Consider the following 230,686-nt stretch of genomic DNA (forward strand, 5'->3'; position numbering starts at 1 on the left):
TGACTCCATTCGCTTGGTTCAGTTTGATAAATACTGCCGTGTTGAGGGCAATCGCGTCAAACTCCCGAATGGCATTGGTCTGGTGAAATTCAGAAAATCGCAAGACATCATCGGCACGATTAAAAACGTCACCATCAGCAAAAAATCAGGTCACTGGTACATCTCGTTTGGCACTGAGCGCGAACTGGCACAGACCCCTCGTCACCCTGCCACAAGCGCCATTGGCTTGGACATGGGTATCAGCAAACTACTCACCACCTCAAACGGTGAAACCATCAAACCCAAGAACAGCTTTAAAGCCAACCAACTCAAACTTGCCAAGCTGCAACGAGGGTTGGCAAAAAAAGTAACATTCAGTGAAAACTGGAAAAAGCAAAAGCATAAGATTCAAAAGCTCCACCATCATATCGCCAATATTCGCCATGACTACTTGCATAAAATCACCACCAGCATCAGCAAAAACCACGCCATGATTGCTTGTGAGGATTTAAAAGTCGCCAATATGTCGAGATCTGCAAGTGGGTCGATGGAGAACAAAGGCCGTCAGGTCAAAGCCAAGTCAGGATTAAACAGAGCTATCTTAGATCAAGGCTGGGGTATGATGGTCAATATGCTTGAGTACAAGCAGCAGTGGCAAGGCGGCTTACTTATCAAAGTAAACCCACGCTACACCAGTCAAACCTGTTCTAACTGTCAGCATATCGCCAAGGAAAATAGACAAACTCAAGCAAAATTCGAGTGCGTCAAATGTGGTCATAAAGCCAACGCTGATATTAATGCAGCTAAAAATATTTTATCGGCAGGACATGCCGTGTTGTCTGCGGAGGGAGGATGCAGTAAAGGTCGCCCGTTGAAACAGAAAACTTGCGACGGTCGTGAGAAAGTCGCCTAAAGGCTAACGCTTTTAGAATCCCCCATTTGAGCGCGGCGAAAGTGGTGGGAGTATGTCAATCAAGTGATCCGTTATTTCAGTGAGAGACTGTTAAAACTGCATTAAGTGACGACTGCCTTGCATCATCATGGCAAGCTCACTAAGTCCAACTAATGCAAAACCTCTAGCAAGATTATTGCCATCAAGTTGATGACGCGTGCTGTTATCTGTGTCGCTGACACCGCGACTGAGTGCGGTACTGACACAGACGGGCAGTGACAACTCGTACTGCTCAGCGAGATTTTGCCACTCTTTGGTTAAGTTAACTTGGTCGGCAGACTGCCAGCGTAAACAATTGGCGATATGAGCAGCATCCCCATAAAAAAACACGTTTAATGTGCTATTTTGGGTATTGTCTTTATGAGCGGTGCTTTGCAAATGAGCGCGAGCATAGCGTAATGCCAGATGGGCAAGTGGGTGACTAGGATCAGCAGTCAATAGGAGTAATGGCGTAGTAGGTGTCATAGGAGGTCTTATCAATCATCTGTGCTAAAGTTGTTTATGCTAACATAAAGCCGTTCAAAGCAAATAGGTTCACGGTTATTAAACATAGTTTTGTGTCAAATATTGACATATTCCGTACGGTTATTTGATACTGTGACTGCCTCGTAAGAAAAAACAATAAACTTATAGGCTAGGTTCACGTAGTCTTATCACTCTATATAAGGAGTTTATGTCCCTATGTTACCTGCTATGCCTTCACGTATGAACCATGGTACCGATTATCAGCCGACGGCCGAACAACTGCATGTCCTGCAGACGGCGAGTGCCTTTGCTTATCAGATTTGGGAAAGCCGGACGGTATCATGTCAAACGTTTTTACGTAGCTATCCATTAGATCAGACTCTAACGCGCCAGCAAATAGACGATTTGATTCAAGACTATACGTTGGATGAAAATTATCAACTCGCTGATGAAGCGAAGGTCATGAGCGGTCTGCGCCATCTGCGGATGCTACTGATGATGCGCTGGATTTGGCAAGACGCCTTACAGATGATAGCACTTGAGCAATTGACCGATGAGCTGTCCGAATTTGCCGATGGTTGCATCTCGTTTGCGAAAGACTATACGTATCGGCATTTGGTTAAAAAGTATGGTGAACCGACTTTTATTAATGCACAAGGTAATGTACAAATTGATGACATGGCGATCATGGCCATGGGTAAGCTTGGCGCTCAAGAGCTGAATTTATCGAGTGATATCGATCTCATTTTTGTCCATCAAGCACGCGGTGAAACCAATGGGAATAAAGACCATGGCACCCGCAGTATAGACAACAAGCGTTTTATGACAAGGCTCGGTCAAGGTATCATCAAATTGCTTGATAATAAGACGGCCGATGGCTTTGTCTTTCGAGTCGATATGCGCCTGCGTCCTTGGGGTGATGGTAGCGATTTGGCCATTCATCTTTCAGCGTTACAAAAGTATTTTGCTTTGCACGGCCGCGCCTGGGAGCGTTTTGCTTGGCTAAAAGCACGGGTAGTGGGGCAGGTAGAGCAGCCGTTCTATGATGAGTTACAAGCGCTTATCAAGCCATTTGTCTTTCGTTATTATGTGGACTACAGTGCCTTTTCAGCACTTAGAGAAATGAAGTCGCTTATCCAAAATCAGGTTGCTCAGCGAGAAGACTTGGATAACATTAAGCTTGGTGCCGGTGGTATTAGAGACATTGAGTTTATCGTACAAGCCTTTCAGTTGATCTATGGCGGTAGACATCCACAGCTACAAATTAAGTCCTGTTTGCAATCGATGCAAGTATTGTGCGAGCTTGGGTATTTAGAGCTGTCAACGTTTGAGCAACTACAAGCCGCTTATCGATTCCTGCGTCGGCTTGAGCATGCCATTCAGGCCATTAACGATCAGCAAACTCAACGCTTACCACACGATCCGCATTGGCAACATAATCTGGCTCTCACACTTGGATTTGACGATTGGGACGCATTACTAAGCAGGCTCAATCATCATCGGGACACTGTCAATGATCCATTTGAGCGTATGGTCACTGAACGTCAAGTGCCTGATCAGGAAGGTGTGGATCTTGAGCCCGAACATCTCGATGCGCAGATAGCACGGTTGAATGAAGTGCTCACCGCAGAAAACCGTGAACTGTTACAAGAGTTTTGGCAATCAAAGATGATCGCCAATTTAAGTGACGAGGCGAGAGAGCGTTTGGATGATGCGTATCCTGTGATTGTGCATGCACTATTGGCGCATCAAGAACAGCAGCAACTGGCCAATACGGCCCTGCCGCGTCTCATGGCATTGCTTGAAGCTATTTGCCGTCGTTCTATCTACTTGGTCATGATTGCAGAAAACCCCAATGCAACGATAGAGTTAATACCGATGCTATCGGCCAGTCCTTGGATTGCAAAAGAATTGGCTCAGTACCCTGTTTTGTTAGACAGTTTTTTACAGCAACGCTATCGTCATTTACCGGACAAGCTTGAGTTGCGTGATATTTTGCGCCAACAGTTATTGCGGGTAGAACCCAATGATGAAGAAGAGCTGCTTAGCGTCCTACGGTTGTTTAAGAAGAACCAAGTGCTGGCAGTTGCCGCCAGTGACGTATTAGCCGAGCGTCCGATTATGAAGGTGTCTGACTCTTTAACGTATATTGCAGCAGTTGTATTGGAAGCCGCGTTGGAGCGCGCGTTTGCCGAGATTGTCAAACGTTATGGTTATCCTATCGGTAAGGATGGTGATCCGGTGACGGAAGCTGATTGCGGCTTCGCTATCATCGGTTATGGCAAACTTGGTGGGTTAGAGCTGTCTTACGCTTCAGACTTAGATTTGGTGTTTTTACATAAAATAAAAGAGCAGGGCATGACCACTGGGGAAAAATCAGTGAGTGGAATGAAGTTTGCTGCGCGCCTGGTGCAAAAGCTGATGAATTACCTTAATACGCAAACTCGAGATGGGCGCGTGTATGAGATTGACATGCGTCTACGTCCTTCGGGTAATGCTGGCATGATGGTGGTGTCTTGTGATGCGTTTGAGACTTATCAGCTTGATAAAGCATGGTCATGGGAGCATCAAGCGCTGGTTCGTGCTCGAGCCATTTGTGGAGATCGACGTGTGACAGCACGTTTTTGTGACATTCGGCGAGACGTGCTGGCGCTGCCGCGTACGATTGAGCAAGTACGTAGTGAAATCACCAGCATGCGTATAAAAATGCAAAAACATCTAGGCACCAGTCAATGGCAACAACAAGCTGGTAAGTTTCATCTTAAGCAAGATGCAGGTGGCATTGTAGACATTGAGTTTTTGGCACAGTTTGCTGTGTTGGCGTATTCGCACGAATATCCAAGCTTGACCAAATGGAGTGACAATGTCCGTATTTTTGCAGAAGTTGCGTTACTTGGTATTTGGGACGAACAAGTCTGTCAGGACTTAACCGATGCGTATCTCAGAATCCGTGCTGCGACCCACCAGTTGGCGCTATCAGAGCAGTCATTACTGGTAGAGGAGTCGCTATGGCAGGAGACGCGGGCATTGGTACAAGCACAGTGGCAGCGTCTAATGGGTGTGGAGTCCCCTGAAGAATAATATCAAACTTGCTGATACTCAAAAAGACTCTGAAACTGTAATGCTTTATCATAATTAAAAACCCTGTGACCACCAACCAAAAGATTTCATTTGCCAACACGGCCAGTGATATAATCGGTTGAGTTTTAAGTCATAAAAATTGTCGCTGCGGTGTTATGATACGATGTTGATACCCACTGTTAAATACAACCTACCTAAAAAAGTTAGACGTCAGTGCTAACGTAAGGATTATAAAATGAATATGGCAACACAAGATGGTAAGCTTTGGATGAATGGCACGATGATTGAACAGCCAGATGCTAAAGTCCATGTGCTCACTCACAGTCTGCATTATGGCATGGCTGTGTTTGAAGGCGTGCGTGCTTACCAAACTGCCGATAAACGTACGGCGATTTTTCGCCTAAAAGAACACACCGAGCGTCTACTCGGTTCTGCAAAAATTTTTCAAATGAATGTACCCTTTGATGCAGCGACTCTAGAGCAAGCGCACAAGGATGTGGTCAAGCAAAACAACTTAGCAGAAGCCTATATCCGACCGCTGATTTGGGTGGGTGCAGAAAAACTGGGTCTGTCTTCACGTGATAACAGCATCAATGCGATGGTCGCTGCTTGGCATTGGGGCGCTTATCTTGGTGACGAAGGTATCAAAAACGGTATCCGAGTAAAAACCTCATCGTATACGCATCACATGCCAAACGTCACGATGTGTAAGGCGAAAGCATCTAGTAACTACCCTGTGTCTATCATGGCAAACCAAGAAGTCACTCGTAGTGGCTATGATGAAGCGATCTTAATGGATCCACAAGGCTTTGTTTGTCAGGGTGCTGGCGAGAACTTATTTTTAGTGAAAAACGGTGAGCTACACACCCCAGATTTGTCTGGCGGCGCTTTAGACGGCATCACTCGTCGTACTATCCTTCAGTTCGCAGCTGATTTGGGTATCAATGTTATCGAACGCCGTATCACTCGTGATGAGTTTTATTTAGCAGATGAAATCTTTATGACCGGTACTGCTGCTGAAGTCACGCCTATCCGTGAGTATGATGATCGTATAATCGGTAATGGTGGTCGTGGGCCGTTGACTGAAAAATTGCAAACCCTCTACTTTGATGTGGTGCATGGTCGCAATGAGAAATATATGGACTGGTTAAGCTTTATTGACTAACCAAGCCATTACTTTCAAGGCTAAAAAGGCTGAACATAATTGTTCAGTCTTTTTTTTATGCTAATATAGCCATCATATTTATTCACACGATTAAAGTGAGCAGCCAATGCTAATAGATTCTAGTGCAGCAGATAATAAAAACGTCAAACAAATTATTTGTATTAAATGGGGGACAAAGTATGGTGCGGATTATGCCAATAAGTTATACGGCATGGTTTCTCGTAACATCACGCCACCGTTTCGGTTTGTCTGTTTTACAGATGATACGACCGATGTACGCCCAGAAATCGAATGCCAAGAGTTGCCACCGCTAGATGTCACTATGCCGACCAATACGTTGGGTAAATGGCCAAAGTCGCGTTTATGGGGTGAGAAGCTAGGTGATTTGACAGGCACAGTGCTGTTTGTAGATTTGGATGTCATCATAGTAGACAGCCTCGATCCTTTCTTTGAGTATGGGGAACCAGATGACGTTATTTTGTCCTATAACCCGAGTAACCCCTTAGAGCGCTTAGGGCAGACTTCTTGCTTTAGATTTCAGGTAGGATCGCTTGTTTCATTACAAGAGACATTCAAAGCCGATCCGCAAGGTATCGCTGATGAGTATCGATTTGAGCAGCGCTTTGTCACTCGGAATGCCCCAGGCGGTGTTAAGCTGTTTCCAAAGGCATGGGTAGCACATTTTAGACGTAAATGCCGTCAGCCATTCCCGCTGAACTATATCAAGGAACCAAAGATTCCTAAGGGTGCCCGTATCGTTATCTTCCCTGGCGACTTATACCCTACGCATGCTATTGAAGGTAGATACAACAAAAATGCGGCTAACAACGCCAAAGATCACCTAAAAAGACTCACTGAACCCAAAAATTTAAAGAGACCACTACGTCATTTGCGTCATTTTATCTTACCAGTAGGGTGGATAGAAAAATATTGGAAAGAGTAAGCTCAATGCTATATTTGAGTACTTTCACGTTAAAAAATCAGTATTAAAGCTTTATGTCATAGATATGAGACTTGGAGCATTCATCAGTCAACGGATATAATTATGAAAACAAATGATACTATTAGAGTTTTTGTCGGTTGTGACCCAAATAACTGTGATCTAGAGCAGATGATGGTATTAGATTATAGTATTCATAAACATACCAGTGTACCAGTTGAAATAGTATGGATGCAATTATCGCGTGATCCTAATAGCTATTGGTATTCTAATCCTGAGACTGGTGAAGGATGGAATACTACTAATTGGGACACACCATTCTCAGGGTTTCGCTGGGCGATTCCAGAATATTGTAATTATTCTGGACGTGCTATTTATATGGATACAGATGTCGTTATTTTAGATGATTTGTTAAAATTGTGGAATCATCCAATTGATGGGAAGTCTATAGTAGCGGCTAAGAAAGTTTCTAAAAAGACTCGTATGTGTACCTGTGTATGGGATTGCAGTCGTGCTAAAAATAGTCTTCCTTCAGTTGAGAAAATCATGGAGGACGCTGATAGTCATAAAAGAATAATGGAAATGATAAAAAAGAACCCACGACTTTTAGCACCCTTCAATGACAGCTATAATTGTATTGATGGAGAGAGTTTACCGATAGAAGATATTAAAGTTTTACATTATTCTGATATGGGTACGCAGTTTAGTCACAAGTACTCATTGAAACGGCTTGAAGCAGAAGGTTCAACGCATTGGTTCGATGGAGAGGTTTTACCACACCCTAGACAAGATTTAGTTGAATTATTTGATAACTATTATAATGAAGCTTTGACTAATGGCTATCAACTAGAGAATTATCGAATAGATCCTTTTGGTACCTTTCCAAAAAAAACTCAAAAAGGCTATGTTGGTAATCAAGTTACCCGTCCAACGTCTTCTAAATCTCTGTTTGCAAGGCTGTTCAAGCGCTAATAGTTTCTATAATACAGTTGTAATTTTTTCTAAAGAATGTGCAATAATTTATTTATAGGTCGTGTTATATGAATCAGCATAAAAAAATAGCGTTACTCGTTATTAATTGCTTACAAGGTGGCGGTGCCGAACGTGTTGTACTTACGCTAGGACAGGGATTCCATGAATTAGGTTATGAAGTACATGTTTTAAGATTCAAACCTCTGATTGAGTACGATCTAAATTCAAATCTAAATTACCATATACTTAAATTCAAACCTTATAAGCTAATACCAGGTTCACAACGTCGCGATAAAATTTTTGCTCATGCAGTAGATAAGTATATTTTAAAAGAAATAGGCAGCCCTGATATCATATTATCTAATCTTGATCGGGCTGATAGTATTATGAGCAACAGTGAGATGCCTAATATTATGTATGTCATTCATACTACATTGTCGTTAAGCCATCAAGCTAACCAAACCAGCGAGTCTCATAAATTAAAGCAAAAGTTGATTAATAGGTATTCTAAACACCCTTGTATATGTGTGAGTAAAGGCGTTCAGGAGGATCTCATAAATTATCTTGGTGATATCACTCCTATAACAACTATCAATAACCCTATAGATAAAGTTGCCATTGAGAAAATGGCTGAAGCATTTGTTCCTGACTATCAAAATTATATTGTGCATATTGGTAGTTTCAAAGAAGCAAAGCGGCACGATATTTTATTAAAAGCATATGCTCAAACAGATATGTCTCTACAGTTACTGATTTTAGGGAAGGGTAAGCTCAAACGTGAAATAGAGGCATTAATTATTGAGCTCGGTCTAGAAGGTAAAGCGATATTGGTGGGTTTTCATGACAATGCCTTCCCTTATGTGAAAAATGCAAGTTTTGAAATATTGACATCCAATAGAGAGGGGTTCCCTTTAGTTATTGCAGAAGCCTTAGCCATTGGGATTCCAGTCATCAGTACTGACTGTCAGTCTGGTCCTGGCGAAATGTTACCTGCAAAAAACTTGATGTTGACAGATGATATTCATTCAATTAAAGAAAAGTTGAGTCAAGCGATGAAAGATCCAAATCAATTTAAATCTGATTTTGATGATAGTCTTCTTCCGATAAAAGTAGCCAAAAAATATCTTGAGTTTATGGACAGTCACAAATAAGAGAAAGATTATTAAACTCTATTCGTCCCACCATTTAGACCAATCGTCTTTATGTAATGATCTGAGGGCATTGAAAGCGGTATTATGATGTTGTATCTTTTCAAATACGGTTAGTAATATAGTAGTGGCCAATCTATCAGTTTTATAGAATGTTTTATAACGTTTACGCATATTTCTTAAGCTATCATCTCCGCCGACACGGAAGTAGGTAAGACCATCGTACAAGGGTAAGTCGCTAGCATAAAGTAGTTCGATTTTTTCAGCCAATAATGATGTATGTTCGGTATTAATAGGTAGCTGCAGAAAGTTTTTGGTTTCATAGGTTCTTAAGGTATTCATTAGAGTAATGACATTCATTAGAATAGCAGCTCTAAGAGTATTATTTGAGTGGTCAATAAAAGTATCGCAGGCTGAGACTATCCAGCGCAACGAAAGATGCTTTAACAAATAGTCGCTCTCTGCTTCCCATAATCTCTCAAATTCAGAAAATGTTTTATCTATTTTATATTTACGACGCATCAATATAAGAAGTGTATTGTGATAAAAGCAGAGCTCAGATTCCCCTAGTGATTGGTATTTCAAATTATTCAAATGATTTTCTAAATCTTTGCTTTTGCGCTCATCTGTTAGTGCCTCAATATCACACATTGACTCAGTAATAATTGTTGCTTTCATCTCATCAAAGCTTTTACCATCATAATTTTTGATAATTTTACCCGCATTCAATCTTTTTTCGCTTCGGAATACTAACAGCAATTTTCTTTGCCAATTTGAAGATGTAGTCATATGTTTAGAATCCTTTGAGCAAATATAGCGATATTAAAGATCAAACGCTTGAATTATAGGAGTTGGAGATTTTTTGTTCTTATTTAAACTGAATAATATTCTCTATACCAATCCACAAATCTCTCAATACCCTCTTCGATACTGGTTTCAGGCTTAAAGCCAGTATCATCTATCAATTCATCTATATCTGCATAAGTAATCGGCACGTCGCCTGCTTGCATCGGTAGTAGGTTTTCCTGAGCTTTTTTACCACACGCGTCTTCGATGGCAGTGATAAAGCGGCGCAACGTGACGGGCTGGTTATTGCCAATATTGTAAATCTTATAGGGGGCAGACGCTGTAGTAATAGTAGAATTTTGGGGTAAGGGAGGTTTGTCTATTATTCTAACGATACCTTTAACGATATCATCAATATAGGTAAAATCACGCTGCATCTCACCATTATTAAATACATTGATGGGCTCTCCAGCTAAAATCTTTTTGGTAAAAGAAAAATATGCCATATCAGGTCGGCCGTAAGGACCGTAAACAGTAAAAAATCGCAATCCTGTCGTCGGGATATTATACAAATGACTATAGCTGTGGGCCATAAGCTCATTGGATTTTTTGGTGGCCGCATATAGGCTGATAGGAAAATCAACACAATCAGCAGTGGTAAATGGCTGTTTAATATTCATGCCATAGACAGAGCTAGAGCTGGCATAGATCAAGTGCTTGATATCGTGGTGACGACAGCCCTCTAATACGTTAACAAAGCCAACCACGTTCGAGTCAATATAGGCATTTGGATTTTCGATAGAGTAGCGTACGCCTGCTTGAGCACCCAAATTAATCACGGTATCAAATTGATAGGTGGAGAAGAGATTGGACATTGCTGTGCGATCAGCAAGGTCTAATTTCATGAAAGTAAAATTTTCTGGTGCTGATATCTTACTTAATATCTGTAAACGCTCTTCTTTTAGACCAACATCGTAATAGTCGTTGATATTATCAATACCAACGATATGATAGTCTTTATTGGGTGAGTTGGTGTCTAACAGTGCTTTGATCAAGTGAAAGCCTATAAAGCCTGCAGCGCCAGTGACTAAAATTTCCATCAGTCGCTCCCAAAGAGATCTCGAGTAAACACTTTGTCGGCCACATCTTTTATATCATCAGATAGGCGGTTTGCGACAATGACATCACTCATTGATTTAAACGTCTCTATGTCTTGAATAACTCGTGAGTTAAAGAAGTCATCTTCTTTTAGCACAGGTTCATACACCACAACTTCGATACCTTTGGCCTTAATGCGCTTCATAATCCCTTGTATGGCAGAGGCTCTAAAGTTGTCTGAGCCACTTTTCATGACCAGTCGATGTATACCCACAATTTTTGGCTGCCTTTCGATAATTTTATCAGCAATAAAGTCTTTGCGTGTTCTATTAGAATCGACAATAGCTCTGATAAGGTTGCTTGGCACCTCATCATAATTTGCCAATAATTGCTTGGTGTCTTTAGGAAGGCAATATCCGCCATAACCAAATGACGGATTGTTATAATGATTGCCAATACGTGGATCCAAACCAATGCCTTCTATAATCTGTTTGGTGTCGAGACCAAACATCTGAGCATAAGTGTCAAGCTCATTAAAATAAGCCACGCGCATGGCTAAATAAGTATTGGAAAACAATTTAATCGCTTCAGCTTCAGTTGGGCGCACAAATAATAAGGGCACGTCTTTTTTAACTGCGCCTTCAAGCAACAAGTTGGCAAATACTTCAGCACGTTCAGACTGTTCACCAACGATGATTCGGGAGGGGTAAAGGTTGTCATGCAGGGCTTTGCCTTCTCGTAAAAACTCAGGCGAAAACATAATACGATCAGTCGCATACCGTTCTCTGACCGTGACCGTGTATCCGACAGGAACAGTAGACTTTATAACAATAGTCGCCTGTTGGTTCACCAACAGCACTTGTTCAATCACCGATTCTACCGTTGACGTGTTGAAATAGTTGGTCTTGGTATCATAATCAGTTGGCGTTGCTATGATGATAAAATCGGCATCTTGATAGGCTGCGGCAGCATCAAGCGTTGCAGAAAAATTGAGGTTTTTATGCGATAAAAACTCGTCAATATCTTCATCTTCAATAGGAGATTGCTTCGCATTTAACAACGCTATTTTTTCAGGGAGGACATCGACAGCGACGACTTCATTGTGCTGTGCCAACAACACTGCATTTGATAAGCCTACGTAGCCTGTCCCTACTACTGCTATTTTCATAATGAATCCACATGATTTTTAAGTTTACGCTATGAATGATTTAATCCAGTACTAAATATAGTCAATTCTAAATAAAACAGAGACATCATATTCTAACGTGGAACTGGTATAAATTTTTCTGGCGTGCTGTGCCTGCGCAGACAGAGGCTGCAAAAAATTCATCCAGTCCCACTGTATCGCTTTTATACTGAACTCATTATAGTTCTAAGATCAACACAAGCTGAGGCTAAAGCCAAAGCGGCAATTTAGGGTCATTCACTGCTGTTTTTTACTACTGAGCGTGGCAAATAAGCTGAGAACTTATGAGTCATGGCTTGGCTGACTTTTTTCTGTAGGTCTGGCTCAAGAAGGTCTAAGCTTTGAATACAGCCGTATTTAACAGTTTCATTCTCCAAAGTAACTATAAAATCTTCTACGCTACTTTTGTTTTTTAAATAGTTGACAGGTATATTTGGCTTTAGTTCTGCCTCGTCTTTTTTGATTTTTAGATGGTTCATCAAGGTGACAGGGTTTACTTGGGCGACGTTTCTAAATTTATATTTAATCTGTTCTATCAAAAAGTCAGGATTACTGAGTAAATGGTTTTTTAAAATATTTTTATCGATAATATGGGGGTAATGATGTATCTCAAAAAATCGATCCATACCCAGCACTTTCGCACTTAACATCTGCGCTACGGTGTGGCTTGGCTGTACTGGTGTCCCAAATAATTTAAAGCGAGATTTGCGAACATTGAGCTTGGCATTCAAAGCAGCATTTTTGCGCCAATGCCCATGAATGATAAGCTTTTCATTGTCCAAAAAATCATTGATCGTCACTGGTTGATTAAAAAAGAAATCATCGTTCATATAGATAAAGTGGTCAGACAGTCCTTCGATATTCCATATCATTGTCTCGATCGATCGGGTATTAAACGTCGGTAAGTACTGCTCATACCCAGAAAATATGTCTTTATGATCGATGATGCGTATTTTATCGGCTGAACAAATATTTTTCTTAGCAAATTCATCGATGAAGGCTGGCCGTTGTTGGTCCGTGACAACATAGATATGACGGCAAAAAGGCACGTATTTGATGATAGACGCAATATTATAATAGATCTCATCGTCACTAGCGAAACGTGTGGCCATTACTGCCTCTGAAGCCACTGATTTTCCCGATTTATAAGCTTCTCTTTTTTGTTTAAGGCGAGGGTCGTCGCCATCTACCCAGGCAATGACCACGTCTAGTGCTTTTCCGTCAGGTTGTTTCATGATATTTCCCATGTGCTTACTGCCAGTGCTCTTTTAGCCATGGGCTTGGTTTCACATGACGGTACCATTTGCCGCCGCCACCTTTGATAGCATCTGGTGGATTGATCTCACCATGAAAAATAACGATTTTTGCGCCGTCTGGTAGGGTCGGTGTTCGTACAAAGTTAAATGGGATGGGTGCGATGCATTGATATTTAAAACTCACGCACCATGTCTTGTCCCAATACTCCAGATGGTGGTGTTCACGCAAATAGTTTGACAGGTAGGCTTGTTCGTGGCGAACTTGCTGGCGAATGGTATCAAAGTTACGCTCAAAATTTGCTAACAAATCAGGGTAGGTATTCATACCGATGTTAAAGCGATACACAGAGCTGTTACCAATCATCCGCCAAGGCTTTTTCCAGTCACGGATAATCACCACACTGTCTTCATGGGCAGCTTTATAAGTAAAAAAAGCATCGATATTATCGACAATCACAATATCAATATCTAAAAATAACGCCACTCCTTTTAGGTCGTAAAGCTCAGGCTTAAAGGTGGTCAGCTTTTTCCAGCCACGTTCAGGGCCGGCGGGTAGATCCATTTCAGGAATAGGATAACAGGCAATAGCAGGGTCAATGCCAGTACTGTCATCAGTGAGGCAGACCATTTGAAAATCTAAAGTCAGATGGCGGCTGACCATGTTATACAAGCGATTGACGTACTCAGGACCATATTTATCGCCCCATTTCATACAAATAATATAACGCTGTTCAGCGGCATTTGCGTTGGCTGGCGTTGGGTTTAGAGGTTGGGTCTTAGTTACGTCAGATGTCATAATGCACTCATATTGAGGTAAGTGAATGATCAATGTTAAAAATGGTATGAGGTAAAATTCAGCCAATATTAGCACATTGTTTCTAATGCTACGTTTAAATAGTTAAACGATAGTACGGTTATTATTTATGATTATCGAGCTTAGCGTTATCATTAACGTCATTATCAGTACGTTCAAAATCTGTAGAGTAGTGAGCTTGAATAAAGGCTTTTAAAGCTGCTTTATCCGCATTATAAGGATTGCCTAAATTTGGGATACGTTTAAAACGACGATAGCCCCACATATAATGGCTATATTTATCTTCGATCATACGCTGCATGGCCAAATTAAGCGCATGAGCCGCTGTTTTTGCATCGCGATCATAAAGTGCTGGATCGTCAAGCTTATAGCAATAAATATCGAAACCGCGCCCGTCCTCACGGCGAATACAAGACAGACCGACCAGTGCACATTTGGTCTTACTGGCCAGTTTGGAGGCGAGGGTGCTGGTTAAGGTGTTAACACCAAAAAAAGGCACAATCACACCACCTGAAGGATCAGGAACATGATCAGGTAGCACAATACTAAAACCACCCTGCTTAAGGGTTTTAAACACCGCTTTCACCCCACTACCATCAGTAGGTACTAGTGTCGCATTCAGACGCGCACGCCCCTGAAGGATAAACTCATTCGCGTATTTGCCGTCAACTGGCTTATACATAATGGTTGGTGAGCCAAACTGATTGAGCCACGCGTTCATCATCTCCCACGTACCAAGATGCGGTACGATGGCGAGCATGCCGTTGGGATTGGCAAGGCCTTCTAATAAAATATCTTGATGATGGACGTCACGGATCTGATTGATGCTCCATTCAGGCGGCATCGCCCAGCTTTTGATAGACTCAATGCTAGTCAAGCATTGATGGTAGACAATATCTTTGGTTAACGATTTTTTCTGAAGATCAGATAAGGCGGGAGCAATCAGCGCCATATTAATACGAATGGTACGCCTAATACTTAAGTTGGGTAGTTTGACAATCACCCAAGCAGCAAAACGTGCCAGTATCTGCAACACAGACAATGGCACGATTTTGAAAATATGGTACGGATTCATAACCACTCGCATGGCAATGAATCACATAACAAGCTGTGTAGATAGCAACTAAGCATCATCAAGCGTTTTATTGAGCAGATTTGTTGGTATCAGCTTGTGCTTTTTCACGCACACGAATGCCAAGATCACGTAACTGCTTACTATCGACTTCAGCAGGTGCCTGAGTTAGTGGGCACTCAGCAGTTTTGGTTTTCGGGAATGCAATGACGTCACGAATAGAGTCCGCGCCTACCATGAGCATAATCAGGCGATCTAAACCAAAGGCCAAGCCACCATGCGGCGGTGCACCAAATTTTAGGGCATCAAGTAAGAAACCAAATTTATCTTCAGCTTCTTGCTCGCCGATACCTAGCGCATCAAGTACGGCTTGCTGCATATCATAGGTATTGATACGTAAGCTACCACCGCCAATCTCAGTACCGTTTAACACCATATCATAAGCGATAGATAGGGCAGATTCTGGGTTGTTTTTTAGCTCTTCAACTGAACCTTTAGGCTTAGTGAACGGATGATGCATGGACGTCCAACGACCATCGTCAGTCTGCTCAAACATTGGGAAGTCTGTTACCCAAAGCGGCGCCCACTCACAGGTAATCATTTCCAAGTCTAGACCGATTTTTTGGCGTAGTGCACCGATCGCATCGTTCACAACGCTGGCTTTATCAGCACCAAAGAAGATAATATCGCCATCTTCTGCAGCAGTACGCTCGATCAGGCTGACCAGTACATCGTCAGTCATGTTTTTGATAATTGGAGACTGTAGGCCAGATTCTTGATCCACACCGTTGTTGATCAAGCTTGCGTCATTGACTTTAATATAAGCCAAACCGCGTGCGCCATAGATACCCACAAACTTAGTATAAGCATCGATTTGCTTACGGCTTAATGAGGCGCCACCAGGGATACGTAGGGCTGCCACGCGACCTTTAGGATCGTTCGCAGGACCGGCAAATACTTTGAAGTCCACGTCTTTCATCAAGTCGGCAACGTCAACCAGTTTTAGTGGGATACGCAAATCAGGCTTGTCTGACGCATAGTCACGCATCGCTTCAGCATAAGTCATACGCGGGAACTGCTCAAACTCAACATCCATCATAGTCTTAAATAAATGCTTAATAAGACCTTCGTTGATGTTCATGATTTCTTCTTCGTTCAAGAAAGACGTCTCGATATCGACCTGAGTAAATTCAGGCTGACGGTCGGCACGTAAGTCTTCATCACGGAAGCATTTAGCGATTTGATAATAACGGTCAAAACCTGACACCATAAGCAACTGCTTAAACAGCTGTGGTGATTGCGGTAACGCAAAAAAGTTACCAGGGCGGGTACGTGATGGCACAAGATAGTCACGCGCACCTTCTGGCGTTGCACGAGTCAAAATAGGGGTCTCAACGTCCAAGAAGCCATGATCGTCTAAGTAACGACGAATCGCTGAGGTTGCTTTGGCACGGAACACCATACGCTCTTGCATTTGGGGACGGCGCATATCGAGGTAGCGATATTTGAGGCGCAAGTCTTCTGATACCGAGGTTTTTTCGTCATTCAATGGGAATGGCGGTGTCTCAGATTTGGCCAATACTTCAATTTCTTTGCCCAATAGCTCAATTTGGCCGCTGGTCATGTTATTGTTTTCAGTACCTTCATAACGGCGGCGTACGCGACCAGTTATCTTTAGTACGTATTCAGGACGTACGGCGTCAGCAGTGGCGAACGCTTCTGGTGTATCAGGATCGACAACTACCTGCAAGATACCTGCGCGGTCACGCATGTCTAAGAAAATCACTCCACCGTGATCGCGACGACGATGTACCCAGCCTACGATACTAATGGTTTGTTCAAGTAAGCTTTCGGTTACGGCTCCGCAATATTCGTCTCGGTATTCGCTATGCGTCATAATATAATTATCCAGTTATCAGCCCAATTCGAAGTACAATAATGCAGCCATTGCTGTGGGTTTCAAGCTTTTTGCAAAAAAAACACACAAACAACGCGATTAAGACATAGGGTCATCACGTTGGCTGCAGAAAATTTGATATAAACGCATATTATGCCTAATCTCCCTTTGTTATACAACCAGCGGATTTTAATCCAAGCGCAGTCATGCTCAAGTATCAGCTGTATTGATTTAACAGTGCTGAGAGGTCATTTACCATACCAATGATACATAGCTGCTGAAATAAAGGTCAGTTGCGTGCTGTGTCTACGCTGACAGAGGCTGTGCAACATTTATTTCAGCCGCTCATCAAGATTGACGTGTCCATTTTATTTTTTACCGACTATATATTGAGTTAAATGTGGTCAGTATGCTTGAAAATACTGTCAAGCGTGCTCATATCAACCGCACGCTAATAAAAACAGCCATATTGATATATCTACTGACTTGAGGACTTGTAATTATGCTATTTCATCCGCCCAAAAATCCTGTTGAACTAAAGGTTCTTCATCTTAATGAAGTGCAAAAGCAGCGCCGTGAAGATTTAATGGAAGCGACCCAAGGCAAAGCTGCCCTCAAACAATTTAAAAAAGTAATGGCCAAAAAAGCCAAGAAAGCGCTAAAAAGCAAAAATAAAAAGAAAGATGCTGATAATAAATCACAAGTATTCGTTTTAGATTTTGATGGTGATATCAAAGCGACTGCGGTCAAGCATTTACGTGAAGAAATCAGCACGCTTATTAGCACAGCAAATAAAGGCGATGAAGTCATCGTGCGCCTAGAATCAGGGGGCGGTTTGGTGCATGGTTATGGATTAGCAGCGGCGCAATTGGCCCGTCTAAAAGACGCTGATCTCAAACTCACGGTATGCGTGGATAAGGTGGCGGCAAGCGGTGGTTATATGATGGCGTGTGTCGCAGACAATATCATTGCCGCACCTTTCGCCATTATCGGCTCAATCGGTGTGGTATCACAACTGCCTAACTTTCATAAGTGGCTTAAAAACCATGACGTAGATTATGAGATGTTTACCGCGGGTGACTATAAGCGTACGGTGACAGTGTTTGGCGAAAACGATGCAGAAGATCGTGCTAAGTACCAAGAGGAGCTTGAGCAGACGCACGAGTTGTTTAAACACTTTGTCAATACGTATCGTCCAGCATTAGAGGTCGCTAAAGTAGCCACTGGTGAGCACTGGTATGGCGAAGATGCGCTAAAGCTTAACTTGATTGACAGCTTGCAAACCTCCGACAGTTATATTTTAGAGCGCATGGAAAACAGCGACGTGTATGCCCTACATTCACGCCAAAAGCCGACGCTAGCAGAGAAGCTCGGACTTGCGCAAGCAGCAGAGGCGACCCTTAGCATGGCAGTGGATAAACTGCCAGATGCGTTAGCACGTTTTGACTTAAACAGCCGCTTAAATATTTTAAAATAATGTTAAATAACATCATGATGTCTGATAGCTAATATTTTAGTGGTTAGATGAACTTCTGTACATTGTTTGTATTTTGTAAAAGGCGTGTCCTAACTGGTCGCGCCTTTTTGCTGTTTATTCATAATCGCTGTGTTATAAATGTAGCGTATAGAAGACAGTATACGTACGTACACTATATGCTTCTTATATCCAAAAAATTTATTGAAACGTGATGCAGATACTCCATAAGGAAAAGGAAGTCCCCTATGTCTAACAATACATTGATGTTTACGGCAACAGAGCATGGTCAAGCCATGCATGCAAAAGTCAAAGCGTTTATCGAGACGCATATTGAACCAATCGAAGCGCAGTTTTGGCATGATTGTCATGAGCAAAACCCTGATGGTAATTGGCGCAACTGGCAGTGGCCAGAAAAGTACGAGAGTTTGCGCAAACAAGCACGCGAAGCTGGCTTATGGAACCTGTTTTTGCCTGATGATACATTAGGCGCTGGACTTTCAGTGACTGATTATGCCCCTATTGCGGAGTTGACCGGTCGCAGTTTATTAGCGCCTTATGTGTTTAACTGCAATGCCCCTGATAGCGGTAATATGGAGCTTTTGTGGCGCTATGGCTCAAAAGAGCAGCAAGACAAGTGGCTCACCCCAATTTTAGAAGGTAAGACACGCTCTGTGTTTTGTATGACAGAGCCGGATGTGGCCTCAAGTGACGCGACCAATATGCAAGCGACTGCCGTGGTTGAGGGGGATGAGATCGTCATCAACGGCAGTAAGTGGTGGTCATCTGGCCTAGGCGATCCTGCTGTTGATGTTTTGATTGTTATGGCCTATACCCCTGATGAAAATAAAGACCGCCATCATCAGCATTCGATGGTACTGGTACCAGCAAAAACAGCCGGTGTAAACATCGAGCGTATGCTCAAAGTATTTGGTGATTATGACGCGCCGCACGGTCATGGCGAAGTCAGCTTTGACAATGTACGTGTGCCAGTCAGCCACTTTATCGGTGGGCCGGGTATGGGGTTTGAGATTGCGCAAGGTCGCCTAGGGCCAGGACGTATACATCATTGCATGCGTTGTATTGGTGCGGCCGAAAAATCGCTAGAGCTGGCCGTTAAACGCGGTATGGAGCGTACGGCTTTCGGAAAGCCGTTATTACAATTGGGCGGTAACTTTGAGCGCATCAGCGATGCTCGTATCAAGATTGATCAAGCACGTCTGCTTACCTTGTATGCGGCACAAAAAATGGATGCGCAAGGCACAAAAGCGGCACTCACTGAAATCTCTGCCATTAAAGTCGTTGCACCAACCGTGTTGCAAGAAGTGGTGGATATGGCGATACAGATTCATGGTGGTATGGGCGTGTGTCAAGACACCATGTTGCCAAACTTCTTTGCGCAAGCACGAGCGCTCCGCTTGGCCGATGGTCCTGATGAGGTGCATAAAACCATGATTGCTAAGTTAGAATTAAAGCGTCAAGGTTTTAGCCGCTCGTCGAAATCTGAAAAGTCTTAATTTCAATGATTACTACCTTCGATGACTGGTTGTGAGGATCATTCATAATGTCACCGCTTAAGTATTATCGGAGTTGAGAGACAAATAAGGCCAATGAAGCATTCACTATTAATGATCCAGTAGTGAATTTTTCATCCCTAAACGACGTTAGAAAAATAAATGACCACATGATAAGGAATGTCTTATGGCAACTGACACTCATGCCAAAAACACTGGCACCAAAGGCACTCAGGCCAATAATAAAGTACTGGATAAAGGCGGTGCCGTTCGTGAGGGCGAAGAGCTGGATGCCAAAGCTGTCAGTGAATGGCTGCGCAATCAAAATGTTGAGGTAATAGGGGAGCCGATCGTCACTCAGTTTTCAGGGGGCGCATCAAACTGGACGTATCGTTTGCAGTATGAGGGTGACAATAAAGATCAAGATTTAATATTACGTCGACCACCAAAAGGCACCAAAGCCAAATCTGCCCATGACATGGTACGCGAATATACGGTTCAAAACGCACTAAAAGATGCTTATCCTTATGTGCCTAAGATGGTTGCATTATGTACTGATGAAGACGTGATCGGTGCTGATTTTTATGTTATGGAGCGGATGGAAGGTATCATCCCTCGTGCCAATTTACCAAAGGGGATCGATCTGGATCCTGAACAAACTCGCGTGCTTTGCACCAATGTTATTGATGCTTTGGTTGAATTGCATCAAGTGGATTATAAGGCACATCCTGATTTAGTAAATCTTGGACGCGGTGAGGGTTACTGCGAGCGTCAGGTTAGTGGCTGGGATAAGCGGTATGTCAAAGCGAAAACGCCTAACGTTCCAAGTTTTGCTTTGGTCAGACAGTGGCTTGGTAAGCACACCCCAGCTGATAGCAAAACTTGCCTCATTCATAATGATTGGCGCTTTGACAATGTGATCTTAGATGCTGATGATCCGACTAAAGTCATCGGGGTCCTTGATTGGGAGATGGCAACACTAGGTGATCCTTTGATGGATTTGGGCAGTGCATTGGCTTACTGGATTGAAGCAGATGACAATATTGTCATGCAGCAGTCGCGTCGCCAGCCCACCCATTTAGACGGTATGATGACTCGTGATGAAGTAGTAGCTTATTATCTTGAGCAAACAGGATTAGAGATAGACAACTGGACCTTTTATGAAGTGTTTGGTCTGTTTCGTTTAGCAGGTATCGTTCAGCAAATTTATTATCGTTACTACAATAAACAAACACGCAATCCAACGTTTAAGAATTTTTGGATCATTGTGCATGTACTCCATGCTAAATGTCTTAAGTTAATTGCTCAGTATGAGGGCGAGGCATTATTTACCAGCCATGTACAGCCGCACTTACAAGACATGGGGGTAGATGCGGCTACAATTGGGCAGTTACCGAGTCCTGTGCAAGCGGTTATTAAAGGCATTTTGCCAAAAAGCTATTTTTTGCCCACTTCTTATAAATCTGAAGAGCCTGAGTAACCAGTATCTAGGGCGACCCTTAATTTAATCGTTAGTCATCTTGGTGGTCTAAAAGTGGCTAAATTTTGCTAAACAGCCCCAAACAGCTGGATAATGTCTTGATGTTATCTGCGCTGTTTTTCTTGTTTGACGGTAATTTATTTCATTTTTACCACCACTGTTAAAAAGAGGACACGCCTAGAAAACCACGCTTGATAAAATACAATAAAAAGGTACTATTTTATGACAACCATACTGTTGGCGCGTCATGGCCAAGCGTCCTTTGGCCAAGAAAACTACGATCAACTCTCAGAGCTCGGTGGTATTCAAGCGCAGCTGCTTGGTCAGCATTACGCCACCACACAGCGCCGTATTGATGCTATTTTTACGGGTAGCTTGGTTCGACAGCGAGATTCTGCTCAGCATTTCTGGGAGCGTTATCAATCATCTATCACCTCTGAACACAGTAATGGCGCGCTGGCGTCTGTCATCGATGTAAATGAGCCCAACAGTTATACACTGCCAGAGTTTGATGAATTCAATCATAAAGACGTGTTTATCAAATCTGACCCTGTCTTTAATAGTCGAGCCGCGATCGCGGCTGAAATTGCTAAGTCAGATGTTCCAGACACACGGTTAGCTGAGCTATTTGATCAAGCGATGCAGCGCTGGCATAGTGGTGACAATGATCAGGATTATGTTGAGAGCTGGCCACAGTTTAGCCAGCGGGCGCAACAAGCACTGGAACAAGTACGTCAAAGAGTGGCAAGCTTAAACTTAGGTCGTGATAGTACGGTGTTGGTTTTTACCTCAGGTGGTGTGATCGCTGCTATTACCGCACAGTTATTAAAACAAGGCAGTCAAACCGCTTATCAATTGAATAAAAGTCTGGTCAATACTGGTGTCACGTCTGTCACGTTAAAGAACCAAAGTGCTCGTTTAATGTCTTTAAATGAATACAGTCATTTATTTTCTGAAGGCAAGCGTTTTGTAACGTGGCGATAAACGGATCAATGGGGGTAGTGACACAATAGAAAAGAAGTAGTGGTGACCCTAAACACGCAAGCGCTGTTGATGTATTTAGAGTCAGCCAGCAAGTTTTTTAGGGTGCTTTTATGACTAAACTAATATGACTAAACTAGGCCACTAAATCTGTAGATTTGCGCTATTATAGACTATCCGACTCTATCCAATATCGAATAAAAAGGACTGTCCATGCAAAACAAATGGAGAAACTTAGTAGTCAAAAGCGCCAACCAAGGTAAAAGTCAGCTGTTTAGTGCGATGCAACCCTCACGCTATTTACAAACCTTAAATAAGCAGCAGGCTGGAAAAGGCAAAACGGTGCTTATTACGGGTGCTAGCTCAGGTTTGGGTGAGGGCATGGCAAGACTCTTTGCCAAGCTTGGTTATAATCTTGCAATATGCGCACGCCGCACCGATCGTTTAGAGCGTTTAAAGGCAGAGCTAACCTCAAAATATCCCAATATCCGTGTTGAGTATCGAGCGCTTGATGTTAGCGATTACGATGCAATTTTTGCCGTGTTCGACGCCTTTGCCGATGATTTTGGTGGTATTGATCGGGTGGTAGTAAATGCCGGTATTGGTGATAGTCGCCGTATTGGTAAAGGCCGTTTTGATACCAACCGCCGCACGGTCGAGATTAACTTTATCTCGGCATTGGCGCAGTGTGAAGCGGCGATGAATATCTTTCGCGCTCAGAACAGGGGGCATCTGGTCGTGATATCAAGCATGTCAGCGATGCGTGGTCTGCCTAAGCACTTGACGGCTTATGGCGCTAGTAAGGCTGGCTTGGCTCATCTAGCAGAAGGTATCCGTGCTGATATGCTTTTAACCAACCTACCGATCAAGGTTTCTACGATTTATCCAGGTTACATTCGTACTGAGATTAATGAAAATGCAAAACCATTACCGTTTGAAGTGGATGCGAAGACGGGTACTAAAGCAATCGTTGCAGCGATTGAGGCTGGTGTAGATGAAGCCTGCGTACCAAGTTTGCCATGGTCAATAGTTGGGCAGGCGATGAAGCATTTGCCATTACCGTTAATCAATAAATTAAGCTAACACGGTTAATTGTATCAGTAGTAGATAAGAAAAAGCCCTCTATGTTTAATGTAGAGGGCTTTTTTATACGCTGTTTCCGAGGTTAGAGGGTTTGAGGATTGTCTAACATGTGCTGTTCACGCAGCTTTTGGCGCAGCACTTTTCCTACGTTACTCTTGGGTAATTCACTGACGAACTCTATGTGGCGTGGGCACTTATAACCCGTCAAGTTATCTAGGGCAAAGTCTTTAATATCACTTTTGGTGACATTGTTGTCAGCGGGGACGATGTAAATTTTGACCGCTTCACCTTGATGTTCATCAGGAATACCAATCACCGCACAGTCAATAATTCCATCACAGTCTAGCATGACGGATTCAATCTCATTGGGGAAGACGTTAAAGCCTGAGACCAAAATCATATCTTTTTTGCGGTCAAGTAGGGAGATATAGCCTTGTTCATCCATACTAATGATATCGCCAGTACGGAAGTAGCCATCGCTGGTAAAGTCGTTTGAGTTGTCTTTATTGAAATAGCCGGAGGTGATGTTTGGGCCCTTAATGCACATCTCACCCGCTTGATTTAATCCTACCCGTTCACCATTATCATCGACAACGATAATATCGACACTAGGAACGGGGATGCCGATAGTCCCGTTGAATTTACGGTCAGTAATGACGTTCGCAGTACCGGCCGCGACGCCTTCAGTCATTCCCCAACCTTCCACCATCGGGCAGCCAGTAACATCTAACCAGCGGGCAGCTGTTTGCTCAGTTGCGGCCATACCACCAGCTTGGGTGATGCGTAGTGAGCTAAAGTCTAAGTCTTTAAAGTTTGGCTGGTCAAGCAAGCCTTTAAACAGCGTGTTGACCGCTGGGAAAATGTGGAACGGCTGTTTGGAGAGGGTTTTGATAAAGCCTGGCATGTCGCGTGGGTTTGGCACTAGGATAAAGGTGTAGCCTGAGCGCATACCCAATAAGCTAAGCATAAAAGCAAAAATATGATAGAGCGGTAACGCCATGACCATATTGATATATACCTCATTGATCTCTGAGGTCACAGGACGATACCAAGCTTCTGACTGCATCGCGGCTGCTACGACGTTACGCTGAGTCAAAACAGCACCCTTAGACAGACCTGTCGTGCCACCCGTATACTGTAGGATGGCTTTTTGTTGCATGGTGGTTTTTGGTGCTTGGATAGGTAAGTTTTTCCCTTTTTTTAGCACATCAGGGAACTTGGTGACATCGTATTTAGGATCATTAAGGTTGTATTTGGGGACTAAGCGCTTGACCTGACGGATGACTGTATTGACCAGTATTCCTTTTAATCCCATCATATCACCCATCTTTGATAGGACGATACGCTTGATATTTGTTTCTTCAATCACCTGCTCGAGCGCTTGCGCAAAGTTATCGACCACAAAGATAACCTGAGCCCCAGAATCATTTAACTGATGGCGTAGCTCACGACCTGTGTACAGAGGATTCACAGGCGTGCAAACATACCCTGCACGTAAAATACCAATCATCGTTGGCAAGTACTGAGGCACGTTTGGCATCATGAGAGCAACGACACTGCCTTTAGGGATTCCTTGGGCCTGCAACCACGCTGCCACAGCAAGTGACGCCTTATCAACGTCGCCATAAGTGTGGGTGACGCCCATACAGATAGTCATTGGATGCATACGAAAGCGGTTAAAGCACTCTTCATATAGCTCTATGAGGCTCTCATACTGATCAGGGTTAATAATCTTGGGTACATTTTCTGGATATTGAGCAAGCCAAGGCTTATCTGCTGTCATACTTAGCGTCCTTAAATGTTGAGATAAGTTAAGGTTCTATAAAGAAGTAGTCACATCCATGTCAACAATGCCAGTCATCGCGTTAAACGCAATGGATTGTCGCGTGCTATCCTATTTATTCACAGACTGCTCAAATACGGGCCTTTATGTTGTTTATTCAACTACTAAGAGCAAGCTTATCAGTCGAGTAAACGGGTAATACTGGTGCTACTAGAACGTATCACTTATAAATAAAGCGAACAAACTGACTTTTAATGAACGTAGTATTTACTTACATTAATAAAGAGTAGCGTAACGTATTTTGGCAATACATTAACATAACCACCATTGATTTCGTTACACTTATAAAAGAACTTAATAGTTTATAATTAAGTTTGATAAATCGAAGAATATATGATGTAACTCTAAAAGGATGAATGGCAGGTAAAAGAAGATAAACGGTAATTTCTTTAGAGGAAACCAAGAAACGGTAGAGTTACCCTTTATGGATGAAGAATAGTTGATAAATTATTCTTAACCTCACATTTACAAACTGGCAATGTTTTGCATAAAAGTTATGGCGTTATATGAAAAAAGCACTCTACACTGAGTGTAGAATGCTTTTTGGTCAGAGATTGACTACGTATTACGCAGGATGGTCGGCACGGTGCTTTTCACGCAGCTTTTGGCGCAGTACTTTGCCTACGTTACTCTTTGGTAATTCACTGACGAACTCTATGTGGCGTGGGCACTTATAACCCGTCAAGTTATCTAGAGCAAAGTCTTTAATGACTTCTTCAGTTACGTTGTTATCAGCGGGGACGATGTAAATTTTGACCGCTTCACCTTGACGCTCGTCAGGGATACCAATCACCGCACAGTCAATAATTCCATCACAGTCTAACATGACGGATTCAATCTCATTAGGGAAGACGTTAAAGCCTGAGACCAAAATCATATCTTTTTTGCGGTCAAGCAAGGTAAAGTATCCTTTATCATCCATGCTGGCAATATCGCCAGTACGGAAGTAGCCATCGCTGGTAAAGTCATCACTACTGTCTCTGTTCAGATAACCTGAGGTCACGTTTGGCCCTTTGATACACATCTCACCCGCTTGGTTTACACCAACTCGTTCCCCATTTTCATCAATAAGAATGATGTCGACGCTAGGAACGGGGATGCCGATAGTTCCGTTGAATTTGCGGTCAGTAATGACGTTCGCAGTACCGCCAGCGACACCTTCAGTCATACCCCAACCTTCTACCATCGGGCAGCCAGTGACTTCTAACCAGCGTGTGGCTGTTTGCTCAGTTGCGGCCATACCACCAGCTTGGGTGATGCGTAGTGAGCTAAAATCTAAGTTCTTAAAGTTTGGCTGATCGAGTAAGCCCTTAAACAGCGTGTTGACCGCTGGGAAAACATGGAATGGCTGTTTGGAGAGGGTTTTGATAAAGCCTGGCATGTCGCGTGGGTTTGGCACTAGGATAAAGGTATAGCCTGAGCGCATACCCAATAAGCTAAGTGAAAAAGCGAAGATATGATAGAGCGGTAACGCCATGACCATATTGATATATACCTCATTGATCTCTGAGGTCACAGGACGGTACCAAGCTTCTGCCATCAATGCAGCAGACACTATATTGCGCTGTGTCAGTATAGTGCCTTTAGACAGACCTGTCGTGCCACCCGTATATTGTAGGATGGCCAATTGGTCTAAGCTCATTTTTGGCGCATGGAACGGTAGGTTTTTCCCTTTTTTTAGCACATCAGGGAACTTAGTAACTTCATGCTTGGGGTCGTCGAGTTTATACTTAGGGATGAGACGCTTGACTTGACGGACAATGGTATTGACCAACATTCCCTTTAGTCCCATCATATCACCCAGTTTAGACAAGATAATACGTTTGATTGCAGTCTCATCGACTACCTGCTCGAGCGCTTGCGCAAAGTTATCGACCACAAAGATAACCTGAGCCCCTGAGTCATTTAACTGATGGCGTAGCTCACGGCCTGTGTATAGAGGGTTAACAGGCGTACAAACATACCCTGCACGTAAGATACCAATCATCGTGGGTAAGTACTGAGGCACGTTTGGCATCATGAGAGCAACGACACTGCCTTTAGGGATTCCTTGAGCTTGTAACCACGCTGCCACAGCAAGTGACGCCTTATCAACGTCGCCATAAGTGTGAGTGACGCCCATACAGATAGTCATTGGATGCATACGAAAGCGGTCAAAGCACTCTTCATATAGCTCCATTATACTGCTATATTTATCTGGATTGATCGTCTTAGGTACACCATTAGGATAATGGGCTAGCCAAGGTTTATTCGGCGTCATAGTCAGCGTCCTTGAAGTCTAAAATAGGTTGAGATTGTGTAGTAAAGCAGTCTTATCCGTGTCAATAAAACCCATCAGCGCTGACATAAAACGTGTATCGCTGAGAGTAATCCTATCCTTATCTATTGACTGGCTGCTAGGTTTTAATTGCTGTTGTACGACTTTACTTAACGATTATTCAGGAACGGAGCTAAGTAAAACCAACAACTCAATAATACACTGTGGCTTTGGTAGAAGCGCTACCTTTTATTTATCACTAAAATAATAAATAAATGATACATTTAAGAAATACATTAGCATGAATACACGCTAATACCATACTAATATGCAAGACTGTGCAGTACAAAAATAAAGATGAAAAGTTCAAATTATGTCTAATGTAGGACTAGCAGGTCTCTCGCCGGCTCTCAGCTTGAGTTAAAGTGACAAGTATTGTGATTATACGCGTAAAATAGCTCAGCTCTTACCGATATATTAAACGAATGTTTGCCGAAATTTAGTATAAGTTAGCAGAGTAAGAGTGCGCTCAGCCCAATACCGTTCATTTCTTGATAGGGGTTAAGGCAGAATAAGTTGTTTGTTTTTATTAAAAAACCGTCGATAAATGAGTAAAGTGCTGATCGTACAGCCAAGCGTGCTACTGACACATATCAGAAACATGGTGACTATCTGATAACGAACGGCTTGAGTGGGATCAGCCCCAGCCAGTATTTGACCCGTCATCATACCGGGCAAGCTGACAATGCCGACAACCAACATAGAGTTAAGCGTGGGCGTCATACCATTAATAATTGCGGCCCGTATTGGTTCGTGTACCGCTTCAAATGGACGAGCTGCTAGGCTTAACATCATCTCAATGCGGCCTTGCTGCTCGTGAAAGCTTTCAATCAGCTGATTGCTGGTCAATGAAATAGCGGTCAAAGAGTTGCCTAATATCAAACCTAAGATAGGGATAATAAACTGCGGTGTATACCAAGGCTGGACGTTTAAAATAACAATGATGGCTATGGCAGTGACCAATACAGCCGAAGCACTGACTGCGAGAAGGGTATCGACCAACAAGCCTTTATAGTGGCGTTTGACACGGTTTTTGGCCGCGCTCCCGGCAATGAGGGTCATAATGGTTAAAATCAGTAGTACTTCATACCACTGTTCACGGGCAAAAATCCACGCCAATATCAGACCAATAAAACTCAGCTGAACAACAGTACGAATAGCAGCGGTTAAGAGGGTTTTAGTGAGCTGCAAGCGTAGTTGCCAAGAGATGATAAGGACGATGACAATAAGGCTGCTGGCAAGAGCAATATCACCATACGTTAAAAATATTTGCGTGTCGTCCGTACCGATCATAGTGACTCATTATAAAGGAGATGAAAGCGGGGTGAGGTCCAACGAGACTGCGGGCAAAATTTGTGTGTTGATCTTAGGGTTAGGGCGCGTTCTCAATTCAATTTATCTTATGTTGATGAGCATTTTTAAAATAAAGACGGGCCTAGAAGACTTCACTTAATACGCCTGCTTGCATAGACCAATGCTGATCAGCGAATGGCATGACATCTTGTGTGTCATGAGTCACCCATAACAACGTACGCTGCGTCTTGGCCCGAGCCCAGTTAACGAGTAAATGTACCAATTGGGTTGATACGTCGCTGTCTAAAGCAGCGGTAGGCTCATCCAATAATAGTACTTGCGGGCTCAGTTGTAAAAGACGTAAGGTATTGACCAGCTGTCGCTCACCGCCGGATAAGTAATTGGCTTCTTGCTGCAAAAAATCAGCGCTACGCCCGAGAGAGGAAAGCTGCGTGATGTGCCAATCCATATCAAAATCTCGATGCTGATGGGCTTGTAAATTATAAGGCATTTGCAGGTTATCTAACACACTACCTTCTAATAGCTGGGGGTGCTGAGCGAGTAAGGAGACTTGTGTGCGCCACTGCGTCGGCTCAGTATCATGGATACTGTGATAAATGGGATTGTGTAGTTGGTCTACGCTTTGCAAGCAGACCTCACCGCTATCCATGGGTAATAATCCTGCAAGCACGCGTAATAATACTGACTTGCCACTACCAGAAGCACCAGTCAAAACCGTCACCTGTCCTGATAGTAGCTTGCCACTGACATCGCTTATTAATGAATGCTGATGAGGGGCTGAGACGGCCTCTTGATTGTTATTGTTCTTTATTTTGGTGAGCCACCTGTAGTATGTGCCGGATAGAGTGGATGCGGTAGTAGAACGGTTTTGTTGACTTAGCTCCACGCTCATAGAGCGCTTATTATGTATGCAGATACTTTTAAATTCTAGCATAAGGCGCTTCTTATGAGTGCGTTAATAAAATAAGTCATTACTCATCAGCATTTTGTGTGATCGCTTGTTGAATGGCGTCCCGTAAGCTTTGAGGCACACGAATAGGCCGCATAGGCGCAGTACGAGTAGCTTGAGTCTCATCGTTAGACATCGACTCTGGTGTTACTTGGTTTTGTACGCAAGCAATCACAATTTTAGCGCTACTTAATAAATGGTTACTGTTTTTGGTGTGGTCGGTCGAGTTACCTTTTGGTGTATGCCGGTGAATGCTTTGATAAAATACCATGCTGGCAGGTTTTAGTTCGACTTTATCGATACGCACGTTGATGATTTCATCTAAAAGGATGGCTCTTTTATATTGCAAATCTGCTTGGCTCACAACAAAATGCTGTATGTCGCCGCTATCAGACTGTAGAAAGTAACCGTTTAAACCAAGCTTAGTAAACCAGTCACGTCGGCAGTTTTCAAAAAAGACCAGATGGTTGGCATGATAGACTATGCCACCGGCATCAGTATGGTTGATGTAAACGTTATAGTCAGTCGCAAACAGCGGTGTGGTTGTCTGGTCAGATTGTGCCTTGTTAGAAATTGATATGGTGTTTGTAGGGTTGCTTTTAGGGGTTGTCATAGTAATACTCAATCAAGTGTTGATAGCGGTCATTTAATAAAGGTGATTTAATAAAAATCGATGTGTGTGATAATAATAGCTACTCTAGCTTAAGATATAAAGGTACGCAACAGAAAGGCTGGCCTACGACTGTTATCATGGTTGTTTTAGCGCCACATTTTAATCAATTAGTATAGGATGGTTTATGCCCCGTTTTGTCAGTTTTAACATCAATGGTATTCGCGCCCGTCAACATCAGCTTGAGGCGGTACGCGAGGTAATCGATCCTGATGTGATAGGTCTACAAGAAACCAAAGTTCACGATGAGCAGTTCCCACTCGACAACATAGAAAGTCTTGGCTATCACGTAGAATATTTTGGACAAAAAGCCCACTATGGCGTGGCTTTACTGTCCAAGGTGGCCCCTATATTTGTCCAAAAAGGCTTTCCTGACGAAGATGGTGAGGCACAAAAGCGTTTTATCCATGCTCGCTATGAGTTTGAGGGCCGCGAAATTGATGTGCTTAATGGTTATTTTCCGCAAGGAGAGAGTCAAGACCATCCCACTAAATTCCCAATGAAGCGGGCTTATTATGCTGATTTAATGGCTTACATTGATACGTTAAAAGCGGAAGGACGTTCGCTTGTCATCATGGGTGACATGAATATTGCTCCAGAAGACATCGATATCGGTATTGGTGAGGTCAATGCAAAGCGCTGGCTTAAAAACAGAAAAACCTCTTTTTTACCAGAAGAACGCGCGTGGTATAGCGCATTGATGTCACGAGAGCTGACCGATACGTACCGTTTGCACTATCCAGAGAGCACAGAGTTATATAGCTGGTTTGATTACCGCAGTCGTGGTTTCAATGATGATCCTAAGCGTGGCTTACGTATCGACCATATCTTATGCACCGCTGATCTCGTTGATGCTTGTGTCGATGCAGGTATCAGTTATGAGCTACGAGCCATGGAAAAACCCTCTGACCATGCGCCAATTTGGTCGGCATTTGATCTGAGTAAATCGTAGTAATGATAGGGTGTTTGCCAAAAACACTTTACTATATAAACAATACTAAAAGTTAAAAATAAGGATGTAACGATGGCCGTCGGAAATGTTGCAGTACCCAATACTATTTACCCTATCGAAGGTATCAAGCTCAGTGCCACTGCGGCAGGGGTACGCTATAAAGATCGTGACGATTTGGTCGTGATGGAAATAATCGATACCGCCACCACTGCAGTTGTAACGACAAAAAATACCTTTTGTGCCGCCCCTGTACGCGTACTGCGTGAGCATTTTTCTAAGACCAGTCCACGCTATTTAGTAACCAATACTGGCAATGCCAATGCGGGTACTGGCGCTGATGGTAAGCGTCGAGCCATTGATATCTGTGCGGCATTGGCGAGCAAAGCAGATGTGGATGTGAGCGCCGTATTGCCATTCTCTACGGGTGTGATTGGTGAGCCGTTAAATAGCGATGCTGTTATTGCGGGCTTAGACAAGGCCATTGCTAATTTGGCTCCTAACAATTGGCTAGCTGCGGCTAATGGTATTCGTACCACTGATACTATTCCCAAGCTTGCCAGCCAAAAAGTTGATGTGGATAATCTCAGTTATCACATTACCGGTATGTCAAAAGGGTCAGGGATGATACGCCCAAATATGGCGACCATGCTAGGCTACGTGGCAACCGATGCCAATATCGCGGCTGACTTATTACAAGAGATGCTAAGCGCAATCAATGAACAGTCTTTTAATCGCATCACAGTCGATGGCGATACCTCAACCAATGACTGCTGTGTCCTAGTAGCGACAGGCACGGCCAGCTCAGAGATCATTGACAGCCCAGAGCATCCGCACTATCAGCCAGTGTTTGCGGCTTTAACTGAGGTTTTTGTACGCCTAGCGCAGTTAATTGTACGAGATGGTGAAGGTGCGACCAAGTTTATGACAGTAAAAGTCACTGGTGGGCAGACGACACAAGAGTGCTGCGATGTGGCCTATGCGGTTGCGCATTCACCTCTAGTGAAAACAGCATTCTTTGCTAGTGATGCCAATTGGGGTCGTATCTTGGCGGCAGTGGGTTATGCTGGAATCGAAGATCTCGACACAGAGCAAGTCGATGTGTATTTAGATGAAGTGATGATTTGCCAAAATGGTGGCGTTGCCCCTCATTATACAGAAGAGGCGGGCAAGACGGTCATGAGCCGCCCTGAGATTACCATTCATATCGATCTTGCTCGTGGCGAAGCCAGTGATACGGTTTATACTTGCGATTTATCCTACGATTACGTCAAGATTAATGCCGATTATCGTAGCTAAAGGTTTTTATACCTAGTAATTTTTCGCTGTTCTTATCGTTAAGCCAGGGTGCGCATCACTCTGGCTTTTTATTTTTTATTGTTTACTTCTCATTTTGCCTGATTAGCAATTCACTCTATTATTGCATACGTTTTCTTAACATCAGTTGCAAAAGCTGACGTTACTTTACAAAGCAGTCATAGAGGGCAAGCGGATTGGCGACCTATACTAGTTTTAGTAAAGGAAAGGCAGTATTATTGATTCTGTCAGACTCTCGTTAAATATTTTTATTTAGCGACGTTTTATCTAGCATCGACAGTAGCGTGATAACAATGACCCAATTGCCTGATATGTTTTGAGTATGTATTAATCACAACAAGACGTTCACAACAATAAATTCAAACAGGTAATAGAGACTTAACCCAATTAACTGAGGATTAAATAATGAAAAAATTAGCACTTGCAGCATTGATGACGACTTTTGCCCTTTCAGGTTGTTCTACCATGGGTATGGACAATGAGCGTACGATGGTTGTGGAAGGACAGCCCATGAGCGTTAAAGTGGTTAACATTCCAAGCTTTGAAGTAGAAATAGCGCCACGTAAAGCAGTCTGTGACCTTACTGCTACTGATGGCAGTAAAGTTGAAGCACAGTGCTTGCAGTATCGTCAGACGTATCACAAGAACTATACGACACTAAATGGTAATATCCAAGGCTTTACTTATGAGCCAAATTACCGCTACGTGCTTGATGTACGTCAAGAAGCTGTAACTGCTGAAGGCTCTAACGTGGTACAGCCAGTTTGGATTCTAAATGAAGTAGTGTCAAAAACTGCTGAATAATCACATGGGTACTCGCTTGTATTTATAAGCGGCTACTCTCATATGATAAAGGCCTCTAATTCGTTAGAGGCCTTTTTTGTCGCTATTTTAACTGATTTAGCAATTTAGCAGTTCACATGATAACTGTACAAATGACAATGGCGTTTTAAATTAACATTGGCTGTAGTTTACACTGACGCCACGGGTGGCCGTTGGTATGCGATTATCCGCATAGACGGCAAGTCCCCCGCGAGCGGTCTCTTTATATTTATCCGACATATCAGCTCCCGTCTGCTTCATGGTTTCAATGGCTTTGTCCAAAGAGACAAAATGTTGCCCATTGCCTCGGCAGGCGAGACGTGCCGCATTAATTGCCTTTACGGCGCCCATGGCATTACGTTCGATACAGGGCACTTGCACCAAGCCGCCAATAGGATCACAAGTAAGTCCTAAATTGTGCTCAATGCCAATTTCTGCTGCATTTAAGCACTTGGCTGGTGTGCCGCCCATAATTTCTGCTAGGGCAGAGCCTGCCATAGCACAGGCGGAACCGACTTCCCCTTGACAGCCTACTTCAGCGCCAGAGATTGAGGCATTCTGTTTAATCAAGCTACCGATAGCGGTGGCGTTCAATAAAAACTTGCGCACGCCCTCTTGGCTGTAGTTGGATAAGAAGTCACGATAATAGTGTAATACTGCTGGAATGATACCGGCAGCACCATTGGTAGGGGCGGTGACGACTTTACCGCCATTGGCATTTTCTTCGTTGACAGCCAGTGCGTATAAATCAACCCAGTCCATCGCTGCCAATTTATCATTTTTTGATATTGGCTGGTCTTTTTCAGCACTCAGCTGCAAGTGTAAATCCTGTGCGCGGCGTTTGACATCGAGACCACCAGGTAAAATGCCAGCATTTTCACACCCTTGTTTGACACAATCTTGCATCACCTCCCAGATACTATCTAAGTAGGCATAGACTTCTTCTTTATCATGGAAGTGGCACTCGTTTGCCAGCACTAAATCACTGATACTGAGCCGATGTTGATCACACTGATCTAGCAGCTCTGCGGCGCTATTAAAAGGGTAGGGCACACGATCGATAGTTGGGCTGGCATGGTCTTCGTCTGGGTTGTTGGCATCTTCTTCATTGATCACAAAGCCACCGCCGACGGAGTAGTAAGTTTGCTGATAACGTGTGCCGTCTGTCAGTATTGCTCGAAGTGACAACGCATTGGGATGATAAGGAAGCACGGTATCGTCGTACCAATAAATATCCTGCTCCGTATCAAATGCCACTGTATGGGCACCTGAGAGATTCAATTTTTTCTCAGAAAAAATAGGAGACAGATAATTGCTAGTCATGCGTGTATCAATGGTGCTGGGTGTATGTCCAAGCAAGCCGAGTAGGATGGCGGTATCGGTTGCATGTCCTTTTCCTGTCGCGGCTAAAGAGCCATAAAGCTCAATTTCAATCTTTTGAATGGCAGTCAGCTCTATCTGCTTTGTCAATGAGGCTAAAAAAAGATTTGCGGCTACCATTGGTCCTACCGTATGAGAGCTTGATGGACCAACGCCGATTTTGAATAAGTCAAAAACACTAATCATAGAAAATTACCGAAAGTTTTAAGGGCTTTAGCACGCTGTGTAGATGCTTTAGGCGCTTTTATTGAGAATAAGATAGGCCGCCATCACTCTTAGGCACCGATAAGAGGTGTGTATGAGGCATTGCCTGTGAAAGATCAAAGTAAAGGAGTACAAATGGTGACTGAATAATAACTTTTATTTGTTTTGAAACTCCGCTATCATGCACGGAGTCAACGGCTATGTAACATCCTGTAAGTGGGGGAGCTGTTATAAAGTACGTTGAGCCATAACGGTTTAAAACCATTTTTAGTAGAACATATCCGGCCCCAGACATCTAGCAAAACATAGTCATCATACCAAATATTACTTTTGGTTTGCCATATTACAATATAAATGAATAGATTAGGGCGGCATATTATAAATGTAAGAGGGTCAGAGTTACAGTAACTTCTAACCACGTATCTTATCTATTAATCTCTCAATGTCATTTTTTCATTAATTGTCGCCTATTATTTTAGCTCAGCTCACATAGGACAAGCGCGCATGCCATCTCAAAAAGACCACTCATCACCTTCAGAAAACAGCGCTCACAGTCAGTCAGCTCAAAACGCGTTAGAAGCTGCAGGTGTCGAGTCAGCAGCCCTCCATTATTCACCCAATCCAGACTTTGAAAATGGGCGTTGGTTTCCGACATGGCGTCCGTATAAGGGCGATTTAGATCGTGATCCAGTCGGTATCAACGACTATTTGCCACCGTCAAAAAGTATATTATTGGGTGTCCAGCATACTTTTGCGATGTTTGGGGCGACTGTATTAGCACCTTTATTGATGGGCTTTGATCCTAATTTAGCCATTTTGATGTCGGGTATTTGTACCGTGATGTTCTTTATGATCACAGGCGGGCGCATGCCAAGTTACTTGGGCTCAAGCTTTGCGTTTATTGGTCCTGTCATTGCAGTTACCGCTTACGCAGGTGCAGGGTTTAACGATAACTTGAATGTCGCGTTAGGTGGCATCATGGCTTGCGGTATCATTTATGCGTTAATTGGTCTGCTGGTGATGAAAACTGGCACAGGCTGGATTGAGCGCTTGATGCCGCCAGTCGTGACGGGTGCCATCGTCATGATTATTGGTCTCAACTTAGCCCCAGTGACTATCCAAGGGGTGTCTGCGAATCAGTTCGATGCTTGGATGGCCACATTGACTGTGTTGCTTATTAGTGGGGTGGCCGTGTTTACACGCGGTATGCTACGTCGTCTACTGTTATTGGTGGGCTTGGTATTGTCTTACATTGCTTATTTTGTGATGACTAACATCATGGGCTTTGGGACGGCTATTGACTTTAGTAGTGTGGCAGCTGCTTCGTGGTTTGGCCTGCCGAGCATTCATACCCCACGCTTTGAGATGAGTGCCATTGTTTTAATTGCGCCTGTGGCCTTTATTTTGGTTGCTGAAAATTTGGGGCATTTTAAGGCTGTCGAAGGTATGACCAAGGCGCGTGTAACGCCTTACATGGGGCGAGCTTTTTTTGCTGATGGCCTAGCGACCACTTTTTCAGCAGGATTTGGTGGGACAGGTGTCACCACTTACGCGGAAAACATCGGGGTGATGGCCGTGACCAAAGTCTATAGCACCACGATATTCGTTGTGGCAGGGTTAGTGGCAATCTTGCTAGGTCTGTCGCCAAAGTTTGGTGCAATCATTCAAACGATACCAGCGGCATTATTGGGCGGGGCTTCTATTGTGGTGTTTGGCTTGATCGCTGTTGCAGGCGTAAAAATTTGGATAGACAATCACATCGACTTTAGCAAAAACAGCAATCTGATTATCGCTGCTGTTACTGTCATCATGGGGACCGGTAATTTTAGCTTGCACTTAGGCGGCTTCGATTTGGGCGGTATCGGCACGGCTACTTTGGCTGCTATCCTTTTGAATGCTTTGTTTAATCAAGGATCTGAAGCGAAGGCTGCCCGTCAGTCATTGGCCAAATAACCAATGGGCTTTTGTATATAACCTTCTTAAGATGTTATATATAAGAGAGATAAAGCCTACAAAACTAAAAAAGCGCCCAGCCTAACGTAGGTTGGGCGCTTTTGATTGGAAAACAGTATTCAGGTTACTTGTATTTACGTTTATAAAATCGAGCAAAAAACCGATAACGGCGTAGCGCGCGTGGTTTAGGTTTTAATGAGCCTAAATAAATGGCAAACATAGTCAGTAGGGCGCCACTCCATTGTAAAGTGTTAATCGGTTTGCCCAGCCAGCTATAATCAATAACCAGTGCTGCGATGGGTTCCGTCAACAGTAACAACCCCGTCAATGTCAGAGATAACTTAGGTATAGAGTAGGCGATCAGGCCCCATGCCAAGCACTGCATGACGGTGCCATACACCAGAACCCAGCCGAACTCAGACCACGTATTGGGTAAGATACTACCCGTATCAAATATCACCATCGGCACGATCATTGCTAACACGCCGCCGATACTAATCAGCTGCATCAGCATAAATATCGGTGTCGGCTCAGTGTCATGTGTTTTACGGATAAAGGTCATCGAGGCTGCTAGCATCGCCCCTGAGATGATGCCGGTGACAAATCCCCAAGTGGCGGCAGTGTTGCGTGCAAACTCAGGACTGCCTATCATTGCCACGCCGAGCATCGCTAAAAACAAACTGATAAGCTGAACAATAGATTGGCGTTCATTAAAATACAAAAAGCCGATCGCCGCCAAGAAAAAGATTTGTAAGCTATTGAGTAGAGTTGAAATACCAGGACCAACGGCATAAATACTCTCGTGCCATAGGGCCAAATCCAACCCTAAAAACACGCCTGACAATAGACTGTAAAAGATAGCACGTCTTGAGCGCGGTAGGCGTTGCCCCGTAATTTTGGCTAAGACAGAGAATACGATACCTGAAATAGCTAGGCGCCAAAACGACATCGCCCACCCACCGATGTCAACGTGAGCGACGATCAAACTACCCAGACCAAATATGATACAGCCAATGACTAAGCCAATAGGGGCAGACCGTGTAGAAGCGATAGCCATAGGTTGTCCTTATATCCGTACTATTGTTATTTATTTCAGACTATTAACATGGGCGTTAACCCAAGCCATATTGTCGAGGTTTTGAACCTAAAATGAAATGGTTAAACCATAATTTATTCTGATTATTAAATTGGCTGTCACGATATTGACTGCTACTTAGTATGGCGTGTTTGTATAGTCGAGTAACATCCTTACAGGAATGACATTGGCACAGATCACAGCGTTTGCTAATCTTGTGATTTATAATGGGAATATGTTATAAAATTTTACCAAAAACCCCAGTACTATCCACTTAGGTTTGCTTATGTTTCGACGATTACGATCAAAACGACCACGATCTTTTGTCTGTAGTTCACCGCCCTCAATGTTACAATATGGTTTTGCTATTAGCATCTCATCTATCGTGCTATTGGCAATGCCGACTGCACAAGCAGCCAGTTGTAACATTCCCAAAAGCTACTATAAAAATGTCTCTTGCACAGCGAGCAGTCGCTATTTTTTAGCAACGAAAGATTTCGGTGCGCCAGTTGCTTTGATTGACCGTAACGGCAAAAGGGTGGTCGACTTGACACGCTATCAAAAAGTCGATGTCAATAAGCTATCGGGTGGTCTATTGCCTGTACTGCGCAACAGTCATGTCGGCTATCTGAATATGCAGGGTCGTGAAGTCGTACCGGCGATGTATGATATGCTGTCAGAAAGCCAAGGGTGGGCGCGCCCCGTCTCTGATGGCCGCATCGTGGTGAAAAGAAATGGCAACTATGGCGTCATTAACACCGCCAATCAAACCATCGTTCCGTTTTCGGCCGCCATTAGCGAAATTGATAATTATCAAAACGGTGTCGCACGAGTAAGCAAAAACAGTACGACCAGCTGGTTGGATAAAAACGGTAACGTGAAGAGTGATCCAAATAGTAAGAATAATGAGCAGGCCACAGCAAAACAAACAGAGTCTAATCGTTTTACGACGCTACAACCGCGTCAGCAAGATGGTAAATGGGGGTTTGTGGACGACAATAACGTGACCATGATTACCTATTCTTTTGATGAAGTACAGCCATTCTCTGAAGGATTGGCTGGCGTACGTATTGGCAGGGAGTGGGGTTTTGTTAATCTTGGCGGTGAGCTGGTGATTCCTTTTCGCTTTGCGAATGCGGGCGTGTCGGCTGCGGGTCACTACAAAGGTAAGCCGGCGTTTGTATTTACAGCGGGCAAGGCTTGGATTGGTAACTTAAAAAATGGCGATAAGATGTGCATCGATAAAGAAGGGGCTGGTGTCAGTTGTGACTAGATTTACTGCTTAAAACCCAAGTCCAACACATAGTTAACACACTTTAAAATAGGTACAGTGCTACTGGTATGAGTTTCCCTTGCGTGCTGTGCCTACGCCGACAGAGGCTGCGCGACATCCATACCAGTAGCACGTGGCACAGCGTGCCAATTTTATTTTAGATTGACTAGACTAGATCTAACATAAAAAAAGAGGGTAAAACCTACGTGTCAACGACAGGTTTTACCCTCTTTTTATATTAAGTTCGCTCAAAAACAAACTATCAAAAGCTACTTAGCCAATAAATGATTACTAATCAAATCGACCATATAAGGCTGATAGTACTCGGGAATGTCGTGCGCCATTCCTTCGATTAAATGAAACTTGGCATTAGGAATAGTCTTGGCAACCACGCGTCCTTGGGAAGCCGGCAGCAACCCATCTGCGCTACCGTGTAGTACGATCGTTGGTGCTTTGACTTGTTTACTGAATCGGCTGATAGACCCTGAAGCCAAAATAGCATTGAGCTGTTGTACCGTACCGAGCGGATGAAAGTTACGTTGATACCGTATTTTGGCAATTTCACGGACCATACGCACATTCACATGCCCAGGCGTACCAACCGTCTTCATAAACCAGACGCTGTGACGCACAATATCACGTTCAGAATGGCTCTCAGGACGATTAATCAGGGTGTATAACTGCTTGGGTTTTGGGGGTCTTAAAAATGCGCGGTTGGTTGTGGTAAACATCAGCGCCATCCGCTGTACCAAGCTTGGATAACGGGCTGCCACAATTTGTGCGATCATACCGCCCATAGAGGCCCCTAGCAGATGGGTGGTACCAAGGTTAAGCGCTTTAATTAAACGCGCTGTATCCTCTGCCATGTCGGTTAGGTTATAAGCAACTGGCGCGCCTTTATTAGACAAGCCAGTTTGCAAACGCATCATCATTTTGAGTTGACTGATACGGGGTAGACCCTCAATTTGGACTTTAGACGACAAACCAATATCGCGATTGTCAAAACGAATCACAAAAAAACCGGCATCAATAAGACGTTTGATGAAATTATTTGGCCAAAATACCATTTGTGAGCCAAGACCCATCACCATCAATAAGGGAGGGTTGTCGGGATTACCACCTGCCTCAACACAAAGCTCAATACCATCACCGATATCGATCATTGCTTGGTGAAGATGTTCGCTAAGATCAGAGTCACGCCACTGATGCGCCCCGAATTTCTGCCACTCAGAAGTTGGATAGTGACTAGAGCTTGCAGCTACGGTTTCAGACAGTTTTGTGCCATTGATATCATTTGATTGGGTCATGAAGCATCCTAATTAGAGTGTCGTCTACTAAACTTCTAGCATCTCAAAATCAAGCTTGCCGACACCGCACTCTGGGCATGTCCAGTCATCAGGAATGTCTTCCCATTTGGTACCAGGCGCAATGCCTTCTTCAGGGCAGCCAAGCTCTTCATCATATATCCAGCCGCAGACGATACATTCATAACGTTTCATAAATAGTCCTATCGATCATTACCAGTATTACAGTCAGTTGTTAACGCTCATATTTAGAATAACAGTCACTATATTAGACTGCAAAAGCGAACGTAGTTTAGCATATAACCGTGATTTTCGTAGTTAAGTTTACACTTGTATATTGAGATTATTTGGCTTTTATCAAGGCCATTATGTGCTCTGTTTTGAGATGAGTGATACCACTTGTATGCCGTAAGCCGAAAAATTTATACCAGCTGTGCTATAATACACGCCGCAAAATTCATAGTGATGTTCACGCGTCACTACTTTGATCTATATTGTATTGTTATTTAAATACTGTTATCTAAGCCATATGAACTAAGGGTTATTATGAGCAGCAATGCCGCCATGTCCGTTAACAACGTAGCCGATCCGTCTAACATGCTCAATACTGACCATCGATTTTGGCAAATTATTCGTACAGTACCAAACTTCCCAAAAGTTGGCATTGATTTTTATGATATTACGCCGTTACTGCGCAGTCATATTAATGAGGTCATTGATGCGCTGCTTGCAGCATTGCCAGACGGATTGATGGATGAGGTAGACTGCCTAGGGGCGGTAGAAGCGCGTGGGTTTGTCTTTGCAAGTCTGCTGGCAGGCCGCTTGGGTAAAGGTATGATTTTGCTGCGTAAGCCAGGTAAGCTGCCACCGCCTGTTGCCAATAAAGCCTATGCGTTGGAGTATGGTAAAGACACACTTGAGATGCAAAACAACCTACCACCTGAACGGGTACTGTTGATCGATGATATTTTAGCCACTGGCGGCACGTTGACGACGGCTTATGAGCTTTGCCAATCAGCCAACCATACCGTGGTAGGGGCGTTGGTCTTGCTGGATTTGGTTGATTTGCATGGCGAGTTTCCAGTGCCAATTTATACGGTGTTAAAGGCTTAACGCTAGGTTTTTGAGTTATTATCATCAAATACAAAAGCGCGCTGAGTGATGTCAGCGCGCTTTTGTATTTTAGCCACTCTTAAACTGTTTAAGTCATCTGCTCATAGCGTTTACAAGCCTCATCAACTAGGGCGCGACCAATCGTTTTTGGGTTAGTGAGTGTAAAGTCCTTTGTCGTCAGTATGGGTTTTTCTGAATGCCAAGACTTTGTGACTTTATCATCAGCATTGTAGTTAACGTAAGCTCTTTTATAGTAACTGGCATCTTTGCAAGAGATTAACAATTGCTGATCACTATGATGAATGCTGTTTTCTTTCGCTTCTTTTAGGTCGTTTTTTGGCGTAGGGTACGTTTTACGAATAGACACTGTGATATTTTTGACATTTTTATCATCTATGATATTGATATCTGAGCTTTCGATAGAGTCCAAATCTAAGCTAAAAATTGAACCGGTAGGGTTTTCTGACACTTTTGACCAGTTCACTGCATGTGCGCTGATGGCTAGAGCACCCCCTGCTAATAACACTGATAACCGTTTCATAATCAAGCCTTGCTGCTTATTGTTAAAAGTAGGCCATAGTAGCCAACTTATTATGAGTAGGCAATTCTCTTTTGTGGCCTACCATTCACGCTCGTAAAATAACGTTGTTATCAAAGACTGCCTGTATGTATTAGTTACGCATCGCCGTCAACGTTTGCGCAAGCTCATCACGCGCGCCAATAAAGCCATCAATTCCCTTTGGTAGTAAGTCTTGTGTGATCGTGTCTTGTTGATAGGCTGCACTAAACTCTTCACGCGTTAAGCTCACTCGAGTCATATCAGCCATATCCATTGACATGCTTGGCGATAGCTGACGAGTCACCTCAGTATCCATTGCTGCCAGCTCATCGATCAGGTTAGGGGCTATCGTCAATAGGTCACACCCTGCTAGTGCCAATATCTGCTCAGTTGAGCGAAAACTTGCTCCCATCACTTGAGTGTGATAGCCATGTTGTTTGTAGTATTGGTAAATGCGCTTCACCGATTGTACGCCCATATCATCAGAAGCAGGTACATTTTGACGGTTTTGTTGACGTTTTTGCCAATCTAAAATACGACCAACGAAAGGCGAGATCAGGGTCACGCCAGCATCCGCACAAGCAATCGCTTGGTGCTGCCCGAATAGCAGGGTCAGGTTACAGTGGATATCTTGGGTTTCAAGATAGCGTGCTGCCTCAATACCCTGCCAAGTAGCCGCCATTTTAATCAACACACGCTCTGAGTTGATACCTGCTTTTTGGTAAGCCCCCATAAACTCTAAGGCTTTATCGATGGTCGCTTGAGTGTCATAAGACAAACGGGCGTCAACTTCGGTAGAGACCCGACCGTCGATGAGCGCTAAAATATCACAGCCAATCTGTACGGTAAGCGCATCAATAACAGCATCTACATTGCTGTTATGACGGCTCATGGTTTCTGAAAGCATGCCTTGGTTATCAGGATGGACAAGTGCTTTGGTAATGAGGCTTGGGTTGGTAGTCGCATCGATAGGTTTTAGGCGCGCAATGGCGGTTAGATCACCAGTATCAGCAACAATAGTAGTCATGGTGCGAAGCTGTTGTAATGCGCTCATCAGATATCCTTTTTTAACAATTACGAGAGTGTTTTCTTATTTATGGGGTAGGGTCTTATTTATATACTACTATTTGGTAGTCGCTTTAAACTGTAACACAGTTTTTAGCCAGTGTTCTTTGATAGTTTGCTCTTGCACCGCTGTCACAGGGTGTCACTTTGCCCATATTAGCTGGTTTAGGCGCATTTACATCTGTTTGCACCCATTTACACGTGGGCACTGACGATAGTTTTTGTTATAGTAGAACAGGTCAGCTGTCAGGCGACGGTATTTGCCGTTTGATGTGTTGTCAGTATGTAGTAACCCTATAAGATAGGACAAGCAGGGTGCAATATTTTTGCTAGACTTGTCTGTTGAGTACTAAAATAAACAGCGTAATACTAACAGTGATAAAAATCAGTAATAACATTAGAAAAAGGATGGGCGGTAATGAGTGAGCAGTCATCAGAGCAAAATGTGGATAATTTAAATCAAAGCATCAGCGATACCACAAATGAAAAAGAGTTTTTGGACAGTATTCGTCAAAACATTGATGCAGTGGACTGCGAGATTCAGACGTTAATAAATAACCGCGCCAAGCTGGCTCAGCAAGTGGCAACAGTCAAAAAAAATCACATTGCCAATAACGTGGCCACTGACAGCAGTAATCCTATATTTTATCGTCCTGAGCGCGAAGCACAAGTGCTAAAAGCGGTGATGGAGCGCAATACTGGCCCGATCGCTGATGAAAAAATGGCGCGTTTGTTCCGTGAGATCATGTCGGTCTGTTTGGATCTAGAAGCACCGCAACGCATTGCTTTTTTGGGTCCAGTCGGCACCTTTACTCATGCTGCAGCCCTCAAGCATTTTGGTAAAGCGGCCGATACGGTGCCAATGACGACCATCACTGATGTGTTCCGTGAAGTAGAAGCAGGTACAGCCATGTATGGTGTGGTACCCGTAGAAAACTCATCAGAAGGCGTGGTCAATCATACGCTAGACGGCTTTTTATCTTCTAGTCTTAAAATCATCGGTGAAGTTGAGTTACCGATTCATCAAAATTTCTTAGTCGCTGAACACACCAAAATTGATGGTTTAAGCCGTATTTATTCGCATCAGCAATCATTGGCTCAGTGCCGTCATTGGCTCGATGTGAACTTTCCAAATGTTGAGCGCGTGGCGGTCTCGAGCAATGGTGAAGCGGCCCGTCGTTTAAAAAACGAATGGCATTCAGCAGCGATTGCAGGCGATGTGGCTGCGGCGGAATATGACTTACATAAGCTTTATACGAATATTGAAGACAACCCAAGTAACACCACGCGCTTTCTCATCATCGGTCACGAAGCGATTGCACCATCAGGTCAAGACAAAACCTCCATTGTGGTCTCCGCCCATGATAAAGCGGGGGCACTGATCGAAATCTTAAAACCTCTGTCGTATCATGGCGTCTCTATGACCAGTATTGAGACACGCCCTGAGCGTCCTAATAAGTGGGCCTATGTCTTCTTTATTGACATGAACGGTCATATCGATGAGGCAAATGTGAGTGCTGCTATTAATGATATCCGTCCGTTGGTAAAAGATGTGCGTATACTAGGCTCCTATCCAAAAGCGGTATTATAAATAGGATAGAGGCCACGCCTTTATCATCAATAGCGGTCATAGTCCACTAAAACCAACAAGCTTCATCAATGATAGATGTCTTACCACATCTAAGGATAAATCATGCAGTCACCTCAATCGACACAGTCAAATTTATCACCGCTAGTGCCGGCCTATGACAGTATTTTAGAGTTGGCGCCTTATCAAACAGGAAAGCCTGTTGAAGAGTTGACGCGTGAGTATGGCATCTCAGATGTGGTAAAGCTGGCCAGTAATGAAAACCCGAGGGGCTGCTCACCGCATGTGACGTTGGCAGTGACTGAGCAATTGGGTCAGTTGTCGCGTTATCCTGATGGGAATGGGTACTATCTAAAACAAGCTTTGGCTGATTTTAACGATGTCAATGCGGATCAGATTACCTTAGGTAATGGCTCTGACGATTTGCTTGATATTTTGGCGCGTAGTTTTGTGGGTGCTGATGACACCATCGTTTATAGTCAGTATGCGTTTATTATTTATCCGATGCTGGCTAAAATGCAGGGGGCAACGGCTATAGAGGTGCCTGCTCATCGCTTTGGTCATGATCTAAAAGCGATGAGTCAGGCGGTTCAAGACAGTCCCAGTACTAAGATGGTGTTTATTACCAATCCTAATAACCCAACGGGCACTCAGCTTGAGCATAAAGCGCTACGCGAGTTTGTGGCTAGTGTGCCAAGTTCGGTACTGGTAGTGTTAGATGAAGCTTATATTGAATACAGTCCTGAAAGTAACAATCGCGCGCTGTTAGATGAATTTAACAATGTGGTGATTGTCCGTACGTTTTCTAAAGCGTATGGATTAGCAGGTCTGCGTGTCGGTTATGCACTTAGCTCAGTGCCGGTAGCAGATTTACTCAATCGCATTCGTCAGCCATTTAATGTCAGTCGTGTGGCACTTGCTGCGGCCGCGGCGGCCCTTACCGATCAGGACTTTATCGAAAAAACTCGAGTGACAAATGATGAGCAAATGCGTTGGTTGGAAAAACAGTTTGACGCGCTCGGATTGGGGTTTGTTAAGTCACATGCCAACTTTATTATGGTCGAGGTAAAATTTGAGATGGAGGACACCACGGCTGCTATGATTCACCAAGCGTTACTGGAACAAGGTGTTATCGTGCGGCCACTGAGCGCTTATGGTCTACCTAATTGGCTGCGTGTTACCGTCGGCTTAGCAGAGGACAATCTGCGTTTGATTGATACCTTGCGCTCTATCTTGACCGAAGATTGATAAAGGGACTACCTTTTTTAAAGAGATAAGTCCCTTCATTAGCCACTAAATTTTATGATACGAACGTTAGACTGTTTTGTCGAAATGAGCGTTCGTTTGTACAACGAGAAAAGCCGTGAGTCGTCAGAAAAAAAATCATCAGAATAATAATCACTCTCTTCTAACCACTCAGCCGCCATTATTTAAGCAAGTTTGTGTGATTGGACTTGGGTTAATCGGTGCCAGTCTTGCACAAGCCATTAAAGACAATGGGTTGAGTGAGCGCTTAGTCGCCGTCGATCGGCATGGCCCAAGTATAGAAGAGGCCATCAAACAAGGATTGCTGGATGCGGGCAGCTCAAGACTGAGTGAGGTGGTCGATGGTAGTGATTTGATTGTCATTGCGGTACCCGTACAAGCGGTACAAGCAGTGTTCAGTGATATTAAACAGGCGATGGATGACGGGCAGCTTGCTACCGATTGCATGATTAGTGATGTCTGTAGCACCAAGCTCAATATCATTGACGCTGCCAAAGCGGTGTTTACTTCTTTGCCAGTGGGTCTGGTGCCAGCGCATCCGATTGCTGGCGCTGAGAATTCAGGGTATCATGCCAGGCGCGCTAACTTGTTTGTCAATCATAGCGTTATTATCTGTGAACTACCCACGACCAATGAGACTTCTATTGCCAAGCTACGCCTGTTGTGGGAGTCGGTAGGGGCAACGGCTATGTCAATGGCCGCTGATCATCATGATGCGATATTGGCCCATACCAGTCATTTGCCGCACTTACTGGCGTTTAATTTGGTTGAGCAGCTGGCAAGCCATGATGACAATTTGGATATGTTTCGCTATGCCGCTGGTGGCTTTCGCGATTTTACCCGCATTGCTGCCAGTGACCCTAAGATGTGGCACGATATATTTTTTGCCAATCAAAGCGCGATTGTCAGCGCCCTTGATGAGTATGGCGTCTACCTACAAACCATGCGCCAGCTTATCATTAATAAAGATTCAACCGCCCTGATGGGACTTTTGGGCCGTGCGCAAGCCGCGCGGCGACATTTTGGCCATATGTTAGCCAGCACCCCTTATACGGATACTACTGCCATGTCAGCTTCTTATATTATTACGCCAAGCAACACCGTTTCTGGCACGATTACCATTCCTGGTGACAAGTCTATCTCTCATCGCAGTATTATGCTGGGTAGCCTTGCAACAGGCGTGACACAGGTCACTGGATTTTTGGAAGGAGAGGACGCACTTGCAACGTTGCAAGCGTTCCGTGACATGGGCGTGAGTATTGAAGGGCCTGATAACGGCAAGTTAACCATCCATGGGGTTGGTATGCATGGCTTAAAACCGAGCAAAACCCCACTTTATATGGGTAACTCTGGGACCAGTATGCGCCTGCTGTCCGGTATCTTAGCGGCACAGCCATTTGATAGTGTGTTGACTGGTGACACCAGTCTAAACAAACGGCCGATGGAGCGTGTGGCTGCACCGCTACGTATGATGGGTGCGGTTATACAAAGCACAGGTCATAGTGGGACCGCGCCACTCAGCATCACTGGACGAGACACGGTCGGACAACCATTACAAGGCATAGCGTATGATATGCCAGTCGCTTCTGCACAGATTAAGTCTTGCTTGCTATTAGCGGGTCTATGGAGCGAGGGCACCACAACGGTGACTCAACCAGAAGTCAGTCGTGACCATACCGAGCGTATGCTATCAGCCTTTGGCTATCCTGTGACAGTAGAAGGCAACCGCATCAGTGTAACAGGCGGCGGCACACTGACAGGCGGTGATATCGCCGTACCTGCTGACATCTCTTCAGCGGCCTTTTTTATGGTGGCTGCTGCCATCAGTCAAGGTAGTGAGCTGACCCTCACGCAAGTGGGTATCAACCCGACACGTACTGGTATTCTTGATATCTTAAAATTAATGCAAGCCGATATCAGCTTGAGTAACGAGACACATGTAGGCGGTGAACCAGTCGCAGATATTACGATTCGCAGCTCAAACCTACAAGGTATTGAGATACCGGAGTACTTAGTGCCGCTGGCGATTGATGAATTCCCCGTATTATTCATTGCGGCTAGCTGTGCTAAAGGCCGTACCGTGTTAACGGGGGCAAAAGAGCTGCGTGTTAAAGAATCCGATCGCATTGCGGTTATGGCCGACGGTTTGCAGACGCTTGGCATTGATTGTACGGTCACGGATGATGGGTTAATCATTGAAGGCAAAGGCACTACAGGTAACGGTGCTGCAAGTCAAAGCGACAACGTCAATAACACTCACCCTATCTTTGGTGGTGGTCAAATTACCTCACATCATGATCATCGAATTGCCATGAGTTTTGCGGTTGCCAGTTTACGGGCTTCAAAGCAAATCGTCATTGAAGGGGTCGAAACCGTCAATACCAGCTTCCCAGGATTTGCTGAGCTTGCCAATCAAATTGGTATGTCCATTCAAGTTGATGATGCGAGCGCTTAATGCTTGATGGTTTCGCTTTTAAGAAAGTAAGTCATGAACCCTTAGACTCATACATAGGGTAACAGTACTTATTTACTGACTTTTAGATAAATGTGTTTCAAAATAGTGGTTATCGTTAGCAATGTGTTGATGTCGATACGGACATTCGCACATTGCTTTTTAACTTGTGTCCTACTTGTAGTAACCCTGTGTTTTTGCGGTTCACCTAAAAATATAATCATAACTAGGCGACCATGCGCGAGAATACGCTTTGCTCTAAATGAAGTTGTACTGACTTATGACTACTCAAAACGTCGTCAAAAAACCGGCTGTCCCTATTAAAACGACCAGACGTGGCATCGTAACCGCGCTGATTGCTTTTTTTATCTGGGGCGGTTTTCCGTTATATTTTAAACAGTTGGCTGCCTATGATGCAACCGAGATCATTGGCCACCGTATTGTCTGGACATTCATGTGCTTACTTATCGTGTTGGTGGTCACCAAACGCTGGGGGTGGGTCGATACCCTAAAGAAAAACCCAAGATGGATCGCGTTTTCTTTTATATCGGGTTTGATTATCGCAACGAATTGGCTCACGTATGTATGGGCGGTCAATCATGACCGTATACTTGAAGCCAGCTTGGGGTATTTTATTGGGCCGTTGGTGGGCGTGGCCTTATCAATGATTTTATTCAAAGAGCGCTTGCGACCTTTGCAATGGATCGCCATTGGTTTTGCGCTACTCTCTGTGGTTATCCAAGTGGTGATGATTGGTAGTCTGCCTTGGATATCGCTCATCTTGGCTTTTAGCTTTAGCACTTATGGTACGATTCAACGGCAAACGCCTCTGACGGCTGTCGACGCCATGTTTGTTGAAACAACGATGTTGGTGCCAATTTGTCTGTGGTGGTTTTGGCAGGCAGATGTGGTCAGTAGTCAGCTGCGCTTTTGGTTCAGTCCAAACATTTGGCTACTGATGATTGCAGGTCCTATTACCTTGATACCGTTGTTACTGTTCAATAAATCGACCAAACTGGTGGCCTATAGTATTTTAAGTTTTATGAACTATCTGACCCCGACCTTTATTTTCTTCTTAGCGGTGTTTTATTATAACGAGCATTTCGATTTACATCGTTTGGCGGTGTTTGGGTTGATTTGGTTGGGTCTGCTCTTGTTCAGCATTGATTTGTGGCGCCATCGTCCCAGTAAAGTATTAAAAGCTGAGCGTCTACGTGAAGAGGCGTTGCAGCAAGTTAAATAAAAACCTTCCACTAAAAATGTGAATTAAAAATTAGCAAACAAGGATGACAGCATGTTTCATACCCAATCTGACGTAGTATTTATAAAAGGTTTAAAAGTAGAGGCGGTGATTGGCGTGTATGAGTGGGAACGCGCGATCACTCAGCCATTATTGATCGACATCGCGCTTGAGACCGATATCAGCCGTGCCGCTAAATCGGATGATGTCACTGATGCGCTGAACTATAAGGCGGTCTGTGATGATGTGAGCGAGTGGTGCCAAGCCATTAAAGCGAAGCTACTTGAGCATTTGGCTGGACAAATCGCAGACAAATTGCTGACTAAATATGCCAGTCACAAAGTCACGTTAAGTATTGCCAAGCCGACTGCCATTCAGCAAGCGGATGCGGTTGGTGTGCAAATCACTCGTCATGCCGCCGCTTCCTCTGATGAGCCTGCGGTGAACCACGCTGATAACCATCAATCTAACGATGTATAAAAAGTTGGCTGACTTGAATTTTGAGAAGTTAGAAAAGCGTGCGCCCGAAGCGTTGCAGGCGCAAACGTTGACGGCTGTCGTATTGGCTTTGGGGAGTAATTATCACGCTGAGACGTATTTACCGATCGTGCGCGAGCATCTAGCAGCGTTAGGTGAAATGCAGCTATCTAGCGCTTTTCAAAATCCGGATTTTACAGCGACTCTTGCGCTGCCAAAACCTGACTATACCAATCAGTGTGTCTATCTGTCTCTAAAATCGTCCACAACGTTGCAAAAGCTACAGCAAGTGCTAAAACAATTTGAATGTGATTGTCATAGGCAACGCTCAACAGAACGGTCGCTGCCTATAAAAAAAGTCACCATGGATATTGATATACTGCTCGTGAATGTGGGTCTTTCCAAAAATAGCCTAAGCAAAAATGAGACATCTAAGTGGGTAGTGATGTCAGATCGTTACCCATTCAAAGCGCATGAAAAAACTGGCATCAAGGAGTTGATAACGACTGGTTTTTTAGGCAGTTAAAAGACCATTCAAACGAGAAAGCTGTTATCAACAATATTGCGTATTTTTCTTACTGAAGTCTGAGCAGAACATGTAACCTAACTGACTTCCTTCTCTCCAAAATGGGGGAAGGAAGCTGAAGACTGGTAGAAGTTTTACTTTAATGTCGCGTCGGCTTCATCTGCCTCAGCACGACCAATGACATCTAAGTCTTCTAAGCAGAGCTTATCGTATTCTTTTTTGCAAAAATCAGGATCGAGTTGGCACATCGCGGCTTGTAGCTGATCTAGACGATTTTCTGATTGTTGAATGTGCTCGAGCATTTTAGCAAACGCTTCTGCGACAGGGTCTTGTGAAGAGGGATCAATACCATAAGCCTGAAAAGCGGTGGTGCGTGCTGTGCTGGCATTTGAGTTTTTAGTCTGGTTTGTATTTGCGGTACCGGCCTGTGCTACTTTTTCTTGCTGCTTGGCATCTTGTACTTTGGTGGTGAGGGGATTGCCTTTTTCATCATGATGGTCTGAGATCATACGGGCTGCACTACCGACCATGGTGGCGCCTGCTGGGACAGGTTTGACCACCACCGCATTTGAGCCTATTTTTGCGTTTTTACCGACGGTAAATGGACCCAAAACTTTTGCACCCGCACCAACTGTGACACCATCTTCTAGCGTTGGATGGCGTTTGCCATTATTCCAAGAGACCCCGCCCAACGTCACACCATGATACAACGTGACGTCATTACCAATCTCAGCGGTTTCACCAATGACGACGCCGACACCGTGGTCAATAAAAAAGCGCTTGCCAATTTTTGCGGCAGGGTGAATCTCGATACCAGTCATGATGCGTGAGCCGTATGAGACAACACGTGCTGCCAGCTTTTGTTCGTTATTCCAAAGACAATGCGCCCCGCGATGTAAGATAAGCGCATGAATGCCAGGGTAGGTCAGTATGACCTCCAGGCTATTACGTGCCGCAGGGTCACGGTTGAACACCGCATCAATGTCTTCTTTGAGCTCTTTTTTGATACAAGTAAGCGATTTGAACAATTTGGATGGCAGTGACATAAAGCGTCCTATCTATTCGTCGGTAAAGTGTCGTTTCTAAAAAATCTTACAGCTTTCTCTTAATTTATCACTATTATCTTTTAATGTTAGTGAAATTTTATTTCTGCTTGTGCTGTTCCAGTTATAGCAGCTTTGCACTACAAAATATAGTGATGAGCCATCAAAAAAAATTGCCGATAAACGAATATCAGTTTATTAGGGCGTGTCCTCATTTTAAAAATGGTGATAAATTGCAGTCAAACAGCGGCAAAATTTAGCCATTTTTAGTCCAGTTAGATGACTATCGATTGATTGAGGACACGCCCTAGCATCAATTTTAGTGGTCAGAATACTACTAATAGGCTGTCAAAACCTCATGCTAGCTGCACTATATTGCTTTTAAAGTATTTTAACTATGGTTGGCTTTAAGATTAAATCGGCTGCCTAGTCTTTTGAGATTTTAGCAATCACAGCACTTAACAGCTGGTACTCTTTTTGGTCAAGCTGTAATCGCGAGCCCAGTCTGGAGAGTCTCGACGGCAATGATTTTAAGTGCTCGCTGTCTGCTAAACCGCGCTGAACCATCAGCTCGGTCATACGCTGAGTAAGCTGTTGCAGCTGCTGCTGGGTAATGGCTGGCTCATCCCATTGCTGACGTATATGGACGTCTACTGTTGGTTGAGCTGTTGTGCTCAAGTTGTTATCTAGGTTGTTGTTGGACGTTTGAGCATGTGTCTGCGCGTAAGCAAAGATAAAGCTGGCAATGACTTGTACGGCTGAGGCGACATTGAGAACTGGATAGGCTGGGTTGGCATCGATTTGAATGTGATAGTCTGCGTAAGCCAATTCTTCATTGGTCAAGCCACGATCTTCACGACCAAATAAGATGGCAATATTTGGTTTGCTTGAGGACGGAGCGCTTGCATTGTCATTGGCTGTATCGAGAGTGGACTGCTTATCGATAAAATCAAACATAATCTTGGCCGCTTGCGTTGGTGTCACCACAGGACGTGGTAAATGACGACTACGACTACTGGCCGCAAACACAAGCTGACAGTCCGCTAACGCAGACTCTAAGGTAGGTACTATCATTGCGGATGACAACAAATCACTACCACCGGCAGCATGAGAAACACTGGTGTCATCAATCGGTCGCTTAGGGTCAACGACCGTCAAACGTGATAAACCCATGGTATGCATGGCACGCGCGGCCGAACCAATGTTGGCGGGCAATGTTGTGTTAACCATGACCACTTGCACACAAGCAAGATAGTCACTCACACTATAAGCTTGGGGTGCTGAGGCGGTAGATGATGAATAATCGTTACTCATTTATTGTCCCAAACGTTGATTTATTTCTTGTTCAGCACGTTGTAGTGCTACTGCGATGTCTTCAATAAGTGCAGTTTGCTCACTGATGCGGTGTTCACAACATAGTTTTTGTAATTGACTGCTAAGGTTCACCAGTTGCGTGGTACCCAAGTTGGCGCTCGCGCCTTTTAGGGCATGGGCAATTTCAAAACCGTTGGTATTGTCGTTTTCTTGCTGCGCGATTCGTAGGGACGCGACTCGCTGTTGACTGTCAGTCATATACACTTGTATCAAATCAGCAAAATCTTCTTCTAGCAAGTCACGCATATCTTCAAATTGCTCATGATTAACAATTTCCTCAGTCTGATTAGTCACCGTGTTACGTGGGATGTCAACCATAGTTTTATATCCAGTTTTTGAAAGTTAAAGTAATAAAGTCGCCATGACAGATTTTTTGCGGTAAAAAAGCCTTAGTTGTAATGAAAGTGTAAGTTATCTTCACTCACCATGCTCTTTAACTGCTGTAAGTTGTCGTCGTTAGGATAGATGCGCCAATGCTCAGATAGACCAACATTTGCGATACCAAACGCCTCATAAATGCTGAGCCCAAGTGGCAGACAGTTATCATTAATGGACGTATCGGTATTACTCAACGCGTTATTGGCATAGCTACTGCCATTTTGCAGCGCATCTTGACTCATATCATTTTCTAAAGCCAATAAATCATTACCATCTTCATCGTACAAGCTGCCACCCATAGCAGGATCATAAACGCTATTGTTACTATGGCCACCTTGCTCGTCCTGCTCACTGTTATACGCTAAGCGCGGGGCAGGTATGATGTCTGCTTGTGCTGACTTGAGTAAAGGTTGCAAGCGTGTGAGCAAGTTAACGTCGCTACCATGAACTTTTATACTGATTTTTTTGAGCCAACGCAAGCGTGCGTCAACCATACTCATGGCACTATCAAGTCGCGCAAATAAACGTCCATCACGCTCACGAATGCTGCCTTTAATAATAACCACTTCATCGACTTTTAGCTGCTCTTTGACGCGGTTAAAGCGCTCCGCATAGCAGCTAACTTCAAGACGAGACGTACCATCATCCAAGGTAATCACATTGCGATTACCAAAATTGGCAATATCGATAATAAGGCCTGCAAAATAGCAGCTGCCGTTATAGCCGGTATCAGTGAGTTTATCTAGCCGCGTGCCTGACGTAAAACGTTTTAGCTCATCCAAATACTCATTGATAGGGTGTCCGGTCAGGTATAGTCCCAAGGTGTTTTTTTCAGCCTTTAGACGATGCTTATCACCCCAAATGAGCTCTGGCGTCATTACCAATGGTGGCGCGGCGACCACGCCATCCATCTCACCAAACAAATCCATCATACCGATCTCGCGGTTTTGGCGGTCTTGTTCAGCGGCTTGCACAGCACTCGGCAACTGACTCATCAATGCACCGCGGATCTCGTAAGCCGCGTCTGCTGGCAAGTCAGGTCGTAGTGTCGCTGCAAAGTCGTCAAAACAGCCTGCGCTTACTAAGGCTTCAAGCGTGCGTTTGTTGACTTTTTTGATGTCTACTCGGCGACAAAAGTCATATAAGTCTTTAAAAGGGCCATCCGTGCGACGGGCTTCCACAATGGACTCTACCGCCCCTTCACCAACGCCTTTAATAGCCCCAAGTCCATAAATAATGTTGGTCGGGGTGTCAGCAACGAAATGCCACTCACTACGGTTAACCGATGGATTCACCACGGACAACCCAAAGTTTTCACGGCAGTCGTTGATAAAGAAGACGACATTGTCGGTGTTGTTCATATCAGACGTTAGGACAGCTGCCATAAACTCAGCAGGGTAGTACTGTTTTAGATATGCCGTCTGATAAGCCAAAACGCCGTAAGCTGCCGAGTGCGAGCGGTTAAAACCGTAACCGGCGAACTTCTCCATCAAGTCAAAGACGCCGCCTGAGGTGACTTCATCAATGCCTTGGGAGGTCGCACCTGTCACAAAAATATTACGCTGTTTGGCCATCTCTTCGGGTTTTTTCTTACCCATGGCGCGGCGTAACATATCTGCCCCGCCTAAGCTATAGCCTGCCATCACTTGCGAGATCTGCATGACTTGCTCTTGATACACAATCACGCCGTTGGTGTTTTCTAAAATTGGCTCAAGATTGGGATGATCATAAATGACTTCTTCGCGGCCGTGTTTACGGTCGATATACATCTCTACCATGCCCGCATCGAGCGGGCCTGGACGATAGAGCGCACACATAGCGATCACATCTTCGATATTGGTCGGTTGTAATTTGGCTAAGTATTTTTTCATACCCATGCTTTCTAACTGAAAGACGGCCGTGGTTTTAGCGTCTTGCAATAGCTTATAAGCTTTGGTGTCATCTAATGGCAAATCTTCTAATACCAAGGCATCAACGCCTTCTTTAGCGCGGCGTAGATTGATGTTTTCCACCGCCGCGTTAATGACGGTTAAATTACGCAACCCTAAAAAGTCAAACTTCACCAGTCCTACCGCTTCGACATCGTCTTTATCAAACTGACTGACGCGATGACCGTCATCATCACAGTAAATGGCGCTAAAATCAGTGATTTTATGCGGTGCGATCAGGACGCCACCAGCGTGTTTACCGACATTGCGACACACCCCTTCAAGTTTAATCGCCATCTCCCAAATCTCAAGGGCGTCTTCATAGTCCATGTTGTCAGGATTGGAGATTAAGTCTTTAAGCTGTGGTTCTTGCTCAAGTGCTTGGCTTAGCGTGATACCGGGTGTCTTAGGGATCAGCTTAGATATTTTATTGGCAAGGAAGTATGACTTGCTTTGTACGCGCGCCACATCGCGCACCACCGCTTTTGCTGCCATCGTACCAAAGGTGATGATCTGTGAAACCGCGTCACGACCATAAGTTTGCGCCACATAATCAATGACTCGATCACGACCTTCAATACAAAAGTCGATATCAAAATCAGGCATGGAGACACGCTCAGGATTTAAGAAACGCTCAAACAACAGATCATAATGGATAGGGTCAAGGTCAGTAATGTTCAAAGCGTAGGCAACGAGTGATCCTGCACCAGAGCCACGACCAGGACCTACGGGTACGCCATTGGCTTTTGCCCAGCGGATAAAGTCCATAACGATGAGGAAGTAGCCAGGGAAGCCCATCGATAGGATGATGTTCAATTCATACTCTAGGCGTTCGTCATATCTTTGACGAAAGTCACCCCAGTTGTCACGACGCTCGGCAACAGGGAAGAGCTTGTCTAAGCGCTGTTCAAGGCCGCGCTGGGACTCTGCGCGAAAAAACGACTCAATCGTTTCACCCTCAGGTACTGGAAAGTCAGGCAATACATTAATGCCAAGCGTTAAGGTCACATTACAGCGTGTGGCTAACCGTAAGGTATTGTCAATAACCTGAGGAAGATCCTCAAATAACTGTGCCATTTGATCTTGAGTTTTAAGGTACTGTTCATCTGAGTAGGTTTGCGGGCGATTTGGATCAGCCAATACATAGGAGCCTGCAATACAGACACGGGCTTCATGCGCATCAAAATCATCTTGTTCTAAAAACCGCACATCATTGTGGGCAATGATAGGAATGGCGTGTTTGGCCCCTGAGTGAATAGCAGCTTTAATAAACGCGTCTTCCCCTGAGCGATTGGTCCGCTTGATGGCAAAATATAAGCGATCGTCAAATTGCGCTTGCCATTCAGCGAGCAACTCATCGGCTTTTTCTGGCATAGAGCTGACTAAGGCCTGACCCACGTCTGATTTTTCAGCGAGCAGTACGATCACACCTGCTGCATGCTCTAAAATATGGCTGCGCTTAATGACCGGCGTGCCATGATTGACAGGGTCAGCGCGTCCTTCGGTAAACCCAAGCGAGACGATACGGGTAATATTTTGATAGCCCTCGTTGTTCATCGCAAGCAGGGTTAACCTTGTGTCTTCATTATCCATGATGACTTCACTGCCGATAATCGGTTTGATACCAGCGCCTAGGCAGGCACGATAAAACTTCACCGTCGCATAAAGGTTGGATAAGTCAGTCAACGCAAGCGCGCGTTGATTGTCAGCCGCGGCGGCTTTGACCAGCGGCTTAATACGTACGATAGAATCGGTGATGGAATATTCGCTGTGAATACCAAGGTGTACAAATGCCATAGAGGACTCTTACGGATACGAGCAAAAAAGAGGCTAATAATAAAATAAAGCTATTATTATCAATGTTTTATTAAGAAAAAATGAGACAAATAATACAGTGAAAGTTGTATGTATTCGTTTTAAATTAGGTCGGTAATAATACCATTATTTGCCGTAGACGGCCACTCATTCAAGGGGTTTAATCTAAGTGAGGATAGTGTTTACGCTCTTTGGACAATACACAAAGGAAGATTAAAAACCCTCTATACTATAAAGTAGAGAGGGCTTCACAACTGATAGTTAAAGACAGGGTTAAATCAATATCCAACCACCGCCGCATCGACAATACGTGGATCAGAAGATCCATAAACGCCATTCGGGGTGATCATAATCGACTGCGTGGAGCCCATCGCGGCTTTTGGGCTAATCGTATGCCCCATTGATTCTAGTTTTTTGATGGTATCTACATTGAGCGCTTTTTCGATACGAATCTCATCGGGCAACCATTGGTCATGAATGCGCGGTGCGTGAGTCGCCTCGGCGATATTCATATCATGGTCGATGACATTTGAGAGGATTTGGGTGACCGTAGTAATGATGCGGCTACCACCTGGGCTACCAGTGACGATATAGGGCTTGCTGTCTTTGAAGACCAGCGTTGGACTCATAGAGGATAGCGGACGCTTATTGGCTTCAACGGCATTTGCCTCACCCCCTAGTAGGCCGTAACCGTTCGGCACACCCGGCTTGGCAGAGAAATCGTCCATTTCATTATTCAATAAAATACCTGTCCCCTCAGCGACCAGACCCATGCCGTAAGAGAAGTTTAGCGTATATGTATTCGCTATCGCATTGCCATCCTTGTCGACAATAGAAAAGTGTGTGGTCTGATCACTCTCATACGGGAGTGGATTGTTGGCCTTAATTGTCGATGCTGGCGTGGCTTTGTTTGGATCAATCAAACTTCGTAACTTATCAGCGTAAGCTTGTGACGTTAAACCGCTGGCAGGGACATCGATAAAATCAGAATCTCCTAAGTATTCAGCACGATCCGCATATGCCAACTGCATGGCCTCCGCCATTAAGTGAATGGCTTGGGCGCTGTTTTGTCCGTAGTCTTTTAGCGGATAGCCTTCTAAAATATTTAAGATTTGGACGATATGAATACCGCCAGAGGAGGGCGGCGGCATAGAGACAATCTCATAGCCACGGTAGTCGCCTTTTACAGGCTCGCGAGCGATGGCTTCATAGTTGGACAAATCCTGTAAGCTCATCCGCCCGCCCGCGTCATTGACTGCTTTTACCAATTTACTGGCCGTTTCACCTTTATAAAATCCATCGGCTCCTTTGGCAGCGATCAGCTTGAGTGAACGAGCAAGCTCCGGTTGCGTCAAGCGCTCGCCCGGCTGATAGGCGCTGCCGTCAGCTTTAAAAAACACCTTCTTGGTACTTGGCCACTTTTGTAAGCGCTCGCTTAATGCCGTGAGTGATTCAGACAAGCCAGCAGTGACTTCGATACCATCCTCTGCCAATGCTATCGCTGGTGCCATGACTTGCTCGCGGCTCATTGTGCCGTGATCTTCTAGCGCTTTGAGCAGTCCTGCGACTGTACCCGGTACGCCAACGGCGAGACCATGATAACGAGATAAATCACTAACGGCATTGCCATCACTATCCAGATACATATCGCGAGAGGCGCTACTTGGGGCTTTTTCACGATAATCGAGTGCCACGGTTTTGTCCTGCTTGGCATCATAAATCATCATAAAACCACCACCGCCAATGTTACCTGCACGTGGTAAGGTAACGGCAAGCGCAAAGCCAACAGCGACCCCAGCATCCACAGCATTACCGCCGTCTTTTAAAATCTGAAGCCCGATATCAGAGGCCAGCGCTTCTTGGGTGGCGACCATGCCATTCTTTGCCCATACTGGATGATGAATGGCATCTTCAGAGTAAATAGCTTGGTCACTATTAGCATTGTTGGCAGTTTTAGCCGTAGATTTAAGGGTGCTGGTTTTTGCTCGGGTGATGCGTTTGGTTTCAGACAGGACGGTTGGATGATCAGCCATGATGGCTAAGTTGATCGCACTGGTATTGATGCTGGTGGTGTTGACTGAAGTGGTTGGATCTGCCGCATGCGCGGAGACAGACAAAAATAGCGTACTACTGATAAATAAGATACTGGATGTTAGGAGTGTGTTAATTTTTGGTTTATTTTGCTGAGCCGTTTGACGATAAGAAAGTGATTGTGACATCGCAAAGTCCTTTTTACGTGAGTGGGAATGTAAGCTTACAAGAAGTTGAGCTCATCAAGTGACAAAGAGATAAAGGTATCTGAATAGTAGCGAAAATAGGGAGTGGGAGAAAGGTGTTTATGGCAATTTACTTTTTATCTTGTTCAGACTGCGAGTATTGTTACAGCTGCTAGAAGCCATTTGGTATCATTTTGGTGCCATTGATTGAGTACACAATGAGCGGGTGGGTGTATGGTGGTAGACGAAAAAAAGTGCACCGTTTATACGATGCACTTTTTGATTTGATGACACTTAGACTATAAGACATGACGCATGAATGTCATTCTGTCTTTAACGATGATTTACATACCTTGGTGCTGTTTACCATGCATTTTACGCTGTTCTGAGCCTTTATGACCTTTAGCCATTTTTTCAGCTTTTAATTTGGCCATTTTTTCGCGCTGCTCAGGCGTCAAGACTTGAGAGATGGCGTGTTGCATTTGTATACGTTCGATAAAGCGCTGTTTTGCTTTAGCTGCTTGCTGATCGGCCAAACGATTGACAGCAGCGTCGTTTAGCGTGCTTGCAGTGGTCAACGTTTGCACCTGCTGGTGCATTTGCGCACGCTCTGCTTTGTGTTGGGCGCGATCGGTTTTATAGTCACCATGTTTTGCTTCTATGATGGCTTTGATTTGTGCTTGCTGCGTCGCTGTCAGATCCAGCTGGGACATGGGGCCTCTCATACCGCCTTTTTTCATCCCATCTTTATGCTGCATTTTGCTGGTTTTGGGCGCTGTGTCAGTGGTTGCATTGACGCTAGTACACGCAGTCACGGTAAATACGCTAGATACGGCTAGTACTGAGCCCAATAGTAGTTTTTTCATGATGATATCCCTTATTTAACTTAATTTTATATGGAGTGGTTAAATGAACAGTAAAGTCTTATTTGACCAGTATCAGCTTTTCAGCTTTTTTTTAGGACGATAGATAAGTGCCATATTTACTGTTGATAGTGGCTATCTTACGACAGTTAAAGGTTACGAACATTTATGAAATATTAAGAAAGGTAACGTTTATGGCGTATTGATCAGCACATGCCTGATAATATGAGCGATAAAGCTAGGTAACGCTGAAGGAGACAGACGTGCCAAATATACTGTTAGGCGACGATGATGAAGAGTTGACTCAGTTATTACAAGAGTATTTGCACAATCATGGTGTGACATGCGATTGCGTCCACGATGGAGAAGCCGTGATTCAGAAACTTAAGACGGCGAATAGTAAGGTTGTGACTTATGACTTGCTGGTACTTGATATTATGATGCCAAAAATCGATGGACTGAGTGTGCTACGTCAATTACCAAGTATCAGTGATATCCCCGTGATCATGCTGACGGCAAAAGGGGAGGAGATTGATCGTATCATTGGTTTAGAGCTTGGCGCTGATGATTATATTACCAAGCCCTGCAATCCTAGAGAGCTACTGGCGCGCATCAATGCAGTGATTAAACGTACTAATGTGGCTGCATCGGAGCACATGCCTTTACCTGAAAGTCGCTTACAACTTGATCAAAATCAGCGAGTTTGCCAGATAGATGGCACAGAGTTACAAGTGACTGGTACCGAGTTTGATCTGTTGGTCGCGCTGCTTAAACAAAAGGGTGAGGTCGTCAGTAAGACGTGGCTGTCAGAGCATGTTTTGCAGCGTGAATTGCAGCCGTTTGATCGAAGTCTTGATGTTCATGTTTCGCGTCTGCGTAAAAAACTACAACCTTTTCACGATGAACCGATCAAAGCGGTTCGTGGGAAAGGGTATCAGTTGGTACTTTAATGATGGATTCAATGATGAAAGCGCCTATATTTAAGGTACGAGTCACCATTTTTTGGCGTCTATTTTTAAGTCTGTTATTGACGATTTTAATGACCTCTGTTTTGTCTATTATAGTGGAGCGTTGGCTGGTTGAGAAAGAGCTGACGGCTCGCATGGATGTGCAAATTGACCGTTTACTGATTAAGCGTCAGGAGATGGTTGACGCGTTACAAGCTGGAGATTTGACGACAGTCAGGCAGATGTATCGTCAAGACCGTTGGCTGATGAGTCAGGTTAGAGTCTATGATGAGCAAGGGGCCATCATGTTTCCGCGCTATCTGGATAGGGGTGAGCAGCGCAGGCAAGAGCGTATGCAAGAGGATAATCAAACGATAGATTCGTCATCCATACAAACCGCACAGTCAGTACCAGCCATGTCCAAATTGGATACTATTAAAAAGTCGAAAGACGACGATGGTGTGTCGCGTGATAAGCCGTCTGTTTTAAACCATATTCTATCCCCAATGGTACCGCGTAGCGCTACGTTAGCTGACCCTGATAATCGCCCTGAATTGGCTGACGTGACAGTTGTGTTGCCAGACAAGCAGACAGTCATTATACAGCTGCGCCCACATTTGCGTTTCTCAGATGTGATAGAGCTGCAACGTGGCAACTTTCCGATACGTTTGTTATTGATTATTGTTTTTAGTGTCTTAGTCTGTGTCTGGCTCAGTCGTACGCTGACTCGGCGCATTCGCCGTGTCCAACACACGGTGCACCGTATGATTGACGGCGACTATCAGGCTCAACCAAATCTATCCAAAATGGGGGATGATGAGTTGGGGTTATTGGCCAAAGATGTGGCCAAACTGTCCACGCGCTTGGCTGAGAGTGAGCTGGCACGCAAGCAGATGTTAAGTGATATCTCACATGAGCTACGCTCGCCATTGGCGCGTCTGGAAGTTGCCACTGAGCTGACTCGCGACTTTGCTCCTAATGCCAGCCGTTACCTTGATCGCATTGATAAAGAATCTACACGTATGAATGAGTTGATTGGACAGATCATTCATATCCAATCTTTACAAATGCAGCAATACACTGTCGATAGTCTAGAGAGTGAAGCGGTCGATATCTCTGAGATTATCAGTGAGATTGGACAAGATGTTTGTTTTGAGTTTCAACATAAAAACGTGAGCTGGCAATGGCAATCACCCAAATTTTCATCAAAAAATTCTCCAATAACTTCTTGGACGGTGCTTGGCAATCAAGAACAGTTGCACAGTGCCCTTGAAAATGTCATCCGCAATGCTTTTATGCACACGGCCTCTGATTCAGTGGTGATGGCTGACGTTAAAAAAATAGAGGTGGCTAATAAGATACCTGCTATTCAAATCAATATAACAGATGCAGGCGGCGGCATTGCAGATAAAGATCTAGAGCGTATTTTTCAACCGTTTGTACGCCTTGATTCTGCCCGTCACCGAGAAACTGGGGGCTATGGGCTGGGGTTAGCAATTGTCCACGCTGTGGTGATGGCACATAAGGGATATATCAATGTTTATAATCGCCAAGATGGCGTACAAGGATTGACGGTGCAGATAGTACTGCCTATGAGACACGGAAGGTAAGTTCGTACAGACAATAAAGGCTAAAAACATTATATTCATTTATAAGAATATAACCGATAAGTGGTATTAATCATCGGATAGGCTGCATTGTTACTCTCTATATATTCGGTAATACTAATATATAGAGAGGGTGATAAACACTTACAAGAAAAAACGTCTTGTTAACTTTAATGCAAATGACCGCCTAAAAAAGGCGATAGGATTATAAGCTTATACCCCGTTTTATTTTGTGATATCGACTCTCTGAAAGATAGATTTTATCTCTGATTTTTTCAAATCTGACAAATCTGTAAGGGAGTACATATCATGAACCGCATCTATAAAGTCATCTGGAATGAAGCCTTAAGTTGTTTTACCGCAGTCGGTGAATATGCAAAGGGACGCGGCAAATCTTCCAAATCTAGTGTTAACTCTAACGCTACCATCAATACAACGTCTAATCTGGCTTCTGTCAATAAATTACGCCTAAGTGCTATTGGACTAGGACTGCTGGCTGCTGGTTTTGGTATGCAAACCAATGCGACAGGTACTGACAATCATCATGAGGGTAACTATAGTCATAGCCACGGCAGTCATGGTGTCCACAGTCATAGCCCTGGTAACAACAGTCACAACAATAATTCTAACTCTGGTGGCTCAGGAGGTTCAATAGCGCTAAAGTTTGAAGGGGATAATGCTACAACTATTACACGCAGTGATGGTGAGACACTCAATATCTTAGGCGGTGCAACAGGACCGCTAACGAATGGCAACATTGGTGTCTTTGGTACAGGTGATACTTTAACCATCAAACTAGCTCAAAATATCGATCTTGGTACTGATGGCAGCCTCAAAACTGGCGATACCTTAGTCGACAACTCTGGTATCAAAATCACGGCTAGTAGTGTAGCCAATAATGTCGTTTTGAGTAGTAGCGGCTTAAATAATGGCAATAACAAGGTAATTAATGTAGCTAACGGGTTGATTAATGCTAGTAGTAAAGATGCGGTTAATGGCTCACAACTGCATAGTTTAACCAATACCGTCGCTGCCAACAAAACCAAGTACTATAGTGTCAATTCAACCGCTACTGGTAATGCCAATAACGATGGCGCAACCGGACCGAATGCTATGGCTATGGGCGGCAATGCAACTGCTACGGGTGGTCAAGCCATCGCTATTGGTAGCGGAGAGAGTGGGCAGAACACCGTAGCTAGTGGACAACAGTCTATCGCTATCGGTGCAAACGTCGTGTCAAAAGGTGCGTCTTCTATCGCTATTGGAGGCGATGATCTAGATGATGCCTCAAAAGCCAATATCAATGGGACCTCAGCATCCACACTCAATGGCGGCGATGTCAATACTACTTTCTTCTCCTATACAGGTCGTGATTTGGTTGAAACGCCGCGCTATAAGGTAAACACTGAGTCAGGTGGTGCCGCCTCCATAGCTATTGGGGCAAAGTCGCTATCTGAAGGTGCACTATCTACCGCTATTGGCATACAGTCCTCTTCATCTGGTGTCGCGTCTTCTGCCTTTGGTATCGGTGCTTCAGCAAGTGAAAAAGGATCAGTCGCACTTGGTGCAGGTTCAGTGGCTAATGTGGCAGGCGGCGCAGTTGGCTATGTTCCAACAGGCGCAAGTATGGGAGCGACCACCGCCATCACAGCGACACAAAGCGGCGCAGATTACGGTGCTGTTTCAGTAGGAAGCAGTATTGAGGGCGGTGCTCGTCAGATCGTCAATGTCGCTGCCGGTAGTCAAGACAGTGATGCAGTGAACGTGGCCCAGCTCAAAGCATTAGATACGATCGTTGCTGGCATTGATTTCCCTATTCGCTCTAGCAGTACACAGCCATACACAACGTCAGTAACAGGCATTGATGTTCTTGCCGTTGGGTCTAATGCCAATGCAAACGGTAGTAACTCAACTGTTATTGGAGAAAACGCGTTTGGAAACGCAAGCGCAACCGTCATCGGTGAAGGTGCAAGATCTTCATTCAACGGCTTTGCTGGTGGTCAAGATGCAAAAGCAGGTGTTAATTCAGTTGCGATAGGTCAAAGAGCCACAAACGGGACCGCAAGTCGTGCGGTTGCGATAGGCTATGAAGCAAAAGCAACTGCCCAAGACACCATTGCACTTGGTCTTGATGCACAAGCTCAAGCTTTAGGTGGCGTTGCCCTAGGTAAAGGTTCTAGAGTAAATGCTTTAAACAGTGTCGCTTTAGGTCAAAACTCTGTTGCAACTGTACAAAGTGGTGCTTCTTTCTTAACCAACGTTGCTGCTGACGCAAATAATGGTACGGTCTCGGTAGGAGCTGTTGGAAGCGAACGTCGTATCATTAACGTTGCAGATGGCTCAGCAGATACTGATGCAGTGAACGTGGCCCAGCTCAAAGCATTAGATACGATCGTTGCTGGCATTGATTTCCCTATTCGCTCTAGCAGTACACAGCCATACACAACGTCAGTAACAGGCAATGACGCTCTTGCGGTTGGTGCTAATGCCAATGCAAACGGTGATAGCTCTACTGCTGTTGGAGAGAATGCGTTTGCAAACGGTATTCAGGCTAGTGCCTTTGGTGCTGGTGCAGAAGCAACAGCCCGTAGCAGTTTGGCATCAGGTTTTGAAGCTAAGGCTAAAGGTGGAGAATCAGTTGCGCTAGGTGTCAAGAGTAGTGCAGAAGGTTTAGGTGCGACAGCTGTTGGTCCTACTGCTAGTGCGCGAGGCGAAGATAGTGCAGCACTAGGTCGTCGCTCTCGAGCGGATGGTGATGGTGCTTTAGTGTTAGGCGGCTTCTCTAAAGCTGTAGGTGCAAACGCATCAGCGGTTGGCTTTAAAGCGGAAGCTACTAATAAAAATGCGACAGCGATTGGTGTCAATGCTAAAGCCTTAGGCGAGCGTTCAGTGGCTTTAGGTGAAGGTGCGCAGGCTACTACTCTGACAGGTACTGCTATTGGTTCGCGTACGCTCGCTAGTGCAGTACAAAGCACCGCAGTTGGTGTTGGCTCTAAGGCAACTAAACAATGGGCAACGGCTATGGGCTTTAGTTCAGACGCAAATGGCGTTAGTTCTGTTGCTCTAGGCGATCGAAGTGTAGTGGATGGTAAAGAGTCAATAGCGATAGGTAAAGGCAATACAGTGAGCGGTGCTAACTCAATCGCCATAGGGACTGAGAATAACGTAACAGGCAACAATTCAGGTGCGTTTGGTGATCCTAACACCATCACTGGCTCAGGCAGTTACGTGATGGGTAATGACAATACGGTTGGTAACGACAATACTTTTGTTCTAGGCAACGGTGTTAAAACCACTCAAGATAACAGTATTGTGCTAGGCAATTTATCTACTGATCGTGCTGCCACCACTGAAACTGGAATTATTATTAACGGAACGCCTTATACTTATGCAGGCTCAGCGCCAGTAGGGGTAATGAGTGTTGGTTCAGTTGGTAATGAACGTCAGATCATTAACGTCGCCGCAGGCGCTGTCAACGCAACCAGTACCGATGCTGTTAACGGCAGCCAGTTGCATGCGACGAATGAAGCCGTCGAAAGTAACACGACTACTATCAATAAAGGCTTTGGTTTAAAAGCTGCTGATGGTTATGTCGTACAAAAATCATTAGGTCAAGCGGTAGAAGTCGTCGGCTCTAATGACAACATCGACACAAGAGTGAGAAATGGCAAAATAGAAGTCAAGCTCAATAATGATCTTGATCTAGGCAGCAACGGCAGTATCAGTACAGGTAATATCTTTAGTGGCACTCAAGTTAATCGCTTGGGCATGGTCACAGGTGGTCTAGCAATGGGCGGTGTGACTACAGTTAGTGGACTTGGTGTGACGGTAACAGGTACAAATCCACTATCTAATGCAACGTTGACCAGTGATGGTCTAAGCATGTTCAATGGCCCAAGTATTACTAAGTCTAATGGTATCAATGCGGGTAATAAAAGAGTTGTTAACGTTGATGATGGCATACAGGCTAAAGACGCTGTCAATGTCAGTCAGCTGAACAGCTCAACTGCCGCTGCTAAAACAGAAGTGGTTGCAGGTACTAACGTTGCTGATGTCGTGAAGTCGACAGGTGATAACGGTCAAGATGTATATACCGTTAATGCCAAGGGTTCTAAAACCTCAGCAGGTTCTGCTGCAGTAACAGTAAGCGCCGCTACTGATACCACTAACTTAACTGATTACGCGGTTGATTTAAGTCAAGATACTAAAGACAGTCTGATTAAAGCAGATAATTCAGTGCAGTATGATAACTTAGCCAAAACTAGTGTAACACTAGGTGGCATGGGTTCAACCTCCCCAGTCACACTGACTAACGTCGCTGCGGGCGATATAAGCGAAGCTAGCACCGATGCAGTCAATGGCAGTCAGTTATTTGAAACCAATACTAAGGTTAACCAAGGCTTTGGTTTAAAAGCTGCTGATGGTCAAACGGTAATGAAACAGCTAGGAGAGCAAGTTGAGGTAGTTGGTTCTAATGACAACATCGACACAAGAGTAAGAAATGGCAAAATAGAAGTCAAGCTTAATAACGATCTTGATTTAGGCAGCAACGGTAGCGTTAAGATGGGTTCGAGTTTTCCTTTCGGACTAGGAAGGACAACGACGCTTGATCGTTCTGGTCTCACAACAGGTAATTCCTTATTAAATACAACCGTTGATGGCTTAGGTGTTAGAACAGGTAATGCCCTAGTTAACACGAGAGTTAGTAGTTTGGGTGTTACTGTATCAAACCCATTCTCTACTACCGTTCTATCTAGTAGCGGTCTTAACATTGTCGGTGGCCCAAGCGTGACGACTACTGGTATCAATGCGGGTAACAAAAGAGTTGTTAACGTTGATAATGGCATACAGGCTAAAGATGCTGTCAATGTCAGTCAGCTTAATAGTGCGTCTGCCGCTGCTAGAACCAAAGTTATAAAAGGCACCAATGTCTCTAGTGTTGACTTCTCAACTGACAGTATCACAGGACAAGACGTCTATACTGTCAATGCTGATGGTGTCACCGCTTCAGCTGGGTCTGCCGCAGTCACTGTCACAGCAGGTGACAAAGACGAGGCGACTAACGTGACTGACTACGCAGTTGACTTGAGTGAATCCAGCAAAGCCAGTCTAGTAAAAGCGGACAGCGCTATGCAGACTGTCATCACACAGATTGACGGTCAAAATGTCAAAACTCTGGATAAAACAGACAATACAGCCAATTTCCTAACAGGGGATAATATTGTTCTCACCGCTGAGGACAATGGTATTAAAGTGTCTACAAAGGACAAGGTTGCCTTTACCGAAGTGACTACAGGCAACACCTTGGTAAACACTGGTGGTGTCAGCTTCCTAGAAGGCAGTACCGTCAGACTGAGCAGCACCGGTCTTGACAATGGTGGTAATCAGATCAAAGGGGTTGCTGCCGGTGTGTTAGATAGCGATGCCGTGAACTTTGGTCAATTACAAGCCACGACTACCACAGTGGATAAAGGCTTAAACTTTGGCGGGGATAGTGGGACTGACGTCAACCGCAAGCTTGGTCAAAAGCTCACGGTTAAAGGTGGCGATACTATCGATGCTGATCCAGCGACGAAAAACATTAGTGTCACCGCTAATGGCGCTGATACGTTAACTGTCAGGTTGGCTAAAGATATTAACCTTGGTGATACAGGAAGTGTCACCACTGGTAATACTCAGGTTAATAATGCGGGTATCACTTTATATAACGGTGATAACAACCAAGTGGCGCTGACGAACAATGGGCTTAACAATGGCAATAATAAAATCACGAATGTGGCTGATGGATTGTTGAGCACTACTAGTCAGGACGCAGTGAACGGTCGTCAGTTATTTGAGACTAACGAAAACATCGCTAAAGGCATCAAAATTGGTGATGGCAATAGCGCCAACGACCAGCAATTCGCCTTAGGAGATACCATCAATGTGACCGGCGATAGTAACCTTACTACCGTTGCTTCTGCCACTGGTGTTCAGGTTCGTCTCAACAACCAATTGGACTTGGGCGACGATGGTCGTATGCAGATAGGGGATAGCATCATGAACAGCACAGGTTTTACCTTTGTTGATAATGGCTTAGGTAGAACGGTCTTGCTGAGCAGCCGTGGTCTTGACAATGGTGGCAACCCAATCCGCAATGTCGGTAAAGGCACTCTAGACACTGATGCCGTAAACGTCGGGCAATTAAACGAAGTGGCCGTTGCTTTAGATCAAGGTTGGGGGATCACAGCTCAAGGTGATGTTGCTACCATGGTCAGACAAGGAAGCACGGTTGATATGAATAGCAAAGATGGCAACATTAAAGTGTCTAGAACGTTAGTCAATAATGCTGCTATAGGTGCAAGTGCGGCGGCGGTACCTGCTGGCCCGAATGATATCAGCTTTGATTTAAATCCAGATATTAGCGTGGTTAGCGTCACAGCGGGTGATACCACTATCAACGATAACGGTCTCACTATTGCGGGTGGTCCAAGCGTCACTAAAAGTGGTATTGATGCCGCTGATAACAAGATTACGAATGTTCAAAATGGTGCGGTGACAGCAGGCAGCCAAGATGCCATCAACGGTGGTCAGCTCTATGCACAAGGCAGTGGTATCAGCAGCATTATTGGCGGTAATACCGTCTACAATCCGCTAGATGGTACTTTTACCAATAGCAATATCGGCGGGACCGGTCAAGGCAATATTGATGGTGCGATTGCTTCTATCAGACAAGGTACGATTGCAATCAATGAAAACGTACAAAACAACACCACGGCGATCACCACCAATACCACTAATATTGCCACTAACACCACCAATATCAGCACCAATACTACAAACATCGCGGCCAATAAGGACAGGCTCGATGCTGGTCTCAATTTTGGGGCAGACAGTGGTGCTAATATCAACAAACCAGTAGGGGATGCTAGCGTCTTAAGCTTCACAGGTGGTAACAACATAACGACCACCGCAGAGGGCAGTAGCATCAAATTTGACTTGAATGGTAACATTAACGTAGATAGTGTGACCGCTGGTACGACGGTTATCAACAGCAACGGTATTAGTATGCAAGATGGTCCAAGTATGACCGCTCAAGGTCTATATGCAGGCAATCAGCGTATGACTGGTGTTGCTGATGGGGTAGAAGCTCGAGACGCCGTGAACTTCGGTCAATTAGATGCGGTTAGTAGAAGACTGGGTGACAACATGAATCAATTAGGCTATAAAATTGGTGAAGTTGAAGACGATGCAAACGCGGGTATTTCAGCCGCCATGGCGATGTCCTCACTACCACAAGCCTATATTTCAGGTAAGTCGATGATAGGAGGCGGTGTGGGTACGTACAATGGAGAAAGCGCCGTTGCTATCGGCTTCTCTAAACTATCTAATGACGGTCGTTGGGTCATGAAGCTAAGCGGTACCGCAGATACGCAAGGCAATGCAGGTGCCTCGATCGGTGCAGGCTTCCATTTCGACTGAGTAAGCAGCCGCGCCAAGTATTAAGATGATTAACAAGACACAAAAAAGCAAGACAGTCGCTGTCTTGCTTTTTTATGGATTAAAGAGATAGGGTTTAACGCATTTAGACAGAGAATAAAAAATTTTCTTAAGTGGCTATTCGTTTTCCCATTGGTTTCCACTGGCGTTAGACACTCATTACAGGAATGCTTTGAGACTTATTAGGCTTTTGGCGCATCAGGTTGCACCGTAGGATCAGCGTCTGCAAATGCTTTTAGCGTGCGACAATGCGTATCGATGTCGACGATATTAGGATAAGCACTAAGATCCACCTTAAAGCGGTGAGCAGAAGAGACTTGCGGAACCAAATAGCAATCTGCAAAAGTAGGGCTGTCACCGTAGCAGAATTTTCCACGAGTTTTATCGGTCGCTAGGCGTTTCTCTAAAGCGGCGAACCCCTCACTCATCCAGCGGTTGCACCATGCCATCACTTCCTTCTCATCTACTGACAACTCATGGCGTAGATACTGTAAGATACGACGGTTGTTGATTGGGTGAATGTCACAGCCAATCATGGCGCTCATAGCGCGCACGTGCATACGACCAGCTGGGTCTTTAGGTAATAAGGGATTTTCAGGATAGACTTCCTCCAGCCACTCTAAAATAGCCGGACTTTGGTACAACAATAAGTCGTCAGCTTGCAGAACAGGCACCAATCCTTGAGGATTGATGGATTGAAACGCTTTCTCTAGCTGCTCATCTTGCGCCAGATTAACGGTGATATTATCGTAATCTAAGCCTTTTAAATTCAAGGCGATACGAGTACGGTAAGAGGTGCTGCTACGAAAGTAGCCGTAAAGTTTCATCATTATTAATTCCTTTTATTGTGGTATGTTGACTGTAGAATAAGACGTTATAATGATTGATACCAAGCTTATTTCACACAGTCAACGACAAGTATTACTGAGTCACGTTTTTATTTAATTGATATTTAATCGAGCAACCCATGCCAGTAGCCAAAAGCCTTATAGATAACTCTGCCACGAGCAAAAACCAAAGTGGCGTGCAGTCACTCGAGATTGGACTGTCGATATTAGATGTTCTCATTGAGCACAACGAGCCTATGATGCTAAAGGACATCGGCCAAGTGATGCAGATGCATCCGGCAAAGTGCCATCGTTATTTAGTCAGTCTCATTCGTAAAGACTACGCCCGTAAGCTTAGCGATGGCCGCTATGGACTAGGCGAGAGGGTCAATGCCTTGGCAGCGTTGGGGCACACAGGATACAATCAAAACAATGTATTGGAGCGTCTCACGCAGGTTGCTAGTGAAATAAAAGACATTTTCAACTGCGGGGTACAAATCGCTAAATGGTTTAGTGAAGGCCCTATCATCATACAATCTGTTGAGCCGGACAGCCCAATTAGCATTATTACACGTATTGGTTCACGTATGCCGCTGACGACCTCGGCGACAGGACAGTTGTTTGCGAGCTATCAACCTGACAAGATTGTTAAGCCATTGGTCATGGCAGAGTGGCAGACAAAAAATGACGCGGTAATAGCCGATAAATGGCAAAATTTTACCCAACTGCAAGCTAAGATTCGCACCCAAGGTTATGCGACCGTCACGGGCGATATGTTGATGGGTATCAATGCCATCACAGTACCTATAATCTTGCCCCCACTTACCAGTATTACGGCTTCTCAGCCCTTTAGCAATGACAAGCCCTCTGTCGAAAGCTTGCCACTAGAGTACGCCATTACAATCATCGGAACCACAGAGCAGCTACCAATGAGTAAACAACGTAACGTGGTTGAGCAAATAATAGCGATAGCGCAGCGGTATCAAGTGGCATAGCCAAGAACACAGGCGCTACCTTAGGGAGTAGGGTGCATCAAGTGAGGCTTACTCACCGACAGGGACTACCTCGCGTGCCTCAGCCAATTCTTCAGCATGCAAAAACTGAGTATGCGTTGGTGCGCGTTTGGTACGTGCCCACTCATCAAGCATCTCTTGCTTCATCTCTTCGGTGATCATAGAAATTTTTGATTCGGAAGCGGAGTCGTCATAGGTCAGCTCTAAGCGGTGACCGTTGGGATCAAAGAAGTAAATAGAATGGAAGATACCATGATTGGTCACCCCGATCACATCGATCCCCGTTTTTTCTAAATGATCTTTAGCCACCAGTAATTCTTCACGATCTTTAACCTTGAGTGCCAAGTGCTGAACCCAGTTTGGTGTATTGGGATCAAAGCCCATCTCTGGTTGATTGGGCACCTCGAAAAACGCCAAAACATTGCCATTACCCGCGTCTAAAAAGACATGCATATAAGGGTCAAAGGCTTTGGTCGAGGGTACATGATCTTCAGCGAATGCGAGGATAAAATCCATATTTAGATGTTTTTGATACCATTCAACGGTTTCTTTGGCGTCTTTGCAGCGGTAGGCCACATGATGGATTTTTTCAATTTTAAAGCTCATATCAAACTCCTTTTGATAAGGCGTGTCACTCAACAAGCCACCAGTACAGGAAGTGAGATGACTGGTAGCTCGGTTTGATTCATTGCACGCCTGTTTTATGTGTCAATACTATTTGTCAAAATCAAAGTTGATAGCGGGTAATACTTTGCCGCGTACTTCCCCAAAACCGACACGAATGCCGTTCTTTTCGCTATAGCCTTTCATGATCACGGTATCGCCATCTTCGATAAAGCTGCGGGTCTCGCCACCTTTGAGTGTGACGGGTTTGGTGGCGTTCCAAGCGATCTCTAGCATTGAGCCATAAGAGTCAGGCGTTGAACCTGAAATGGTACCTGAGCCCATCATGTCACCCACTTCTACTTTACAGCCAGTGATGGTGTGGTGGGTGAGCTGCTGAGCCATTGACCAGTACATGTATTTAAAGTTGGTTTCGCAAACCACCGTGGCGCTCTCAGCATTTTCAGGTAGTAGCTCTACCGATAGATTGATATCAAAGCTATTATCCGTGTCTTTTTCGTTCAGATAAGCAAGCGGTTTTGGCTCTTGGGTTGGACATGAGGTTTTGAAAGGGGCCAACGCATCCATGGTCACAATCCAAGGGGACACTTCTGAGGCAAACGTTTTGGCGTTAAATGGGCCTAAAGGCACGTATTCCCACTTTTGTATGTCACGAGCTGACCAATCGTTGAGCAAGACCATGCCAAAGATGTGCGCAAAAGCATCATCTACTGCAATCGGTTGACCAATATTATTGCCTTTACCGACGACAAAAGCGGTCTCAAGCTCAAAATCCAGACGCTTACAGGCTGAAAAAACAGGGCGCTCATCGGCATTTGGTTTTAGCTGACCCGATGGGCGTACAACATCTGTACCAGTCACGATAACTGTACTAGCACGGCCGTTATAGCCAACTGGCATCTCAGTCCAGTTAGGGAGGAGCGCATTGTTCGGGTCACGGAACATAGTACCCACATTGGTTGCGTGCTCTTTAGAAGAGTAAAAATCTGTAAAGCCTGGTACTTGCACAGGCAGGTGCATGGTGACGTCTGCTTGCTTAAACAGGGCTTTTTTCTGCAAGTCTGCGTTGTCACGTAAGGTGTCATTGTCACTAGATAGCAGTGATTGAATGGTGTTACGTGCCTGAGTCCAGTTATTTCGACCAGAGTCAATAAAAGCATTTAGGGTGGGTTGATCAAAATAGGAACCACCCTCTAAATTTAACAAACCTTCTGCTTCGATGACAGACAGATCCAATACTTGCTCGCCAATGGCCACACCAGCGCGGCGTTTGCCATCGGTAGTGTCGCTAAAAATGCCATAAGGCAGATTATGAATAGAGAAATCAGAATCGCTCGCGATGTCGATAAACGAGGTGAGGGCGGTGTCAGTCGTTGACATGAGGGGCTCCTTGCTAAGAATGAATAATAAATTACGTTATAGTTAACCACTTATGAATAATGTAATTTATAGAGGCGTATATTGCAAGGATTTTTATGCAGAGTTTTTATCACTCGTGTTACGCAGGGCGGATGTGGTGGGTTGCTATTCACTTTTATTAGTTGAGAAAACACCGTGCATAAAAAACACCGCGCATAAAAAAGGCTGAGCAACTAAATTGCTCAGCCTTGTCTGTTATTATCTGTTTTTTCTAAGCCATGTCATTGGCTACAAAACCGAATCAGTCTTTTAAAACGTCTGCCATCGCATTGGCAACATAATCGATATTGCTGGTGTTTAAGCCAGCCACACACATGCGTGAGTTAGAGACCATATAAATACCAAACTCGCTTTGTAGACGTTCGACCTGCTCAGGTGTTAAGCCGGTAAAGCTGAACATCCCATTTTGACGGGTAATATAATCAAAGTCGCGGTTAGGAATTTTGGCTTCTAACACGGATTTGAGCTTGAAACGCATGGCTTTGATGCGATCACGCATCGCATACACTTCGCCAACCCACTGTTCGTGTAACGCTTCGTCATTCATCACGATATCGACGACGCGGCCACCGTGTGACGGTGGGCTTGAGTAGATACGGCGTACGGTAGCATTTAGTTGACCAAATACACGCTCGGTTTCGTCTACGGTTGGACAAACCACCGATAAACCACCAACACGCTCGCCATACAGCGATAAGTTTTTAGAGAAGGAATTGCTGACAAATAATGGCAAACCCATATCGACGGCTTTACGAATGGCATAAGCGTCGCTGTCCATGTCTTCGCCAAAGCCTTGGTAAGCAATATCCATAAATGGAATCAGTTCACGCGCTTGAATCACGTTTAGTACCGTATCCCATTGCTCACGGGTCAAATCCATACCCGTTGGGTTGTGGCAGCAAGGGTGGAGCAAGACCACATCATTTTTATTCAACGTCTCAAAGAACGCAATCATCTCATCAAACTTGACACTACTATTGGCTTTGTCGTAGTACGGATATTTGCCAACGACAACATCAGAGCCCTCAAAGATGGCAATGTGGTTGCCCCACGTAGGATCGCTCACGTAGCACTTAGCTTGCGGGAACCAGTCATGGATGAATTCAGCGCCGACTTTTAGGGCACCAGAACCACCGATCGTTGCGATAGTCGCCACCAAACCGTCTTTTAAGATTTGAGCGTCTTTACCAAAGAGCAGCTCCTGACAGCCTTTACGGTGTCCTGGCAAGCCTGCCATAGGGAGGTACGGGCGAGGAGCGATAGGGTCTGCAATGCGTTGTTCGGCAGTTTTTACACAGTCGAGTACAGGCAGTACGCCGTTTTCGTCATAGTAAATACCAATGCCTAAGTTGACTTTATTGGGGTTGTTATCCGCCAAAAATTTTTCCATCAGCCCTAAAATTGGATCACCAGCGTAATAGTCGATACGTTCAAACATGTTGCTTCCTTATAGAAATATAAATCGAACCGGCAAAAATCATAGAGCAAATTGACGGTTAACTCAATATGAGATTCAGTTATCTTGAATAATTAACCAAATAGTGGGCTAAAATTATTTTTTTTAGACGTGTATAAGCGCGAGTCACGCTTGAGTGGACAACACTTAGATACGTTGTAAGTCATTAAAATGGCTAGAAAAATAGGTCTGCAAGAATGCCTTAAAGGCAATGGTGGCAGGGGACATCGCTCTAGAAGAGCGTTGGTATATAAAAAATTGACGCATTTTAAAAGGTTGCATCAATGGCCTCATTTGTAAGCCGTTGGCGCTGACCCAGTCAATGACCTCAGGCATATAGGGCAGACACAAGGTGATACCAAAGCCTTGGCGGGTCATCTCAAGGGCGGTGGACATAAAATTTACTTTGTAGCGAGCTTGCTGGATATGGGTCGCAACCCTGTCATCCAGCTCTGCCGTTACTTGCTCGATAAAGGGGCCTTGCAGCGTGATCAGCGGAATACCCAGTAAGTCCTGCCAAGTGATTTCAGATTTTTGCGCCAACGCATGGTTATCCGGTGTGACCACACAAAACGGTAGTTGGTACAACAAATCGGCGCTGATATCGTCCTCAGTCTCCATAAAACCAAGCTCAGTACCAACCCCTAAATCCACTTCAATATCTTGAATGTGTCTGAGCAAATTTTCTGCCGAACAATCCAATAACGACACACTAATCTCAGGATGCTTCTTGGCAAATTGGGCGATGACTGCTGGCATAGAGGAAGCTGCAAACTGTGAAACGGCAAGCCGTACTTGCCCTTGCGCTAAGCTTGTCAAGCTACTGGCCTCATTTTCAAACAGTTGCATCTCATTCAAGATGCGCCGAGCTTGCGGTAATAAATGCCGTCCTACGGCTGACAAAGACAGCTGGCGGGTCGTACGGTCAAATAACACGATACCGAGGCTGGATTCTAGCTCTTTAATCAAGCCACTGACGGCAGATTGGGTCAAATGCATCTGATCGCTGGCACGAGTAAAACTGCCGTTGTCAGCGACGTTGATAAAAGCGGTTAATTGGCGAATGCTGATATTCATAAGTAAACCTGATAAATAAATCATAAAAAACAATTAGTCTTATAAATAAAGCTAATCTAATATAAATACATCGTCAATAAGAATTATTGATTGAAAGTACTTTTTTATACTATTTTACTGTGTTTTATACCACCAATTGAAATTAAGGATGATGACAATGGCAGATTTATTTGACAACCCAATGGGCCTAAATGGGTTTGATTTTGTTGAATTCGCCTCCCCTAAACCCGACGCGGTCGACGCGTTATTTAAACAGCTTGGCTTTGTGCATGTGGCCAACCATCGTTCAAAAGACGTCGCTTTGTACCGTCAAGGTGACATCAATCTTATCCTAAACCGTGAGCCAAAAAGTCAAGCCAGCTACTTCGTTGAAGAGCACGGTGCGGGTGCTTGTAGTATGGGGTTTCGCGTACAAGATTCTCAAAAAGCCTACGAGCGTGCCATTGAGATGGGCGCTCAGCCAGTAGACGTGCCAACAGGCGTGATGGAGCTGAGACTACCTGCTATCAAAGGCATCGGCGGCTCGCTGATCTACTTAATTGACCGTTATAAAGATGGTGAGTCTATCTATGACGTCGACTTTGAGTTTTTTGCTGATATTGATAGAAACCCGATTGGGCATGGCTTTAAGGTTATCGATCATTTAACCCACAATGTGTACCGTGGTCGCATGGCTTATTGGGCAAACTTTTATGAGCGTATTTTTAATTTCCGTGAAATCCGCTATTTCGATATCAAAGGCGAATACACAGGTCTGACCAGTAAAGCCATGACCGCGCCTGATGGCAAAATCCGTATACCATTGAACGAAGAGTCAAAGCAGGGCGGTGGCCAAATCGAAGAGTATTTAATGCATTTCAATGGTGAAGGTATCCAGCATATTGCCTTAGCCTGTGATGATTTGTTTGCTAGTATCGATAAGTTAAAAGCCGCTGGTATTCCGCTGATGACGGCGCCAAATGATAGTTACTATCAGATGCTTGATGAGCGCCTACCAGGCCACGGCGAGAATGTTTCTGAGTTACAAATGCGCGGTATCTTGCTAGATGGTACGACTGAAAGCGGCACACCACGTCTATTGCTACAGATTTTCTCTGAAACCATCTTGGGTAGCCCCGTGTTTTTCGAATTTATCCAACGTAAAGGCGATTACGAAGAAGGCTTTGGTGAAGGTAATTTCAAAGCGCTGTTTGAATCCATCGAGCGCGATCAAGTACGCCGCGGCACGGTTGGTCAACAAGAAACGGAAACGCCGTAGTTTTCAGTCAGGCTTTAACTCAGTAAATCTTTTAAACATGATAAATGGGCAGGGCAAAAGGAGTTTGTCTTGTCCCTATCAACCTTTTACTTACCAATAAGGTAACTGAAATAAGTGAGTGATAAGTCAGTGATTGATATGTAGGTCGCTGGTCGTAACGTTACTCATATCAAAAACTTACTAATCGCAAAGTAAAAGATTGATCGCAATAAAAGGAGTATAGGCATGGAACGCCAACAACATACCACTGCTCACAACACAGTCAGTGTGAATGACACACTCATCTCTAAAGTCGAGGCTATAGGCACTGATGCGTCTACTCATGACGACGCCACTCATAAAAAGCCACCTTACATCTCACATCAACCAGATAGCCATGGTTATATTCATTACCGTGATGATGACAATGCCATGTGGCAAGCACTGCTTGCGCGTCAAGCCGATCAAATCCCCAATCGTGCTTGCTCAGCCTACATAGAAGGTTTAACGAAGTTAAATCTCCCCACCACGCACATACCGCAGCTAAGTGACATTGATGAAGTACTACAAGCGACCACAGGCTGGAGGACAGCGGCTGTTCCTGCATTAATCAGCTTTGGCAAATTCTTTAAACTGCTGGCTGATAAGCGATTTCCTGTGGCGACTTTTATCCGTCGATTTGAAGACATGGATTATATCGAAGAGCCTGACATTTTTCATGAAATCGTCGGACATTGCCCGCTGCTGACCCATCCTGCGTTTGCAACGTTTAATGAGACTTATGGCAAGCTTGGTCTTAATGCGACTAAAGAAGAAAGGTGGTTTTTGGCACGGCTCTATTGGTTTACCATTGAGTTTGGTTTGGTTGGGCGCCGCCGTGAAGATCGCAGAATCTATGGCGGCGGCATTCTAAGCTCACCTTCTGAGACGATCTACGCGCTGAGTGATGAGCCAAAAAACGGCCCAGAGTATCGAGCCTTTGATTTATTGGATGTATTACGTACGCCGTATCGTATCGATCAAATTCAGCCAATTTACTACATCATCGACGATTTAGATACGCTATTTGACATCGTCGATAGTGACATCATGGGCGTAATCAAGCAAGCCCGCACACTCGGATTGTTCCAGCCTACATATTCAGTTAAAACCAGTTAGTGGCCTAAAAAATAGTTTTGGCGTGTTAAATATTTAGAGAAGGGTAAACCGACATCGACACAGGTATATGTGTATTAAAAAAACAATCGTTAAAATAAGGATATTATGATGACTGAGTTATCACAAGGCAGCTGCGAAGCGTGCCGTATTGGCGCACCGACAGTCGATGAGACTGAGGCACGCGTGCTGTTACAACAAATACCAGATTGGTCATTGATTGAAGTCGATGGCATCAAACAGTTACAACGACAATATAAATTTAAAAACTTCGTTAAGGCGATGGCATTTGCCAATCAACTGGCAGAAATAGCCGAAGCAGAAGGGCATCACCCAGGCATCCTAGTCGAGTGGGGCAAAGCGACCGTAACGTGGTGGTCGCACAGTATTAAAGGTTTGCACCGTAATGACTTTGTCATGGCGGCTAAGACCGATGGCTTATTTGATCAATAATCCGATTGGTAATCGCCAAACAAACTCATTAAACTTGCCTCCACTTAAATTCAATATTTAAATTCAATCTAACGCCAGATTACGCTGGCGCTCTAAGGATGTGTGATGCCTCCAAAAATATTAACCCAAATTTCACCTCAACTGGCATTTATGATTTCTGCCATTGTCATTGCCATTATGGGCGTTACCATGATTGGTTTTGGCTGGGTGCCTCATTTATCGCTCATACTCGCTATCTGCGTTCTACTGGCTATTGGTCTGTTTAAAGGCTTGAGCTTTGATGAAATGCAACTGCAAATGGCATCAGGGGTTATGCGGGGTATTGGTGCGATATATTTATTCTTCTTCATCGGTCTGATGGTCGCCGCCTTGATGATGTCAGGTGCCATTCCAACGCTGATGTATTTCGGCTTTCAGTTGATATCCCCTGAATATTATTATATTTCCGCTTTTGTATTAACGTCTATTATCGGTATTGCTTTGGGCAGTAGTTTGACGACAGCGGCAACGTTAGGCGTGGCGTTTATTGGTATGAGTAACGCCTTTGATGCCAATGTTGCGATTGCAGCTGGTGCGGTCGTCTCAGGTGCGTTTTTTGGGGACAAGATGTCGCCATTATCTGATACTTGTACGATAGCCTCCTCTGTGGTGGGCATCGATTTGTTTGAGCATATTCGTAATATGATGTACACCACCGTACCAGCGTGGATATTGACAGTCATTATTTTTTGGTTTTTTTCAGGGCAGACGGCAGGTTCTGATCTCAGTCAAGTGACCGTATTGCAAGGTCAGCTGATTGAAAGTGGTTTGGTGCACGGATATGCGGTGTTGCCCTTTGTGGTACTGGTTGGGTTAGCGGTTTTTCGCGTCAATGCCATCTACACGATTATTTGTACCATCGCGGCCGCTCTTATCATTACTTACTTGCATAGCTCGCCAAGCTTTGGGCAATTGGGTGGCTATCTATTTGCAGGCTATGCGCCCGCCGCTTCATTAGAGCTTGGAGAGGTTGGGGGTATGCTGTCGCGCGGCGGTGTACAAAGTATGTTCTTTACTCAAGCGATTGTGATACTGGCGTTAAGTCTTGGTGGGCTTTTGACCGCATTAGGTATTTTGCCAGCCCTATTATCAGGTATAAAACACACATTAACCACGTCAGGACGTGCCATATTTGCCGCTGCCATGTCAGCACTCAGTATCAACGTGCTGATTGGCGAGCAGTATTTGAGTATCTTGTTGTCTGGTACTGCTTTTCGTCCCACCTTCGAGCGCTTAAATCTACACCCCAAAAACCTGTCTCGTACCATTGAGGATGCAGGTACAGTCATCAATCCACTCGTGCCTTGGAGTGTCTGCGGTGTGTTTATCAGCCAAGCGTTAGGCGTGCCTGTGCTTGACTATTTGCCTTACGCGTTCTTCTGTTATTTGTCGTTACTACTGACGATACTGTTTGGTTTTACAGGACTAACGATTAGTCGGGTAAAACGTCATGAGCCAGTTAAAGCAGTGTAAGAGATTTTTACATCAATAAAGTCTTTATCTCAAACAACTAGGGCGTGTCTTCAATGAGGGCGCGCCCAAGTTTTTTAAAAGTTTTGCAGCATGACAGTATCGTTGTTTAACGCCACGTGATAAGCAGCCAGTGTTACATTTCCATCGTCTAAGCACTGTCCTGTGGCAAGGTTAAAGCGCTGTTTATAAATAGGCGAGGCGACATAAAGCACCTCTTCGTCTGTGCCCGTCTCATTCACAATCATTGTGCCACCAATCAAACCGCGAGACAGCACGTTGGCTTGACTGAATGGATCATAATTATCAAGGGCGAAGAGGTCGTTTTTTTTGGTGCGAAAGATGGCAATTTGTTTGCCCTCTATCAGTGCGCAAACGCCCGTGTCAGGGATGATGTCGTTCAGGCGGCAAATAGTGTGCTGTTTCATGGAGCGTTATCCTTGAGTATGGTCGCGTTAATAAAGTGTTCTGCTGGTCTCTAATTAAGCCAACTCCACCACTTGAATGGCCGATTTTTCAGCATCCGTGGCGGGGCGGATTTGATCGCGTTCGGTCACAAACACGACGTTGTCATCGCCTTGCTCACTGTTCACAAAGTGACGAAAGCGTTTGAGCTTTTCGGTATCGTTAATCGTTTCAGCCCACTCACAGACGTAATTTTCGATGAGCAACTCCATCTGTGCTTCAAGCTCTTCTGCAATCCCTAAACTGTCTTCAATGATAACTGCTTGTAAGTACTCAAGCCCGCCCTCTAAGCTTTCGCGCCATTTTGAAGTGCGCTGGAGCTTGTCGGCTGTTTTGATATAAAACATAATGATGCGGTCGATATATCTGACTAGGGTTTCGGTATCGAGGTCGGTTGCGAACAGCTCGGCGTGGCGCGGCGTGATACCGCCATTACCGCAGACGAATAAATTCCAGCCGTTTTCGGTCGCAATCATGCCAAAGTCTTTGCTTTGTGCTTCAGCACACTCTCTCATACAACCTGACACCCCCATCTTAATCTTGTGCGGTGAACGCACGCCTTTATAGCGATCCTCTAATCTTAACGCCAGACCAATGCTGTCATCGACGCCATATCGGCACCAGTTGTTACCGATGCAAGACTTCACGGTGCGTAGCGATTTACCATAGGCGTGCCCCGTCTCAAAGCCTGCCTGCACCAGTTGTGTCCAGATATCAGGCAGCTGCTCCATACGTGCACCAAATAAGTCCACACGTTGTCCGCCTGTGATTTTGGTGTATAGATTGAACTCTTTTGCGACTTGCCCCAGCACGATGAGCTTATCGGCAGTGATTTCACCACCCGGCACGCGCGGCACGACTGAATAAGTGCCGTCTTTTTGGATGTTTCCTAAATAGTAATCGTTGCTGTCCTGTAGCGGGGTTAGTTCAGGCTTGAGCACATAATCATTCCAGCACGACGCCAAAATAGAGGCAACGGTCGGTTTGCAAATCTCACAACCATGACCGCGACCATGCTCCGTCAGCAGCTCATCAAAGGTTTTGATACCATGAACGCGAATCAAGCTGTATAAATCCTGACGAGAATAAGCAAAATGCTCGCATAAGTCGTTATTGACCTCAAAACCAAGCGTTTTTAGCTGGTAACTCACGGTGTCTTTTACCATTGGCGCACAACCGCCGCAGCCTGTGCCGGCACTCGTTACGGTTTTGATGTCAGAAATCGAGTACGCGCCGTTTGCGACTGCGGAGCAAATCGCCCCCTTCGATACGTTGTAACAAGAGCAAATCGTGGCGGTATCGGGTAAATTGTCGATGCCCATCATAGGTTTTTCGACGTTGGGTAGTATCAGGCTTTCGGGATGCGCTGGCAGATCAATGTCATTGAGATACAACTGCAGCAAGTTATTATAATCTTCGGTATCACCGACCAACACGGCACCAAGCAAACGTTTATTGTTCGCTGTGGTGACAAGCTTCTTATAAATACCTTCGGCAGGGTTTTGGTACAGGTAGCTTAGACTGTTGTCAGCAGCACCATGCGCGTCGCCAATACTACCGACATCAACGCCCATCAGTTTTAATTTGGTGCTCATATCAGCGCCCGTAAATCTTTGTTCCTGATTGCCGGCAATTTGGGCAGCACAAATGCTCGCCATGCTATAACCGGGTGCCACGAGGCCAAAGACTTGATTGTTCCACACCGCGCATTCGCCAATGGCATAGACATGCTCGGCATTGGTGCGACATTGCTCATCGATCAAAATACCACCTCGTGCTCCCATGGTAATCCCGCATTCAGGGTTGTTTTTTATTATGCCATCTTGCGGCCTGATACCCGCACTAAACACAATCATATCGGTATCTAATGAGCTGCCATCGGTAAATTGCATGGTGAGATAATTGGCATCACTGTCTGCACTATCTGTATTAGAAACAATGTCTTGGGTGTTTTTGCCTGTTAGGACTGTGACGCCCAGCGCCTCGATTTTACGCTTTAAAATCTCGCCACCTGCCGCATCAAGCTGAACCCCCATCAACTGCGGGGCAAACTCGACCACATACGTATCAAGGCCAAGGGTAACCAGCGCTTTTGCCGCTTCTAGTCCGAGTAGTCCGCCACCAACCACCACGCCTTTTTTGACTTTGGGTAATTCAGCAATGGCCAAAATCTCGTCCAAATCTGCAATTGTACGATACACATGACAGTGCGGATGCTCACGACCGGGAATCGGTGGTACAAAAGGATACGATCCTGTTGCTAGTACCAGCTCACTGTACTCAATTTTCTCGCCAGCTTGCGTGGTTATAGATTGATTGATCGAGTCGATCTCCACAACTCGCTGGTTTAAATGCAGTTGTATTTTTGATGAATCATAAGTGGTTAAATCGACTAGGTTCAGCTTGCTGGCATCTTTGTGCTCAAAATAACTGGACAAATACACACGGTCATAAGCAGGGCGGTCCTCTTCTGCAAATACATGAATCTCAAATTGTTCATGCAAGCCTTGCTCAATGGCTCTCTCAACAAAATGATGACCGACCATGCCGTTGCCAATCACGACTAAGTTGCCTTTACTTTCTGTGTTTGTGTTTTTTGTGCCTATTGTAGTGCTACTCATGCGTCTGTCCTCTATATAGCTGATAAATGACATTTAGATGCCTACTCATACAGAGCATTCAATAATTGTGCCAAGCAACTTTATTCTTGTGTATTTCTTGAGGCACGCCGTTATAAGCGGTTGAGTAAAAGACAAGGGCAAACAGTATGCTTATTAAGGTTTCTGAGAAATTTAACAGAGGCAAAAGAAAAAAAGATGCCTCTGTCTGTGTTGCTGATCAGAATGTCGATTATAAGTTTTCTATCAATGCCTCCATAAGATACAAATGCACCAACATAGAGATTACGTTGCCCCAATTTGGGTTCTCTCGTTGTGGGTAGGTCAAAACACTGCTTTTGTTTTTCTCCTCTTTTTTTGGTTCTTATAAAAAGGGTCATAAAGTTTTAGTGCCGTGGTAAAAGCGTCGTAAAAGCTTAGCAAGCAGGCGTTGTAGCTCTGCCTTAAAACCCTTGCTCATTTTAAAAACGCAATTTATTACCACAACTGGCATAGCCATTGCACCGCCTTAACTGTCTTAATGGATTTTTTTTGAACATTTGACGCTTTGCAATAACCGAGAAGTTAACCATTTAAGGAAGCCGCTGCCTATGTCATCGTCATCATCGACCCCTGTTGCCTCTACCCCAGACAAGCTAAACGTCTTATCTTTTTCAGGTAAAAATAAAATTCTTCACTTAGGTTGGATGGCGTTTTTTCTGACCTTTTTTGTGTGGTTTAACCACGCTCCGTTTTTATCCGCGATTGGTGAGACATTGAGTCTCACAAAAGACCAAGTCAAAACGCTTCTGATATTGAACGTGGCGTTGACCATCCCAGCCCGTGTCATTATCGGTATGTTGACCGATCGTTTCGGCCCGCGTCTTGTCTATACGGCGATTTTGGCTATCGGTGCGATTCCTTGCTTTACGTTTGCGTTCGCGCAAGATTACAACACCTTGGCGTTGTCCCGTTTTTTATTGGGGTTTGTTGGCGCAGGTTTTGTGGTTGGTATTCGTTTGATGAGTGATTGGTTCCCAACCAATGAGCTGGGCACGGCGGAAGGGATTTATGGGGGTTGGGGCAATTTTGGTTCAGCCGCAGCGGCATTACTACTACCCACCGTGGCGATTATAGCGGCAGCGATCTTTGGGGGCGATGAAGGCTGGCGTTATGCCACCGCCGTGTCAGGTGTGGTGATGGCGCTTTATAGTGTGATTTTTTATAAGATGGCGCGAAACACGCCTAAGGGTGCGACTTACTTTAAACCCAAAAAGTCGGGCGCTATGATGGTGACCTCATCGGGCGACTTTTGGCTGATGATGGTGTTTAAATTACCCATGTATTTGGCACTAGCTTTGTTGGCATGGAAGCTATCACCTGCGGGCGTGAGCCTGCTCAGCCAGTCTAGTGTCACGCTGATTTATATTGGTCTTGCTGTCCTGTATATCTACGAGTTCATCAGCAGTTATCGCTTTAATAAAGAGGTCTTTACCACGCCTGTGCCTGACGCGCATCGGTATGACTTTAAGCAGGTCGGTATTTTAAATATTCTGTACTTTGCAACTTTTGGTTCAGAGCTTGCTGTCGTATCGATGTTGCCATTGTTTTATCAAGAGACCTTTAATCTCTCGATCGTTATGGCGGGCGTGTTGGCGTCGAGTTATGCTTTTATGAATCTGATGTCACGTCCTGGTGGGGGTTGGCTCAGTGATAAGTTTGGTCGAAAAATCACCTTGCTGATTTTGACAGCAGGTTTGGCTGTTGGGTATTTGTTAATGGGCATTCTTGATTCAACATGGCCACTTGCGCTCGCGTTGTTAATCACCATGTTTTGCTCGTTTTTTGTGCAGGCAGGAGAAGGGGCGGTCTTTGCGGTGATTCCATTGATCAAGCGTAGTATGACGGGGCAGTTCGCTGGTATGACGGGTGCGTACGGTAACGTTGGTTCGGTGGTCTATCTCACGGTACTGAGTCTGGTGTCTTATCAAGTGTTTTTCTTCGTCATCGCTGCGACGGCAGTGGTGGGTTTCTTTGCGCTGTTTTTACTCAAAGAACCTGAAGGGGTCATTATTGAAGAGATGCCAGATGGGTCATTTGCTGAGATTCAAGTCAGTCATAGCTAGCACGAGAAAATAAATAAGGATGATTTTGAATACCATTCAAAAAGACATACAAAAAAACAGTCAACAAGGTGCTCATATGAGTGTCGATCAGGCAAGTAGTGCTGCAAGTGTGGCAATGAGTAGGGCTAGTGAATCCAGTCACCACAGCGTAGACTCTGCGTTGTGGTGGCTTGACTTTTTTACGATGAAAGGTCGTAAAGCCGAAAACCAAGACAGTCTCCTGATCACGACCTGCCTGCCGCGTTATCTTTTGGGTACCGCGTTGACCGAGTCTGACGACGTAAATCAAGACAACGCTTCTAAACCATCAGCACCACTGTTGGTGCTGATGGCAGATGGGGTCAGTGCTTGCCAGTTTCCCAAACAGGCAAGCCAGCTGGTCGTCAATACGGTCGCGGAAAAAATAACGTTAGCACTATCAAAGTTGCCGCACGTACAACAGCCGTCACGAGATCCACCTCAAATCACGCCTTTGGATGATGATTACATTGCGAGCATCATTAGGACGGCGGTAAATAAAGCCAATGATATGTTGTATTTTCCGCAAGCGTACCAGCGGGTGCCGCCTTTGTTGTCTACGCTGTCAGGGTTGTTGTGCATTGGTGATCGTATCCATCTGTTTCATACAGGCGATTCTCGTATTTACCGTGTTGGATTAGACAATCTGACGGTTCTTAGTGCAGACCACCGCATTCATCGGGGGGAAGACAAAGGGGCGCTGTCGGCGGCTATCGGCGCAGATGGACAGCTTGATCTACAACAGTCGGTGTTTACGCTGCATCAAAACGAGTGCTTGGCAATCATGACGGATGGGATTTATGAGCACATCGATGAGGTTGAGTTAGCGTTTGAGCTGTGTACAGCGGCGACAAACATGTGTCAGGCGCTGTCGGCCACGCACAGCTTGCCAGCAGGATTTCATGCCAGTCAAACCTTGTGCGAGCACGCTTTTACAGAAGGCAGTCATGACAACTTAAGTATGATCATGCTAAGTATGAATGCGATGCCAAAACCATCCAATTTAACAGAGAATTCTGGCGCTCGTTTTGAGTGTGATGGCTCTCATCTTGAGCATAATACCAGCGCGACCCACGATACTCCTCGCTATCAGCTGCCGCCAGCTTTAGAAATAGGGGGTAGCATTGATGGTTTTACCGTGCTGAGCATCATTGCGCGCACTGCCCGCAGTCACGTGTATTGGGTACAAGATAAAGACTGTAATGACTTTGTGCTGAAGTCGCCGAGCCTTGATACCATAGCGGATGGTCATTATTTGCGTGATTTTTTACAAGAGCGCAAAATTGGCCTGAGCTTGTCAAAGCACCGCCGCGCGGGCGAGTCTGCTTATAATCAAGCTGACCCCAATCGCTTGCAAGCGATGGATTCAAACAAAGCCCACGTTCATGGAATGGGCTCTGGGCTGAGCGGCTCAGGGCTACTGCGTTACTATCCAGTACCCGCCAGCACCACCTATCTATATCACCTAACTGAGTATATCGAAGGCGAGAGTTTACGTGACTTCATTGAACGACATGCGCCATGTGATGTTTGGCAGACCTATGATTTGCTGACCAAAATAGGTATGGCGGCGCGAGTGATGCACCGCAATTATCTCTTGCACCAAGATATCAAGCCCGAAAACGTGCTGTTGACCAAATCAGGCGCGGTGAAACTGATTGACTTTGGCTCTGCCAGCTCATCAATCTTAAAAGGTAGTACACGTCCTCCCAATGGCGATCTGCACTACGCTGCACCAGAGTACTACAGTGATGCACCAAAAGGGGTGCACTCTGATCTGTTCTCAATCGCTGTGATTGGTTATGAGCTATTGACAGGACAGCTGCCTTTTGGTTCGCAAGAGTTGATGAATCCGAAGCAGACCTTAGTCATGCCAACGCAGCCACTGCGACAACAAAACATACCGCCTGTTAGCCAACAAGCGCTTGTACGGGCGCTACATCCCAATACCAATGTTCGTTATCAAGCCATCGGTGAGTTTTTACAAGATTTCAACCCTGATAACCGCGCACGCAGCCGCGATCCTGAGCCACTTATTAAACGCAATCCTTTACTGGTGTGGCATGGCATTTGCTTCGTACAGACTGTCATCATTGTCTTGTTGCTATGGGTACATCTGTCATAGGTTGCCCATTTTCAAAGACGTGTCATCACTTGTTTAACGCTGCACTATGCTGCTAAGGAACTTCGTTTTATGTTGCTCCATACATCAAAAAATGCCGCCAAATCTGCGATTGATACAGATTCCCCTGACATACCTATCCATCAAGTTGTAACCGACCATACTTGTGAATGTAGTAATGATAAATATGGTAATGATAAATATAGCGCTGACGAATACAGCACTGATGCTCACAAAACCAACTGTTGCCACGATAAAATGGGTAGCGAGGGTGTTATCATCATCGGTGCGGGTATGGCAGGTAGCCGTTTCGCCATTGAGCTTGCACGGGTACAGCAGCAAAGTATACAAGCGAAAAATGAGCGCTTAGACAACCTGCATTTAAAAAGCCCTGACATACCACTACCCATTACTCTGATTGGTAAAGAACCACAGGTGGGCTACAACCGCATTATGCTGTCGCCTGTACTCTCAGGAGATGCGGCGTTTGAGGACACCTATTTATACGATAAAGCGGATTACGAGGCGCTGGGTATCACTGTCTTGGCTGGGTTGAGTGTCGATACGATTGATACTGAGCAGCAGTGTATTGAGCTTGGCAATGGACAAGTGCTCCGTTATGCCAAACTGGTCATTGCCACTGGTTCAACGGCTCGAGTGATACCGTTTCCCAATCATACGGCAAAAGGCGTTCATGTGTTTCGAGACGTGGCTGATGTCACAGCTTTGACTGAGTATGCTCGTCAAGGCAAAACAGGACTGGTGATTGGCGGCGGCGTACTTGGGTTAGAAGCCGCCTGTGCAATGTCCATGCAAGGGGCAAGCATGACCGTCATTCACGTGGATGACTATGTGCTCAATCGCCAGCTGGATTTGCCAGCCGCCCAGCTTTTACAAGCTGAGTTAAGCCGCCGCGGTGTTGGTCTTGAGGTATCTGCAAAGACAGAAGCCATCGCCATCAATGATAGAGACGAGGTGTGCGGGTTGGTCTTAGAGTCTGGCCGTACCTTACCGGCTGATTTTATCGTGATGGCAGTGGGCGTGATACCCAATACCTCCTTGGCCAAAGACAGCGGGCTTGATGTCAATCGCGGTATTGTCGTTGATAACTGCATGCACACCAGCTGTCCTCATGTGTATGCGATTGGCGAGTGTGTCGAGCTAGATGGGGAGCTGTTCGGCATGATCGCCCCAGTAAATCAGCAAGTTGATACGCTCGTCACGGTCTTAAAAGAAGCGGTAATATCAAGCCCCGTCATAGCAGCAGATAATACCAAATCCTTACAAAAGCACTGGAAACCCTTCGTCAGCAAACCCTTGTCATTAAAATTAAAAGTATCTGGCGTGGCAGCCTATTCGGCCGGTCAAATTGCCTTCGACAATGGCGACGCTGAGACCATTGAAACTCTCGTCTATCGCCAGCCTACCTTAAACCATTATCACTGTCTCTACCTGAAAAATAATCGGCTCGTTGGCGCCGTACTCTATGGTGATGTCAATGATGGCAGTTTCTACAGTCAGCTTATTACGGATAACGTCGATGTATCGGGCATAAAAGATCATTTAATCTTTGGTAGCGCTTATTGTGATTTAGACGTACTGGCTATGAGCAATGTCAGCACTGATAGCACAAGTGACGACGTAGACATGACTGAATTAGTGGAGGAGGCGTCATGAGTGACATGGCTATTCATAAAATCTCAGCGACCAATACAATCACAGATGCCAGTCATACCAAGCAAACGGCTGCGTCAAGTCATTTGGCTCACCCCGCTAAAACAGCGATGAGCCAGACGATAGCGACTCATACCATCAGCACTGCTGAAGATGTCCATGAAGCATCATCGCTGACCCCAGCTGATGGCGCGAGCAAAATGATACGTACCACTTGTCCTTATTGCGGCGTCGGTTGCGGTGTCCTAGCGAGTGTTAATGATAGGGGAGTAATCAGTGTCAAAGGAGACCCCGAGCATCCTGCTAACTTTGGCAAATTATGCTCAAAAGGCAGCGCGCTTGTCCAGACGCTTGGCACCGAGCGCCGATTGATTCAGCCTTACTATCAAAACAAGCGGGCATCCATGCAGCAACAGCAGCCTCTGCCATTGAATATCGCTTCTCACTTGAATCCTATCAAAACGTCTGATAGGCAGCCACTTATTGAGAACACCGATTGGGACACTGTGTTAGGGGATATTGCTAAGCGTTTAAATGATACGATCGATAAGTATGGGCGCGACAGTATTATGTTTTATGTCTCAGGCCAGCTATTGACTGAAGACTATTATGTTGCCAATAAATTCATCAAAGGCTTTATCGGTAACAATAATATCGACTCCAATTCTCGGCTGTGTATGTCATCAGCGGTAGCGGGACATAAGCGCGCGTTTGGTGCAGATCTGGTGCCGGGTAATTATGAGGATTTTGAAACCTGTGACTTATTGGTACTGGTTGGCTCAAACATGGCATGGTGTCACCCCATCCTGTTTGGGCGTTTCTTGACGGCCAAAAAATTGAACCCAAATAAAAAACTGATCGTGATTGATCCGCGGCGTACGGACGCTTGTGAGTTTGCCGATTTGCATTTGCCCATTGCGGCTGGTACTGACACGCATTTATATAATGGTTTATTGCGTTATCTTGAGCAGCACGGTTGCCAAGACAAGCAATATACTAGGCAATGTGTGGGTGTTGATGAGGCTTTGTATGCAGCCAAAATGTGGACGATTGACAAGGTGGCGAGCGCCTGTCAAGTGTCACCCGATAGTGTCCGTCAGTTTTATGAGTGGATTGCTGCCAATGACAAGACCGTGACTGCATTTAGTATGGGGGTGAATCAATCCAAAAGTGGCACAGACAAGGTCAATACCATTATCAACACCCACCTATTTACGGGGCGCGTGGGTCAAGTAGGGGCGAGCCCATTTTCATTGACTGGTCAGCCCAATGCGATGGGTGGGCGAGAAGTTGGCGCGCTTGCCAATTTATTGGCGGCCCATTTGGACTTAGACAATAGGGAGCATCGTCAGCTGGTGGTGGATTTTTGGGCGTCCCCTCAGTCTATCGCTGCAAATGTTGGTGTCAAAGCTTGCGATGCTGCCGATGCAATTTTGGATGGGCGCATCAAGGCCATTTGGATTATGGCAACCAATCCTGTGGTGAGTTTGCCAGAGGCGGACAGATTTCGCCAAGCGCTGGCTGAATGCGACTTGGTAATCGTGTCGGACTGCTCAGTAGACAGTGATACGGTAAAATGTGCTGATATTGTCCTGCCGGCCCAAGGTTGGGGCGAAAAATCAGGCACGGTGACCAATTCTGAACGGCGCATCTCGCGTCAGCGATCTTTACTGCCTGCGACAGGTATGGCAAAGCCTGACTGGTGGATACTGTCGCAAGTCGCCAAGCGTATGGGGTTTTCAGGGTTTGATTACCAGCACCCCAGCGAGATATTCAATGAGCACGTGGCATTGACAGCCTATGGCAATGATAAAAATCAAACTGTCTCAACCAAAAACCAGCCGCGTTATCTCAATCTTGCCAAAGACCTGTCTGTTTTGATGGCAGAGGCAACGCATAGCAATCACTCTATCCACCATCGGCGCATGCCAAACGCGCTTAGCAATGAAGACTACGACATGATGCGGCCATTTCAGTGGGGCGGCGCGCGTATTTCAATGACTGAGGCGGCAAATGAGCGGTCAGATGATTTATTAGGTGATATGACTATTCAGACGGCCTCTTGCATCAAAGCACAGCTGATAGCCATCACGCCTGCTGATAATGCCAGTGTGCCCAATCGGCACCGACACAAGCAAAGACACAAACGGCGATACAACAATATATCGTCAAAACTGAATGCGCCAACCCTTGATTTGCGTCTCATCACAGGTAGATTGCGCGATCAATGGCATACCATGACTCGAACGGGCCTCGCCCCGCAGTTAAATCAACACCAGTCAAAGCCAGTGCTGACGCTACATCCTGATGATGCCGCGCAGCTTGGTGTGGAAACTGATGATTTTGTACAACTGCATCGTCAGTATGAAGAAGGTGTGATAGCTGAGCAAGAGGCAAGTCAGGTGCTGGTACAAGTGGCAATGAGCGATGTGATGCGAGTTGGTGATGCATTTATGTCGATGCACTGGAGCAATGCTTTTGCCAGCTTTGCCCGTATGGGTACGCTTATTCCAACGGTCGTTGATCCGCACTCAGGACAGCCCGAGCTTAAAAATTCAGCCATCCGTCTTACCGCAGTGCCCATGCACACGTTTGGTAAGATTTTGGTGCATCCTGACTGGCAAGACACCGTTATAGTGCAATTGCGTACGATCTTGGACAATTTTGAGAAAAAGAGGGTACAAGAAGATGTATTCGAAAAAAAGAGTCACACAGGGACAAATGCTGCTTTGGCAAACCAACTGCCCGCCCTTACTTGGAACTTAAGCCGGCAAATGAACAGCGTACTGATTCACTTTGCCAGCCCAAATATCAGTGTGAGTCATACTTTAAACACTTCTGATTTTTGGCAGCAATTTGCAGAAGCGATACAGTATTCAGGGCAGTTGGCATCACAAACGCACACGACCAATACGGCGTTCACCATTAATAAACAGCGTGATCAATTGCGCTTCATTATGACCCAGTCCATTCGTGCAGCGGTAAACAGCAGCGCGTCAGCCAGCACTGATCATACAGACAGTATCGCAACAGAGGGTGAGGGGTCTAATGAGAAACTCATCATGGCCGTTTATCTTGCACCAACGCCCAAGGCCTTACCCAGTATCCAATGGCTCGATAGCTGCTTTGCCGATGCCAATCAAATGCCTGTCAATCAGCGTTATAAATGGTTACTGGCTGGCCGTCCTGCCAGTGGCTATGTCGATCCTGGGCCACTCGTCTGTTCGTGCATGTCCGTTGGCGAAAACCGTATTATTGAGGCGATCGCTAAGCAGGGCTGTACCAGTGCGGCAGCTGTTGGGGAGCAGTGCCGAGCGGGCACCAATTGTGGCTCTTGTGTCGGTCAGATTAATGACTTAATCATAAAACATGCTCAATTAGAGTCAGCTTAATGGCTTGCTGGCATGTCACTTGCAACGGATGATGTGCAACTAAAAATTGGCTGAGCCTGAGCAGAAGTTTATTAAATCGCCTTATTTTTAGTGCGCTACTTTACTGTACTTATACTGTCATCAGGAGCGACCATCATGCCCAATTCACCAGCCTTTATTGCAAACAGCGCACCCTACGGTTTAACGAGTCAAAAGTGCATGGAGAGCGGGGTGCAAGATACCCAATTGAGTCAGAAACAAGGCGCGGTCTATCTGGTAGGCGCAGGATCTGGTGACCCTGAATTGTTGACGCTAAAAGCACTGAGGGTGATGCAGCGCGCAGATGTGGTGCTGTACGACAGTTTGGTCTCTGAAGATATTTTGGACATGTGTGCGCTGACTGCCGAAAAGATATTCGTCGGTAAACGTCGTGCCAATCATGCGCTACCACAAGCGGGAATCAATGAGCTTCTCGTCAAGCACGCCCTTGCTAATAAAACAGTGGTTAGACTAAAAGGCGGTGACCCTTTTATTTTTGGACGGGGCGGTGAAGAGATCCAAGAGGTAGTACGGCATGGCATTTGTTTTGAATCTATTCCTGGTATCACCGCAGCCAGCGCCGCGGCGAGTCGCGCGGGTATCCCATTGACACACCGCGATCACGCCCAATCGGTGCAGTTTGTCACAGCTTGTAAAAAACTGGGCGCACCCAATGAGGACTATAGTGAATTACTGGACAGCACTCAGACAGTCGTTTTTTATATGGGATTGCATCGTTTGGATGAGATGACAAAAGGGTTGATAGAGGCAGGGCGAGACGGTGCGACGCCGTTTGCGATCATCAGTCATGCAAGCCTACCCACGCAGCAAGTACTCATCGGCACGTTAAAGGATATCGCCGAGCAGCAAGCATCCGCCAGCCTGCCCACACCAGCACTGCTGATTATGGGCGATGTGGTCAATTTGTATGGTGAGTTTGCAAACTATAACCTTGCGTCACTTAGTCAAACCTTGGAAGTCAGTTGTGTGTAAGCAGGTATCAGACAGGCTCATAAGTAGCCTCAGTCTTTGCGCCAATACACCTTAATAACGGAATCACTACGCTCTAATCCTAGCCTTTGTTGAATCAGCCCTCGAAGTGCTTTTGCTGTACCCGCCTCTAAAGCGCCCCAAACTGTATCAATTTGTATGGGGTGGTTAGTCAGATAGTTGGCCAATGTGTGGTCAATTAAGGCAGCCAACTCTTTTCCTGAGTTGACCTTACCTGTCACCAAAGACAACAGCATAAAGCTGTTGTCTATCTGACACTCAGCACTTTGTCTGGTCTTGTCACCGTTTTTTTTATCAGTGCCTATTTTAACTGCATCAAAGTACGCTTGATCGGCTAGCTCTTGGGTAACACAAAGCACCAAAGGCGGTAGAGGATTGTCCCAAAGCTCCAGTAAGCGTGCCACGGTGGGCATCGAGGTTTCATCAGCAATCAGTAACGTTTGTCCATCCTGCAAATGGGCCGTTTTTTCAGGGAACTCACGTTTACTCATGACGGTATCGCCTACTTGTAATGAGCGTGCCCAATGACCACCGGGCGTATCCCCATGCAAAAAAACATCAACCCATGCGCGTACGCCATCTGACGTCTGCCATGCTTTTCTTAATGTGTAATAGCAATGAGCACGCGTAGGCGAGGCCTTATCGTCAACGTTTTGTGAAGCGCTGGCATTATGCGCCAAATCAAACAAGTACGCATAACCTGCTTCATCAACAGGGACAGAGTTTTTGTTGGAGACATCCAACGTAGACCCCGTCAATTCAAGACGCAGCATATTTGGACTGACCTTATAGCTGTCCTGTACTAAAAAAGTCTGTTTGGTCAGTTTGATGGTTTTTTTGCCGAGTTTTTTATCCGCTTGTTGTTTGAGCAAAATATATTGCGTATTTAAGTCACTAAACTGGGTGATGGGCGCTGTAAAGGCTATAAAAAATGTCGGGTTGTGTGCCTGAGCAGACGTTTTTTTTGTGCCTTTATATTGTATTTGTAAAGCGATTGCCTCGGCATAGATATCAACCAGCTGTACGCTTGCCTCATCCATGTCTTCTGACGACAGAGAAGTAAAAGCGGTCAAAAACCCGAGCAATTCATCGTAATGCTCTTCATTGATGTGAGTGATGGCGCTGGCAAGTTCAGGAAAGTTTAAGGGGGTATAGGCGTTTGCTTGGGCATAAGAAGTGGGATTAGCAGAGGAGGTAGAATGGGTCATTTATATACTCACGAACAATAGTGGAGGAAGATAAAAAATATATTAAGTTAATGATAATTGTTTTTATTATCATTTACGAGTAAAATCAATTTTTATTGGCTTTTTTAGACAAATATCACGACTTTAATGAACGACGGGTAACTATATGTTATGTGCAGATCAACTGACCATCAGCCGCCAAGGCAACACGTTACTAGACAATGTGAGCTGTGAGATGGATACCAATGAGCTGGTCGCCTTAGTGGGGCATAACGGCTCAGGCAAATCCACTTTGATTAAAGCGTTGGCAGGTGAGATGACAATTAATGGTGGCAGTATCCGCTTAGATGAGCGCCACATTAGCGACTACAGCAGTAAGGAGCTGGCCAAGCAAATGGCCTATCTACCGCAGCAATTGCCGGATGCGGCTGGATTTACGGTGCGCGAGCTGGTCATGCTAGGACGATATCCACACCAAAAATGGCTACAAAAGCCCAACCAAATTGACAAGGATAAAGTTGCACAAGCGATGCGTATTACTCAAGTAGAGGCGTTCGCTGACCGTACGACTACCACGCTGTCAGGCGGTGAGCGAGCACGAGTTTGGCTTGCCATGTGTCTGGCGCAAGACACCCGTTATCTATTGCTCGATGAACCATTAGCAGCACTGGATATGCATTATCAATTAGAAGTGATTCAGCTTATTCGTCGTTTGGTCGATGAGCAGGGCTTGTGTGTGATTATTATTGTGCATGATATTAATCTGGCCGCGCAGTATGCGGATCGAATTATCGCCCTAAAAAACGGCCGAGTTTGTCACAAGGGTGATATCAAAAGCACCATGCAGCCCAACATACTGCGCAGTATCTTTAATGTGGATATGCAGCTGCTCCGTCATCCTATAACGGGACAACCTGTCGCCATCGCTTGATGTCTGATTTATCTTCTTTTTTTATTCATTGATTCTTCTTACTCGCCTAAAAAGATAGACCCTTATGTTTTCTGTTCTGTACAAATACAAATTCTCCCGTCTGATAATCAAACCTTCAGTATCTGATTGTTTCAACTCTGTGCTGCTTAAGCGAAAGGGGTGGGCTGTCATCACAGCATTGGTATTCACCACTGCCCTTACTGCGTGTCAGCAACCAACAACGGGACAAAAAGATGCTCGGGTAGATCAGCCTGATAACGTTAAAATCAATATTGCTTCTCCTGATTGGGGCAATGCGGCGACGTTGACGGCCATGGGCTATCCTCCGATTGCGACAGGCGATATCAGAGTGTGGGACAGATGGGTCGGCACGCCTAAACTGCCAACTTCGACGGTTGATGTCGGTATCCGTTATCAGCCCAATGCCGAGTTAATCGCTCAGCTGCCAGTAGATATGGTCGTGGATAACTTTTTTTATGAGCATGCTCGCAGTCTTTATGGTGACGTCCCCGCAGAGTCGATTATGTTTGCTGCTAAAGGGGAGAGTGCGACTTGGGCGGATTATACTGAGCCGACTCGCCAGCTGGGCAAACTGATCGATGCGCCTAAATTGGCTGAAGACTATGTTATCAAAAGCCATAAAGATATCAAACTTGCTGGTGCGCGCCTGCAACAGCGCTATCCAAACATCAAGAAATTCGCCGTCGTACAGTTTGCGGATGCTAATAATATGCGTATGTATGTTGCTAATAGTTTGTTCCAGCCCGCGCTTTCACAGATGCAAAAAGAGCTTGTGGTACTGGGCCTAGGCAATAGTTATGGCTTCGTTCCGATACGAATGGGCGATTTGGCGCAGTTAGATGAAGATGTTTGCTTATTAATTATAGATCCCCTTAGTCCAATCACTAGGGCTGAGATTAAAGACAGTTTGGTGTGGCAACGCTTAAGCTATGGGAACCAGCGTTGTATGGGCGAGCTGCCACCCGTATGGATTTATGGCGGCATGTCATCATTGGTAGGGTTGGCACATAACTTATCCACTGTTGAATTAAAAGGCGGAGCTGCGTCATGAACACCCATATTGACAATCACTCTCAACATCTTAATGCCAATCATACTAATAATAATGCTAATCCTATGACGTCACTTTCCACTTCTCAGTCGGTTGAGTTATCAAAGCAGTCCCCAAAAACAAGACAACAATCATCCGGCCCCCCGCCAACTCCACCGCAACAACAAAACGTCTCCTTGTTCATTAATTCTTGGCGACTGTGGGCTATGGTTATCACCCTCATCCTGTTGTCATTATGGAGCAGTTGTGCATTGATCGCTCAGGAGTGGACGCGCCCACTAAGCGAGTTGTTTCTTCCAAGCTCGCAGTTGGATATCGCCAGTATGGCAACACAGCTACATCTAGTGGCGACCAGTATCGTGGCGCTGCTGGCAGGAGGGCTGCTTGGGGTGGTCAGTATCTTGCTACAGCAACTGGTCAAAAACCCGCTCGCTTCAGACACCACCTTGGGTGTCGGCGTCGGCGCACAATTGGCGATGTTGATCGTGTCGCTGTTTTTGCCAAGCTTGGCGATTTATGGTGGTGTTTATGTCGCCTTTGTTGGGGCGATTATCAGTATGGGGCTGGTTTTTGCTTTATCGGCACCCAGTCGATTTAACCCGTTGATTTTAATATTGGCAGGCTTGGTGGTAAATATTTTGCTCGCTGCCGTCGCCAACGTATTGGTGTTATTTTTTGCTGAACGTAGTAACGGGATGCTGTCGTGGGCCGCGGGTTTTTTGGCGCAAAACAGCTGGTCTACCAGTTTGATGCTTGCGATTACCACGATTGCGATGACGGCTGTGTGCTTGCCTTTATTGAAGCCACTGACCTTGATGAGTTTGGATGACATGCAAGCCAAGCGTTTGGGGGTGCCGATTAACGATATACGTGCCACCGTGGTACTTATTGTGGCTATCGTGACGGCTTTGGTGGTCAGTGAAGTCGGTCTGATAGGCTTTATTGGTCTTGGTGCTGCAAGCTTAGTCAATGCCCTTGGTGTCTCTTCAATCAGCAAGCGTTTGGTCGCTGCTTTTGGCCTAGGTGCCCTGCTGTTATGGCTAACCAGCAACGTGGCGTTATTACTTGAGCCGATACTGAGTATGCAAATTCCTGCAGGGGCGATGACGGGTATTCTTGGGGCGCCACTTATTATTTGGCTGATTTTACGTCAGCGACGTGAGCGTATAGAGACAGTGATTCCAACGCTGACGGGTAAGAACACGCCTGTCGCATATTGGCGCTGGGGTCTTGGCGTGGTCGTGATGATCGTACTGGCTTGCCTTTTTGTGCAGGATGTCAACGGCTGGGGTGTGAGTACGGACTGGGCAATCACCGAGCAGTATCGACTACCACGCAGCTTGAGTGCGGCGGCAACGGGTCTGATGCTAGCTGTGGCAGGTGTGTTATTACAAACACTCACGCGTAATCCGATGGCAAGTCCAGAAGTATTGGGGGTCAGCTCGGGGGCAGCGCTTGGGGTTATTTTAGGGTTTTTATTGCTACCAAGTTTAGGAATTACCGCTGGCGCAGGTACTTTGCTGATGTCAGGATTGTCTGGTGCGATAGCCGTATTGCTATTGATTATTTGGCTGGCACGCAGGGTAAGCTCAGGCTATCTGTTATTGGTTGGTATCGGTATTGCTGCCATGATGGATGGAGTGATGCACATGGTCAAGCTGTCTGGTGATCCGCGCCTAGAGGCGATGCTCAGCTGGTTATCAGGGACGACTTATAGCGCTCAGCCTAGTACGGTATGGTATCTCATCGGCATTGCGCTTGTCTTATTTGCCTTAAGCTTATTATTCATCAAACCCTTACGGGTTCTTGGTTTGGGTACGGGCGTCGCTCGCACGCTAGGGGTGGCCGTAACCCCAGTGACGATAGCGCTATTAGCACTAGTGGCAGCGCTTAGTACAGCCAGTACGCTTGCGGTAGGACCGCTCAGTTTTATTGGTTTGATGGTGCCACATTTGGCGACCTCCCTTGGTGCGGTAAGACTTGAGCGACAACTGCCTTTGGCGGCACTATTGGGCGCAGGGGTGATGGTGTTGGCAGATTGGGTAGGACGCTACGTCATCTTTCCGTATGAGCTACCGGCGGGCACTATTGCTGCCATCATTGGTGGCGCTTATTTCTTATGGCTGATTCGTAAAGTGCCCGTGGCCGTGAGTCGATAGTTTCCCAGAAAAAAGACAGGTTGATGACAATGCTGATGAGTTTACACTTGTGAGTATTTGTCGTTTGTCTGCGACTGAGCGTTAACAAACCTTGTTTTTGTACCAATTCTTGAGTTAATCGTTCAAAAATAAATAAAGTGGGTTGACAGCTGCGCAAAGGTCATCAATAATACGTTCCACAAATGATAATGATTATCACTTTTATTATCATTTAATATTTTGATCGAGGTTGTAGTGGATTTACACTATGTTTTTTAAATAAAGCTGACTGCACTAGTAATCATCACGTTTTTAATAACTGTGTTTTTAAGAGCCATATTTTAATAACTGAGCTTTTAACCCCTATTGTGTTCAATGATGGTATCTACAAACAGTCTGCAAACATTAAAACTTGTATTCGAGTTTTAGTGCATAAGCCGAATAAGGTTCGATGCTATGTCTACGTCTTTCTCAAAAGAAAAAAACAATAATAAACGCTATTTACATCGCCAAGCGCAGTTTGAATCCAAGGTGCGCAGTTATCCTCGCAAACTGCCTTTTGCGATCCAATCAGCTACAGGCGCTTGGATTACTGATGTGGAAGGCAATAAGTACATAGACTGTCTATCGGGCGCAGGGACACTGGCACTTGGGCACAATCATCCTGTGGTCACTGAGAGCATCAAACAGCTTTTGGACAGCAATCTGCCGATGCACACCTTAGACATTACCACGCCATTAAAAGACAAATTCAGCGAATTTATGTACACGCTTTTGGCGACCGAGAGTGACGAGTATTGCTTGCAGTTTTGTGGACCAACGGGCGCTGATGCGGTAGAAGCCGCGATGAAATTGGCAAAACAAGTCACTGGTCGCTCAGGCATCGTCAGCTTTAGTGGTGGCTATCATGGGATGACGCATGGCGCGCTTGCTGTCACTGGCAATCTGGCACCCAAGCAAGGCATTGAAGGCCTGATGAGTCCGGTACAGTTTTTACCGTATCCCAATGCTTACCGTTGCGCTTTTGGTTTGTCTGCTGAGCAAAGTGTCAGCGCTCATATCACTTATTTTGAAAATTTTTTAAAAGATGTAGAAAGCGGCGTGGTCAAACCCGCGGCCGTCATTTTAGAAGTCATTCAGGGAGAAGGCGGGGTCAATCCGGCACCAATTGAGTGGCTCAAGCAGGTACGCCGAGTGACCAGAGAGCTTGATATTCTATTGATCATTGATGAGGTGCAAACGGGATTTTGCCGTACGGGAAGCTGGTTTGCGTATCAATACGCAGACATCGATCCTGACATGATTGTCATGTCAAAAGCTATTGGCGGCGGTCTGCCACTTGCGATACTCGGTGTTAAGAAGCAATACGATGCCTGGCAAGCGGGCAATCACTCGGGCACCTTCCGTGGCAATCAGTTGGCGATGGCAACAGGACTTGCCACCCTCGAATATCTAAAAGACAACGATATGGCAGCTTATGTGGCTGAGAGCGGCGCTTGGTTTATGTCAGAGTTAAAAGGACTACAAAAACGCTATCCGAGAATTGGGCATGTCAGAGGTCGAGGCCTGATGATCGGTGTGGAGATTATAGATCCGGCTCTGCCTAGACACAGTGATGGCAGTTATCCTGCCGATAGTGCGGCGGCGGCAAGCATTCAGCAGGCGTGTTTTAGACACGGTTTAGTCATTGAAAAAGGGGGACGCGGCGGCACCGTCCTGCGCTTCTTGCCACCGCTTAATGTGACAAAAGACGAGCTACACCAAGTATTAGACAAGCTAGAGCAGGCGCTACAAGAAAATCAGTAGCGCATCGTAACACTCGTATAATTTTAGCTTAAAAAACGCATAACAATAATCGCATCTCTCATTTTAATAGAGGCGCAAGACAAACTGGTGAGGATATTTTGCATTTATTAAACGAGAAAACCAGTGAGCAATACCTCACACATATGCATAAAACGAGTGCCATCATTAAACAGTGGCTCAATGACAACAACGTCTATTCAGGTGGGACCCCGCAGCAAGTGCAAGCAGCGAATTCGGTCAGTATTCAGTCACAAGGACGAGATATCGAAGCCATACTGGCGGATATACAAGACAAGTTTTTGCCCAGCTCTGTATCCACGGCACACCGTCGTTGTCTAGCGCACTTGCATCCACCGACCTTAGTGATTGGTCAAATTGCCGAGATGATCATTGCGGCGACCAATCAAAGTATGGACTCTTGGAACCAAAGCCCTGCCGCCACTTATATCGAAAAAGATTTGATCGAGTGGCTGTGCCAGCTGTGCCATTTTGAAACCAGTGATGATGTTCAAATACACACTCAAACAGACGCTGATGCTGATAACCAAGCAAGACACAAGGCAGGTGGCGTGTTTACCAGTGGCGGTACCCAAAGCAATTTGATGGGATTGCTCTTGGCGCGCAATAAGTTCTATGCAGCCAAAGGCATCAATGTACACAAAGACGGCATGATGGGTCAGCCGCGCGGCATCATTCTTTGCTCAGACCAAGCGCACTTTTCTATCGAAAAAAATGCAGCATTGTTAGGGCTTGGCATTCGGTGCGTTGAAAAGGTAGGTACCGATGCGAGTGGCGCGATGCTTGTCTCTCATCTACAGCAAAAAATAGAGGAGATAGGCGCGGATAATGTGATGGCAGTGATTGCCACGGCTGGCACCACAGATTTGGGTGCGATTGACCCTTTAGCTGACATTGCCAAGATGTGCCGTGAGCATAAGATATGGCTACATGTGGATGCGGCTTGGGGCGGGGCTTTGCTCCTGTCTCAGCGTTATCGTCATCTCATTGACGGCATACAAGCAGCGGATTCCATTACTTTAGACTTTCACAAGCATTTCTTTTTGCCGATCAGCTGCGGTGCTTTTTTATTACGGGATCAACAAGACTTTGAGAGCATTCGTCATCATAGTGAGTATCTTAACTCCTCCGATGATGAAAAAGACAATATCCCAAATCTGGTCACGTATTCTCTCCAAACCACGCGTCGATTTGACGCTTTAAAGCTTTGGATGGCGCTTGACTTATTAGGGACGGATGATTATGGCGCATTGATTGACAACTGTCTTAGGACAGCGAGACAAGCGGCAGAGCTGGTTGAAGACCACGCTGATTTTGTGTTGGTGCATCAGCCGATTATCAGCAGTGTCTTATTTTACTTTAAACCGCAAAACACCGCGTTGTCCGACCAGCAGCTGTCTCAGCTAAATCGCCAAATAGCGCAGGACTTGTTAATCAATAATATTGCCAACGTGGCCACCACTCAATACGAGCAGCACCTTTGCCTAAAATTCACTATTTTAAATCCTAATACGCAAGCCTGTGACATCAATACCATTATAGAACAGATGACTATCGCTGGTTTTAATCGACTCCAAAATTATGAGGGACAGCCCTATGATGCAACAAAAAACGCTTGATCGTTTGACACTACAAAATTTAGTGAATGCCTACTGTTACGAGACAGGGCGCGGCAAAATCATGCCAGTCAAGGGGCAGGACTTACTATATAAACAGATCTCGCAAGACAAGCCTGTTTTGGTATTAAATCTGGCACAGCACAACACTATTATGGCGGTGCCCGTGGACAGAGTCAGCCAGTTGGGTCAGCACCGTTTTGCTGACACGCCTTCTGTATTAAATGCAGCTTCATTAAACGACGCTCAATCAGAACCTCAATGGCTAAAACCGTCTGCTGTGAGCCTTGCGTCTTTTATTATCGAAGACATCGTGCATCAGCACAAAGATGATGTAAAACTCGATGGTAATGGTGTACTAAAGCGCTGGCTTGAAAGCTATGAAGGGCTGCAAACTATTTTAGCGCATCGCAGTGATGAGCTTGATGACATTATCGATGACACACAAGATTTTATTCAAACCGAGCAAAGTCTGATTTATGGACATGCCATGCATCCGACCCCAAAGGGTCGTGCAGGTTTTTATGGTGCTGAGTGGGCAAAGTATGCCCCCGAAACCAATAGCAAAACGCAGCTGAACTATTGGCTGGTGCATCCGGACTATATTGTCGAAGAGTTTGTCGATGGCGATAGTATTACCGCTGAGCTAAAGACCAAGCTACTCGCGGATATGAGCGACTATCAACGACAGCTTATCAACCAATATCCCAACCATAAATTATTGCCACTACATCCTTGGCAAGCGACGTTCTTGCAGCAACAAGCCTGGTATCAGGCGTTAACTGAAAAAGGTCAGCTGTTTGATTTGGGCGCGCTTGGCTGGCATTTGCATCCGACGACATCAGTGCGTACGCTCGCGGCATTTGAGGCACCGTGGATGTTTAAGTTATCGCTATCGGTAGCGATTACCAATTCTGTGCGTATCAATTTGCCCAAAGAGTGTAAGCGCGGTATGCACGCCTGCCGGATATGGCGTAGCGATTATGGTAAGCAGTTGGGCGCTGAGTATGACACGATTGCGGTATTGAACGACCCTGCGTGGATTGCGTTGTCTATAGACGGCACAATCATCGATGAAACCATCTGTATCTTGCGTGACAATCCTTTTACCCAGTCCATGCAAGTCACCAATCTTGCAAGCTTGAGCCAAGATCATCCCACTCGTCTCACCAATCGCTTTGCCACTTTGTTTGCGTCTATCCATCAGCGTACTGGTAAGCAGTTGGACGAGATTGCGACTGGATGGTTTGACACTTATCTAAAAGTCGGTTTTATACCGCTCATCCACATGTACTATCAGCATGGCATTGGTTTTGAGGTGCATCAGCAAAACAGTCTGATAGAGCTAAAAGAGGGCTATCCTGCAAAGTTTTGGGCGAGAGACAATCAAGGGTTTGGCTATATTGCTGAGTATGCGATGCCGCTAATTGATGCGTATCCTGAGCTGATTAGTGAAGGTGAGTGCGTCATTCCAGAAGATTTTGCCGATTCGCGCGTGGCCTATTATCTAGTCGGCAATACTATTTTTGGTCTTATCACCGCGATTGCTCGTACTCAGCTTGTCAGTGAAGCCACTTTATTGGCCACGTTTCGAGATTGCTTAGAGACGCTGGACAGCCAGTATCCGCATCGCTCGTTATTTGATCTATTACTGCGTAGTCCGACGTTACCATTCAAAGGCAATCTGCTGACCAGACTTCATGCGCTGGATGAGCTGACGGCACCTGTGGAAACCCAGTCTATCTATGTCGATATTCCCAATCCTATGAGCGCTTAGGGTCGGTATGGTCAATATTAAATGAAACAGTTACAGGTCGTTGTAGTCAGTTGAAAATAAAATCAATACATTAACATCCTCGTTCTAATGGGATAAATTTTTCTTGCTTGCTGTTCGCAGGCGTGACAGAGGTTTTGGAATATTTATCTCAGTTTTGCTGACAGACTTTTATGTTGACTTAGCGATAGCTCGATATAAATCAACATGTAAACAATCGGTATAAATCAGTAAGGAATTAACGTGTTAGATCTTCTCGGTATCGGTTTGGGGCCATTTAATCTTAGTTTAGCGGCATTGCTCGACAAAACAGACGTCAATGCCAAGTTCTTTGAGCAAAAGGCGGGGTTTAATTGGCACAAAGGTATGATGTTACCGCACACCACACTACAGGTGCCCTTTATGGCAGATTTGGTGACATTGATAGATCCGACCAGCCCGCATTCATTTTTAAACTATCTGCATACGCAGCATCGACTGCTCAAGTTCTATTTTTTAGAGGACTTTAAGATTTATCGTAAAGAATACAATCACTATTGCCAATGGGTGGCAGGGCAGCTGGATAGCGTGGTGTTTGATGCGCAAGTGATAGAGGTGGCGTTTAGTCAAAACTGTGATGAGAGTTCCAACGCTAAGGAACATAACGGATTTGTCGTGACGGTTCAAGAGCAAGGCGAGCAAAAGACGTATTACGCCAAAAACCTAGTCATAGGCACGGGCACGCAGCCGACGCTACCGACTGCACTGCAAAAGCTTGCCAATCAAGCACCTGAGCGCTGTATGCATACCGCGCACTTTACCAATAACTTTGATCTTGAAGCCATTAAGGCAAAAAGTAGCAAACAAAATGACAATAAGTCAGACGATAGATTAACCAAAATCGTGGTCTTGGGGTCTGGTCAGTCGTCAGCTGAGGTATACCGCGAATTGTTTGAACAGCAACTTGATAGCAATGATGAGCCAAAATTTCAATTGGACTGGATCACTCGCTCGTCTGGTTTTTTTCCGATGGAATACTCGCCATTGGGGTTAGAGCACTTTAGTCCCGCCTATACCGATTACTTTTATCAGTTGGACGGCGCGACCAAAGCAAAAGTCGCACCCAAGCAGGACCTGCTCTACAAAGGCATGGGGTTTGACACCATACGCGATATTTATCATAAGCTCTATGAGCGCAGCATTGGCAATCAAGCGCCATATACGACACTACTGTCCAATTGTGCCGTGATCGAGGCAACCCTTGACGATACTTTATTTGATGACACCTTAAAAGTAACGTTTGAGCAGTGTGAGCAGCAGCAGTTTTTTACGGCGGATTACGACTGCCTCATCGCTGGCACCGGTTATCGTCATGCGCTGCCTACCTGCCTAAACCCATTGCTACCATCCATTGATTATGATGAATTTGGCCAACCAAAGATTGATCGGCACTACGCGTTGATGTATCAAAATCGTGATAGTAATAGCGGCAAAGTCTTTGTACAAAATCAAGAAATTCATACTCATGGCGTAGGTACTCCTGACTTGGGGCTGGGTGCCTATCGAGCCGGGCAAATCATCAATCAATTACTAGGTAAGGCCATTTACGACACCGATGCATTAGAGGTGTTCCAAAAATTTGGCGCATCCTCCTAATGCCATGGTCATCATATCAATGAGCAGTATCGCGATTTATTTTAAAAGGCGTACGTTTTTACTAAGAGAAATTTTGCAAAGCCTCTAAACCACACAATAAGGAACCATCCATGCCGACCATCACACAAAATCTGCCAGCCACCTTTGCCGTAGAGGCTTATGGTAAGGCGTTTGGGCTACGAGCGGTTAAATATCCTGAAGACATGCCAATGCTCTATAAATGGATGCACGCTGAGCACGTGGTCGATCAGTGGCAATTGCATCTGCCTATGCCGCAGCTGCGCGTACATTTTGAGAAAATGCTGGCCGATGACCACCAGCGTCTCTACATCATACTTTGCGAGGGTGTGCCTATTGGTTATACGGAGATTTATGAAACCGCTCGTGATCGACTGTCTTATTATTATAAAGCCAAAGACACTGATATGGGCTGGCACATTTTATTGGGTGATCCTGCTGTCGTGGGCAAAGGTTATTTGAAACCAACAGGGATGATGATCAGTAAGTTTATCTTTGAGCATACCGATGCCAAAAAAATAGTGGTCGAGCCGGATAGCAAGGTTGAGGTGTATAAATGGGTGGCCGATAGTTTTGCCTATCATGTACAACGACTGATCGACATGCCTGAAAAAAAGGCATCGCTTTACTTTTGTCATCGTGATGAGTTTTTTGAATCGAGGGGCTATCTTAACTTTTATGGTGCCGTTGCTTCATAAATGAAATTTTTACGCTCACTAAATCTATCACTTTTTACAAAGCTTGGCAGTACGGCAGTGCTGATCACGCCCTTACTGGTCAATGATATAAATGATGGCATTTCTTAACAGCAGTCAGGAATTGACAAGTAAGTCGCGTCAACAGGTGCTGCTGACACTGTTGCTTGGCGGTACAGTCATCAGCTTTAGTAATAGTGCCCTCAATCCTGCTATTCCCATCTTTATGTCGGTGTTCGACGTCGATATTGTGATGGGCGGCTGGGTACTGAATGCTTATGTGCTGTCTATGAGCGTGGGGCTCATGCTCAGTGGTTATTTACATAAAAAATTTGCCTTTAAGCCGGTTTATTTAACCGCAATCATGGGGTTTATGCTGGGCTCAGTGATTGGTATGTGTGCGCCCTCCATGACGATGGTGATTGTAGCGCGCGCTATACAAGGGCTGAGTGGGGGTCTGACGATTCCGCTGTCTATCGGCATGCTCTACCAGATTTATCCGCAGCATAGACACGGCAGAGTGATGGCACTGTGGGGTATTGTCATTATGATGTCACTGGCATTTGGTCCATTGATAGGCGCTTACTTGGTTGAGCAGTTTACATGGTGGACGTTGTTTGCCGTGACGCTGCCGCTGAGTGCGGTGGTCACTTTGATGGTGTGGCGGCTTTTACCGAATATCGGTTCGCCCAAGGCCAGTAAGACTTTTGATATGAAAGGGTTTGTCAGCTTGCTTATTTGGCTGCTGGCTTTGATGACATGGCTTAGCACGCTTAAAACAGACTTTTATACCAGTCTTGCGAGTGTGATTAAGACCAGTCTGCTTGCTGCTATGTTCTTGGTATCCTTTATGGTTTGGTGGGCGTATGAGCGCCGTCAGAGTCAGCCGTTATTAAACGTGCGCCTGTTCCGCAATACCGTGTATTTGCATAGTACGATTATTAGCGTGACGCAGACTTTGGGTCTGATGGTGGGTTTGTTATTATTGCCGATTTTAGTTCAGGAGGTCATGGGCGAGAGTGCCTTGTGGACTGGCGTGATTTTGATGACCGCGACGCTAATGTCTAGTATCACCACGCATTTTGCAGGCAAGCGAGTGGATAAGCACGGCGCTAGAGACATAGGGATTTTAGGTATCATCCTTAGTGCGTCATCTATGCTGCTGTTGGCATGGTGCTTGTATCAGCCAACGCTTTGGTTATTGATGTTGATTATGAGTTTACAAGGGGTGGGGGTGGGACTGGCCTATCTGCCCACCACCACGGTCGGTTTTAGCAGCTTAGCCAAAGAGGTGGTGACAGAAGGTGCGGCGCTCAACAACATCAGTCGCCGAATCGTTTCTACTATTTTTATAACGTTGGTGACGCTCTACGTGGCAGGGCGCGGGGCCCAGTTGTTAGCGACTGGTAGTATACAAAGCGTTGGCACGGCTATTCAAGAAGTGTTTGTTATTTTGGCTGTGATTTTGTTTTTGACCATTTTTTCAGCGCGGCGATTACCCAAAGCTGTCTGAATGAATGATCGAACGCTCAACAAACCCTGCTCGACCAGTCCATCAAACAAACCAGACTAAGGCGTTTTTTTAAACAAAAAATGTAAATAATTATCATTCGCTTTAATATTTATTAAACCGTACTGACTTAATTCAACCGCTTATTTTTTAGTTTTAAGAGAGGGTAGTTACCTATGAAAAATCATCAAATAGACCATAAAAATCATGGCCAAACGATTGACGTGACTGCGCCGTGGCAAGCGCCAATCGATCATAAGGCCATGCAGCGCGTAGAACAACGCGTGATCAAACAGCTCCTACAAGCACTGCTGTATGAAAACATCATTGAGTTTGAATATGAGAGTGCGGCATCGAGCAGTGACACCGTCCTCTTAGACTTTACCATCAAAGCCGCTGATAATATCCATTATCAGGCTCAAGGTTATATCCATTATAGCTTTGAGATTATTCGTTTTAATGATTGCAACGTACAGCGCATCATCGCTGGCAAGGCTTACAATGCCACGCTTGAGAATGTCATTAGCGATATTTTGTTAAAAATAGAAGATGCTGCGTTAAAAGACAGTTTTATCAAAGAGCTGCGTCACACTTTAATCAATGAAACCCAAGTGCAGCGACTGTCACCTAATTTATCAGTACCAAACATGGCCACTGCTGTTGATACGCTCACTTATGAGCAACTCGAAGGCTATTTGATGGCGGGGCATCCATATCATCCTTGTTTTAAGTCGCGTATCGGCTTTGATTTACAAGACAATTATGACTATGGGCCAGAGTTTGATCAAAATATCGAGGTGGTTTGGTTGGCGGTCAAAAAGGATCTGTTGGTCAGCAATACCGCTATTGATATTGATGTCGACGAGTGGATTAAAGACTATGTAGGCGCGGATAATTTTGCCGCGTTACATGACAAGTTAACCCATATCCTTGCGACCACGAGTGAGCAAAATGAAAACGAAGCCACTACGGCTACCGCTTATGGTTTGATACCCGCACATCCTTGGCAATGGCAAAACACCTTAATTTTAGCGCTACAACCACTCATTGAGACACAAGAAGTCATCTATCTGGGCGGTACGGGCAACCAATACCGCGCCCAGCAGTCGATTCGTTCCTTGTCTATGTTGCAAGCAGATAAAGCTTATTTAAAACTCAGTATGCATCTGATGAATACCTCAAGCACTCGTATCTTAGCCAAGCACACAGTGATGAACGCCGCGGTCGTGACCCAATGGCTGAATCAATTGGTGGCAGAAGATGGGGCAGCGCAGGCGCTACAAATCGCCTTTTTGGGTGAGACAGTGGGTGTCAGTCTAGATCATGAGATGCTACAACAACGTGGCTACCAGCACCCACATATCTATGGTGGACTGGGCGCGATTTGGCGTGAAAACGTGAGCCAATATCTATCGACCAGTCAAACGGCCTTTCCTTTAAATGGGGTCAGTTATATCCATACGGACGGCTCGATACTCATTGATCCTTGGATTAAAAAGTACGGCGCTGAGGCTTGGACTGCCCAGCTTATCAAAGTAACGGTGCCGCCGGTACTGCACCTCTTGTTTGGTCATGGTGTCGCTTTGGAGTGTCATGCGCAAAATATCGTACTGGTCCATGAAGCGGGCTTCCCCGTAAAAATCTTATTAAAAGATTTGCATGACGGCGTTCGTTATTCTCCAAAACATCTGACCCGCCAAGATTTAATTCCCAATTTTTATAGCTTGCCTGCCGCTCATGCCGCGCTCAATCGTGGCTCCTTTATCGAAACAGATAACACCGATGGTATTCGAGACATGACGGTAGCTTGCTTGTTTTTTGTAGCATTTGCGGACATTGCTATCTTTATGCAAACCCATTATCACTATCCTGAGGCCGAGTTTTGGCAACAGGTGTCTGACTGCGTCACAGAGTACCAGTCTCGTCACCCAGAGCATAAAGCAAGGTTTGCGCTGTTTGATGTTTTCGCTCCGCAAACGCGCATTGAGTCTTTGGCGAAGCGTCGCTTGTTCGGCGATCAAGTATTTCCAATCAAATACATCAACAACCCATTAGCCAAAAGCCGAGTACAGATGCCATGTTAAACATGGAGACAGTGCCAACTTTATTTCCGGTTCAGACGGATCATCCAAATATCAAACCAGACGTGGCAAGGATACAAAGCGCGTTGATTACGTATCTGATCGAGTGCGTTTTACTTGAGCAATGGATAAAAGATCCACTGATTGAGGTGACGACGACGATTGACTATCTAGCCAGCCAAAAATGGCAGCAGTGTTTGGCATCATTACCAAGCGCTTATCAAACGTGTTTTGCTCAAAATAACCCGCTATTGGTGATTCAGACGAGTAAAGATGACCGCTTACTGTTACTGGTAGAGTCGGGGTATACGGCGGCATGGCGATTACATAAATCATGCTTGCCCGTTTTATACCGCCAACAAAATACGCCTCATCTCAACGACTCTGGGCTTAATAGCGATGGTTCCAACGATCATTCGTTTAAACCACTAGAGATCGTAGAAACCGTAGAGACGCTTCTGGATATTTTACTGTCTGCTATGGATCGCGCATCTTTGAGTGAGACCGGTATTATAAAGCTAAAAGAGAGCTTGCAAGCGTCCTTAGTTGCCAAGACCCAGTCTGCTCGTGCTGACATCACCACGACGGTTTATGGTCAACCGCATTGGTATCAAACGCTAATCGCCGCCGAGCAATGGGGCTCATTAATGGATCGGCCTTTTCATCCATTGGCAAAGGGCAAACTGGGTTTTACCGCCATAGAGTATGAGCGCTACATGGCAGAGTTTCATCAGCCCATTGCGTTGGCATGGGTAGCAGTTGCCAAAACTCACCTCATGGTGGCGGATCAGGTAGAGGACATCAACAGACAGAATCCAGCGGCGTATTTATTAGATAAAGCACAGCAGAGACGTCTGGCAGAGGAGATGGCAGAACGTCATTTGAGCGATACGTATGTGGCGCTACCTGTACATCCGTGGCAGTTGACTCAGGTGATTGAGGATGCTTCTGGCAATGGTTCTTTTGGTCATTCTTCCTTTAATAATGATGCTGATGGTTACGCTGATAGCTATGCCAAGGATTTGGCAGATGGCACAATCGTCAAACTCACGTTTAATGCGCCAACCACTTATGCCAGTGCTTCAATGCGCAGTATGTTATTGAGTGCCGATACACCGCATAGTGTCAAGCTGCCGATAGGGGTGTATGCCTTAAACTCCAAACGCTATTTGCCAGCCCTAAAGTTGATTAATGGTGAAAAAAACCAAACCATTTTGATGCAGGCAAGACAGATAGATGGCACGTTATCAGCGACACTGCGGCTGTGGGATGAGCGTGTTTGGTGGGGCTATATGTCGCCTATGCATCTACATGACAAGTGCTCGACCAATCCTTATTTTTATCAAGAAAAACCCACGCATCTGGGCGCGATGCTCAGAAGTTTGCCTGCTGATCTGTGCGATGATCAAGTCCGCCTGATGCCTATGGCAAGCCTAGGTATGTTGGTCTATAAGGATGGCATCAGTCATCATCCCTTTGATGAGATGATTCAAGCGAAGTATTCAGGCTATCAACCAGTGGCCATAAACGTAGAACACATAAAAGCCGCTGCTATGGAGTGCTTCCAAAATCTGTGTGATGTGTTTTTGGGTACCATGCTGCGCTGCTTGCGTTTGGGACTTGCGCCCGAGATGCATGGACAGAATATAGTGATGGTCAGCAAAAACCATCGTTTCACCAGTTTATTGCTGCGCGATCATGATTCGTTACGCATTTACTTGCCGTGGCTTGCGCGTCATCAGATCACAGATCCTGAGTATTTAAGCCCGCCCAATTTTAAAAACCGACTGTACCGAGAGACCCCGCAAGCGCTGATATTTTATTTACAGTCTTTGGGTATATTGGTCAATATCCGCGCCATCATTGAAGCGCTGTCTGAACATTATGATCTTAGTGAAAAAGTGTTGTGGCTTGAGGCAATGAGCAGTATCGATAAGGCGCTGGCATGTATTGACTTTGATGCCGATCAATCGAAGTTTATCCGTGAGCAGCTACTGACCAATCCGTACTATCCGCATAAAACCTTGCTGTTGCCCGTCATTGAGCGCGGTGACGATCCTCATGGCAGTATGCCGGCAGGGGAGAGCAGAACCATCAATCCTTTTTTTAGAGCAAAAAACATCGAAGCAAACCTTATGGTGGATTTAATACGACAGGATGGAGAGATAAAAAGCAATGGATGACATCGATATTGATACGCTTATAGAAAACTATACAGGAATAGCCACCTCCACAATTGGTCATTTGACTGAGGTGGGGTATTTACCAGACATCACAGCGCTATCTTCTTGTACGCACACGGTCGCTGGAAAAGTCGTGACAGTGGTTTTGAACTCCGGTAACACAGAAGTAATCAATCAAGCACTGATCCAAGCGCAGCCTAATGACGTCTTGTGTATTGATGCGCAAGTATTAGGTATCAAAGCGTGCTGGGGCGCGTTGCGTACTTGCGCTGCTATTTATGAAAAGCTTGCAGGCGTCATTGTCATTGGACAGGCAACCGATTCATTACAAATTCAGCAACTGGGTTTTCCTGTGTTTGCTCAAGGCGTGAGCGCGGTCACTACGTTCAAGAGTCATGAAGCAAAAGGCGTGTTGGGAGCTGACATCCGCTATCGTTTTGGCGCGCAAAGCCCCCTTATTCGCTCAGGCGACATCGCTATTATGGATAATGATGGGGTGTTTGTATTGCCGCTAGAAGTTGCTCAGCAGTTATTGCCTGATTGCCAAGACAAGCATCAGCAAGATGAAACAAAATTCCAGCTATTTTTTGACGCTTATAAAAACAATCAACTGGACTTATTGTTTTAGTCACAGGTAGGTAGGGCAGATGAGTATGTCAATAGAGCTGGTGATGCCTCTCTCTGGCGCACTTATCTGTTATGAAGAACCCAGTGACCTTTTGGTTTGTAAATAGGTATGGAAGTGTTAATAATTATCATTTACAATACCATTCACAAAATTAGTACGCTTTGCAAGAAAGTTTAAACATAGCACCGATATTTCTCCATCTTTCAGTTACTCTTCAAATAAGTGAAATGACAATGAAAAGCCATCATCAAGTTGCCCTATCCGTTCTTACTTTATGTATTAGTCAGCAGTTATATGCGCAAACCAACGTCACTACCCCAATGATAGACACGGCCGAAAACTCGGTAGCCAGTGAGGTACCAAACGTGACTTTAGATACTATTACGGTCACAGCCAAAGCCAAAACAGGGACAGCATTGGCACAAAAAATCAGTGAGATGCCAGCGGTTACCCAAGTGATTGGTGAAGAAGATATTCGAGAGCAGGCCACAGGCAACCGTACGACAGGCGATATATTGGCTCAGCTGATTCCGAGTTTGGGTGCCAGTAGTGGCTCAACCAGTAACTATGGTACGACCATGCGTGGCCGTCCAGTGCAGTATTTGCTTAATGGCGTGCCTTTATCAGGATCACGCAGCTTGTCGCGAGAGCTAAATAGTATTGACCCAGCCCAGCTTGAGCGAGTAGAGATACTCTCTGGTGCCACGAGTATTTATGGGGCAGGCGCGGCAGGCGGGCTTATCAATCTAGTGACTAAATCAGCGGCAGGGATGGGCTTTACGGGTCAAACCCGCTTAGGGATTGATAGTAGTCGTGAATTTGAATCAGATTCCTTCGGTTATCATGTGGGACAGAGCTTGGGTTATGGCGGCGAGCGCGTCTATGGCCGTCTAGATGTGGACTATGACAATAAAGGCGGCAAGTTCGACAGCCACGGCGACCGTATCGGCCCAGATGTCTATCAGACCGATCAGCAAGATACAGAGTCATTAAGTGTCAATGCCAACTTGGGTATGGACATCGATGACAGCCAAAGCGTGAATCTGGCGGTGACTTATTATAACGATGAGCAAGATACCGACTATGGTCCAGATTATGGTAAAAATTTACAAGTATTGTTAGATCCTGATGCAGCACCTCCCTCATTAAAAGCGATCGATGGTGCGCATATCGAAAATCAGCCTTATACCACCAAGACCTCAGTAAACCTCAATTATAACAATGACGACGTTGCTGGTTCTAACCTAAGCATTACGGGTTACTACCGTGATGAAAAAGGCCGTTTTTATCCTTCTGGCAAAACTGCTGATAAACAAGCCACTGAAGTCTGGCAGGCAAACGGCCTAACCGATGAAGACACGTTAGGCAAGCTCCTAGGCGCTGCAACTTACGTGATGCAGTCAGAAGCCGATATCGAAGTAATGGGTTTACGTGCAGCGATGCAGACGGACACAGAGCTTGGTGGCAAACACACACTGTTGAGCTATGGTGCGGATTTTGAGCGTGAAAACAGCGAACAAACCTACTATGGGCAAGACTTAAACCAGTTCATCGCCAGTAATGGTCTGACCGCTGTGTCTAACGGCAAGACTTACAATGCTGGGCCAGAGACCACCATCGATAAGATTGGCGCGTTTGTCAATGTGGATATAGATATGACGGATAAATGGCATGCTAGTGCTGGTGTGCGCTATCAAAAGCTCAAATCAAAAACGGATGCCTTTATCCCGATTTATGAGCAACTGTTAGACGAATACTTTAACGATCCTCGTATCATTGGTGTGAGCAAGCAGTATGGCATTGACTATCAGGCCGGTGAAGTAGCAAAGGGTGATACTGACCATGACAAAACCTTGTTTAATATCGGCAGCAGTTATCAGCTAACACCGAACGATCAGATATTTGCTAATTTCTCACAAGGCTTCACGACCGCTGACATACAGCGTGCCCTACGTGATGTGCGGGCAGGTTTTGTGGTGAACTCGGACAACGTGCAGCCAATCGCCATTAATAACTACGACTTAGGCTGGGAAGGTAAGCGCGGTGATACGTCAGCCAGAGTAACGGGTTTTTATAATACTTCAGATAAAACCGTTCAGTTTACCAACGGCTATACCGTAGAAGTAGTCGACACCGATGAGCGCGTCTATGGCGTAGAAGGCTCGCTCACTCAGGATATCAGTGATAACTGGCAAGTAGGCGGTAGCGTGGCTTATACGCGTGGTCAGTATAAGAAAGACGGCGATTGGCTTGAGCTGGATGCGGTGCGCTTGACCCCACTCAAAGGCACGGCATTTGCACAATATAACTTTGATGGAGGCAGCAATATCCGCTTGCAAGCGTTGGCAATTGGCGGCGATGATAGAGCCTTTAAGGACCAACAAAAAGACCCTAATACAAGTGCGCAACCCGTCACAGGTTACATGACGTTAGATGTATTGGGTCAAGTAAAAATGCCTGTCGGCCGTGTCGGTTATGGCGTTTATAATGTACTCAATAAAGACTATCAAACGGTCTATCATCAAACCACGTTTGGCGACATGAACCGTCTACCAGCCACAGGCACCACGTATGGCCTGAGCTATACGGTGGATTACTAAGAGGTCGCAAATACTTATTGAGTAACCACTTATCGACTAACGATAGGAAGTTCGCCGCGTACGCTTTTTAGCCCTAGATTCACTGCCGAGCTATAGACCTAAGAGTATCGTTGTTAGCCGCTACCTGTTAGCGGCTTTAGCTTTGAGCACCCCCACGTTTGTCGCTACTATATTTTCATTACAAATGTAAATGTTAATAATTATCATTATTATTTGTATTATATTTATAATGTTGCTAGAGTGTACGTTCTTTAACACCAGACAGTGGATATTGCTTTGCGCAAGCTATTGTCAGGTGGTGGGCTGTATTCATACTTTAGTCGTTTAGCTTGTGTCATTGAAAGGGTAAAAAGTCCGTTTAGTCTGCTAAAGCGCCAACTTTACTTATGTGCCATGTCTTAAGATTCATGCGCTTTGTTCATCTGTCCTCATACTGATGTAACAAATAGGCGTTATGGCAGATGAGCCTCCTTTTATCACACAAGCTAAAAGGTCTTGATAAAACTAAGTACTTTTAGGATTGTTATTTATGCCAATGTTTTCAAATGCTTCTACCGATAAAACGTGCTTTTATTCACGTAAGCCGCAACGCGGTTTAGCAACCAATCAGGCCTTACTAAGCATCGCCATCGCGTCTATTTTTAGTACGACTGCGTTTGCTGCTGAGAGTAATGAGCGTCTTACATCACAACAAACAGCAGCACAAGAGGTTGCCGACGAACAATCCATGCCAAGCGTTGAGCTGGACACGATTGTCGTCCGTGCGGCGAGAGATGAGCTGGTGCAGGCTGCTGGTTTGTCCATTATCAGTGAAGAGGCGATCGAAAAATCATTACTGTCTAATGATGTCGCAGAAATCGTACGTAAAATGCCGGGTGCGAATCTTTCAGGAACATCTACTTCAGGTCAACGGGGTAACCAGCGTCAAATTGATCTGCGCGGGATGGGTCCGAATAACACGCTTATTTTAATCGATGGTCGTCCCGTCACATCCCGTAATGCTGTTCGTCCGGGTCGTGCCAGCGAGCAAGACACTCGTGGTGACTCACAGTGGGTACCGCCAAGCGCCATTGAGCGCATCGAAGTGTTGCGTGGTCCGGCCGCAGCTCGCTATGGCTCTGGTAGTATGGGCGGGGTGGTGAATATCATCACCAAGTCTCCCAATAAAAAAGAGTTTTCTGTGACTGGACATTATGAGATGCCAGAAAGTGATCTTGAAGGCAAGGATTGGCGTACTAACATCAATATGGCCGGCCCGTTGACGGATAAGCTGTCTTTTCGTACGACGCTTGGATATCATGACAGTGAAGGGGATGACCCTTATATTAATGAGGAAGAGGCTCAGATTGTGGATGGTCGTGATGGGCCAGCTGCTTCTGTTGCAGCAGGCCGTGAAGGTGTCGAAAATATAGACGCTCGTCAGCTTTTTGAATACGCCATGGATGCAATGAATACCGTCGGCTTTGAGGTACATTATAGTAATCAAAGTAACCGCTGGACAGGTGATTCGCAGTTTCAAACGGTGGATGAGGAATTGGTCAACGCCTTGGCAGGCCAAGAAACCAATAAAATGGAGCGCTATGGAGCTGCATTTACTCACCGCGGTGAATATGATAACACCAGTAGTAACAGCTACCTAGAGTATACGCGTACCATTAATGAGCGTCTAAACGAAGGTGCTGCTGGCCGTTATGAAGGTCAAATTTTGCCATCTGAGGCAGGAGAGTATGTCTGGACAGAAGCCACTTATGACACGCTAAACGCAAAATCAGAGTGGGATATTTATTTTGATCGTCATACATTGACTGCTGGCACAGAGTTCCGTGGTGAAAGACTAGACAATCCGCTGGTTTCTGATTTCGTGTTTGAGGAAGGCTTTGAGTTCGGCGATACAGAGACTGATCCAGCTAAGCGTGATCCAGTTTCAGACGCTTATCTTGTTGGTGCTTATTTAGAAGACAATTACCAAGTCACGCCTGATTGGTACATCACGCCTGGTGTACGTCTTGATTATCACAGCCAAACAGGTACCAATTGGTCACCGAGTCTTAATACCACTTGGGACTTTAGTCCGAACTGGTCGGTAAAAGCGGGTGTCAGTCGCGCTTTTAAAGCACCAGCGCTGTATCAGCTCGATCCAAACTACATCTACTACACCAGAGGTAATGGCTGCCCATCTTGGATACCTACTGATCAACGAGGCTGTCAAGTACTGGGTAACGCTGAGCTTGAGAATGAGATTTCTTGGAATAAAGAGCTGTCTTTCATCTACGATGATGGTACTGGGCTTAATGCGGGCCTGACTTACTATCATAATGCTTATGACAATCGAATAGGTGCTGGGATAGAGCGCGTGGCTGTAGACAATGCGACCAATCGCTCGATTTTCCAGTGGGAAAACCAAGGGGAGGCTATCATTGAGGGACTTGAAGGGTTTGTAAAAGTCCCCGTTACTGATACGGTCTCGTGGACAACTAACTTGACGGGTAATATCCGCTCAGAGCGTAAAGACAATGGTGAGCCGTTATCCTTAATTCCTAAATTTACCATGAACTCAAATGTCAATTGGGACATCACTCCGCGCTGGAACACGGATGTTGGCGTCAGCTACTATGGCACCATTGAAGCCCCTGACGTTTCTGTGACTACGGGTGATGCGCTTGACACACTAAAACTTGACCGCAAACCCTACGCGATCGCTAACGTTAGCACGCGTTATAAACTGACGGATGACATCACTGTGGGGGCGGGTATCAAAAATCTATTTGACAAGCAAATTAAACGAGAAGGCACGGGTACAAATGCCGGTGCCCGTACTTTTAATGAACCTGGCCGTTATTATATCTTTGATATCAGCGTTGATTTTTAACGTCTCGTACTGCCAAGCTTTTTCAGGATAAAAGGTCTGGGTGAGATTTGAGCAGACCCAGACTTTTTATGTATGTTTCTTTAGGTTATTTTTTAATAAATGGTCAAATATAAATGGGCCAAATGGTAAGAAAGACCCAAGTACGCCTGCGGGTATGGTCCAGTAAGGCGTTTTTATTTTAATGGCCGTCACCATCAGTATGAGAATGTAAGCGATGAACAATATACCGTGTGCCATACCGATGTATTGCACAGCTTCTGAGATGCCCATCATGTATTTTAGGGGCATGGCAATGCAGAGTAATAATAGAAAAGAAGTGCCTTCTAGGTAACCTATGATCGTGAGCGTTTTTAATGTGGAGTTTTGTTTTTTGCTCAGATTAAGGGTGGGTTCGATAGTGGGCGTAGCCTGCGACACTGTATGTTCCTCTTGTAATATCAGTAAATAACGTAGGGGTGAGCTGTCAGTATTGATATGATACTAGATATGCGAAGCGCATTTGAGGTTTTATTATTAATCGCCCTATATCCCCACTCTAAAGTGCAAGCTAAAGTGGAAGGATATAAGGCGATTTTGGTCAACTATGATGTGAATAAATATGCTGTTCTTTCGTTACCCTGTATTACGCAGACCAGCCGCCAACGCATTGATACTACGGATGAGTGGATCTTCAACGGCAAGACTACCGTCTTTATCTGTAGTTTCTTCTTGTCTGGCACGTTTTAACAGCTCGATTTGTATATAGTTAATCGGATCTAAATACGCGTTTCGCCATTGCAGTGACGCGGCAAGATTTTGTTGATTAGATAATAAGGAGCTTTGGTCCAGTAAAGCGTTCAGGCCTGCATAGGTGAGCTCATGTTCATCAATGACGGCTTTCATGATGTTTTCGCGTAGCGTGTCGTCGTCACATAACTGGCTATAGGCCTGCGCAATACTCATCTCAGATTTGGTAAAAGCCATCTCGATATTGCTGATAAACACGTTAAAAAATGGCCAGCAATCATTCATCTCCTTCATCAATGCTTCGTCTTCTTTGACGCTGTGCAGCGCACTACCGACGCCATACCAAGCAGGTAACGTAAAACGGGCCAATGACCAACCAAATACCCAAGGGATCGCTCGCAAGGTCGTTTTACTGGGTAAGCCTTTTTTACGATGGGCTGGACGTGAGCCGATATTTAATAAAGAAATTTCCTGTACAGGGGTCACCTGTGAGTAGAATTGATAAAACCCTTCCGTGTGATCCGTAAGTTTACGATAACGCCGCTCACCTGCCTCTGCTAAACGCGCAAAGAGCGACTCATAAGTTGGCAACTCAGGGGGTTGTACGACAAATCTTGAGGAGCATGCTTTAAGCGTACCGGTAATACCCATGGTCAACTCAAATACAGCGGTATCGGTGTTGGCGTATTTGGCATAAAGCACTTCGCCTTGCTCCGTCACTTTAATTTGTCCGTGTAGTGTACCCGCTGGTTGAGCAGCGATAGCATCATGGGTTGAGCCACCGCCACGACTGACAGAGCCCCCGCGACCATGGAATAAGCGGGTTTTGATGCCATATTCATCCGCGATACGATTGATGGTCTGCTGCGCACTATAAAGCTGCCATGCAGAGGTGATGATACCGCCATCTTTTGAGGAGTCTGAATAACCCAACATGATTTCTTGGGTATTATCTGAGTGCGCAAGCAGTCCTCGATACAGCGGGTTGTCCAAAACGGCAGGTAATATATGATCGATGTTTTTAAGGTCTTCGATGGTTTCAAACAAGGGTGCGACGGGTAAATCAGCGGACAGTTGCCCTTTGTCATCGACTCTGCATAAGCCTGCAAAACGCATGAGTAGCAACACCTCAAATAATTGACTGGCGTTGTTGGTCATCGAAATCACATAACTACCAAAAGTATCTTGCCCGACCAGTTTGCGCAAGGTCGCCACTGAGTTCATCAACGCCAATTGTTCGCGGGTTTTATCGCTCAAGTTGTCGCTATAGATGAGCGGTGTGCCGGGTCTTTCAAGCAAGCGCGTCAGCCACTCTTGTCGCTCCGTTTCATTAAGCGTTTGATAGTCTGGCAAATTAGACGCACTGGCAAAAATATCGGCAATGACTTCACTGTGATAAGACGACTCTTGACGAATATCGAGCGCCGCTAGATGAAAACCACAGGTTTTGACCAAACGAATCGTATCGAGCAATAAGCCTTCGTCATGCGCGGTATCGTGGGTATTCACACTTTGACGGATGATACGTAAGTCTTCTAGTAGCTCTTGTGGGTTGGCGTAGGCGTCTTTTTTAGCCTCACGATCATCACCTTTACTTTGAATCAGTTGATTGGTGGCTTTGACTTTATTAAGAATCAAAGAGAGTAACCGGCGATAAGGCTCGTTACTATAATCATCAAGATTGTAAGCAAATACCCGCTGATCAAGTTCGGCGTAATGGTTGATCTTGGCATACACCTCAGGGGCAATCGTAACGATTGTATCGCTATGAATCAGCTGGCGGCGCAGTTTTTTAATCAACACTTGATAGTGACGCAAGACAGTATCTGCATGCATCAATACGGCCATTTCTGTGGTGTCGTGAGTGACAAAAGGATTGCCATCTCTGTCGCCACCGATCCAAGACCCAAAGCTTATGAAAGCGGGTAATGGGTAGTCGGTAAGCTCTGGATAAACCTCAACAATGGCGTCTTTAATATTACGGTAAACCTTAGGAATGGCATTGAATAAACTGGCATTAAAATAGTGTAGACCATTATTGATCTCATCATAGACTAAGGGCTTACGCGTACGCACTTCATCCGAGGACCACAATAAATCAATCGTTTGTGCCGTTTTTTCTTTCGCTTGCTCGTAGGCAAAACTGTCTTCTGCAAGATTGTTTAAGGCGTCGCTATGCGTGAATAAACTCTGCAATAGATTCATCGTTGTCCGGCGACGCGCTTCAGTAGGATGGGCGGTAAATACAGGGATAAATTTTAGCTGATCAATCAGCTCCTGCATTTGAGTGGGTTCAACATTGCGCGCGCGGCATTCAAGTAAGGTGCGACGAAACGAGCCTTCCCAGCTTTGATCGGATTGTATACGTAGTGCATGGCGCTCTTCACGCAAATAGTTTTCTTCACTTAAATTGGCTAAGAAAAAATAGATAGAAAAGCTACGAATGACGTTTTTTAGGGTCTTATTGTCTAATGAGGCAATAAAGTCAATGAGCTGCTGCTTGTTTGCTTCGTTAGGCGCGCGGCGCTGCTGGATAAAACCTTTTCGTAGGGTCTCAATCGTATCAAGCGTTTGTTCGCCAGTCTGACGAGAAATCGCATCTCCTAGAAATGACCCTAACAAGCTAATGCGTTCACGTAATACGTTGTTATCCATAATCGTCCTTAACTTTCTTATTAATAAATAAACCGGCTCTTAGTGCAGCAGAGTATTAATAAAGTAGAGAGTTTATCAAGCGCAGTCAAGTCACTTTGGAATGTGCGACTTATTTAACAAGCGTCACAGGCACTTGTTCTCAAAGCGCTGATAGATGAGGCGCTAAGAGATATGTGTTCATATAAAGATAAGTTGAGTCAGTTTTAAAATGTCTGTAAGGTTGTTTAGTCAATCTACGTTTTAGTCGTGGCATTATTATCCGCCCGCTGTTACCTGACCTAGATATCACTAGTATTCGTTAATTCAGAAAAACGGTTTTTTATGAAGAGTCATATACGTGATCACTGCCATATCTTATTCAACACACTAAACCAATTTTTTGACGTCACCTTTTCAATGAGTTGATCGGAGAAGTGTCGTTGTTGCATGCGCTCAATCAGCATAGAGATTTGACTGATATCAGATAAATCATCAGGCAACAGACAACCATCAAAATCAGAGCCAAAACCAACATGATCTTCACCTAGATGGTCAATCAAATAGGCCAGGTGATCGACAATCACATCAAGCGAGGTTTGCGTATTACGCTGTCCATCCGCACGAAGAAAAGCAACGTCAAAATTTACCCCAACCATACCATCGCTTTGTTTGATGGCCGCCAGCTGGCGATCGGTCAGATTTCTTGCTTGCTGACACAAAGCGTGCGCATTGGAATGGGTCGCGACAATGGGCTGATCCGCAATTTCTAGCGTATCCCAAAACGCACGTTCATTCATATGAGCCACGTCAATCAGCATGTGTTTGTCACGACACGCTAAAATAAGATCTTTGCCTTGAGTAGTCAGACCAGAGCCTGTATCCGGAGAATGCGGAAAGTGTGCATTTAAACCATCACCGAACAGACTTCTTCTATTCCAAAGCGGACCAATGCTCCTAAGTCCTGCATCATAAAACACATCCAATAATTCGGGCTTAATGGCTAGTACTTCAGCGCCTTCAAGATGAAGAACAATGGCCAGTTGCTGATTTTTTTGACAGGCTCGAATTTGTGCAACAGACGTACAAATTTGAATCTGACCTTTTGAGCGCGCCTGTAATTGCTGAGCAAGCGCTAACTGGGCACGGCAAATATCAATGATTTCTTGCGGAGTGAAGTCTGAGTGCGAAGGATTGTTTAGCTTATCAGGATGGTTGTTTTGAACATAAGCGTACGGCGGCAAGAAGATAGAAAATAAGCCGCCCATCCATCCTGCTTGTTGGCAACGTGCTAAATCCAAATGCCCCGGTAGCGAGCCATAAATAAAATCATGCACAGGATCTGCGGCTGAACTCAACCACAGACGGGTTAGTAGATCATTATGTCCGTCAAATATTATGGGCTGAGTATTCATATTTAATCCGTTACCGTACGAGTAGGAATCAGTTGCTCTTGGCTCGTTTGTTTATCACTTAGCAGCTTAGAATTTTTAGGGTTCCTAAAGCGCAACTCTTCAAAAGGGACGGGCGTTTCGCTGTTGGCCCGCGCTTCTTCAATCAAGTAGTGATAAGGCGATTTGCCACACACAGGATCAGCATTTTTGGCATCGCCCGTCAGCATAAAGGCTTGGCAACGACAACCGCCGTAATCGCGTTCTTTGTCTGGGCAGCTTTGGCACATGTCGGGCATCCAGTCGTCACCGCGAAACTGATTGAAGCTGGCAGAGTCATACCAAATGTCTTTTAGAGGCGTTTGTCTTACATTAGGAAAGTCTATAGGCATCTGTCTGGCGGCATGGCAAGGTAGGGCAGTGCCATCGGGTGCTACGGTTAAGAAAATCTTGCCCCAACCATCCATACAAGGTTTTGGGCGCTCTTCGTAGTAATCAGGCACTACAAAAATGAGCTTGCATTTGATCCCACGTTCTTCAATCTTTTTGCGATACTCATTGGTAATGAGTTCGGCTCTAACCACTTGCGCTTTGGTCGGCAATAGACCTTCGATATTTTCAAATGCCCAACCATAAAACTGACAGATAGCCAGCTCAACAGTGTCTGCTTCAAGCTCTAAACACAGATCAATTATCTGATCGATCTGATCAATGTTTTGCCGATGAATCACAAAGTTAAGCACCATTGGATAGTCGTATTGCTTGACCAAACGCGACATCTCATACTTTTGTTCAAAAGCATGTTTTGAGCCTGCCAAGGCATTATTGACTGTAGGATCGCTGGCTTGGAAACTGATCTGAATATGCTGTAGGCCCGCTTCTTTTAGACTAGCGATTCTAGCCTCAGTCAGTCCCATACCTGAAGTGATCAAGTTGGTATAAAAACCTTGTTTATGGGCATAAGCGACCAGTTCTTCTAAGTCTTGACGAACGAGAGGCTCACCACCAGAAAACCCAAGCTGCACCGCGCCCATCTGCCGCGCCTGATCAAACACATCAAACCACTCCTCTGTCGTCAGCTCCTGCTTATACTGAGCATAATCAATGGGGTTTGAGCAATAAGGGCATTGCAATGGGCAACGATAGGTTAGCTCCGCAAGTAGCCATAATGGAAGCCCTACTGGCGCAGTCATTCTAACTCAATCCAATGTTCACGCTGGGCCACCAGCATATACTCGATAATGTCTTGCTCGATTTCAGGAATGTCACCAAACATGGCTTTCACCTTTTTAATAATATCAGCAATGGATGCTTCACCATCAATATGTTGACCAATGATGCTGGCACTGTCATTGAGTTTGATCATACCTTCAGGGTACAGTAAGACATAAGCGTTTTGCGCCGGCTCAAACTGAAAGCGATAACCATGCCGCCACACCGGTACGATAGATTGGTCTAGATCAGGTAAACTCATTTAAACAATCCTTTATGCCAGACATTATCAGTCGTGACGCTTTGGTAAGGGGCTTGGTTATGGACATAAGCCAAGCTCAAAGCATCCAAAATCGTCCATAAAATATCAAGTTTAAATTGTAGGATCTCAAGCATGCGTTCTTGTTGTTCAACCGTTTTGAATGAGTCTAATGTGATGGTTAGGCCGTGCTCAACATCACGGCGGGCTTGACTCAAGCGTGAGCGGAAGTAGGTGTACCCTTCTTCTTTAATCCAAGGATAATGCTTTGGCCAAGACTCCAAGCGAGATTGATGAATCTGCGGAGCAAAAAGCTCGGTCAGTGAGCTACTGGCCGCTTCTCGCCACGACGTACGGCGAGCAAAATTCACATACGCATCCACAGCAAAACGAACACCCGGTAGCACCAATTCTTCAGAAATCACTTGCTCACGAGTCAGACCAACCGCTTCTGCCAGACTTAACCACGCTTCACGGCCCCCGCCATCAGGATATACCCCATCTTGATCAATCATGCGCTGAATCCACTCTTGACGCACCCGCTGATCGGGGCAATTTGCCATAATAGCCGCATCTTTTAGCGGGATGTTGATTTGATAGTAAAATCGATTGGCGACCCACGCTTGGATTTGCTGCTGCGTCGCTTGACCTTCGTGCATCATGATATGAAAGGGATGGTAAATATGATAATACTGACCTTTCGCCAAAATCGCTTGTTCAAATGCTTCTGGGCTAAGTGCTGTTTTTTCTGCTTGCATCGTCTTCACCTTGCTGTCGCCTTACAATTCAATCTGCATGCCATCAAAAGCTACTTCAACCCCATGTTGTTTTAACTGGGCAGCTTGTTCAGATTTTTCATTGAGTATCGGATTGGTATTGTTGATGTGGATCAATATTTTGCGAGTATGGTCGAGTTGATCTAAATAATGGAGCGAGCCGTCTTCACCGCTGATATGTAAATGCCCCATGTCTTGACCGGTTTTGGTGCCGACACCGCATTCTTGCATTTCGTTGTCAGTCCATAGAGTGCCATCAATCATCACGCAATCAGACGTTTTCATGATTTGCATAATGTCATCGTCAATTTTGCCCAATCCCGGCGCATAAAAGAGTTGTTTTTGTGTTTTTAAATCTTTCACAATCAGAGCAATATTATCGCCATCATGCGGATCATTGCGATGCGGCGAGTAGGGCGGTGCTGAGCTTCTAATTACCAAAGGGGTCAATTCTAAATTGCTGAAGCCTTCAATGTTAAATGTCTGTTTTGGATCAATTTGATTGTATTGTAGGCCGCCATTCCAATGCTTTAACATGTTAAAAATAGGGAATCCTGTCGTGAGATCTTGATAGACCATGTCGGTACACCACACAGGAATTGGACAACCTTCGCGCAGGGTCAATAGCCCTGTGGTATGGTCAAGCTGACTGTCCATCAAGACCACATTGGTGATCCCTGTGTCTCTCACTCCACGAGCTGGCTGAGCCGCCTTAAACTCAAATAATTGCTGGCGAATATCCGGTGACGCATTGAATAAAATCCAATCTGTGCCATTTTCTGATATGGCGATTGATGACTGGGTACGAGTCTGTGCTTCAATCGTCCCTTGACGAACGCCATGACAATTATAGCAATTGCAGTTCCACTGTGGAAAACCACCACCAGCCGCTGAGCCTAAAACATGAATATACATAAATCAATATTTCCAAAAAAATAAAAGCCCTAATCATCTAGGGCTTTTAATGGATTGAGGTCTAGTAAGTTTTAACGAGCTTCGAAATACATCGTGATTTCGAAACCGATACGAATGTCTTGAAAAGCAGGTTTAGTCCATTGCATGGGATTACTCCAAAAGGATATGATGGATTCATCGTTGAGATGACTGAAAGTAATTATCAATGGTAGTATAAGCTGACCCTTTATGTCAATTTGTTAGATGTTAACTTGGTAGGTTTTAGTAATGAAGCCTGAGGGCAAAATTCAAACTGTATCTGTCTTGGCGGTTTAGCTGTTTTCACCTGAGAATCTGTAAGAAGTTTGATAGGCATGGTCAAAATGACGGTATCCTGTTTGGTGGTATCGGTGAATACCGTAAACTACCATGGCTTATCGGCAAACAAAAAACCCTTGCAGCGCGTGGCATACAAGGGATTATCGGTAATTAAAATTATATTTGATGGCGCGCCCACCAAGACTCGAACTCGGATCGGTCGCTTAGGAGGCAACTGCTCTATCCTGTTGAGCTATAGGCGCATTATGGAGAGACATTGTAGGAAAAAGCTGTCATAAAAGCAATCAACAAAACCTAAATAGAGACAATTTATCAGGATTTGCCGTTACTAAGCGCATCAGCGACATCTACAGATGTATCATTTGATGCTTGTTTTGCCCGTGATGTTGGATTAAATAAGTCGTCTACGCTATTTTTATAACCTTCAATATTGTGATAATCATATTTTTTTAATATGTCTTGTCCTGTGCTTGAGAGTAAAAAGTTGCGGAAGTTAACAGCGGCAGTATTGTCTGTCAAAATAACACCTTCAAGCGTTTTCTCGTCTCTCAACGCATAGTTGTAAGAGTTTAGGGTGCGTGAATTTGTATCATCTATCTTAGCCGTGTCGGTTTTACTGATCGCTTCTTCTTGATTGTTTTGAGCGGCTTGTAGCTCTGCTTGTAATGGTGCAAGTCGTTCTGTGGGCAGGCTATCATTAGCGATAATCATATCTACACCTACCACAAACTCTGAGCGCTCATCGTCACTAGAAGTGGCATTCGATAGTGTCAGAAGAGTATGAGCGGGTACGTAGCTTGCCTGCACTTGTACGTGAGGATAGCGAGACTCAAAGCTGACGACGACATCTTCTAAGGCTGCTTGTAAATTTTCTTCCGCTTGTATGTATAAGGTGCTGTTGGAGACGGCATTTTCCTCTTCTTCAGGCACTACGATAGGTTCTTTTTTGTTGGCCATGACAGGTAGGGGGTCTATGTTCTTACGATTATGAATCCATAACCAAGTGAAGACAGCAATGAAGAGTATCAAAAGCAGTAAAATCAGCCCAGCCAGTAGCAGCTTGTAGTCTTTCATAGGTGACCGCTCTTCTTGTTAGTTGGTTTATGTTAAACGTCAAATAAGACAGTGTACGTGACGTATGGCTTGGTTTAAATCTGCTGATGCAGCACTTCGTCTGCTAAGTCGGCCAGCATTTCTGCAAAAACATCTGTATTTTCAGAGGGTTTTATTGCCTGTTCACTGCTTTTATGACCAGTACCAGTACCGTCACCGGAGCGCGCGGGTTGATAGTTTGAAGGGGAAGTGGAGTGGTTGTCAATCGCTTTTGTAAGCGTTGTCGCTTGATGCGCTGCTAGTGGTGATTGCCCTGTGGTAAGTTTGTCTTTAAGCCACCTAAAGCCGTGTGCTTCCCACCATGCTTCAAAGCGTGGTAACGTACTGCCGCGCACTGCGTTCGGCAAATTTAGTGTCCGCAATTTTTTTGCCAACACAGGGTCGCTAATAGCCTGATGAATACTGAGATAGAGGGCACTGCTATCATCAGTAAATGGGCGCCTATTTTGCCATGACGTGTTATCAATTTTCATACGCGGCAACTGCCATAATTCACCACGATAGTAAACCACGTATAAACGTTGTTGAGGGTGAACGAAAATGGCATCAATAGGACGCAAGGGCATAGTGTTAAATTGTCTCGTTGATAAAAAGTTAAATGTACACAAGGCACAGAAGTGGCACTAAAAAAATCGTCATTCTCTCTTCTGTTAAGCGTGAGCTGTTGTTAAACATGAGCAGCGTAACAAGGCGACACCAGCCGTCGCAAGGTATTATAATACTGGTATCTACACTAGTAAACGATAACCATCAATGGCACACTGACAGTCAGCGCAGTTTTAATGCTCATCGTCAATGCATAAAATCAATGAGCGTTGTCACTTTTTGTTTATAATCATCATGCTAGCAGAAATGCAATACCGTAACGACTGCCAAACATGTATTGATGAGTATCGTTTGTGGCTTGATCTTTATTTTTATCAACATCTTTAATCTTAGATTTTTTATCTTATCTACTTTAATTCGTGTTTGTTCGTCTCATTATTCTACCATTTCATCTAGATTATCCTCTATGTTTACTATTATTCAATCGCACCGTACCGAAAATCTTGTGGATCAATTGCTCTTGCAATATCAGTCAAAGGAACAATCTGTTTTTGAGCCTTTTATTGTCATTGTGCCCTCAATGGTATTGGGCGACTGGTTGGATAAGACGATTGCCAGTCGTGCTGGCATCAGTACGTTGGTGCGTACTAAATTTTGGGGTCAGTATCAGTGGACGCTGATGCAGGATGTGCTCACCCGTCATAACGCCTATTTGTTAGAGAATAACCCTGAAACAGCAGTTTTGAATGTGCCTGAAGTTGCCGTATTATCGCCGACAGTGATGCAATGGCGCCTGTTTGGGTATCTGACTTACTATCAAGAGTCGATTGTTAAAAATGAAGCGCACCCAGTACACCCGCTATTGGCGTCTTTGATTGAGGGGCCACAAGAAAATGTTAAACAAGACGCTCTACGACTAGACACGGCACAACAAGATAAGGCGCAGCAAGATGCGCGTATTTGGCAGCTGGCAAGTGATTTGACCCGAGTGTTTAACCGCTACTTAACCCACCGTGAGGATTGGTTAGCATTATGGTCAAATAATGAGCCACTTGATGTAGATGCACTGATAGCGGATAAAGACGCGTTATCACTGCGCTTTGACAAGTATGCACGCGGAACGCCTGAGTGGTTAATGGAGCATTATGTAGAGCTGGAAGTTGCGCAACGATTCTTATGGTCGCATCTGTTTGCCGATGTTCATCAGCACCGTGTGACCATTGAAGACAATTTCTGGTCAGCCTTAAAGCATAATAAGGCAAATGAGCGTGATCAATTGCCCAAGGTGCTGCGCATTTTTACCATTCAGCAACTGCCTCAGACCGAGCTTGATTTTTTACAGCGCTTATCGCAATACATGGACATCACATTATTACACTACAACCCCTCAAAGCTGTTTTGGGCAGATATTGTCGATAAGTCGTGGTTACAGCGTCAACAGATCATCAATCCTGAAAGTGTGTTTTTACGTGATTATGGGCATAGTTTGTTGTCGCGTTTGGGAAAACAGTCTCGCGATACCTTTGCCATGCTGGCGAATTTGTCAGGTAATGAGCAATATCAAGAGGCGCTTGTCGAATGGCAGGATAATTTTGATACTAGTTTTGATGAAACGGGTAATACTATTGATGGCAGCGTCTATGATGTTGATAGCGCTGATAGCTTTCAAGAGGCACAAAACACCTCAAGCTTATTGCGACGTTTGCAAAACGATGTGTTGATGCTGGATGAGCAATCGACCCAGCAGGCGACAGCGGCAAAAGTGTCAGAGGCCGTCAGTCAGCAAATAGAGTTGGGCTTTGAGCAAGAAGCGTCAGACACGCCATGGTACGACGATGACGTGCTAGAAAATAAGCGCTTTGAAAAGGATCGTTTTTGGGCCATATCATCGCAAGATAATAGCCTAAGCATTCATTCGTGTCACAATTTACAACGCCAGCTTGAAGTACTACGTATTATGATTGGTCGCTGGCTAAATGAACCTATCCAAACGGGTGAGAAAAAACGCCACATATCCGATATTGTGGTGTTGCTACCGGATGTTGAGCGACATCATGCGCTCATTGGTTCTATTTTCGTCAGTGGTAAAGGTCAAGATGGTTTGACCTTGCCCGCAAAGGTAACGGGTGTTGTCGATACTGACATTCGTCAGCTATGGGAAGCGATTATTGGGTTTTACAAATTGTTGGGCAGTCATAGCGCCCGTTTTGAAGCAGCTGAGGTCTTAGACTGGCTGATGTTGCCTCCTTTGTTTGAAAGCTTTGGGCTGACTCATGAGCAAATGAGCCGTGGTTGTGATTTATTGGTAGAAGCGGGCTTTATCCGCGGCTTTGATGAGCGGCATCTTAAGCAAACCTTAGACGCTAATGACTACGATTATCGCTTTAGTTTTGCCCAAGCGTTAGACCGATTGGCCTTGGGGCTTGTGATGCCAGAGGCCAGTTTGAGTAATTGCTTATACCCTTTGCGTGAGGGTGAGTGGGCAAGTACGGCAATGCCTGAGATGAGTTTGCCATTGCCACAAGTGAGCCTAAATGATGCGATGATTGTGGAAGCGCTTAGCCGTATCTATGTAGGTTTGGTGGAACGACGTGACGATCATACCCAAAGAATGAAAGCGGAAGATTGGCTGGATCAGATTGAGACGCAAGTGATCCATCGCTACTTTGGCGATGTCGATCAAACGCGGACGATGCGTGCCATATATAATGCCATGAATGGCTTTAAATCAAGTTTGCGCGCCAATCGTCATTATAAACAGTACGCGAGCGGTGATAGCGCCAATAAGGAAGTGGAACAAAGGCTGGCAGGCGTTGAGCAGCTACCATTAAAGCTAAGTTTTATGCTAGATAGTATCGAAGACGAGTTAGAAAGTCAGCAAGTCAGTGCTGAGCCCACTGGCGTAATTACATTTGGTCGATTTGGTGCCCTTAGGAATGTGCCTTTTGAATTGGTGGTGATGCTTAATATGGATCTTTCTGAGTTTCCTGCGCGTGACCGTGATAACCGATATGACTTGATCAAAGCCACTAACGCTCGTCGCGGTGATAGAGTCAGCGAGGATGATGACAATGGGGCATTTTTAGATGCGATGCTGTGTGCACGTAGTGCGTGCTGGATATTCTACAATGGTCAAAGCCTGACGGATACTCATGAGCACTTACCAGCCAATCCAGTCAGTGAGTTGCTACAGTTCTTACAAGGTGAAGTACAGTGGCAAGTGAATTCACTTGACACCCTGCCTGAAAATATTGACCCAACGACCGAGAGTCTCAAACGCTATTTACCTAAGCTGATCAAACAATGGTTAGTGACTGAGCATCCCGCATTGCCTTTCCATCGCAGTTTATTTGAGACAGACATTGAAGGTACGGATGCTTCTGAGCAACAGACCAACATCAATGCCAATGAGCGTCAGTCCAATGATGATGCTCAGGATAGTGGCTCTATTAGTGTAGCGGATGAGCTGGGTATTTTATTAAATAAAGCCATGCGTAAAACCAAGCTGGCGCAGAAAAAACAATTTCCACCCGCGCCGCTATGGCAAGCTGTGTTTGATACCTTAAATGGTAGGATCGCGAGCGAGCACACGCAACTAGTTGGTCTGCCAACCAAAACACAGTACGGAGCAATCGCTACGATGCTTGGTCAAGGCTTGGGTCAACTGGGACAAGTAAATAATCAAACCTTATCTGTCTTGGCTGAGATGTTAGCGCTAGATGATACTTCTGATATCAGTGAGGCGACTAAAGCGATTATCCAATTTGTATTTAACATCGGGGAGATAGATATTGAAGGCAGCCTAGTTTATCAAGTACGTCACCCGGCCAAAGCATTTTTACGTACTCAAAAAGTGCATGTGGTGCAAGGCGAAGAAGCGTTGGCGCATCAAGAGCCACTGTTTTTAGACAGTTTGACGACTTATCAGATTAAAGCGCATTTGCTTAAGTCACTGGCGGCTAATGCAACCGAACAAAGTGATGGCAATGCAGCGATTGAAAATGCTAACGCCACTATGATGTACCAAAAAATGATGCCAGCAGGGGTGGCGCGCCAAACCACGCTACCCAATCAGCAACGAAAACTACAGCAGCAATGTGTGGAGTTCAAAGAGCAGTTAATTGCTAATGGTTTTGATGAGGGCAAAGAAGCGGCCACAGGTTTGCAGCTACTGACTGCAACGAGCGAGCATTCTGTGCAGCTAGAGCTAAAGTCGGTGATCAATAGGGTTAAGACTATTGATACTAATGAGTCAAGCTGTCAGACGGATATTGAAGCAATGCTGACACTGTTGCCAAAGGCTATTAAGATTAAAGGTCTGGTGCCGATAGATGCTCATAAGCAGGCAGGCGTATCTTATACTGAGCACTCACCAAAGCAGTGGTTAAATATTTTGCCAAATTCTGCGAGTCCCAGACACTTACTCAAGTTTTGGTTATCACATTTATACTGGCAAGTTGCCAGACGCACCACAGCTGAGCAAGTGGCATTAAACGATGGCACAAGTATTTGGCGCTTTAATAAAGCCAGCTCGCAAGTAGATAGCTATAAAAATACTATCGCATTCAAGCTAAGTCCTATTGCCTATGAATATGCGGTGATTGAGCTGATTAAGTGGGCGATTTTTGGCAACCTGTCAGGTCAAGTTCCTATTACGCTACTGCCTGAGTATGCACTCAACTACCTTGGCAAGCGTTCAAACGTTAAAGAAAACGAGGGCACAAATGGCGGCTATTGGCCAAAACGTGCAGATTTTTCCGACTGGTTAAGACCCAGTTATCATTCAGACACGGTATACGATAACTGCTCACAGCACGCCATTTGGCAATACCTATTGCGCGATCAAGACGCATTTAAAGCGCTAACAGCGGCCTTAACTACCTTGGCACAGCCGCTGTACGAGCCAATGTTTGTCGCACTAAACGGTTTAGATAATTAGCTAGGATGGCTACCGCCCAGTTTATTTCGCTGTTTATTTTGACCTGATAGATTTTGATTTCATAGATAATCATTAAAAGTATACGCCTATATGACAGACTTTACTGACACAACCAATACCATTGATATCTCTACACAATCGGATTTATTTGATGAGGATTCAAGTGAATTTGATGACTCGGCTGCGATGGCTGAGTCTAAGGCAGATGTGATACCAGCGGTGGACGTTGAACTAACGGGTAAGCACCTTATCGAAGCCTCAGCAGGGACTGGTAAGACTTGGACGCTAACTGGTATTGTGCTGCGCCTACTGATTGAAGCGCGGCGTGCGCCAGAACAAATCATTGCTACGACCTTTACGCGCGCCGCTGCAGCGGAGATGCGTCAGCGTATTCATGATCGTTTGGTGGATTTTTATCAACTATTGCAGTGGGTCAATAATCTGAGTGCTGATACCAATAATAAAGATATCTTGTATCCCAAAATTTTGCAGGTAACGCCTGATGGTGATGGTGTTAATGACAACGACAACAGTAACCATGACAAACCAGCAAGCACGGATTTAAATAGTGAGGCAAACGCTGAGGATCTTAATCAAGATTTTGCCCACGACAAGCAAGTGGCGATTGAAAAGCGTGCCCAAGCAAAAAAAGCGCGTGAAATTTGGTTGATAAAGCAAGCTAAATATGTGCGCTTAGATAACATCATGCAAGATCCTATTAACCTACATTTAGTGAATTATTTACTGGATCATGTGTATAGCTATCCGATGGCGGAGGCGCTACGACGCACCGCGCTGGTATTAACGACATTGGATAAACTGTTTGTGGGCACACTGGATAGCTTGGCGCAAAAATGGTTGACCGAATATAGTAGCGAGACGGGTCACCAGCAAGGCATGGCTATTATCGAAGACAGCAGTATTGAGCAGGTGACTGACAGTATTATTCACGATGAGCTGCGCCAGTTTCAAAGCCGCTTACATTACGAGCAGCCCAAACTGTATGCGCTGATGGATCAGCAAGGTAAGCTGACAGCAGTGAGCGACCATAAAAAATTTGTTTCTCGTTCGCTCAATTTTATTTCCGCACCGATTGATGAGGTAAGACTAGAGCAAAGCTTTGACTTTAATGCGTATGAGCAGCTTATTGCTGAGTTTGCACAATTAGACTTAACTGATATTCAGCCATATTTAAATCCTGATTACAGAAAGTCGCAAGGATTTCGTGGCGGTTCTAATTTAACCAAACAGTTTGACGCCCTCATTGAGGTACATCAAAAGATAGCAGAATATAAACTTGCATTTAACAGCTATTTAAATGAGCGCGAGCATAAGATTTTGACCTCATTGCAGGATGCCAGATATCCAGATGAAGATGGCAAAATTAAGAACTTCAATAAAAATAAAGAAAAAGAGCATCAGACGCTTTTTGAATTAGAGACCATTAGCAAGTTAATGGCGCTTCTAGATATGGTTGAGAGATTAAATCAGCACATTGTATTGCTATTAGCCAATCTTAACCGTCACATTGTGCTTGCCGTACGTGATAGGCTGCCAGTAATTTTAGAAGAGCGCGGTGAGACGACCTTTAGTTTGCAGATGGTGCGTTTAAACCAAGCCTTAACGGGCCGACAAGGAGATAAGCTGGCGCGTTATATTCGTCATCATTATCCAGTGGCACTGATCGATGAGTCGCAAGATATCAATGGTGAACAAGCCATTATGATTGAAAGCATTTATTTGCCAAAAAACAAACAAACACAAGAGAAAAAAGATAAGCCGTCAACGTCCCATAAAGCCAATCGTGAGTTTTTACTGTTGGTTGGTGACCCAAAACAGGCCATTTATGGGTTTCGTGGTGGTGATGTGGCCAACTATAACTATATGAAAGCCCAGTTTGATACCAGCAGTCGTTGGACGCTCGATACCAACCGTCGCTCAAATGCCGGTGTGATTCATGCACTAAACTGCTGGTTTGGCGTCCCTACAGCAACGACTGGTAACAATAAGCTGGCACAGTTAGGTAGCGGTATCTATTACCAGTATATGAAAGATAGGGAAGAAAAAGAAGGTGAGAAAGCTAAGAGTCAACTGTCTTGGTTTAGGTGTTTAGACATACAAGGAAGTCGCTTAGTGACTGAGATCCTCTCTGCTCAGCCAGTAAGCGTATTGCACTTGCCTAGTGGTAAGGACATAGAGCTTGAGTACGATGAGCATGAAATCACCGCGCGTCATATTGCCACTTTGCTCAGTAGTGGCCATACATTAAAAAGCAAAGCCATCCAGCCTAGTGATATCGGCGTGCTGGCACGTGCCAAAAAGGACTTAAAGCGGGTTGAAGACGAGTTGGTGAAACTGGGCGTACCAACTTTGACCACCAGCGATGTCAGTATCTTTGAAACGGTCATGGCAGAAGATGTGGCAGCATTGCTTAGCGCCATGCTGTATCCGTACCGTCATGACATGATTAATCGGGTGTTGACCAGTCATCTGTATGATCTAAGCATTAAAGACGTTAAAGCGATGATGACCGACCATGAGTCAGGTATTGTTGAGGCCGATAATACAACACGCGCTCATTCACAAAATGCGTCGACGATTGATAATAAAAGAAGCTATCAAGACTTTATTACCTATTTAAAAGAAGGGGCGCAGCGTTGGCAACATTTTGGCATATTGTCGGCGCTACATTACCTGTTGGATAAAAGTCCCGTACAGCCACAAGGGGTCTGGCAATCTTTAGCTGCTCATCCAGAAGGGGATCGACATATCATGGATCTGCGTCATGTGATGGATGTATTGGCGCAGTACGGCATGGGCATGGGTGAGCATGAACTATTGGCTTGGTTTAGACAACACATAGATGCCGCACCCAACAGCGATTGGGCCAAGCAATATCCGCTACCGACAGAGTCTGGCGTACAGCTGATGACCATTCATAAGTCAAAAGGACTCGAGTTTCCCATTGTCTACGTCTTGGGTATGGGCAGTGCCAGCCGAAAATCTGGTAATAAAGAAAACTATGGGTTATATCTATATAACGCTCAGCAAGCCCCTTCCGCGCTAGCGCAGCAATCCCTACAACATCAACTAACTGGCAATCAGCGCCGCTTCTCGCCACTACAAGGATCTGCCACCACCGACGATTACTATACTGCTATCGAGACGCAAGAAGGTTTTGAGGAGTTGCGCCGTCTTGGTTATGTGGCATTTACGCGCGCCAGTGAACAGCTTTATGTGGTACTGCAAGACCCGAAAAGAAATGTGGATTCTGAGTTAAAGCCCGTGTTTTATTGGTTTGATTCGGCAGAAGCAAATTTTGAATTGCCTAATAGGCTCAAAGGCACGATAGGCATGATCAGAGGTCACAAAGTCAATGAGTTCCATAATGACCACCATGCGAACCATGCCAACCCAGCAGGCTTAAACGATGCGACTCAGCTTACTACGATCAAACCCATGACAGAAGTTATTGAGTACGATGCTTTTTCAGAGGTTATGAAGACAAACTACTTTTATGGTTGGGCGAAGACCAGTTTTACCGCGCTCGCCCGTCAGTTGGACGAATCCACACAAGCGATGGTCATAGTGGATGAGCGTATTGATGATGCGATAGAGATCGTTACGAGAGATACGTTCGCCTCGGTTGAGCCATTATCTCATAGTAGTGAGCACCCTGAAAAAGTGGAAGGGTTAAGTCTCAAGTCTGAGGAGGATATCCGCTTTACTTTTGTTAAAGGAGCCAATGCCGGTACATTTTTACACGAGATATTTGAAAAAATTGATTTCACCAACAAGTCGCAGTGGTCTGGGGTTGTCGATAGAGCCGTTAGTAGCTATCAGCTGCCGCTGGTCTATAGCAGTGCTGAGCTGCAAAGCCGTAGATTACAAGGATACGAGGGCGGAGCAGGTGCCCTCATTGAGCCTGATTCGATAGATACGACAAAGCATGACGCTTTACTCAACTGGATTGATGAGGTGATACATGCGCCGCTATTGGCCTCCAATCAACCCTTAAGCTCTCTTAACGCAAGTCAGCGATTTGCTGAATTAGAGTTTAACATGGGGTTGTCAGAACGGTTTAAAGCTCAGGATATCAATCAGCTGTTTCAACAATACTTACCTGACGACACAGACAAGCACGTCAATCTGGTGCCACAAAATAAAACGCACTTGTATCGTTATTTACGCGGCGAAATTGACTTGGTATATGAGCACGCTGGCAAGTATTATGTCGTCGATTACAAAAGTAACTTTTTAGGAAATAGCCTAAGCAATTATGATGAAAACACCCTTAAGCAAGCAATGTCCAAAGCAGGATATTGGTTACAAGCAGCAATTTATCAGGTGGCTTTGCACCGATTGCTCTCCATGAGAATCAGTGATTACGCAGGCAATGAAGATAAATATCTAGGCCCTGTAGAGTACGTATTTTTACGTGGTGTATATGACCCTAATCCTCAAACCGCTGCTTCTGCATCACAAAACCCTAATGAGCCTAGTAGTAACACATCAGGCACTAATCCTTATGGATTGGTGACTTGGGATATCCCAATTGATTTTATTAAAGGATTAGATACGCTATTTGGCATGCCTGACTAGTAAGGGTTAAATAACGGTTCACTATCCAAAAAATATCATCTCAATTAATCAGATCAATATAGAGACAAGCATAAGATGAGTAATAATAACAACAAAAGCAAAGCGGCAATTGGTTTACAAGAAACTTGGGCCAGTAACCTTAGTGACTATATCCTATTACGTCGCCAGCAAACGCATTCAGCATATAATGCGACAGAGGCACCAACCAATACTAATAGCGATCAAGTCGATAAAGTAGAAGACAGCAATTTATTCACGGCTTTTTTTGTTATGTTAGCGACGCATTTAGAAGAAGGGCACACGGTATTAACCGTTGAGGAAGCTGAGCACGAAGTACCACTACAAGGTCAAATCAACAATGAAGTCGTTACATTGTATGCGTGGCAGCGGCAATTATTAGAAACATTGGCAATGCCAATATTTGCGTTGATAGACGCTCAAATACACTTGCAAACAGAAGATAACGCAACAGTTGATATAGCATTATTTGCTTTGCTAGACACTTTATTTGGCAAGGGCAATCAGCTTTGGACGCAGCTGGCGCTTAGCAATCATGAAAAAGAGAGGCTAAGCAAGCGTTTTAATACGATTGTCAGCTTATATCAACTACTGAAAAATACTGACTTAAATTTTTTGATAGATTTAGTGGAACAACACGCTTTATTTGCAAATGTTGATGCTGGTGTTATTGAAGAAAATAGCCTAAGCAAAATAAACCAACCCATCATCTATAAACTAACTAATAATAAAAATATAGAAGTAAAAACCATATCAATAACTTTTTGGCTACATCGTTCTTGGCAAGCAGAGTTTAACTTAGCAGAGCATATCAATAGGACTCTAGCACAAGAAGTAACCCCTCTAGCATTATCAATACCTGACAATTTAAACGAGCAACAAGTAAAAGCCATCAACGTGGCCAACAACAATGCATTTAGTATCATCACTGGCGGCCCAGGCACAGGTAAAACTTATACGGTTGCTCAGCTGGTTATCGCACTACAAGAAGCTACAGAGAGGAGGGGCGATCAACAGGAGAACATTCGATTCAGTACAGATAGTGCGAGCCTAGCGTTAGCCGCGCCAACTGGTAAGGCGGCCCAGCGAATGCAAGAGTCTTTGCAAGCCGCTTTAGACACAGAAAATGTGGCGATGCAATTGCAAGAAGCCAAGACTATCCATCGTTTGCTAGGAATTGGACGAACGGGTAGACCGCGTTACGATGCTAGTAACCCACTAGGGGAAGATATCATTATCGTGGATGAGGCATCGATGCTTGGAGTTGAGTTGGCCAATTATCTTGTGAGTGCAGTGAAACCTGGAGCAAGGCTTATATTGTTGGGAGATGCCAATCAGTTAGCAGCCGTGGATGCAGGAGCGGTGCTGGCCGATCTATGCCGTATTCCGACATTACAGGCTGTTCATGCAGAGCTAATCAAGAGCCGTCGGTTTAGCTCAGATTCAGGCATTGGTCAGCTTGCCCATCAAATTAATGCGGTAGAGGTAGACATTCAAAAAATTTGGCAGTTACTAAAACAAGATGACGCATTGAGATTTCAATATGTCAATATGCAACAAGAAGAGACGCTTATAGATAATAAAATGATAAATAGCCTAAGTAATAAAAAAACCATTCAAAAAGTAACCCAAAAATACAATCCATACATAAACAAAATTAAAAATCTTCTAGAAGATAAAATAGAAAAATCTGTGCCAGAATCAGTAAAAAGTACTATAAACTCATTAATGGTAACCTTTAACCAGTTTAGAATCCTAAGTGCTGGCCACAATGGGGAGTGGGGTGACCACTATATCAATAACTATCTGACACAATGGCACCTTACTGAGCTAAAACTGCCGCTCGGTCAAAACACATGGTTCCATGGCCGTCCCATTATGATTCTGCAAAATAACTATGAATTAGGATTATTCAATGGTGACATTGGCTTTTGTTTGCAAACAGGGGACGAAAGAAATCGATTAGAAGTGTTCTTTGAGAGCAAAACCCAAGGTATTGCTGTGAATTTACTCAATGACGAGGTCATTGCCACTGCCTATGCGATGACGATTCATAAATCACAAGGGTCTGAATTTGACCATGTGGCCATTACTTTTGATAATAGTCATGCAAGATTGTTAAGCAAGGAGCTTATTTATACGGCAGTGACACGTGCTAAAAAACAAGTGACCATCTACAGCACAAAAACTGCTTTTGAAAAGGCGGTTCAGACGCCAACTGAGCGCCATACAGGCTTAGCACAACAGTTTTAGTTATTATCTTTAGTTATATTTGTTCTTCACGCAATAAAAAAGCATCCGATTTGGATGCTTTTTTAAACATAACTCGATGGAGTTAGATTTTATCTTCTTTAATTGCGTAGATACCCGGCAGGTGACGTAAGTAACCGTGGAAATCCATACCACAGCCATAGACATAACGATCCGCGACATTAATTCCTACAAAATCCACATCAAAGTCAGCAACTTTGCGATCATGTTCTTTGTTAAGTAACACACAACATTCCATAGACAATGGTTTTTCTTTACTCAGCTCTTCGACGACTGCTTTTAGCGTGATGCCTTCGTCAAAAATATCATCTATCAATAAAACATGCTCACCTTCAATGCTAACATCAGGCTTAAATTTCCAATCAAGCTCATTGGTGCCTTCATTATCACGATAGCGAGAAGCATGAATATAGTGCATACGATGGTAGAACGTCAAATGCGTCAACAACTGGCCAGCTGGGATAAGCCCGCCATTCATGACGACCATAACGATCGGATTTAGACCAGCATAATGGAGGTTGAGTTGAGCGGCAAGGCGCTCATAAGCGGCAGCAACTTCAATACTGCTGATAAGGCACTCTGAGTTGCGTAATGTTTTTTCAATTTCTTGGTTACTGATTTGGGTCATCGGGTGCGCCTTCGATAAAAAGTGCCGCTTATTTTAGCAAATTTTAGTGAATTTGCCCAACCTCATGTGATGTTTGGGATAAAATTAAACCAATTTTAAGGGTTATTCTGATTTTTCTACAATAAATGGGCGGTAGTAATCTGCTAAACGGTTCAGCGAACTATCCGGTAAGTCAGGCAACAGCTTGTTCAGTGCCATATTCATGCCTTTATCAATCGCAGATTTGGCGACTGGAACAGACTTACGCTTGATCATACCTAGCTTGAGTGTATCAGCATAGCGACTGATAAAATGAGTGAGTGTCTCTTCATTTACGGTTTCAAGCGCTTTTTTAAACTTGTCTCGGTTTACGTGCTCAGGTGTGATAGCAGCAAACCCTTCGTCAATCGTTTTTGCGTCTGCGGCAGACAGCTTAAAGCCCACACGTTTCACGCCGTCATTATCAATAAAAGTCGCCCGATCTCTTAGAAAATGAAAACTCGGAAGTACCTCTTCATTATTCTCTTTACCAAGCAAGATGTTGAGTAGGGTATCGGTCGCGCGTTCAATCGTCCCAACGATTTTACGCATGGACGCTTGTCGCTCAGGATTTGGGATAATGTCTACCAAACCAACCAATAAATTATCGGTAAGGTCACGAGCCGTCTGATGCGTCAGAGCATCGCGATAAGGGTAGTAGTCTACCTGCTCATTTGAAGCAACGACTTGTTCGGCCTCACTGATCAATGTTTTTAATTTATCTGAAGGTACGAATCCAAAATAATGTGCCATTATGCTGCCTTTATTTGTTGTTTTTTATGTCTCGCCAACGTTACATCCACCGTTAAATCGGTTACTATTTCAGCAGAATACCATTCAACGACTCACCACACTAGATGCTGATTAGCGATGCGCCCTAATTGTAAAATACAAGAATTTATTATTTGGTGATGGTCCTGCAAAATTTTACGATTTGTCTGATGATCGATGAGTTGAGTCACTCGTTGCACACTAATTTAGCATATTTTTCACTTTTTGATTTAAAAAGCTTGAACTTATAAGGCTACCTACTACTTGTCTAGGGAGAGATAAGATGAATAGTGCTATTGTATTATTATTCGGCGTTGCCGCTATGCTCTGCGGCTACGTGTTTTATTCAAAATTTATCGCCACCAAAATTTTGGCGTTGGATAACAGTCGTCCCACGCCAGCGCATACCATGAAAGATGGGGTAGATTATGTCCCTACCAATAAGTATGTATTATGGGGGCATCATTTTACGTCGGTGGCAGGTGCTGCACCCATTATTGGTCCTGCGATTGCTGTGATTTGGGGCTGGGTGCCTGCCATCATTTGGGTGGTATTAGGCACTATTTTTATGGCGGGCGTACATGACATGTCGGCCATTTGGGCAAGTATGCGCAATAAAGGTCAGTCGATTGGCTCTATTGCCGGTACGGTCATGGGTACACGCGTACGTAGCTTGATGATGATTGTTATCTTTTTGCTATTGCTAATGGTGAATGCGGTATTTGGCGTTGCTATTGCTAACATGATGATTAAAACGCCATCGGCTGTATTACCAGTTTGGGGCGCATTGGTGGTGGCCTTTATCATTGGGCAATGTATCTATCGCTATAAGATGAGTTTGGTTTGGGTCTCAATTATCGGCGTAAGTGCTTTATATGGACTTATCTACTTGGGTCCCATGTTCCCTATTGTCTTACCTGAGACAGTTTTGGGGTTACCTGATAATGCAGTATGGATTCTGGTTTTGTTTGCCTATGCAGCGATCGCGTCTTTATTACCTGTATGGATGCTGCTACAGCCACGCGACTATATTAACGGTTTACAGTTATTTGTCGGTTTGATTTTATTATATGCTGCTATTTTTATCGCAACACCCAACATTGTCGCGCCAGCCATCAACACGGCACTGCCAGTTGGTACGCCATCACTTATGCCGTTATTGTTTGTCACCATTGCTTGTGGTGCGATTTCGGGATTCCACGGCTTGGTGGCGACAGGAACGACGTCCAAACAGATTGATAAAGAAGAAGATGCCCGTTTCGTTGGTTACTTTGGGGCGTTGGGTGAAGGTATGCTGGCTCTCGGCGCGATACTGGCAGCCACCGCAGGTTTTGCCACCCTTGGCGATTGGCAGGCGGTTTATCAAAAATTCGGCGACGGTTCTATCGGTGCCTTTATTGATGGGGGCGCTACCATATTAAATGCGGGTGTTGGTATCGACCTAGTGCTGTCACAAACTATGCTCACTGTGATGGCGGCATTGTTCGCGGGTACCACGATGGATACTGGTGTGCGTCTACAACGTTATATATTCCAAGAGTTTGGAGAGTTCTATAACCTGCCAGTATTGAGTAAGGGCGTCGTAGCAACTTTGCTTGCAGTCGGTAGCTGCCTATTATTGGCGTTTGGTGCAGGTGGTATTGACGGTGCAGGTGGCATGATTATTTGGCCACTGTTTGGTACAACCAATCAGCTGATGGCTGCCTTAACCTTGATGATCGTAACCGTCATCTTACTACGTAAAGGCAAACCTGTTTGGTACACTTTAGCACCGTTGTCATTCTTGTTAGTCATGACAGTCTTTGCGCTATTGATTCAGCTCAAAACCTTTTACACTGATGGCAATTGGTTGCTGATTATTATGGATATCATTATTCTAATCGCCACCATTTTAGTGACGTTTGAGAGTCTATCCGTACTACGCAAAGAGTGGTCGCGGCACAAAGGAAAAACCAACACGTAAAACATGTTGTGTGCTATCAAATAAGTATCTATCAAAAACGTCAGCAACTGCTGGCGTTTTTTGTGTCACATAGGCATGATAGACCATAAGTAATAAGGAAAACACGAGCAATTTTATGGAAAATACCAACATGCCAAACGATATAAAAAACCGCCCATCTTGGTGGCAAAGGTTTGTGGCTGGGCTAAATGAGTTTTATCATGCACCTTATCGCCAAACGATGGCACGTGCTGCGCGTGATGAAGAAGATTTTTTTATGCTACTCATGTTTGCTGAGAGTTTGGGGATTGATAATCCCGCCAGTTTTTATACCTTAGAATTGCAGCCGTTATTTTTAGAAAACTTCCATGAATGGCATACACGAATGGGTATGGACAGATGTCCTTTTGACCACGTTGGTTGCTGCTAGTAATCTATAGTTTGATGAAAAAATGAGATCCGAGTATGGCCTTACACCCATTGCAAGCATTCGTAGAGCAACTGGCAACGCAACCAATTATATTCATCGGCGGTAAGGGGGGCGTGGGCAAAACCACGACGGCCGCTGCGCTTGCCAGCTATTATGCCAGTCAGCATCAAAAAACCTTGATTGTTTCCACCGATCCAGCACACAGTTTGGGCGATGTACTAAACGCACGTGTAAGTAATGAAAAAACGGCAATCTCTCCTTATCTCGATGCCATTGAGCTAAACCCTGACATCATCGTCGATGAGCATTTTGCGCAAGTGGAACGCACCATTAAATCTTATGCCAATCCAGATATGATGCCCAAAATTCGTGAACACATGCAGTTATCAAAATCAGCCCCTGGTGCCCAAGAAGCGGCGATGCTCGAATCTATGTGTCAGCATTTAGTTGCGGCAGCTGATGCCAATTATGAGCATATTATTTTTGATACCGCACCGACAGGACACACTTTAAGACTACTCGTCCTACCTGAAATGATGGGCGCATGGACAGATGGACTGCTTGCACAGCAGCGGCGACAGGCCAAACTGCGCTCGGTGGCGACCCATTTGGACACTCATAACCAAAAACAGATCCACCAAAAAAATAACCCGCAAACAGACAATGTGCCAAATCCGTTTGCCCAAAAAAAATCTGATCGTTGGGAGCAGGCGGTATCTGTGCTAGAAAAACGCAAACAGTTGTTCCGTCAGGCAGGATTGCTGCTTCATGACCGCGCCCAAACCGCAATTGTATTGGTGATGACCGCCGATGTATTACCATTGGCTGAAACCAAGCGGGCTATCAAGCAGTTAGAAGACAGTAAGCTCACACCCGCCGCGATCGTCATCAATCAGTTGATAGCACCGACGCAGTCTGATGCGTTTTGGCGGCGGCGTGCTGAGCGCCAGCAGCAACTCATGCAGGATATCGAGCGGAATTTTACCAATTATCCGCTGTATCCAATTTATTTGCAGCAAACAGACGTGCGCGGCACTGACGCCTTAAGTGCCTTATTAAGCCCAGCGCCATAACCGTTCACGACTACTCGTGAAGCTTGTGCGACTGCAACTTACCGGCAAGTGACCACGCCATGTCTGCTCGTAGCAACTGCGCTTGTTCTGACTTACCACCACTGAGTGATGACCATTGCGGTTTTCCCCGTGCTTTTTTTAGCTCATTTGGTAGTTTATGCGTGGGCCACACGGTCATTGGATTGGCTTCTGCCTCCGCACGGTCATCTGTGGGCAATGTTTCAAGGTGATTGTTCTCGCTGTTATACAGTAGCTGTGTGGCATCGGTGGCCGCATGACCGCGATGGCGTAGGGCAGTGAGCAAGTCTAACGCCCGAGTGGCTAATAAAGTCAAGGTCGCAGGGTCAATGTATAAGCGTTTTACCCCTGTCACTCTATCCGCGATACTACCGGTATTAGACAACAAGCCGCCTGCTATACCGCCTATTGCAGCGCCCAGACCTAATGTCGTACCTAGTGCGGCAGCATCAATACCCAATCCTAATAATGCACCAGCTGCCGCGCCAGACGTGGTACGAATGCCATAGCTCTTAAGAAGTTCAGGATCAAATGGGTCTTGCTGATATGCTTGTAGTTCAAGCGGGGTTGCTGCGACTGCATTATCATAAAACTTATATAAATTGAGCAAGCTATGCTGCATCGTGCGCTCGCTTTGCCGGACCGCTTCTTGCATTTGCTGTAGTACTGGCATCGGGTCGTCATCTTGATTGATTTCCCGCACATACGCCGCGACATTTAATAAAAAATCCGCAATGATAATACTAGCCTCATCATACAACTGCGCCCAATTTTCAGTACGGCGCGCCATCAGCTGCTCAAGCATCTCCGAGTGAGTGAGCATAGTGGCAAGGTTTTGCCACAATCGCATTTCATCTGAAAACTCAAAAGCCACGGAATCAAAACGCGTGGAGATGTGTAAATTACGTCTTGCCAGCATCGTCTGCCAGTCTTCAATATTGGCATCCTGACTGTCCGTAAAATTAAACACGGGCATAACAGGTATGGCGGCCCAAGACAAAATCGCCAACTCATCTTTATATTTACCAAGTACGGGTTCACGCGCATCGACGACATAGATGGCCATGTCACTGGCTAGTAATTGGCGAATCACTTTGGCTTCTTGGCTATAATCATAATCTTGTAAGTCCTCACCTACAGAGGTATCGCTATTGTCTGCACTTTGCGCGATATCTGCTGCCAAAAACTGCTGCAAGCGTTCAATACCATCACGGCGACTAGCGGTATTGTCTTCAAGCCAGTCCATGAGTCCGGAGGCATCCTCTAAACCAGGTGTATCGTATAGTGTCACCATCACTTCGCCCGTTTGACTGTCTGTCAGTTTTGCTTGCTCAACATGGCGCGTGGTTGCTGCTTCGTTTTTTACTTCACCAAAATATACATCGCGTAATAAGGTACGAAGTAGGGAGGTTTTACCAGTATTGGTATGACCAACGACGGCCAGTTTAAGTGCCTCGCCACTGGCAATGGTTTTTTTAGATACGGTATGCCGAGGCTCGGCTTGTTTGTTTAATGATAAGGATTCATCCGTAGTAATCGCTTGATTCGATTGAGGGGCTGTCTGATTTTTTGCGTCAGGTGTTCTCTTATAAGCCTTATCCGCAAAGAGTCCGACTGACTTATTGCTCGCGTGGCTGTCTTTTTTATCATTATTCATAATAGAATCTTATATCACTAATTAGGGGCTGTATAGAAATCAAATCAGCGGCAACCAAATAAAAACACAAGCCAGTATGATCGCAGCCCGTAACTGTTTTTAAGCTTATCATAACCTGAATTCGGGATAAGCCAGTGCTTAAGTTGTTGATACTATTTGCATAATTATTATCTGATCTTATAAAGTCATGCTGTTGACAGTAGTTTATAGAGAAGCCTGCCTTCAAAGACTTAGCTGGTCTTCAAGAGTAATAGAAAATATCAATACGATCAGCAGCTTAATGAATCACTTATCCCGAACTGGGGTTATAACTGTCATTTTGACTCCTCCTTTACCATCGCTCTAAATCTATCGGAGAATTCAGGTAAAACGGAACGCACTGTAATCCACGGAGAGAGGGATGCCACACCCATTGGATCCTCACAAAACTCAGCTGCAGCTTCTTTGATAGCCTCTTCAAAAGCTTCGACTGCCCTTATCTCATTTTGGCGGTTGTACGCAAGGGCATTTATCTTACTGAGTGCATTGTACTTTGAAATCTCAATACGCGACTGCTGGTAGTATGAAGCAAGGAGTGTTTTATAAGAGGCTTCTGAAAAAACCACTCCCTCTTGAGCTAAAATTCTAAAAAGAGTTTTGGCTATATCGTTTGCCATCTTGTAAATGCCACCACCTTCACTTTTTGAGCCTAAGTCTTGATGTTTATGCTCATAACTCTCCATGATTTCTGTTTGACAGATACGACGGCTTGAGGTGTTGTTATAAACTTCTGAGAGTGTTGAAACCTCAAGCCCCCAAGTAGGAGAAATCGCAATACCACGACCAAGAGAGCGGATAAACGCGAACTCTCCAGAGAGGGCATAACGAAAACTCTGCATATACTCCAAGTAGTGGTTTGAGCCAAAAGTAATCTTGAGGGCTTTTATGAGTGGTGTATAAAAAAGACGGGTCACACGACCGTGGAGCTTGTTTGTAACGCGAGAGTAATAGCCTTTGTTAAACTCAAAATCAAGACCTGGGTGTACTATGGGGTAAAAAAGCCGTGCAACAAGCGCTTTTGAGTAGTTTACTATGTCACAATCATGCAGGGCAAAAGCATAGTTATCTTGATCTGTGAGACCATAACCTATCATCGTCCAAACATTACGACCTTTTCCTGGAATGTCTAAACCAGGAAAACCCTCATCTGTAAGCTCTTTATATATCTTTTGTACGTTTGGACCATCATTCCAAAGTACCTCAACACTACACTCCAAAATGCTCATACGCTTCTTTACTTCTAAAAACTGCTCCTCAGTTGCACCGTCGAGTCCAAGTATAATTTTATAGAGATACTTCACGTTTTTAAGCTCATCAATAATAGTCTGCATCGCTGGCGTTTCAAACTCTGAGTAGAGAGCGGGAAGCAAAAGCACCATATTTCTGCGTTTTGAAAACTGCAATAATTCTTCTTCTATGCTTTCTAAGGAGCGATTTCCCACATTTTGTAGTGTTGTTATAACGCCGTTTTGAAAAAAATCTGACATCTTATTCTCCCTTTAGATGTTATCTCATACGGTTACCTTTTATTATTATCGTTACATCTATCCTATTTGTGCCCCTACAGTCTTATGTTTAGGGGATTACCATATTTCTTGCTACCTACACTTAAAATATTTACTTTAAGCTAGCAGTATTTTGAGATGAATCTTTTAACAAAGACGCCTTAAGTGCATCGGCAAATATTTCTCTTGCAAGCGCTTTAGAGTCCATCAAATATCTCCAGTATAGAGCTATTCCAACCTTTTGGACCTGGGTAGTCTGCTCTTTTTATATCTGCGTTTCCTATGGCACTAAAAGAGCCATCATAGAGGGGAACTAAAACACCAATATCTGCTTTTTTTATCATAGTAAAGTCATTTGCACTATCACCAAGGGCTATCTTGGTGCACTTTTGGTTGTAATACTCTTCATACATGTGAGCAAGTGTAAGCATGGCATTTGCTTTGTCTTGTAGGAGTGAGACAAGGTGAAAAAATCTTCCCCCTTTTACTATATCAAAGCCCTTTTCATTGGCCTCTTTTTTAAGAGCCTCAAGCTCTCTTTTGTCTTGCATCAAAAAAGGCTCACTAAAGTCGCGTTTCATGGCATTTAGGCTCTCTTCTCTTGGCAAACCTGTATGCTGTATTACTTCATCAACACTCATATCTCCAAAACCTTTTATAGAGTAGCTCCGTTTCATTTGTGTGAAAAAAAGTCTCAGTTCTATGTAGGAGTGCGCCTTAGAGAATTTTATCCACTCCTCTTTAAACGCCACCTCTTTTGCAAGTACACACTCTGAGGGCACAAATATCCCAGCACCATTCTCAACGATAAAAGGCTGCCGCATGCCTAACTCTTTTTGAAGCACTACCACTTCACTAAAGGTTTTGCTCGTTGCGATAATGAGAGGAATTGAGCGATATTTTAAAAGTGCTAAGGCCTCTTTTGCAGGAGCGAAACTATAATCCTGGTGATTGAGTAGTGTTCCATCTAAATCGGTAAATACAAGATATCTCTTCTTCATAGCAGTATGATACAACACAATTATTTGTCATGGTCGACTTATTTCAGACCACTTCTTAGAGGTTTTTATTGAAATAAACGCAGTCAAAAATGCCATGGGATCTCTCATGACATCCAGCACTTTAGAGCAACCCTTTGAGCAATTACTTTGTGGACTAATAACTTGGGTTTATTACAACTTAGATTAGGGGCGGTATAGAATTCAAATCAAAGGCAATCAAATAAAAACACAAGTTAGTATGATCGCAGCCCCGTAACTGTCTTTAAGCTTATCATAACGAGTGGCGATGCCTATAAGGTGTTCAACCTAGCAAAAGCATTTTCTACCAGATGGCGGCAGCGATATAAATACCAATCCAAGGTATCGTTATTGCTTAGTGAATTCTATACCGTCCCTAATACCCAAAAAATAGAGTAGCCGTTTATGGTCAATAAATCTGGTTGAGCATCTTATACTCATACAAAACTATTTTTAATCGCTAGTTGCTCTTAGGTGATGCAGCGCTAGGCGCGTGAAACAACACTTTAAGCTTTTTCTTAACCCCTTTGGCACGAAAAAATCGTTGCCACATACGACAGAAAACGCCAAATATTAAGTTTATGACATTATCATGACTGTCTTCACCAACAGCACCGTATTTCACGGGGTTATGGATAGTATCTTCTTCGACGTAAGTGCCAAACCAACGATCAAAAATAATGAGAACACCGCCGTAATTTTGGTCAATATATGCGTCATTGGTCCCATGGTGCGCACGGTGGTTGGAGGGTGTGTCAAAAATGTACTCCACCCATTTGGGGAATTTTTCGACGGTTTCGGTATGGATAAAGAACTGATAAATCAAATCTAACGCATAAAAGAAGAATACCCATACTGGATGAACACCCAGCATCATCAGTGGGACAAAAAATATCCACCAGCCTGTCACTGAGTACAGCAAGCTTTGGCGCATGGCGGTAGAGAGGTTCATATAGTCATCGGAATGATGCACGACGTGCGCTGACCAAAACCAGTTTACGCGGTGCGAGGCACGATGGAACCAATAGTAGCTAAACTCAACAGCAACAAAAATAGGAATGGCGGTCAGCCATGTCACCTCAATGGTAAATAAGCGATATTGATACAGCCACAAGCAAATGGGCAGCACGATAAGGGCGTGGACAACCAGCTCAAACCCTAAATAAGAACCACCCAAACTAAAGTTGGTCATGGTACGACGCCAGCTAAAGCTGTCACTCTTGCCACGTTTGGATTGATAGAACCATTCTGCTAAAAACAGTAAGAAAAATGGGCCACCAGCCAGCGGTATCAGCCACTCTTGCCAGTGCGTGGGTAAAATACTGGCCAGCGTTGACTGCCAAGATTCAGGGGATATGGCCAATATACTTTGGTTCAATGCTTCCTTGTAACCATCTAATAGCTGACCATACTGACCCAGTGTCATAAGGGTATTATCTGCTGCCATACTGGCCTCCTAGCCACTATAAACCATCCTTGTCATTTTGGTATGATACTAAACTTAGCAAACAACACTGTACAAAAAATGGTGTCGTATCAGTTTTCTTGTCCTGACTAATGAATCCTGTTCAAAAAAGAAAGGGCTGGCAGCATCACCACATTATGCTAAGTATCACTATAAATTAAGCGCCACTATGAACAAGACCGATTTTTCGAGCCGAGAGCGCGGTTTGCCACTGTTGATAACGAATATTTTTATGTTCTAAGAGCTGCTCAGACGTTTGATCTTCTTTTTTATCGGTTAGGGTAGTATCACCAAGCAATTGTACGATCAGCCCCTCTTTTGCGTGACTGGCGATTTGGTCAAGCTTACGCAGTGTGCCACGGTCGGGCAGTGCGTTTTCATGAATGCCTAGTAGGACCTGTACAGGATGGTGGTCTAAGTAAGCCTTTAATCGTGCCATATCATCACGATCATCAATAATCCCGAAATTCTCGATCTCACTACTGGCCTTAAGAGTCGCATTCAAACCCGCTTGCCACCAGTTATCCTGCTCTGATGGGTATTCGAGTAAAGCCACCACTTTCTTGCCAGCGCTAACCGTCGCTTTTGGGGCGATAGGGGCTCGCGCTTCCTGATAATCATCGGCATCTACCACATGACGCTGCCAAAAATTCAAGATTTTTTGGTAATAAGGCAGTTTGATATCCAAACGCATTTTTTTACGGCGAAACATAAGCGCACAAAACGTCCATGCTATCGCTCGCGGCACCATGCCATACATCAGCAAACTTCCTACCAATAAGCTTGCCCATTGCCGTGCAACGGATAGGGGCATCGCGTCTGTCACCAATCGGCTTTGAGTGACCGCCGCATTGTCTGGCACATCAAATCCCACCATGCTTGGCAACCAGCCGAGTATTTGAGTCAACGCTATGAGTGCCTGATCGGAGAGTAGGGTTGACTCCCAGCTAAAACTGTACTGACGTACGACCAATAAAAATACAATCGCAAACAGCATACCGGTTAAGGTGGCCAGCCATAATTGATGACTAAACTTGCCTAAATACCAACGCATACCACTGTGTTGCAATTGACGTTCGTACAAATCAACGGCAGCTTTGGTGACATCATCTTTGCCGCGTATGAGATAACTGGGGCTGACAAAACTGGCAAACCAATTGGTAGACTGTTTGCCTTGATTCATCAGGGTCATCACAAGCCAGCCGACCAGCATAATGGTATGAAACCCCAGCAGACAGACCAACACATAAAAGAAATTCACTACGTTGCTCTGTAGTAAGGTAAACAGTCCTAAAAATCCTGAGACACACCACACGATGCTCATGACAACCATGATACCCTTGATGCGACCATCAATCTTACCCAACACTTGCGCCAGTGCACCGTTACTATCGATACGTGAAGCACGGCGATGCAATTTTTGCAGGGGTTTGCCGTCTTCACTTTGTAATTTTTCAGTGATAAGCAGCGGATCCGTGGTAAAGACGTGTTGCTGAGTTTCAAGCGTACGTACCAGCTCAGTCAATTGATCTTGGGGTGATAGCATAAGTCGGTCATATCCGTATAAAAGCGTTCATTTAGCAGACAGTACTTGATGATTGTAGCGTAAATAATATGACGTTGACCGCTATTATTTTGTTGTGAGCGCGGCCGATCATCAATACAGGTTAACGTCTGACGCATGTTTATCATGGTAAACGTAACAAAAATCCGCCAAAATGAAGGGTAGAACAGATCCTAGTTACTCAAAAAACTGTCAAAAGACCCAAAAAAAGGAATCGTCATGAATAATAAAACTTATCTCATTATCGGCGGTACAGGCGGCATCGGCAGAGCCATGGTTGAGCAATTAATAGATAACACTGCCAGCCATAGTGAAAAAGTCATCCCTCATGTTTTTGCAACTTACCATAGCAGTGTTCCTGATTTTGCCGCAGACAATCTGCATTGGATACCTATGGATATCTGTGACGAGCAAAGTATCCAACAAGCGGCTGACGTCATCAAGCAGCAAACCGCGCACATTGATTGGGTGATAAATTGTGCAGGTTTACTACACACGGCCGCGCAGCAGCCAGAAAAAGCACTCCGGCAGATTGAGACTGATTTTTTTATACAGAACATGCAAGTGAATGCCTGGGCAAGCTTGCTCATTGCCAAACATATCAAACCCCTATTGGCGAATGCTGAACGTAGTCATGATAAACCAGCGGTTTTTGCGACGGTATCGGCACGTGTCGGCAGTATCAGTGACAACCAGTTGGGCGGTTGGTATAGCTATCGTATGAGTAAAGCGGCGCTTAATATGGGGATGAAAAATCTGAGTATCGAGTGGGGCCGGTCGCTCAAAGACGTGTGTGTCGTTGTCATGCAACCAGGCACGGTGAACACCCAACTGTCAGCCCCATTCCAAGGGAACGTGGCTGACGGACAGTTATTCTCGCCCGCTTATAGTGCAGAGTGCCTATTAGAGGTGCTAAGCCACATGACGGCGGCGCAATCAGGAAGCTTTGTTGATTGGGCAGGGGAACCCATACCTTGGTAATGACAGCAGCATTAAGAAGGTAGGTTTGAGCCTGTTTATAAACAGGTGGTTAATGCGCTGGGGCTCACACGTTAGTTCGCGACAAACAAGTCCATAAACTCATGTACAGGTGTTTGCTCCAAGCGCTCTTGATCACTGCACAATGCAAAGATAGACGCGCAACGACTGTCGATAAATCGCGTCGCCAGACTGGCACGAAACTTAGCTTCTAACACAGGCAAGCCTTCTTTGCGGCGGCGTTTATGACCGATAGGATATTCCACCGCAACCTTATCGGTACTGGTGCCGTCTTTAAAAAATATTTGAATCGCATTGGCAATCGAGCGTTTGCTTGGGTCATGGTAGTCTTTTGAATAACGCAGATCTTCTTCCACCACCATCTTTTGGCGTAACCCATCAATCAAAATCTGATGCTGCTCATGATAGTCATCTTCATAGTTCTCCGCCATCAAATCACCTGTCAATAAAGGCACGGCGACCATGTATTGGAGGCAGTGATCGCGATCGGCAGGATTGGCCAGCGTTCCTTCTTTAGAGATAATTCTAATCGCGGATTCATGCGTGGTCAGGACAATTTTTTCAATCTCATCAATTCTGCCATCAATGCGTGGATGCAAAATAACAGCGGCCTCGCAAGCCGTTTGCGCATGAAATTCGGCAGGAAAACTTAGTTTAAACAAGATATTTTCCATGACGTAACTGCCAAATTCCCGCTGAAAAGTAAACTGTCTCTCATGGTCAGGTTTGGTGGCTAAGTCTTTACTGGTGTGGCTAAACAACACGTCATAAAACCCCCATTGCGGCGCGGTGAGTGCGCCTGGAATGCCCATTTCACCGCGTCGAGTAATATCAACCAAACGCACAGCGCGGCTGGTCGCATCACCGGCCGCCCAAGACTTACGGCTACCGGCATTGGGCGCATGACGATAAGTACGCAATGCTTGACCATCGACCAGCGCTTGAGAAATCGCTGCCATGACTCGCTCACGGGGTAGCTGGTAGAGTTTAGCGACCACGGCTGTTGAGGCTAGCTTAACCAAAAACACATGGTCGAGCCCAACGCGGTTAAAGGAATTGTCTAACGCCAGTACCCCTTGAATCTCATGCGCCATAATCATGGCTTCGAGCACCTGACGCATGGTGAGGGGCGCACGACCTTGGCTGACGTTTTGCTGACTGATATAGTCCGCCACAGCCAAAATACCGCCCAAGTTGTCTGAAGGGTGCCCCCATTCAGCCGCAAGCCACGTGTCGTTGTAATCAAGCCAGCGCACGATACAGCCAATATCAAAGGCGGCTTTGATGGGGTCGAGCTTATGAGAGGTCCCAGGGACGCGCGCGCCATTGGGAGTCAATTGATCGGCGCAATCTGGACCTAGATGTTTGGTGCACTCAGGAAAGCGTAACGCCAGTAACCCGCAGCCAAGCGTATCCATCAAACAATAACGAGCGGTGCGCCATGCCTCAGTACTGTTTGGTGACTCTTCATCTATAGAGTAATTAAGAACATAGTCGGCAATTTTTTGAATCTCAGCGTCATACTCTGGACGAACATTGCTCTCGACGGTCGCATTTTGGGACTGTGACATGGCTGTCTCCTCTTCCTTAAGTGGGCTATTTTATTGACCAACTGTGGTTTTAGTCATCATTTAAAAGTAGCACACTCAATATGGAACAACCAAATTGAATTATGTTAAGAATTACGACCTTAGCAGCCGTTTAAATCATCAGATACAGTAAGCCTAAAATAAATAAAGCTGCCATGATAAACAACAAAGCGCTTAAAACTTTGGTCGTGGTTGTGGCAGTGTCAGTACGCTCTTTTCTCACTTTGGTTTTTTTGGCAACGTACAACACCATTTTCACATGTTCAATGTTGTCTTCGAGATAGTGATCACCTTCAGGCACAAAGCCTAAAGACTCATAAAAGCTGAGCAAATAGCTTTGGGCAGAGATAATAATGGGTCTCTTTTTACCGTATTTTTTGCGGCAGTGGGCAATAGCGTGGGTCATTATTTGCCTTGCCAGACCCTCACCTCGGTGCGCTGAGAGTACGAGCACTCTACCAATGGCAGACATGGACGTGTGGTTGGATTTAGCAGCCGAATCGGTGACGGCCAGATTGGACTTCAGCTGGTTAAATTCAGGCGGAATGATGCGACAATAACCCACCAGCGCTTCATTTTGATGGGCAATCAGATGCAAACAATCAAAATCCACCTCATCCATGTCTTGGTAGGCGCAATTTTGCTCGACCACAAACACTTGGGAGCGCGCCTTTAGAATGTGGTACAGATCAACTGAGGTCAACTCATCAAAGGTTTTTATAGAAAATTCACAAGTCATAATTGATTGGCTTCTAACAATGGGCTTTAAAAGAGTGGCATTATAACGATTTAGACACGCATTAACCATGCAAGGTTTGACTGATCTTGTCCAAGTTTAAGCTGTCAGACATGGCACTAAATATATCAAAATACTTGCCGCCTTTTTGATATAGCGCCTCGTGAGTACCTGTCTCTACCACTTGGCCGTTTTCTATCACGACAAGGTCGTCAGCGTCGATGATTTGCGCGATATTGTGCGAGACCATAATGACCGTACGGTCTTTTTTGATTAAATCCAAGCTTTTTTTGACTTGTTGGCTGGCGATGGCATCCAGACTGGCAGTCGGCTCATCCAAAAACACAATAGGCGGGTCTTTTAAGAACATTCTTGCCAGTGCGATACGCTGCTGTTGACCACCCGACAAAGATTTTGCCGTACTGTCATAGCCATCCGCCAGCTTGGTGATTTGCTCATGAATGGAGGCTTTTTTGGCAGCCACAATGATATCCTCGATGCTGGCATTCATATTGCCATAGCGGATATTTTCACTGATGGTCCCTGAAAAAATATGATTGCTTTGTAGCACCAAACCGATGTGCTGGCGTAATTCATGGGTGTCACAATCCGCTAAATCGTGCCCATCTAGCAAGATCTTGCCAGCGTCTGGCTCATAGAACTTCACAAGCAGGCTAATAATCGTACTCTTGCCAGCGCCGCTTAATCCGACCAAAGCGGTAATGCGATTGGGTTTAATGGTAAAGCTGACGTCTTTTAGCGCTTGCGTGCCATTGGGATAAGTAAAATCAACGTTTTTCAGCTCAATGTGACCTTTTAAATCTTGGTTTTTTATACCATCAACATTTTCGACTTGGCTTTCATCTTCTAAAATATCAAAAAATCCTTCGGCATAAGTGAGGGCATTATTGATCTGATCATAGATGCGATGCAGCTGACGAATTGGCGCGGCGACGTTCTGAAACAGCATGACGTGAAATAAAATCATGCCGATGGTCATTTCACCTTGCAGCACAAAATAAGCGGTAAGCAGAATAATGACCACCACACCAATCTGTTCGATAAAGGTTTTTATGGCATCATAAATAAAACCAATACTGCGAATACGCAGCTGATTGTCGGTCATCTCTTTTTGAATAGCTAAATGTTTCTCAGCCTCAATCGACTCACGGACAAAGGATTTCACCACGCTGATAGAGTTAATGAGCGAGATCACCAAACCGCTCTTGGCTTCGCGGTATCCACGCATCTGTCGCCGAAATCCTTGTAGGCGCTTTGCCTGTTTTTGACTGATAAAAAAGTAAATCGGGATGATGATCAGGCCGACCAAACCTATCCAAACGTTGGTCGAAAACATAATAATGAGTGAGACAATCGCACTGGCAAACAGCGGTAACATATCGATAAAGAAGTTTTGTACTAGGGTGGTTAGGCTACTGACACCATAATCGATACGAGTTTGCAGTTTTCCACTGTCATTTTCGCTACTGGTATAAAACGCCATACGATATGTAAGAATCCGCTCGATGATTTTTTGTGACAAGTCTCGAGAGAGGTTGATGCGAATCTTTTCACCAAAAAACCGCTGCCCAAACGAGATGAATATCGACAGTATCTCTTTGGTCAGGAGGACCGCGCTGATGATCGTTAACATGCGTACGCCAGCTGCCCAAGGCTCGGACAAGGTGGCGATTTCGGTCAAGGTGTCGACCGCGTAGCGCAGCACAAAGGCATTGACCTGCGCGGTAAAGGAGCCAAGCACCGTTAATATCAAGGTTGCCACAATTAAGCCTTTGTAAGGCGCGGCAAAGACGGCCAGATTTTTGAGAATATCCCATAGCAAAGCCCGCCGTTCTTTCTTTTCGATTGGAGGATTCTTGTCTAAGGGAACACGGCGTGGTGGGGTGGTTGGCATAAAACCTTATTATAACATTACATTAGTTACTAAGAATTCTGCTTTTTATTGGACCTCTAGATTTATTTATATTTTGTGCCAGTCTATTTAAATTGTTAGTAGGGGGCGCATACACCTGAGAGAGAATGTATTCAATCAGTTCGTAAGCATCCATAGTATTATTTGGAGTTAATTCCTCACCTGAATGACTCCCAGCGTTACCCAACCATTTCACAGCCTCAAGATGCTCTTTTATAGTTTGATATTTATCTGGTAGATGGTCCTCGATCCTACTATGTAAAGATATTTTTTTACTTCCATCTTTTTTAGAATACAGATTTACACCTTGATCTGTAAGAATACCTTCAATAGCTATTCTTACTAAATTAGCTGCTGCAGAAGGAGAAGTAAAAAACAATTCAAATGACTGGTTGAGGATTTTTTTGATATCAGTAGGCGTATCTTCTGGGATAATAATTAAATTGAGATTGGGATGAAAAAATAACGGTCGATAATAATCATCCCACTCTTGATATTGTTGTCCATAATCATCAACATCTATATCGAAACCCACACTTCCATGTCCTGTACATAGTACCTTGCCTTCACATCTATCGTTATTACATTCAAAGACACAGTTAAAAATATACTCAATCCACTCTGGTTCAAAATCGGGATGTTTCTGCATCTCATCTAAGTCACAGGTTGTATATTCTTTAAAACTATCTTTCTGAATACGTAGAAGTCCAATATTACACTTAGGACAATTATAATCAGGTGAGTTGTCTAAGGTAAATTTCTGCTTATATAGAGTTCTATTCATCTCCTAATACCTTATTCACTGTTTAGAAGGCATCCGCTGGCACAAATACCGCGCCTACCATGATACGGCGCGCAGAGCGGCTCATGGATACTTTTTTGGCCTGCCAGCGACCGTCAACTTGTTCAGTCTTGCCACCTACTAGCAAGGTACCCGATGGATGACCAAAACGCACTTCATCAAGCTGCTTTTCAGATTGGCCACCACCAGCGGCTTCGTTGACCAATGTCCCTTGCGTGGTTGCTGCTGCGGCAATTGCCACCGCTGCCGTGCCCATCATGGCATGATGTAACTGCCCCATGCTCATTGCCCGCACGACCAAATCAATCTCGCTTGCTTCGACTGGTTTACCACTCGATGCGGTGTAGCTCTGCGACTTGCCAACCCAAGCGATTTTAGGGATATGCTGGCTAGTTTGCGCCTCACTTTCGTCTTTAAATAAGCCCATAGCGACCCCGCCACGCGCACGGATTTTTTCTAGCTTGGTTAGTAGCTCATCATTGCTATTAATATCGCTTTGCAACTCGGTGCCTGTAAAGCCTAAATCCTCTGCGCGCATAAAGATAGTCGGAATGCCCGCGCTGATAAAGGTTGCTTTGACACGATCAGCTTTTAGACCACAGCCAGAAACATCAAAGTCATCGACCAAGTTGTTTGTTGGGAACATATCACTTGATGAGTCGACCGGATCAATAAACTCAATCTTGACCTCAGCGGCAGGGAAGGTGACACCGTCTAACTCAAAGTCGCCTGTTTCTTGAACCTGTACTTTATCATTTACATCTTTATAGACTGGCACATGCGCAATAATCGTTTTGCCGATGTTTTCTTGCCAAATACGCACTTCGCAAATACCGCTATCAGCGTTTTCATGAATGCTATTAGCAATTTTATCGGCAGCGACCAGACCCATATTAATAGCACACGCACCCACTGCTGCGGTCAAGTTGCCACAGTTACCCGCCCAATCTATCATCGGCTTTGCGATATTGACCTGTCCAAACAGATAATTCACGTCATGATCTGATTTTTCAGAGGCGGACAAAATGACCGTCTTTGAAGTGCTAGAGCTGCCATTGCCCAAACCATCGATCTGCTTGCCATAAGGATCAGGGCTACCGATGACGCGCAAGAGGAAGTTATCGCGCGACGCGCCAGCCACTTGGCAACGCACAGGTAAGTCGGATAACTTAAAGAACGTGCCTTTTGAGGTGCCTCCACGCATATAAGTAGCAGGGACGGAGACTTGTGGGGCAAAAGAGGGGGTTGGTGAAGTGGTTTGGGTCACTGTGTTAAATCCTTTTTAAGTTGTAATATGATTAGGTGTCATCGATAAATAAGTACGAACGACTAAGACATGACGTTAATAATGATAGCGACAAGAAATAACGGTCAAATAGTTATCATCGACGGTATATACCAACCGATTGGCGTCATCGATGCGTCTGGACCAAAATCCTGATAGGTTTTCTTTTAGGGGTTCAGGCTTGCCAATGCCATCAAACGGACTGCGTTTGCAGTCGGTGATAAGTTTATTGATACGTTTGAGTGTTTTTTTGTCTTGTGTCTGCCAATACAAGTAATCTTTCCACGCCGCATCTGTCCATGCTAATTGCTCACTCACTATCAAACCCTTTGACTATATGAAAATTTTTGCGTTCAAGCGTTCTCAATGTCGCCATCTGCACGCTCATTGTCATCACTGCTATTACTTTCGTCTGTTATATCAATCAGCTCATGCGTGACGGTTTTGCCAGCTTGATATTGCGCAATAGATTCCGCTAAGTGCGCGGCATTGGCAGGAGATTTGAGCAGATAGACGGTTTCCATCAGGCTATTGTAATAATCAAGCGACATAACAACCGCATCATCAGCGTCACGTCGAGTGACAATAGTGGCATTGGCGTCGTCATTGACGGTGTCTAGCACCGATTTTAGGTGCTTTCTGGCTTCTGAAAAACTAACGACCCTCATGATATACTCCATAAATTGTACATTATATTGTACATGTTACGCCATTGGTGAGGCAAACTCAATATTTAGCTGACCTCGATACTTAGATATTAGTAAAAAGGCTCAGTTTAGAGGTTGCAAGCAAACAAAAACCGATGTCATATAACTACGCTATACAACATCGGCTCCTTATATACTCATAGAATGCTAAAAATTACGCAATATCTAAGGTCCCTTCGATAAACTCTTTGGCAAAGCGCTGTAGCATACCGCCCGCGTTGTACATTTTGACTTCATCTGCTGTATCAAGGCGACAGATAATAGGCGCTTCCGTCTTGCTACCGTCAGCACGGTTGATGACTAAGGTCATGAGCCCGCCAGCCGATACATCACCAATGACATCAAATATTTCTGTACCATCTATATTTAAAGTATCGCGGGTGGTTCCTTTTTCAAACTGTAGTGGTAGGGCGCCCATACCAACCAAGTTTTGGCGATGGATACGCTCAAAGTCTTCAGCGACAACCACTTCCACGCCTGCTAAACGTACGCCTTTGGCAGCCCAGTCACGGCTTGACCCTTGACCATAGCCATCACCTGCGATGATAATCAGTGGCTGCTCACGGTTCATGTAGGTCTCAATCGCTTCCCACATACGCATGACTTGGCCCTCTGGTTCAACACGGGCGTATGACCCTTGAACGATCTCACCATTATCGTCGCGTACCATCTCATTGAGTAGTTTTGGGTTGGCAAAAGTAGCACGCTGCGCGGTCAAATGATCACCGCGATGGGTCGCATAAGAGTTGTAGTCCTCAGCAGGTAGGCCCATGGTATCAAGATACTCGCCAGCCGCGGAATCACCTAAGATAGCATTAGAAGGTGACAAGTGATCGGTGGTGATGTTGTCTCCTAATACCGCTAACGGACGCAGACCGGTGAGTGCATTTTTCTTGGCCATTTTGCCTTCCCAATACGGTGGGCGACGGATATATGTGGTCATCTCTCGCCAGTCATATAGCGGACTTAAGGCTTTACCCGTGTCTTTTTTGGCTTCATCAAACATTGGGATGTAAACGGCATTAAATTGTTCAGGCTTGACAGCGGCGGCAACGATAGCATCCACTTCATCATCATCGAACCAGATGTCTTTTAGATACACGTCATTACCGTCCTGATCTTGACCCAACGCGTCTTTTTCGATATCAAAACGAATGTTACCCGCGATGGCATAAGCGATGACCAATGGTGGCGATGCTAAGAATGCTTGCTTGGCATAAGGATGGATACGACCATCGAAGTTACGGTTGCCAGACAGCACCGCTGTGGTAAATAAATCGTTATCGATGATTTCTTTTTCGATATCAGGATCAAGCGCACCGCTCATGCCGTTACACGTGGTACAGGCAAAACCGACCACATCAAAGCCGATTTCTTGTAGCTCAGGCATCAGGCCTGCTTCTTCTAGGTACATTTTTACGGTTTTTGAGCCAGGGGCTAGCGAGGACTTCACCCACGGCTTGCGCAATAAGCCTTTGGCATTGGCGTTACGGGCGACGAGGCCTGCGGCAACCATGTTGCGTGGGTTTGAGGTGTTGGTACAGCTGGTAATAGCAGCAATAATAACCGCGCCATCTGGCATAAGCCCGTCTTTTGGTTCAGGCAGTTTTTCATCAGCACCATGCGCAATACCTTTGGCAACCAAATCTGTGGTAGAGACACGGGCATGCGGGCGTGAAGGCCCTGCCATGTTGCGCACGACCGATGACAAGTCAAACTCAAGTACGCGTGCGTACTCAGCGTTTTCCATGCCATCAGCCCATAGGCCTGTCTGCTTGGCATATTGCTCAACCAATTTAATTTGATCTTCACTACGACCCGTCAGACGTAAATAGTCGATGGTTTGCTCATCGATATAAAACATGGCCGCCGTTGCGCCATATTCAGGCGTCATATTAGAGATAGAGGCACGGTCGCCTACTGTCAGCTGGCGCGCGCCTTCACCGAAGAATTCAATATAAGTAGAGACCACGCCTGCATCGCGCAAAAACTCGGTCATGGCAAGCACCAAATCCGTGCCCGTAATGCCTTTTTGCAATTTGCCCGTTAATTTGACGCCAACGTAGTCTGGCAAGCGCATATAAGATGGGTTGCCGAGCATCACGCTTTCGGCCTCAAGTCCGCCCACACCGATTGAAATAACGCCTAACGCATCGACCATTGGTGTGTGGCTGTCCGTACCGACCAAAGTATCAGCAAAAGCAACTTCTTCACCGGCTTTGTTCTGTACGACTTGGACGACAGGTGACATTTTCTCTAGGTTGATCTGATGCATGATGCCGTTGCCAGGTGGTACGACATTGACGTTATCAAAGGCATACTGACACCAGTTGATAAAATGAAAGCGGTCATCGTTACGGCGCTCTTCGATGGCACGGTTTTTTTCAAAAGCGTCTTCTTCAAAACCGCCGTGCTCAACGGCCAATGAGTGATCTACGATCAGCTGGGTCGGCACAATTGGATTTACTTTAGAGGGATCACCGCCTTGCTCAGCAATGGCATCACGTAAGCCCGCCAAATCAACAAAGGCCGTCTGACCCAAGATATCATGACAAACGACGCGCGCTGGATACCAAGGAAAATCAAGGTCTTGCTTGCGATCGATATGCTGCTTAAGCGCTTTCGTCAAATCCTCTGGTGGACAGCGGCGAACGAGGTTTTCGCACAAGACTTTTGAGCAGAACGGGAGCTTGTCATAGGTGCCCGCTTCAATACTCTCGACAGCAGCGCGTGTGTCAAAATAATAAAGATCCGTTCCCGGAAGTGGCTTTTTGAATGAGTCATTCATGGGTTGTACGAGGGCGTTGTCCATAAGTCACCTTTGGCTGTTGGCTGATTTGAATTAATACTCGAGTGTCAAACTTTACAATGACGTAAAAGCGTTATGTTTTAGCAAAACCCGCTATGTCACCATTCATACTAGTAGGCTTTGCTAAAAAATATCATGGGAAATTAGAAAGACGCGGTTGCAAAGTTATATGAATAAGGTTACCTAAAAAGGATGAGCGTGTGACGATCCAGCCTAAACCTTGATACAGGCGGCAAAGCTGGGTCGTCATACGTCTATCAGCCAGCACCATCGCTAGCCGATAGTAACAAATCTAACGCGCACTCATATCTGGTACAGGACGCAACTCTTCGCCAGTATATTCGGCACTTGGGCGAATGATACGGTTATTGGCACGTTGCTCAAACACGTGTGCCGCCCAGCCAGTTAAGCGTGAACAGACAAAGATTGGGGTAAATAGCTTGGTTGGGATACCCATAAAGTGATAAGCAGACGCATGGAAAAAGTCAGCATTACAGAACAGTTTTTTCTCGCGCCACATCACTTCTTCACAGCGTACTGATACAGGGTATAACACCTCGTCACCAACGTCAGCGGCCAGTTTTTCAGCCCATTCTTTAATCACCACGTTACGCGGATCTGATTCGCTGTAGATGGCATGACCAAAGCCCATGATTTTATCTTTACGCGCCAGCATACCCATCATCTCGGTTTCGGCTTCATCAGGTGAACTGAAACCTTCGATCATGTCCATGGCTGCTTCATTGGCACCGCCATGCAGCGGTCCTCGTAGTGAGCCAATCGCGCCGGTAATGCAAGAATGAATGTCAGATAGGGTAGAGGCACACACGCGCGCGGTAAAGGTCGAGGCGTTAAACTCGTGCTCTGCATACAAAATGAGTGAAACGTTCATGACTTTTTCATGGAGCTCATTTGGTTTTTCACCTTTGAGCAGATGCAAGAAGTGCCCGCCAATGGTGTCATCATCAGTGTCAGTCTCGATACGTACGTTGTCGTGGCTAAAGCGATACCAGTAGTTAATGATCGATGGGAACGCTGCCAGCATACGGTCAGTTTGATCATTTTGCTGAGAAAAGTCAGTTTCAGTCTCAAGGTTGCCAAGCATTGAGCAGCCAGTACGCAGCACGTCCATTGGATGGGCGCTGGCAGGAATGCGCTCAAGCACGTCTTTCAGCGCTTGCGGTAGGCCGCGCAGTTTTTTTAGCTTGGCTTGATAAGCGTCTAATTCACTTTGCGTGGGTAAGTTGCCATAAAGCAGCAAATACGCCACTTCCTCAAAAATACATTTGTCCGCCAGCTCTGATACGTCATAGCCACGATAGGTCAATCCAGATCCTGATTTACCCACGGTAGATAGGGCGGTCTTGCCCGCGACTTGCCCGCGAAGACCTGCGCCTGACAATACTTTTGCTGATTGGTTTTGTGCTGCCATGTTTCCATTCCTTTTGTTGGTAGCTTTTTAACGGGTTATTACAATGGATTAAAAAACAGTGTCACTTAACATTGTCACTTAAAAAACGCTGCTTATGATCATTTATTATCGGCAAACAGCTTGTCTAGTGTTTGCTCAAACTCATGGTAATTTAAGAAATCATACAGCTCCATACGGGTCTGCATGGTATCGACGACTTGTTGTTGCGTGCCATCCTTCAACAGATGCTGATAAACGTTTAAAGCCGCTTTATTCATCGCACGGAATGCTGATAGGGGGTACAACACCATATCGACCCCCACACTGTATAGCTGGTCAGTGGTATATAGGTCAGTCTGACCAAACTCTGTCATGTTTGCGAGTACTGGGATATCGAGTACGTCTGTAAACTTACGATACATCTCAATATCGGTTAGGGCTTCGGCAAAGATCATATCAGCACCGGCATCGGCAAAGGCCACCGCACGCTCAACAGCCGCATCCAGCCCTTCGACAGACAGCGCATCAGTACGTGCCATCACCACAAAATCAGGGTCAGTTTTGGCGTCTAATGCGGCTTTTAGGCGATCCACCATCTCTGAGATGCTGACGATTTCTTTATTTGGGCGATGACCACAGCGCTTCTGCGCCACTTGGTCTTCGATATGTACAGCCGCCACGCCCGCTTTTTCCATCTTTTTGATGGTTTGAGCGATATTGAACGCACCACCAAAACCCGTATCGATATCAACCAACAAGGGCGTATCGACGGCATCGGTGATTCGGCGCGCATCTTCTAGGACGTTATCAAGGCTGGTCATACCAAGATCAGGCAGACCAAACGACGCATTTGCCACGCCAGCACCCGAGAGATACAACGCCTTATGACCGACTTGGGTCGCCATCATCGCAGTATAAGCATTAATGGCACCAGCGATTTGTAGGGGTTGGTTGTTGTCGTTTTTTTGGGTCAGGGCACTGCGAAAGCGGGCGCCTGCTGAAGGTAATGTCATGTCTTAATCCTTACATGGAGGGGTGATTATTCTCGTTATTGGGATTGATTATACCCAATTATCGATGACGGCAAAGCGATGTTTTCTTAGTATTGATTAATCTATTTTAATAATTAATTTAATTAAAATAATACTATTTATTTATCAAATAGCATTATCCACAATACAGTGATTCATATAAGGCACTATTCGTATTACTAAAACGCCAGAATTTTTTACTACCAAATTTTTACATTTAGTTACAAATAGGAAGACGTATTGATTGAATGCTCAAAGTTCTCAGGCAGAAAAAAGCCCTTGTAGCGAGGCTAAAAGGGCTTTTTGTCTAAGGTCAAATATCTAGATTGCTTGTCTTAGCCAAACAAACCGGCAAGATTGGCCAAAAACAGGAGCGCAAAACCTGCCAAGAAAATCAAACCGGCAATCGACAACGCATTCATGCCAAAGGATAGCTTTTTATGTTTGGTGACCAGTGAATAGTTTAACCAACCAAAGATAGGGGCCGAAACAAACGCTGATATCATCGCAAACTTGAGCATTGCACCTAATTGGCCAGTAAAGAAGGTGATAATAACCAACCCGCCACCGATGGCATAAGTCGTCCAAAAGGCAATTTGTTTTTTGTTTATCTCCTTCTCGCCTTTGAGCAAACGCCAGCACTCAGCGTTGGCACGGCCATAACCATCAGCACAGGTGATCGTGGTGCCAAACATACACATAAAGGCGACGAAGGCGACCAGCAGTTTGGACCATTCACCGATGGTCGCCGTATACATGTTGATCAACTGGTTGATATAAGCGCCGCCAACCAGCTCAATCTCTTGCCCTGAGCCATATTGGACAAACACGCCTAAAGATAAGAAAAACAACGCCAAAATCGCTGAGACAGTGTAACCCACATTAAAATCAAGCAAACCTTGGCGGTGCGTGGTGTGATCGGCTTTGACTTTGGCAGACGTCCACATAGACGTAATCGCAGCAAATTCAAGGGGCGCTGGCATCCAGCCCATCAGAGCCACGATAAACCCTAAAGTCGCTAGGTTCCAAGGCGAAACAACGACAAAATCAGCAGCCATCACCGTCGGCTTGCCCGCAGCAATAATAACGGCGGCAACCGTCGCTGTCGTCAGAGCAATCATAATCCATTTGGTCACGCCATCAAGCAGCTTGTAATGTCCAGCAATCAAAAAGAACCACGACACGGCAACGATGATGACAGACAAAGCCATCGTTGATAGACCCAAGGAAGCTGGCAGCATAAAGCCCAATATCACCGCAGCGATCAGCGATACCGCGCCCGTACTGATCACGGCTGAAAGTATGGATAGAATAAAATATATCCAAAGATATACCTTGGAGCGTTTGGCGTAACCAGCGATTAAGCTTTCGCCTGTATCGTAAACATAGTCGGTGGCAAATCGAAAAAATGGATACTTAAAAACGTTGGCTAAAACAATCATAATAGCCAACTGCCACCCATATATGGCACCAGCCTGTGTGGATGAAATCAAATGCGAGCCACCAATAGCTGCCGTCGCCATCAAAATACCGGGACCAAAGATGCGCCAACTAAAGCCTTCCTGGCTGGCAGCGCTATCAAGGTTGTGTGTTCGTTGTGCAGTCATAAATACCTCAAATTATAGCAAGCGACACCCTATCACTGTCCTGTGATAGGGTGCCTGCAACTAGAACAGTAATAAGAAAGAGAGAATTAAAAAACAAAAAGAAACATCTAGCAGCGACTTTAGCACACCTATAATGATACGAGATAATGATTATTTTCATTAATAAGACAAACGAAAGGTTACATATAGCGTCTATTGTTTAATTTTTCTTTACTAAATACAGTCAGTATAAGATTACATGGACAATAACCGCGTATTTCAAGACTCTCTTTATTTATTAGGTAAATTGCTGACGTCGATAGGTGATACCGCGCTGCTCATAAACATGATAAATCGCGGTCAGCAAATCGGGTATGTTGGGATGAACAAAATCTTTGAGGGTATGCAAATAGATAGGGGAGGTAACGTTTTCATGCACCAAACGTTGATAGCTAATTTGTTCGGTACGTACCGTTTGTAGGCTGGCAGGGACAAGCGTAATCCCTTCACCCGCAGCCACTAAGCCTAGGGCTACTTGTAAGTCACTCACCGTCGTGGTTATAAAGGGTGAAATACCGTATTGTGCAAACAAGTGCAGCAAAGGCTCGGTAATCGGCTGGCTAAGCACGGCCTGCTCGTTGTTGGCACGGCTGGTTTTTGTACCAGGAGTGAGGGCTGAGAGATTACCTTTGGTTGACTTCGGTTTTGTGACGGTGGTTGATATCGGCAAGTGGGTTTGATGGTACAAAATCAGGCGGTTATTTGCCAAGTCTATCAAGCGCTGTTCACGTACGTGGGCTAACGCATGCGCTTTGGGCAGGGCCACCACATAACGCTCATGGCGCAGTAGTATTTGCTGAATCCATGGATCTTGGTGAGCGAAGCGCCCAAAACCGATGTCAATGTCGCCAGATTTGAGCGCGTCCATTTGCTGATAGGAGCTAATATCTTTGAGATTGACTTCGATGTCAGGGCTGGACTGCTTTAGCATGGCGATGACTTCAGGAAGCAACCCATAAAGCACAGAGGGGACAAAGCCGATGTTTAAGATAGGACTTGGTGCGGATAACCGCTGGGTCATGCTGGTGACAGTGTCAATCTCTGTCAAGATGGCGCTGATTTTATCGTAAAAGAATGCCCCAGCCTCGGTCAGATGCAATGGTCTGTGGTAACGGTCAATCAATTCCACACCCATATCTGTCTCGAGCTGTTTGAGCAAACGACTCAAGCTCGGTTGTGACAATCCCGTTTGGGCTGCTGCCGCGCTAAAACTGCGCAAATTTGCGATGGCAATAAATGCATTAAGTTGTTTTAAGTCCATATTCTTAAACCTGTTAGCTATCTACTGTCTCTATTTTTTAGGGTAACGATCGTATGTTTTTAGATATCATTTACAGATATGAGATCGATCAAATAAATTGTGCTTGAAGATAGTGAGGCGAGCAACTATATTGTTTGCCATCGATATTGTTACATTTTAGCAAAAAATATAATAACTCTATTTTAGCCGTCATCTAATACCAGCAAAATCAACTGGTTTGGTAACCTTCTATGAGCGACAAAGAAAAAGATATTGCAACGGATTTTGAGGAAAAACTGGCGGAAATTGCCAGTAAAAAATCGCGTTATCGTAATCGAACCAAAAATAATATCTATGAACGCTTTATCAGTCGGGTTCACAGTGATGAGGACGGTGAAAAAGACAATAGCGACACTGACAATTTTTTTGCCGATAAGTCTTTCAGTACAAATAATCCTGAACCATTTGCCAATCAAGATAATGATAGAAAAGGGCAGTTTGACGCCACAGGTACAACCACTACAACAACAGACGTGACCTTTGATTTTTCAGATGAGTCTCCAGATCAAGACACGTTTAAATCAGAACCGCTAATAAAAAAAGAGACAAAATATACCGACAGCTCTTTAGACAACAGCGATTTAGATGACGATCTATTTAATATCAATTTTGATGATGATCTCAATCACACCAATCAAGCCACAGAACCAGCTTCGCCTATGTGTTCTGATACTGACGAAACCGCTCATAAACTTGATGATGACACTCACTTAGACACTCAAGATGTGCCAATACAACCCACTATTAAAGAAGTAGCGCCAGCACATGACAATGATAAGCTGGCGAGTCACAAAAAATCGCTGATTATGGGTATGGTAGTTGGTTCATTACTGATTGGTATTGTCGTCGCGATACTGATTTTTACAGGGGTGCTGTCACCTTCAGCGCAGAGCGACGCGCTCCATGCAGCTGAGACAAGTACGAATAATGAGGTAGCAACTGATCCTGTAGCCGTGGTTAGTACCGCTGCCCCAACTACGGTAGATAAGCCGCTGCTTGCTGATACCAGCCCTGATAGTCTCCCAACCGTTGAGCCACAACAGGGCAGCTTAACGAATGATGACCCTCAAGGAGCGGTCAATAATAGTACGGCTGCAACACCAGCAGCCATCGACAATGGCCTAGATAACTTAGATAGCTTAGATCAATCAGAGACTCAGCCCGCCATCACGTACGAGGACTTTAGAGAAGAGTCGCAGACCACGTTATATCGTGAAACCAATGATTAGTACGCTAATCAATTATCCTAAGTCGAATGGCTTATCAGAACCTACGATAGCCAGCTGGCAGGTCACACTTTGAGGCTGTCATTACATAAAATGCACTAGACCTCTTTAGCAGAGCCTCGAAGACTATCTATATAGTCTGCCCACGCTTGCATCATTTTTACCCGACTATCGATCTCATCGAGTCTATTGTAAGCGCCGCCATGTGTGTCTTTGATTCTATGACCCAGCTGCAGCTCGGTGACGATGTCTGAATAACGCAGCTCTGGCTGCTCCATCAATAAGGTTTTGGCAGAAGCCCGAAAGCCATGCGCGCACTGCACATCTTTGTAGCCAAGCCGATGAAACACCTGCACCAGCGCCGCTTTGCTAATATAAGCATTGTTTGAGGCGCGCGCCGATGCAAAGACGTATTCCTGATGACCGCTGATGGATTGAAGGTGTCGTAAGCGCTCAATCACTTGCGTGGCTAAAGGCACCACTAAGTGCGAAACCATATCATCACGACCTTCGCCTTTGGTAGGGGAGAACGCCCATAGGCTGCTGTCCCAATCAATATCCTGCCAGCGCATCGAGCGCAAATCGATACTACGAACAAACACATAAGGCAGTAAATTCATGGCCTCTAGTGTCATCTTGCTTGCGCCTTTGAAGTCAGACATGTCCTTTAACAGAGTCGCGAATTGATCTGGCTTGGTAATGGCTGGCAAGTGATTGCCGGAATTGGCAGGTGCCAGCTCACCGCGCGTATCAATCGCCACATTTCTATCACACAATCCTCGCGCGACAGCAAATGAGAATACTTTCTCGGTATATAGCCGAGTACTGGCGCCAACAAAGGCTGCTTGGTTTTTATTGTTTTGAATTGCCTCGCAGACGCTTAATATCATCTCGCTGGTGATATCGTTCATTCTCAGGTCGCCAATCTCTTGGCACATGTATCCTAGACACAAATCCCAAAATTTGAGGGTCGACTCACTAAACGCAGATTTTTTAGATTTTCTGTGATGACCTGCGGTCTTATGATCCCGCCACGCTTGTGCAATTTCAGAAAACGTGGCGTTTTTTAGGTGCGCATATTTATTCACTTGCTCTTTTTGCTGAATCGCTTTGGGGTCAGATCCTTTAGCAACCGTAGCAAGTATGGTCTCTGCTTGATACTTAACCTCAGACAAACTGATGTCATCCACCTTACCAAGCATCATTCGCGGTCGTTTGCCGCCAATATGCGGATGCGCATACCGTAGGTAGTATTCTTTTTTGCCATTTGGAGAGATACGAATGCTTAATCCAGACACGCCTGAAACACTGACCGAATAGTCTTTATCTCGGCATTCAAGCTTACTAATGTCATATGCAGTATCGACAGCCATGATATGTACCCGTAACCATCATAAATGGTGATAAATAAGGAGAGCGAAGATTATTGTCTCTTTGCTAATTATGCGTAAATTGAGAAGATGCTTTGCACAGATCTTATTACTTATTAAAAAGTGTCTTTTAAAAAATACATAGAATTTTTTGGACACCAAGGTGGACACCTAAATTATAGATTATTTGATTGAAAGCTTTTAATCGTAGGTTTTATAAGAAATATTATCCCCAAAGTGAACCTTGGGGATAATTGTACCACAATGAATGAATAGGGAGTAGATTGCGTGTTCAATAGGCTATATCTTGGATTAAACAGGATTTTAACGGCTTTTGTATGCAGATAATTTGGGTTCTTGTCATCTGCATGCTTTATAGGGCAATAGATTGAAGGTATATTTTATAATATTTATGCTCGCGTACGTGCATATAATTTATGAATCAGGGTGATAGTAGGGTTCTGTGCAAATTTGGAAGGCATTACTTTAGGGTCTAATTTTGATATAGCCGCCTAGAATAACTCAGTAAGAGTAGAGGTATTAGAAAATAAAGAAAAAGTGTTCGCCAAATGTGGCAATGGTTACTTCTGTCAGCTCAGTTCCTTCTGTATGTAAATTTTACACAAAAAACTAGGTAGATAGAATGCTTATATGGATTACGCTTTATATTCTTCTTTGCTTGTTCTTTAGGTGGCTTATATTCTCTAATTCTAGTATGGCAGAGAGGCTTGGCTCTCGGGGTTGGACTCCAGACCAAAACAAACTCTACTTTTCAATTATGTGGTTATTTTCAACCTTTGTATTTCTGTTTGGGATATTCAACAGTAATTTTCGTAACTCCTTTTTATTAGAGTATTTATTTTAAAGCTAGATTTCTATATAGCGCACCGCTCACGCGTAAAACATGTGTGTGGTAAGTACACCATAAAGTACATCGTGACTATTTCAGCGTGTCAAAACGTTGTTACCAGTAGCCTACAATCAAAGCTTCAAGTCCTCCTAGGGGCGTGAAGCTCTGATTGTAACGCCAAACCTTCAACTCCTTTGAAGGGAGTTTCTAAGATAAACCCTAAATTTTACACGGCTTATTTTTTAGTGCTCTCTACCCAAGAAAACTCTTCCATAATGCGTATCCATTGATCGTCTAATTCCGCTGTTAGCAACAACGGCTCACCAGTGACTGGATGGCTGAGCGCTAAAGTCTGAGCATGTAGCAGCATACGCGCGCAGTCATATTGCGTACGAAAAAATCGATTGTGCCGTCCATCGCCGTGGCTGGTATCACCCACGATGTGATGGAATAAATGTCTCATGTGCCGACGCAGCTGATGCTTGCGCCCGGTCTCGGGGGTTAAGCGCATTAGACTATAGCGGGTAGTATCATGCTTTTTTGACACTGCAAATGGCAGCTCAATCTGTGCCAAACGTCGCCAATGGGTCACTGCCTCTTGAGCGGGTTTGTCCAAATTGGCGAATTTATCAGCAATGGCATCGGGCTTAAAACTCAACGCATAATCAACGGTACCTTGCTCTGGCATAAAGCCGCGCACCACAGCTAAATACTGCTTGGTTACCTTGTGTTCAGTAAAAGCCTCGGTAAGGCTGCGCGCCACAGCGGAGCTCTTAGCAAACAACAATACGCCTGATGTAGGTTTGTCTAACCGATGTACCGGAAATATATGGCAACCTACCGCATCACGGGTGAGTTGCATGGCAAAGCGCGTCTCGCCTTTGTCCAGCCAACTACGATGCACCAAGAGACCAGCCTCTTTATTAATCGCTACCAAAAATTCATCCTCATAGATGATTTCTACTTGGTTAGCGGTGCCGCTTTCGATATCCATATTTTCAGTACCCATACTTTAAATATGGATATTATATATTTGCTGGCTTTTATATGTGTTCTTTTTATTGCGCCTGTCGTGGCATAATAAATTTGCACTGTGTTTTTAGAAAAAATACGCTCGCGTACGCGCATAGAATTAACTTATAAGGGTGATGGTAGGGTTCTGTGTAAAAAATAATATGCTCAATTTACAATCAATTGTTTACAATGATATTGTTTGGTGGGATTATTTGAAAATGGAATCAAATAAGATTTTACACACTATTACTAATACTCTGATGAACCAAAAATGAAACCAATAATCATTGATGCTGCAACAATATATGATCCTGCTAGACTCTTGGCTGTATTAGCTTCCGTTGATATACGATATTCAGAGATTTGGGTTTCGCAGCGTTATGATCATTTTAAAGAGAAGGATTTTTTAACTGGATGGGGAACTGAAGATCGAATTGGAATTCTTCCGGCTCGTGACGGTAGCTATAAGGCGAAACCTTTATCTATTCCATCGATTGATGAAAAATTAAACCCTACTCATTGTGATACTGGACCCAAAATACTGCGATGGGCACTAGACAAAGGAATGGTTGTCCCAAAAGACCTGTTTAAGTTCGAAGAACTAGCTATCGAATTAGAAAAAGAGAATCGTATAAATCATTTATCAGAAGCCATCATGTTAGGTGCCCCATATGCTTATGACACAAGAGCTGGTAAAGAGTGGACAAAAAGTTATCTAGAAAAAACAGGTCAAAAAGTTTTAGGTCCTGAATTTGCTTGGCGATTAGAGCCTTACGGTATTGGTCATGGTCTTGGCCTAATTTTGGCTGCATCCAAAGAGTATTCCGCAGAACCATTTTTCAGCCACCCATTTTTTCAAGATGGTAATTCAACGCATAACTACACATATTACAAACGTGACCAAATAATTGGTACGTTTTCAGATTCACATTTAAGCCAGGATAAGCAAGATATTGATTTAGGTAGTTCGATAATTGAAGCTAAGAATCTTTTAAAAAGCCCTGAAACAATCTCACTTGCTGAGGTAGCATTTTATTTGAATCAAAAAGAGCGTATTGATTCTATCACTGGAATTATTACCGCATCAAAAATTATTGAAAGCCGAGGAAAAGATATTGGTATTATTGCAAGCAAGTATGCTGGTACTGTAGCTGCTGATACAATACTATTCGGAGGTGTTCCTGTAACAACTTCTATGGTATCGCTATATGATATCGGCACTAGGTTCTTTAAATCCAAATAAAAAAGATAGATTCAATATTAACGACCAACAAATGTTGTATAATGACGACAAAGCCTTCGTATTCTTTATTATTCTCCTTTTACAATAAGCACAAAAAAAAGCAGATATCTTAGATGTCTGCTTTTTATATTTAAATATAGCTTTTTAACTCATTATTAGCCCTGAGGCGTGATCAAGTACTTCTCACCAGTCGCTTGCTTGCCATAAGCTTTGATGGACTCTAAGTGCAGCGCTTCTTCTAGCGTCACTTCATGCGTGTAGCTGCTTGCAAAGGTGGTAGTGATTTCTTCTGCAACCCGCTTACGCATTGACTTAACCGTTTCAGCACCCAGTTTGCCAAGGGCATTGAACAATAAGAAGCCATTGACGCCCCAAGCAAAACCGAAGTTACGATTGATCGTAATAGGGCCACGGTCTAATGCGCCATAAATATATGCTTGTTTGAACGTGTTTGAGCCATAAACGTTGTATTCTTCCACATCACGGGTAATGGCCGCTTCCATGCAGTTTAGGATGTCACTGGTTAACTTCCCGCCACCAACGGGATCAAATGATATGGTAGCACCTGTCTCGACAATCGCTGCGGTTAAGTCCGCTGTGAACGACTCGCTGCTTGAGTTGACCACATATTTTGCGCCCATATAACGCAACAGTTTTTCTTGTTCTTCTTTACGTACGATGTTGATTAGATCAATCCCATCCGCCATACAAATGCGATTGAGCATTTGCCCAAGGCTGGACGCCGCTGCCGCATGAATGATGGCTTTATGGCCTTCAGCGCGCATGGTTTCGACCATCGCCAGTGAGGTAAGGGGGTTCACAAAAGACGAGGCCGCCTCTTTTGCCGTGGTGCCTTCTGTCATTTCTAGACAGCTTTTGACATGGACACAGTGATACTTACGATACGTACCGCCGCCAATCACAGCCACCACTTTACCCATCAAAGCTTGCGCTGCTGGCGAAGAACCTGCTGCGACAACCGTACCTGCGCCTTCGTTGCCCACAGGCGTGTCTTTATTCACCCGTGTTTTTAGGGCTGGCATGAATTTCGCGGGTACATCAGCGGTAATGACAGGGCTGTCATCGGTGCCCGACTGTACGGCAGTTGACATGTCAGCAGCGCTAAACATGACCCCAAAGTCAGAGGGGTTCAATGGTGCCGCTTCGATGCGCACAACCACTTCATCGGCACCGGGCTGCGGCATGTCGATATCTTTTAAAGACAAGGTGAGTTTGTTGTCGTCACTGATGGTTGAAACCAGTTGCTTATTTTTATCGGTCATAATTTTGCTCCTGCATTATTAATATTTATTTTAAATAATCTTATTTAGGCTGCGCCGCCTGTATCTGGGCTTTCACGTGTGTCATAAATTCAGGCATATTGGCCAAGCGGTCTGCTTCTATTTTTTGAGCAATATCAGATTGGCTCATGGTGTCACTCCATTCTTTCATGCCAGGTATTTCTGCCAACACGTCCCAGTCAAACTGGGTTGAGGCACAGGCTTTGACCACGACATTCACATAGTGCATATAGATGTCGGCCATTGTGAGCTCTTTACCGGCAATCCACGGCGAAAACTGGCATAAGCGATTGAGAGCAGGGATGCCGCGTGTGAGTACTTGACGCACTTCTTCTTTGACGGCGTCAGGGGCGTTGGTGCCTGAAAACACATAAGGAATGAGGCGGCGGCTTGGCAATTCAAAATACAGCTCTGCTATCTTCATGATTTGCCGCACAATTGCACGCTCTGTCGCCAATTTTGGATATAGCGGTATGGTAGGGTAGGACTCTTCTATGAAGTCGCAAATGACGCTCGACTCTGAGAGGGTCATACCTTCATCCGTTGTAATAGCAGGCACTTTACCGACTGGGTTGATGGACAGCAGCGCATCGCTACCAGCGTAAATAAGGTTTTCTTGAAATGGCAACGCTTTGTACAACAGAGCGTGTTTCACTATATTGTAGTAGTTGCTTGCAGGGAAACCGTGCAAAGTAATCATAAATTATTTTTCTATTATTGATGGATGGGTTTTTTAGGATTAACGTTAAATCTGACTATATTATTACTGTTTTTAGTACCGTTATATATAGCACAAATTGTGAATCACTCTTGCTTTTAAGACAATAATAAAGCCAAAATGCTTAATGATTGATACTGACATGTTAGTCATCGAATATTATTGAATGGAGACAGGACTTGGATCAACTGCGTGCAATACGATATTTTAGTAAAGTGGTCGAAACAGGCAGCTTTACCAAAGCGGCGAAGGTATATGGTGTGCCGCCATCTTCACTATCTAGGCGAGTGTCTGACTTAGAAAAGAGCTTGGGCGCGACACTATTAACGCGTTCGACTCGGATCGTTAAGCTGACGGAAGTAGGGCAGGTTTACTATGACGATATGCAGCACGTATTAAATCAGCTAGAGCAAAGCAAAGAAACGGTGCGTAGCTACCAAACAACGCCAATGGGACGTCTACGCATCAGCTCGATGGTGGGTTTTGGGGAAAAGATACTGCTGCCTTTATTAGACGAATTTAGCGAATTGTATCCAAAAATAGTGCTGGATGTCAGTTTGAGTGACGAGCTGTCAACACTTGGGCGCGATGATGTTGATATCGCTATTCGTGGTGGCTACGCGCCAAATGAGCGAGTATTTGCGATACGGCTGATGGACAATAGTTTTATTCCTGTCGCGTCACCGCGCTACTTGAAAACCCATGGCGTGCCAAGTAACGCACTAGAACTAAGGAATCATAATGGGCTGTATTTTAAGACACCAACAGGGCCAACGCCTTGGTTATGCCATATGGATGGTCAATGGCATGATGTCTCAGGACCCGCGGTAGCGATATCAAATAATGGGTCGTGGCTGGCGAAAAAAGCGAGCGCTGGTGAAGGTATTTTAATGTCTACTCGGTGGGCGTTGGCTGAGTATCTTGAATCAGGCGCCTTACAAGAGATTAAGTTTGAGCACACGTTGGCCATCACGCAGTACGCTGACATGGCCATATATTTGTTATATCAAAAACAGCGCTACTCAGTACCCAAAGTAAAGGCGGCGGTAGATTTTTTAGTTGAAAGAATAAAAGTGGCTAACGTCACGAATGCGCGGTAAAAAAAGTCACCAAATAGAGTCTATTTAACATAATATACATTATGCGAAAACAAACCAACGGCTTTAGGGATTGCTGCATAACAATTTATACCGTGTTTTTTATCAATGTTTTATACCATTAGCACCGCTAGTATTTGTCTAACGACAGCTTTCAAGAAAATGTTGACGCAGCGATTTGCCATTCTCATCTAAGATCACATCAGCCACTTGGCATCCATCATCGTCACATGATAAATCATAATAAATATTACTGCCTTGCGCCAAGCTAACTTGCACGAGCCCTTGATTGGTCATCGAAAACTTTTTGTCTTGCGTATAATCAGGATCTTGAGAATCCCACAGCACATCGTAATCAATATTGCAGGACAATTGATTTTTATCAAAATAATCTTGTTCAAGCTGCATGGCTGACTGTAGATCTTGATTGGCATATTGCTGTAACACTACTGGATTATCCATTCCTTCAGTGCTGATATCTTGCTCATACATCTTAGTAACGGTTGCAATTTTCATCGCAGCATTCGTTTGCAATGGCTCTATTGCAAGCGCTATAGAAGATTTTATCGCTATCAATCCTATGGTTAGCAGCGTTAGTATTTTGTATGTTGGCATGGCGTTCTCTACGAGCTTTGACAGTGTAAATGTTATATCTATTACATCATACCCATATAATGACTCTGCTGTATTATCGTATCATTCAGGTTTAATAGCTAAAAACACCCCATTATCTAATGATTTTGTGAAATATCTCATTGACGTTTATAGCTTCGTTTATTTCACTAACAACCGTGATAAGGACACTGTATGAGCACGCTATTTACTTTTAACGCCCATCCTTCTCAATTAGCGATTGTTGGCCTCTTAGCGTTTTTAATGACAGCAACTGGCTGCCAGTCGTCTGCTGAAACCAGCACAGCCATTCCTAAACAGTCAAATGATCACTCATCAACGCCCGTTTTCTCGGACACAAGTCAGCAAACGCTTAGGCAGCAAGCGTTACGTATCCAGCGCGCCCTTGCTAATAAGGATTTTGCTAGAATTACAAATGATATTCATCCCACTCGTGGTGTTCGTTTTTCAATGTATGCTTATGTTCGTCCTAAAACGGACAAAGTCTTTAGCCGTGAGCAGTACGCACGATACCTAGAACAGTCCAACGTCCGCTTCACTTGGGGCGAGCGTGACGGTACAGGCAATCCACTGGTGATACCACTGCCCGAATATTTAGATACTTGGGTGAACGCCAAGCAGTTTAATGACACCACCATTAGTATCAACAACTTCCAAAAAAGCAGCAATAGTATCAATAACTTAAGAAAGGTATATCCAAATTCGGATTTTGTTGAGTTTTATTATAGTGGTAGTGAGAAGTACGATGGTATCGACTGGCGCGTGCTGCGTTTGGTGTTTGATGAGTATCAAGGCAAGCGCTATCTGGTAGCGATTATTAATGACCAATGGACCGTCTAATAATGACTATAAACGTATGATTTACCACATAAATTGGCCAGTGCATGGTTTATGATGCACTGCCCTTTTTGATTGAATTTATTCAAATACATTCAATATTTAACATATAAAATGTTTTAATATTCAAGTCTTTGGCTTAAGTGGCGACTGCCGGAAAAACTTCACCATGATGTCATAAATATCAGGATAAGCATCTACCAGCTTTTGCGGTGTCTCAAAAAATACTTCGCTTAAGACCGCAAAAAACTCAGCGGGATTGGTCGCGCCATAACGATCCAGTCCTGATTTGCGGTGTTTTTGAAAGTCCTCAAAATCTCGCGTCATAATCTTTGTCCAGCGCTCAGGATCCATGTCGGGTTGCAGCGGCGGAAAGCCGTTGGCGCGGCCATTCATCATATCGACCTTATGCACAAACTCGTGAATGACGACATTGTGACCATCGCGCTCACCTGAGTGTTTCGCATCCTTCCATGAGAGAATCACAGGACCGCGTTGCCATGCCTCGCCGCTACGATGTTGGCTGCCCTCATGAACGATACCGAACTCGTCTACAGTGGTGCTATCGCTTTTATATGAGCCATGATAGATAATAACTGACGACCAGCCAGCGTACCACTCAAGGCTTAGATTCAAGATGGGCAGACAAGCTTGCAGGGCGATAGATTGCCTGACCGCATCGGTAATCTCAAACCCCTGCGCGCCCGTCATTGATTTATCGTCCAAAAATAATGTCGCCAGCTCAAACAGGCGGCTTAGCTCATCTTCGCTTAACCTATCCAGTATCACAATACGATCAGCCGCACGCCTCCAGTCTGCCTCCGTAAATTCGCTGTTGTCCAATATACGCTGCTCGCGCCACTCTTTAATTATGCCAAACATAGTACCTGCCTTATAACCCTCTAATCTGTCACTCAATTACACCATATCTATCATGTCGATCTGCTGCATAATTGTATCCGTCAAGCTGGGGCCGGCGATATTATTCATAGCAAACTAGTCATAGCAAACTAGCCCTCTAATGACAGCATATTCATAATCAACTTGATCAAGGTTTCTTTTTGGTTGGGATCAGACTCAGCGACCAGTAATGTTAAGGCTGCAAGGCCGGTATTATTGATGACCATCTCACCTTGCTCATTGAGCAGTCGCTTGTTACGGTGTAAAAAATCTACGAACAAAAAAGCACCACTGCGTTTATTGCCGTCGGTGAAAGGATGATTTTTCACCATAAAATACAATAAATGCGCCGCTTTACTCTCAACTGTCGGGTAGGCAGGCTCACCAAACACCGTTTGCTCTAAATTACCAAGCACACTGTCCAAACCATCACCACGAGGCTTGGCAAATAGCTCAGTCGCCTCACCCCTATCTATCAGCTGCGCTTTTAAATTGTTAAGCGCTGCCATCGCCTCAGTCGGACTGGGTAAAACACCGCCATCCTGTCCTGTTGGATCGTCTAACAACCCTTCATCATAGCGTTGTAGCCATAGAAATGTTTGTGTATAGCGGCTGATAATCTCAACCAAACCGCGCCCTTCATCGGTATTGAGCTCAGGACTTTGCGCGGTTTTTTTGATCAAATTTAACGCCTGCTGCAACTCAGCAGAATTCTTATCAAAGCGTTGCTGGTCAAGCGTATACCCTTGTACCAGATATTCACGTAAGCGCTGCGTTGCCCAGCGTCTAAACTGCACACCTTGAGGCGATTTGATGCGATAACCCACCGAAATGACCACATCTAAATCATAAAAGGTCACGGGTCGATCAGAATTTGCAATATGCATTTTTTGCATATTGCTTTTTTCGGACACTTCTTCATCATTCATAGCATTGGCAATATGCCGTGAAATCACTGACTGGTCGCGCCCAAATAGCTCGGTCATTTGTGCTTGCGACAGCCAAACCGTCTCTTGCTCAAAACGTACATCTACCTGCGCATTCCCATCCATGCTTTCATATATCTCAATGATTGAGTGGTTATTATTTTCAGTAGCTTTCATTTACGTGGCCTCTACTCATAGATAGATTATATTGAATTTGGGCTAACATTGTTCAATACCTATTATTTAACGCTTCTTATATATTGTTTAGTATACGTTGTGTTGTATAGTTTATATAAGACATGGACTACCTGTTGATCGTAATACCAGTGCTCGCCTGCTGAGCATAGACAGTGTATTTGTCATAAAGTGTAACTTTAACAAGGATACGTGAGGTATTTATGAATCAAAAGTCATCTCAGCGCCAGAGTCAACATACAGGCCAAAGCCAACAACAAACAACTACATCCCCAAAAAAAACCGCAAAGCTTTGATGAACTACAAAACGGTAAAGGGAGTTACCGACCGGCTGCTAGATCTGTCGGCGACTGGCTCGACCATACCAGTATCGACGCACTAAATCATCTCAATGAGCAAGCCGCTGATATATTCTATCGAAAAGGCGTTACTTTTACGGTCTACAGCGATGCCAAGAACATTGAGCGGATGATCCCTTTTGATATTATCCCCCGTATTATCGCGGCCAGTGAGTGGCGGCAGATAGAAGCTGGCTGTAGACAGCGCATCACGGCCCTCAATGCCTTTTTACATGATATTTACCATGACCAAGCCATTATGAAAGCAGGCATTGTCCCTGCCAGCTACGTTTATGCCAGCGGCTGCTATGAGCCATGGATGATGGGTATTGAGCTTGATAAACCTATCTACTCCCACATTAGTGGTATTGATCTCATACGAGATGAGTCTGGTCGGTTTTGTGTATTAGAGGACAACCTACGCACCCCATCTGGGGTTTCCTACATGCTTGAAAGCCGAAACATATCAGAGATTCTTTTGTCTGATCAGTTTTCCCACACGTCTATATTGGGTGTCAGTGACTATCCAAAACGCCTCAAATCCTGTCTTGCCAGCTCAACCAGCAAATATGATCCGCAAATTGCTATCTTAACGCCAGGACGTTTTAACAGCGCTTACTATGAGCATGCTTTTTTGGCACATGAGATGAATGTCCCATTGGTGCATGGCTACGACTTGATCGTCGAAGACAGCAAGGTCTATATGCAAGGTATCCGTGGCAAAGTACAGGTCGATATCATTTATCGCCGTATTGACGACCCTTACATTGACCCGTTGGCATTTCGCTCCGACTCCATCTTGGGCGTCTCGGGCCTCATGAGCGCCTACCGTGCTGGCAATGTCGTCATTGTTAATGCGCCAGGGACTGGGGTAGCGGATGACAAGAGCTTGTATCCTTTCGTGCCGGACATGATTGAGTTTTATTTGGGTGAAAAACCCCTGTTGCCCAACATCGAAACCTATCAGTGCCGTAAGCCTGATGAGCTTCAATATGTACTGGACAACCTAGATAAATTGGTCGTAAAAGAAACGCAAGGCTCTGGTGGCTATGGCATGCTCATCGGACCTACCTCTACTAAGCAAGAAATCAGTGACTATCGCAAACGCCTTTTGGCCAATCCAGCAGGTTTTATTGTCCCCGGTGGTCTAACACGAGTGGCCATGGTTGAGGGTTCATTGGTCGTCAATTCCTCACAAGGTGGCGGCATCAAAGACACGTGGGTCATCGATGACAGTGATTTGGCGGCATCAACCAAACCGTCAGTGGCCAAAAAGCAAGACAATCAAATTGATAAGCAATCGTCAGAGGCAATCACCGCCAACCACTCGCATTATCATGATCCCGTGCAGCCACTAGAAGCGGGCTACGAAAATCCTGACAACGCGCCCATGATACTACTGTTATCGACCGCCAATTATTTGGTTTGGCTCGGTCGCTACAGCGAGCGACTGTATTATTATGACAACATCATCAAACAGCTGGTAAAAGGCAATATCAAAAAAGCACAGTTGCATCACCTGATTAATCATTTAGGTTTTAATGTTGATCCAAACCAGCCGCTAAAAACCATGAAAGCTCAGATGCTACGTGACTTGGAGCAAGAAAAAATACCCAATATTGTTCAGTCCATTGAAACCAATGTACAAGAAGCCAAGGGCGTCATCGGTAAAGACACCGCTGAGTTATATAACCTAATCAAACGGCTGTCTAGCGCGGGTACGTATCGGGCCGCGACGTTGCAGCTACATGCTTGTAATGCTGCGATGGCACAAGAGCACCCTATCGTGACTTGCTTTTGGCAACTGGGACGACACTTTGAACAACTAGAGCGTGCCGTATTCCTAAATGAGGACACCGTCGCCATTAGTCTTGAGTTTAAACACTGGATCAACAAGCTGCCAGAGAACACGCGTTGGCGTGAGCTGATTCGCCTGACCAATCAGATGATTAAATCTCAACAACTCAGCGATTTTCAGTTATTGAGCAAAGAGTGCAGCACGATATTGCAACAAGGGGTCTAGCGCAGCAGCATTTAAGGATTAAAACACTGAGTGCTAAACAATCAGAACAGTAGGAATAGGAAGATGCTATGAAACTTCAAATTAGTCACCAAACTAACTATTATTACGATGAGCTGGCGCACCGAAGTGTGCAATATATCCGCATGACGCCCATGCAGCTACCACATCAGATCATTCATCAGTGGGATGTCATGTTGCCCAAAGTGGCCACCAGTCAAAAAGATGGCTTTGGTAACGATTGGCTCACACTAAGTCGTAATGAGGCGCATAACAACCTGCAAATGCAGGCATCCGGTATTGTCGAAATCAACACAAACACAGAGCGTCTAGAGGATATGGACAATGTCCCTTATTTGCTGTTTACCGTACAAAGCCCATTGACTGCGTGCTCAGAGGCCATGCGTACATTTGCAGAGCCTTATCTGACAACGCCTACTCATGACAGTATAAAGGCGCTGGCAGCTGAGCTACTTGCAAAAATACCCTATGTCAAAAACACCACCCATGTCGGCACAACGGCGGCCGAAGCTTTTGAGCTTGGGGCTGGCGTGTGCCAAGACCACACCCATGTCTTTTTAGGCTGCCTACGTGATCGGCAGATTCCGGCGCGCTACGTGTCTGGCTACTTATATGACGATACAGCAAACCACATGGCAAGTCATGCGTGGGCAGAAGCTTGGCTCGATGGCTACTGGTACACGTTTGATATCTCAAACCAGCTGTTTCAGCCAAGCTCTCATGTATATGTCGCCATTGGTCGAGATTATCTAGATGCAGCGCCCGTACGCGGCGTGCGGATGGGCGGTGGCTACGAAAATCTTTACAGTCAAGTGCTGGTTTCGAGACTATCATAAGGTACTTTTCAAGCGTGGGTTCACCAAGGATCTGTTATGACTTATTGTGCCGCTATTCGTCTCAAAGAAGGGATGGTTTTTGCCAGTGATACTCGTACCAATGCAGGGGTTGACCATATCTCAACCTTTAGAAAACTGTACCAGTACGGCGTTGAGGGTGAGCGCTTTATGGTGCTACAAACTGCTGGTAGCCTAGCCACGTCACAAGCTGTTTTTAATAAATTACAAAGCGATATCAACTTACGCTCCGAGCTCAGTCTAAATACCGTGTCCTCATTGTTTGACGGCGCACAAATGGTGGGCGAATGCATGCGTAATGTCATGGCAAACGCTCAAAGGGTCGCTAATGATACCAATAGTGGCACCTTTACCAGCTCATTTTTATTGGGCGGTCAAATCAAAGGACAGCCACCCGAGCTATACATGATCTACCCTGAGGGCAATTGTATTAGAGCCACAAGGGACACGCCATTTTTTCAGCTGGGTGAAAGCAAATACGGCAAACCAATACTCGATCGCTCAGTCAGATACGACACCAATGTCAATCATGCTGCCCAAGCCTTGATGTTGTCCTTTGACTCAACCATACACTCCAACTTATCCGTCGGTATGCCCATTGATTTTGTCATTTATGAAAACGACAGTCTCACGCTACCAAAAGGCCGCCGTATCGAAGAAGACGATGAGTATTTTAAGACCATCAGTCGCCATTGGTCAGCAGCTCTGCGCAATACGTTGATTGAGCTGCCAGAATGTCCCAATGACTATTGGGAATGATCTTTTTGACTATCAAACCCACCCTAAAGACCTGTTTTTATACCAATAAAAATGGCGCGGTTCGGCTTGTTTTTGATTGCGCGACGTCTTCTGGCGTGCCTTGAGCGACAATGGACCCGCCCGCATCCCCTGCCCCTGGCCCCATATCCATAACCCAATCGCTGTTGCTGGCCACTTGCATGTCATGCTCAACCATAATAACGGTGTTGCCAGCATCGACCAGACCGTTTAACTGCGCCATCAGCATAGATACGTCGGCAGGGTGTAGACCCGTGGTGGGCTCGTCTAATATATAAAGCGTGTCGCCGCGTTGTGTGCGTTGCAGCTCAGTAGCAAGCTTGATACGCTGCGCCTCGCCGCCTGATAGCTCGGTTGCGGGTTGACCCAAACGTAAGTAACCAAGCCCAACTTGTAGCAAAGCCTCTAACGCACGCAAAATAGGTGCTTCGTCACTAAAGAACTCATGAGCCGCCTCCACCGTTAAGTTCAATACTTGAGCAATGTTTTTTCCTCGATAAGTGATGGCCAATGTTTCATCATCATAACGCTTTCCGTGACAAACCTGACAAAGCGCGTAGACACTTGGCAAAAATAACAGCTCGACACTCACAAACCCCAAGCCTTCACAATTTGGACAACGTCCCTTTGGTGTATTGAAAGAAAAGCGACCAGCATCAAAACCATGGGCTTTTGCTTGTTTGGTTGTTGCAAACAATTTACGTACATCATCAAATAACCCAGTATACGTTGCCAGATTGGAGCGCGGCGTCCGTCCGATTGCTTTTTGATTGATATTGATCAGACGGCGTACATATTCCATGCCAGCGATGATTTCGCCGCTTGTTACAGAGTCAAGCTCCTGCTCAAGCAGGTCTGACTCGTCTACGGGTGCATCCTCCGTCGTTTTTTGTCCCAACGCCTCATTGATGAGCTCCACCAACGCTTGGCTAACCAGACTTGATTTACCAGAGCCTGAGACACCCGTGACACTCGTCATAACACCTAACGGAAACTCAGCGTCTAATCCTGTTATATTATTGCGTTTAATGTTTGCAAGTTTGAACCATGCGGCAGGCTGCCTCGTACGAGATCTTGGCTGTCCGTTAGCCGTATCGGCAAAGAGATACTGGCCCGTATGCGACTGAGCAACATTACGAAGACCCTCGACAGGCCCGCTATAGACAATTTGGCCACCATGCGTGCCAGCCTTTGGCCCGACATCGACCACCCAATCTGCATGCCTGATGACGCTAACGTCATGCTCAACCACAAACACAGAGTTACCAGCCGCGATGAGCTCATCCAGTGCCCCTAACAAAGCTTGGGTGTCTGCAGGGTGCAGGCCTGCAGATGGCTCATCAAGGACATAAACCACGCCAAAAAGCTGCGAGCGTATTTGCGTTGCCAGCCGCAAACGCTGCAACTCCCCTGGCGACAACGTCGGTGTCGTCCGCTCAAGCGATAGATAGCCAAGGCCGAGCTTTGTCAGTGCTTCCACACGGGAGAGAATATCACTGGCAATACGCTGAGCCACGATGGCTTTTTCGCGGTTTGGCGTCTCATTGTCCAGCTTGGTATGAGCTGTTTTTTCTAATTTTAATGCCAGTTCTGTGAGTGTCAGCTGTGACAGCTCACCAATATCCAGTCCTGCAAATTTGACGGACAGTGATTCTCTTTTTAGCTTTTTGCCGTGGCACTCTGGACACTCAGAGATCTGCATAAACTGCGAGACACGTTTTTTGGTGCGCGGACTTTGGGTGGTGGCAAAAGAATGTAAAATAAAACGCTTAGCACTGGTAAAGGTCCCCATGTAGTTTGGCTTTTCACCATTCTCAATTGCCTCGCGCGTTTGTTCTATGTTGTATTCAGGATAGACAGGCACTGTTGGGGTCTCGTCAGTAAACAAGATCCAGTCTCGCGTTTTTTTCGGAAGGGTGTGCCAAGGCGTGTCAATGTCGTAGCCCAATGTGGTTAATATACGGCTAAGGTTTTGACCTTGCCACGCTGGTGGCCATGCCGCAATCGCACGCTCACGTATGGTTTTGGTATTGTCTGGCACCAGTAGCGCTTCAGTGACCTCAAACACGCGGCCAATGCCCGAGCAAGTCGGGCAAGCGCCATCTGGCGTATTGGGCGAGAACGCATCGGCATATAGCATTTCTTGGCCTTCTGGATACTCACCTGCTCGTGAGTACAACATGCGTAGACCGTTGGATATGGTCGTAACACTGCCCACGGATGAGCGCACCGACGGTGTACCCCGCTGTTGCTGTAGGGCAACGGCTGGTGGCAGCCCTTCTATCGCATCGACATCTGGTTCATCGACTTGATCGATCAATCGTCTGGCGTAGGGCGATACTGAGTCTAAGTAACGACGTTGCGACTCAGCAAACAATGTCCCAAATGCCAATGACGATTTTCCTGACCCTGATATCCCTGTGAATACCACCAGCGCATTGCGCGGTAGATCCACATCAACATTTTTTAGGTTATGAACACGCGCGCCCCTTACCTGTACACGGTTGCTAGTAACATTGTCGTCATTGTCGCTGTGGTCACTAAGGTGACTATTAATTTTATGGGCAGTGGTTTTTTTATTTTTATGAGCCATCAAGTTATTATTCCTTTTAAATCACTTTTAATTATAAAGATGTTTGTTCAATACTAGAGCAAGTCCTCAATTCAATCGATAGTCATCTAAATAACCAATGTATAGGAAGGTTAACACGTACTCCTTTAAAGCCAAGGCTTGGCTTACGTATCAGTAGCACAGATAGACAAAACGACAACCTACGTTATCTTTGTCCTAATTTTGTCCTAATAGCGAAAAACCCGCATCAATGCGGGTTTATGTTTAGCGATAGTACAGGATCGTCAACCTAAATGTCATCCCACCACCAACCGCATAATTTGGGTGCTGATATAGCCGCCAAACGTCCCCACTGCATAGCCAAGAATACCCAAAAACACGCCGACTGGCGCAAGCGATGGATGAAAGGCCGTCGCCACGATCGGCGCAGAGGAAGCACCGCCAGTGTTAGCGTTGGACCCTACCGCCAAAAAGAAAAATGGTGCACGAATGACTCTTGCGACAGCAAAAATGATGACGACATGAATACTCATCCATAATAAGCCGATTAGCAATAGCCGCCACTGCGAGACAATACCAGCAAGATTAATCTGCATACCGATAGCCGCGATCAACACAAAGATAAACACCGTACCAATTTTAGAGGCACCAACATGGTCAAGTTTGCGCACTTTGGTGAAAGAGAATCCAACACCCAATAAGGTAATAATCACCACCATCCAAAAAAACGAGCTGGCAAAGCTATATTGTACCGCCCACTTATACGGCGCAAAGAAAGCAGCAATTTGCCCACCAATAAAGTGCGCCGCCCCCACCATGGCAAAGCATAAACCAAACATCACCATCAAATCATTTAAGGTCGCAGGACGAGCATGATCGCGCTCATAGCTTTCAACGGCTGTAATGACTTTATCAATACTACTGGTATCCGCTTTTAAGAAGCGGTCTATTTTAGCCCTGTGTTTTGCCATTACCAATATGGCCAACAACCACAATGAGGCATTGGTGGCGTCCACCAAAATCATCATGCCAAATAGGTCATCACTGACCCCAAACAACTCTTTCATTGCCGCTTGGTTGGCCGCGCCGCCAATCCAGCTACCAGCCACTGCTGAAAACCCACGCCACAAGGTGTCGTCAACAAACATACTAGGTGACACCCATTTTGCCACCCCTAAACTGATGGGGCCGCTGATGATAATGGCGATACTAGCTGCGAAGAACATGGCAATCGCTTTCCAGCCTAAACCAAGTATCTTAGGAACATCCATCGACAAAGTCATCAAGAGCAAACTGGCTGGCAACAGATAGGTTGCGGTAAAACCATAAATCTGTGAGCCAACACCATCAGCAAAAACGCCTAAACTGTTTAGCGTCGCAGGTATAAAACAGCAAAGAACAATACCGGGTAGTACCGCATAAAATCGTCGCCAGAACTTGCTTGGCAAGCCTTGGGTATAAAATACTAAGCCAATGATGGCCATAATGATACCAAACGCTAACGGCAGACTATCAATGGTGAAACTTGAGGTGGCGGGCATCAAACGGCTCCAGAGCAGGCGATAAAAGCTTGTCAGTATAGACAAGGCTAAAAAAACGCGCAAGCCACTATCTTGGGTTTGCGATACCAGTGTGTGCTTGGAGCGTTTTTGCAAACCCCACATTTACTTAACTAGCATAAAACCTGCAAACACAAAAAAGCCAGATAACAAGTATCTGGCTTTTTTCGATCGGTTATACGGTTAGAATAAAAACTGTGGTTAACAGCTTTTCTTAACCATTCACGATAGGGCTATTACGAGTTTTTACCACGGTTGCCGCCATTTGGACGACCTTGGCCACGGCTGTCAGAACGACCTGCTGGACGACCTTGACTGCCACTTGGACGGCCGCGACCGGTTGCGGCGCGCTCACCACGTGGAACGCCATTGCTATCACCGCGGCTTGGGCCACCAGTGCGCTTGCCTTGATAAGGCTTGCCGCCTGAACGCTCGTTTGGTTTGCCAGATGAATCACGTGGCTTACCTTGATAACCGCTGTCGTTGCTGGCGCGTTGTCCAGTTGGGGCGCTGTCACTTGAGCGACCACGGCCTTGACCGCCGCCACTAGATTTACCAGCATAGCCACCGCTTGAACGACCACGGCCTTGACCGTTACCACCACCATTAGAGCGTCCGCGACCACGGCCACGACCCTTACCTTTGTTTTCGCTAGGTACATAAGTCTTCTTAGGCTCCATGCCTTCGATGACACAGACTTCCATCTTGCGATCTAAGTAACGATTGATAGCGTTTAGCTGTGGACGATCATCCATGCTACATAAGCTGATAGCGACACCAGTACGACCAGCACGGCCACAACGACCGATACGGTGGACGTAGTCTTCGGTTTGACGCGGCAAGTCATAGTTGATGACGTGCGAGATTGCTGGAACGTCTAGACCACGAGCAGCAACGTCAGTGGCTACTAGGATTTTGCATTTACCATTACGCAAGTCTTGAACGATACGGTTACGCTTGCTTTGTGGCAAATCACCATGTAGGAAGCTGGCTTTATGACCGGCTTCTTGTAGCTGTTTTGCTAACTTTTCAGTGCTACGTTTGGTCGCCGCAAAGATAATGATTTGTTCCATATCTTGCTGGCAAACGATTTTGTCAAGCAAACGGTTTTTGTGATCAAAATCATCACAGTAGTACACTTTTTCTTCGATGTGGGCTGATTCAACTTTGATTGATACACGCTCAGGATTTTTGGTGAAGCTGGCAGCAATTTTACCGACTGGGCCATCCCAAGTGGCTGAACACATAATCGTCTGACGATCAGTTGGCGCTGCGCGTAGAATGTCGCTGATATCATCAGCAAAACCCATGTCTAGCATACGGTCAGCTTCGTCAAGTACCAATACTTCTAGGTTAGACAAGTCAACACGGCCCGCATTGATGTGGTCAAGCAGACGACCAGGGGTGGCAACGATGACTTGTACGCCTTTTTTCAGGGCAGTAATCTGACCATTGTACGGTGCACCGCCAACCAATGGCACACAAAATAGACCACGCATGTCTTTAGAGTAAGTACGCACGCTATCATGTACCTGCTGAGCAAGTTCACGCGTTGGCGTTAGGATAAGGGCTTTGGTTAGTTTATCAAAGCTGGTTGCACGGCTTAAGCGATCCAGTACTGGGATGACGAATGCGGCGGTTTTACCACTACCCGTTTGCGCTGACAATAAAAGGTCACGGCCGGCTAGTGCAAAAGGAATGGCTTGCTCTTGAATTGGCGTTGGATTGGTATAACCACTGCGATCAAGCGCAGTAAGAATTGGCTTTGCAATGCCAAGATCAGTAAAGGTGATTTTATTTTCTTCAGCTGCGTCAGTCGTCGCCGCTTGATTATTGGTATCAGTATTTGAGGTATCGTTTGGCGTGTTAGTGCTTTCGATGATGCCGTTTTCAGCGGCGATTGTAGATAAGATGTCAGTCATAGGAATCCTTGGTAAGTATAAGCTGCTGTAAATTCAGCAAGCTTGATGCATACCACTGATAACCGTTCACCACGCTGCCTTTATTAAAGAATTATCGGACCACATAAAAGTGTCGATAATCAGAAGCCAAGCCAATAAAGCTTAGAGCCTCTACAATAAATGCGTTCGTGCTGTCTGACGTATTTTGGTGGTAGTGCCGAGTGTCTTATCCTTGCTTGATATAAACGTGTTATTGATGCTTTGTCCAAAGCAGATAACCGCGAATAACAACCAATCTAGACCATGCTTATGGTCGAGTAGATAAGATATGAGTCAAAAATAACTGATATTTTTATAAAGGGTTATTTAAGTACACAAAATCATCGGCAACAATTACTTATGGTCATCCTAGACCCAAAATCGCAGGCGATGTTATCAATCTCATAATTCACGAAAGCCTAAGCTAACGTGGCGACGCAGTATAGCACAATAAAAACCATCTGTACCTATTTTTTCTAGCATTATAGAAATAACACCCCTGAAATTGGTCATGAAGCTTTAAGTGAGCCATTTAACAGATAGGTTGTCAACTTATGGCCGCTATTGTGTCACCTTAACCTCAGTGACGTAGGTCGGCAGTTGCCATGCACCACCTGCTTCAACCATACGGCATAGTCCAGTGGTACTTTCATGACTTTTTTCAAACGCCTTACCGGTCCATAGCCAATCGGTTCTGCTTAAGCAGTCACCGATACCGCGCCCTTTTTGTACTGAGGTGATTTTACCTTTATCGTAACCCGTGGCACTGGTGGTTACCAATGTCGGTTTATAAGGTTTGCTGTCATTGATAACCCAAACCCCTGTCCCAGTATTATAGGCGCCCATCCAGCAGTCATGCTGTGCGAGTAGTTGTGAGCTGTTTAGACGACTGACACGCCATGGCGACTTATCTGTGAGATTTGGGCAGTCACTGTCCACCTCTTTCATGGTACCTCTCATCAAGGTCGCCAGTTGAGACGCGCGCATGACAAACTTTCTCTTGTTGGTAGAGACTGCTTTTGGATTGGGCGCGACAAAGCGCAGTATTGGTGCAGACTTGGGTGACAATACGCTGCTGTTGGACTTAGCAGCGCCTTCTTTATTGATAAAGGCGCTTGGCGTCCCTACTCGACCTTGGACTTCATCTGCTTTTAGCATGACAGCACTCGCCCCTTTATCTGAAAGCTGCCAGCGTGAGTTGCGCAGTACCAGCTCAATTTTACTTGATTTAGTCAGCGCGTCTAGCAGTGCTTTTACTTGTGTAGATGTCAGCTCGGCATTACCTGCGGCGGTTGAAAAAGGTTTGGTTTCACCATAATTCCTATCATTAATAAACAACGATATACGGTGACGGTTACCCAGTTGCATCAAAGCCTTAGATGAGCTTTCTTTAGCGCCGCCAAGTTTTACTTTGCCATCCACCCCAGCATTCGCCCCTGCGCGGCGCACAAGCAACACTGATATGGGAAATTCGCTATTATTTTCTGCTTGATAGCCTGCCAGCCGGCAAGTACGGGTATTATCACAGACGACCTGCCAGTCTTGGCTGGTTAATTCAGCGCCAGTACTGGCCATACTTGTGGTACTAAATAAAGCCGTGCTTATAGCGGCAAATAGGGACAATTTTATTTTATTTTTTATCATTAATAAGGGTATCTTTTTTATTTTTTTAGCATTGAGTACCAAGTAAGTTATGAGGAGCAATTTTGCGTGTTGGTAAACATGAGTACACGGGCGTTTCTGTGGCATGTTGGCCTCAGTATCGGTAGTATCGACCACACTTGACTCATCCACATACATCTGCCGTGAGATGTGTATCAGCTTACCGTTATCATCCTTCATAATCGTTACTCATTAATAGAAGAAGTATAAACACCCGTCCAATAGGAGGATGCACCGCTATATTAACGCATCAATGTTTCTATCTGTTGTACTAATGTATCATCGTGTAAATGAAAAAGTATATCCTTATTTTAATATAACTATATATGAATATAGAATAGCAAAAAAGGATAAAATTAAGACTGATAAGCGCGCCGCCTATCAGCCTGTAAGTCATTTAGAAGGGTTATTATAAATCGGTACCATCGATTAATTTAGCCAATAGGTTTTAATGGCAGTTCTATGGCGCGCTTAACCGCTGGCCGCTCAGCAATGGCCTGCGCCCAACGCTGCACATGCTTATAATCATTGACTTGTAAGAACTCTGCGGCATCGTAAAGCTTCCCAAGTACCAACTGGCCATACCATGCCCAAATAATCATATCGGCAATATTATAATCCGCTTCTTCATTGCCACACATATACTGATTGTTTTTTAGATGGCTATCAAGCACATCCAGCTGGCGCTTGGTCTCCATCGTATAGCGGTTGATGGGATACTCCAGCGGTTCAGGCGCATACGCATAAAAGTGCCCAAAGCCGCCACCTAAAAAAGGCGCGCTCCCCATTTGCCACATCACCCAAGACAGACAGTCCGCCCGCGCTTTGCCAAGTGAGGAAGGGATAAACTTGCCAAACTTTTCTGCCAAATACAGTAAGATCGCGCCAGATTCAAAGATAGCAATAGGCTCGCCAGACTCAAAGATAGAATGATCGACCAAGGCTGGAATTTTTGAATTTGGGTTGATGGCTACAAAGCCAGAGCCAAACTGGTCACCCTCAGAGATGTCGATTTTATACGCATCGTACTCAGCACCTTTAACACCCAGCTCAGCCAACTCCTCTAACAGTATGTTGACCTTGACGCCATTTGGTGTATTTAGTGAATACAGTTGTAAAGGTGCATCGCCTACGGGCAGTGCTTTTTGGTGACGAGCACCAGCTGTCGGTCGATTGATGCTGGCAAACTTACCACCATTGTCTTTATCTTGCACCCACACCTTGGGTGGTACATATTTAACGCTTTGTTCGTCGGCACTATCGCTAGATTTATTGTTGTCTTGACTCATGACATATCCTCGTTCGTATTTTTCATATTATCCATAACGTGATTGATGCTTTCTGCTTAATAAGCATGTCGCTCACCTTACTATAGCGAGAACCGGTCCCTACATTAAAGCCCTCTCTTGTAATCAATGTGCAGACCTACCCGCTCGTTGTTTGATAACCTCGCCTATGTACCGTTACTTTGCGTCACTTTTATTATGATGCAGTCTTTCTTATACTATTCGGCTGCTATAGTGAGCTGGTTGTCACTATATTATTTTTGCCTATTTTATGACGAGAGAGCTAATGAGAGCGACATGGTAACGCTAACCCCGACACAAGATAAGTATCTGCCCTATGTGCTGGCGGTAGCTCTGTTTATGCAAATTTTGGACGCCACCATTTTAAACACGTCACTGCCACAAATGGCACAAGCGCTGGGTGAGTCGCCTTTAAAGATGCAGTGGGCTGTGATCAGCTATGCCTTAACCTTGGCGATATTTATTCCCATTAGTGGGTTTTTAGCCGATAAATTTGGTACTCGTCGAGTATTTTTGTCCGCCATCATCATTTTTTGTATTGGCTCATTACTATGTGCTGCATCGCCTACGCTAGATTTTTTGATTGGCTCACGTATCATTCAAGGTATTGGCGGTGCGATGATGACACCTGTTGCTCGTTTAATATTGGTCAAATCCTATCCCCGTAATAAGCTCTTAACGGTGATGAATTTTGCGGTGATACCGGCATTGGTAGCACCTTTGGTAGGGCCGGTCTTAGGGGGCTATATCGTACAATACACCAGCTGGCATTGGATATTTTTGATCAATATACCGATGGGAATAGTAGGCTTTATTTTAGGCAAGAAACTGGTGCCCGCGTTATTTGAAGATACCAAGCGTCTCGATTGGACAGGATTTTTATTGTTTGCAGCCGCTGCTTGTGGATTCACCCTGGCTGTCGAGTTTGGCTCGCAGACCGGTCGCGGGTTTTATGGTTTGTTACTGGGGTTGGGAGCCGGCCTACTGATAGGTGCGTATGTATGGCATGCCAAGCGACGATCTGCCCCATTATTTCCACTGAGTTTATTTGACATTCGCACCTTTCGTATTGGTATTACCGGTAATTTATTCACACGCTTAGGTATCAGTGCCGTCCCTTTTTTGCTGCCGCTGCTATTGCAAGTAGTGTTTGAGTACTCACCTTCACAGGCAGGTTGGTTACTAGCGCCTATCGCGGTCGGTGCCATCGGAATTAAACCGTGGGTGAGTAAAATTATTCAGCGTTTTAGCTACCGTAAGGTTCTGGTCTACAACACCTTGTTTATGGGCACCCTGATCCTTGTATTGGCGCAATTTAATGACGCCTCCCAATGGCTTTGGTTTGTCCCTATTCTGACCATAATGGGCGCTTGTAATTCGATGCAATTTAGTGCGATGAATACGATTACGATTGGTGATCTAGAGGGCACACAGACCAGTAGTGGTAACAGTTTGATGGCGGTCAATCAGCAGCTGGCGATTAGCTTTGGTATCGCCTTTGGTGCAGCCGTACTTAATATTTTACGTGAACGTATGCAACTTGACACGCTGGCTGCGTTCCAAACCACCTATTGGATACTAGGGCTTTTAACCATTCTCTCAGGGTTGTACTTTTTACGTCTTAAGCCTGAAGACGGTCGCGGCTTATACTAACCAAGTATAGATAAAAAAATAGATAAAAACATAAGCGTGGATTTTTGGCCATAAAAAAGCCAGCGAGTGATGGTTTATAAAAAACACTCGCTGGCAAGTTTGGCTTATTTTACTGCCAATTATCGGGCGCTACTAAGGCGCGTCATCCTCAGTGACTTGTGACTGGATATAGCGCTCCACGCCAATACTTTCAATCAAGTCTTCTTGCGTCTCTAGCCAATCTTGATACTCTTCATTACCATCTTTTAAGGTGACCAACAGCTGGCGAGAGACGTAATCAGATTTTGCTTCACATAAAGCAATGGCGTCAGTGATGATATCAAATTTCTGCTTTTCTAGACGCAAATTACAGTCAATTAACTCTGGCACATCTTCGCCAATAAACATCTTGCCATAATCTTGCAAATTGGGTAAGCCGTCTAGCAACAAAATTCGTGCAATCAGATCATCAGACCATTTCATCTCAGCGATAGATTGTTTGTAAAAATTTTCGTTAAGCGCTTCTAAGCCCCAATGACGGGCGATGCGTGCATGCAAAAAATACTGGTTGATCGCAATTAACGACTGTCCAAGCACTTTGTTTAAAGCGCGAATGACCTCTTTATCCCCTTTCATTATCTTTCTCCCTACGTACTTATTATTTAAGCGAAATATGGTTGCTGTTTATATTTATCGCGATATTAAACCAGATTAGGAGTGACTTCAGCCATTTGGCTTTGTAGATAATTGGGCAACCCAATCATATCGATAAGGCGTAACTGCTGCTCAAGCCAATGCGCATGATCTTCTTCCGTGTCTTTTAGCTGCTCAACCAGCATCTCACGCGTGACGTAATCGTGCTCTTCTTCACAAAGCGCAATACCATCTTTTAGATGCTGCTGTACTTGGTACTCTAAATCAAGATCAAGCTGCAACATGTCAGGAACGGTGGCGCCAATTTTGATATCATTGACAGCCATATTAGGCGTGCCGCTTAGCATCAAAATACGGCGAATAATCGCTTGGGCATGCAGTGTCTCATCTGCCATCTCATGGTGGATGCGATCATACAACTTGCCATAATGCCATTCGGCATACATTTCTGAATGGATAAAATACTGGTCACGAGCCGCAAGCTCACCACCTAATAAAAAATTCAAATAATCAATGACTTTTTGGCTACCTATCATAACCTATACTCCCCTATTTATATTTTACAGATGCCAACGTATTCACAATATTCCATATAATGAAAGCACTATTGGTGAACTGATCCGTAAAAATCAAAATCAAAAAAACGTCTTATAACGACAGACAGATATAGTAGCATATAGGAGCTGTACAGCTTGTAATGTTATGAACTAAGAATAAGATGCTAATTGAGAACTATAATTAGCTAGCGTCGCTATTGATTACGGCCCCAACGATTGTGATGCGTGGCGAGATGGAACTAGGTGTGTCAGCAAGGTTATGTGGATACTCGCAACTCACCCTTTATGGTCAATAACCAAAGGATAAGTGCGGCGTACTGGAAGGTATGGGTAGGACGATAAGGTGTTATCTGGACAAAAAAGAAGTCTCTAAACCAATCATGCTTAAACCGCATAGGCTAAGACATCAAGTTTGGCATGGTGGTCATCTAGGTAGTCATTGACCATCGGCTCACAGCAACCACAGCAAGTCGCAACATCGAGGGTATCTTTTAGACCATCAAGCGTATCAATACCTGAAGCAATAGCTGCTTTGATTTGCTTTTCTTTTACGTCATTACAGATGCATACGTACATGGATTGGCTCCTCTGAATACCACTATTCGGTGGCTGTGTTTTGTACTGCTGTTTTATACTGCTGGTAAAGGTAAAGTGTCAATGATGCAGGTGTTGAGTGACAGTTTGCACCGTTTGCTTTGACGCGCCCCCTAACATCATTGTCATTAGTTTGTGTATAATAACGATAACTATTATCATTTGCAATAGTATTTGACTATTATTTGTCATAAAAAATCTTTATATTACACATACTTAATCAATGTAAATGAATATAAGTACGCATGTAACCCATTACTATCAAAAGTAGTGAATTAACGACGAACTGTAAGACCGCTTACTTTTCAATCGATTCTGTAGATAACTGCTGTTATATTGAATCCCTATTAACAAAGCCTCATTGGAATTGCTCTATGTCTGATAATAATTTTGAGATACGACCTATCGAGTTGTTTAAAGTTCTATCTGATCCGACCCGCTTAAAAATATTTCAAATTCTCTTTAAAAAAGAAGCACGCTGCGTGGGTGAGTTGGTAGAAATACTCGATCAACCGCAACCAACGATATCGCGTCATTTGAATCATTTGAAAAAACTGGGTATTTTACACTGTGTTCGCGATGGCACGTGGATGTGGTATGAAGTGGCTGATGACTTGCCAGACTGGTGCCAAGATATTTTAGACATCACTTATAAGCAAATATCAACCAAAGACATTGCTATGCCAAAGCCTGCTTAAACAGTATGGACGTTCGAATTTTGGGTGGGCTTTATAGTAGGCAATGTTGCTATTGAAACAAATAACACCGTCTTAGGCCCATCTTAACGCAAAAAAAAGACCTACTCATTGTAGGTCTTTTTTTAATCTCGCCAATACGGCTACTGTCTCAAACACACTTAGACTAAATCTAAGAAGTCACTGATAAAAGCGTTGGCTGGCTGGTGTATCAGCTCCTCTGACGTCCCTACCTGCTCTACTCGCCCTTGATTCATGACCACAATCTCATCTGACACCGCACGGGCTTCTTCTTGATCATGAGTCACCATAATGCTGGTAATACCCAGCTCATGATGAATGTTTTTTAGCCAAGTACGCAGCTCTTTACGCACTTTGGCATCTAGCGCCCCAAATGGCTCATCTAGCAGTAGTAGCTTTGGCTTGACCGCCAAGGCTCGTGCCAGCGCAATCCTTTGGCGCTGACCACCTGACAATTGGTGTGGATAAGCGTTGGCGACTTGTGGTAGCTGTACTAGCTCTAGCAGTTCGGCCACGCGCTTATTGATATCCGCTTTGCTTGGCCGTTCATTCTTTGGCAACAACGTCAGTCCAAAAGCAACATTATCGGCGATGTTTTTGTGCCGAAACAGCGCATAATGCTGAAACATAAAGCCAATGTGCCGCTTTTGCACAGGCGTGTTGGTCACATCCAGCTCATCAAATAATATCTGCCCAGAATCTGCATACTCTAGACCTGCGATAATACGTAGCAAGGTCGTTTTGCCGCACCCTGAGGGTCCAAGTAAGGTAGTCAGTTTACCAGTTGGCACAGTGATATTGATATTGTCTAACGCAGTAAAGTTACCGAATTTTTTATTAACGTTGCGAATCTCGATGCTCATAATCGTATCTCTTATTATATCTTTTGGCTTATCGTGGCATATTGTTTCATGGTGACGACGTCAGTGGTATTGAATCAAACCCTATCACTTATTTAAACCGCATCACTTTTACTTTCTGCGACGGTCGCATTGGCACTTACTGGTAGCTCAGGCGCACTTGCTAGTCGCTCGGACTTGGCAAACTTACGCTCTTGTACTTTGGTCATCACTTGCTGAATAAGTAACGTCACTAATGCCAGCGCCGCAAGTAGGCTCGATAAGGCAAAAGCGGCGGTAAAGTTATAATCATTATAGGCAATCTCAACCAACAGCGGCATGGTATTGGTTTCACCGCGAATGTGACCTGACACCACACTGACCGCGCCAAACTCACCCATTGCTCGCGCGTTGGTCAAAATCAAACCATAAAGCAACGCCCACTTTATATTTGGCAACGTGACATGCCAAAAGGTCTGCCAACCCGTGGCGCCCAAGGTCAAGGCGGCCTGCTCTTCACTATCGCCTTGCGTCTGCATCAGCGGGATCAGCTCACGGGCCACAAATGGAAAAGTAACAAACAGCGTCGCCAAAACAATACCGGGGACGGCGTAAATCACCTGGAAGCCCATGCTCTCAAGCCAGCCACCCACAGTAGAATTCAGCCCGAATAGTAAAACAAACATCAAACCTGCCACGACGGGAGATACAGAAAACGGTAAATCCAGCAAGGTGGTCACCAGCTGTTTGCCTTTGAATTGATAACGTGTGACCAGCCAAGCAATGGCTATGCCCATCACCATATTAATGGGCAAAACAATCGCCGCTGTAATTAACGTCAGCTTGATGGCCTGCATGGCTTCAGGGTCGACAAGTGAGGCAATATACAACTGCCAGCCATTCTTAAAGGCTTCATAAAACACGGCCAATAATGGGATGACCAACATGATAACCATAAATAGCACAGCGATGACGATAAAGGTACGGCGTAACCAAGGGGTGTCTTTGGTTGCCGGATTGCTTTGGTAGTCGTAGCTATTGGATATTTGCATGTTAGCGAGCTCCTACACGGCGCGACAGCTTCCACTGTACAATATTAATGGTTAACAAAATAACAAATGAGATCAGCAGCATAAACAACGCCACAGCCGAAGCCCCTTGAATATCAAATTGCTCAAGTTTGCTGATGATAATGAGCGGTAAAATCTCCGACTGCATCGGAATATTGCCTGCGATAAAAATCACCGAGCCATACTCGCCAGTAGCCCGCGCAAACATCATTCCTGCGCCCATTAACAAAGCGGGCAACAGCTCGGGCAAAATCACTTTTCGAAACGTGGTTAAGCGATTGGCACCCAACACCGCGGACGCTTCTTCAAACTCAACCGACAGCTCTGCTAAAACAGGCTGTACCGCGCGGACAATAAAAGGAAAGCTGACCACAACCAAGGCCAACCAAATCCCTATCGGCGTAAAAGCGACCTGAATATCAAACTTGGCGAACCATTGTCCTATTAGGCCGTTAGGGGCATAAAGCGTGGCAAGCGAGATGCCCGTGACTGCCGTTGGCAAAGCAAAGGGTAGATCAACCAACGCATTGATCAACGACTTGCCCCAAAACTCATAACGAACGAGCACCCAAGCAACTAATGTACCGAACACCATATTGGTCAGCATCGCTAAAAATGACATCCATAAGCTCAGCTTGATCGCAGCAGTGACCTGCGGCTGGGTAATGGTTTCCCAAAACCCTGTCCAGCCCATTTGTGTGGTGGTATAAGCCATCATGGCAAACGGCAGCACCACCAATAACGATAAGCTAAAGACAGTAATACCCATACTCAGGCCAAACCCTGGCAACACATTGCGTTGACGCAAACGTGTCAGCCATCCTTTTTTCAAAGGGGGCTTACTGGCAGAAGAAGATGTTGCACTCATAGTGATGTCCTATTGCCTATCGGATGGTACTTAACGTAAGACCATGTTGTATCAAGTTGATGATTAATCCGTCTGTTTTATAAAGGGCCATGTTATAAAGGACATAGCGCAAATGACCATGTCCTTTATGGGGTTTTCATGAGTGACTGCTCATACGTATGAGATGACACCCATTGCTAGTACATGCACGGCTCTTATGAGCGTCACAAGCGGTTATTGCGGCGCATTAACAGCTAACTGATCGAACACACCGCCATCGCTGAAGTAAGTGCCCATGATTTCATCCCACGACCCAAACGCGTCATTCGGGCGGAAGGTTTCAACTGGTGGTAATTTATCACTGTTTTTATCCAGCACGCTTTGAACGCTAGGGCGTAGGTATAGATCGGCTGCCAACTGCTGAGCAGGCTCGCTCCATAAGTAATCAAGATAGGCTTTTGCCGCTTCAGTCGTGCCTTTTTTGTCGGTCACTGACGTCACAACCGCGACGGGGCTCTCTGATTTGATAGAGTAATCTGGATAAACGATGTCTACTTGACCGGCGCCAAAGTCAGTCGCGGCAAGATTGGCCTCATTTTCAAAAGTCACCAAAACATCACCAATACCGCGTTGAACAAAAGTAGTGGTGGCTGCACGCCCGCCATTTTCATAAACCTTGACGTTTTTAAGCATGTCTTTTACGTAGTTTTTCGCTGGCGCTTCTTCGTTATTAAAGGCATGTAAACCGTAACCGTAAGCCCCTAAAAAGGCATAGCGACCATTACCCGTCACTTTTGGGTTGGCCATGACAATCTCAACTCCTTCTTTGGTCAAGTCTTCCCAATCATTGATGCCTTTTGGATTGCCCTTACGTACCAAAAACACGATGGTACTGGTAAACGGTACGGCGTTATCTGGGAATTTACTCTCCCAATCTGATTCAACCAAACCCCTCTTCTCAAGTAACTCAATATCAGAGCCTTGGTTCATCGTCGCGACATCCGCTTGCAACCCATTAGCAATCGAGAGGGCTTGTTTGCTTGAGCCGCCATGTGACTGCTTAATGAGAATATCGCTGTCTGGATTCTCAGCTTTATAGTGCTCAACGAATAGCGGGTTATAGTCTTTATAAAAATCACGCGCCACATCATAAGAGACGTTTAGCAGCTCGATGTTTTGACCCGCTGCCGTGCCATCGGCAGTAGCAGTCGTCTCTGTCTGTTCGCCATTGCTACAGCCAGCAAGACCCAAGGTCAAGGAAACGCCTGCAATACTCAAGACGTTAAGTACTTTACTTTTTTGTTGATAACGCGCGGCGTATGTCATAAGTCCCTCAAAAGTGTCTGTTAGGTAATGTCAGTATGCTAACAGCGCCATCTTATTATGTTTAATGATGAATATGCGTATGTTATTGCCAAAACGGAATAACAAGCCAGTAAGTATAAAGTTATCAATCAGTTGCCAAATATCTGCAAAAGCGTACCCAATAGATAAGCACAGATCGGCTGGGCTACGTCTTTAAAATCAGCCGCTACTCTACTCGTGCCAGCTGATCAAAACGCCCGCCGTCGACAAAGAATGTCTCCATAATCTGCTCCCAAGAGTCAAAGACCGTCACAGGATCAAAGGTATTGATGGCAGGCAAGGTGTCTTTGTGAGCAGCTAGAATTTTTTTATCACTGGGGCGTAAATACATGTTTGCCATAAGCGTTTGTGCAGGCTCATCCCACAAGCCTTTTAGGTAGGTAGTTGCGGCTGCAGTCTTGCCATCTATATCAGTGGTCGTAGCGACGACTACCGCCACAGGATTATTAATCAAAATAGAATAGCTTGGATAGACAATATCGACTTGTCCTTTGGCAAATTGCTTGGCAGCCAAATGGGCTTCATTTTCAGTTGTAATCAGCACATCGCCCAAGCTGCGCTGAGTAAAACTGGTGGTCGCTGCACGCGCGCCATTGTCATAAGTGACCACGTTTGCCAGTAATTTTTTGATAAAATCATCGGTTTTGGTATGGTTTTGTGGGTTTTCTTTAAAATGATGCAGGCCATAACCATACGCCCCCAAAAATGCGTAGCGCGCCGTACCGCTGGTTTTCGGGTTGGGTATGACCACATCAACATCACTGCGCGCTAAGTCTGTCCAATCTTTGATGTTTTTTGGATTGCCATCACGCACCAATAGCACCATGGTACTGGTATAGGGTACCGCGTTGTTTGGTAGCGCTTGTTGCCAGTCGGTGGCAACCAAGCCCTTTTCGACCAGTAGGTTCACATCGCTTTCTTGGTTAAAGGTCACCACATCCGCTTGCAAGCCATTCGCCACAGACATTGCCTGTTTGCTTGAGCCACCGTGCGACTGCTTAATATCTACCTTACTACCCGGATTTTTTTGCTGATAGTCCTGACTAAAAAGGGCGTTATAGTCTTTATAAAAATCACGCGATACATCATACGAGACATTTAATAAGCTGATGTTTTGCTGCTCGTGTACTGTCGTTGATCCATCTTGTTGTGAGGCGTCGTTAGAGCTACAGCCAATCGCGAGTACTGACATTGCCAGAACGCCACTTATACTCAGCCTGCGTGTTTCAGTCATTTTTTTAGTGATGGGTTGCATAAATGTTCTCAATAAAGTTAACAGAACCACTTTTTCAAAATACCGATAAAGGTATAAAACCGATAACGCCTTGATTGCGACTCTATGAATGATGAGAACTATGCTAGCAGCTTGTTTGTCAAAGGCTTAATGATGAATCCGCTTATCGAGTGGTTAACTTGGCATAAGTAACTTTGTTATTTATGCCCTATCGTGATCACTAGAGGCCGTTACATCAAACTCAGTAAATCCGTCTAAGAGGATTCTGTGGGGACAAAGCGCCCTCGATCCTGTATTTTTAATAAAAAAAGGGATCAGACGATAAGCCTAATCCCTTTTTACTTCTTCTTTATTTCTTAATATGTCGTCAGTACCTATGTTTTTATACTGCCGAGGCGCCGGTTAACTTCACCTCAGCACGTTCCTCGCGAGCGATACCAGCATAATACTGGCGCAAAATCTCCAACACTTCCGGACGGCTAAAGTTGTCTGGCACGTCTTCATCTTCTGATAGCGCCTTGCGCAACTTCGTTCCTGACACTTTGACGTGCTCAGAGGCCTCATGCGGGCAAGTTTTATCAGATGCCATGGCGTTACAGGCATTACACCAAAACGTCCAGCCAATTTTTAATGGTTGGGTAATCAAATCGTCTTTACCAACATAGTCAAAGATAGTTTGCGCATCAAAAGCGCCATAGTAATCGCCAACGCCAGCATGGTCACGGCCAACAATCAGATGACTGCAGCCATAGTTTTGGCGAAAGACTGCGTGCAATAGCGCTTCGCGTGGTCCAGCATAACGCATGTCTAATGGATAGCCGGCCTGAATGACGGTATCTTGTCTAAAGTAGTTGTCAATCAGGGTTTTAATCGCTTCTTGGCGCACTTCCGCTGGGATATCACCGGGTTTTAGCGCCCCTAACAATGAGTGTATCAGCACCCCATCACAAATCTCGATGGCAATTTTGGCTAAGTATTCGTGTGAGCGGTGCATCGGGTTGCGAGTTTGGAAGGCTGCAACTGTTTTCCAGCCTTTGGCATCCAAAATCTCACGCGTCTCAGCAGGTGTTTTATAAATCTCTGGATACAAGGTTGGGAACTCGCCTTCACTTAACACCTCAACACTGCCTGCGACATTGACGTCACCTTGGCTCAGTACTTGCTGTACACCTGGATGCTCTGCGTCTGTCGTCGTGAATACTTGCTGACATTCATGTTCTTTATCAATGGTATAGGTTTCTTCAACCGTTAAAATTCCCATCACCTCGCCATCTTTTGCCACCAAGGCCACTTTGTCACCTTGGCTCAAACTGTCAGCAGTTGCTTTAGGCGCAGATAAAGTGATAGGAATGGGCCAAAACAAGCCCGCGTTGTCACCACTTTGCAAGCGCATGTTATCTACCACGCCTTGCCAGTCGGCTTGATTCATAAAACCGTTCAATGGGGTAAACCCACCGATACCAAACATAATCAAATCACCACGCTCACGTGAGCTTAGGGTGATGGTCGGCAATGTGCTGGCAAGTTTTAGCGCTTGGGTACGGGCCTCACCACTTAACAACAGTGGTTTTAGCTCGTTGCTGCCGTGCGGGGGAACAAGTTTTGATGTGGTCTGAGTCATATGGATTTTAAAACCTCAAGAAAGGAATGGATGGGAAAATTAAGCAACAATGTAAGAGGACGCCATGAGCGGATGGTTAGCGCGCAAGCGATCATACGTTTAAGTTAGGTGTTAAATTCGATAAGCATAGGCTACCTAACTTTCTTTATGAAAATTTATGCTGTGTTTGGATATGGATATGTCTGAAAGGAATTTATGTTTCAAGTCTCAAGCTTATATGATGGTAAGCTGAATTATTCATCATGCGATTGGCAATAAAACCTATTACACACGCAAATCATTATCAATGCTGCCTTTAAGCTTAAAAACAAAATTGAGATTACGTCATGTATCAATATAATTACGCTGACCAAACCTTAGTAGAGGAACGTGTCGCCCAATTTCGCGACCAAACGGAACGGTTTTTGGCCGGTGAGCTGCCAGAAGAACAGTTTTTGCCGCTACGTCTACAAAACGGTCTTTACATTCAGCGTTATGCGCCAATGTTGCGCATTGCGATTCCTTATGGCCTTTTTGCAAGTTATCAATTGCGTAAGTTGGCAGAAATCACCCGCAAATATGACAAAGGTTACGGGCACTTTACCACCCGTACCAACATTCAGCTGAATTGGCCAAAACTTGAAGAAGTACCAGACATCTTGGCAGAGCTGGCCTCAGTACAGATGCACGCAATCCAGACCTCAGGCAACTGTATTCGTAATACCACGACTGACCCTTATGCTGGTATCCACCAAGAAGAGATTGCCGATCCGCGTCCTTATTGCGAGATCATCCGCCAGTGGTCAACCTTTCATCCTGAGTTTGCTTTTTTGCCGCGTAAATTTAAGATTGCGGTCGTTGGTACTGCCAATGATCGCGCCGCGACGCAAGTCCATGATGTCGGCCTACATGTAAAAACCAATGACGAAGGCGAGCTTGGTTTTGAAGTGTTGGTGGGTGGCGGGCTTGGTCGTACGCCTGTGATTGGTAAGGTGATTAATGAGTTTTTACCGCGTCGTCATCTGCTGAGCTACTTAGACGCTATTTTGCGCGTTTATAACTTACACGGTCGCCGTGATAATAAGTATAAGGCTCGTATCAAGATACTGGTTGACAGCATGGGCGGGCCCGCCTTTGCTAAATTGGTCGATGCGGAATGGCAAGCCCATACCAAAGACGGCCCCCTTACCTTAACCGATGCCAATTTTGCCACTGCCAGCAGCTTTTTCACTGAGCCTGACTACCTGACCTTTGATGCGCTCCAAACGCAGAGCGAGTTGCAACAACAACTTGATGGCGATAAAGACTTTGCCAATTGGTATCACCAAAACACGGTGGCACATAAAGTTGCGGGTTATCGCGCTGTGGTGATTTCCCTAAAAGCGGGACTGGTGGACGGTCGCTACGTGCCATCAGGTGATTTGAGCGAATCACAAATGGATGCACTTGCTGATCTTGCCGACAAATACAGTTTTAGTGAATTGCGTGGTACCTATCAGCAAAACTTGGTATTTGCGGATGTGCAAACCAATCAGCTTTACGAATTATGGCAACAGCTGTCTGAGCTGCATTTAGCTCGTGCCAATATCAACACGCTCACAGACATGATTGTCTGCCCAGGCTGGGACTATTGCTCACTGGCCAATGCCACCACCCATAACATCGCTGAGCAAATCGAAAAACAGTTTGATGATCTCGACTACCTTTATGACTTGGGTGAGATTCGCCTTAATATGTCTGGCTGTATGAACGCCTGTGCCCACCACCATACGGGTGACATTGGTATCCTGGGAGTCGATAAAAAGGGCGAGCACTGGTATCAGATCAGCCTTGGCGGTAACTCCAGCAATGATGCCAAAATCGGCAAGATATTGGGCAAAGCGGTGCCAGCCACCGATGTGGCAATTACGCTACAAAAGATATTAGATGTCTATTTAGAACAGCGCGTCAGCAATGATCATGAGGTAGAACGCTTTGGTGATTTGGTCGATCGTGTCGGCATTGCACCCTTTAAGGAGAAGGTCTATGGGTAATCATCATGTATTAAACAGTGCAGGCGCCGATATCAGTCAAAACGATACATGGTTGGCGCTTCACACCCATGAGTTGCCAGACGGTATTGCCCTGTCTCATATCACTTTGCTTGAGCTACTACACAAACAAGAAAAACGTGAGATCGTACTACCGCTTACTGACTTATTAGATACAGAAGGTCAGCTCGCTGGCGGACTATTACAAGAGGTACGTGAGTTAGTCAGCCAGCATGCCAGTCGTATGGGCGTTTGGGTGACGTCCGATAGCGATACAGAGGCACTGGTTGGTTTGTCAGAATTTTTATTACAGCAAGATTTGATTGTTATTCATGTGCCAGCTTTTACCGATGGACGCGGCTTTAGTTATGCCCAAACCCTACGCCACATTGGCTACCAAGGGGAGATTCGCATGGCAGGCAAGTTTGGGCGTGATCAAATTGCTTACTTACTGCGGGCGGGTGTCGACAGCTTTGTGCTCAGCGAGCACGACATGCAATCTATCTCTGACATCACTCAAGCATTTAATGCGCTTGCCAGCAGCTATGATGGCCGAGACGCCGCCGCGTTACCGATGTTTTCGGGTGCTTAATGTGATGACCACCCCTATTTTAGTTTAGCCATTTTTACCCTAACCACCATTAAGGAACGTATCATGAGTCAGTTACATCCCAACCTAGATATCGATCAAGCCAACCAAGACCTACAAGGCAAGTCGCCCGAAGAAATCGTTGCTTGGGCATTAACACAAGCTAAAAACCCAATTATTACAACCAACTTCCGTCCTTACGAGTCAGCGATATTGCATTTGGTTGCCAAGCAGCGTCCTGATATCACGGTATTGTGGGTGGATTCAGGCTACAACACCGATGCCACCTATCAATTTGCCAATAAGGTTATCCGTGACTTGAATTTAAATGTGATCACGTACATTCCTAAGCAGACGGCGGCGCATCGTGACGCGACCATGAACGGTATCCCAGGCATTGATAACCCGCAGCATGACGAGTTTACGGATCAAGTCAAGCTTGAGCCGTTCCGCCGTGCCCTAGATGAATTAAAACCTGACGTTTGGTTCAACGCCATCCGCAAAGATCAAACCGAGTTCCGTCAAGGCCTTGACGTGCTTAGCCTATCAAAAGATGGCGTATTAAAAGTCGCGCCATTGTTTGAGAAAACAGATGCGGATCTAGATGTTTATCTAGAAGAGCATGACTTGCCAAATGAGTTTGATTACTTTGATCCGACGAAAGTAGAAGAAAGTCGTGAGTGTGGTTTGCACACACAGCTGTAGATAAATACCGAATAAAAAGCAGTGTGAAGAAAAAAGAAGCGATGATTCTCATATCATCGCTTCTTTTTTGCGTTAATTACGTCGTTTGAGGCTATTGATGTTGCTTGATAAGGGCGCGCTACAATAAGCTATTATTAGCTGACTCATGGCACGCTCCCTGCTTTTTCGCCTTGTTTTAACGTTTTTTTAACGTTTTATCGTCGCCCATTGAGGTATTCTATGGTTTGTTTTCGGGATTTGCGTATCACTGCCTACCCCTTAACGCTAAATCAGGAATGTTTTGACGCATTCATCAATACGGATATCTGTTATGCCCTCTCTAAAAAAGATCGATTCACTCTATGAAAAGCTTCATGATAAATTTCCGCAAGTCGGCAAAGCCGCCTCTTTTTTGACTGGTACTGGCGTCCTCACCGCCAATAGTATGGGGGTGGGTCTACCCATCTGGACGTTGGGGGCGGCTAAAATGTTGACCGGATCAAAGCACGCTGATAAGGCCCTAATTGCGATTACCAAATACTGGATCAATAGTAATAACGCCGTGATTGACCATGTACTACCGCACAAAGACTGGCGTATTTCCTTGCCTGACGATCTTAGCGAAGACAAACAATACCTACTGATAAGTAACCATCAGTCTTGGGTCGATACCAGTATCGTACAATACATCAGCCAAGACCGATTGCCTTTAACGCGGTTCTTCACTAAATTTAACCTGATCTACATTCCCGTCATTGGCCAAGCCTTTTACTTCTTAGACTTTCCGATGATTAAACGCTTCTCTCCCAAAGCAATGGCAAAGAATTCTGACCTTAAAAAGCAAAATTTGATTGAGGCCAAGCGTGCCTGCCGTCAGTTAAAAAACAAACCTTTTGCCCTCCTCAACTATCTAGAAGGGACACGCTTTACGTCAGAAAAACACGACCGGCAAAACTCACCTTATCAGCACTTATTAAAGCCACGAGCGGGCGGTTTGTCGTTAGCGATCAACGCATTAGGCGATCAGTTGGACTCAATTTTAAACATCACTATTGTGTACCCAGATGGCACCCCTGATTATGATGATTTATGGAAAGGCAATATTCGTCGTTTGGGCGTCGATGTGACCCGTCTGAAGATACCCGATGCGTTATTCGCTGCGATCATGGATGGGGGTTATGACCGCGATGAAGCCACTAAAAAAATGATGTTTGATTGGTTAGAGGATATCTGGCAACAAAAAGATGCCCGCATTACCAAAATGCTGAGTGATTTTGAGTAAGCTTCTGGTATACGGTTAAAGATCGTTTATTGGTTTTTTGCGAAAATGCATACACTATTCTGCCCGCTTAGCCTCAATAGTGTATGCATTAATCAACTCAAACTACAAAATGAAACGCGCGCAATTGATGTATCTTCAACAATCAATGATGGCTCATTGATAATAACTGCCATCTTTAGCACCCAGCTATCTGCATAGCCTCTTGACTCCTTTGCTCTTTAACATTTACCTCTCTATTCCTTTTATCATCAAAAACTGTCATTATCATGACAAAAACGAATATGCTAATGCCAATTCACTACGTGAGAGTCCCTCTGCAATCCCTCATAATGGCGACATCTTTTAAATAAAATAAATGGTGACACTATGAACACCTTCCCGCTGTTTTTTAAACTAGAAGAGCGCAAAGTACTTATCGTGGGGGGCGGTGAAGTGGCGCTACGTAAAGCTGACTTACTCAGCCGTGCGGGTGCTTGTATTACGGTGCTAGCGCCACGTATTAGCGATGAGATACAAGCATTATTAAGCCCCAACAAATACGAGGCTAAGCATGAACTGATTTATGAAAACTATAATAAAGCGTATATGTCAGGGGCGCGCGTTATCATCGCTGCCACTGACGATGAGGCGCTGAACCATCAAGTTCATGCCGATGCCAGCGCGCTGAATATTCCAGTAAACGTCGTCGATACCCCTCATTTATGCGATTTTATTTTTCCCGCGATTATAGATCGTAATCCGATCGTGATTGGTATCTCATCCAACGGCAAAGCGCCCGTACTCGCCCGTCTACTGCGGGCGCGTCTTGAGACGTTGATTCCACAAGGCTATGGCAAGCTAGCCAAGCTGGCTGGCGAGTTTCGTGCTGAAGTAAAAACCAAAATACCTACCCTGACCGGACGTCGGCAATTTTGGGAGCGTGCATTTGAAGGGCAAGTCAGTCAGCTGATGTTTGCCGGTAATGAGAATGAAGCGGCCGCGCAACTGCAAGTCGACTTAGATCGGACAGCAGCAGCCATACGTGAAAAAAGCGCGGCTGAGCAGACAGCGACTATCCCGGTTAACTCTGACGACACAAGAGAAGCGCAAACCGCGATAGGCGAAGTTTATATCGTTGGTGCAGGCCCTGGTGACCCAGAGCTCCTCACGTTTAAGGCGCTACGATTGATGCAACAAGCGGATATTGTCTACTATGATGCCTTGGTATCGCCCCAAGTGTTAGACTTGTGCCGCCGTGATGCCGATAAAGTGTTTGTCGGTAAAAAACGCAGCAATCATGCAGTGGCACAGCTCGGTATCAATGAATTACTGATCAACAGCGCCAAAAAAGGTCGCCGTGTGGTACGTTTGAAGGGCGGCGATCCCTTTATTTTTGGCCGCGGCGGCGAAGAGATTGAGAGCCTGCAAGCGCACGGTATCCCTTATCAAGTGGTGCCTGGTATCACCGCTGCCAACGCTGCCGCAAGTTATGCTGGCATCCCCCTAACCCACCGCGATCATTCGCAGTCGGTACGCTTCGTCACTGGATTTTTAAAGGCGGGGGCGCCCAATAACAACTTTAAAAGCTTTTTGAATACCGATGAAACCGTGGTGTTTTATATGGGCCTGCATTCACTAGCACGGTTGACCGAAGGGTTGATTGATGCTGGGCGCACTGCTGAGACACCCATCGCAATCGTCTCTAACGCTAGCATGTCCAATCAGCAAGTATTGACCGGCACCCTTGCAACGATAGTCGCCAAGCAAGAGCAAGCACAGCTGCCAACGCCAGCCTTACTGATCATGGGTGATGTGGTCAGCTTACACCACGACTTGTCTTGGTATAATCAGTCCAATCAAAACAGTGATGACACAGCGGATAACTGGCTACGTGAAGGATCCTTTGCTAGCAATAAAGGCGCGAAACCGTTGGCACGCCAGCAAGCGCATGCGCTATCTATGGTGGCTAATATTTCGGCACCGTAAAAAACGGGTTGGCAGTAGTGGATGATAAAAAACTTTTACGATTCATTTGTCAAAAACTCTAAAAGCTCTGCCAATTTATTGGCAGGGCTTTTTTCACGTATTGCAACAGAGCAAACCACAAAAATTCTTGCTAGAATGAAAGCTTTCTACTAAATGCCAATAAGCGCAACTATGTCCACACCTACTGTTTCTAACACGCTCCCTACCAACCCTTTAACCATTTTGCATACCTCTGATTGGCATTTGGGTCGTAGGCTGTATGGCCGTATGCGTTATGAGGAGTTTGAGGCTTTTCTTAATTGGTTATACGACACCATATGCACACAGCAAGTAGATGTGCTCATCGTCGCTGGTGATATCTTTGATACTATGACCCCAAGTAACAGAGCACAGGCGCTGTACTATGAATTTTTGGGGCGGGTATCTCGGTCTTGCTGTGAGCATATCGTCATCGTCGCGGGTAATCACGACTCGCCGACTTTTTTAGATGCGCCAAGCAATGTACTAAAATTTCTAAACGTCCATGTGATCGGCACGGCCTGTGATGATTTAAACGATGAAGTGTTGGTACTCAATGATACCAGTGGCGCACCACATTGCATCATTGCCGCTGTCCCCTACCTTCGTGATCGTGACGTACGTAGTAGCAGCGCTGGCGAGTCTGCTGATAGCAAGGACGCTAATGTCATCAAAGGCATTCGCGCCCACTATGATAATGTCGCAAACATTGCCAAAGCCAAACAAACAGCGTTCGTCAAATCACATCAACGTCACGTGCCCATCATCGCGACAGGTCACTTATTTGCAGCGGGCGGCAAGACCACGGAGGATGACGGCGTACGCGATCTTTATGTTGGCTCACTTGGGCAAGTGTCGGCCGAGATGTTCGATGAGAGTTTTGACTATGTCGCACTGGGACACTTACACGTACCACAACGTGTCGGTGGTCGTGAGCGCATCCGCTATTCAGGATCACCCATTGCGATGGGTTTTGGCGAGGCGCGGCAGCAAAAGCAGGTTCTTATCATAAAGTTTGGCGAAGCATTGGATGCCAATGATGTGACAACCCCGCGCTTACCCACTCAAACCACAGTCAAATCTATTAAAAAATCTGCAAAAAAGCTCAGCCATCAAGAAAATGATTTGATAGATGACTTGTTTGGTTTTGTGGAAGTAGAAAACATGAATGAGCGTGGTGACTTAAAAGATTTGGATACGAGCATACCGCATGTTAACGATGCTAAGACCATGCAAATTTCCTCCCTCGCTATTCCTTGTTTTCAAAAACTGGCCCAGATTACAGGCGACCTCACCACTATCGCAGAAGCCATCAAATCTCTGGGTAGCACTGAGCCTGTTTGGTTAGAAGTCATCTATGATGGTGATGAAATTATTCATGAACTGCGCGAAGAAATCCATGCCATGATAGAAGGGCTGCCCTGTGAAGTCTTAAAAATTAAAAACACCCGCACTTATAACAAGGTTCTCAATCAAGAACAAACCTCAGAGGATTTACAAGATTTAAATGAGATGGAAGTGTTTGATCACTGCCTAGAGATGAATGGCATTGCCACCATCCAAAAAGCCTCACTGCGCAACGCCTATCAGCAGATACTCCATGATATCTATCACGATGACAGTCAAGCTGAATAAATAACGGCCAATTTATTGGCTGTCTCAGCCTAAACGTCTAACATAAGCCATCAACCAAACCTATAAAGATCTAAAAATGCGCCTAATTGAACTAAGACTCAAAAACCTCAACTCTCTTAAAGGCGAATGGCATATCGACTTTAGTGATGCCGCTTTTACCAACGAAGGTATTTTTGCCATTACGGGGCAAACAGGCGCCGGCAAGACCACGATTTTGGATGCGGTATGTCTGGCATTATATGGCGAGACGCCGCGAATCAATAGCATCAGCAAAAGTAGCAATGAGGTGATGACACGGCAAACGGCAGAGTGTTTCGCTGAGGTGGTGATTGATTTAAATGGTGTACAGTATCGTTGCCGTTGGGGCCAGCGCCGCGCTTACAATAAATCTGATGGCAACTTGCAAGATGCGACGCATGAGATCGCCTTAATCAAACCCCCAGCTCACGACTCAGATAAAACCGCTGGCGATGAGATACTAGAAAGCAAACTCTCACGCACCAAAGATAAAATTGTCTCGCTGACCCGGATGGACTTTCAGCAGTTCACCCGCTCCATCTTGCTCGCCCAAGGCAGCTTTTCAGCGTTTTTAAAGGCCAAAGCTGACGAGCGCGCGGATATCTTAGAAAAAATCACTGGGACGGATATCTACGCGACGATATCGACCCATGTCTTTGAAAAAAAACGCGCTGAAGAAGACATCTTAAGCAAGTTACAGTTTGGCTTAGAGGGTTTAACCCTCCTAACAGCAGAGGAAGAGGCGGCTATTAGCGAACAACTCTCTGGCTATCAATCCGCTCAATCCGCGAAACAGCGACACTATCAGGACTTGGTGAAACAGATACATTGGCTCGATACTGTGGCAGAGTTAGAAAAAAATGTCACGTATTACCAAGATGAGCTGACCCTTGCCGCCCAAGCGCAGACAGACTTTACGCCTGATGCCAAACGCCTGATGGCCGCCAACAAAGCCCTCGAAATGGATGGTCAGTACAGCCAACTTATCCATAACCGTGATACCGTCAAGCGTTTGCAAGATGAGCGGCAAAAGACAAACCAGCAACTACCACAGCAAAAAGAACGTCTGGTGCAGGCCTCGAGCACTTTAACAGCCGCTGTCACGCGCGTGCAGGACGCGACTCACGAGCTACAAACGGCCTTACCCAAGATCAAGAAAGCACGTGAGCTTGATGCAGATATTGCGCAGCATACGTACACCTTAAACAATACTCAGAAAAATCAACAAACCCTTACCACCAGAACCCAAAGCTTACGAAAAGAAATAGTCCGTCACACCCAAGAGCTAGTGCAAAACAAAACCCAGCTGACACGCGTAACGCAGTATCTTAATGACGCAAGCGCACTGAGTGGTATCGATAGCGACATTGCCGACTTTAAGAGTCATTGCAGTCGTCTAAAAGCACTGCTACAAGATAATGCTGCCCTAGCAAAGGACAATGCACATCAGCAAAATCAGATCAACCAGTCTCAAACCAATCTTGATATCTTGCAGAAACAGCAAGAGGTAAAAAATACGGCAAAAACAGCCATGCAGGATGAGCTGACGGCACTGCGCAAAGAGCAAACCGCACTAATCCAGAGCCAGTCATTGGTTGATATGCGAGATGAGCAAGAGCAAATCGATTATCTCAACAGCCAAATTGAGCAAATACGCGCTAAGAGGCTCCAGTTCAATGAGCTTAGTACCCAAGTCGCACAGATAAACGGTGTTCTACCATTGCTACACAGCGAGCTAGCGGAAATTTCTGGCATCATTGCCGACAAAGAATCAACCATCAAGGACGCTAAAGACAAGCGTCAAGACAAACAAACCCAGCTTCATTTACAACAAAAGGTCGCCACGTTAGAAGACTATATCGCTGATTTAAAAGACGGGCACCCCTGTCCGCTTTGCGGCGCGCGCGAGCATCCTTATAGCCTCACCGATAGTGCCAAGCATCCCCATTTAACACAAGAGACTGAATCTACTCAGACGCAGCGACAAATAACAGAGCTGGATGCGACTATCGCGGATTTAGACCATGCTCTATCCGAGCTACACATTAATCAGACAAAAAAACAAATCCAGTTTGAGCAACGCCAAGAGCAAAAAATCTTGCTAGGTGAGCAAATACAACAATTAAATGCTGATATCAGCCAATTAATCATCTCAGCCTTAAGCAAAACTGACTCTCCGTCTATTGCTGCACTGGTACAACCGTTGGCGCAGATGGACACAAATACGGTCACCCTATCCTTGCTAGATAGCACGAGAGACAAGCTTGTGACCCGTAGGGAGTGTCTAAAAAGTACGTTGACTCACTATGAGACGCTTAACGATGCACTCACCACGATTCGACACACGATAGAGGATATAGAGAAAGAGCAATATACGCTGGCAAGAGACATTGATGATATTGCAGCCAATATAAATTTCAGCTCATTGACGATAGAAAATACAAACAAAAAATCTCATGATAATTTCGCTGTATTAAAAATCCTTAAAGACGACATACTGCAGCTGCTAAGCACATACACAGATAGCAAGTATCAGTCAGACTCGATCACAGCGATACGCACTTTACAGCACGCCCTACAACCATTGATAGCAAGTATTGAGACTCAAACCATACTCAGCGAGGTGGATGCTCAGGATCATATTGAGACACTGCGTCAGCATCACAGCGCCCTTTTACAACTGAAAAACCAGTTTAACGGTAAAAAAGAAAAGGAACAAACGCTAAAGACAGAACGTGGACGCATAGAAATACAAATCGAAACCAAACAGAGTCAACTAGATAAAAATGAGGAGGAGCTGAATGATCTGGCTCAATTAGTGATAGAAAATACCGAAGCGCTTGAAAAATCAACCGCAGATAGAGAGCATGTCTTTACTGATAAAAACCCTGAAGCTGAAGAGACACGATTACGGACTGTACTTGAGCGGGCAACTGCTGAGCACATCACGGCGCAAAGACAGCTGGATAACACTGAGCACACCCTCAAACAGCTACAGCAAACACAGCAGCAACTGAGTGAACAACTGAGCGACATGGCCACTGCTCTTGATACCCAACAACGCATTTTTAAAGCCGCACTAATCGCCTCCGATTTTGCTGATGAATCAGAGTTTGTCAGTGCTCGCCTGCCCACCGCAGAGCGCCATCGCTTGACTGAGCAGCAGCAGCAAATAATTGATAGGCTAAAGCAAGCGCAATCTTTATTGAGCAAGACTAGGCAAAGTCTGCTGGAAAAACAGGCTGGACCTTTAACCCACAAAGATAAAGAAACGCTGGTTGAAGAGCAGCAGCAAGTACAAAATGAGCGGCATCGCCTGCTTGAGTCAATCGGCGCCATGAGTCAGCAGATAAAAGACAACGAAGAGAAAAAAGGCAGTCAACAGGCCACGCTACAAGCCATCGCTCAGCAAAAAGAAACCCTTCAGGTCTGGCGACAGCTCAATGAGTTGATAGGCTCCAGTAGTGGTAAGAAATATCGTACCTTTGCCCAAGGTTTGACCTTTGATATTATGGTGAAGCATGCCAACGCGCAGCTGCACAAAATGAGTGATCGCTACCTGCTCATCCGTGATGACAATAGTCCACTTGAGCTCAATGTTATCGACAACTATCAAGGCGGCGAGATTCGCAGTACCAAAAACCTCTCTGGCGGCGAAGGATTTATTATTAGCTTGGCCTTAGCGCTTGGGCTCTCGCAGATGGCCAGTCAAAATATTCGTGTGGATTCGCTATTTTTGGATGAAGGGTTTGGTACTCTTGATGAGGAGTCTCTTGATATTGCGCTTGATACCTTAACCAGCCTGCAACAAGAAGGAAAATTGATCGGGGTCATCTCTCACGTGCAAGCCTTAAAAGAGCGTATCTTAACCCAAATTAGGGTCGATAAACTCTCTGGCGGTTTTAGTCAAATTAGTGGTCAAGGCTGCCGTAGGGTGTCCAGTTAGACTAAATAATAAGTGGTGTGGCACGAACAACCAGGAGTCAGCGATGACTAAAAAACCCAATAACCCTATCAGCTTATGTGTCTTATCTGTGTTTTCGGTGGCTGTCGTCAGTTCAGCTCACGCTACTGTCAACTGTGCCGGTTACCTACCCTCTGGTTATTTTCAGCGTATCGAATCGAATAAAAAATTGACGGGCAAATTGATCGAACAAACAGATGGCACGCAGCAGCTACAAAACGCCGATGGCAAAGTCATTATAGAGGGTCTCACCAATGCTCATATAGTGATGGATAAATATGTGTTAGGGCAGCGGCTTAATCGCCGTGACATCAGCCATGGCGCAAACTACGGTGTCGTCAATACTGCTGGCAAGACAATCGTGCCTTTTAAGTATGATGATATCCAAACACAACCGGATATTGCTATCAGCTTTATTGTGAGTGTCAATACAGAAAATGGCTCTGTCAAACAAGGTATTATCAATCGTCATGGTGAGTGGGTGTACCCGCTAACCGATGCTCATATTCAGCACGCGCATTACGATTCTCACTACGATCAAGATTATTTTATAGTGACTCATTCTAGCGAAAAGTTAAGTGATCAAAGACAGACTGGGCTACTTGATGACCGAGGTTATTGGGCAATTATGCCGCAGTACGATGCGATTGTGCCCCTCAATGCTTGTACTGGTCAGCTGTTGTATATGCAAGTAAATTTGCAAAATGAGAGTGCGCTTATCGACCAAAACAACGATATCATCATCCCATTTGCACCCAATCAGCATATAGAGTCTTTTAACAATGCCACCAGTCCATTACTTTTCCTACATAGTAGGTTAAGGACTGGCAGTACAGCGACGGGGATGAGTGAAGACATTCAAGATGAGATTATCAGTGCTCAAATCATCGATGCCAGTGGCAAACGGCTTATTTCTTCGGAATCACCGATCAGCAAGCTGCTATATCATCAACTTTATACCTATAAGCAAGCTGGAAAATACGGTCTACTTAATGATCAAGGCGATGTCATCCTCAAACCACAATTTGATCGCTATCGTGATGAAGGAGAACAGGTCCGGTTCGAGGAAAACGGTAAGCTTATACCTTTAGAGCGTTTATTGGATTAAACGCAGCGTTTTGCTTTATCGCACCCTACCCTTTCTTGTTTTTCTTGTTCTTACTTTTATTAGACAACAAAAAACCACCGTTAATAGATAACGGTGGTTTTTTTACATACATAAACTTATATGTTTATTTTTACTCAGTGTTCACTTTTACTTAGTCACTAGACCACTGAGCTCACTCATGAGTACGGACAGCGTTGAGAGACTAACTTGACTGTTTTCATCATTACTATGCAGCTCATCAAGTTTGTGCATCTCACTCTCTACCGATGCCAACTGATCTAAATGGCGTGAACGCCATTCACTAAACGCTTGCTTCGCATCTGGTTTTGACAGAACTGCATCCATCAGTAGACGCAAGCTACGTGATAGCTCATTCACGAGTGCATGGCGTGCACGGCGATCCCAATAGTCTTGCTGCGGTAAGCTTGCAATATTTTCCATCATCCAATCTAGTTGCAATACTTGATACGCTTCAAAATATAACGTTGCAATCTCATCGACAGGACGCTCATATTGCTCGGCCAAAATGGCTGCATCAAGTGCATCAACATGATATGGCAGCATAGCAAACAACGCTGCATCCGTGTTAGACAGCGCTTTGTCCATCAGGCTTGTGGTATCTTCTTGCAGATACTGAGCAAATTGCTGCTCAATAAAACCGCCTGCCTTGGTGAGTTTTTCTACACTATTACTAAAGCGACCAATCATATCAGTGACTTGCAAATCTTGACCAAAGGCATTGATAAACCAAACGATACCACGCTCAAGCGCATCACGCAGACGCAGCTCAAGCGTTAACAGTAACTTAGCATCGACTTGATTGTCCAGCGCTTCTAGGGTCTTCCAAGCTTTTGAGACATTAAAGACATCACGGCTGATTGCATAACCCCGAATAATGGTTGCCAATGATTGATCTGTTTCCTCAAAAAGGCGGAACAACGCTTCAATACCTAAGCGGTTGACCACACTGTTGGTTAAATAGGTACTGATGATTTCACGATGCAAACGGTGCTCAGTCATCTCATCAAAGAAGCGTGAGGCCAGCTCATCAGGGAAGTACTTACGCAGCTCGTTGATGAAGTACGGATCATCTGGCAGGTCAGACAACAGCAAGTTGTCATAAACCCACATCTTACCATAAGCCATGACGACGGCTAACTCAGGATTGGTCAGACCAGTATCCACTTTTTGACGTTTGACAATTTCTTCGTCTGATGGTAGATACTCGATTGCACGGTCAAGACGGCCTTCACTTTCTAACATCTGAATGAAACGTTGATGTTCGCTCAAATTTGCGGAGGCAAGAAGCTGGCTCAGCTCAATCGCTTGTGGTTGTAAGTAGTTCTGGCGTAACACGAGCTCGGCCACAGTGTCAGTCATGCTTTCTAACAGCTCATTACGCTGTTTTAAAGTCATATCACCTTGTTCGACGACTTTACCAAGCAAGATTTTGATGTTGACTTCGTGATCTGAGCAGTTAACGCCGCCTGAATTATCGATAGCATCGGTGTAAATACGGCCACCTTTTTGGGCGTATTCGATACGTCCTTGCTGGGTAAAACCTAAGTTGCCGCCTTCACCAACGACAGCTGCACGTAGCTCATTGCCATCGACACGTAGCGCATCATTCGCACGGTCACCGACATCGGCATGAGTTTCGTTAACGCTTTTGACATAGGTGCCAATACCGCCATTCCAGATCAGATCAACAGGTGCCCGCAGTAAGGCACTGATCAAATCGTTGGGTGCAAGGCTGTCCTCATTAATATCAAACAGTGCTTTCATTTCCGCACTGATCGGGATGGTTTTGTCTTGACGAGAAAATATACCACCGCCTTGACTGATCAAGGACGCTTCATAATCTGCCCATGACGAGCGTGGCAGCTCGAACAAGCGGGCGCGCTCGGCATATGAAGTCGCCGTGTCTGGATTGGGATCGATAAAGATATGTAGATGGTTAAAGGCTGCAACCAGCTTGATGTGGTTTGAGAGCAACATGCCATTACCGAACACATCACCGCTCATATCCCCAATACCAACCACGGTAAAGTCATCACGGTTTTGAATGTCCATACCGCGCATACGGAAATGACGCTTAACAGACTCCCAACCACCACGTGCGGTGATACCCATTGCTTTATGGTCGTAGCCTACCGAACCACCTGAAGCAAAGGCATCATCTAGCCAAAAATTGTACTCTGCCGCCAAGGCGTTGGCGATATCAGAGAAAGTGGCTGTCCCTTTATCAGCAGCAACCACTAAGTACGGATCGTCTTCATCATGGCGTACCGTATTGGCTGGCGGGACAATATTGCCGTCGACAATATTATCGGTAATATCAAGCATACCGCGTAAGAACGTCTGATAGCAGGCGATACCCTCGGCTTGGAATGCTTCACGGCCATCTGCCATGGTTTTATTTTTGACAATAAAGCCGCCTTTTGAACCCACAGGGACAATGACTGCATTTTTGACCATCTGTGCTTTGACCAAACCCAGCACTTCGGTACGGAAGTCTTCCATACGATCTGACCAGCGCAGGCCACCACGCGCGACTTTACCACCCCGTAAATGGACGGCTTCAACACGCGGTGAATAAACAAATATCTCAAACATGGGTTTGGGCAGTGGTAGGTTTGGAATGTCTGCTGCCAAGAATTTAAACGACAAACGATCTTTACGTCGACCATTGCTATCAGTTTGATAGAAGTTTGTGCGTACCATGGCGTTGATTAAGTCTAAATACCAGCGCAAAATACGGTCTTCATCTAAACTATCGACGTCTGCAAGTGCCGCGGTAATCTGCTCGTAGATTTGCGCCGTTTTCTCTGTGCGTTCGTCTTCACTGTGTTTAGGGTTCATACGCGCATCAAACAAACGGCCTAGGGCCACACTAATATCGCTATTTTTTACGACAGTTTGTTGAATGTAAGTACTAGAGAACGGTGCTTTTGCTTGCATCATATAGCGTGATAATGCCCGTAGCACCACCACATCATACGTATCTAGATTAGTCGTCAATACCAGCTCATTAAAGGAGTCGCTTTCGACCTGTCCTGCCCAAATCTGCTTGAGACTGTCTTCAAACTGACCCCGCACCACTTGCATGTTGACGGTATCGACATGCTCTAACGTCAGCTCATACTCTTGCATCCAAATAGGCTGTTCTGGTAGGTCAAACTCGTAAGTTTGGGCTGAGATGACCGATACGCCGAAGTTTTCGAGAATTGGCAGTACTTTGGACAAGATCACAGGTTGTTCACGACCATACAGTTTTAGATGTAGCTGATTGCTCGCGTCTCCTGTCGATTGGTACAAGTGCCAAATCATCGGCTGCTCTGCTGTCAGTCCAGCCAAGCGTTTGGTGTCTTCAACGGCGGTACGGGCATCAAAACGCTCTTGATACGCCGCAGGAATATAATTTAAAAAGCGACGGTTCAAAGCGTTGGCTTGCTGCTCACCCACGTTGTCGAGCAACACTTTTTGGTAGCTATCGCTCCACGATTGCATAAGTGCAGACAGCTTGGCTTCAAGCGTGGCTGTATTAACGTCTTTTACTTGACCTGGCACCGTACGGACGTGAACATGAACACGAGCATGAGCAGATTCATTAAATTCAGTGGTAAAGCCAGATGATGTGCCGCCATAAGCTTCTTTTAGCACATTCTGTACTTTGATACGCAGTTCAGTATTGAACTTGTCGCGCGGAATATAAACCAAGCACGAGACAAAACGCTGATAGTGATCGATACGGCTGAACAGACGCAAGCTCTTTTTGTCTTGTAATTGACTAATGCCAGACACGATAGGATACAGCTCTTCAACGCTGGCTTGAAATAGATCATCACGTGGCAAGGTATTGATGACGTGCATCAGTTTATGGTGGGCATGACCATCACGTGGTAATTCGGCCATCATCATAATCTGGTTGGCTTTTTCACGTAATAGCGGTATTTGCTGCACGGTAAGTTGATACGCTTGTGACGTCAGCAGACCAATAAATCGATATTCACCGACCAGCTTGCCGTTGTCATCAAATTTATGAATACCCAAAAAATCCATATATACAGGACGGTGTACTGGCGATACGCGGCTTGATTTAGAGAGCATCAACACGCGCGGCTCAGTCAATAGCTGCTTTAACACTTTAGGCAGTTGGCTAAAGCTCTCTGACAATTTATCTTCTTCAGCCCCGCGTAATAACCCAAGGCCACTATTGCCAATAGCAAATAAATCTAAATCCGCAGGTTCGCCATTGACATCCACCTCAACCGACTGGCCCCCTTCTAATCTATATTCACGGTAACCCAAGAATATAAAATGATCGTCTAATATCCAATCTAAAAACGCTTGGATCTCCTGCTGGGAGTAAAATACTTCGGGCAGCGGTTTTTTTGATAGCTCCGTTTTAATGTCGGTCAGCTGCGCACGCATCTGTTTCCAATCACCAACGACGGTATCGAGTGTCGCAATTTTGGCCAACAGCATTTGTTGTAGCGCCTCCAAGTCATCATTGTCTTGGTAAGCGATTTCACAGTGAATCAATGAAAAATGAGAGGTGGCACTTTCATGTGCGCCTTCGATATGAGTAATGTTCCCATCATCATTACGCTCAACGCTGACAATGATGTTGTAAGTACGATGCACATCGATGCCTTCCGCTTCAAGGCTCATCAAAATCGTATCAACTAAAAACGGTCTGTCATATGCCACAATTTGAATCACGGTGTGCGAGCTGTGAAAATGTTGTTCTTCTGCTTTTGGATTTAGCACAGACAACTGCGGCTTACTGCCATCATAGGCTTTGAGGAGCGTAAAATGATGGAGCGCCATACCTGCTAAGTCAGCATTACTGATTGTTTTTGCCGTCTCTTGGTGTAGCGGCTGGTAATAACTATGAATAAAATGGTCAAACAACGATTTGTCTTTTTGTACATAACTGGTAGCAATATCGCTTATCTGGCTGATGCGCTCTTTTGCGATACTGAGAGAGTTTGGCATGTCCTTCGTCCTTTTTTACAGGTTTGGTTTATCATGTATTTATTTGATTTTATTAATCTGTATTATCTGCTAATACCGCATGAATGTGTTTCATACTATTGATGCGGGAAAGCAATCAATCCATTTACGTAAATTATTCTATTTTTTTTTGCTTTTTGAAGTTTTTCTCCTTATTTTACTCTTATATTTTAAGAATATTTAGCAATCAGGATTTAATACCATTAATCTAGTGAAGTTTAACGCACCTAAGGCGCGAGCTAAAGCGTACAACATCATTTCATGAATCAGCAACATGCCGATAACATTTACTAATGAGACAGGCATTTAGCTTGACAGGTTATTAACTGCTGGCGGGTGGATACTCATGGCAATCGTCATGAATTTTTTGTTAGAATACGCGGGTGCATTTAAGAGTGTGTGACTTACTTACTATTAACTTTAACGCTAAGGGCAAGACGTATGATGAATATTTTGGTGATTGGTTCAGGTGGTCGTGAACATGCACTAGCATGGCAGTGTGCAAAAGATGACCATGTAAAAAATGTCTACGTTGCGCCGGGTAATGCTGGTACTGCCCTTGAACCTAAATGCCAAAACATTGTGTTAGCGTCTAGCCAAGATAACGCCAATGAACATAGTGCGGTTATCGAATTTTGTCAAAACAATGCCATTGATATGGTCATCGTGGGCCCAGAAGCGCCTTTAGTCACGGGTATTGTCGATGCTTGCCGTGACGCTGGTATTAAAGTGTGGGGGCCAACGGCGTATTGTGCTCAGTTAGAAGGCTCAAAGACCTTTGCCAAAGAATTTATGGCACAAAACAACATTCCAACGGCGGCTTACCAGGGGTTTACGGATGCGGCGGCGGCCAAAGCGTATATCGATGAGCAAGGCGCCCCAATCGTTATCAAGGCAGATGGGCTTGCGGCGGGTAAAGGCGTCATCGTTGCAGAGACTGTCGAACAAGCGTATGACGCAATCGATGATATGCTTGCGGATAACAAATTTGGTGATGCTGGCAGCCGTGTGGTTATCGAGCAGTTCTTACAGGGGGAGGAAGCGAGCTTCATCTGTATGATTGATGGTGAAAATATCTTACCCATGGCGACCAGTCAAGATCACAAACGTGCCTTCGAAGGGGATACAGGACCGAACACGGGCGGTATGGGAGCCTACTCTCCTGCACCAGTCGTGACGCAAGAGGTTCATAACAAAGTAATGACACAAGTGATCCAGCCAGTGGTTGATGCGATGAAAGCGTCAGGTCACCCTTATACGGGATTTTTATATGCAGGTTTGATGATTGATCAGGCAGGTGATCCGTATGTTATTGAATTTAACTGCCGCTTTGGTGACCCAGAGACACAGCCTATTTTGATGCGTTTGCAGTCATCGATGGTAGATTTGGTCGCCCAAGGGCTGGCAGGTCAATTGCCTAGTAATGCCAAATGGGATACGCGCCCTGCTCTTGGTATCGTCGTGGCCTCAAAGGGTTATCCAGAAACCTCATCAAAAGGTGATGTCATTGCTGGCTTGCCAGAACTTGATGCCAGTCACGCCAACGCTGTTAAAGTATTTCATGCTGGCACCGCATTTTCTGATAGTAGCGCCGTAGATAATAAGCAGGAAGTAGTCACTAATGGTGGACGGGTGTTATGCGTGACGGCCCTAGCAGACAATATTTCTGATGCTCAACAAGCCGCACTAGCCGTCACAGGAGCAATCAGTTTTGATGGTGCGCAGTATCGTCGTGATATCGGACATCATGCCATTGCTCGTGAAAATGCTTAACAAACTGTGATTCATTAAGCGGTTAGTGTGCTTCAACTGTGTTGCTAAATAATTCTTACCTTATGGTGTTTGACCTAGCTTGATGCTAGGTCTTATTTTTTGATGACGCTTTTTAGGTCATTTCATGTACCACCAATCTTCTGACTGCTGCCTTTTTTCACAACCCCTACAGATATTTATACATAACATAGTTGCCTCATTCGTGTGAGCGTCCAAGCACCTATCAACGGTAAAGATTAACAATTGTATATTTAATATCTAGCAATACTTAAATGCATACCATGGCTTACAAAGTAACTGCTATCAGCCAGCTTAGGCTCATCAACCAAATGGGCTTTATATGGTACAATTTTGTACTTGTACATCGCATCTCCCTTGTATTGTAGGTTTCGAACCCGCAAATCAATAGCAACTGGATGAATGATTATATTTATGGCAAATGATACGTCTAAACCTTCTAGCAACAAGCAGTCAATTGATAATTTAAAAACCTCAGGATTTGAGCGTCGAATGTCGATTGCCAAAACCTCCCTGAATATTGGTCGTCGTTGGGCGGGTAATAGTGTGTCTGGTATGTTCTTGAATAAAGAGGCACGTACCGCGCGTAATCAGGCATTTATGGAAGCACAGGCTAATTATCTTGCATCAGAGCTTGGTAAGTTGAAAGGTTCAGTCGTTAAGATTGGCCAAATGCTGGCGATTTATGGCGAACACATCTTGCCACCTGAAATCACACGTGCTCTGCAAACGCTAAATGATGACACAGCGACATTATCATGGCCGACAATTGAGTTAACGTTACGCGAGTTGTTGGGTGAAAAGTTAAATGAGTTGGATGTTGACCCTACCCCTATTGGAACCGCCTCCCTTGCCCAAGTTCATCGTGCCACAGTCATTGCAACTGGCGAACAAGTCGTATTAAAGATTCAATATCCAGGTGTCGCAGATGCTATTAACTCGGATCTTGCGCTGTTTAAACAGTTGTTAAAAGTCAGCAACATCGTTCCACAAACCCGTTCGCTTGATGCTTGGTTCGAAGAGATACGTGACTTACTCCATCATGAAGTCGACTACGAAGCAGAAGCGATGACCACAGAGCGCTTTTATGACCGTTTGAGTCATGATCCTCGTTATGTGGTTCCTAAGATTAATCGTACTTATTCAAAAAAACGCTTACTATGTATGTCTTATGAACCAGGCATTACGGTGGTCTCTGAAGCGCTGCAACTATTGCCTCATGAACGTCGTAATGCGATCGGTCAAGCTGCCATTGAAGTCATGATGAAAGAAATTTTCGTTTGGGGTGAGATGCAAACGGATCCAAATTTTGGTAACTATCTGGTTCGTGTTAGTGACAGTGATGATGATATTGACAAGTTAGTGTTGTTAGATTTTGGTGCTATCCGTGAGTTTGATAATCATTTATTAACCATCGCTCATGGTTTACTAAAGGCGGGCTACCGTCATGACCATCAAGCCATGAAGCTTGCAATGAGAGGCTATGACTTTTTTGATAGTATGAGTGAAAAAGTCCGCTCTGACATTGCTTCGTTATTTTTGTTAGCCACTGAACCCTTTAGTGATCCTGCAACAAACTCAAATATTCCTGCTGATTGTTTGGATAAAAATAATCGCTATATTTGGGCAAATAGTAAATTGCATTCACGCCTTTCCTCTGCGGCAACTCGAGCGATGCAATCTTTTGAGTTTAATCTTCCGCCAAAAGAGTTTATGTTTATCAGCCGTAAGTTTATCGGTGCATATACTTTTTTGACGGTATTAGATGCATATACTGATTCTAATAAGTTGGTAAAACCTTATTTGTAGTGATGTTTGCCGCGCGATTTTTGACCGCCTTTTAGGGGCGGTTTTATTTTTTATTAAATTTTTTACTTAGGCTATTTTATATTTATAGAAATCTTATGTGGCTTTATTTTTAGTTGTAAACGCTACTTAGGCTATTTTTGTAACTTACAATACAGTCTGCCAGTCATCAAATCTCGTTTTATAACCTTCTGGCTTATGCATGTTAAGCTCCCAGCATGCTTCTTCACGCGCCAAATACTTCACTTCAAAATGCGTCCGCTGGCTATCGTCTGGCACTCGCTGCCGCGTATTTGGTAACCCCCATACTTTAGTTGCTTGCTGCTCAGCATTGTCCATATACGCTTCAATATTGGTTACTAGTGTCACTTCACCGTCTACTTGTAAGCGTGACAATAAGAACTCAAAAAAAGGCATATTTAACCACTGTTGATTCGGGTTTTGCTGTTCAGGGTTGGGATAAAGGATAAAAATTTTAGCCACACTGCTAGGCGCGATAGCATGAACAATCCATGCAATTGCATCAGCATGAATGGCATCTAGATTGGATGAATTTTGCCGTGTAGCCAATTTTGAGAAAGCCTCAAACTTATTACGCGTACGCTCAATAGCAATCAGATGTTTATCAGGATTTTGTAATGCAAAACCAAGAGCATGCTTGCCCTTCCCTGCTCCAATCTCTAACACCAAAGGCACATTGTCTTTATGTTTACCGATGATACTTGGCATGATAAAGTCACGCGGTGCCGAGAGCTTCTCTGGTTGAAATGCACGCTTTTGCTGGTGCGTAATCTCGTGATTGTCTGTCATCTACTGTCCTTAAAGTTTTTGTCTTTTGCCATTATTCAGCCCCATGCTATTATATAGTCAATCCACCTCAATAGTAATATAGCGATCGCGGCTACCCTGTTATCTATCGTCATTTAGACAAGGATGGACAAGCCATACCAACGCTATTCGCTGGTCACACCAATTGTTCAAGCAACCTTAAGGATACGCTCACCCCTATTATGACTGACTCTACCCCCAATACCTCACCCAAAACCTATCCTTGTCCACGTTGCGGCACTCAGACGGCATGGCAGGACAATAAATATAAACCATTCTGTAGTAGTCAATGCAAACTGATTGACTTAGGCGCGTGGGCAAATGAAGACTACACGTTACCTGCTGAGACCACCCCCTTCTCTGACGAACTATAACCCATACTTTTAATTGATCTATCACACCAAGGATATTTATATGCCTGCTACTTACCTGATGCCTACTTATAACCGTCAACCAATCAGCTTTACACGTGGTTCAGGCAGTTGGTTGTATACTAAAGATAATACCCCTTATTTAGATGCGTTGACTGGTATTGCGGTGTGCGGATTGGGGCATTGCCATCCACAGGTAACCGACGCCATTCAGCAGCAAGCAGCCACCTTGGTACATACGAGTAATCTATTCGGTATCGATTGGCAAGAGCGGGCTGGAGAAACGCTTTGTACTGCCGCCCAAATGGACAGCGTTTTTTTTGCCAACAGTGGGGCTGAAGCAAACGAAGCGGCGTTAAAGCTTGCACGTCTATACGCGCATCAGCAAGGCTTTAAACGTCCCAAGGTGATCGTTATGGAGCAATCATTCCACGGTCGTACGTTGTTGTCTTTGTCAGCCACTGCCAATCCAAAAGCGCGTGAAGGGTTTTACACGTTGGATGCAGATTTTATCCGCGTACCGTTTGGCGATGTCGCAGCGATTAAACAAGCCGCGCAAGAGCATGATGATATTTGCGCGGTCTTTGTGGAGCCTATTCAAGGGGAAGGCGGTCTTAATACCGCTGCCAATGGTTTTACGTATCTTGAAGAGCTACAAGCAGAATGTGAGGCTCACAATTGGCTGTTTATGCTTGATGAGGTGCAGACAGGTAATGGACGTACGGGTAAATACTTCGCGTATCAGCATAGTAACGCTCGGCCTGACATACTGACAACGGCTAAAGGGTTGGGTAACGGCTTTCCAGTTGGTGCTTGTATGGTACGAGGCCGCGCCAATGGCTTATTTGGAGCGGGCAGCCATGGTTCTACTTATGGTGGTACGCCACTGGCAAGTCGTGTGGTACATAGTGTCTATGAAGTGCTAGCAAACAGTGACATTATGGATAATGCCATCCGCGAAGGATTATTCATTCGAGAGACTATCGTTGATGCATTAGGACAATACGGGGTTAGTAGCCGCGGCGCTGGGATGATGATTGGTATCTCATTACCTGAAAACATGGACTGTAGTCAGCTGGTTGATCGTGCGCGTGATGAACAAAAAATGATCATTAACGTCACTGGTGGTCATGTTGTGCGCTTACTACCGCCGCTTAATATGAACCGTGATGAGAGCACACAGGTGGCTGAGCGTTTAATTGATTTATTAAAGCCATCTTTTTAAAGCGATTTTTGACGTCTGTCACCTCTTAATGTTAAAAAAGCCTATAGATTTGCATGATCTATAGGCTTTTTACTTATTGCTAATTACAACAAGCGATAAGTGTGTAGTGTGATCAGCGCTTAATTAGCATGAAAGTACTTTTTTAATACTTCTAAGCAGCGCGTAATTTTAGCCGGCTGCTGTTCGCG

164 protein-coding genes, 1 tRNA gene and 1 pseudogene (1 of these 166 cut by a window edge) are annotated in these 230,686 nt (G+C 45.1%); 78 read left to right on the forward strand and 88 right to left on the reverse strand.

Annotation, left to right across the window (positions count from 1 at the left end; translation table 11 throughout):
• On the forward strand, positions 1-892 hold an 892-nt coding region (locus JFC06_RS00005; RefSeq protein ID WP_198333494.1), incomplete at its 5' end, for an RNA-guided endonuclease InsQ/TnpB family protein.
• A 90-nt stretch (positions 893-982) separates the two neighbouring features.
• Here the strand turns inward: JFC06_RS00005 and tusD are convergent.
• A complete protein-coding gene (gene tusD / locus JFC06_RS00010) occupies positions 983-1,396 on the reverse strand; it encodes a sulfurtransferase complex subunit TusD (RefSeq protein ID WP_198333495.1) in 414 nt (137 codons plus the stop codon).
• 216 nt (positions 1,397-1,612) lie between these two features.
• Here tusD and glnE point away from each other — a divergent pair, with 216 nt between their 5' ends.
• The 5 genes from glnE (at position 1,613) to JFC06_RS00035 (ending at position 8,705) form a co-directional block, all read left to right on the forward strand.
• On the forward strand, positions 1,613-4,477 hold the full coding sequence (gene glnE / locus JFC06_RS00015; protein ID WP_406947926.1) for a bifunctional [glutamate--ammonia ligase]-adenylyl-L-tyrosine phosphorylase/[glutamate--ammonia-ligase] adenylyltransferase: 2,865 nt from the start codon (positions 1,613-1,615) through the stop codon (positions 4,475-4,477).
• 235 nt (positions 4,478-4,712) lie between these two features.
• Positions 4,713-5,642, forward strand: a complete 930-nt coding sequence (locus JFC06_RS00020) for a branched-chain amino acid transaminase (protein WP_193006625.1) — start codon at positions 4,713-4,715, stop codon at positions 5,640-5,642.
• 106 nt (positions 5,643-5,748) lie between these two features.
• Positions 5,749-6,585 (forward strand): glycosyl transferase, encoded by an 837-nt coding sequence (locus JFC06_RS00025; protein ID WP_198333496.1) that lies wholly within the window; start codon positions 5,749-5,751, stop codon positions 6,583-6,585.
• 102 nt (positions 6,586-6,687) lie between these two features.
• On the forward strand, positions 6,688-7,554 hold the full coding sequence (locus JFC06_RS00030) for a glycosyltransferase (protein WP_198333497.1): 867 nt from the start codon (positions 6,688-6,690) through the stop codon (positions 7,552-7,554).
• Positions 7,555-7,622: 68 nt separating this feature from the next.
• Entirely contained in the window at positions 7,623-8,705 is a 1,083-nt protein-coding gene (locus JFC06_RS00035; RefSeq protein WP_198333498.1) for a glycosyltransferase, read from the forward strand.
• An 18-nt stretch (positions 8,706-8,723) separates the two neighbouring features.
• Here JFC06_RS00035 and JFC06_RS00040 read toward each other — a convergent pair whose 3' ends face one another.
• The 7 genes from JFC06_RS00040 to aspS form a co-directional block, all read right to left on the reverse strand.
• A complete protein-coding gene (locus JFC06_RS00040; protein WP_198333499.1) occupies positions 8,724-9,491 on the reverse strand; it encodes a hypothetical protein in 768 nt (255 codons plus the stop codon).
• Positions 9,492-9,574: 83 nt separating this feature from the next.
• Entirely contained in the window at positions 9,575-10,588 is a 1,014-nt protein-coding gene (locus tag JFC06_RS00045) for an NAD-dependent epimerase (protein WP_198333500.1), read from the reverse strand.
• Positions 10,588-11,754 (reverse strand): nucleotide sugar dehydrogenase, encoded by a 1,167-nt coding sequence (locus tag JFC06_RS00050; protein WP_198333501.1) that lies wholly within the window; start codon positions 11,752-11,754, stop codon positions 10,588-10,590. The genes JFC06_RS00045 and JFC06_RS00050 overlap by 1 nt, the downstream gene beginning before the upstream one ends.
• A 251-nt stretch (positions 11,755-12,005) precedes the next feature.
• Positions 12,006-13,007 carry a Stealth CR1 domain-containing protein gene (locus JFC06_RS00055; protein ID WP_406947927.1) on the reverse strand — a complete coding sequence of 334 codons (1,002 nt, stop codon included), beginning with the start codon at positions 13,005-13,007 and terminating at the stop codon, positions 12,006-12,008.
• Between the two features lie 16 nt (positions 13,008-13,023).
• Positions 13,024-13,824: a glycosyltransferase gene (locus JFC06_RS00060; RefSeq protein WP_198333503.1), complete on the reverse strand. Its 801-nt coding sequence runs from the start codon at positions 13,822-13,824 to the stop codon at positions 13,024-13,026.
• 121 nt (positions 13,825-13,945) lie between these two features.
• Entirely contained in the window at positions 13,946-14,917 is a 972-nt protein-coding gene (locus JFC06_RS00065) for a lysophospholipid acyltransferase family protein (protein ID WP_198333504.1), read from the reverse strand.
• Positions 14,918-14,984: 67 nt separating this feature from the next.
• Positions 14,985-16,811: an aspartate--tRNA ligase gene (gene aspS / locus JFC06_RS00070; RefSeq protein WP_193006638.1), complete on the reverse strand. Its 1,827-nt coding sequence runs from the start codon at positions 16,809-16,811 to the stop codon at positions 14,985-14,987.
• Between the two features lie 502 nt (positions 16,812-17,313).
• On the opposite strand from aspS, the gene sohB reads away from it, so the two are divergent.
• The 5 genes from sohB (at position 17,314) to JFC06_RS00095 (ending at position 23,343) form a co-directional block, all read left to right on the forward strand.
• A complete protein-coding gene (gene sohB, locus JFC06_RS00075; protein ID WP_198333505.1) occupies positions 17,314-18,288 on the forward strand; it encodes a protease SohB in 975 nt (324 codons plus the stop codon).
• A 263-nt stretch (positions 18,289-18,551) separates the two neighbouring features.
• Positions 18,552-19,802: an acyl-CoA dehydrogenase family protein gene (locus tag JFC06_RS00080; protein WP_226949553.1), complete on the forward strand. Its 1,251-nt coding sequence runs from the start codon at positions 18,552-18,554 to the stop codon at positions 19,800-19,802.
• A gap of 184 nt (positions 19,803-19,986) precedes the next feature.
• On the forward strand, positions 19,987-21,279 hold the full coding sequence (locus tag JFC06_RS00085; protein WP_198333506.1) for a phosphotransferase family protein: 1,293 nt from the start codon (positions 19,987-19,989) through the stop codon (positions 21,277-21,279).
• 222 nt (positions 21,280-21,501) lie between these two features.
• Positions 21,502-22,263, forward strand: a complete 762-nt coding sequence (locus JFC06_RS00090; RefSeq protein WP_198333507.1) for a histidine phosphatase family protein — start codon at positions 21,502-21,504, stop codon at positions 22,261-22,263.
• A 279-nt stretch (positions 22,264-22,542) separates the two neighbouring features.
• Positions 22,543-23,343 (forward strand): SDR family oxidoreductase, encoded by an 801-nt coding sequence (locus JFC06_RS00095; RefSeq protein WP_227670194.1) that lies wholly within the window; start codon positions 22,543-22,545, stop codon positions 23,341-23,343.
• A gap of 82 nt (positions 23,344-23,425) precedes the next feature.
• Here the strand turns inward: JFC06_RS00095 and JFC06_RS00100 are convergent, their stop codons facing one another.
• The 5 genes from JFC06_RS00100 to JFC06_RS00120 form a co-directional block, all read right to left on the reverse strand.
• Positions 23,426-25,126: an AMP-binding protein gene (locus JFC06_RS00100; RefSeq protein WP_198333509.1), complete on the reverse strand. Its 1,701-nt coding sequence runs from the start codon at positions 25,124-25,126 to the stop codon at positions 23,426-23,428.
• A 625-nt stretch (positions 25,127-25,751) separates the two neighbouring features.
• The gene (locus JFC06_RS00105; RefSeq protein WP_198333510.1) at positions 25,752-27,446 is read right to left on the reverse strand and encodes an AMP-binding protein; all 1,695 of its coding nucleotides are present in this window, start codon (positions 27,444-27,446) and stop codon (positions 25,752-25,754) included.
• A 558-nt stretch (positions 27,447-28,004) separates the two neighbouring features.
• Positions 28,005-28,796, reverse strand: coding sequence for an ABC transporter permease (locus JFC06_RS00110; RefSeq protein WP_198333511.1), 792 nt, complete (start codon positions 28,794-28,796; stop codon positions 28,005-28,007).
• Between the two features lie 142 nt (positions 28,797-28,938).
• Complete coding sequence (locus JFC06_RS00115) at positions 28,939-29,751, reverse strand: ABC transporter ATP-binding protein (protein ID WP_198333512.1); 813 nt, start codon at positions 29,749-29,751, stop codon at positions 28,939-28,941.
• Between the two features lie 37 nt (positions 29,752-29,788).
• Positions 29,789-30,379 (reverse strand): thioesterase family protein, encoded by a 591-nt coding sequence (locus JFC06_RS00120; RefSeq protein WP_193006356.1) that lies wholly within the window; start codon positions 30,377-30,379, stop codon positions 29,789-29,791.
• A 184-nt stretch (positions 30,380-30,563) separates the two neighbouring features.
• Here JFC06_RS00120 and xthA point away from each other — a divergent pair, with 184 nt between their 5' ends.
• The 3 genes from xthA to JFC06_RS00135 all read left to right on the forward strand — a co-directional run bounded on the left by xthA (position 30,564) and on the right by JFC06_RS00135 (position 33,506).
• Positions 30,564-31,388, forward strand: a complete 825-nt coding sequence (gene xthA, locus JFC06_RS00125; RefSeq protein ID WP_193006357.1) for an exodeoxyribonuclease III — start codon at positions 30,564-30,566, stop codon at positions 31,386-31,388.
• Between the two features lie 72 nt (positions 31,389-31,460).
• Positions 31,461-32,684: a bifunctional glutamate N-acetyltransferase/amino-acid acetyltransferase ArgJ gene (argJ, locus tag JFC06_RS00130; RefSeq protein WP_198333513.1), complete on the forward strand. Its 1,224-nt coding sequence runs from the start codon at positions 31,461-31,463 to the stop codon at positions 32,682-32,684.
• A gap of 423 nt (positions 32,685-33,107) precedes the next feature.
• The gene (locus JFC06_RS00135; protein ID WP_193006359.1) at positions 33,108-33,506 is read left to right on the forward strand and encodes a DUF4377 domain-containing protein; all 399 of its coding nucleotides are present in this window, start codon (positions 33,108-33,110) and stop codon (positions 33,504-33,506) included.
• Between the two features lie 150 nt (positions 33,507-33,656).
• Here the strand turns inward: JFC06_RS00135 and JFC06_RS00140 are convergent, their stop codons facing one another.
• The gene (locus JFC06_RS00140) at positions 33,657-35,090 is read right to left on the reverse strand and encodes an L-serine ammonia-lyase (RefSeq protein WP_198333514.1); all 1,434 of its coding nucleotides are present in this window, start codon (positions 35,088-35,090) and stop codon (positions 33,657-33,659) included.
• Positions 35,091-35,612: 522 nt separating this feature from the next.
• On the opposite strand from JFC06_RS00140, the gene JFC06_RS00145 reads away from it, so the two are divergent.
• Complete coding sequence (locus tag JFC06_RS00145; RefSeq protein WP_193006361.1) at positions 35,613-37,061, forward strand: solute carrier family 23 protein; 1,449 nt, start codon at positions 35,613-35,615, stop codon at positions 37,059-37,061.
• A gap of 124 nt (positions 37,062-37,185) precedes the next feature.
• Here the strand turns inward: JFC06_RS00145 and JFC06_RS00150 are convergent, their stop codons facing one another.
• Complete coding sequence (locus tag JFC06_RS00150) at positions 37,186-38,118, reverse strand: DMT family transporter (RefSeq protein ID WP_193006362.1); 933 nt, start codon at positions 38,116-38,118, stop codon at positions 37,186-37,188.
• A 304-nt stretch (positions 38,119-38,422) separates the two neighbouring features.
• Here JFC06_RS00150 and JFC06_RS00155 point away from each other — a divergent pair, with 304 nt between their 5' ends.
• A complete protein-coding gene (locus JFC06_RS00155; protein ID WP_193006363.1) occupies positions 38,423-39,409 on the forward strand; it encodes a WG repeat-containing protein in 987 nt (328 codons plus the stop codon).
• Between the two features lie 269 nt (positions 39,410-39,678).
• Here the strand turns inward: JFC06_RS00155 and JFC06_RS00160 are convergent, their stop codons facing one another.
• Positions 39,679-40,716, reverse strand: a complete 1,038-nt coding sequence (locus tag JFC06_RS00160) for an alpha/beta fold hydrolase (protein ID WP_227670178.1) — start codon at positions 40,714-40,716, stop codon at positions 39,679-39,681.
• Positions 40,717-40,743: 27 nt separating this feature from the next.
• Entirely contained in the window at positions 40,744-40,908 is a 165-nt protein-coding gene (locus JFC06_RS00165) for a rubredoxin (protein ID WP_131668884.1), read from the reverse strand.
• A gap of 402 nt (positions 40,909-41,310) precedes the next feature.
• Between JFC06_RS00165 and JFC06_RS00170 the strand changes: the two genes are divergently transcribed.
• Positions 41,311-41,826: an adenine phosphoribosyltransferase gene (locus JFC06_RS00170; protein ID WP_198333760.1), complete on the forward strand. Its 516-nt coding sequence runs from the start codon at positions 41,311-41,313 to the stop codon at positions 41,824-41,826.
• A gap of 88 nt (positions 41,827-41,914) precedes the next feature.
• Here the strand turns inward: JFC06_RS00170 and JFC06_RS00175 are convergent, their stop codons facing one another.
• Together JFC06_RS00175 and JFC06_RS00180 are read right to left on the reverse strand one after the other, a co-directional pair.
• The gene (locus JFC06_RS00175; protein ID WP_198333515.1) at positions 41,915-42,367 is read right to left on the reverse strand and encodes a hypothetical protein; all 453 of its coding nucleotides are present in this window, start codon (positions 42,365-42,367) and stop codon (positions 41,915-41,917) included.
• 130 nt (positions 42,368-42,497) lie between these two features.
• Positions 42,498-43,439 (reverse strand): transaldolase, encoded by a 942-nt coding sequence (locus JFC06_RS00180; RefSeq protein ID WP_198333516.1) that lies wholly within the window; start codon positions 43,437-43,439, stop codon positions 42,498-42,500.
• 429 nt (positions 43,440-43,868) lie between these two features.
• On the opposite strand from JFC06_RS00180, the gene pheA reads away from it, so the two are divergent.
• The 6 genes from pheA (at position 43,869) to JFC06_RS00210 (ending at position 50,999) form a co-directional block, all read left to right on the forward strand.
• Positions 43,869-45,041 carry a prephenate dehydratase gene (gene pheA / locus JFC06_RS00185; RefSeq protein WP_193006367.1) on the forward strand — a complete coding sequence of 391 codons (1,173 nt, stop codon included), beginning with the start codon at positions 43,869-43,871 and terminating at the stop codon, positions 45,039-45,041.
• Positions 45,042-45,143: 102 nt separating this feature from the next.
• Positions 45,144-46,286, forward strand: coding sequence for a histidinol-phosphate transaminase (gene hisC / locus JFC06_RS00190; protein ID WP_198333517.1), 1,143 nt, complete (start codon positions 45,144-45,146; stop codon positions 46,284-46,286).
• Between the two features lie 115 nt (positions 46,287-46,401).
• Positions 46,402-48,759 (forward strand): bifunctional prephenate dehydrogenase/3-phosphoshikimate 1-carboxyvinyltransferase, encoded by a 2,358-nt coding sequence (locus JFC06_RS00195; RefSeq protein WP_198333518.1) that lies wholly within the window; start codon positions 46,402-46,404, stop codon positions 48,757-48,759.
• 277 nt (positions 48,760-49,036) lie between these two features.
• Positions 49,037-49,999, forward strand: coding sequence for an EamA family transporter RarD (rarD, locus tag JFC06_RS00200; protein ID WP_198333519.1), 963 nt, complete (start codon positions 49,037-49,039; stop codon positions 49,997-49,999).
• A 51-nt stretch (positions 50,000-50,050) separates the two neighbouring features.
• Entirely contained in the window at positions 50,051-50,476 is a 426-nt protein-coding gene (folB, locus tag JFC06_RS00205; protein ID WP_198333520.1) for a dihydroneopterin aldolase, read from the forward strand.
• A gap of 4 nt (positions 50,477-50,480) precedes the next feature.
• On the forward strand, positions 50,481-50,999 hold the full coding sequence (locus JFC06_RS00210) for a 2-amino-4-hydroxy-6-hydroxymethyldihydropteridine diphosphokinase (protein WP_227670180.1): 519 nt from the start codon (positions 50,481-50,483) through the stop codon (positions 50,997-50,999).
• Positions 51,000-51,133: 134 nt separating this feature from the next.
• On the opposite strand, the gene cysE is transcribed toward JFC06_RS00210, so the two are convergent.
• From cysE to JFC06_RS00240, 6 genes are all read right to left on the reverse strand, one after another.
• Complete coding sequence (cysE, locus tag JFC06_RS00215) at positions 51,134-52,045, reverse strand: serine O-acetyltransferase (RefSeq protein ID WP_198333522.1); 912 nt, start codon at positions 52,043-52,045, stop codon at positions 51,134-51,136.
• 423 nt (positions 52,046-52,468) lie between these two features.
• On the reverse strand, positions 52,469-53,356 hold the full coding sequence (locus JFC06_RS00220; RefSeq protein WP_198333523.1) for an RNA methyltransferase: 888 nt from the start codon (positions 53,354-53,356) through the stop codon (positions 52,469-52,471).
• A complete protein-coding gene (locus tag JFC06_RS00225; RefSeq protein ID WP_193006375.1) occupies positions 53,357-53,734 on the reverse strand; it encodes an Hpt domain-containing protein in 378 nt (125 codons plus the stop codon). It abuts the gene before it with no gap.
• A gap of 71 nt (positions 53,735-53,805) precedes the next feature.
• Positions 53,806-57,519 (reverse strand): DNA polymerase III subunit alpha, encoded by a 3,714-nt coding sequence (gene dnaE, locus JFC06_RS00230; RefSeq protein WP_198333524.1) that lies wholly within the window; start codon positions 57,517-57,519, stop codon positions 53,806-53,808.
• A 296-nt stretch (positions 57,520-57,815) separates the two neighbouring features.
• Positions 57,816-59,756 carry a gamma-glutamyltransferase gene (ggt, locus tag JFC06_RS00235; protein ID WP_198333525.1) on the reverse strand — a complete coding sequence of 647 codons (1,941 nt, stop codon included), beginning with the start codon at positions 59,754-59,756 and terminating at the stop codon, positions 57,816-57,818.
• Between the two features lie 341 nt (positions 59,757-60,097).
• Complete coding sequence (locus tag JFC06_RS00240) at positions 60,098-60,619, reverse strand: Spy/CpxP family protein refolding chaperone (RefSeq protein WP_198333526.1); 522 nt, start codon at positions 60,617-60,619, stop codon at positions 60,098-60,100.
• A 260-nt stretch (positions 60,620-60,879) separates the two neighbouring features.
• Between JFC06_RS00240 and JFC06_RS00245 the strand changes: the two genes are divergently transcribed.
• From JFC06_RS00245 to JFC06_RS00255, 3 genes are all read left to right on the forward strand, one after another.
• Positions 60,880-61,566, forward strand: coding sequence for a response regulator transcription factor (locus JFC06_RS00245; RefSeq protein ID WP_198333527.1), 687 nt, complete (start codon positions 60,880-60,882; stop codon positions 61,564-61,566).
• A gap of 101 nt (positions 61,567-61,667) precedes the next feature.
• On the forward strand, positions 61,668-63,173 hold the full coding sequence (locus tag JFC06_RS00250; protein WP_227670182.1) for a sensor histidine kinase: 1,506 nt from the start codon (positions 61,668-61,670) through the stop codon (positions 63,171-63,173).
• 306 nt (positions 63,174-63,479) lie between these two features.
• Positions 63,480-70,631 (forward strand): YadA-like family protein, encoded by a 7,152-nt coding sequence (locus JFC06_RS00255; protein ID WP_198333528.1) that lies wholly within the window; start codon positions 63,480-63,482, stop codon positions 70,629-70,631.
• A gap of 200 nt (positions 70,632-70,831) precedes the next feature.
• Here the strand turns inward: JFC06_RS00255 and maiA are convergent, their stop codons facing one another.
• Positions 70,832-71,476, reverse strand: a complete 645-nt coding sequence (gene maiA / locus JFC06_RS00260) for a maleylacetoacetate isomerase (RefSeq protein WP_198333762.1) — start codon at positions 71,474-71,476, stop codon at positions 70,832-70,834.
• Positions 71,477-71,616: 140 nt separating this feature from the next.
• Here maiA and JFC06_RS00265 point away from each other — a divergent pair, with 140 nt between their 5' ends.
• Positions 71,617-72,471, forward strand: a complete 855-nt coding sequence (locus JFC06_RS00265; RefSeq protein ID WP_198333529.1) for an IclR family transcriptional regulator — start codon at positions 71,617-71,619, stop codon at positions 72,469-72,471.
• Positions 72,472-72,519: 48 nt separating this feature from the next.
• On the opposite strand, the gene JFC06_RS00270 is transcribed toward JFC06_RS00265, so the two are convergent.
• The 4 genes from JFC06_RS00270 to JFC06_RS00285 form a co-directional block, all read right to left on the reverse strand.
• On the reverse strand, positions 72,520-73,095 hold the full coding sequence (locus JFC06_RS00270; RefSeq protein WP_193006383.1) for a VOC family protein: 576 nt from the start codon (positions 73,093-73,095) through the stop codon (positions 72,520-72,522).
• 108 nt (positions 73,096-73,203) lie between these two features.
• Positions 73,204-74,493 (reverse strand): fumarylacetoacetase, encoded by a 1,290-nt coding sequence (gene fahA, locus JFC06_RS00275; protein ID WP_193006384.1) that lies wholly within the window; start codon positions 74,491-74,493, stop codon positions 73,204-73,206.
• A gap of 280 nt (positions 74,494-74,773) precedes the next feature.
• On the reverse strand, positions 74,774-75,970 hold the full coding sequence (locus tag JFC06_RS00280; protein ID WP_198333530.1) for an amino acid aminotransferase: 1,197 nt from the start codon (positions 75,968-75,970) through the stop codon (positions 74,774-74,776).
• 165 nt (positions 75,971-76,135) lie between these two features.
• Positions 76,136-77,065, reverse strand: a complete 930-nt coding sequence (locus JFC06_RS00285; protein ID WP_193006386.1) for a LysR family transcriptional regulator — start codon at positions 77,063-77,065, stop codon at positions 76,136-76,138.
• Positions 77,066-77,222: 157 nt separating this feature from the next.
• On the opposite strand from JFC06_RS00285, the gene hppD reads away from it, so the two are divergent.
• From hppD to JFC06_RS00305, 4 genes are all read left to right on the forward strand, one after another.
• Positions 77,223-78,323, forward strand: a complete 1,101-nt coding sequence (gene hppD, locus JFC06_RS00290; RefSeq protein WP_198333531.1) for a 4-hydroxyphenylpyruvate dioxygenase — start codon at positions 77,223-77,225, stop codon at positions 78,321-78,323.
• Positions 78,324-78,548: 225 nt separating this feature from the next.
• Positions 78,549-79,460, forward strand: coding sequence for a phenylalanine 4-monooxygenase (gene phhA, locus JFC06_RS00295; protein ID WP_198333532.1), 912 nt, complete (start codon positions 78,549-78,551; stop codon positions 79,458-79,460).
• A 108-nt stretch (positions 79,461-79,568) separates the two neighbouring features.
• On the forward strand, positions 79,569-79,910 hold the full coding sequence (locus JFC06_RS00300) for a 4a-hydroxytetrahydrobiopterin dehydratase (protein ID WP_193006389.1): 342 nt from the start codon (positions 79,569-79,571) through the stop codon (positions 79,908-79,910).
• A 105-nt stretch (positions 79,911-80,015) separates the two neighbouring features.
• Entirely contained in the window at positions 80,016-81,422 is a 1,407-nt protein-coding gene (locus JFC06_RS00305) for a Na+/H+ antiporter NhaC family protein (protein ID WP_198333533.1), read from the forward strand.
• A gap of 74 nt (positions 81,423-81,496) precedes the next feature.
• Here the strand turns inward: JFC06_RS00305 and nirD are convergent, their stop codons facing one another.
• Both nirD and nirB read right to left on the reverse strand, forming a co-directional pair.
• Complete coding sequence (gene nirD, locus JFC06_RS00310) at positions 81,497-81,847, reverse strand: nitrite reductase small subunit NirD (RefSeq protein WP_198333534.1); 351 nt, start codon at positions 81,845-81,847, stop codon at positions 81,497-81,499.
• A gap of 54 nt (positions 81,848-81,901) precedes the next feature.
• Positions 81,902-84,505 carry a nitrite reductase large subunit NirB gene (gene nirB, locus JFC06_RS00315; RefSeq protein ID WP_198333535.1) on the reverse strand — a complete coding sequence of 868 codons (2,604 nt, stop codon included), beginning with the start codon at positions 84,503-84,505 and terminating at the stop codon, positions 81,902-81,904.
• Between the two features lie 587 nt (positions 84,506-85,092).
• Between nirB and JFC06_RS00320 the strand changes: the two genes are divergently transcribed.
• The 5 genes from JFC06_RS00320 to cobA all read left to right on the forward strand — a co-directional run bounded on the left by JFC06_RS00320 (position 85,093) and on the right by cobA (position 94,824).
• Positions 85,093-86,607 (forward strand): NarK family nitrate/nitrite MFS transporter, encoded by a 1,515-nt coding sequence (locus JFC06_RS00320; RefSeq protein ID WP_198333536.1) that lies wholly within the window; start codon positions 85,093-85,095, stop codon positions 86,605-86,607.
• Positions 86,608-86,632: 25 nt separating this feature from the next.
• Entirely contained in the window at positions 86,633-88,750 is a 2,118-nt protein-coding gene (locus tag JFC06_RS00325; RefSeq protein ID WP_320158228.1) for a protein kinase domain-containing protein, read from the forward strand.
• A gap of 69 nt (positions 88,751-88,819) precedes the next feature.
• Positions 88,820-90,424, forward strand: a complete 1,605-nt coding sequence (locus JFC06_RS00330) for an NAD(P)/FAD-dependent oxidoreductase (protein WP_227670184.1) — start codon at positions 88,820-88,822, stop codon at positions 90,422-90,424.
• On the forward strand, positions 90,421-93,813 hold the full coding sequence (locus JFC06_RS00335; protein WP_406947928.1) for a molybdopterin-dependent oxidoreductase: 3,393 nt from the start codon (positions 90,421-90,423) through the stop codon (positions 93,811-93,813). Before JFC06_RS00330 ends, JFC06_RS00335 begins: the two co-directional genes overlap by 4 nt.
• 135 nt (positions 93,814-93,948) lie before the next feature.
• Positions 93,949-94,824 (forward strand): uroporphyrinogen-III C-methyltransferase, encoded by an 876-nt coding sequence (gene cobA, locus JFC06_RS00340; RefSeq protein WP_198333537.1) that lies wholly within the window; start codon positions 93,949-93,951, stop codon positions 94,822-94,824.
• A 29-nt stretch (positions 94,825-94,853) separates the two neighbouring features.
• On the opposite strand, the gene JFC06_RS00345 is transcribed toward cobA, so the two are convergent.
• Positions 94,854-96,050 (reverse strand): siderophore-interacting protein, encoded by a 1,197-nt coding sequence (locus JFC06_RS00345; protein ID WP_198333538.1) that lies wholly within the window; start codon positions 96,048-96,050, stop codon positions 94,854-94,856.
• A 145-nt stretch (positions 96,051-96,195) separates the two neighbouring features.
• Here JFC06_RS00345 and JFC06_RS00350 point away from each other — a divergent pair, with 145 nt between their 5' ends.
• From JFC06_RS00350 to JFC06_RS00415, 14 genes are all read left to right on the forward strand, one after another.
• Complete coding sequence (locus JFC06_RS00350) at positions 96,196-96,960, forward strand: ABC transporter ATP-binding protein (protein WP_198333539.1); 765 nt, start codon at positions 96,196-96,198, stop codon at positions 96,958-96,960.
• A 64-nt stretch (positions 96,961-97,024) separates the two neighbouring features.
• On the forward strand, positions 97,025-98,032 hold the full coding sequence (locus JFC06_RS00355; protein ID WP_227670185.1) for a TroA family protein: 1,008 nt from the start codon (positions 97,025-97,027) through the stop codon (positions 98,030-98,032).
• The gene (gene fhuB, locus JFC06_RS00360) at positions 98,029-100,191 is read left to right on the forward strand and encodes a Fe(3+)-hydroxamate ABC transporter permease FhuB (RefSeq protein ID WP_198333540.1); all 2,163 of its coding nucleotides are present in this window, start codon (positions 98,029-98,031) and stop codon (positions 100,189-100,191) included. The genes JFC06_RS00355 and fhuB overlap by 4 nt, the downstream gene beginning before the upstream one ends.
• Before the next feature lie 435 nt (positions 100,192-100,626).
• Positions 100,627-101,976 (forward strand): diaminobutyrate--2-oxoglutarate transaminase family protein, encoded by a 1,350-nt coding sequence (locus tag JFC06_RS00365; protein ID WP_198333541.1) that lies wholly within the window; start codon positions 100,627-100,629, stop codon positions 101,974-101,976.
• A gap of 98 nt (positions 101,977-102,074) precedes the next feature.
• Positions 102,075-103,613 carry a pyridoxal phosphate-dependent decarboxylase family protein gene (locus JFC06_RS00370; RefSeq protein WP_198333542.1) on the forward strand — a complete coding sequence of 513 codons (1,539 nt, stop codon included), beginning with the start codon at positions 102,075-102,077 and terminating at the stop codon, positions 103,611-103,613.
• Positions 103,591-105,387 carry an IucA/IucC family protein gene (locus tag JFC06_RS00375; RefSeq protein ID WP_198333543.1) on the forward strand — a complete coding sequence of 599 codons (1,797 nt, stop codon included), beginning with the start codon at positions 103,591-103,593 and terminating at the stop codon, positions 105,385-105,387. The genes JFC06_RS00370 and JFC06_RS00375 overlap by 23 nt, the downstream gene beginning before the upstream one ends.
• Before the next feature lie 240 nt (positions 105,388-105,627).
• Positions 105,628-107,019, forward strand: coding sequence for a lysine N(6)-hydroxylase/L-ornithine N(5)-oxygenase family protein (locus tag JFC06_RS00380; RefSeq protein ID WP_198333544.1), 1,392 nt, complete (start codon positions 105,628-105,630; stop codon positions 107,017-107,019).
• Positions 107,020-107,129: 110 nt separating this feature from the next.
• On the forward strand, positions 107,130-107,735 hold the full coding sequence (locus JFC06_RS00385) for a GNAT family N-acetyltransferase (protein ID WP_198333545.1): 606 nt from the start codon (positions 107,130-107,132) through the stop codon (positions 107,733-107,735).
• Positions 107,736-107,826: 91 nt separating this feature from the next.
• Complete coding sequence (locus tag JFC06_RS00390) at positions 107,827-109,245, forward strand: MFS transporter (protein ID WP_198333546.1); 1,419 nt, start codon at positions 107,827-107,829, stop codon at positions 109,243-109,245.
• 173 nt (positions 109,246-109,418) lie between these two features.
• Positions 109,419-111,326, forward strand: a complete 1,908-nt coding sequence (locus JFC06_RS00395; RefSeq protein ID WP_198333547.1) for an IucA/IucC family protein — start codon at positions 109,419-109,421, stop codon at positions 111,324-111,326.
• Positions 111,320-113,506 carry an IucA/IucC family protein gene (locus tag JFC06_RS00400; protein WP_198333548.1) on the forward strand — a complete coding sequence of 729 codons (2,187 nt, stop codon included), beginning with the start codon at positions 111,320-111,322 and terminating at the stop codon, positions 113,504-113,506. Before JFC06_RS00395 ends, JFC06_RS00400 begins: the two co-directional genes overlap by 7 nt.
• Complete coding sequence (locus JFC06_RS00405) at positions 113,499-114,134, forward strand: RraA family protein (RefSeq protein WP_198333549.1); 636 nt, start codon at positions 113,499-113,501, stop codon at positions 114,132-114,134. The genes JFC06_RS00400 and JFC06_RS00405 overlap by 8 nt, the downstream gene beginning before the upstream one ends.
• 233 nt (positions 114,135-114,367) lie before the next feature.
• On the forward strand, positions 114,368-116,734 hold the full coding sequence (locus JFC06_RS00410; RefSeq protein ID WP_198333550.1) for a TonB-dependent receptor: 2,367 nt from the start codon (positions 114,368-114,370) through the stop codon (positions 116,732-116,734).
• A 529-nt stretch (positions 116,735-117,263) separates the two neighbouring features.
• Positions 117,264-119,603 carry a FepA family TonB-dependent siderophore receptor gene (locus JFC06_RS00415; RefSeq protein WP_227670187.1) on the forward strand — a complete coding sequence of 780 codons (2,340 nt, stop codon included), beginning with the start codon at positions 117,264-117,266 and terminating at the stop codon, positions 119,601-119,603.
• 66 nt (positions 119,604-119,669) lie between these two features.
• Here JFC06_RS00415 and JFC06_RS00420 read toward each other — a convergent pair whose 3' ends face one another.
• From JFC06_RS00420 to JFC06_RS00470, 11 genes are all read right to left on the reverse strand, one after another.
• Positions 119,670-120,020 carry a DUF3817 domain-containing protein gene (locus JFC06_RS00420; protein ID WP_198333551.1) on the reverse strand — a complete coding sequence of 117 codons (351 nt, stop codon included), beginning with the start codon at positions 120,018-120,020 and terminating at the stop codon, positions 119,670-119,672.
• 195 nt (positions 120,021-120,215) lie between these two features.
• Positions 120,216-122,984, reverse strand: a complete 2,769-nt coding sequence (gene ppc, locus JFC06_RS00425) for a phosphoenolpyruvate carboxylase (protein WP_198333552.1) — start codon at positions 122,982-122,984, stop codon at positions 120,216-120,218.
• A 341-nt stretch (positions 122,985-123,325) separates the two neighbouring features.
• Positions 123,326-124,375 carry a dipeptidase gene (locus JFC06_RS00430; protein ID WP_198333553.1) on the reverse strand — a complete coding sequence of 350 codons (1,050 nt, stop codon included), beginning with the start codon at positions 124,373-124,375 and terminating at the stop codon, positions 123,326-123,328.
• A 2-nt stretch (positions 124,376-124,377) separates the two neighbouring features.
• The gene (gene pqqE / locus JFC06_RS00435; protein ID WP_198333554.1) at positions 124,378-125,544 is read right to left on the reverse strand and encodes a pyrroloquinoline quinone biosynthesis protein PqqE; all 1,167 of its coding nucleotides are present in this window, start codon (positions 125,542-125,544) and stop codon (positions 124,378-124,380) included.
• Complete coding sequence (gene pqqD, locus JFC06_RS00440; protein ID WP_198333555.1) at positions 125,541-125,825, reverse strand: pyrroloquinoline quinone biosynthesis peptide chaperone PqqD; 285 nt, start codon at positions 125,823-125,825, stop codon at positions 125,541-125,543. The genes pqqE and pqqD overlap by 4 nt, the downstream gene beginning before the upstream one ends.
• Entirely contained in the window at positions 125,822-126,580 is a 759-nt protein-coding gene (gene pqqC, locus JFC06_RS00445) for a pyrroloquinoline-quinone synthase PqqC (protein WP_193004946.1), read from the reverse strand. Before pqqC ends, pqqD begins: the two co-directional genes overlap by 4 nt.
• Positions 126,581-126,601: 21 nt before the next feature.
• Positions 126,602-127,513, reverse strand: a complete 912-nt coding sequence (gene pqqB, locus JFC06_RS00450; protein WP_198333556.1) for a pyrroloquinoline quinone biosynthesis protein PqqB — start codon at positions 127,511-127,513, stop codon at positions 126,602-126,604.
• Between the two features lie 71 nt (positions 127,514-127,584).
• A complete protein-coding gene (gene pqqA, locus JFC06_RS00455; RefSeq protein ID WP_075107140.1) occupies positions 127,585-127,659 on the reverse strand; it encodes a pyrroloquinoline quinone precursor peptide PqqA in 75 nt (24 codons plus the stop codon).
• A gap of 338 nt (positions 127,660-127,997) precedes the next feature.
• Positions 127,998-128,073, reverse strand: a tRNA-Arg gene (locus JFC06_RS00460).
• A 70-nt stretch (positions 128,074-128,143) separates the two neighbouring features.
• Positions 128,144-128,905, reverse strand: coding sequence for a hypothetical protein (locus tag JFC06_RS00465; protein WP_198333557.1), 762 nt, complete (start codon positions 128,903-128,905; stop codon positions 128,144-128,146).
• A 74-nt stretch (positions 128,906-128,979) separates the two neighbouring features.
• The gene (locus JFC06_RS00470; protein WP_193004949.1) at positions 128,980-129,510 is read right to left on the reverse strand and encodes a hypothetical protein; all 531 of its coding nucleotides are present in this window, start codon (positions 129,508-129,510) and stop codon (positions 128,980-128,982) included.
• Positions 129,511-129,956: 446 nt separating this feature from the next.
• Here JFC06_RS00470 and JFC06_RS00475 point away from each other — a divergent pair, with 446 nt between their 5' ends.
• The 3 genes from JFC06_RS00475 to recD all read left to right on the forward strand — a co-directional run bounded on the left by JFC06_RS00475 (position 129,957) and on the right by recD (position 141,302).
• Entirely contained in the window at positions 129,957-134,429 is a 4,473-nt protein-coding gene (locus tag JFC06_RS00475; RefSeq protein WP_198333558.1) for an exodeoxyribonuclease V subunit gamma, read from the forward strand.
• A gap of 90 nt (positions 134,430-134,519) precedes the next feature.
• Positions 134,520-139,031 carry a UvrD-helicase domain-containing protein gene (locus JFC06_RS00480; protein ID WP_198333559.1) on the forward strand — a complete coding sequence of 1,504 codons (4,512 nt, stop codon included), beginning with the start codon at positions 134,520-134,522 and terminating at the stop codon, positions 139,029-139,031.
• Between the two features lie 75 nt (positions 139,032-139,106).
• Positions 139,107-141,302 carry an exodeoxyribonuclease V subunit alpha gene (gene recD / locus JFC06_RS00485; protein WP_198333560.1) on the forward strand — a complete coding sequence of 732 codons (2,196 nt, stop codon included), beginning with the start codon at positions 139,107-139,109 and terminating at the stop codon, positions 141,300-141,302.
• An 82-nt stretch (positions 141,303-141,384) separates the two neighbouring features.
• Here recD and JFC06_RS00490 read toward each other — a convergent pair whose 3' ends face one another.
• Positions 141,385-141,948 carry a hypoxanthine-guanine phosphoribosyltransferase gene (locus JFC06_RS00490; protein WP_193004953.1) on the reverse strand — a complete coding sequence of 188 codons (564 nt, stop codon included), beginning with the start codon at positions 141,946-141,948 and terminating at the stop codon, positions 141,385-141,387.
• Between the two features lie 102 nt (positions 141,949-142,050).
• Positions 142,051-142,719, reverse strand: a complete 669-nt coding sequence (locus JFC06_RS00495) for a hypothetical protein (RefSeq protein ID WP_198333561.1) — start codon at positions 142,717-142,719, stop codon at positions 142,051-142,053.
• 301 nt (positions 142,720-143,020) lie between these two features.
• On the opposite strand from JFC06_RS00495, the gene JFC06_RS00500 reads away from it, so the two are divergent.
• From JFC06_RS00500 to JFC06_RS00510, 3 genes are all read left to right on the forward strand, one after another.
• The gene (locus tag JFC06_RS00500; RefSeq protein WP_193004955.1) at positions 143,021-144,700 is read left to right on the forward strand and encodes a carbon starvation CstA family protein; all 1,680 of its coding nucleotides are present in this window, start codon (positions 143,021-143,023) and stop codon (positions 144,698-144,700) included.
• 115 nt (positions 144,701-144,815) lie between these two features.
• The gene (locus JFC06_RS00505; RefSeq protein WP_227670190.1) at positions 144,816-145,109 is read left to right on the forward strand and encodes a cory-CC-star protein; all 294 of its coding nucleotides are present in this window, start codon (positions 144,816-144,818) and stop codon (positions 145,107-145,109) included.
• 35 nt (positions 145,110-145,144) lie between these two features.
• The gene (locus JFC06_RS00510) at positions 145,145-146,182 is read left to right on the forward strand and encodes an ArsA family ATPase (protein ID WP_198333562.1); all 1,038 of its coding nucleotides are present in this window, start codon (positions 145,145-145,147) and stop codon (positions 146,180-146,182) included.
• 10 nt (positions 146,183-146,192) lie between these two features.
• Here the strand turns inward: JFC06_RS00510 and JFC06_RS00515 are convergent, their stop codons facing one another.
• The 6 genes and pseudogenes from JFC06_RS00515 to JFC06_RS00540 all read right to left on the reverse strand — a co-directional run bounded on the left by JFC06_RS00515 (position 146,193) and on the right by JFC06_RS00540 (position 153,431).
• Positions 146,193-147,857 (reverse strand): DUF3482 domain-containing protein, encoded by a 1,665-nt coding sequence (locus tag JFC06_RS00515; protein WP_198333563.1) that lies wholly within the window; start codon positions 147,855-147,857, stop codon positions 146,193-146,195.
• Between the two features lie 314 nt (positions 147,858-148,171).
• The gene (locus JFC06_RS00520) at positions 148,172-149,383 is read right to left on the reverse strand and encodes a glycosyltransferase family protein (RefSeq protein WP_198333564.1); all 1,212 of its coding nucleotides are present in this window, start codon (positions 149,381-149,383) and stop codon (positions 148,172-148,174) included.
• A 215-nt stretch (positions 149,384-149,598) separates the two neighbouring features.
• The gene (locus tag JFC06_RS00525) at positions 149,599-150,402 is read right to left on the reverse strand and encodes an HAD-IIB family hydrolase (RefSeq protein ID WP_198333565.1); all 804 of its coding nucleotides are present in this window, start codon (positions 150,400-150,402) and stop codon (positions 149,599-149,601) included.
• A 216-nt stretch (positions 150,403-150,618) separates the two neighbouring features.
• Positions 150,619-150,785, reverse strand: a pseudogene (locus tag JFC06_RS00530) (IS5/IS1182 family transposase); the annotation flags it as partial.
• Positions 150,786-150,880: 95 nt separating this feature from the next.
• On the reverse strand, positions 150,881-151,867 hold the full coding sequence (locus JFC06_RS00535; RefSeq protein ID WP_198333566.1) for a sterol desaturase family protein: 987 nt from the start codon (positions 151,865-151,867) through the stop codon (positions 150,881-150,883).
• Positions 151,868-152,042: 175 nt separating this feature from the next.
• Positions 152,043-153,431, reverse strand: coding sequence for a DUF2868 domain-containing protein (locus JFC06_RS00540; protein ID WP_198333567.1), 1,389 nt, complete (start codon positions 153,429-153,431; stop codon positions 152,043-152,045).
• Positions 153,432-153,668: 237 nt separating this feature from the next.
• Here JFC06_RS00540 and JFC06_RS00545 point away from each other — a divergent pair, with 237 nt between their 5' ends.
• A complete protein-coding gene (locus JFC06_RS00545) occupies positions 153,669-154,430 on the forward strand; it encodes an SDR family oxidoreductase (RefSeq protein WP_193004962.1) in 762 nt (253 codons plus the stop codon).
• A 71-nt stretch (positions 154,431-154,501) separates the two neighbouring features.
• Here the strand turns inward: JFC06_RS00545 and JFC06_RS00550 are convergent, their stop codons facing one another.
• The 12 genes from JFC06_RS00550 to JFC06_RS00605 form a co-directional block, all read right to left on the reverse strand.
• Positions 154,502-156,019, reverse strand: coding sequence for a bifunctional 2-methylcitrate dehydratase/aconitate hydratase (locus JFC06_RS00550; protein ID WP_193004963.1), 1,518 nt, complete (start codon positions 156,017-156,019; stop codon positions 154,502-154,504).
• A 130-nt stretch (positions 156,020-156,149) separates the two neighbouring features.
• Positions 156,150-156,776 carry a GNAT family N-acetyltransferase gene (locus tag JFC06_RS00555; RefSeq protein WP_198333568.1) on the reverse strand — a complete coding sequence of 209 codons (627 nt, stop codon included), beginning with the start codon at positions 156,774-156,776 and terminating at the stop codon, positions 156,150-156,152.
• A 61-nt stretch (positions 156,777-156,837) separates the two neighbouring features.
• Complete coding sequence (locus JFC06_RS00560; protein ID WP_227670191.1) at positions 156,838-158,688, reverse strand: ABC transporter ATP-binding protein; 1,851 nt, start codon at positions 158,686-158,688, stop codon at positions 156,838-156,840.
• Positions 158,689-158,710: 22 nt separating this feature from the next.
• Positions 158,711-159,490: a DUF4145 domain-containing protein gene (locus JFC06_RS00565; protein ID WP_198333569.1), complete on the reverse strand. Its 780-nt coding sequence runs from the start codon at positions 159,488-159,490 to the stop codon at positions 158,711-158,713.
• A gap of 22 nt (positions 159,491-159,512) precedes the next feature.
• Positions 159,513-160,775 carry a 2-methylaconitate cis-trans isomerase PrpF gene (gene prpF, locus JFC06_RS00570; protein ID WP_193004966.1) on the reverse strand — a complete coding sequence of 421 codons (1,263 nt, stop codon included), beginning with the start codon at positions 160,773-160,775 and terminating at the stop codon, positions 159,513-159,515.
• Positions 160,776-160,850: 75 nt separating this feature from the next.
• Positions 160,851-161,111: a Txe/YoeB family addiction module toxin gene (locus tag JFC06_RS00575; RefSeq protein ID WP_198333570.1), complete on the reverse strand. Its 261-nt coding sequence runs from the start codon at positions 161,109-161,111 to the stop codon at positions 160,851-160,853.
• Positions 161,112-161,146: 35 nt separating this feature from the next.
• Positions 161,147-161,461 (reverse strand): type II toxin-antitoxin system Phd/YefM family antitoxin, encoded by a 315-nt coding sequence (locus JFC06_RS00580; protein ID WP_193004967.1) that lies wholly within the window; start codon positions 161,459-161,461, stop codon positions 161,147-161,149.
• A gap of 193 nt (positions 161,462-161,654) precedes the next feature.
• The gene (acnD, locus tag JFC06_RS00585) at positions 161,655-164,288 is read right to left on the reverse strand and encodes a Fe/S-dependent 2-methylisocitrate dehydratase AcnD (RefSeq protein WP_193005059.1); all 2,634 of its coding nucleotides are present in this window, start codon (positions 164,286-164,288) and stop codon (positions 161,655-161,657) included.
• Positions 164,289-164,601: 313 nt separating this feature from the next.
• A complete protein-coding gene (gene prpC / locus JFC06_RS00590; RefSeq protein WP_198333571.1) occupies positions 164,602-165,741 on the reverse strand; it encodes a bifunctional 2-methylcitrate synthase/citrate synthase in 1,140 nt (379 codons plus the stop codon).
• 98 nt (positions 165,742-165,839) lie between these two features.
• Positions 165,840-166,733, reverse strand: coding sequence for a methylisocitrate lyase (gene prpB / locus JFC06_RS00595; protein ID WP_193004969.1), 894 nt, complete (start codon positions 166,731-166,733; stop codon positions 165,840-165,842).
• 353 nt (positions 166,734-167,086) lie between these two features.
• Entirely contained in the window at positions 167,087-168,358 is a 1,272-nt protein-coding gene (locus JFC06_RS00600; protein WP_198333572.1) for an NRAMP family divalent metal transporter, read from the reverse strand.
• A gap of 277 nt (positions 168,359-168,635) precedes the next feature.
• Positions 168,636-169,658, reverse strand: a complete 1,023-nt coding sequence (locus JFC06_RS00605; protein ID WP_193004972.1) for a LysR family transcriptional regulator — start codon at positions 169,656-169,658, stop codon at positions 168,636-168,638.
• A gap of 230 nt (positions 169,659-169,888) precedes the next feature.
• Between JFC06_RS00605 and JFC06_RS00610 the strand changes: the two genes are divergently transcribed.
• Positions 169,889-170,926, forward strand: a complete 1,038-nt coding sequence (locus JFC06_RS00610) for a hypothetical protein (protein WP_198333573.1) — start codon at positions 169,889-169,891, stop codon at positions 170,924-170,926.
• Between the two features lie 95 nt (positions 170,927-171,021).
• Here the strand turns inward: JFC06_RS00610 and JFC06_RS00615 are convergent, their stop codons facing one another.
• Complete coding sequence (locus tag JFC06_RS00615) at positions 171,022-172,296, reverse strand: tyrosine-type recombinase/integrase (protein ID WP_198333574.1); 1,275 nt, start codon at positions 172,294-172,296, stop codon at positions 171,022-171,024.
• A 1,082-nt stretch (positions 172,297-173,378) separates the two neighbouring features.
• Positions 173,379-174,137, reverse strand: a complete 759-nt coding sequence (gene truC, locus JFC06_RS00620; protein WP_198333575.1) for a tRNA pseudouridine(65) synthase TruC — start codon at positions 174,135-174,137, stop codon at positions 173,379-173,381.
• 291 nt (positions 174,138-174,428) lie between these two features.
• On the opposite strand from truC, the gene JFC06_RS00625 reads away from it, so the two are divergent.
• Positions 174,429-175,400 carry a hypothetical protein gene (locus JFC06_RS00625; RefSeq protein ID WP_198333576.1) on the forward strand — a complete coding sequence of 324 codons (972 nt, stop codon included), beginning with the start codon at positions 174,429-174,431 and terminating at the stop codon, positions 175,398-175,400.
• Between the two features lie 155 nt (positions 175,401-175,555).
• Here the strand turns inward: JFC06_RS00625 and JFC06_RS00630 are convergent, their stop codons facing one another.
• On the reverse strand, positions 175,556-176,683 hold the full coding sequence (locus tag JFC06_RS00630) for a zinc-binding dehydrogenase (protein ID WP_198333577.1): 1,128 nt from the start codon (positions 176,681-176,683) through the stop codon (positions 175,556-175,558).
• A gap of 40 nt (positions 176,684-176,723) precedes the next feature.
• The gene (locus JFC06_RS00635) at positions 176,724-177,401 is read right to left on the reverse strand and encodes a glutathione S-transferase family protein (protein ID WP_198333578.1); all 678 of its coding nucleotides are present in this window, start codon (positions 177,399-177,401) and stop codon (positions 176,724-176,726) included.
• A 197-nt stretch (positions 177,402-177,598) separates the two neighbouring features.
• Here JFC06_RS00635 and JFC06_RS00640 point away from each other — a divergent pair, with 197 nt between their 5' ends.
• Positions 177,599-178,519 carry a LysR family transcriptional regulator gene (locus JFC06_RS00640; RefSeq protein WP_198333579.1) on the forward strand — a complete coding sequence of 307 codons (921 nt, stop codon included), beginning with the start codon at positions 177,599-177,601 and terminating at the stop codon, positions 178,517-178,519.
• Between the two features lie 138 nt (positions 178,520-178,657).
• Here JFC06_RS00640 and JFC06_RS00645 read toward each other — a convergent pair whose 3' ends face one another.
• A complete protein-coding gene (locus JFC06_RS00645; protein WP_226949386.1) occupies positions 178,658-179,032 on the reverse strand; it encodes a hypothetical protein in 375 nt (124 codons plus the stop codon).
• A 291-nt stretch (positions 179,033-179,323) separates the two neighbouring features.
• Between JFC06_RS00645 and JFC06_RS00650 the strand changes: the two genes are divergently transcribed.
• On the forward strand, positions 179,324-179,989 hold the full coding sequence (locus JFC06_RS00650; RefSeq protein ID WP_198333581.1) for a hypothetical protein: 666 nt from the start codon (positions 179,324-179,326) through the stop codon (positions 179,987-179,989).
• Between the two features lie 123 nt (positions 179,990-180,112).
• Here the strand turns inward: JFC06_RS00650 and JFC06_RS00655 are convergent, their stop codons facing one another.
• The gene (locus JFC06_RS00655) at positions 180,113-180,868 is read right to left on the reverse strand and encodes a M90 family metallopeptidase (RefSeq protein ID WP_198333582.1); all 756 of its coding nucleotides are present in this window, start codon (positions 180,866-180,868) and stop codon (positions 180,113-180,115) included.
• A 128-nt stretch (positions 180,869-180,996) separates the two neighbouring features.
• Positions 180,997-181,989 carry a RhuM family protein gene (rhuM, locus tag JFC06_RS00660; protein ID WP_198333583.1) on the reverse strand — a complete coding sequence of 331 codons (993 nt, stop codon included), beginning with the start codon at positions 181,987-181,989 and terminating at the stop codon, positions 180,997-180,999.
• 486 nt (positions 181,990-182,475) lie between these two features.
• Here rhuM and JFC06_RS00665 point away from each other — a divergent pair, with 486 nt between their 5' ends.
• The 3 genes from JFC06_RS00665 (at position 182,476) to JFC06_RS00675 (ending at position 185,999) form a co-directional block, all read left to right on the forward strand.
• Entirely contained in the window at positions 182,476-184,368 is a 1,893-nt protein-coding gene (locus JFC06_RS00665) for a circularly permuted type 2 ATP-grasp protein (RefSeq protein ID WP_227685548.1), read from the forward strand.
• A 68-nt stretch (positions 184,369-184,436) separates the two neighbouring features.
• Positions 184,437-185,222 carry a transglutaminase family protein gene (locus JFC06_RS00670; RefSeq protein WP_198333584.1) on the forward strand — a complete coding sequence of 262 codons (786 nt, stop codon included), beginning with the start codon at positions 184,437-184,439 and terminating at the stop codon, positions 185,220-185,222.
• Between the two features lie 36 nt (positions 185,223-185,258).
• On the forward strand, positions 185,259-185,999 hold the full coding sequence (locus JFC06_RS00675) for a peptidase (RefSeq protein ID WP_198333585.1): 741 nt from the start codon (positions 185,259-185,261) through the stop codon (positions 185,997-185,999).
• Positions 186,000-186,036: 37 nt separating this feature from the next.
• Here the strand turns inward: JFC06_RS00675 and uvrA are convergent, their stop codons facing one another.
• The 5 genes from uvrA to yghU all read right to left on the reverse strand — a co-directional run bounded on the left by uvrA (position 186,037) and on the right by yghU (position 195,039).
• Positions 186,037-188,610, reverse strand: a complete 2,574-nt coding sequence (uvrA, locus tag JFC06_RS00680; protein ID WP_198333771.1) for an excinuclease ABC subunit UvrA — start codon at positions 188,608-188,610, stop codon at positions 186,037-186,039.
• Positions 188,611-188,885: 275 nt separating this feature from the next.
• Positions 188,886-190,130, reverse strand: coding sequence for a DUF819 family protein (locus JFC06_RS00685; RefSeq protein WP_198333772.1), 1,245 nt, complete (start codon positions 190,128-190,130; stop codon positions 188,886-188,888).
• A 254-nt stretch (positions 190,131-190,384) separates the two neighbouring features.
• Positions 190,385-192,070, reverse strand: coding sequence for a DEAD/DEAH box helicase (locus tag JFC06_RS00690; RefSeq protein ID WP_198333586.1), 1,686 nt, complete (start codon positions 192,068-192,070; stop codon positions 190,385-190,387).
• 579 nt (positions 192,071-192,649) lie between these two features.
• On the reverse strand, positions 192,650-193,930 hold the full coding sequence (locus tag JFC06_RS00695) for a DUF1176 domain-containing protein (RefSeq protein ID WP_227685549.1): 1,281 nt from the start codon (positions 193,928-193,930) through the stop codon (positions 192,650-192,652).
• Positions 193,931-194,184: 254 nt separating this feature from the next.
• Positions 194,185-195,039 carry a glutathione-dependent disulfide-bond oxidoreductase gene (gene yghU, locus JFC06_RS00700; RefSeq protein WP_198333587.1) on the reverse strand — a complete coding sequence of 285 codons (855 nt, stop codon included), beginning with the start codon at positions 195,037-195,039 and terminating at the stop codon, positions 194,185-194,187.
• A 294-nt stretch (positions 195,040-195,333) separates the two neighbouring features.
• Between yghU and JFC06_RS00705 the strand changes: the two genes are divergently transcribed.
• On the forward strand, positions 195,334-196,710 hold the full coding sequence (locus JFC06_RS00705) for a DHA2 family efflux MFS transporter permease subunit (protein WP_198333588.1): 1,377 nt from the start codon (positions 195,334-195,336) through the stop codon (positions 196,708-196,710).
• Positions 196,711-196,842: 132 nt separating this feature from the next.
• Here the strand turns inward: JFC06_RS00705 and bfr (JFC06_RS00710) are convergent, their stop codons facing one another.
• The 3 genes from bfr (JFC06_RS00710) to JFC06_RS00720 all read right to left on the reverse strand — a co-directional run bounded on the left by bfr (JFC06_RS00710) (position 196,843) and on the right by JFC06_RS00720 (position 198,476).
• Positions 196,843-197,325 (reverse strand): bacterioferritin, encoded by a 483-nt coding sequence (bfr, locus tag JFC06_RS00710; protein ID WP_198333589.1) that lies wholly within the window; start codon positions 197,323-197,325, stop codon positions 196,843-196,845.
• A 65-nt stretch (positions 197,326-197,390) separates the two neighbouring features.
• Complete coding sequence (bfr, locus tag JFC06_RS00715) at positions 197,391-197,879, reverse strand: bacterioferritin (protein WP_198333590.1); 489 nt, start codon at positions 197,877-197,879, stop codon at positions 197,391-197,393.
• A gap of 405 nt (positions 197,880-198,284) precedes the next feature.
• Positions 198,285-198,476, reverse strand: a complete 192-nt coding sequence (locus JFC06_RS00720) for a (2Fe-2S)-binding protein (protein ID WP_198333591.1) — start codon at positions 198,474-198,476, stop codon at positions 198,285-198,287.
• A 392-nt stretch (positions 198,477-198,868) separates the two neighbouring features.
• On the opposite strand from JFC06_RS00720, the gene JFC06_RS00725 reads away from it, so the two are divergent.
• Positions 198,869-199,192: an ArsR/SmtB family transcription factor gene (locus JFC06_RS00725; RefSeq protein ID WP_193005007.1), complete on the forward strand. Its 324-nt coding sequence runs from the start codon at positions 198,869-198,871 to the stop codon at positions 199,190-199,192.
• A gap of 158 nt (positions 199,193-199,350) precedes the next feature.
• Here the strand turns inward: JFC06_RS00725 and JFC06_RS00730 are convergent, their stop codons facing one another.
• The 6 genes from JFC06_RS00730 to sat form a co-directional block, all read right to left on the reverse strand.
• Complete coding sequence (locus JFC06_RS00730; RefSeq protein WP_193005009.1) at positions 199,351-200,073, reverse strand: sulfate/molybdate ABC transporter ATP-binding protein; 723 nt, start codon at positions 200,071-200,073, stop codon at positions 199,351-199,353.
• A 92-nt stretch (positions 200,074-200,165) separates the two neighbouring features.
• Positions 200,166-201,101 carry a sulfate ABC transporter permease subunit CysW gene (cysW, locus tag JFC06_RS00735; RefSeq protein WP_198333592.1) on the reverse strand — a complete coding sequence of 312 codons (936 nt, stop codon included), beginning with the start codon at positions 201,099-201,101 and terminating at the stop codon, positions 200,166-200,168.
• 1 nt (position 201,102) lies between these two features.
• Positions 201,103-201,987 (reverse strand): sulfate ABC transporter permease subunit CysT, encoded by an 885-nt coding sequence (gene cysT / locus JFC06_RS00740; RefSeq protein ID WP_193005011.1) that lies wholly within the window; start codon positions 201,985-201,987, stop codon positions 201,103-201,105.
• 213 nt (positions 201,988-202,200) lie between these two features.
• A complete protein-coding gene (locus JFC06_RS00745; RefSeq protein ID WP_198333593.1) occupies positions 202,201-203,292 on the reverse strand; it encodes a sulfate ABC transporter substrate-binding protein in 1,092 nt (363 codons plus the stop codon).
• A 205-nt stretch (positions 203,293-203,497) separates the two neighbouring features.
• Positions 203,498-204,565, reverse strand: a complete 1,068-nt coding sequence (locus tag JFC06_RS00750; protein WP_227670232.1) for a sulfate ABC transporter substrate-binding protein — start codon at positions 204,563-204,565, stop codon at positions 203,498-203,500.
• Between the two features lie 382 nt (positions 204,566-204,947).
• Positions 204,948-206,186 (reverse strand): sulfate adenylyltransferase, encoded by a 1,239-nt coding sequence (gene sat / locus JFC06_RS00755; protein ID WP_193005016.1) that lies wholly within the window; start codon positions 206,184-206,186, stop codon positions 204,948-204,950.
• 326 nt (positions 206,187-206,512) lie between these two features.
• On the opposite strand from sat, the gene JFC06_RS00760 reads away from it, so the two are divergent.
• The 8 genes from JFC06_RS00760 (at position 206,513) to JFC06_RS00795 (ending at position 219,458) form a co-directional block, all read left to right on the forward strand.
• A complete protein-coding gene (locus JFC06_RS00760) occupies positions 206,513-208,198 on the forward strand; it encodes a nitrite/sulfite reductase (protein WP_198333595.1) in 1,686 nt (561 codons plus the stop codon).
• The gene (locus tag JFC06_RS00765) at positions 208,191-208,787 is read left to right on the forward strand and encodes a DUF934 domain-containing protein (RefSeq protein ID WP_193005020.1); all 597 of its coding nucleotides are present in this window, start codon (positions 208,191-208,193) and stop codon (positions 208,785-208,787) included. Before JFC06_RS00760 ends, JFC06_RS00765 begins: the two co-directional genes overlap by 8 nt.
• Before the next feature lie 63 nt (positions 208,788-208,850).
• Positions 208,851-209,489 (forward strand): phosphoadenosine phosphosulfate reductase domain-containing protein, encoded by a 639-nt coding sequence (locus JFC06_RS00770; protein ID WP_193005021.1) that lies wholly within the window; start codon positions 208,851-208,853, stop codon positions 209,487-209,489.
• Between the two features lie 310 nt (positions 209,490-209,799).
• Positions 209,800-210,750 carry an acetyltransferase gene (locus tag JFC06_RS00775; protein WP_198333596.1) on the forward strand — a complete coding sequence of 317 codons (951 nt, stop codon included), beginning with the start codon at positions 209,800-209,802 and terminating at the stop codon, positions 210,748-210,750.
• A 366-nt stretch (positions 210,751-211,116) separates the two neighbouring features.
• Positions 211,117-212,715, forward strand: a complete 1,599-nt coding sequence (gene cysG, locus JFC06_RS00780; protein ID WP_198333597.1) for a siroheme synthase CysG — start codon at positions 211,117-211,119, stop codon at positions 212,713-212,715.
• A 171-nt stretch (positions 212,716-212,886) separates the two neighbouring features.
• Entirely contained in the window at positions 212,887-214,368 is a 1,482-nt protein-coding gene (locus tag JFC06_RS00785; protein ID WP_198333598.1) for an exonuclease SbcCD subunit D C-terminal domain-containing protein, read from the forward strand.
• 76 nt (positions 214,369-214,444) lie between these two features.
• Positions 214,445-218,332 (forward strand): AAA family ATPase, encoded by a 3,888-nt coding sequence (locus tag JFC06_RS00790; protein WP_198333599.1) that lies wholly within the window; start codon positions 214,445-214,447, stop codon positions 218,330-218,332.
• A 43-nt stretch (positions 218,333-218,375) separates the two neighbouring features.
• Positions 218,376-219,458: a WG repeat-containing protein gene (locus JFC06_RS00795; protein WP_198333600.1), complete on the forward strand. Its 1,083-nt coding sequence runs from the start codon at positions 218,376-218,378 to the stop codon at positions 219,456-219,458.
• 147 nt (positions 219,459-219,605) lie between these two features.
• Here the strand turns inward: JFC06_RS00795 and JFC06_RS00800 are convergent, their stop codons facing one another.
• Complete coding sequence (locus JFC06_RS00800; RefSeq protein ID WP_198333601.1) at positions 219,606-224,459, reverse strand: NAD-glutamate dehydrogenase; 4,854 nt, start codon at positions 224,457-224,459, stop codon at positions 219,606-219,608.
• A 462-nt stretch (positions 224,460-224,921) separates the two neighbouring features.
• On the opposite strand from JFC06_RS00800, the gene purD reads away from it, so the two are divergent.
• Positions 224,922-226,250, forward strand: a complete 1,329-nt coding sequence (purD, locus tag JFC06_RS00805) for a phosphoribosylamine--glycine ligase (RefSeq protein ID WP_198333774.1) — start codon at positions 224,922-224,924, stop codon at positions 226,248-226,250.
• A 432-nt stretch (positions 226,251-226,682) separates the two neighbouring features.
• Positions 226,683-228,077 (forward strand): ABC1 kinase family protein, encoded by a 1,395-nt coding sequence (locus JFC06_RS00810; RefSeq protein ID WP_198333602.1) that lies wholly within the window; start codon positions 226,683-226,685, stop codon positions 228,075-228,077.
• Positions 228,078-228,221: 144 nt separating this feature from the next.
• Here JFC06_RS00810 and JFC06_RS00815 read toward each other — a convergent pair whose 3' ends face one another.
• Entirely contained in the window at positions 228,222-228,884 is a 663-nt protein-coding gene (locus JFC06_RS00815) for a class I SAM-dependent methyltransferase (RefSeq protein WP_198333603.1), read from the reverse strand.
• A 200-nt stretch (positions 228,885-229,084) separates the two neighbouring features.
• On the opposite strand from JFC06_RS00815, the gene JFC06_RS00820 reads away from it, so the two are divergent.
• Positions 229,085-229,276, forward strand: coding sequence for a DNA gyrase inhibitor YacG (locus tag JFC06_RS00820; RefSeq protein WP_193005035.1), 192 nt, complete (start codon positions 229,085-229,087; stop codon positions 229,274-229,276).
• A gap of 40 nt (positions 229,277-229,316) precedes the next feature.
• Positions 229,317-230,498 carry an aspartate aminotransferase family protein gene (locus JFC06_RS00825; protein ID WP_198333604.1) on the forward strand — a complete coding sequence of 394 codons (1,182 nt, stop codon included), beginning with the start codon at positions 229,317-229,319 and terminating at the stop codon, positions 230,496-230,498.
• 119 nt (positions 230,499-230,617) lie between these two features.
• Here the strand turns inward: JFC06_RS00825 and JFC06_RS00830 are convergent, their stop codons facing one another.
• Positions 230,618-230,686 carry the end of a LysR family transcriptional regulator gene (locus tag JFC06_RS00830; protein ID WP_193005038.1) on the reverse strand. It continues 831 nt past the right edge of the window, so 69 of the gene's 900 nt are visible here — the last part of the coding sequence; the start codon falls outside the window, past its right edge; it ends in the stop codon at positions 230,618-230,620.

Origin of the sequence: Psychrobacter namhaensis (genome assembly GCF_016107545.1) — a bacterium.
Lineage (GTDB): Bacteria > Pseudomonadota > Gammaproteobacteria > Pseudomonadales > Moraxellaceae > Psychrobacter > Psychrobacter namhaensis.

What these genes read in the sequence shown, in the direction of transcription:
- tusD (WP_198333495.1), bottom strand. Translation starts at nt 1,396, where the DNA reads ATGACACCTACTACGCCATTACTCCTATTGACTGCTGATCCTAGTCAC.
- glnE (WP_406947926.1), top strand. Translation starts at nt 1,613, where the DNA reads ATGTTACCTGCTATGCCTTCACGTATGAACCATGGTACCGATTATCAG.
- JFC06_RS00020 (WP_193006625.1), top strand. Translation starts at nt 4,713, where the DNA reads ATGAATATGGCAACACAAGATGGTAAGCTTTGGATGAATGGCACGATG.
- JFC06_RS00025 (WP_198333496.1), top strand. Translation starts at nt 5,749, where the DNA reads ATGCTAATAGATTCTAGTGCAGCAGATAATAAAAACGTCAAACAAATT.
- JFC06_RS00030 (WP_198333497.1), top strand. Translation starts at nt 6,688, where the DNA reads ATGAAAACAAATGATACTATTAGAGTTTTTGTCGGTTGTGACCCAAAT.
- JFC06_RS00035 (WP_198333498.1), top strand. Translation starts at nt 7,623, where the DNA reads ATGAATCAGCATAAAAAAATAGCGTTACTCGTTATTAATTGCTTACAA.
- JFC06_RS00040 (WP_198333499.1), bottom strand. Translation starts at nt 9,491, where the DNA reads ATGACTACATCTTCAAATTGGCAAAGAAAATTGCTGTTAGTATTCCGA.
- JFC06_RS00045 (WP_198333500.1), bottom strand. Translation starts at nt 10,588, where the DNA reads ATGGAAATTTTAGTCACTGGCGCTGCAGGCTTTATAGGCTTTCACTTG.
- JFC06_RS00050 (WP_198333501.1), bottom strand. Translation starts at nt 11,754, where the DNA reads ATGAAAATAGCAGTAGTAGGGACAGGCTACGTAGGCTTATCAAATGCA.
- JFC06_RS00055 (WP_406947927.1), bottom strand. Translation starts at nt 13,007, where the DNA reads ATGAAACAACCTGACGGAAAAGCACTAGACGTGGTCATTGCCTGGGTA.
- JFC06_RS00060 (WP_198333503.1), bottom strand. Translation starts at nt 13,824, where the DNA reads ATGACATCTGACGTAACTAAGACCCAACCTCTAAACCCAACGCCAGCC.
- JFC06_RS00065 (WP_198333504.1), bottom strand. Translation starts at nt 14,917, where the DNA reads ATGAATCCGTACCATATTTTCAAAATCGTGCCATTGTCTGTGTTGCAG.
- aspS (WP_193006638.1), bottom strand. Translation starts at nt 16,811, where the DNA reads ATGACGCATAGCGAATACCGAGACGAATATTGCGGAGCCGTAACCGAA.
- sohB (WP_198333505.1), top strand. Translation starts at nt 17,314, where the DNA reads ATGCTATTTCATCCGCCCAAAAATCCTGTTGAACTAAAGGTTCTTCAT.
- JFC06_RS00080 (WP_226949553.1), top strand. Translation starts at nt 18,552, where the DNA reads ATGTTTACGGCAACAGAGCATGGTCAAGCCATGCATGCAAAAGTCAAA.
- JFC06_RS00085 (WP_198333506.1), top strand. Translation starts at nt 19,987, where the DNA reads ATGGCAACTGACACTCATGCCAAAAACACTGGCACCAAAGGCACTCAG.
- JFC06_RS00090 (WP_198333507.1), top strand. Translation starts at nt 21,502, where the DNA reads ATGACAACCATACTGTTGGCGCGTCATGGCCAAGCGTCCTTTGGCCAA.
- JFC06_RS00095 (WP_227670194.1), top strand. Translation starts at nt 22,543, where the DNA reads ATGCAACCCTCACGCTATTTACAAACCTTAAATAAGCAGCAGGCTGGA.
- JFC06_RS00100 (WP_198333509.1), bottom strand. Translation starts at nt 25,126, where the DNA reads ATGACAGCAGATAAGCCTTGGCTTGCTCAATATCCAGAAAATGTACCC.
- JFC06_RS00105 (WP_198333510.1), bottom strand. Translation starts at nt 27,446, where the DNA reads ATGACGCCGAATAAACCTTGGCTAGCCCATTATCCTAATGGTGTACCT.
- JFC06_RS00110 (WP_198333511.1), bottom strand. Translation starts at nt 28,796, where the DNA reads ATGATCGGTACGGACGACACGCAAATATTTTTAACGTATGGTGATATT.
- JFC06_RS00115 (WP_198333512.1), bottom strand. Translation starts at nt 29,751, where the DNA reads ATGCTAGAATTTAAAAGTATCTGCATACATAATAAGCGCTCTATGAGC.
- JFC06_RS00120 (WP_193006356.1), bottom strand. Translation starts at nt 30,379, where the DNA reads ATGACAACCCCTAAAAGCAACCCTACAAACACCATATCAATTTCTAAC.
- xthA (WP_193006357.1), top strand. Translation starts at nt 30,564, where the DNA reads ATGCCCCGTTTTGTCAGTTTTAACATCAATGGTATTCGCGCCCGTCAA.
- argJ (WP_198333513.1), top strand. Translation starts at nt 31,461, where the DNA reads ATGGCCGTCGGAAATGTTGCAGTACCCAATACTATTTACCCTATCGAA.
- JFC06_RS00135 (WP_193006359.1), top strand. Translation starts at nt 33,108, where the DNA reads ATGAAAAAATTAGCACTTGCAGCATTGATGACGACTTTTGCCCTTTCA.
- JFC06_RS00140 (WP_198333514.1), bottom strand. Translation starts at nt 35,090, where the DNA reads ATGATTAGTGTTTTTGACTTATTCAAAATCGGCGTTGGTCCATCAAGC.
- JFC06_RS00145 (WP_193006361.1), top strand. Translation starts at nt 35,613, where the DNA reads ATGCCATCTCAAAAAGACCACTCATCACCTTCAGAAAACAGCGCTCAC.
- JFC06_RS00150 (WP_193006362.1), bottom strand. Translation starts at nt 38,118, where the DNA reads ATGGCTATCGCTTCTACACGGTCTGCCCCTATTGGCTTAGTCATTGGC.
- JFC06_RS00155 (WP_193006363.1), top strand. Translation starts at nt 38,423, where the DNA reads ATGTTTCGACGATTACGATCAAAACGACCACGATCTTTTGTCTGTAGT.
- JFC06_RS00160 (WP_227670178.1), bottom strand. Translation starts at nt 40,716, where the DNA reads ATGACCCAATCAAATGATATCAATGGCACAAAACTGTCTGAAACCGTA.
- JFC06_RS00165 (WP_131668884.1), bottom strand. Translation starts at nt 40,908, where the DNA reads ATGAAACGTTATGAATGTATCGTCTGCGGCTGGATATATGATGAAGAG.
- JFC06_RS00170 (WP_198333760.1), top strand. Translation starts at nt 41,311, where the DNA reads ATGCTCAATACTGACCATCGATTTTGGCAAATTATTCGTACAGTACCA.
- JFC06_RS00175 (WP_198333515.1), bottom strand. Translation starts at nt 42,367, where the DNA reads ATGAAACGGTTATCAGTGTTATTAGCAGGGGGTGCTCTAGCCATCAGC.
- JFC06_RS00180 (WP_198333516.1), bottom strand. Translation starts at nt 43,439, where the DNA reads ATGAGCGCATTACAACAGCTTCGCACCATGACTACTATTGTTGCTGAT.
- pheA (WP_193006367.1), top strand. Translation starts at nt 43,869, where the DNA reads ATGAGTGAGCAGTCATCAGAGCAAAATGTGGATAATTTAAATCAAAGC.
- hisC (WP_198333517.1), top strand. Translation starts at nt 45,144, where the DNA reads ATGCAGTCACCTCAATCGACACAGTCAAATTTATCACCGCTAGTGCCG.
- rarD (WP_198333519.1), top strand. Translation starts at nt 49,037, where the DNA reads ATGACTACTCAAAACGTCGTCAAAAAACCGGCTGTCCCTATTAAAACG.
- folB (WP_198333520.1), top strand. Translation starts at nt 50,051, where the DNA reads ATGTTTCATACCCAATCTGACGTAGTATTTATAAAAGGTTTAAAAGTA.
- cysE (WP_198333522.1), bottom strand. Translation starts at nt 52,045, where the DNA reads ATGTCACTGCCATCCAAATTGTTCAAATCGCTTACTTGTATCAAAAAA.
- JFC06_RS00220 (WP_198333523.1), bottom strand. Translation starts at nt 53,356, where the DNA reads ATGAGTAACGATTATTCATCATCTACCGCCTCAGCACCCCAAGCTTAT.
- JFC06_RS00225 (WP_193006375.1), bottom strand. Translation starts at nt 53,734, where the DNA reads ATGGTTGACATCCCACGTAACACGGTGACTAATCAGACTGAGGAAATT.
- dnaE (WP_198333524.1), bottom strand. Translation starts at nt 57,519, where the DNA reads ATGGCATTTGTACACCTTGGTATTCACAGCGAATATTCCATCACCGAT.
- ggt (WP_198333525.1), bottom strand. Translation starts at nt 59,756, where the DNA reads ATGTCACAATCACTTTCTTATCGTCAAACGGCTCAGCAAAATAAACCA.
- JFC06_RS00240 (WP_198333526.1), bottom strand. Translation starts at nt 60,619, where the DNA reads ATGAAAAAACTACTATTGGGCTCAGTACTAGCCGTATCTAGCGTATTT.
- JFC06_RS00255 (WP_198333528.1), top strand. Translation starts at nt 63,480, where the DNA reads ATGAACCGCATCTATAAAGTCATCTGGAATGAAGCCTTAAGTTGTTTT.
- maiA (WP_198333762.1), bottom strand. Translation starts at nt 71,476, where the DNA reads ATGAAACTTTACGGCTACTTTCGTAGCAGCACCTCTTACCGTACTCGT.
- JFC06_RS00265 (WP_198333529.1), top strand. Translation starts at nt 71,617, where the DNA reads ATGCCAGTAGCCAAAAGCCTTATAGATAACTCTGCCACGAGCAAAAAC.
- JFC06_RS00270 (WP_193006383.1), bottom strand. Translation starts at nt 73,095, where the DNA reads ATGAGCTTTAAAATTGAAAAAATCCATCATGTGGCCTACCGCTGCAAA.
- fahA (WP_193006384.1), bottom strand. Translation starts at nt 74,493, where the DNA reads ATGTCAACGACTGACACCGCCCTCACCTCGTTTATCGACATCGCGAGC.
- JFC06_RS00280 (WP_198333530.1), bottom strand. Translation starts at nt 75,970, where the DNA reads ATGTTTGAACGTATCGACTATTACGCTGGTGATCCAATTTTAGGGCTG.
- JFC06_RS00285 (WP_193006386.1), bottom strand. Translation starts at nt 77,065, where the DNA reads ATGAATATCAGCATTCGCCAATTAACCGCTTTTATCAACGTCGCTGAC.
- hppD (WP_198333531.1), top strand. Translation starts at nt 77,223, where the DNA reads ATGGCAGATTTATTTGACAACCCAATGGGCCTAAATGGGTTTGATTTT.
- phhA (WP_198333532.1), top strand. Translation starts at nt 78,549, where the DNA reads ATGGAACGCCAACAACATACCACTGCTCACAACACAGTCAGTGTGAAT.
- JFC06_RS00300 (WP_193006389.1), top strand. Translation starts at nt 79,569, where the DNA reads ATGACTGAGTTATCACAAGGCAGCTGCGAAGCGTGCCGTATTGGCGCA.
- JFC06_RS00305 (WP_198333533.1), top strand. Translation starts at nt 80,016, where the DNA reads ATGCCTCCAAAAATATTAACCCAAATTTCACCTCAACTGGCATTTATG.
- nirD (WP_198333534.1), bottom strand. Translation starts at nt 81,847, where the DNA reads ATGAAACAGCACACTATTTGCCGCCTGAACGACATCATCCCTGACACG.
- nirB (WP_198333535.1), bottom strand. Translation starts at nt 84,505, where the DNA reads ATGAGTAGCACTACAATAGGCACAAAAAACACAAACACAGAAAGTAAA.
- JFC06_RS00320 (WP_198333536.1), top strand. Translation starts at nt 85,093, where the DNA reads ATGTCATCGTCATCATCGACCCCTGTTGCCTCTACCCCAGACAAGCTA.
- JFC06_RS00330 (WP_227670184.1), top strand. Translation starts at nt 88,820, where the DNA reads ATGTTGCTCCATACATCAAAAAATGCCGCCAAATCTGCGATTGATACA.
- JFC06_RS00335 (WP_406947928.1), top strand. Translation starts at nt 90,421, where the DNA reads ATGAGTGACATGGCTATTCATAAAATCTCAGCGACCAATACAATCACA.
- cobA (WP_198333537.1), top strand. Translation starts at nt 93,949, where the DNA reads ATGCCCAATTCACCAGCCTTTATTGCAAACAGCGCACCCTACGGTTTA.
- JFC06_RS00345 (WP_198333538.1), bottom strand. Translation starts at nt 96,050, where the DNA reads ATGACCCATTCTACCTCCTCTGCTAATCCCACTTCTTATGCCCAAGCA.
- JFC06_RS00350 (WP_198333539.1), top strand. Translation starts at nt 96,196, where the DNA reads ATGTTATGTGCAGATCAACTGACCATCAGCCGCCAAGGCAACACGTTA.
- JFC06_RS00355 (WP_227670185.1), top strand. Translation starts at nt 97,025, where the DNA reads ATGTTTTCTGTTCTGTACAAATACAAATTCTCCCGTCTGATAATCAAA.
- fhuB (WP_198333540.1), top strand. Translation starts at nt 98,029, where the DNA reads ATGAACACCCATATTGACAATCACTCTCAACATCTTAATGCCAATCAT.
- JFC06_RS00365 (WP_198333541.1), top strand. Translation starts at nt 100,627, where the DNA reads ATGTCTACGTCTTTCTCAAAAGAAAAAAACAATAATAAACGCTATTTA.
- JFC06_RS00375 (WP_198333543.1), top strand. Translation starts at nt 103,591, where the DNA reads ATGATGCAACAAAAAACGCTTGATCGTTTGACACTACAAAATTTAGTG.
- JFC06_RS00385 (WP_198333545.1), top strand. Translation starts at nt 107,130, where the DNA reads ATGCCGACCATCACACAAAATCTGCCAGCCACCTTTGCCGTAGAGGCT.
- JFC06_RS00390 (WP_198333546.1), top strand. Translation starts at nt 107,827, where the DNA reads ATGATGGCATTTCTTAACAGCAGTCAGGAATTGACAAGTAAGTCGCGT.
- JFC06_RS00395 (WP_198333547.1), top strand. Translation starts at nt 109,419, where the DNA reads ATGAAAAATCATCAAATAGACCATAAAAATCATGGCCAAACGATTGAC.
- JFC06_RS00400 (WP_198333548.1), top strand. Translation starts at nt 111,320, where the DNA reads ATGTTAAACATGGAGACAGTGCCAACTTTATTTCCGGTTCAGACGGAT.
- JFC06_RS00405 (WP_198333549.1), top strand. Translation starts at nt 113,499, where the DNA reads ATGGATGACATCGATATTGATACGCTTATAGAAAACTATACAGGAATA.
- JFC06_RS00410 (WP_198333550.1), top strand. Translation starts at nt 114,368, where the DNA reads ATGAAAAGCCATCATCAAGTTGCCCTATCCGTTCTTACTTTATGTATT.
- JFC06_RS00415 (WP_227670187.1), top strand. Translation starts at nt 117,264, where the DNA reads ATGCCAATGTTTTCAAATGCTTCTACCGATAAAACGTGCTTTTATTCA.
- ppc (WP_198333552.1), bottom strand. Translation starts at nt 122,984, where the DNA reads ATGGATAACAACGTATTACGTGAACGCATTAGCTTGTTAGGGTCATTT.
- JFC06_RS00430 (WP_198333553.1), bottom strand. Translation starts at nt 124,375, where the DNA reads ATGAATACTCAGCCCATAATATTTGACGGACATAATGATCTACTAACC.
- pqqE (WP_198333554.1), bottom strand. Translation starts at nt 125,544, where the DNA reads ATGACTGCGCCAGTAGGGCTTCCATTATGGCTACTTGCGGAGCTAACC.
- pqqD (WP_198333555.1), bottom strand. Translation starts at nt 125,825, where the DNA reads ATGAGTTTACCTGATCTAGACCAATCTATCGTACCGGTGTGGCGGCAT.
- pqqC (WP_193004946.1), bottom strand. Translation starts at nt 126,580, where the DNA reads ATGCAAGCAGAAAAAACAGCACTTAGCCCAGAAGCATTTGAACAAGCG.
- pqqB (WP_198333556.1), bottom strand. Translation starts at nt 127,513, where the DNA reads ATGTATATTCATGTTTTAGGCTCAGCGGCTGGTGGTGGTTTTCCACAG.
- JFC06_RS00465 (WP_198333557.1), bottom strand. Translation starts at nt 128,905, where the DNA reads ATGAAAGACTACAAGCTGCTACTGGCTGGGCTGATTTTACTGCTTTTG.
- JFC06_RS00470 (WP_193004949.1), bottom strand. Translation starts at nt 129,510, where the DNA reads ATGCCCTTGCGTCCTATTGATGCCATTTTCGTTCACCCTCAACAACGT.
- JFC06_RS00475 (WP_198333558.1), top strand. Translation starts at nt 129,957, where the DNA reads ATGTTTACTATTATTCAATCGCACCGTACCGAAAATCTTGTGGATCAA.
- JFC06_RS00480 (WP_198333559.1), top strand. Translation starts at nt 134,520, where the DNA reads ATGACAGACTTTACTGACACAACCAATACCATTGATATCTCTACACAA.
- recD (WP_198333560.1), top strand. Translation starts at nt 139,107, where the DNA reads ATGAGTAATAATAACAACAAAAGCAAAGCGGCAATTGGTTTACAAGAA.
- JFC06_RS00490 (WP_193004953.1), bottom strand. Translation starts at nt 141,948, where the DNA reads ATGACCCAAATCAGTAACCAAGAAATTGAAAAAACATTACGCAACTCA.
- JFC06_RS00495 (WP_198333561.1), bottom strand. Translation starts at nt 142,719, where the DNA reads ATGGCACATTATTTTGGATTCGTACCTTCAGATAAATTAAAAACATTG.
- JFC06_RS00500 (WP_193004955.1), top strand. Translation starts at nt 143,021, where the DNA reads ATGAATAGTGCTATTGTATTATTATTCGGCGTTGCCGCTATGCTCTGC.
- JFC06_RS00505 (WP_227670190.1), top strand. Translation starts at nt 144,816, where the DNA reads ATGGAAAATACCAACATGCCAAACGATATAAAAAACCGCCCATCTTGG.
- JFC06_RS00510 (WP_198333562.1), top strand. Translation starts at nt 145,145, where the DNA reads ATGGCCTTACACCCATTGCAAGCATTCGTAGAGCAACTGGCAACGCAA.
- JFC06_RS00515 (WP_198333563.1), bottom strand. Translation starts at nt 147,857, where the DNA reads ATGAATAATGATAAAAAAGACAGCCACGCGAGCAATAAGTCAGTCGGA.
- JFC06_RS00520 (WP_198333564.1), bottom strand. Translation starts at nt 149,383, where the DNA reads ATGTCAGATTTTTTTCAAAACGGCGTTATAACAACACTACAAAATGTG.
- JFC06_RS00525 (WP_198333565.1), bottom strand. Translation starts at nt 150,402, where the DNA reads ATGAAGAAGAGATATCTTGTATTTACCGATTTAGATGGAACACTACTC.
- JFC06_RS00535 (WP_198333566.1), bottom strand. Translation starts at nt 151,867, where the DNA reads ATGGCAGCAGATAATACCCTTATGACACTGGGTCAGTATGGTCAGCTA.
- JFC06_RS00540 (WP_198333567.1), bottom strand. Translation starts at nt 153,431, where the DNA reads ATGCTATCACCCCAAGATCAATTGACTGAGCTGGTACGTACGCTTGAA.
- JFC06_RS00545 (WP_193004962.1), top strand. Translation starts at nt 153,669, where the DNA reads ATGAATAATAAAACTTATCTCATTATCGGCGGTACAGGCGGCATCGGC.
- JFC06_RS00550 (WP_193004963.1), bottom strand. Translation starts at nt 156,019, where the DNA reads ATGTCACAGTCCCAAAATGCGACCGTCGAGAGCAATGTTCGTCCAGAG.
- JFC06_RS00555 (WP_198333568.1), bottom strand. Translation starts at nt 156,776, where the DNA reads ATGACTTGTGAATTTTCTATAAAAACCTTTGATGAGTTGACCTCAGTT.
- JFC06_RS00560 (WP_227670191.1), bottom strand. Translation starts at nt 158,688, where the DNA reads ATGCCAACCACCCCACCACGCCGTGTTCCCTTAGACAAGAATCCTCCA.
- JFC06_RS00565 (WP_198333569.1), bottom strand. Translation starts at nt 159,490, where the DNA reads ATGAATAGAACTCTATATAAGCAGAAATTTACCTTAGACAACTCACCT.
- JFC06_RS00580 (WP_193004967.1), bottom strand. Translation starts at nt 161,461, where the DNA reads ATGAGGGTCGTTAGTTTTTCAGAAGCCAGAAAGCACCTAAAATCGGTG.
- acnD (WP_193005059.1), bottom strand. Translation starts at nt 164,288, where the DNA reads ATGAATGACTCATTCAAAAAGCCACTTCCGGGAACGGATCTTTATTAT.
- prpC (WP_198333571.1), bottom strand. Translation starts at nt 165,741, where the DNA reads ATGGCAGCACAAAACCAATCAGCAAAAGTATTGTCAGGCGCAGGTCTT.
- prpB (WP_193004969.1), bottom strand. Translation starts at nt 166,733, where the DNA reads ATGACATTACCTTCAGCAGGCGCCCGCTTTCGCAGTGCCCTGACCCAA.
- JFC06_RS00600 (WP_198333572.1), bottom strand. Translation starts at nt 168,358, where the DNA reads ATGACTGCACAACGAACACACAACCTTGATAGCGCTGCCAGCCAGGAA.
- JFC06_RS00605 (WP_193004972.1), bottom strand. Translation starts at nt 169,658, where the DNA reads ATGGACTTAAAACAACTTAATGCATTTATTGCCATCGCAAATTTGCGC.
- JFC06_RS00610 (WP_198333573.1), top strand. Translation starts at nt 169,889, where the DNA reads ATGAGCGACAAAGAAAAAGATATTGCAACGGATTTTGAGGAAAAACTG.
- JFC06_RS00615 (WP_198333574.1), bottom strand. Translation starts at nt 172,296, where the DNA reads ATGGCTGTCGATACTGCATATGACATTAGTAAGCTTGAATGCCGAGAT.
- truC (WP_198333575.1), bottom strand. Translation starts at nt 174,137, where the DNA reads ATGGATATCGAAAGCGGCACCGCTAACCAAGTAGAAATCATCTATGAG.
- JFC06_RS00625 (WP_198333576.1), top strand. Translation starts at nt 174,429, where the DNA reads ATGAAACCAATAATCATTGATGCTGCAACAATATATGATCCTGCTAGA.
- JFC06_RS00630 (WP_198333577.1), bottom strand. Translation starts at nt 176,683, where the DNA reads ATGACCGATAAAAATAAGCAACTGGTTTCAACCATCAGTGACGACAAC.
- JFC06_RS00635 (WP_198333578.1), bottom strand. Translation starts at nt 177,401, where the DNA reads ATGATTACTTTGCACGGTTTCCCTGCAAGCAACTACTACAATATAGTG.
- JFC06_RS00645 (WP_226949386.1), bottom strand. Translation starts at nt 179,032, where the DNA reads ATGAAAATTGCAACCGTTACTAAGATGTATGAGCAAGATATCAGCACT.
- JFC06_RS00650 (WP_198333581.1), top strand. Translation starts at nt 179,324, where the DNA reads ATGAGCACGCTATTTACTTTTAACGCCCATCCTTCTCAATTAGCGATT.
- JFC06_RS00655 (WP_198333582.1), bottom strand. Translation starts at nt 180,868, where the DNA reads ATGTTTGGCATAATTAAAGAGTGGCGCGAGCAGCGTATATTGGACAAC.
- rhuM (WP_198333583.1), bottom strand. Translation starts at nt 181,989, where the DNA reads ATGAAAGCTACTGAAAATAATAACCACTCAATCATTGAGATATATGAA.
- JFC06_RS00665 (WP_227685548.1), top strand. Translation starts at nt 182,476, where the DNA reads ATGATCCCTTTTGATATTATCCCCCGTATTATCGCGGCCAGTGAGTGG.
- JFC06_RS00670 (WP_198333584.1), top strand. Translation starts at nt 184,437, where the DNA reads ATGAAACTTCAAATTAGTCACCAAACTAACTATTATTACGATGAGCTG.
- JFC06_RS00675 (WP_198333585.1), top strand. Translation starts at nt 185,259, where the DNA reads ATGACTTATTGTGCCGCTATTCGTCTCAAAGAAGGGATGGTTTTTGCC.
- uvrA (WP_198333771.1), bottom strand. Translation starts at nt 188,610, where the DNA reads ATGGCTCATAAAAATAAAAAAACCACTGCCCATAAAATTAATAGTCAC.
- JFC06_RS00685 (WP_198333772.1), bottom strand. Translation starts at nt 190,130, where the DNA reads ATGCCCGCCACCTCAAGTTTCACCATTGATAGTCTGCCGTTAGCGTTT.
- JFC06_RS00690 (WP_198333586.1), bottom strand. Translation starts at nt 192,070, where the DNA reads ATGACTGACATCTTATCTACAATCGCCGCTGAAAACGGCATCATCGAA.
- JFC06_RS00695 (WP_227685549.1), bottom strand. Translation starts at nt 193,930, where the DNA reads ATGAAGGATGATAACGGTAAGCTGATACACATCTCACGGCAGATGTAT.
- yghU (WP_198333587.1), bottom strand. Translation starts at nt 195,039, where the DNA reads ATGAGTCAAGACAACAATAAATCTAGCGATAGTGCCGACGAACAAAGC.
- JFC06_RS00705 (WP_198333588.1), top strand. Translation starts at nt 195,334, where the DNA reads ATGGTAACGCTAACCCCGACACAAGATAAGTATCTGCCCTATGTGCTG.
- bfr (WP_198333589.1), bottom strand. Translation starts at nt 197,325, where the DNA reads ATGAAAGGGGATAAAGAGGTCATTCGCGCTTTAAACAAAGTGCTTGGA.
- bfr (WP_198333590.1), bottom strand. Translation starts at nt 197,879, where the DNA reads ATGATAGGTAGCCAAAAAGTCATTGATTATTTGAATTTTTTATTAGGT.
- JFC06_RS00720 (WP_198333591.1), bottom strand. Translation starts at nt 198,476, where the DNA reads ATGTACGTATGCATCTGTAATGACGTAAAAGAAAAGCAAATCAAAGCA.
- JFC06_RS00725 (WP_193005007.1), top strand. Translation starts at nt 198,869, where the DNA reads ATGTCTGATAATAATTTTGAGATACGACCTATCGAGTTGTTTAAAGTT.
- JFC06_RS00730 (WP_193005009.1), bottom strand. Translation starts at nt 200,073, where the DNA reads ATGAGCATCGAGATTCGCAACGTTAATAAAAAATTCGGTAACTTTACT.
- cysW (WP_198333592.1), bottom strand. Translation starts at nt 201,101, where the DNA reads ATGCAAATATCCAATAGCTACGACTACCAAAGCAATCCGGCAACCAAA.
- cysT (WP_193005011.1), bottom strand. Translation starts at nt 201,987, where the DNA reads ATGAGTGCAACATCTTCTTCTGCCAGTAAGCCCCCTTTGAAAAAAGGA.
- JFC06_RS00745 (WP_198333593.1), bottom strand. Translation starts at nt 203,292, where the DNA reads ATGACATACGCCGCGCGTTATCAACAAAAAAGTAAAGTACTTAACGTC.
- JFC06_RS00750 (WP_227670232.1), bottom strand. Translation starts at nt 204,565, where the DNA reads ATGACTGAAACACGCAGGCTGAGTATAAGTGGCGTTCTGGCAATGTCA.
- sat (WP_193005016.1), bottom strand. Translation starts at nt 206,186, where the DNA reads ATGACTCAGACCACATCAAAACTTGTTCCCCCGCACGGCAGCAACGAG.
- JFC06_RS00760 (WP_198333595.1), top strand. Translation starts at nt 206,513, where the DNA reads ATGTATCAATATAATTACGCTGACCAAACCTTAGTAGAGGAACGTGTC.
- JFC06_RS00765 (WP_193005020.1), top strand. Translation starts at nt 208,191, where the DNA reads ATGGGTAATCATCATGTATTAAACAGTGCAGGCGCCGATATCAGTCAA.
- JFC06_RS00770 (WP_193005021.1), top strand. Translation starts at nt 208,851, where the DNA reads ATGAGTCAGTTACATCCCAACCTAGATATCGATCAAGCCAACCAAGAC.
- JFC06_RS00775 (WP_198333596.1), top strand. Translation starts at nt 209,800, where the DNA reads ATGCCCTCTCTAAAAAAGATCGATTCACTCTATGAAAAGCTTCATGAT.
- cysG (WP_198333597.1), top strand. Translation starts at nt 211,117, where the DNA reads ATGAACACCTTCCCGCTGTTTTTTAAACTAGAAGAGCGCAAAGTACTT.
- JFC06_RS00785 (WP_198333598.1), top strand. Translation starts at nt 212,887, where the DNA reads ATGTCCACACCTACTGTTTCTAACACGCTCCCTACCAACCCTTTAACC.
- JFC06_RS00790 (WP_198333599.1), top strand. Translation starts at nt 214,445, where the DNA reads ATGCGCCTAATTGAACTAAGACTCAAAAACCTCAACTCTCTTAAAGGC.
- JFC06_RS00795 (WP_198333600.1), top strand. Translation starts at nt 218,376, where the DNA reads ATGACTAAAAAACCCAATAACCCTATCAGCTTATGTGTCTTATCTGTG.
- JFC06_RS00800 (WP_198333601.1), bottom strand. Translation starts at nt 224,459, where the DNA reads ATGCCAAACTCTCTCAGTATCGCAAAAGAGCGCATCAGCCAGATAAGC.
- purD (WP_198333774.1), top strand. Translation starts at nt 224,922, where the DNA reads ATGAATATTTTGGTGATTGGTTCAGGTGGTCGTGAACATGCACTAGCA.
- JFC06_RS00810 (WP_198333602.1), top strand. Translation starts at nt 226,683, where the DNA reads ATGGCAAATGATACGTCTAAACCTTCTAGCAACAAGCAGTCAATTGAT.
- JFC06_RS00815 (WP_198333603.1), bottom strand. Translation starts at nt 228,884, where the DNA reads ATGACAGACAATCACGAGATTACGCACCAGCAAAAGCGTGCATTTCAA.
- JFC06_RS00820 (WP_193005035.1), top strand. Translation starts at nt 229,085, where the DNA reads ATGACTGACTCTACCCCCAATACCTCACCCAAAACCTATCCTTGTCCA.
- JFC06_RS00825 (WP_198333604.1), top strand. Translation starts at nt 229,317, where the DNA reads ATGCCTGCTACTTACCTGATGCCTACTTATAACCGTCAACCAATCAGC.